General features: G+C 52.3%; 214 protein-coding genes, 5 tRNA genes and 6 pseudogenes (2 of these 225 running past the window's edge). 96 read left to right on the top strand and 129 right to left on the bottom strand.

Annotated elements, in window-relative coordinates:
* Together metC and LA337_02465 are read right to left on the bottom strand one after the other, a co-directional pair.
* Positions 1-112, bottom strand: the 5' portion of a protein-coding gene (gene metC / locus LA337_02470) for a cystathionine beta-lyase (protein UBI16579.1). It extends 1,079 nt beyond the left edge of the window; the window shows 112 of its 1,191 coding nt (coding positions 1-112); it begins with the start codon at positions 110-112; the stop codon falls past the left edge of the window.
* A 30-nt stretch (positions 113-142) separates the two neighbouring features.
* Complete coding sequence (locus tag LA337_02465) at positions 143-1,375, bottom strand: dicarboxylate/amino acid:cation symporter (protein ID UBI16578.1); 1,233 nt, start codon at positions 1,373-1,375, stop codon at positions 143-145.
* 219 nt (positions 1,376-1,594) lie between these two features.
* Between LA337_02465 and LA337_02460 the strand changes: the two genes are divergently transcribed.
* The 8 genes from LA337_02460 (at position 1,595) to LA337_02425 (ending at position 8,499) form a co-directional block, all read left to right on the top strand.
* A complete protein-coding gene (locus LA337_02460; protein ID UBI16577.1) occupies positions 1,595-2,521 on the top strand; it encodes a LysR family transcriptional regulator in 927 nt (308 codons plus the stop codon).
* A gap of 75 nt (positions 2,522-2,596) precedes the next feature.
* The gene (locus LA337_02455; protein UBI16576.1) at positions 2,597-3,877 is read left to right on the top strand and encodes a DUF445 domain-containing protein; all 1,281 of its coding nucleotides are present in this window, start codon (positions 2,597-2,599) and stop codon (positions 3,875-3,877) included.
* Positions 3,878-3,890: 13 nt separating this feature from the next.
* Entirely contained in the window at positions 3,891-4,355 is a 465-nt protein-coding gene (locus tag LA337_02450) for a GNAT family N-acetyltransferase (protein UBI16575.1), read from the top strand.
* A gap of 94 nt (positions 4,356-4,449) precedes the next feature.
* Complete coding sequence (gene yjiM, locus LA337_02445; protein UBI16574.1) at positions 4,450-5,601, top strand: putative 2-hydroxyacyl-CoA dehydratase YjiM; 1,152 nt, start codon at positions 4,450-4,452, stop codon at positions 5,599-5,601.
* 9 nt (positions 5,602-5,610) lie between these two features.
* Positions 5,611-6,378 carry a putative 2-hydroxyacyl-CoA dehydratase activator YjiL gene (gene yjiL, locus LA337_02440; GenBank protein ID UBI16573.1) on the top strand — a complete coding sequence of 256 codons (768 nt, stop codon included), beginning with the start codon at positions 5,611-5,613 and terminating at the stop codon, positions 6,376-6,378.
* On the top strand, positions 6,375-6,626 hold the full coding sequence (locus LA337_02435) for a DUF3343 domain-containing protein (GenBank protein ID UBI16572.1): 252 nt from the start codon (positions 6,375-6,377) through the stop codon (positions 6,624-6,626). Before yjiL ends, LA337_02435 begins: the two co-directional genes overlap by 4 nt.
* A 94-nt stretch (positions 6,627-6,720) precedes the next feature.
* The gene (locus LA337_02430; GenBank protein ID UBI16571.1) at positions 6,721-7,908 is read left to right on the top strand and encodes an MFS transporter; all 1,188 of its coding nucleotides are present in this window, start codon (positions 6,721-6,723) and stop codon (positions 7,906-7,908) included.
* A gap of 189 nt (positions 7,909-8,097) precedes the next feature.
* Positions 8,098-8,499: a hypothetical protein gene (locus LA337_02425; protein ID UBI16570.1), complete on the top strand. Its 402-nt coding sequence runs from the start codon at positions 8,098-8,100 to the stop codon at positions 8,497-8,499.
* Positions 8,500-8,562: 63 nt separating this feature from the next.
* Here the strand turns inward: LA337_02425 and LA337_02420 are convergent, their stop codons facing one another.
* The 5 genes from LA337_02420 to uxuA form a co-directional block, all read right to left on the bottom strand.
* Positions 8,563-9,570, bottom strand: coding sequence for a porin (locus LA337_02420; protein UBI16569.1), 1,008 nt, complete (start codon positions 9,568-9,570; stop codon positions 8,563-8,565).
* A 178-nt stretch (positions 9,571-9,748) separates the two neighbouring features.
* Entirely contained in the window at positions 9,749-9,958 is a 210-nt protein-coding gene (locus LA337_02415) for a hypothetical protein (protein ID UBI16568.1), read from the bottom strand.
* Positions 9,959-10,606: 648 nt separating this feature from the next.
* The gene (gene uxuR, locus LA337_02410; protein ID UBI16567.1) at positions 10,607-11,380 is read right to left on the bottom strand and encodes a Uxu operon transcriptional regulator; all 774 of its coding nucleotides are present in this window, start codon (positions 11,378-11,380) and stop codon (positions 10,607-10,609) included.
* 133 nt (positions 11,381-11,513) lie between these two features.
* On the bottom strand, positions 11,514-12,989 hold the full coding sequence (locus LA337_02405; protein ID UBI16566.1) for a fructuronate reductase: 1,476 nt from the start codon (positions 12,987-12,989) through the stop codon (positions 11,514-11,516).
* A 79-nt stretch (positions 12,990-13,068) separates the two neighbouring features.
* Positions 13,069-14,253, bottom strand: a complete 1,185-nt coding sequence (uxuA, locus tag LA337_02400) for a mannonate dehydratase (protein ID UBI16565.1) — start codon at positions 14,251-14,253, stop codon at positions 13,069-13,071.
* 261 nt (positions 14,254-14,514) lie between these two features.
* On the opposite strand from uxuA, the gene gntP reads away from it, so the two are divergent.
* Complete coding sequence (gene gntP, locus LA337_02395) at positions 14,515-15,858, top strand: gluconate permease GntP (GenBank protein UBI16564.1); 1,344 nt, start codon at positions 14,515-14,517, stop codon at positions 15,856-15,858.
* A 49-nt stretch (positions 15,859-15,907) separates the two neighbouring features.
* Here gntP and LA337_02390 read toward each other — a convergent pair whose 3' ends face one another.
* The 3 genes from LA337_02390 to LA337_02380 are packed head-to-tail and all read right to left on the bottom strand — an operon-like array spanning position 15,908 to position 18,753.
* On the bottom strand, positions 15,908-16,603 hold the full coding sequence (locus tag LA337_02390; GenBank protein UBI16563.1) for a lactate utilization protein C: 696 nt from the start codon (positions 16,601-16,603) through the stop codon (positions 15,908-15,910).
* Positions 16,596-18,023: an iron-sulfur cluster-binding protein gene (locus tag LA337_02385; protein UBI16562.1), complete on the bottom strand. Its 1,428-nt coding sequence runs from the start codon at positions 18,021-18,023 to the stop codon at positions 16,596-16,598. The genes LA337_02390 and LA337_02385 overlap by 8 nt, the downstream gene beginning before the upstream one ends.
* A 10-nt stretch (positions 18,024-18,033) precedes the next feature.
* A complete protein-coding gene (locus tag LA337_02380) occupies positions 18,034-18,753 on the bottom strand; it encodes a (Fe-S)-binding protein (GenBank protein ID UBI16561.1) in 720 nt (239 codons plus the stop codon).
* Between the two features lie 580 nt (positions 18,754-19,333).
* Here LA337_02380 and LA337_02375 point away from each other — a divergent pair.
* Positions 19,334-20,887, top strand: a complete 1,554-nt coding sequence (locus LA337_02375; GenBank protein ID UBI16560.1) for an L-lactate permease — start codon at positions 19,334-19,336, stop codon at positions 20,885-20,887.
* 497 nt (positions 20,888-21,384) lie between these two features.
* Here the strand turns inward: LA337_02375 and pdxY are convergent, their stop codons facing one another.
* The 3 genes from pdxY to LA337_02360 form a co-directional block, all read right to left on the bottom strand.
* The gene (gene pdxY, locus LA337_02370; protein UBI16559.1) at positions 21,385-22,242 is read right to left on the bottom strand and encodes a pyridoxal kinase PdxY; all 858 of its coding nucleotides are present in this window, start codon (positions 22,240-22,242) and stop codon (positions 21,385-21,387) included.
* An 11-nt stretch (positions 22,243-22,253) separates the two neighbouring features.
* Entirely contained in the window at positions 22,254-23,519 is a 1,266-nt protein-coding gene (locus LA337_02365) for an aromatic amino acid transporter (GenBank protein ID UBI16558.1), read from the bottom strand.
* Between the two features lie 189 nt (positions 23,520-23,708).
* Positions 23,709-25,079 carry a tyrosine phenol-lyase gene (locus tag LA337_02360; GenBank protein UBI16557.1) on the bottom strand — a complete coding sequence of 457 codons (1,371 nt, stop codon included), beginning with the start codon at positions 25,077-25,079 and terminating at the stop codon, positions 23,709-23,711.
* 778 nt (positions 25,080-25,857) lie between these two features.
* Between LA337_02360 and symE the strand changes: the two genes are divergently transcribed.
* On the top strand, positions 25,858-26,220 hold the full coding sequence (gene symE, locus LA337_02355; GenBank protein ID UBI16556.1) for an endoribonuclease SymE: 363 nt from the start codon (positions 25,858-25,860) through the stop codon (positions 26,218-26,220).
* A gap of 62 nt (positions 26,221-26,282) precedes the next feature.
* Here symE and hcp read toward each other — a convergent pair whose 3' ends face one another.
* Genes hcp through LA337_02340 form a run of 3 tightly spaced genes read right to left on the bottom strand, consistent with a single transcriptional unit; the run spans position 26,283 to position 27,556 of the window.
* Positions 26,283-26,768: a type VI secretion system tube protein Hcp gene (gene hcp, locus LA337_02350; GenBank protein ID UBI16555.1), complete on the bottom strand. Its 486-nt coding sequence runs from the start codon at positions 26,766-26,768 to the stop codon at positions 26,283-26,285.
* Between the two features lie 18 nt (positions 26,769-26,786).
* Positions 26,787-27,113, bottom strand: a complete 327-nt coding sequence (locus LA337_02345) for a DUF1493 family protein (protein ID UBI16554.1) — start codon at positions 27,111-27,113, stop codon at positions 26,787-26,789.
* A complete protein-coding gene (locus LA337_02340; GenBank protein ID UBI16553.1) occupies positions 27,107-27,556 on the bottom strand; it encodes a hypothetical protein in 450 nt (149 codons plus the stop codon). Before LA337_02340 ends, LA337_02345 begins: the two co-directional genes overlap by 7 nt.
* Positions 27,557-27,752: 196 nt before the next feature.
* Here LA337_02340 and LA337_02335 point away from each other — a divergent pair, with 196 nt between their 5' ends.
* Both LA337_02335 and LA337_02330 read left to right on the top strand, forming a co-directional pair.
* Positions 27,753-28,625, top strand: coding sequence for an HNH endonuclease (locus LA337_02335; GenBank protein ID UBI16552.1), 873 nt, complete (start codon positions 27,753-27,755; stop codon positions 28,623-28,625).
* Positions 28,626-28,909: 284 nt separating this feature from the next.
* Positions 28,910-29,002 (top strand): annotated as a pseudogene (locus LA337_02330) (Polarity suppression protein).
* A gap of 222 nt (positions 29,003-29,224) precedes the next feature.
* Here LA337_02330 and LA337_02325 read toward each other — a convergent pair.
* On the bottom strand, positions 29,225-29,788 hold the full coding sequence (locus tag LA337_02325; protein UBI16551.1) for a restriction endonuclease: 564 nt from the start codon (positions 29,786-29,788) through the stop codon (positions 29,225-29,227).
* 2 nt (positions 29,789-29,790) lie between these two features.
* The gene (locus LA337_02320; protein UBI16550.1) at positions 29,791-30,021 is read right to left on the bottom strand and encodes a helix-turn-helix transcriptional regulator; all 231 of its coding nucleotides are present in this window, start codon (positions 30,019-30,021) and stop codon (positions 29,791-29,793) included.
* 55 nt (positions 30,022-30,076) lie between these two features.
* Between LA337_02320 and LA337_02315 the strand changes: the two genes are divergently transcribed.
* Positions 30,077-31,072 carry a site-specific DNA-methyltransferase gene (locus tag LA337_02315; GenBank protein ID UBI16549.1) on the top strand — a complete coding sequence of 332 codons (996 nt, stop codon included), beginning with the start codon at positions 30,077-30,079 and terminating at the stop codon, positions 31,070-31,072.
* A gap of 40 nt (positions 31,073-31,112) precedes the next feature.
* On the opposite strand, the pseudogene LA337_02310 reads toward LA337_02315, so the two are convergent.
* Positions 31,113-31,338, bottom strand: a pseudogene (locus LA337_02310) (integrase).
* Positions 31,339-31,401: 63 nt separating this feature from the next.
* On the opposite strand from LA337_02310, the gene LA337_02305 reads away from it, so the two are divergent.
* Complete coding sequence (locus tag LA337_02305) at positions 31,402-31,587, top strand: hypothetical protein (protein UBI18388.1); 186 nt, start codon at positions 31,402-31,404, stop codon at positions 31,585-31,587.
* Here the strand turns inward: LA337_02305 and LA337_02300 are convergent.
* From LA337_02300 to LA337_02280, 5 genes and pseudogenes are all read right to left on the bottom strand, one after another.
* Positions 31,536-31,727 (bottom strand): hypothetical protein, encoded by a 192-nt coding sequence (locus tag LA337_02300; GenBank protein ID UBI16548.1) that lies wholly within the window; start codon positions 31,725-31,727, stop codon positions 31,536-31,538. The genes LA337_02305 and LA337_02300 overlap by 52 nt on opposite strands.
* A gap of 60 nt (positions 31,728-31,787) precedes the next feature.
* Positions 31,788-32,477, bottom strand: a complete 690-nt coding sequence (locus tag LA337_02295) for a hypothetical protein (protein ID UBI16547.1) — start codon at positions 32,475-32,477, stop codon at positions 31,788-31,790.
* Entirely contained in the window at positions 32,474-35,380 is a 2,907-nt protein-coding gene (locus LA337_02290; GenBank protein ID UBI16546.1) for an RNA-directed DNA polymerase, read from the bottom strand. Before LA337_02290 ends, LA337_02295 begins: the two co-directional genes overlap by 4 nt.
* A gap of 80 nt (positions 35,381-35,460) precedes the next feature.
* Positions 35,461-36,718: pseudogene (locus LA337_02285) on the bottom strand (integrase arm-type DNA-binding domain-containing protein).
* 151 nt (positions 36,719-36,869) lie between these two features.
* Positions 36,870-36,954, bottom strand: a tRNA-Leu gene (locus tag LA337_02280).
* 220 nt (positions 36,955-37,174) lie between these two features.
* Between LA337_02280 and LA337_02275 the strand changes: the two genes are divergently transcribed.
* Complete coding sequence (locus LA337_02275; protein UBI16545.1) at positions 37,175-38,194, top strand: NAD(P)-dependent alcohol dehydrogenase; 1,020 nt, start codon at positions 37,175-37,177, stop codon at positions 38,192-38,194.
* A gap of 30 nt (positions 38,195-38,224) precedes the next feature.
* On the opposite strand, the gene idnK is transcribed toward LA337_02275, so the two are convergent.
* The gene (idnK, locus tag LA337_02270; GenBank protein UBI16544.1) at positions 38,225-38,746 is read right to left on the bottom strand and encodes a gluconokinase; all 522 of its coding nucleotides are present in this window, start codon (positions 38,744-38,746) and stop codon (positions 38,225-38,227) included.
* Between the two features lie 216 nt (positions 38,747-38,962).
* Here idnK and LA337_02265 point away from each other — a divergent pair, with 216 nt between their 5' ends.
* From LA337_02265 to LA337_02245, 5 genes are all read left to right on the top strand, one after another.
* Positions 38,963-40,006: an L-idonate 5-dehydrogenase gene (locus LA337_02265; GenBank protein ID UBI16543.1), complete on the top strand. Its 1,044-nt coding sequence runs from the start codon at positions 38,963-38,965 to the stop codon at positions 40,004-40,006.
* Positions 40,007-40,017: 11 nt separating this feature from the next.
* Positions 40,018-40,782 (top strand): gluconate 5-dehydrogenase, encoded by a 765-nt coding sequence (gene idnO / locus LA337_02260; protein ID UBI18387.1) that lies wholly within the window; start codon positions 40,018-40,020, stop codon positions 40,780-40,782.
* 123 nt (positions 40,783-40,905) lie between these two features.
* Positions 40,906-42,225: a gnt-II system L-idonate transporter gene (gene idnT / locus LA337_02255; protein UBI16542.1), complete on the top strand. Its 1,320-nt coding sequence runs from the start codon at positions 40,906-40,908 to the stop codon at positions 42,223-42,225.
* Between the two features lie 52 nt (positions 42,226-42,277).
* Positions 42,278-43,276, top strand: a complete 999-nt coding sequence (locus LA337_02250) for a LacI family DNA-binding transcriptional regulator (GenBank protein UBI16541.1) — start codon at positions 42,278-42,280, stop codon at positions 43,274-43,276.
* A 79-nt stretch (positions 43,277-43,355) separates the two neighbouring features.
* Positions 43,356-44,858, top strand: a complete 1,503-nt coding sequence (locus LA337_02245; GenBank protein UBI16540.1) for a DUF853 domain-containing protein — start codon at positions 43,356-43,358, stop codon at positions 44,856-44,858.
* Positions 44,859-44,895: 37 nt separating this feature from the next.
* Here LA337_02245 and lptG read toward each other — a convergent pair whose 3' ends face one another.
* From lptG to LA337_02230, 3 genes are all read right to left on the bottom strand, one after another.
* The gene (lptG, locus tag LA337_02240; GenBank protein UBI16539.1) at positions 44,896-45,978 is read right to left on the bottom strand and encodes an LPS export ABC transporter permease LptG; all 1,083 of its coding nucleotides are present in this window, start codon (positions 45,976-45,978) and stop codon (positions 44,896-44,898) included.
* Positions 45,978-47,078 carry an LPS export ABC transporter permease LptF gene (gene lptF / locus LA337_02235; GenBank protein UBI16538.1) on the bottom strand — a complete coding sequence of 367 codons (1,101 nt, stop codon included), beginning with the start codon at positions 47,076-47,078 and terminating at the stop codon, positions 45,978-45,980. Before lptF ends, lptG begins: the two co-directional genes overlap by 1 nt.
* A 62-nt stretch (positions 47,079-47,140) precedes the next feature.
* A complete protein-coding gene (locus LA337_02230; GenBank protein ID UBI18386.1) occupies positions 47,141-47,191 on the bottom strand; it encodes a hypothetical protein in 51 nt (16 codons plus the stop codon).
* Positions 47,192-47,344: 153 nt separating this feature from the next.
* Between LA337_02230 and pepA the strand changes: the two genes are divergently transcribed.
* From pepA to LA337_02210, 4 genes are all read left to right on the top strand, one after another.
* Positions 47,345-48,856 carry a leucyl aminopeptidase gene (pepA, locus tag LA337_02225; GenBank protein UBI16537.1) on the top strand — a complete coding sequence of 504 codons (1,512 nt, stop codon included), beginning with the start codon at positions 47,345-47,347 and terminating at the stop codon, positions 48,854-48,856.
* 136 nt (positions 48,857-48,992) lie between these two features.
* A complete protein-coding gene (gene holC, locus LA337_02220) occupies positions 48,993-49,436 on the top strand; it encodes a DNA polymerase III subunit chi (GenBank protein ID UBI18385.1) in 444 nt (147 codons plus the stop codon).
* Positions 49,436-52,291, top strand: coding sequence for a valine--tRNA ligase (locus LA337_02215; protein ID UBI16536.1), 2,856 nt, complete (start codon positions 49,436-49,438; stop codon positions 52,289-52,291). The genes holC and LA337_02215 overlap by 1 nt, the downstream gene beginning before the upstream one ends.
* A gap of 208 nt (positions 52,292-52,499) precedes the next feature.
* Positions 52,500-53,003 carry a GNAT family N-acetyltransferase gene (locus tag LA337_02210; GenBank protein ID UBI16535.1) on the top strand — a complete coding sequence of 168 codons (504 nt, stop codon included), beginning with the start codon at positions 52,500-52,502 and terminating at the stop codon, positions 53,001-53,003.
* Between the two features lie 26 nt (positions 53,004-53,029).
* On the opposite strand, the gene LA337_02205 is transcribed toward LA337_02210, so the two are convergent.
* The 3 genes from LA337_02205 to rraB form a co-directional block, all read right to left on the bottom strand.
* A complete protein-coding gene (locus tag LA337_02205) occupies positions 53,030-53,860 on the bottom strand; it encodes a topoisomerase II (protein UBI16534.1) in 831 nt (276 codons plus the stop codon).
* A gap of 165 nt (positions 53,861-54,025) precedes the next feature.
* Complete coding sequence (gene miaE, locus LA337_02200; protein UBI16533.1) at positions 54,026-54,784, bottom strand: tRNA isopentenyl-2-thiomethyl-A-37 hydroxylase MiaE; 759 nt, start codon at positions 54,782-54,784, stop codon at positions 54,026-54,028.
* A gap of 51 nt (positions 54,785-54,835) precedes the next feature.
* On the bottom strand, positions 54,836-55,261 hold the full coding sequence (rraB, locus tag LA337_02195) for a ribonuclease E inhibitor RraB (GenBank protein UBI16532.1): 426 nt from the start codon (positions 55,259-55,261) through the stop codon (positions 54,836-54,838).
* Between the two features lie 163 nt (positions 55,262-55,424).
* Between rraB and argF (LA337_02190) the strand changes: the two genes are divergently transcribed.
* The gene (gene argF, locus LA337_02190) at positions 55,425-56,429 is read left to right on the top strand and encodes an ornithine carbamoyltransferase (protein UBI16531.1); all 1,005 of its coding nucleotides are present in this window, start codon (positions 55,425-55,427) and stop codon (positions 56,427-56,429) included.
* 106 nt (positions 56,430-56,535) lie between these two features.
* Here argF (LA337_02190) and LA337_02185 read toward each other — a convergent pair whose 3' ends face one another.
* Positions 56,536-56,988, bottom strand: a complete 453-nt coding sequence (locus LA337_02185; GenBank protein UBI16530.1) for a YhcH/YjgK/YiaL family protein — start codon at positions 56,986-56,988, stop codon at positions 56,536-56,538.
* Between the two features lie 672 nt (positions 56,989-57,660).
* Between LA337_02185 and arcA the strand changes: the two genes are divergently transcribed.
* The 5 genes from arcA to LA337_02160 all read left to right on the top strand — a co-directional run bounded on the left by arcA (position 57,661) and on the right by LA337_02160 (position 62,966).
* The gene (gene arcA / locus LA337_02180) at positions 57,661-58,881 is read left to right on the top strand and encodes an arginine deiminase (protein UBI18384.1); all 1,221 of its coding nucleotides are present in this window, start codon (positions 57,661-57,663) and stop codon (positions 58,879-58,881) included.
* Positions 58,882-58,890: 9 nt separating this feature from the next.
* Positions 58,891-59,823, top strand: coding sequence for a carbamate kinase (gene arcC, locus LA337_02175; GenBank protein ID UBI16529.1), 933 nt, complete (start codon positions 58,891-58,893; stop codon positions 59,821-59,823).
* A gap of 55 nt (positions 59,824-59,878) precedes the next feature.
* Positions 59,879-60,883: an ornithine carbamoyltransferase gene (argF, locus tag LA337_02170; protein UBI16528.1), complete on the top strand. Its 1,005-nt coding sequence runs from the start codon at positions 59,879-59,881 to the stop codon at positions 60,881-60,883.
* 55 nt (positions 60,884-60,938) lie between these two features.
* Positions 60,939-62,342: a YfcC family protein gene (locus LA337_02165; GenBank protein ID UBI16527.1), complete on the top strand. Its 1,404-nt coding sequence runs from the start codon at positions 60,939-60,941 to the stop codon at positions 62,340-62,342.
* 144 nt (positions 62,343-62,486) lie between these two features.
* Positions 62,487-62,966: an arginine repressor gene (locus LA337_02160; GenBank protein UBI16526.1), complete on the top strand. Its 480-nt coding sequence runs from the start codon at positions 62,487-62,489 to the stop codon at positions 62,964-62,966.
* Here LA337_02160 and LA337_02155 read toward each other — a convergent pair.
* Positions 62,963-63,085, bottom strand: coding sequence for a hypothetical protein (locus LA337_02155; GenBank protein ID UBI16525.1), 123 nt, complete (start codon positions 63,083-63,085; stop codon positions 62,963-62,965). The genes LA337_02160 and LA337_02155 overlap by 4 nt on opposite strands.
* Between LA337_02155 and pyrL the strand changes: the two are divergent.
* The 4 genes and pseudogenes from pyrL (at position 63,065) to ridA (ending at position 65,076) form a co-directional block, all read left to right on the top strand.
* A pseudogene (gene pyrL, locus LA337_02150) lies at positions 63,065-63,200 on the top strand (pyr operon leader peptide). The gene LA337_02155 and the pseudogene pyrL sit on opposite strands and share 21 nt — an antisense overlap.
* Positions 63,201-63,202: 2 nt before the next feature.
* Entirely contained in the window at positions 63,203-64,138 is a 936-nt protein-coding gene (pyrB, locus tag LA337_02145) for an aspartate carbamoyltransferase (GenBank protein ID UBI16524.1), read from the top strand.
* A gap of 13 nt (positions 64,139-64,151) precedes the next feature.
* Entirely contained in the window at positions 64,152-64,613 is a 462-nt protein-coding gene (gene pyrI / locus LA337_02140; protein UBI16523.1) for an aspartate carbamoyltransferase regulatory subunit, read from the top strand.
* A 76-nt stretch (positions 64,614-64,689) separates the two neighbouring features.
* The gene (gene ridA / locus LA337_02135) at positions 64,690-65,076 is read left to right on the top strand and encodes a 2-iminobutanoate/2-iminopropanoate deaminase (protein ID UBI16522.1); all 387 of its coding nucleotides are present in this window, start codon (positions 64,690-64,692) and stop codon (positions 65,074-65,076) included.
* 91 nt (positions 65,077-65,167) lie between these two features.
* Here the strand turns inward: ridA and LA337_02130 are convergent, their stop codons facing one another.
* The 5 genes from LA337_02130 to mgtL all read right to left on the bottom strand — a co-directional run bounded on the left by LA337_02130 (position 65,168) and on the right by mgtL (position 71,319).
* Positions 65,168-66,454, bottom strand: a complete 1,287-nt coding sequence (locus LA337_02130) for a TRAP transporter large permease (GenBank protein ID UBI16521.1) — start codon at positions 66,452-66,454, stop codon at positions 65,168-65,170.
* Positions 66,455-66,484: 30 nt separating this feature from the next.
* Positions 66,485-66,994: a TRAP transporter small permease gene (locus LA337_02125; protein ID UBI16520.1), complete on the bottom strand. Its 510-nt coding sequence runs from the start codon at positions 66,992-66,994 to the stop codon at positions 66,485-66,487.
* A gap of 62 nt (positions 66,995-67,056) precedes the next feature.
* Entirely contained in the window at positions 67,057-68,034 is a 978-nt protein-coding gene (locus tag LA337_02120; protein ID UBI16519.1) for a TRAP transporter substrate-binding protein, read from the bottom strand.
* Between the two features lie 378 nt (positions 68,035-68,412).
* Positions 68,413-71,109: a magnesium-translocating P-type ATPase gene (mgtA, locus tag LA337_02115; GenBank protein UBI18383.1), complete on the bottom strand. Its 2,697-nt coding sequence runs from the start codon at positions 71,107-71,109 to the stop codon at positions 68,413-68,415.
* Between the two features lie 156 nt (positions 71,110-71,265).
* The gene (mgtL, locus tag LA337_02110) at positions 71,266-71,319 is read right to left on the bottom strand and encodes a mgtA regulatory leader peptide MgtL (GenBank protein UBI18382.1); all 54 of its coding nucleotides are present in this window, start codon (positions 71,317-71,319) and stop codon (positions 71,266-71,268) included.
* A gap of 191 nt (positions 71,320-71,510) precedes the next feature.
* Here mgtL and treR point away from each other — a divergent pair, with 191 nt between their 5' ends.
* The 5 genes from treR to nrdG all read left to right on the top strand — a co-directional run bounded on the left by treR (position 71,511) and on the right by nrdG (position 78,869).
* Positions 71,511-72,458, top strand: coding sequence for a trehalose operon repressor TreR (treR, locus tag LA337_02105; GenBank protein ID UBI16518.1), 948 nt, complete (start codon positions 71,511-71,513; stop codon positions 72,456-72,458).
* A gap of 157 nt (positions 72,459-72,615) precedes the next feature.
* Positions 72,616-74,034, top strand: a complete 1,419-nt coding sequence (treB, locus tag LA337_02100) for a PTS trehalose transporter subunit IIBC (GenBank protein ID UBI16517.1) — start codon at positions 72,616-72,618, stop codon at positions 74,032-74,034.
* Positions 74,035-74,083: 49 nt separating this feature from the next.
* Positions 74,084-75,736: an alpha,alpha-phosphotrehalase gene (gene treC, locus LA337_02095; GenBank protein ID UBI16516.1), complete on the top strand. Its 1,653-nt coding sequence runs from the start codon at positions 74,084-74,086 to the stop codon at positions 75,734-75,736.
* A gap of 409 nt (positions 75,737-76,145) precedes the next feature.
* Positions 76,146-78,284 carry an anaerobic ribonucleoside-triphosphate reductase gene (nrdD, locus tag LA337_02090; protein UBI16515.1) on the top strand — a complete coding sequence of 713 codons (2,139 nt, stop codon included), beginning with the start codon at positions 76,146-76,148 and terminating at the stop codon, positions 78,282-78,284.
* A 120-nt stretch (positions 78,285-78,404) separates the two neighbouring features.
* On the top strand, positions 78,405-78,869 hold the full coding sequence (gene nrdG / locus LA337_02085) for an anaerobic ribonucleoside-triphosphate reductase-activating protein (GenBank protein ID UBI16514.1): 465 nt from the start codon (positions 78,405-78,407) through the stop codon (positions 78,867-78,869).
* A gap of 22 nt (positions 78,870-78,891) precedes the next feature.
* Here the strand turns inward: nrdG and LA337_02080 are convergent, their stop codons facing one another.
* The 9 genes from LA337_02080 to tssB form a co-directional block, all read right to left on the bottom strand.
* Positions 78,892-79,413, bottom strand: a complete 522-nt coding sequence (locus LA337_02080; protein UBI16513.1) for a toxin-antitoxin system YwqK family antitoxin — start codon at positions 79,411-79,413, stop codon at positions 78,892-78,894.
* Positions 79,413-81,377: a type VI secretion system tip protein VgrG gene (gene vgrG / locus LA337_02075; protein ID UBI16512.1), complete on the bottom strand. Its 1,965-nt coding sequence runs from the start codon at positions 81,375-81,377 to the stop codon at positions 79,413-79,415. The genes LA337_02080 and vgrG overlap by 1 nt, the downstream gene beginning before the upstream one ends.
* A gap of 444 nt (positions 81,378-81,821) precedes the next feature.
* Positions 81,822-84,323, bottom strand: coding sequence for a type VI secretion system ATPase TssH (gene tssH, locus LA337_02070; protein ID UBI16511.1), 2,502 nt, complete (start codon positions 84,321-84,323; stop codon positions 81,822-81,824).
* Positions 84,314-85,261 (bottom strand): type VI secretion system baseplate subunit TssG, encoded by a 948-nt coding sequence (tssG, locus tag LA337_02065; GenBank protein UBI16510.1) that lies wholly within the window; start codon positions 85,259-85,261, stop codon positions 84,314-84,316. The genes tssH and tssG overlap by 10 nt, the downstream gene beginning before the upstream one ends.
* On the bottom strand, positions 85,225-86,946 hold the full coding sequence (tssF, locus tag LA337_02060) for a type VI secretion system baseplate subunit TssF (protein ID UBI16509.1): 1,722 nt from the start codon (positions 86,944-86,946) through the stop codon (positions 85,225-85,227). The genes tssG and tssF overlap by 37 nt, the downstream gene beginning before the upstream one ends.
* Before the next feature lie 20 nt (positions 86,947-86,966).
* On the bottom strand, positions 86,967-87,347 hold the full coding sequence (tssE, locus tag LA337_02055; protein UBI16508.1) for a type VI secretion system baseplate subunit TssE: 381 nt from the start codon (positions 87,345-87,347) through the stop codon (positions 86,967-86,969).
* Complete coding sequence (locus tag LA337_02050; GenBank protein UBI16507.1) at positions 87,347-87,832, bottom strand: type VI secretion system tube protein Hcp; 486 nt, start codon at positions 87,830-87,832, stop codon at positions 87,347-87,349. Before LA337_02050 ends, tssE begins: the two co-directional genes overlap by 1 nt.
* A 19-nt stretch (positions 87,833-87,851) precedes the next feature.
* The gene (gene tssC / locus LA337_02045; protein ID UBI16506.1) at positions 87,852-89,333 is read right to left on the bottom strand and encodes a type VI secretion system contractile sheath large subunit; all 1,482 of its coding nucleotides are present in this window, start codon (positions 89,331-89,333) and stop codon (positions 87,852-87,854) included.
* An 18-nt stretch (positions 89,334-89,351) separates the two neighbouring features.
* Positions 89,352-89,939 (bottom strand): type VI secretion system contractile sheath small subunit, encoded by a 588-nt coding sequence (tssB, locus tag LA337_02040; protein ID UBI16505.1) that lies wholly within the window; start codon positions 89,937-89,939, stop codon positions 89,352-89,354.
* 299 nt (positions 89,940-90,238) lie between these two features.
* Between tssB and LA337_02035 the strand changes: the two genes are divergently transcribed.
* From LA337_02035 to LA337_02010, 6 genes are read left to right on the top strand one after another with little or no spacing between them, the layout of a single operon-like run.
* Positions 90,239-90,697 carry a T6SS protein Cts2N gene (locus LA337_02035; protein ID UBI16504.1) on the top strand — a complete coding sequence of 153 codons (459 nt, stop codon included), beginning with the start codon at positions 90,239-90,241 and terminating at the stop codon, positions 90,695-90,697.
* Between the two features lie 14 nt (positions 90,698-90,711).
* Positions 90,712-92,049: a type VI secretion system baseplate subunit TssK gene (gene tssK / locus LA337_02030; protein ID UBI16503.1), complete on the top strand. Its 1,338-nt coding sequence runs from the start codon at positions 90,712-90,714 to the stop codon at positions 92,047-92,049.
* Positions 92,030-92,779 (top strand): DotU family type IV/VI secretion system protein, encoded by a 750-nt coding sequence (locus tag LA337_02025; GenBank protein ID UBI16502.1) that lies wholly within the window; start codon positions 92,030-92,032, stop codon positions 92,777-92,779. Before tssK ends, LA337_02025 begins: the two co-directional genes overlap by 20 nt.
* Positions 92,776-96,315 carry a hypothetical protein gene (locus tag LA337_02020; protein UBI16501.1) on the top strand — a complete coding sequence of 1,180 codons (3,540 nt, stop codon included), beginning with the start codon at positions 92,776-92,778 and terminating at the stop codon, positions 96,313-96,315. Before LA337_02025 ends, LA337_02020 begins: the two co-directional genes overlap by 4 nt.
* The gene (locus LA337_02015; GenBank protein UBI16500.1) at positions 96,312-97,238 is read left to right on the top strand and encodes a type VI secretion system ImpA family N-terminal domain-containing protein; all 927 of its coding nucleotides are present in this window, start codon (positions 96,312-96,314) and stop codon (positions 97,236-97,238) included. The genes LA337_02020 and LA337_02015 overlap by 4 nt, the downstream gene beginning before the upstream one ends.
* Positions 97,235-97,627: a DUF4280 domain-containing protein gene (locus LA337_02010; GenBank protein UBI16499.1), complete on the top strand. Its 393-nt coding sequence runs from the start codon at positions 97,235-97,237 to the stop codon at positions 97,625-97,627. Before LA337_02015 ends, LA337_02010 begins: the two co-directional genes overlap by 4 nt.
* 66 nt (positions 97,628-97,693) lie before the next feature.
* Here LA337_02010 and LA337_02005 read toward each other — a convergent pair whose 3' ends face one another.
* From LA337_02005 to pmbA, 11 genes are all read right to left on the bottom strand, one after another.
* Positions 97,694-99,607, bottom strand: a complete 1,914-nt coding sequence (locus LA337_02005; GenBank protein UBI16498.1) for a BglG family transcription antiterminator — start codon at positions 99,605-99,607, stop codon at positions 97,694-97,696.
* A gap of 21 nt (positions 99,608-99,628) precedes the next feature.
* Positions 99,629-100,369, bottom strand: coding sequence for a KDGP aldolase family protein (locus tag LA337_02000; GenBank protein UBI16497.1), 741 nt, complete (start codon positions 100,367-100,369; stop codon positions 99,629-99,631).
* Positions 100,366-101,484 carry a DgaE family pyridoxal phosphate-dependent ammonia lyase gene (locus LA337_01995; GenBank protein ID UBI16496.1) on the bottom strand — a complete coding sequence of 373 codons (1,119 nt, stop codon included), beginning with the start codon at positions 101,482-101,484 and terminating at the stop codon, positions 100,366-100,368. Before LA337_01995 ends, LA337_02000 begins: the two co-directional genes overlap by 4 nt.
* A complete protein-coding gene (locus LA337_01990) occupies positions 101,468-102,601 on the bottom strand; it encodes an amidohydrolase/deacetylase family metallohydrolase (protein UBI16495.1) in 1,134 nt (377 codons plus the stop codon). Before LA337_01990 ends, LA337_01995 begins: the two co-directional genes overlap by 17 nt.
* Positions 102,602-102,659: 58 nt before the next feature.
* A complete protein-coding gene (locus tag LA337_01985) occupies positions 102,660-103,304 on the bottom strand; it encodes a DUF4310 family protein (GenBank protein ID UBI16494.1) in 645 nt (214 codons plus the stop codon).
* A gap of 11 nt (positions 103,305-103,315) precedes the next feature.
* Positions 103,316-104,092, bottom strand: coding sequence for a DUF4311 domain-containing protein (locus LA337_01980; GenBank protein ID UBI16493.1), 777 nt, complete (start codon positions 104,090-104,092; stop codon positions 103,316-103,318).
* Positions 104,093-104,114: 22 nt separating this feature from the next.
* Complete coding sequence (locus tag LA337_01975) at positions 104,115-104,414, bottom strand: DUF4312 family protein (GenBank protein ID UBI16492.1); 300 nt, start codon at positions 104,412-104,414, stop codon at positions 104,115-104,117.
* 2 nt (positions 104,415-104,416) lie between these two features.
* Positions 104,417-104,779 (bottom strand): hypothetical protein, encoded by a 363-nt coding sequence (locus LA337_01970; protein ID UBI16491.1) that lies wholly within the window; start codon positions 104,777-104,779, stop codon positions 104,417-104,419.
* A gap of 10 nt (positions 104,780-104,789) precedes the next feature.
* Positions 104,790-105,098 (bottom strand): glycine dehydrogenase, encoded by a 309-nt coding sequence (locus LA337_01965; GenBank protein ID UBI16490.1) that lies wholly within the window; start codon positions 105,096-105,098, stop codon positions 104,790-104,792.
* Between the two features lie 330 nt (positions 105,099-105,428).
* Positions 105,429-105,815 carry a cytochrome b562 gene (cybC, locus tag LA337_01960; GenBank protein UBI16489.1) on the bottom strand — a complete coding sequence of 129 codons (387 nt, stop codon included), beginning with the start codon at positions 105,813-105,815 and terminating at the stop codon, positions 105,429-105,431.
* An 83-nt stretch (positions 105,816-105,898) separates the two neighbouring features.
* A complete protein-coding gene (gene pmbA / locus LA337_01955) occupies positions 105,899-107,251 on the bottom strand; it encodes a metalloprotease PmbA (GenBank protein ID UBI16488.1) in 1,353 nt (450 codons plus the stop codon).
* Positions 107,252-107,346: 95 nt separating this feature from the next.
* On the opposite strand from pmbA, the gene LA337_01950 reads away from it, so the two are divergent.
* Positions 107,347-107,898 (top strand): ribosome-associated protein, encoded by a 552-nt coding sequence (locus tag LA337_01950; GenBank protein UBI16487.1) that lies wholly within the window; start codon positions 107,347-107,349, stop codon positions 107,896-107,898.
* A gap of 99 nt (positions 107,899-107,997) precedes the next feature.
* Here the strand turns inward: LA337_01950 and mpl are convergent, their stop codons facing one another.
* On the bottom strand, positions 107,998-109,374 hold the full coding sequence (mpl, locus tag LA337_01945) for a UDP-N-acetylmuramate:L-alanyl-gamma-D-glutamyl-meso-diaminopimelate ligase (protein ID UBI16486.1): 1,377 nt from the start codon (positions 109,372-109,374) through the stop codon (positions 107,998-108,000).
* A gap of 175 nt (positions 109,375-109,549) precedes the next feature.
* Here mpl and fbp point away from each other — a divergent pair, with 175 nt between their 5' ends.
* A complete protein-coding gene (fbp, locus tag LA337_01940; protein ID UBI16485.1) occupies positions 109,550-110,548 on the top strand; it encodes a class 1 fructose-bisphosphatase in 999 nt (332 codons plus the stop codon).
* Positions 110,549-110,673: 125 nt separating this feature from the next.
* On the opposite strand, the gene LA337_01935 is transcribed toward fbp, so the two are convergent.
* The 5 genes from LA337_01935 to ytfQ all read right to left on the bottom strand — a co-directional run bounded on the left by LA337_01935 (position 110,674) and on the right by ytfQ (position 116,476).
* Positions 110,674-111,786 carry a methyl-accepting chemotaxis protein gene (locus LA337_01935; GenBank protein ID UBI16484.1) on the bottom strand — a complete coding sequence of 371 codons (1,113 nt, stop codon included), beginning with the start codon at positions 111,784-111,786 and terminating at the stop codon, positions 110,674-110,676.
* A 103-nt stretch (positions 111,787-111,889) separates the two neighbouring features.
* On the bottom strand, positions 111,890-112,891 hold the full coding sequence (gene yjfF / locus LA337_01930; protein UBI16483.1) for a sugar ABC transporter permease YjfF: 1,002 nt from the start codon (positions 112,889-112,891) through the stop codon (positions 111,890-111,892).
* Positions 112,878-113,900, bottom strand: a complete 1,023-nt coding sequence (locus LA337_01925) for an ABC transporter permease (GenBank protein UBI16482.1) — start codon at positions 113,898-113,900, stop codon at positions 112,878-112,880. The genes yjfF and LA337_01925 overlap by 14 nt, the downstream gene beginning before the upstream one ends.
* Positions 113,901-113,913: 13 nt before the next feature.
* On the bottom strand, positions 113,914-115,416 hold the full coding sequence (locus LA337_01920) for a sugar ABC transporter ATP-binding protein (protein UBI16481.1): 1,503 nt from the start codon (positions 115,414-115,416) through the stop codon (positions 113,914-113,916).
* A 103-nt stretch (positions 115,417-115,519) separates the two neighbouring features.
* Entirely contained in the window at positions 115,520-116,476 is a 957-nt protein-coding gene (gene ytfQ, locus LA337_01915; GenBank protein UBI16480.1) for a galactofuranose ABC transporter substrate-binding protein YtfQ, read from the bottom strand.
* Positions 116,477-116,785: 309 nt separating this feature from the next.
* On the opposite strand from ytfQ, the gene ppa reads away from it, so the two are divergent.
* The 3 genes from ppa to LA337_01900 all read left to right on the top strand — a co-directional run bounded on the left by ppa (position 116,786) and on the right by LA337_01900 (position 120,678).
* Entirely contained in the window at positions 116,786-117,313 is a 528-nt protein-coding gene (gene ppa / locus LA337_01910; GenBank protein UBI16479.1) for an inorganic diphosphatase, read from the top strand.
* 198 nt (positions 117,314-117,511) lie between these two features.
* Complete coding sequence (locus tag LA337_01905; protein ID UBI16478.1) at positions 117,512-118,582, top strand: YncE family protein; 1,071 nt, start codon at positions 117,512-117,514, stop codon at positions 118,580-118,582.
* Between the two features lie 86 nt (positions 118,583-118,668).
* Positions 118,669-120,678 carry a TonB-dependent receptor gene (locus tag LA337_01900; protein ID UBI16477.1) on the top strand — a complete coding sequence of 670 codons (2,010 nt, stop codon included), beginning with the start codon at positions 118,669-118,671 and terminating at the stop codon, positions 120,676-120,678.
* Positions 120,679-120,735: 57 nt separating this feature from the next.
* On the opposite strand, the gene LA337_01895 is transcribed toward LA337_01900, so the two are convergent.
* From LA337_01895 to tamA, 3 genes are read right to left on the bottom strand one after another with little or no spacing between them, the layout of a single operon-like run.
* Entirely contained in the window at positions 120,736-121,080 is a 345-nt protein-coding gene (locus LA337_01895; protein ID UBI16476.1) for a gamma-glutamylcyclotransferase, read from the bottom strand.
* 2 nt (positions 121,081-121,082) lie between these two features.
* The gene (gene tamB / locus LA337_01890) at positions 121,083-124,859 is read right to left on the bottom strand and encodes an autotransporter assembly complex protein TamB (protein ID UBI16475.1); all 3,777 of its coding nucleotides are present in this window, start codon (positions 124,857-124,859) and stop codon (positions 121,083-121,085) included.
* Positions 124,856-126,589, bottom strand: coding sequence for an autotransporter assembly complex protein TamA (gene tamA, locus LA337_01885; protein ID UBI16474.1), 1,734 nt, complete (start codon positions 126,587-126,589; stop codon positions 124,856-124,858). Before tamA ends, tamB begins: the two co-directional genes overlap by 4 nt.
* A 211-nt stretch (positions 126,590-126,800) precedes the next feature.
* On the opposite strand from tamA, the gene msrA reads away from it, so the two are divergent.
* Positions 126,801-127,439, top strand: coding sequence for a peptide-methionine (S)-S-oxide reductase MsrA (gene msrA / locus LA337_01880; GenBank protein ID UBI16473.1), 639 nt, complete (start codon positions 126,801-126,803; stop codon positions 127,437-127,439).
* Between the two features lie 7 nt (positions 127,440-127,446).
* On the opposite strand, the gene LA337_01875 is transcribed toward msrA, so the two are convergent.
* On the bottom strand, positions 127,447-128,502 hold the full coding sequence (locus LA337_01875; protein ID UBI16472.1) for a LacI family transcriptional regulator: 1,056 nt from the start codon (positions 128,500-128,502) through the stop codon (positions 127,447-127,449).
* Positions 128,503-128,692: 190 nt separating this feature from the next.
* Between LA337_01875 and LA337_01870 the strand changes: the two genes are divergently transcribed.
* The 7 genes from LA337_01870 (at position 128,693) to LA337_01840 (ending at position 137,337) form a co-directional block, all read left to right on the top strand.
* The gene (locus LA337_01870) at positions 128,693-129,847 is read left to right on the top strand and encodes a Gfo/Idh/MocA family oxidoreductase (protein ID UBI16471.1); all 1,155 of its coding nucleotides are present in this window, start codon (positions 128,693-128,695) and stop codon (positions 129,845-129,847) included.
* A 16-nt stretch (positions 129,848-129,863) separates the two neighbouring features.
* Entirely contained in the window at positions 129,864-131,048 is a 1,185-nt protein-coding gene (locus tag LA337_01865; GenBank protein ID UBI16470.1) for a Gfo/Idh/MocA family oxidoreductase, read from the top strand.
* Positions 131,045-132,112, top strand: coding sequence for a Gfo/Idh/MocA family oxidoreductase (locus LA337_01860; GenBank protein ID UBI16469.1), 1,068 nt, complete (start codon positions 131,045-131,047; stop codon positions 132,110-132,112). Before LA337_01865 ends, LA337_01860 begins: the two co-directional genes overlap by 4 nt.
* Positions 132,113-132,123: 11 nt before the next feature.
* Complete coding sequence (locus LA337_01855; protein UBI16468.1) at positions 132,124-133,146, top strand: Gfo/Idh/MocA family oxidoreductase; 1,023 nt, start codon at positions 132,124-132,126, stop codon at positions 133,144-133,146.
* A gap of 81 nt (positions 133,147-133,227) precedes the next feature.
* On the top strand, positions 133,228-134,772 hold the full coding sequence (locus tag LA337_01850) for an MFS transporter (GenBank protein ID UBI16467.1): 1,545 nt from the start codon (positions 133,228-133,230) through the stop codon (positions 134,770-134,772).
* 10 nt (positions 134,773-134,782) lie between these two features.
* Positions 134,783-135,853 carry a 1,4-beta-xylanase gene (locus tag LA337_01845; protein ID UBI16466.1) on the top strand — a complete coding sequence of 357 codons (1,071 nt, stop codon included), beginning with the start codon at positions 134,783-134,785 and terminating at the stop codon, positions 135,851-135,853.
* A 143-nt stretch (positions 135,854-135,996) separates the two neighbouring features.
* On the top strand, positions 135,997-137,337 hold the full coding sequence (locus LA337_01840) for a hemolysin family protein (GenBank protein UBI16465.1): 1,341 nt from the start codon (positions 135,997-135,999) through the stop codon (positions 137,335-137,337).
* A 66-nt stretch (positions 137,338-137,403) separates the two neighbouring features.
* On the opposite strand, the gene LA337_01835 is transcribed toward LA337_01840, so the two are convergent.
* Positions 137,404-137,610: a DUF1107 domain-containing protein gene (locus tag LA337_01835; GenBank protein UBI16464.1), complete on the bottom strand. Its 207-nt coding sequence runs from the start codon at positions 137,608-137,610 to the stop codon at positions 137,404-137,406.
* Positions 137,611-137,937: 327 nt separating this feature from the next.
* On the opposite strand from LA337_01835, the gene LA337_01830 reads away from it, so the two are divergent.
* Complete coding sequence (locus tag LA337_01830) at positions 137,938-138,495, top strand: YtfJ family protein (protein UBI16463.1); 558 nt, start codon at positions 137,938-137,940, stop codon at positions 138,493-138,495.
* Here the strand turns inward: LA337_01830 and cysQ are convergent.
* Complete coding sequence (cysQ, locus tag LA337_01825) at positions 138,485-139,225, bottom strand: 3'(2'),5'-bisphosphate nucleotidase CysQ (protein ID UBI16462.1); 741 nt, start codon at positions 139,223-139,225, stop codon at positions 138,485-138,487. The genes LA337_01830 and cysQ overlap by 11 nt on opposite strands.
* Before the next feature lie 188 nt (positions 139,226-139,413).
* Between cysQ and cpdB the strand changes: the two genes are divergently transcribed.
* Entirely contained in the window at positions 139,414-141,357 is a 1,944-nt protein-coding gene (cpdB, locus tag LA337_01820) for a 2',3'-cyclic-nucleotide 2'-phosphodiesterase (protein UBI16461.1), read from the top strand.
* Between the two features lie 47 nt (positions 141,358-141,404).
* Here cpdB and LA337_01815 read toward each other — a convergent pair whose 3' ends face one another.
* Positions 141,405-141,785 carry a helix-turn-helix transcriptional regulator gene (locus LA337_01815; GenBank protein ID UBI18381.1) on the bottom strand — a complete coding sequence of 127 codons (381 nt, stop codon included), beginning with the start codon at positions 141,783-141,785 and terminating at the stop codon, positions 141,405-141,407.
* A gap of 89 nt (positions 141,786-141,874) precedes the next feature.
* Between LA337_01815 and LA337_01810 the strand changes: the two genes are divergently transcribed.
* The 3 genes from LA337_01810 (at position 141,875) to LA337_01800 (ending at position 144,674) form a co-directional block, all read left to right on the top strand.
* The gene (locus LA337_01810) at positions 141,875-142,723 is read left to right on the top strand and encodes an SDR family oxidoreductase (GenBank protein UBI16460.1); all 849 of its coding nucleotides are present in this window, start codon (positions 141,875-141,877) and stop codon (positions 142,721-142,723) included.
* An 81-nt stretch (positions 142,724-142,804) separates the two neighbouring features.
* Positions 142,805-143,629, top strand: coding sequence for an AraC family transcriptional regulator (locus tag LA337_01805; protein ID UBI16459.1), 825 nt, complete (start codon positions 142,805-142,807; stop codon positions 143,627-143,629).
* A gap of 76 nt (positions 143,630-143,705) precedes the next feature.
* The gene (locus tag LA337_01800; GenBank protein UBI18380.1) at positions 143,706-144,674 is read left to right on the top strand and encodes a DMT family transporter; all 969 of its coding nucleotides are present in this window, start codon (positions 143,706-143,708) and stop codon (positions 144,672-144,674) included.
* Positions 144,675-144,735: 61 nt separating this feature from the next.
* Here the strand turns inward: LA337_01800 and LA337_01795 are convergent, their stop codons facing one another.
* On the bottom strand, positions 144,736-146,307 hold the full coding sequence (locus LA337_01795; GenBank protein UBI16458.1) for a methyl-accepting chemotaxis protein: 1,572 nt from the start codon (positions 146,305-146,307) through the stop codon (positions 144,736-144,738).
* A 244-nt stretch (positions 146,308-146,551) separates the two neighbouring features.
* Here LA337_01795 and ytfE point away from each other — a divergent pair, with 244 nt between their 5' ends.
* Positions 146,552-147,214, top strand: a complete 663-nt coding sequence (ytfE, locus tag LA337_01790; GenBank protein UBI16457.1) for an iron-sulfur cluster repair protein YtfE — start codon at positions 146,552-146,554, stop codon at positions 147,212-147,214.
* A 147-nt stretch (positions 147,215-147,361) separates the two neighbouring features.
* Here ytfE and cycA read toward each other — a convergent pair whose 3' ends face one another.
* Both cycA and fklB read right to left on the bottom strand, forming a co-directional pair.
* A complete protein-coding gene (gene cycA / locus LA337_01785; GenBank protein UBI16456.1) occupies positions 147,362-148,771 on the bottom strand; it encodes a D-serine/D-alanine/glycine transporter in 1,410 nt (469 codons plus the stop codon).
* 309 nt (positions 148,772-149,080) lie between these two features.
* Positions 149,081-149,701, bottom strand: coding sequence for an FKBP-type peptidyl-prolyl cis-trans isomerase (gene fklB, locus LA337_01780; protein ID UBI18379.1), 621 nt, complete (start codon positions 149,699-149,701; stop codon positions 149,081-149,083).
* A 219-nt stretch (positions 149,702-149,920) separates the two neighbouring features.
* Here fklB and LA337_01775 point away from each other — a divergent pair, with 219 nt between their 5' ends.
* A complete protein-coding gene (locus LA337_01775; protein UBI16455.1) occupies positions 149,921-150,571 on the top strand; it encodes an OapA family protein in 651 nt (216 codons plus the stop codon).
* Between the two features lie 64 nt (positions 150,572-150,635).
* Here LA337_01775 and LA337_01770 read toward each other — a convergent pair whose 3' ends face one another.
* The 7 genes and pseudogenes from LA337_01770 to LA337_01740 all read right to left on the bottom strand — a co-directional run bounded on the left by LA337_01770 (position 150,636) and on the right by LA337_01740 (position 154,064).
* Positions 150,636-151,559 carry a DMT family transporter gene (locus LA337_01770; protein UBI16454.1) on the bottom strand — a complete coding sequence of 308 codons (924 nt, stop codon included), beginning with the start codon at positions 151,557-151,559 and terminating at the stop codon, positions 150,636-150,638.
* A gap of 142 nt (positions 151,560-151,701) precedes the next feature.
* The gene (gene rplI, locus LA337_01765) at positions 151,702-152,151 is read right to left on the bottom strand and encodes a 50S ribosomal protein L9 (protein UBI16453.1); all 450 of its coding nucleotides are present in this window, start codon (positions 152,149-152,151) and stop codon (positions 151,702-151,704) included.
* Between the two features lie 41 nt (positions 152,152-152,192).
* Positions 152,193-152,420 (bottom strand): 30S ribosomal protein S18, encoded by a 228-nt coding sequence (gene rpsR, locus LA337_01760; protein UBI16452.1) that lies wholly within the window; start codon positions 152,418-152,420, stop codon positions 152,193-152,195.
* Between the two features lie 4 nt (positions 152,421-152,424).
* On the bottom strand, positions 152,425-152,739 hold the full coding sequence (priB, locus tag LA337_01755) for a primosomal replication protein N (protein UBI16451.1): 315 nt from the start codon (positions 152,737-152,739) through the stop codon (positions 152,425-152,427).
* 6 nt (positions 152,740-152,745) lie between these two features.
* Complete coding sequence (rpsF, locus tag LA337_01750; protein ID UBI16450.1) at positions 152,746-153,141, bottom strand: 30S ribosomal protein S6; 396 nt, start codon at positions 153,139-153,141, stop codon at positions 152,746-152,748.
* A 70-nt stretch (positions 153,142-153,211) separates the two neighbouring features.
* Positions 153,212-153,286, bottom strand: a pseudogene (locus LA337_01745) (hypothetical protein).
* 13 nt (positions 153,287-153,299) lie between these two features.
* A complete protein-coding gene (locus LA337_01740; protein ID UBI16449.1) occupies positions 153,300-154,064 on the bottom strand; it encodes a TSUP family transporter in 765 nt (254 codons plus the stop codon).
* Positions 154,065-154,362: 298 nt separating this feature from the next.
* Between LA337_01740 and yjfY the strand changes: the two genes are divergently transcribed.
* Positions 154,363-154,638: a DUF1471 family protein YjfY gene (gene yjfY, locus LA337_01735; GenBank protein ID UBI16448.1), complete on the top strand. Its 276-nt coding sequence runs from the start codon at positions 154,363-154,365 to the stop codon at positions 154,636-154,638.
* Between the two features lie 132 nt (positions 154,639-154,770).
* Here yjfY and LA337_01730 read toward each other — a convergent pair whose 3' ends face one another.
* Genes LA337_01730 through ulaA form a run of 6 tightly spaced genes read right to left on the bottom strand, consistent with a single transcriptional unit; the run spans position 154,771 to position 159,181 of the window.
* Positions 154,771-155,457 (bottom strand): L-ribulose-5-phosphate 4-epimerase, encoded by a 687-nt coding sequence (locus LA337_01730; protein ID UBI16447.1) that lies wholly within the window; start codon positions 155,455-155,457, stop codon positions 154,771-154,773.
* Positions 155,457-156,311 carry an L-ribulose-5-phosphate 3-epimerase gene (locus LA337_01725; protein UBI16446.1) on the bottom strand — a complete coding sequence of 285 codons (855 nt, stop codon included), beginning with the start codon at positions 156,309-156,311 and terminating at the stop codon, positions 155,457-155,459. The genes LA337_01730 and LA337_01725 overlap by 1 nt, the downstream gene beginning before the upstream one ends.
* A 9-nt stretch (positions 156,312-156,320) precedes the next feature.
* Entirely contained in the window at positions 156,321-156,971 is a 651-nt protein-coding gene (ulaD, locus tag LA337_01720) for a 3-keto-L-gulonate-6-phosphate decarboxylase UlaD (protein UBI16445.1), read from the bottom strand.
* Positions 156,972-156,983: 12 nt separating this feature from the next.
* Positions 156,984-157,451, bottom strand: coding sequence for a PTS ascorbate transporter subunit IIA (ulaC, locus tag LA337_01715; GenBank protein UBI16444.1), 468 nt, complete (start codon positions 157,449-157,451; stop codon positions 156,984-156,986).
* A gap of 11 nt (positions 157,452-157,462) precedes the next feature.
* Positions 157,463-157,768, bottom strand: a complete 306-nt coding sequence (gene ulaB, locus LA337_01710) for a PTS ascorbate transporter subunit IIB (GenBank protein UBI16443.1) — start codon at positions 157,766-157,768, stop codon at positions 157,463-157,465.
* A gap of 15 nt (positions 157,769-157,783) precedes the next feature.
* Positions 157,784-159,181: a PTS ascorbate transporter subunit IIC gene (ulaA, locus tag LA337_01705; protein ID UBI18378.1), complete on the bottom strand. Its 1,398-nt coding sequence runs from the start codon at positions 159,179-159,181 to the stop codon at positions 157,784-157,786.
* Between the two features lie 367 nt (positions 159,182-159,548).
* Here ulaA and ulaG point away from each other — a divergent pair, with 367 nt between their 5' ends.
* Together ulaG and ulaR are read left to right on the top strand one after the other, a co-directional pair.
* Positions 159,549-160,613 carry an L-ascorbate 6-phosphate lactonase gene (gene ulaG, locus LA337_01700; GenBank protein UBI16442.1) on the top strand — a complete coding sequence of 355 codons (1,065 nt, stop codon included), beginning with the start codon at positions 159,549-159,551 and terminating at the stop codon, positions 160,611-160,613.
* Between the two features lie 107 nt (positions 160,614-160,720).
* On the top strand, positions 160,721-161,476 hold the full coding sequence (gene ulaR, locus LA337_01695) for an HTH-type transcriptional regulator UlaR (protein UBI16441.1): 756 nt from the start codon (positions 160,721-160,723) through the stop codon (positions 161,474-161,476).
* On the opposite strand, the gene yjfP is transcribed toward ulaR, so the two are convergent.
* Positions 161,473-162,222 carry an esterase gene (gene yjfP, locus LA337_01690; protein UBI16440.1) on the bottom strand — a complete coding sequence of 250 codons (750 nt, stop codon included), beginning with the start codon at positions 162,220-162,222 and terminating at the stop codon, positions 161,473-161,475. The genes ulaR and yjfP overlap by 4 nt on opposite strands.
* 181 nt (positions 162,223-162,403) lie before the next feature.
* On the opposite strand from yjfP, the gene bsmA reads away from it, so the two are divergent.
* Together bsmA and yjfN are read left to right on the top strand one after the other, a co-directional pair.
* Positions 162,404-162,733 (top strand): biofilm peroxide resistance protein BsmA, encoded by a 330-nt coding sequence (gene bsmA / locus LA337_01685; protein ID UBI16439.1) that lies wholly within the window; start codon positions 162,404-162,406, stop codon positions 162,731-162,733.
* Between the two features lie 147 nt (positions 162,734-162,880).
* A complete protein-coding gene (gene yjfN / locus LA337_01680; protein ID UBI16438.1) occupies positions 162,881-163,156 on the top strand; it encodes a DUF1471 family protease activator YjfN in 276 nt (91 codons plus the stop codon).
* An 85-nt stretch (positions 163,157-163,241) separates the two neighbouring features.
* Here yjfN and LA337_01675 read toward each other — a convergent pair whose 3' ends face one another.
* The 21 genes from LA337_01675 to nnr all read right to left on the bottom strand — a co-directional run bounded on the left by LA337_01675 (position 163,242) and on the right by nnr (position 185,234).
* Positions 163,242-164,864 carry an isovaleryl-CoA dehydrogenase gene (locus LA337_01675; GenBank protein UBI16437.1) on the bottom strand — a complete coding sequence of 541 codons (1,623 nt, stop codon included), beginning with the start codon at positions 164,862-164,864 and terminating at the stop codon, positions 163,242-163,244.
* An 84-nt stretch (positions 164,865-164,948) separates the two neighbouring features.
* Positions 164,949-166,115 (bottom strand): glutathionylspermidine synthase family protein, encoded by a 1,167-nt coding sequence (locus LA337_01670; protein UBI16436.1) that lies wholly within the window; start codon positions 166,113-166,115, stop codon positions 164,949-164,951.
* A 2-nt stretch (positions 166,116-166,117) separates the two neighbouring features.
* Positions 166,118-166,759: a DUF1190 domain-containing protein gene (locus tag LA337_01665; protein UBI16435.1), complete on the bottom strand. Its 642-nt coding sequence runs from the start codon at positions 166,757-166,759 to the stop codon at positions 166,118-166,120.
* Positions 166,760-166,768: 9 nt separating this feature from the next.
* Complete coding sequence (locus LA337_01660) at positions 166,769-167,167, bottom strand: DUF350 domain-containing protein (GenBank protein ID UBI16434.1); 399 nt, start codon at positions 167,165-167,167, stop codon at positions 166,769-166,771.
* Between the two features lie 19 nt (positions 167,168-167,186).
* Positions 167,187-167,870, bottom strand: a complete 684-nt coding sequence (locus tag LA337_01655) for a YjfK family protein (protein ID UBI16433.1) — start codon at positions 167,868-167,870, stop codon at positions 167,187-167,189.
* Positions 167,871-167,903: 33 nt separating this feature from the next.
* Entirely contained in the window at positions 167,904-168,602 is a 699-nt protein-coding gene (locus tag LA337_01650; protein UBI16432.1) for a PspA/IM30 family protein, read from the bottom strand.
* 15 nt (positions 168,603-168,617) lie between these two features.
* Positions 168,618-169,022 (bottom strand): DUF2170 family protein, encoded by a 405-nt coding sequence (locus LA337_01645; protein UBI16431.1) that lies wholly within the window; start codon positions 169,020-169,022, stop codon positions 168,618-168,620.
* 124 nt (positions 169,023-169,146) lie between these two features.
* The gene (rlmB, locus tag LA337_01640; GenBank protein ID UBI16430.1) at positions 169,147-169,878 is read right to left on the bottom strand and encodes a 23S rRNA (guanosine(2251)-2'-O)-methyltransferase RlmB; all 732 of its coding nucleotides are present in this window, start codon (positions 169,876-169,878) and stop codon (positions 169,147-169,149) included.
* Positions 169,879-169,948: 70 nt separating this feature from the next.
* Complete coding sequence (rnr, locus tag LA337_01635) at positions 169,949-172,411, bottom strand: ribonuclease R (GenBank protein ID UBI16429.1); 2,463 nt, start codon at positions 172,409-172,411, stop codon at positions 169,949-169,951.
* Between the two features lie 154 nt (positions 172,412-172,565).
* A complete protein-coding gene (gene nsrR / locus LA337_01630) occupies positions 172,566-172,991 on the bottom strand; it encodes a nitric oxide-sensing transcriptional repressor NsrR (GenBank protein ID UBI16428.1) in 426 nt (141 codons plus the stop codon).
* Positions 172,992-173,207: 216 nt separating this feature from the next.
* Positions 173,208-174,506 carry an adenylosuccinate synthase gene (purA, locus tag LA337_01625; protein ID UBI16427.1) on the bottom strand — a complete coding sequence of 433 codons (1,299 nt, stop codon included), beginning with the start codon at positions 174,504-174,506 and terminating at the stop codon, positions 173,208-173,210.
* A gap of 102 nt (positions 174,507-174,608) precedes the next feature.
* Positions 174,609-174,806 (bottom strand): DUF2065 family protein, encoded by a 198-nt coding sequence (locus LA337_01620; GenBank protein UBI16426.1) that lies wholly within the window; start codon positions 174,804-174,806, stop codon positions 174,609-174,611.
* An 82-nt stretch (positions 174,807-174,888) separates the two neighbouring features.
* A complete protein-coding gene (hflC, locus tag LA337_01615; GenBank protein UBI16425.1) occupies positions 174,889-175,893 on the bottom strand; it encodes a protease modulator HflC in 1,005 nt (334 codons plus the stop codon).
* 2 nt (positions 175,894-175,895) lie between these two features.
* Entirely contained in the window at positions 175,896-177,149 is a 1,254-nt protein-coding gene (gene hflK / locus LA337_01610) for an FtsH protease activity modulator HflK (GenBank protein UBI16424.1), read from the bottom strand.
* Positions 177,150-177,336: 187 nt separating this feature from the next.
* The gene (gene hflX, locus LA337_01605) at positions 177,337-178,617 is read right to left on the bottom strand and encodes a GTPase HflX (GenBank protein UBI16423.1); all 1,281 of its coding nucleotides are present in this window, start codon (positions 178,615-178,617) and stop codon (positions 177,337-177,339) included.
* 74 nt (positions 178,618-178,691) lie between these two features.
* On the bottom strand, positions 178,692-179,000 hold the full coding sequence (gene hfq / locus LA337_01600; protein UBI16422.1) for an RNA chaperone Hfq: 309 nt from the start codon (positions 178,998-179,000) through the stop codon (positions 178,692-178,694).
* A gap of 84 nt (positions 179,001-179,084) precedes the next feature.
* A complete protein-coding gene (gene miaA / locus LA337_01595; protein UBI16421.1) occupies positions 179,085-180,035 on the bottom strand; it encodes a tRNA (adenosine(37)-N6)-dimethylallyltransferase MiaA in 951 nt (316 codons plus the stop codon).
* Positions 180,028-181,896, bottom strand: a complete 1,869-nt coding sequence (mutL, locus tag LA337_01590; protein ID UBI16420.1) for a DNA mismatch repair endonuclease MutL — start codon at positions 181,894-181,896, stop codon at positions 180,028-180,030. Before mutL ends, miaA begins: the two co-directional genes overlap by 8 nt.
* Positions 181,897-181,905: 9 nt before the next feature.
* Positions 181,906-183,237, bottom strand: coding sequence for an N-acetylmuramoyl-L-alanine amidase AmiB (gene amiB, locus LA337_01585; protein ID UBI16419.1), 1,332 nt, complete (start codon positions 183,235-183,237; stop codon positions 181,906-181,908).
* Positions 183,238-183,253: 16 nt separating this feature from the next.
* Complete coding sequence (gene tsaE, locus LA337_01580) at positions 183,254-183,715, bottom strand: tRNA (adenosine(37)-N6)-threonylcarbamoyltransferase complex ATPase subunit type 1 TsaE (protein ID UBI16418.1); 462 nt, start codon at positions 183,713-183,715, stop codon at positions 183,254-183,256.
* Positions 183,687-185,234: a bifunctional ADP-dependent NAD(P)H-hydrate dehydratase/NAD(P)H-hydrate epimerase gene (gene nnr, locus LA337_01575; protein UBI16417.1), complete on the bottom strand. Its 1,548-nt coding sequence runs from the start codon at positions 185,232-185,234 to the stop codon at positions 183,687-183,689. Before nnr ends, tsaE begins: the two co-directional genes overlap by 29 nt.
* On the opposite strand from nnr, the gene queG reads away from it, so the two are divergent.
* Entirely contained in the window at positions 185,233-186,372 is a 1,140-nt protein-coding gene (queG, locus tag LA337_01570; GenBank protein ID UBI16416.1) for a tRNA epoxyqueuosine(34) reductase QueG, read from the top strand. The genes nnr and queG overlap by 2 nt on opposite strands.
* A gap of 270 nt (positions 186,373-186,642) precedes the next feature.
* On the opposite strand, the gene LA337_01565 is transcribed toward queG, so the two are convergent.
* The 4 genes from LA337_01565 to orn form a co-directional block, all read right to left on the bottom strand.
* Positions 186,643-186,718, bottom strand: a tRNA-Gly gene (locus LA337_01565).
* Positions 186,719-186,874: 156 nt separating this feature from the next.
* Positions 186,875-186,950, bottom strand: a tRNA-Gly gene (locus LA337_01560).
* A 155-nt stretch (positions 186,951-187,105) separates the two neighbouring features.
* A tRNA-Gly gene (locus LA337_01555) sits at positions 187,106-187,181 on the bottom strand.
* Between the two features lie 241 nt (positions 187,182-187,422).
* Positions 187,423-187,968 (bottom strand): oligoribonuclease, encoded by a 546-nt coding sequence (gene orn, locus LA337_01550; protein UBI16415.1) that lies wholly within the window; start codon positions 187,966-187,968, stop codon positions 187,423-187,425.
* A gap of 105 nt (positions 187,969-188,073) precedes the next feature.
* Between orn and rsgA the strand changes: the two genes are divergently transcribed.
* The 3 genes from rsgA (at position 188,074) to mscM (ending at position 193,520) form a co-directional block, all read left to right on the top strand.
* Entirely contained in the window at positions 188,074-189,126 is a 1,053-nt protein-coding gene (gene rsgA / locus LA337_01545; protein UBI16414.1) for a small ribosomal subunit biogenesis GTPase RsgA, read from the top strand.
* Between the two features lie 93 nt (positions 189,127-189,219).
* Positions 189,220-190,188 (top strand): archaetidylserine decarboxylase, encoded by a 969-nt coding sequence (gene asd, locus LA337_01540; GenBank protein UBI16413.1) that lies wholly within the window; start codon positions 189,220-189,222, stop codon positions 190,186-190,188.
* Between the two features lie 17 nt (positions 190,189-190,205).
* Positions 190,206-193,520 (top strand): miniconductance mechanosensitive channel MscM, encoded by a 3,315-nt coding sequence (gene mscM, locus LA337_01535; protein UBI16412.1) that lies wholly within the window; start codon positions 190,206-190,208, stop codon positions 193,518-193,520.
* Between the two features lie 94 nt (positions 193,521-193,614).
* On the opposite strand, the gene yjeM is transcribed toward mscM, so the two are convergent.
* Together yjeM and epmA are read right to left on the bottom strand one after the other, a co-directional pair.
* A complete protein-coding gene (gene yjeM, locus LA337_01530; GenBank protein UBI16411.1) occupies positions 193,615-195,117 on the bottom strand; it encodes a glutamate/gamma-aminobutyrate family transporter YjeM in 1,503 nt (500 codons plus the stop codon).
* 214 nt (positions 195,118-195,331) lie between these two features.
* Positions 195,332-196,309: an elongation factor P--(R)-beta-lysine ligase gene (gene epmA / locus LA337_01525; GenBank protein ID UBI16410.1), complete on the bottom strand. Its 978-nt coding sequence runs from the start codon at positions 196,307-196,309 to the stop codon at positions 195,332-195,334.
* A gap of 324 nt (positions 196,310-196,633) precedes the next feature.
* Between epmA and frdA the strand changes: the two genes are divergently transcribed.
* The 4 genes from frdA to frdD are packed head-to-tail and all read left to right on the top strand — an operon-like array spanning position 196,634 to position 199,924.
* Complete coding sequence (gene frdA, locus LA337_01520) at positions 196,634-198,424, top strand: fumarate reductase (quinol) flavoprotein subunit (GenBank protein UBI16409.1); 1,791 nt, start codon at positions 196,634-196,636, stop codon at positions 198,422-198,424.
* Positions 198,417-199,151 (top strand): fumarate reductase iron-sulfur protein, encoded by a 735-nt coding sequence (frdB, locus tag LA337_01515; protein UBI16408.1) that lies wholly within the window; start codon positions 198,417-198,419, stop codon positions 199,149-199,151. The genes frdA and frdB overlap by 8 nt, the downstream gene beginning before the upstream one ends.
* Before the next feature lie 10 nt (positions 199,152-199,161).
* Complete coding sequence (gene frdC, locus LA337_01510) at positions 199,162-199,557, top strand: fumarate reductase subunit FrdC (GenBank protein ID UBI16407.1); 396 nt, start codon at positions 199,162-199,164, stop codon at positions 199,555-199,557.
* A gap of 10 nt (positions 199,558-199,567) precedes the next feature.
* Positions 199,568-199,924, top strand: a complete 357-nt coding sequence (gene frdD / locus LA337_01505) for a fumarate reductase subunit FrdD (GenBank protein ID UBI16406.1) — start codon at positions 199,568-199,570, stop codon at positions 199,922-199,924.
* Positions 199,925-199,964: 40 nt separating this feature from the next.
* On the opposite strand, the gene ampR is transcribed toward frdD, so the two are convergent.
* A complete protein-coding gene (gene ampR / locus LA337_01500) occupies positions 199,965-200,840 on the bottom strand; it encodes a LysR family transcriptional regulator AmpR (protein UBI16405.1) in 876 nt (291 codons plus the stop codon).
* Between the two features lie 131 nt (positions 200,841-200,971).
* Between ampR and blaCMY the strand changes: the two genes are divergently transcribed.
* On the top strand, positions 200,972-202,117 hold the full coding sequence (gene blaCMY / locus LA337_01495) for a CMY-2 family class C beta-lactamase (protein ID UBI16404.1): 1,146 nt from the start codon (positions 200,972-200,974) through the stop codon (positions 202,115-202,117).
* A 93-nt stretch (positions 202,118-202,210) separates the two neighbouring features.
* Complete coding sequence (locus LA337_01490) at positions 202,211-202,744, top strand: lipocalin family protein (GenBank protein ID UBI16403.1); 534 nt, start codon at positions 202,211-202,213, stop codon at positions 202,742-202,744.
* Here LA337_01490 and sugE read toward each other — a convergent pair.
* Complete coding sequence (gene sugE / locus LA337_01485) at positions 202,741-203,058, bottom strand: quaternary ammonium compound efflux SMR transporter SugE (GenBank protein UBI16402.1); 318 nt, start codon at positions 203,056-203,058, stop codon at positions 202,741-202,743. The genes LA337_01490 and sugE overlap by 4 nt on opposite strands.
* Positions 203,059-203,314: 256 nt before the next feature.
* Between sugE and LA337_01480 the strand changes: the two genes are divergently transcribed.
* Positions 203,315-203,914, top strand: a complete 600-nt coding sequence (locus LA337_01480) for a LuxR C-terminal-related transcriptional regulator (protein UBI16401.1) — start codon at positions 203,315-203,317, stop codon at positions 203,912-203,914.
* Between the two features lie 29 nt (positions 203,915-203,943).
* Here the strand turns inward: LA337_01480 and ecnB are convergent, their stop codons facing one another.
* The 3 genes from ecnB to efp all read right to left on the bottom strand — a co-directional run bounded on the left by ecnB (position 203,944) and on the right by efp (position 204,956).
* Positions 203,944-204,090 (bottom strand): lipoprotein toxin entericidin B, encoded by a 147-nt coding sequence (gene ecnB, locus LA337_01475; GenBank protein UBI16400.1) that lies wholly within the window; start codon positions 204,088-204,090, stop codon positions 203,944-203,946.
* A 107-nt stretch (positions 204,091-204,197) separates the two neighbouring features.
* Positions 204,198-204,332, bottom strand: a complete 135-nt coding sequence (gene ecnA / locus LA337_01470) for a lipoprotein antitoxin entericidin A (protein ID UBI16399.1) — start codon at positions 204,330-204,332, stop codon at positions 204,198-204,200.
* A 57-nt stretch (positions 204,333-204,389) separates the two neighbouring features.
* Positions 204,390-204,956, bottom strand: a complete 567-nt coding sequence (efp, locus tag LA337_01465; GenBank protein ID UBI16398.1) for an elongation factor P — start codon at positions 204,954-204,956, stop codon at positions 204,390-204,392.
* Between the two features lie 41 nt (positions 204,957-204,997).
* On the opposite strand from efp, the gene epmB reads away from it, so the two are divergent.
* Both epmB and LA337_01455 read left to right on the top strand, forming a co-directional pair.
* Positions 204,998-206,026: an EF-P beta-lysylation protein EpmB gene (gene epmB, locus LA337_01460; GenBank protein ID UBI16397.1), complete on the top strand. Its 1,029-nt coding sequence runs from the start codon at positions 204,998-205,000 to the stop codon at positions 206,024-206,026.
* A 183-nt stretch (positions 206,027-206,209) separates the two neighbouring features.
* The gene (locus tag LA337_01455) at positions 206,210-207,073 is read left to right on the top strand and encodes a YjeJ family protein (protein UBI16396.1); all 864 of its coding nucleotides are present in this window, start codon (positions 206,210-206,212) and stop codon (positions 207,071-207,073) included.
* 179 nt (positions 207,074-207,252) lie between these two features.
* Here the strand turns inward: LA337_01455 and LA337_01450 are convergent, their stop codons facing one another.
* From LA337_01450 to LA337_01440, 3 genes are all read right to left on the bottom strand, one after another.
* Positions 207,253-207,606: a DUF4156 domain-containing protein gene (locus tag LA337_01450; GenBank protein UBI16395.1), complete on the bottom strand. Its 354-nt coding sequence runs from the start codon at positions 207,604-207,606 to the stop codon at positions 207,253-207,255.
* A 252-nt stretch (positions 207,607-207,858) separates the two neighbouring features.
* A complete protein-coding gene (gene groL / locus LA337_01445; protein ID UBI16394.1) occupies positions 207,859-209,505 on the bottom strand; it encodes a chaperonin GroEL in 1,647 nt (548 codons plus the stop codon).
* A gap of 43 nt (positions 209,506-209,548) precedes the next feature.
* Entirely contained in the window at positions 209,549-209,842 is a 294-nt protein-coding gene (locus tag LA337_01440) for a co-chaperone GroES (GenBank protein UBI16393.1), read from the bottom strand.
* A 274-nt stretch (positions 209,843-210,116) separates the two neighbouring features.
* Between LA337_01440 and yjeH the strand changes: the two genes are divergently transcribed.
* Complete coding sequence (yjeH, locus tag LA337_01435; GenBank protein ID UBI16392.1) at positions 210,117-211,382, top strand: L-methionine/branched-chain amino acid transporter; 1,266 nt, start codon at positions 210,117-210,119, stop codon at positions 211,380-211,382.
* 60 nt (positions 211,383-211,442) lie between these two features.
* On the opposite strand, the gene fxsA is transcribed toward yjeH, so the two are convergent.
* Complete coding sequence (gene fxsA / locus LA337_01430; protein UBI16391.1) at positions 211,443-211,922, bottom strand: membrane protein FxsA; 480 nt, start codon at positions 211,920-211,922, stop codon at positions 211,443-211,445.
* 338 nt (positions 211,923-212,260) lie between these two features.
* On the opposite strand from fxsA, the gene aspA reads away from it, so the two are divergent.
* The 7 genes from aspA to LA337_01395 all read left to right on the top strand — a co-directional run bounded on the left by aspA (position 212,261) and on the right by LA337_01395 (position 220,162).
* Positions 212,261-213,697 carry an aspartate ammonia-lyase gene (gene aspA / locus LA337_01425; GenBank protein ID UBI16390.1) on the top strand — a complete coding sequence of 479 codons (1,437 nt, stop codon included), beginning with the start codon at positions 212,261-212,263 and terminating at the stop codon, positions 213,695-213,697.
* Between the two features lie 115 nt (positions 213,698-213,812).
* Positions 213,813-215,114: an anaerobic C4-dicarboxylate transporter DcuA gene (dcuA, locus tag LA337_01420; protein ID UBI16389.1), complete on the top strand. Its 1,302-nt coding sequence runs from the start codon at positions 213,813-213,815 to the stop codon at positions 215,112-215,114.
* Between the two features lie 132 nt (positions 215,115-215,246).
* Entirely contained in the window at positions 215,247-215,594 is a 348-nt protein-coding gene (cutA, locus tag LA337_01415) for a divalent cation tolerance protein CutA (GenBank protein UBI16388.1), read from the top strand.
* Entirely contained in the window at positions 215,570-217,279 is a 1,710-nt protein-coding gene (locus LA337_01410; protein UBI16387.1) for a protein-disulfide reductase DsbD, read from the top strand. Before cutA ends, LA337_01410 begins: the two co-directional genes overlap by 25 nt.
* Positions 217,280-217,315: 36 nt before the next feature.
* On the top strand, positions 217,316-217,891 hold the full coding sequence (locus LA337_01405) for a transcriptional regulator (protein UBI16386.1): 576 nt from the start codon (positions 217,316-217,318) through the stop codon (positions 217,889-217,891).
* A gap of 67 nt (positions 217,892-217,958) precedes the next feature.
* Positions 217,959-219,971 carry a DUF1176 domain-containing protein gene (locus tag LA337_01400; protein UBI16385.1) on the top strand — a complete coding sequence of 671 codons (2,013 nt, stop codon included), beginning with the start codon at positions 217,959-217,961 and terminating at the stop codon, positions 219,969-219,971.
* A gap of 115 nt (positions 219,972-220,086) precedes the next feature.
* Positions 220,087-220,162 (top strand) — tRNA-Phe (locus LA337_01395).
* A 178-nt stretch (positions 220,163-220,340) separates the two neighbouring features.
* Here LA337_01395 and LA337_01390 read toward each other — a convergent pair.
* The 3 genes and pseudogenes from LA337_01390 to LA337_01380 form a co-directional block, all read right to left on the bottom strand.
* Positions 220,341-221,354, bottom strand: coding sequence for a tyrosine-type recombinase/integrase (locus tag LA337_01390; protein UBI16384.1), 1,014 nt, complete (start codon positions 221,352-221,354; stop codon positions 220,341-220,343).
* Positions 221,355-221,517: 163 nt separating this feature from the next.
* Positions 221,518-223,107, bottom strand: coding sequence for a TraI domain-containing protein (locus tag LA337_01385; protein UBI16383.1), 1,590 nt, complete (start codon positions 223,105-223,107; stop codon positions 221,518-221,520).
* Positions 223,091-224,601 (bottom strand): annotated as a pseudogene (locus tag LA337_01380) (UvrD-helicase domain-containing protein). The gene LA337_01385 and the pseudogene LA337_01380 overlap by 17 nt, the downstream one beginning before the upstream one ends.
* A 210-nt stretch (positions 224,602-224,811) precedes the next feature.
* On the opposite strand from LA337_01380, the gene LA337_01375 reads away from it, so the two are divergent.
* The 4 genes from LA337_01375 (at position 224,812) to LA337_01360 (ending at position 227,209) form a co-directional block, all read left to right on the top strand.
* Complete coding sequence (locus LA337_01375) at positions 224,812-225,306, top strand: AAA family ATPase (GenBank protein ID UBI16382.1); 495 nt, start codon at positions 224,812-224,814, stop codon at positions 225,304-225,306.
* Positions 225,307-226,142: 836 nt separating this feature from the next.
* Positions 226,143-226,514: an anti-adapter protein IraM gene (gene iraM, locus LA337_01370; GenBank protein UBI18377.1), complete on the top strand. Its 372-nt coding sequence runs from the start codon at positions 226,143-226,145 to the stop codon at positions 226,512-226,514.
* Positions 226,515-226,829: 315 nt separating this feature from the next.
* The gene (locus tag LA337_01365) at positions 226,830-227,051 is read left to right on the top strand and encodes an AraC family transcriptional regulator (GenBank protein UBI16381.1); all 222 of its coding nucleotides are present in this window, start codon (positions 226,830-226,832) and stop codon (positions 227,049-227,051) included.
* Between the two features lie 8 nt (positions 227,052-227,059).
* Positions 227,060-227,209, top strand: a complete 150-nt coding sequence (locus LA337_01360; protein ID UBI16380.1) for an AraC family transcriptional regulator — start codon at positions 227,060-227,062, stop codon at positions 227,207-227,209.
* A 945-nt stretch (positions 227,210-228,154) separates the two neighbouring features.
* Here the strand turns inward: LA337_01360 and LA337_01355 are convergent.
* Together LA337_01355 and LA337_01350 are read right to left on the bottom strand one after the other, a co-directional pair.
* Positions 228,155-228,928, bottom strand: a complete 774-nt coding sequence (locus LA337_01355) for a CZB domain-containing protein (protein UBI16379.1) — start codon at positions 228,926-228,928, stop codon at positions 228,155-228,157.
* A 100-nt stretch (positions 228,929-229,028) separates the two neighbouring features.
* Positions 229,029-230,686, bottom strand: partial view of a VWA domain-containing protein gene (locus LA337_01350; GenBank protein ID UBI16378.1) — the 3' portion only. 43 nt of this gene lie beyond the right edge of the window; only the last 1,658 of its 1,701 coding nucleotides appear in the window; its start codon lies beyond the right edge, outside the window; the stop codon is at positions 229,029-229,031.

Below are 230,686 nucleotides of genomic sequence, written 5' to 3'. Positions count from 1 at the left end.
CAAATACCAGTGAAGAGGCGCGTTGGATAACCGGATTCACCGCTCCCTGGGTGTAGCGTTTGTCACGACCAGCAACAACCAGGTGCGTCTCAAGCTTCATTGCGTCTTTCATAACATCTCCTGTTCTTAATCCGTGTGAAACCTATACCACCGCAGCAGTAGAGTTTATTTCAGTGTTGGTCTGCTTTTTTCCAGCGAACCGTTCGACAATCTGCGCCGCATTCAAATCATGGATAACGTTGATCAGTGTGGCCGGCGCATCGGTAATCGTGCCCAGCACCACCAGCATCGGGATCGCTTCCATCGGCAGGCCGAGCGTGGTGACGATAAAGATTTCACCGAGGAATGCCCCGCCCGGTACGCCGCCGACAATAATGGCGGAGAGCACCGCGATCAGCATCGTCAGGAAGAAGGTCTCGGTGGTGAACTCCATGCCCAGCACGGAATAGATAAAGACAATTTTTAGCGCGGCAATCATCGCCACGCCGCCTTTGTTGAGATTAACCAGCAGCGGAATGGAGACATCAACGATTTCCGGGTTAATCCCCATCGCCTTACCGGCACGCAGCGTTACCGGCAGCGTCCCCAGCGAAGAGCAGGTCCCCAGCGCAGTGGCAGACGGCTCAATCGCATTACGCCAGAAGGCTCTGACCGCCGGAATACCGCCGCCAATATACGAATAAAGAATTGAGCCAAAAACAAAATAGACCAGCGTGGCGACCATAAACAGGCCGATAGCACGGGCAAAGGTTAACAGCAGCGCCGAGTCCTGACTGGCCATGGTGGCGGCGAAGTAGCAGCCCAGACCAATTGGCGCAACCTTCATGATGATCGACACGATCTTCATGATCACGGTATTGGCATCTTCCAGCAGCGACGCAATGCGTTTACCGGCCTGATCCGACTGGCCAATCGCCACACCGGCGATGATTGCCATCACGATCAGCGCCAGAATATTGGACTTAGAAAACAGTCCAATAAAGTCGCTGGTGGTGATCATACTGACAAAATCCATCTTGCCGCTGCCCGCCTGCACCGACTGCGAGAGATCGATAGTGACGCCCTGCGCCGGGTTATACCATAGCGCCAGCGCGACGATCCCGGCGGCCGGAATAAAGGCCATGGCGATCGAAACAATAAAGATTATCGCCATAATGCGCCCTAACCTTTTCAGGTCGGTCATACTGGCGATCGAAGACATGACGCTGATCCCCACCAGCGGCACAATAATCATAAATAACAGGTTTAAGAATATCTGACCTATTGGCTGGAGTTTACTTGCAAACGATGGGGCATAAATACCTAATAAGCCGCCAATCACCAGAGCAACTAATAAAATAATCGACGATCTGTAGGGTTCGAGTCGTGACCACATAATCGGTACCTTTAGAATAATAATTAATGAGATTAAATTCACAATGTGATGAGTTTCCGTTTCGCCTCCTTTTATTTTGTGACGTAACTCACCTAAGTTGTTATTTTTTCATTTTGCCAGCAAGTTGTTTCCTGTGATTCAATAGTTGCATGTTTAAAAGGCGAATGTAACGGCCTATTCGTACCGTTTTTGCAAATCACTTGTGAATTAAAGGAAACTATGAGTACGCCGATTTCACTCAAGCATCTGGAATTTTTTACTAAAATCGTCGACTGCGGAGGATTGTCAGAAGCCGCGGCGCAGCTCAATGTATCGCCGTCTGCGGTCAGCAAAAGCCTGGCCGCGATGGAAGACACGCTAGGCACGACATTAATTAAACGCACGACCCGCAGTATTACCCTGACCGACGCCGGGCAATATCTCTTCAACCGCGCTAATAAGCTTTTGAAAGAATTCGATGAAACGCTGAATACCACTTCCGGTTATTACCACAGCCCGCAGGGTGAATTACGCATAACCTGCTCAATTGCGTTTGGTTATTCCCGACTGGTGAACCTGGTGGATAAATATCGCTCCCAGTTTCCGGATGTGAATCTGTATATCGATCTCAACGATAACTTCGTGAATCTGAACGAAACGGATTTCGACATCGCCCTGCGCATCTCCACCGCACCGCCGCAGAACTATGCGATGCGCAAGCTGGTGCCAGTCCGTTGGGCGTACTGCGCTTCACCCGGCTACCTTGCCAAAAAAGGCATGCCCCAGCGCCGAAGCGACCTGGTCAACCATGATTGTCTGGTTTACCCAGGCCTCACGCCGGTGCTGAAGGTGGCGGATGAACAGGATCGTCTGCACCAGTTAAAACTGCATATGCCAATCCAGGCCAACAGCAGCCTGGTATTACTGAAGTCGGTGTTAGAAGATCAGGGAGTGGCGTATTTGCCCACCTATCTGATTGGCGATCATATTCAAAAAGAAGAGATAACGCCGCTGATGCTCGACGGCACCATCACCTGTGAAACTCACGCCCTGTATGCGCTGTACTTTCCCAGCAAGTACAGCAATCCGAAGGTGCGATCGTTTATCGATTTTCTGGTGGCGGAACTCGGCCCCTTGCCCGCCTGGGACAACTGGATCCCGGAGTAAGCTTTACCCACCTGAAAATGGGAGGCGCTCCACATTTTTTGCGCGATCCCTCCGTCTGGCTATATCCTTAAGCCTATGAATAAAATTGCTGAACTCAAACGCGCCAAGCGGCTGGCGCTTTCATTGCTGCTGATTGCCGCCGCGACCTTCGTCATCACGCTGTTTCTGCCGCCTAACTTCTGGGTGCTGGGGATCAAAGCGATCGCCGAAGCGGCGATGGTCGGCGCGCTGGCGGACTGGTTTGCCGTGGTGGCGCTTTTTCGTCGGGTGCCGATCCCATTTATCTCGCAACATACGGCTATTATCCCGCGTAATAAGGACAGGATCGGCGAAAATCTCGGGCAATTTGTGCAGGAAAAATTTCTCGACACCCAGTCGCTGGTCGCGTTGATCCGCCGCCATGAACCGGCGCTGTTGATCGGCAACTGGTTCAGCCAGCCGGAAAACGCCCAGCGCATCGGCCAGCATCTGCTGCAAATTATGAGCGGTTTTCTCGAACTGACCGACGACGCGCGCATTCAGAGGCTGATCAAGCGGGCGGTACACAAGGCCATCGACAAGGTCGATCTCTCCGGTACCAGCGCGCTGATGCTGGAAAGCATGACTAAAAACAATCGCCATCAGGTGCTGCTCGACACGCTGATCGCCCAACTGATCGCCCTGCTCCAGCGCGACAGCTCGCGGGCGTTTATCGCCAGACAGGTCGTGCACTGGCTGGAAACCGAACATCCGCTGAAAGCGAAGATCCTGCCGACCGAATGGCTGGGCGAGCACAGTGCCGAACTGGTGTCTGATGCCGTTAACTCGTTGCTGGATGACATCAGCCACGATCGTGCGCATCAGATCCGCCACGCCTTCGATCGCGCTACGTTTAAGCTCATCGATAAGCTCAAACACGATCCGGAGATGGCCGTGCGGGCCGAAAGCATGAAAAGCTATCTGAAGGAAGACGAAGCCTTCAACCGTTATCTTGGCGAACTGTGGGCAGACCTGCGCCAGTGGGTGAAAACCGACATAAACGCCGATGATTCGCGCGTGAAGCAGCGCATTGCCAGCGCCGGGCAGTGGTTCGGCGAAACGCTGGTTGCCGACAGCGCCCTGCGCGCCTCACTGAATGGGCATCTGGAGCAGGCCGCGCATAAAGTGGCGCCGGAGTTCGCCACTTTCCTGACGCGCCATATCAGCGACACGGTGAAAAGTTGGGATGCGCGCGATATGTCGCAGCAAATTGAGCTGAACATCGGTAAAGATTTGCAGTTTATCCGCGTCAACGGCACGCTGGTCGGCGGTTCTATTGGGCTGGTTTTATATCTGTTGTCGCAAATACCTTCCCTGCTGACGCTGGTGAATTTTTAAGGAGAAAAATTCAATGACAATCAACATCCGCATTTTTTCCCTGCGCGAGACGCCGGAAAAGCTGCACGAGGTCACCGCTTACTTTCAACAACAATGGGCCTCAGAAGACTCCATGAAAGTTTACGAGGATGCGTTGCACCGTTGTATTGGCGCAAAGAACCCGCTACCGCAGTGGTACTGGCTGCAGGACGGCGACAGCATTATTGGCTGCGCCGGATTGATCACCAATGATTTTATCAGTCGCGGCGAACTGTGGCCGTGGCTATGTGCGCTCTATATCGATCCTCACTACCGTGGACGCGGTCTGGCATTTCGCCTGATTGAACATATTGCCAGTCAGGCCAGACAACTGGGCTTTATGCAGCTCCATTTATGTACCGACCTGGAAGGGTTATACGAGAAAGCGGGATTTTACTTTGACGGGCCAGGCTATCACCCGTGGGGGGAAGTCTCGCGGGTCTACAGTCGTAACCTGTAAGCGTACAATTGTTGTACATCAATAAAGCCAGATAAATTACAGGGTTATAATGCGACGTCTTTTACTCTCTCCCGTGTTACGGGGAAGGAAAATCATGTCGCTAATCACCGATTTACCCGCCATTTTCAACCAGTTCTCCGACGCCCGTCAGAAAGGTTTTCTCACCGTAATGGATCTTAAAGAGCAGGGTATCCCGCTCGTTGGAACCTATTGCACCTTTATGCCGCAGGAGATAGCGATGGCGGCGGGCGCGGTAGTCGTTTCGCTATGCTCAACCTCTGATGAAACCATAGAAGAAGCCGAAAAAGATCTACCACGTAATCTGTGTCCGCTGATCAAAAGCAGCTACGGGTTTGGTAAAACTGATAAATGCCCGTACTTCTACTTCTCTGACCTCGTGGTGGGCGAAACGACCTGCGATGGTAAAAAGAAGATGTACGAGTACATGGCTGAATTTAAAGCGGTACATGTGATGCAACTGCCCAACAGCGCCAACGATGCGGCTTCGCGTGCGCTATGGAAAGCCGAGATCCTACGTCTGCAGCAGGCTGTCGAAGCCCGTTTTGGCACCCCGATTACCGAAGCTGCGCTACGTGAAGCCATCATTCTAAAAAATCAGGAGCGTCGCGCACTGGCGAATTTTTACCGCGTTGGCCAACTCAATCCACCCGCACTCAGCGGCAGTGACATTCTGAAAGTTGTTTACGGCGCAACCTTCCGCTTTGATAAAGAAGCGTTGATCGACGAGCTTAATAGCATGGCCAAACGGGTACATCAGGAATGGCAGGCCGGGAAACGCCTGGCATCACGTCCACGCATACTGATAACCGGTTGCCCCATTGGCGGCGCGGCAGAAAAAGTGGTGCGTGCCATTGAAGAAAACGGCGGTTGGGTGGTAGGTTATGAAAACTGCACCGGTGCGAAAGCCACTGAGCAGTGCGTGGCGGAAACTGGCGACGTCTACGACGCACTGACCGATAAATACCTCGCCATCGGCTGCTCCTGTATTTCCCCTAACGATCAACGCCTGAAAATGCTCAGCCAAATGGTTGAAGAGTACCAGGCTGACGGCGTCGTCGATGTCATTTTACAGGCTTGCCACACTTACGCCGTTGAATCACTGGCCATTAAACGCCACGTCCGCCAGCAGCACAACATTCCCTACATCGCTATTGAAACCGATTACTCCAGCGCGGATATCGGCCAGCTTAGCACCCGTGTCGCCGCGTTCATTGAAATGTTGTGAGGAACAGGAATGAGATTCTCAATAGGGATCGATTCCGGCTCCACGGCGACGAAAGGTATTTTGCTGGAAAGGAACGTCATCAAACGTCGCTTCCTCTGCCCAACGCCTTTTCGCCCTGCCGAAGCGATCGCGCAAGCATGGGAAACGCTGCAGGCCGGGCTGGACGATAAACCATTTTTAACCCTCACAGGCTACGGACGGCAGCTCGTGGATTATGCCGACAAACAGGTCACTGAAATTTCCTGCCACGGGCTGGGGGCACGCTTGCTGGCTCCCGGTACCCGCACAGTGATTGATATCGGCGGTCAGGACAGTAAAGTCATCCAGTTAGATGATGATGGCAACCTCAGCGATTTTTTGATGAACGACAAATGTGCGGCAGGGACCGGGCGATTTCTGGAAGTCATCTCACGTACGCTCGGCGCCAGCGTAGATCAGTTGGATGCGATCACCGCTGGCGTCGAACCGCATGCCATCACCAGCATGTGTACGGTTTTTGCCGAGTCTGAGGTCATCAGCCTGCGCTCTGCGGGTGTCGCGCCGGAGGCAATTTTAGCTGGCGTAATCAACGCGATGGCCAGACGCAGCGCAAACTTCATCGGGCGGCTTTCTGCACAGGCTCCACTGTTATTTACCGGCGGGGTAAGCCACAGCCGCGCCTTTGCTCGTATGCTCGAAGGCCACGTGGGTATTCCCGTGCACACGCATCCCGACGCGCAGTTTGCCGGGGCAATTGGGGCCGCGTTAATTGGTCAACGTCAGGGGAAACGTGAGTGAAGGAAGCCCTGTTCTTGTTTCACACTACTCTCGGCGTCATCAAAACGCGTAAAGCGCTACAGGCTGCAGGTATTTGCTTTCGGGTGGCCGATATTCCCCGCGAGCTACGCGGTGGCTGCGGGCTGTGTATTTACATCGACTGCATTGCTGGCGAGGAGAATGAGTGGGTAATTGCGGGTCATACCGAATCTATCTACCGCCTTGAAAACGGAGACTGGCGCTGCATTGCCACTTTCCCTCCTTCCTGAACGCGCGAGGGCACTGCGTTTTATTTTACTTTTCATTATCATTTACGCATGTAATATAACAATTATCAGATAGCAGCGTGAAATGAGAGCCCGTATGTCCCAGGAAAGCCCAGATTCAAATCGTCATGCTATCAGCGTCGCGCTGTTTGGCATGCTGGTCTTAACGCTGGGTATGGGAATTGGGCGCTTTCTGTATACGCCAATGCTCCCGGTGCTGCTGTCGGAAGGTCAGTTCACATTTGACCAGCTCTCCTGGATTGCCAGCGCCAACTACGCTGGGTATCTGGCAGGAAGCCTGCTCTTCTCCTTCGGGCTCTTTCATCTTCCCTCACGCTTACGCCCGATGTTGCTAACGTCCGCGCTCGCTACCGCGGGGTTGATTCTGGCGATGGCAAGCTTTACGCAGCCCGCGCTGGTGATGTTGATCCGTTTTCTGGCGGGCGTCGCCAGTGCAGGTATGATGATCTTTGGCTCAATGATCGTTCTGCATCATACCCGGCATCCCTTCGTGATCGCGGCGTTGTTCTCCGGCGTTGGCGCAGGCATTTTGCTGGGCAATGAATATGTCATTAGCGGTCTGCATTTTGCGCTGTCATCGCACACCCTCTGGCTGGGCGCAGCGGCAGCGTCAGCTCTGTTCTTTGTCCTACTGGTTATACTCCTGCCATCTCGCGATCATGCCCTCCCCGCCGCGGCGCCGGTAAAAACGGAACATCAGCCGATGTCCTGGTGGCTGCTGGCGCTGCTGTACGGGTTGGCCGGATTTGGCTACATCATTGTCGCCACCTATCTACCGCTAATGGCGAAAAGCGCCGGTTCGCCGCTGCTGACTGCCCATCTCTGGTCGCTGGTCGGCATATCGATAATTCCAGGTTGTTTCGCCTGGCTGTGGGCCGCCCGACGCTGGGGAGTTTTGCAATGCCTGACGGCGAATTTGCTGATTCAAAGCGCCTGCGTGGTGATGACGCTCGCCAGCGACTCCTTGCTGCTGCTGGTGATAAGCAGCGTGGGGTTTGGCGCAACGTTTATGGGGACCACTTCACTGGTGATGCCGCTCGCCCGTCAACTTAGCGTCCCGCGTAATATTAATCTGCTGGGCCTGGTCACTCTGACTTACGGCATTGGACAAATACTCGGGCCGCTATTAACCAGCCTGCTGGGAAGCGGTGCACAGGCGATCGTTAACGCCACGCTGTGCGGCGCCGTCGCGTTGTTCATTGCGGCGCTTATCAGCCTCACGCAATTATATAAACAGCGTTTCGCTTCGCCCAAAAGGGTATAATCAATAGCCTCTAAACAAATATATTCGGATTAATCCGTAATTAAATGTCAACATTTAATAAACCGCAAATAATCGGTAATTACCCGCCAGACAATTTATAATTCCCGGCTGTTCATTTATAAACTCAATTTAAAATGCGTAAAAATGGACATATTAATTCAACATCAACACCATCGTCGGGAAAAGTACATGTCGTGGTTTAAAAAAATACTGCTGGGGTTAATTATTTTGGCTGGTTTAATTGGCACGCTAAAGGATTATAAAGACTTTGGCCTGTTTGGCGCACTAGGATTGTTTATTATCTTCCTGTTAACAACGACTTTCTTATGGCAATGGGCTTCTGGCAGGCTACCGGAGATAACCAGGTTACAGGCCGTATTTATTTTACTGGCCAGCGCGGTAGCCTCTATTTTTGTTATCAATATGGCCATTGCCGGAAATTTGCATGTGGATTTAATGGAAGTCATGCGCGTAACTATTACGCATAATCCGCTTTTTTATCTGATCCTCTGCGTGGTCGCATGGGTAAAAGTGGGCATCTGGCAATGGCTGTTTAGCGGTGTACAGCAGGAAGAGAGTCAGCCGGTTTAAACGCCGACAGAGGTAAAAAAGGCGTCTTAACTAAGACGCCTTTTTGCAGATCAGAACAAAAACTTAGAACTGATAGGTCAGACCCGCAACAACCTGGTTGTCGCCATCAGCGCCATCGAGCAGGTTAATTTTGTAACCCACATCAGCCACGATGTTTTTGTTGAAGTAGTAGTCTGTACCCAGCGCTACGTATTCGGTCAGGTCATTATTGTTGTTATCACGCGCGTGGACGTAAGCCACGTTCGGACGCAGACCAAAATCAAACACATACGCAGCCATCGCTTCAAAGTGCTCAGCTTTGTCCGCATCCTGAATCAGGTTGTGGGACTCGCCGTACATGGTCGCGACGTAGATAGCGTTAGCATCATATTTCAGACCCGCGCCCCAGAACTCTGCGTTTTCACCTTCCCAGCCGCTTCGTTTCTGCTGAGCCGTCACCGCGTTGGTGGTGTAAGCCGCAATGGCAGATACGCCGGAATCCGCGATGTTGTCATAGCCCAGCGAGAAGCCGTAGCCATTACCGTGCTGTTTTGCTGGGTTAGCGTTAGAGTCATCCTGACCCTGATATTGCGCGCCGACGCTCAGACCATCAACGGCACCAAACAGATTTTTGGTGCGGAGTGTTGCAACGCCAGAAGTGCGTGTAGTAAGGAAGCGGTCAGTATCTTCATAGGAGTCACCGCCGAACTCTGAAAGAGTGTCAGTGTAAGCTCCCACGTCGTAAGCGATACCGTAGTTACGACCGTAGTCAAAGCTAACGTCATGGCCATAATCCAGGCCAGCAAACGCCAGACGTGTATTGACGCCATTCTGAGAACCTTCTGCTTTAGAGGCATCAAACTGACTTTCAAATTGGCCATAACCGGTCAGTTGATCGTTGATTTGTGTCTCACCGCGAAAACCCAGACGCGCGTAGGTACCATCGGCATCGGTGCCGTCAGTCCAGGAATGGACCGCTTTTACTTTGCCGTACAGATCCAGTTTGTTGCCATCTTTATTATAAATTTCCGCTGCATGAACGGAGGTTACCCCTAATGCCATTACAGCTAATGCCACTACTGACTTTTTCATGTTATTACTCACTTTTAATTGTGAATTTTGCTATCAACTTTGTTATGAAGGCAGAATACCCGCATAAAAAAGTCCCCTATGGAAAAGGGGAAAGCCTCTAACACACCAATGAAGGCAATAATAAAGTGGCAAGACACATATCATTTAGGGTTTTAAATAAAACCCGAACAGAGAGTAATTACTTGGATTCTTCGTTTACGCTCTCATTAACAGAGCGATACAACATTAATGCTTCGGCAATAATATCTTGTTTACTTTTACGGGTTTCAAATGCCAGCGTTCGAACATATTCCCACAGAGAGGTATCGACACGGGCACTTAAAAGAACCATATCTTTTGATCGGGTTCCCCTGGCTTTTCTAATATCAGGGTAATCTCGAGAGGGCATTGTCATCTCCTGAACGCAAACACGCTTATGGCGATGAAATATGCAGTCAGTGTAAAAACAAGTCAACGGCAAAATACAGTCACAATAGTAATGAAACTGTTAATAAAACGCAGGTAAATGGAACGCTATTTCAAATGAAAGATAACTTGTTTATAGAATAATGTGTAATTATTACTTTACAAATATTCGTTTTTATTCATTTGATTAAAAAAGCTTGAATCATTGACAAAAACCATGATTACAAATCAAAACATCATTACAGCCAATAAGTTACGCACCGTTATTAATGTCTACATTTGCGTGAAGCGTTTGTTTTTACGCACTGTAATGTCCGACAGCCTCGCCCTGAAGGCTGTGGAAATTAGTTTGATTCTCACTTAACACAGGCGCATTTTGTCTAAAAATAAGCACGTAAAGGTAAAAATAAGGTAAATAACGCATTTTTTCGCATGCAAAAATAAGTTATTTTTAATTGATGTAAATCAATTTGTATCGTACAGAGGCGCAGGAAAAATCATCATCTGAGGCAATGGAAACAATTTTTTACGTGACGTTCATGACGTGAAAAGAATGTTTGTTACGCGCTACATTCTTGTGCGGAAAAGCGTCGCGCGGGCCGCTACAGCCCGCGTGGGAGAGGAAGGAAAATCAGGCGTTAACTTTATCCAGAGGCCAGGACTGGAACAGATAGCCATCAAAATCAATGTCATCAACATTGGAAAACTCCAGCAGGCGTTGTTTGACGTTTTCCAGATGCTGCCACATTGCCAGCTTGGCCGCCCGGGCATCTTTTTTGATTAATGCCGCCAGGATCTGCTTGTGGTCGCCCATCCACTCTTTACGATAGTGAGTATCGTCGAGGTGACTATGAAGCTGGATCCACATCGGGTTGTTCTCGCGCCACTGCCATGACTGGCGAAACAGCTCCACCAGCATGCTGTTATGCGTAGCTTCAGCGATGGCGAGATGGAACTGCATGTCGCCGCTTTCAGAGCCGTTAGGCTCGCTGGACGCCAGCTCACGCTCTTCCAGCTGTAACGCCTGGCGCATTTTGACGATATCTTCACGGGTAGCCTGCAGCGCGGCAAATTCGGCGATATTGCTTTCCAGCAACTGTCGCGCCTGCAGCAGCTCAAACGGGCCCGCATCATTGCAATGATTGACATCCGTACTGTCGATAGCCTGCGCATCCGCATTGTCGAGCACGTAGATCCCGGCGCCGCGGCGTACATCCACCAGCCCCTTAATTTCCAGCATGATTAACGCTTCGCGAACCACCGTGCGAGTGACGTTGAGCATCTCGGCAATCTCACGTTCCGGTGGCAAACGCTCACCGGGCTGGTACGGTGTCTGGACAATCAGATCGCGGATCATGGCACCCACTTCCTGGTAGGGTCTTTGTTGAGAAGTGTTCGATTTCATCGTGTTATGTCCGTCAGAAGCGTGTAATCAGATACGGTGAATAGGTATCGAACTATAGCATTTGCGGCAAGTCAAAAACAGAAAACGGGTCAACCAAATCAGTATTTTGATTGACCCGTCATAGTTCGGGGAATTAAGCGTCAGCGTTTAACGCGGCAACACACTCACGCGCGCCCAGCTCGCACAGTTGTTGATACATGGCGATAATCGTCTCAACAAAGTCGGCGTTGTCCGCCAGATCGTGACCAAAGATGCCGCTCAGCCCCAGTAGCGCCGTCACGCGTTCGGCCCCCTGATACTGTTGGTTTATACGCTGGAATTCAGCCAGCATGGGGTCAACAACATCAATAACCTGTCCCTGTTCATCCACGCCATGGGTGTAGCGCATCCAACCCGCCACGCCCAGCGCCAGGTGACGCCAGCCGCTGGCGTTTTGCAGGTGCAGACGCACAGGATCCAGCAGACGCTGCGGCAATTTCTGGCTGCCGTCCATCGCAATCTGCCATGTGCGGTGGCGCAGAGAGGGGTTGCTGAAACGTTCGATCAGCAGCGTCGCATAGGCATTGAGATCGGTGCCTTCCGGCATCGACAGCGTCGGCGCTTGCTCCTGCATCATCAGCGCGAACGCCGCTTTGCGGTACGCCGGGTTGGTCATGGTATCAGCGATAGTTTCATAGCCGCCGAGATAGCCCAGATACGCGAGGAATGAGTGGCTGCCGTTTAGCATGCGCAGTTTCATCATTTCAAACGGCACCACGTCGGCAACGAACTGTGCGCCGACTTTGTCCCAGTCAGGACGACCGTTAACAAAGTTGTCTTCAATCACCCACTGGCGGAACGGCTCGCAGGCGATAGCGCACGGGTCGTAAACGCCCAACTGGTCGGCAATCTCTTGCAACGTTTCTGGCGTCGCCGCCGGAACAATGCGGTCGACCATAGTGCACGGGAAAGTGGCATTTGCTTCAATCCACTGCGCCAGCTGCGGGTCGCGCGCCTGCGCCAGCCCCAGCACCGCGACTTTCGCCACATGACCATTTTCACGCACGTTATCGCAGGACATCACGGTAAAGGCCGCCAGCCCTTGCTCACGGCGCAGATGCAGCGCCTGTACGATGTAACCAATCGCCGACTTCGGCGTGGTCGGATTTGCCAGATCGTGTTCAATCAGTGGGTTATTGAGATCTAACTGACCGCTGGCGGCATCGGTGCAGTAGCCTTTTTCCGTGACCGTCAGCGAGACAATTGCCGTCTGCGGGCGTGCCATAGCCTGTAAAATACCGTCACAGCCGTCAAGATCCGGGTGCAGCGCTTCTTTCATCGAGCCGATCACTTTCAGCACGGTGTTGTCCGCGCCTTTTTCCGCCACGGTATACAGCAGTTGTTGCTTGCGCAGGTTTTCAATCAGTACGCAGTCATTACCCGGCATCAGGTTAACTTCACAGATACCCCAGTCGCTGTCGGTGGTTTCCAGCAGATGGTGGGTGTACAGCGCCTGATGCGCGCGGTGAAAAGCGCCGCATCCGAGGTGAACAATGCGGGATTGCAGGCGCGAGCTGTCCCATGCTGGGCGCGCAACCGGCAGGTTGCTATTGGCAATTGTCGTTGTCATCGTGAACTCCAGAACCCGTTGAAAGACCAACGGAAGAGAAAAGAAAAACGCCGGTCAGACAGGTGACCGGCAACTCGCTTTAGCGGCTAAAGAAAGCGCGCTGGATAGCCATCTCAACGCCGCGCACTTCCGCCAGCCCTTTCAGGCGACCAATCGCGGAGTAGCCTGGGTTGGTTTTCTTTTTCAGATCGTCAAGCATCTGGTGACCGTGGTCCGGACGCATAGGGATCAGGTCCTCTTTGCCCTCGGCTTTACGGCGCTGCTCTTCCTCAACGATCGCTTTCACCACTTCGTACATGTCGACGTCGCCGTTAAGATGCGCCGCTTCATGGAAAGTTTTCGGGTTATCTTCACGCAGCGTGGAGCGCAGATGGGTGAAGTAAATGCGTGGGCCAAACTGTTTGATCATGTCGACCAGGTCGTTGTCCGCCCGCACGCCATAGGAACCGGTACACATGGTGAAACCGTTCGCCATGCTGTTGACCGTATCGACCATCCACTGCATATCTTCCACAGTGGAAACAATGCGCGGCAGGCCGAGGATCGGGCGCGGCGGATCGTCCGGGTGTACCGCCATACGTACGCCTGCTTCTTCCGCCACCGGAATAATCGCCTTCAGGAAGACGGCAAAATTCTCGCGCAGCGCGGCTTTATCGATATCTTTATAACGAGCCAGATGCTGGCGGAACTGGTCGAGCGTGTAGCCCTCTTCCGCGCCAGGCAGCCCGGCGATGATATTACGGGTCAGACGCGTTTTGTCTTCATCGCTCATGGTGGCGAAACGTTCATTCGCCTGCGCGATCTCTTCGGCGGTGTAGTCCGCTTCCGCACCCGGGCGTTTGAGGATATGCAGCTCAAAGGCGGCAAATTCAATTTGATCGAAACGCAGCGCTTTGGAGCCGTCCGGCAGGACGTATTCCAGGTCGGTGCGGGTCCAGTCGAGAACCGGCATAAAGTTGTAGCACACGGTACGAATGCCGCACTGGGCCAGGTTACGCAGGCTTTGCTGGTAGTTGGCGATCCACTGCTGATAGTTGCCGGAACGGGTTTTAATGTCTTCGTGGATCGGCACGCTTTCAACGACCGACCAGACCAGGCCCGCCTGCTCAATAATCGCTTTGCGTTTGAGGATCTCATCAACCGTCCACACTTCCCCGTTCGGGATATGGTGCAAGGCGGTGACAACGCCAGTTGCACCCGCCTGACGTACATCCGCTAAGGTGACCGGATCGTTAGGACCATACCAGCGCCATGTCTGTTCCATGTTTTATTCCTCGTTTACGTTATGGACTCGACGATATGGCACATAAATTCCTCCTTTTGGTATTACATGTCAACCTGAAGCACAAAATTGGTTAACCAAATCACGATATCTGCTGATTAGATCGCCAGATTACGGTCAACCAGACCCGTTTCAATGTAAACATGTAACGCAATGTGACATTCATCGCATCAATGGTTAACCAATATATGTAACATCTCAACCAAAATCATAATAGTTCAACCAAATTAAGGTAGACGTTATATGCACGTTCTCAATATTCTGTGGGTCGTATTCGGCATCGGTCTGATGCTGGTGCTCAATCTAAGATTCAAAATAAACTCAATGGTCGCCCTGCTGCTGGCGGCGCTCTCGGTCGGCATGCTGGCGGGGATGGATTTAATGGAACTGCTGCACACCATGAAATCCGGCTTTGGCAGCACGCTGGGTGAACTGGCGATTATCGTAGTATTCGGGGCGGTCATCGGTAAGCTGATGGTTGATTCCGGCGCGGCGCATCAGATTGCTCATACGCTACTGGCGCGACTCGGCCTGCGCTATGTGCAGCTGTCAGTGATCATTATTGGTCTGATCTTTGGCCTGGCGATGTTCTATGAAGTGGCATTTATTATGCTGGCGCCGCTGGTGATCGTCATTGCCGCGGAAGCGAAGATCCCGTTCCTCAAGCTGGCCATTCCGGCCGTTGCCGCCGCTACCACCGCCCACTCGCTGTTCCCGCCACAGCCGGGTCCGGTCGCGCTGGTTAACGCCTACGGCGCTGACATGGGCATGGTCTACATCTATGGTATTCTGGTGACCATTCCGAGCGTGATCTGCGCCGGGCTTATCCTGCCGAAATTCCTCGGCAACCTCGATCGTCCAACGCCGTCATTCATGAAGGCCGACGTACCGGTTGACCAGAACAATCTGCCGTCATTCGGTGTGTCTATTCTGGTGCCGCTGATCCCAGCGATCATCATGATCTCCACCACCATCGCCAACATCTGGCTGGTGAAAGGGACGCAGGCGTGGGAAGTGGTCAACTTCTTAGGCTCTTCCCCAATCGCAATGTTCATTGCCATGGTTGTCGCCTTCGTGCTGTTTGGTACCGCGCGTGGTCACGACATGCAGTGGGTGATGAACGCCTTTGAAAACGCGGTGAAAAGCATCGCCATGGTGATCCTGATCATCGGCGCGGGCGGCGTTCTGAAGCAGACCATTATCGATACCGGTATTGGCGATACCATCGGCATGCTGATGTCGCACGGCAATATCTCTCCGTACATCATGGCGTGGTTGATAACCGTGCTTATTCGTCTGGCAACCGGTCAGGGCGTGGTCTCCGCCATGACGGCGGCGGGGATTATCAGCGCCGCCATACTCGACCCGGCTACCGGTCAACTGGTCGGCGTCGACCCGGCGTTACTGGTGCTGGCGACAGCGGCAGGCTCCAACACCCTGACCCATATCAACGATGCCTCGTTCTGGCTGTTCAAAGGCTACTTTGACCTGTCGGTGAAGGATACGTTGAAAACCTGGGGTCTGCTGGAGCTGGTGAACTCCGTGGTTGGGTTGATAATCGTGTTGATCATCAGCATGATTGCATAACATCGATACCGCTCTGGCTTATAGCGCCAGAGCGGTTTTCCATCCTGCCTCAACAATCCTCAATAATCAGATACACCGCCTTCACCGGGCCATGCACCCCAACCACCTTGATAAGCTCAATATCTGCCGTCGAGCTGGGTCCACTGATGATGTTAATACACGATGGCATACGCTCACCGGCCTGCGCCTTCTGATGCAGTTTTTCTGCCAACTGCGCCACGCGCGGCAGGATGGTGCTTTTACGCAGCACGAAAATCGAGGACTCCGGCAACAGGCTCAGGGAGCGCCCGCGCTCCGGTGCGGAAAACAGCACCACGCCGCCGGACTCGGTCAGGCCATATTCGGCAAACACTACGCCGACTTTCGCCTGCTCAGCCTGGGTAATATTTTCGCTACCACGCGCCGGATCCCAGACCACGGCGTTGCATTCCTGCTGCAAGCGTTGGGTGATGCCCAGCTCCACCAGCCGGCTGTCGCCGCTCAGCACCACCGGCTGCTGACCCAATTCTTCGCACAGGCGCAGCGCCGCGTCTGCGGCCTGGTCCTCACGGGTCAGTTCGCAGCGGGCCAGCATCACTTCGCTGGCAAACTGGATAAACGCAGAGCAGCGCTGCTCGGGGCTAAGCTCGGTCAGGCGCTCGTTGGCAAAGTTGTTAACCGGTGCGGCATCCGCTTGCGGCTCGAAACGCAGCGGGCGACCCAGCGCCTGGGCGATGGTGTTTAAAAACGCGGTACGGTTATCCATTCTTTTTCTCCTGCGCCTGATGTTTCTTAAACCAGCTGCGGAAGCTCTCGCCGTCAGCATCAGGCAGATCGCGCGCCTCCATCCAGTCACCAATCGCGCCAACCTTGAGCGGCGTTTTGCCACCATTGATAAACCAGCTCGCCGCATGCGCGCCCGCCATCATCCCGACTTTCCACAGCCCCGGATGGCTATTGGCATAGGCGAACATTTTGATCGCCCGCCGTTCGGCTTTCGGCGTAATGCCCTCTTCGGCCATCACCCGGCGATGACGCAGGATCAGTTTTGATAGCGGAATACGCACCGGGCAGACGCTGTCACAGGCCGTGCATAAAGAACAGGCGTACGGCAGGTCTTTAAAATCTTTATAGCCGCCGAGTAGCGGAGAAATTACCGCGCCGATAGGGCCGGGATAGATAGAGCCATAGCCGTGTCCGCCGATGTGGCGGTACGCCGGACAGGTGTTCATACAGGCTCCGCAGCGAATGCAGCGCAGCACATCGCGAAACTCTGAGTCCAGCACCTGCGAGCGACCGTTATCGACAATCACCAGATGGAACTCTTCCGGTCCGTCAACGTTATCCGCCTCACGCGGGCCGGTCAGCCAGGTGTTGTAGCCCGTCAAACGTGCGCCCACGGCGCTGCGCGCCAGCATGGTGATCAGCACATCCACCTCGGCAAAAGTCGGCGCGATACGCTCCATGCCCATTACCGCAATGTGCGTTTTCGGCAGCGTGGTGCACATGCGCGCGTTGCCTTCGTTGGTCACCAGGCACACCGAGCCGGTTTCCGCCACGGCAAAGTTACAGCCGGTAATGCCGATTTCGGCACTGAGGAAATCCTCACGGATTTTCTGGCGAATGAATAAGGTCATGGCTTCCGGCGTTTCCGGGCCGTCGTAGCCCAGACGTTCGTTCAGCACCCGGCGGATCTGGTAGCGATCTTTATGAATAGCCGGGACCACGACGTGCGAAGGCGGATCCTGATCCAGTTGCAGGATGTACTCGCCGAGATCGGTTTCGATCACCTGAATTCCGGCATCCTGCAGCACATGGTTGACGCCGATCTCTTCGGTCACCATCGACTTGGACTTCACCACCTTCTTCGCATTTTTACTCTGCGCAACCTGCAGAATATAGCGGGTGGCGTCTTCTTTGGTTTTGGCGAAATAGACGTGCCCGCCGTTTTCCGTCACTTTCTCGGAGAGTTGATACAGGTAAGCGTCGAGGTTGCTCAGAACGTGATCGCGGATCTGGCAGGCACGATCGCGCCAGTCATCCCAGTGGCCTAACTCATCGACCATTTTTTGTCGATTCGCGCCGATACGCTCCTGCGCATTGGCCACGGCTTTACGCATGATCGGATCTTCTATCTGCTGACGGATGCGCAGTTTAAATTCTACATCGCTGGTTTTTATCGACATCTCTTTCTCCTCAGCGGCTCATCAGCACTTCAGCAATATGCATCACTTTGACCGGCTGGCCTTCTCGTTGCAGTCGACCGCCAATATTCAGCAGGCAGCTAACGTCCGCGCCAATCAAATATTCCGGCTTCGCATCCATCAGATGTAAGACTTTCTCTTTCACCATCTCGCCGGATATCTCGGCCATCTTGACCGAGAACGTCCCGCCAAAGCCGCAACAGGTGTCCTGATCGGCAAATGTCAGCAGCTCCAGCCCGCGCACGTTTTTCAGCAGCGTGAGCGGCTCTTCCTTCACCCCCAGCTTGCGGGTCAGGCTACAGGAGGGGTGATACACGGCGCGGCCCTGCAGGCTGGCGCCCACGTCCACCACGCCAAGTTTGTTGACGATAAAGGAGGTGAGATCCTGCATACGGGCGGCAACGTTCTCAGCACGCAGCGCCCATTCCGGTTCATCGGCAAGATACGTCGGGTAGCTTTTTACTGCGTAGGTACAGGAGCCCGCCGGAGAGATAATCGGGTAGTCGTTGTCTTCCAGCGCGGCGATCAGGTTTTTCATCCCGGGGATCGCCTCTTTGATGTAACCGCTGTTGATAGCCGGCTGACCGCAACACCCTTGCTTCTCAGGGAAATTCACGCGACAACCCAGTTTTTCCAGCAGCAAAACGGAGTCTCGTGCCATCCGTGATTTCAGTGCGTCACCAATGCAGGTAACAAAGAAATTTACATTCACAATAACTACTCCATTGCTTCATTTCTGTTTGTTGCGCTTGATATCGCTATATCAAGCAAAGGTTCAGCCGTAATTCACGCCCAGTTTTCTGTTTTTTGATTCTACCAACGCCTGGGTTCATGGTGATGCTCTGATCGTTTACCTTTGATGACGACTCTCCTCTTCTTATATCAGGACAATCGCAAATGTCTGTATTTTCATTTGTATGACAAAACCAAATAATCCCCTAATCGACTCACACATGCAATACCCTGGTTTATTTATTTCGGCCTCGCTCACATTTTTATATAGGAAACCACAGCGTTATTAACACCTTAGAAAACAGTTTCAGGTGATTACCACTGTTGTCACTACCATTATTAAAAAGGTTATTAAATAACTACTTATAGGTATTTAACCGGCATTTAAGTATATTTACCCGGTATTAAATTTTAATTAAAAGATTACAATAGTTACAAAACCACAAATCATAATTACTTTATTCACTGAAGCGATTCAGTTTACATACTTTATTACAACAGCAATGTAGCCTCCCCGCCATAAATATAAATCAGGTTTAATGAACCAATCGGGAATAGCAATGAACGAATATTTTATGTTTGCCCTGGCACTCTCTCCGTTACTACTGATGGTATTTTTAATATTGAAATTGAAAATGCCCATCCATTATTCCGTGCTGATCTCTTTAGTATTCACCGCCGCGCTGTCGGCCATATTCTGGGAGATGCCCGTACAGAATCTGAAAGTCGCGATAGGCTATGGCGCACTGAAGGGGTTATGGCCGATTGTGATTGTGATCCTCGGCGCTATCTTCAGTTATAACGTCATGCAGGCGACCAAAGCGCTGGATATTCTGCGCGATATTCTCGCCAGCATTAGCGAAGATAAGCGTATTCAGGTGCTGCTGATTTCATGGTGCTTTGGTGGATTTCTTGAAGCCGCGGCGGGTTATGGTACGGCGGTCGCCATTCCGATCGGCATTCTTATTGCGCTGGGATTCAACCCGCTGAAGGCGGCGATTGCCTCTCTGGTGGCAAATACCGTTCCCACTGCATTCGGCGCGGTCGGGATCCCGGTTTCTATTCTGGCGGAACAGGTTAACCTGCCGGTTTATACCTTAGGCGGAACTATTATTCTGCAGCTCGCGCTGTTTAATATTCTGCTGCCGTTTGTGATTGTCTGCATTATTGGCGGCGGCCTGAAAGCCATTCGCGGCGTATTTCTGATCACGCTGATTTGCGGTATCACCACGCTGGTTCCACAGTATTTTGTCGCTATCCATCTTGGCGCGGAATTACCTGCCTTTGCCGGGAGCCTGGTCAGCCTGCTTGCCGTGGCGATGGTCAGCCGCCTGCGCAAAGGGAAAACCGATCCCGAGTGGCGCATTGAGGTCAGCCATACCCGCGAAACCACGCCGCGCTCGGCAAAAGTGTTGTTCCGAGTTGGCTCTATCTATCTGTTTATTTTTGTGTTTATCCTGCTGTGTTCGCCACTTTTCCCGACAATAAAAGGCGCAGCGTCTCAACTGGCCTCGGTGCTGCATTTCACGTTGGCTGACGGCAAAACGATGGCGCTGAAAGTTGAATGGGTGACCACGCCGGGGATGCTGATAATCTTTGCGACCATTATCGGCGGTTTCATTCAGGGAGCGTCCGCGCGCGGAATGCTGGAAGTGTTTATCAAAACCATTTTCCAGCTTAAAAATTCCATTGTTGCGATTATGGCGATCGTCGCGCTGGCCACGGTGATGGATCTCAGCGGGATTATCTCCACGCTGGCCCAGTCGATTGTTGATTTGACCGGCAACTCATACGTCTTCCTCGCCCCGGTGATTGGCGCGCTGGGCACGTTCGTTACCGGCAGCGATACCAACTCGAACATTCTGTTCGGCAAGCTGCAAACCATTGCCGCCAGTAAACTGCATATCGATCCCAACTGGCTGGCGGCGGCCAACACCTCTGGCGCAACGGGCGGAAAAATGATTTCGCCGCAGAGCATCGCTATTGCGGTTTCGGCCACAAAAATGGACGGCCAAGCCAACCAGATAATGTCTGGCACCATGAAATACTGCTGCGCCTACATTGTGATCCTCGGCCTGAAAGTCGGTCTGTTTTATTACTGGTTTATGGCGTAAACCCTTGTCAACCCCGTCAAATTCGCGGCAACCGTATTTGACGACGTGGTGACCAAAAAGGTTTACACCGCCCCGGGAACGGAACGGGGTGACAGACTTTACGATTTGTCGGCGCTGACTAAAATAGCGCCGATGTTTCAAATCGAGGATTGCTGTTATGTTGTTCTGGAAAAAGATGGTGAAGAAGTTCGACGCCTTTTCCGCGTTGATCCCACCACGCTACTTCCGCGTGTAATACCAGGCACTTATGCCTGATGGCGCTTCGCTTATCAGGCCTACGTTTCACACTCATTTGTAGGCCTGCGTTTCACGCTCATTTGTAGGCCGGATAAGGCGCGAGCCGCATCCGGCAGCGACAGCAGCAAATGCTCACCCCTTTCTCTTACGCAGTCCACACGCTCTTAACACCCTGACCCAAATACGCAGCCACGCAAAACGGTAGAACAGCGGATGTTGAAGCCGCAGCAATGTCAGAAACATACAGCCTCCTTGCGGCGCTACAGTACCGTTGCCTGATAGCGAATCTGCGGCTCCATTATCTGGTGACGCGCGTCTATCAGCCGCAGTTCATACGAGTCGCGCTCTTTCGTTAGTCGCATCACCGCGTCAACAACACTGGTGGTCCGCTCCAGCGCCAGCTTGTCCTCATAACCATTGAGCAGTGAGGCCAGCATCACGCTGCAAATCAAATCCCCTACGCCCACCGGCATTTTGGCAAAGCTATACAGCGGCCTGGCGATGTGTAACGTCTGTTCCGCCGTCACCAGCAGCATTTCAAACGCCTGTTTGTCACGCGAGCAGTCGCCGAGATGCTTCACCAGCACCTTCTTTACGCCCCACGACACCAGTTGCCGCGCCGCTTCCACTACCTCGTCAAAACTACGCAGTTGTCTGCCCGTCAGCACGCCCAGCTCATAGAGATTCGGTCCCATTATGTCGGCCAGTTGAATGGCGTCATCGACAAAAAAGGACTCCACGCCCTGCGCGACAATACAGCCTTTTTGCGGGTCGCCCATTACCGGATCGCAAAAATAGAGCGCCTGCGGATTACGCTGACGAATGGTGGTGACCGCGTGTTTCACCTCTTCACAATGGCGTTTATCTCCAAGATACCCGGACAATACGGCATCGCATTGCGTCAGCTTTTGCAGGTCATCCAGCCCGCTGATGATGGCGCTCAACTCACCGTGCGGCATCGCCATGCCCTGCCACATCCCGTACTGGGTGTGGTTAGAAAACTGTACGGTGTAAAACGGCCAGACATCGATCCCCGAAAGCTGCATCGGCAACACGGCGGCTTTATTTCCGGCATAGCCATAAACGACTGACGACTGAACAGACAACACGTTTTTCATTTTAACTCCGTCTAACGAAACGTTGGCAGCAGACCAAATACGTCCAGAACAACCGTCAGATAAACAACCGCCCCACAGACAATCACCAGGTTGAGCACGGTGTTATTACACGGCGCGGTATAGCTGGCGGTCGGAAAACGTTTCCGTGCCGCTTTCACCAGGAACGGCGGCAGGATCACGCTCCAGATGGTAAAGGCCAGACCGGCGTAACCAATCGCGTGCACAAAACCGTTCGGGAAGAAGAAGCACACGGCGGCTGGCGGGAAGTAGGTCACCAGCGCGGTTTTCAGGCGGCCCATGCCGTCATCCGGGAAGTGAAACAGATCGGCGATATAATCGAACAGGCCAAGCGTCGCCGCCAGCAGTGAACTGGCTACCGCGAAGTTGCCGAAGAAGGTCAGGATCAGATCCATATAACGGCTGGTGAACAGCCCGCTAATGGCCTCGACAAACACGTCGATATTGCCGCCTTTGGCAATAATTGGCGGGAACGAGGAACGACTAATGTTGCCCATCGTCACGCCCAACCAGAAGATATACAGCAGCAGGGCAAACAGTGTGCCGATGATAATCGAACGCGTAATATTCGAAATCCCGCGCGTGCCATACAGCTTGACCAGGCTCGGCACGTTACCGTGAAAACCAAACGAAATAATGCAGAACGGCAACGTCATCAGGATATACGGCAGGTACTGCGAATCGGGCAGCGCCACCGCCACGCTATCGACCAACTTTGCCACTTCAATATGGCCAACCAGCCCGGAGAAGGTGGCAAAGAACGCGATAAACTTACCGATAATCAACACGGTAGTAATACGTCCAACCAGCAGGGAACTGTACCAGGCAATCGCCCCGACCAGCATACTGACAATCACCACCGAGATATTCGCCGGAAATCGCACGCCGCTGTATTTGAACACGGTTTGCGCCATCACCGCCGACGAACCGGAGATATAGGCATAGGTCAGAATATACAGCACAAAGCCGAAAGCGATACCGACAACGATATTCCACTTACGGCCTAATAAATCCTGAGTAAAGGTATTAAAACTGGCACCAGCGCCATAATGCAGGTTTACTTCGACCAGCATCAGACCGGTTAATAACATCATAATGGCGATAAAGAGAAGAATAACTGACGCACCGGGAAACCATACGCCGGCCATCGCTATCGGCAGGGAAAACATCCCGCCACCCACTACGGTCGCGATAACCAACATGGTTCCGCTAATCAGTCCGGGGGTACTACTCTGTCGCTCAATGGCATTAATATCCATGATAAATGTTCCTGTAGACTATTCGTTATAATTACAGCTGTCATTTGTACATCATGCGGATAATAAAAATGTCGGAGTCAGGGTTTACTTTTTTTAGTTATGTCACGGTAACGGGCACCGCAAAGGCTTCCTGTTCATGGAAAAGAAAGACAAAAAAGCCCCATCCTGAGATGGGGCCATAATTATTATTTAGATATAGTCAAAGCGTGCAGTAAAGAAACGCAACTGCTTCGGCTCATAAATAAACTTCAGCCCGCGAATATCTTCTTTGTGCTGGTAAAGTTTAATAATACCGTCAGCCACGACATCCATATGCGCGTAGGTATAAACGCGGCGCGGAATAGTCAGACGCACGGTTTCCAGTTTCGGTCTGTGGTGTTCACCGGTCACGTTATTACGGCCCGCAGAGATAATTCCGCGTTCCATACTACGTACGCCCGTTTCCACATAGATGCTGGCAGCCAGGCTTTGCGCTGGGAACTCGTCCTGCGTCAGATGCTCGCAGAAGCGACGCGCATCGAGGAATACCGCGTGACCACCCACCGGTTCAACAATCGGTACGCCAGCGGCTTTCAGCTTGTCACCCAGGTAGCGAACCTGCTTCACGCGGTGCTCAATGTACTCATACTGCATGGCTTCGCGCAGGCCAATCGCCATAGCTTCCATGTCGCGTCCGGCCAGGCCGCCGTAGGATGGCATCCCTTCGTAGACCACGACTAACTCTTTGGCAGAAGAGAACATTTCGTCATCATTCATGCACAGGAAGCCGCCGATGTTCACCAGACAGTCTTTTTTACCACTCATGGTACAACCGTCGGCGTAGCTGAACATCTCATGCACGATCTCGGCGATGCTCTTGTTCTCAAAGCCCTGCTCTTGCTCTTTGATAAAGTAGGCGTTTTCTACGCAGCGGGTGGCGTCGTAGAACACTTTAATGCCGTGTGCTTCTGTCAGTTCACGTACCGCACGCATGTTTGCCATCGAGACCGGCTGTCCGCCCGCGAGGTTAACCGTCACCGCCAGGCAGATATAGGCAATATTCTCGGCACCTTTTTCGTCAATCAGCTTTTGTAATTTTTTAAGATCAATATCACCTTTAAACGCAATATTCAGACCGGCATCGTGCGCTTCGTCACGAACGATATCGACAAATACCGCACCATTTTTTTCCTGGTGATAACGGGTAGTGGTGAAATACATATTCCCGGCAACATATTGCCCCGGTTTAATTGCCAGCTGCGATAACAGGTTTTCTGCGCCGCGTCCCTGGTGAGTCGGAACAATATGTTTAAAACCGAACAGTTCCTGCACGGTTCTTTCCAGATGATAGAAGTTTTCGCTGCCCGCGTACGCTTCATCACCCATCATCATTCCGGCCCACTGCTTATCGCTCATTGCGTTAGTGCCACTGTCGGTCAGCAGGTCAATATAAATATCTTTCGAATTTAACAGGAAAGTATTGTAACCCGCTTCCTGCATTTTCTTAAGGCGTTCGTCACGCGGGATCATAGATACAGTTTCAACGCTTTTAATACGGAAGGGTTCTGCCGGATAATTCATTTTGTTTCTCCAGTAACAGTGGTCATGTACGTATTAATGTGAAGTAAAGCATATCGAGTTCATCAATAAAGTCTGATGAAATATAACTATTCGCCTCCTGATCCAGGGGGAGAAATAATGTGGAGGCACTATGCAAGATTTAATTGATTATGGAAATAGCCCGGTCAACATTAATCACTGGCAATAATTTAAAAAGCTGTAAATGTGAGTGATGCAAATCACACGTCTTTTTTTTACCCGTTCATATTCAACGAGTTTTTTTTTGCGGGTTGATTTGCCGTTTGCGGTAGTGCGCCCACAGAGGGGGGAAATACTGAAAACTTAACTTTCCAGGCTGTGCTCATAATGTATTGCTCAATGAGTACACCCCATTTTGTGAGAGTCAGATCACTTCGCGGGTTTATATTTGTGATTCACATCACTAAAAGTGTAAAGCAAAGTGTACAAATCAACGTTGTTTCAGAGTTTGCTATTTGCTTCAGTGAGTTAAATCACATTTTTGTCCAGATGCTGACAGGCACTGTTTTCTGGAACGAGGGGATATTCAGGCGTGCAAAAGGCAATGAATTTATACAGTGAATAATACCGGATTTATTGGGATGAGGGAGTTTTCTATTTATTCCGAAAGCGTGCTATTCGCGCTTATTTCATCTTATTTACATCTGGACTTAGCCCAAGATACTGGGGTAATTTACAGGGGTTTTATTAGCGCGATGCGAAGGTGCGCCAACACCTGCGCATCGCTAATCACAGTAACTATTATCGGAGAATAGTCACCATGACTGATACGCATTGTATTGCAGTTTCATTTGATCCAGAAGTGCACACCGTAGATAACCGTCGCCTGAAGGTGGGTTATGCGAGCCGTTATCCTGATTACAGCCGTCTGCCGGTGAAGTACGTCCAGTTTCCGTCCATCGTGATGAAGGGCCAGTGGCTGAAAGCCGCCGGATTCGACACCGGCACCCGCGTTGATGTACGCGTAATGCATGGCTGCATCGTACTCACCGCCCGCGCCGCTGAACCCGAAGAGTCAGAACTGATGCAATCCCTGCGCAAAGTAGAAAAGCTGTCAGCACGCAAGCAAAAGCAGGTGCTGGAGTTTATCGGGGTGATTGCGGGGAAAGGGTCGAAGGGGTGAGAGTGTGATTGTCATTGAGGCGCCTGCGGGCGCCTTTATTAGGGGTTATTGCGCCATCTTTGTTATGCCGTAGTACGTTCGTTCCAGGCGTCAGTATATTGAATATTGCCATCTACAATACACCAGGTGATTTTTTCATAGCGCAGTTGTACGCTTTCCAAATGCCCGGTTCCCGTTACCGTACGTGTGTCATGCACGATTGGTGTCACTGATACAACTTTTACACCTTCAAGTAGGGTATTAAAATATTCCACTTCCTGGCCTGCGTCGTTTATGTGATAGAACTTAAGTTCCGCACTTTGAAGTGTCTGACCTGTCGCAACTGCTTTGTAAAGGTATGGGCTGGAGGAGTCGATCTCTTTGTCAAATAGAAATGGGCCATGTTGGCGTGTGCCGGTTAGCTTCCCGGTGGCACCATCTGTTGGAATGCTAAGGTTATGTGTTAGACCACGGAGCTCAATACTGCCTTCACGTCCCCGGACATCTGAACCTCCACGAATCATCGCGCCACCATCATCTTTTAAAAATAAATGAACGGGTACAGCCATTTGTAAAACTCCTTGTAATCAATCATATAACCAGTAACCTGCTCTGGCTGATTCTGCGAACATACGCACAGTAAGCGGTTTTGACACTTGTTTGATGGGTTCTTTGGTAAACCACTTTCGATAGACCGACTCTCTTTCCCACGGGTAATAGGCCTCGAAATTAATCACAGAAACATCAACGTTATATTTCTCTCCAAAATCTTCAATGGCATACGGTAATTCATCCCATTCAGCGTAACCTTGCAGCGGCGTATCAAGTTCAATCGGGATAGGCTTGAAAGTAAACGTTACCGCGAGAGATAACTCTCCCCGAAAAAATTCTAATACCTCGTTATCAGTCACCACACGCGATCTTCCTCTCTGGCAATGGTGTTGTAGGTATTCACCGTTTTATAGACAATTTGGGCGACATCACTTGCGAGTAATGCCCAACCAATCACAGGAATTGTTCGTCCAACGAATGCCCCCAGATTGTTAGTCATCATGGGTTTTAAATATTTGATACTGGCATTGGTGATGGTAGGAAGCCTGACGGGCAATCTTACATTAAGAAACTCACGAGAATATTTCGAGGCAATTGATGTACCTTGTGTTGCCCCATATGGTTTACCCCGTGTTTTCAACAATGGTAGCCCAAGAATGATACATGACATTTCTACCACATCTTTAATTCCCCCAAATTGTTCATCAATCTTGTCGAGGAAAATCCAGAAAAATAGCTCACCTGCAGAAATGTTGCAGACCCCTTTATAAAAGTATGTTCCGTTAAGTTCCTCAACTGTGTCCACTAGAGATCCTTCAATATGCAATAATTTGCATACTTATCGTACTCCTGCGTACCCAGATGGGGGAACGGGAACTGCCGTGGCGTATGTGTTTTTCAGAAAACATAAAAGTGACGTCGATAGCGCATCTACCCGTCTTTTCTTGATCAGGTGATATTTTGCGAGCATCATCGCAATTATTTACCTGATAATGAAATCAATGACTTCCAGTAACCCCCTGCAACAGGCAATTGCCGACATCACCATCTGGCGTAAAGGCGAGCAGCGCGCGCCGCACAAGCCCCTGCTGCTGCTTCATGTGCTGGCGGGTTATCAGCAGGGTCACGGTCGCCTGTTTAACTACGGTACGGAAGTTCGCGACCCGTTGCATAGCCTGCTGGAGCGATTTGGGCCACAGCGCGCGCAGTACCGCCCCGATATGCCCTTCTGGCGCTTACAGGGAGATGGGTTCTGGGAGCTACAAAACGCCGAGCATTGTTCAACATCCGGCAGCAGCAAACAGCCCCCAGCCGGAGAACTGGTGACATATAACGTTGCCGGAGGATTTGATGAACAACATTTTGCCCTGCTGAAAAGAAGCAAGAATCTCATTAACGCCCTGGCCCAGCAGATCCTCGAGGCGCACTTCACCGAAAGCATTCAGGAAGAGATCGCGGATGAGCTGGGATTTGATATCCTGCAAATCCGCAAACAGCGGGACCCGTTGTTCCGCCAGCAGGTTCTACGTGCCTATAACTATGAATGCGCCATTTGTGGCTTCAATATGCGCCACGACAGCACCTCTGTCGCCCTGGAAGCCGCCCATATCAAATGGAAACAGCACGGCGGCCCATGCGAGATTTCAAACGGCCTTGCGCTGTGCGCAATCCACCATAAAGCCTTTGATAAAGGTTCGATTGGGCTGGATGAGAGTATGCGAGTTCAAGTGTCGCCCGCAGTAAATGGCAGCGGCATGGTGGGCAGACTGTTCTGGGATTTCGACGGGAAGGAGATTGCTCTACCGATGATACGCGAGAATTATCCAAAAGAAGGGTTTGTGGAGTGGCACAGAAAGGAGGTGTTTAGAGGGTGAGTGCGAAGGCCGGACTCGAAACCAAATTCAACATAATGAAATATAGAAGATAATTCATAATACCATTCTCACATGTCCCTTTTTGTAGCCCCTATCAATTATTGTGGTCATTCCCATCTCAACTTATTGGTTTAAAATGAAAAAAATATCAGTCTTGGTTTGGATCCATTTAACGAACCCGAATCGAGACAGAAAAAATGTTTATCAGGAAAACTGTTCACACTATTCACTTTTACCATTCTCCAAGTAATAAAACAGGATTATCTGGCATGAATCGTTGTTTTGATGCGGCTGCGCGGGATGGTAATCGCGAGAAATCCACACGAGCGCAGAACCTGATTTACATCCGACGACGTGCAGAACTGGCCGCACGGTAGCACGCGAAAAAATCCCCTGAAATTCCTCAATTTTTCCCGAAAAAAACATGCTTCCATAAAGGTGCATAGTTTTGCATGCAGCATGCAAATTCCTGTATTTAATCCCCCCTCACCAGTACCGGCGCGACCTGAGCCGGTTCATGTATCTGCATGAAAACTGCCCTATGAAGCAGGCTGGTGTGGCGGGGAGAGCTTTACGCGCTGCTTATTAAAACTAATTTATTAATTTTCCGCTTCAAATCCCCCAAGATCGATTTGTTCTTCGATTTCAGGAGTCCAAAGTAATTCTTCTGGAGTAGCATCTGACCAAAGCAATTTACCATGCTCCATAACATACCTAACCGGTATTTTAGGATTATTTATATCTCTACCGTCCCTTCCATACCATTGTCTCTCCCATTTATCATAGAAGACTTCCAAATCATCAGGCATGAGTATATAAACTGAACGAATGGTGATATTACTATAAATTGCGAAGACCCATGGAACTTGCCTGTATTTCGCAATTATTGTTGGATTCATATGATGGTGAGTTGAAAAACTCTTGGTTAGCTCAACATTAACTGATTTTAACTCAAACTCGGTACCAGTGACATCTACTGCATCATTACCTTCTCGCCCAGGAAGAACTTTAAGACTGAGAAGTAAAAGAACTTGTAGAAGTTTCCCTCCGTTATCTTGGAATATATCATTGATACCGTGCTTATTAGCTAACCGTTGATATTCTTCAACCTGAGGCCAAAGTGCAATTAAATTTGACCAATCTTGATGCAACTCAAATTTCATACCTAACTGTTCTCCAGTAATGAACTGGGAGAGACACCAAGAGCTGAAGCAATCCGGTCGATATTATCTATGGATATGTTCCTTTCACATCGCTCTACTGAGCCTATGTAAGTCCTGTGCAAGCCAGCTAAATCAGCCAAAGCTTCTTGAGACAAGCCCTGTCTCTCCCTTAACTTCCTGATGTTATGGGAAAAAATTACTCTTGCGTTTGAGGGGTTTATCTTTCGTTCCATTCGCGAGACAATGCAGCCTTGATGACAATAGATCTACAGACTATGAGTAGCAGTTATGACATTTGATGATAAAAAACCGGCATATAGAACAGACTTAGGAGCTATGTACATAGCTGACTCATTAGAAATGCTGGAGGCATTACCCGATAACAGTCTGAATTTAGTAATGACTAGCCCACCTTTTGCGTTGCAACGCAAAAAGGAATATGGAAATCATGATCAAGAACAATATATTGATTGGTTTCTAAAATTCGGAGAGTTAGTTTTTAAAAAACTTAAAGATGATGGAAGTTTTGTTGTTGATTTTGGTGGTGCGTACATGAAAGGCGTTCCTGTAAGGAGCGTGTATAATTTTCGTGTAATGATAAGAATGATTGATGAAATAGGATTTCATCTTGCAGAGGATTTTTATTGGTTTAATCCATCCAAATTACCGAGCCCTATTGAATGGGTCAACAAAAGAAAACTACGTGTCAAAGATTCAGTAAACACTATTTGGTGGTTTAGCAAAACAGAATGGCCTAAGTCTGATATAACGAAAGTATTGGTTCCTTACAGTGATCGAATGAAAAAACTCATTGAAGATCCTGATAAATTCTATTCACCCAAAATGCGCCCGTCAGGACATGATATAAGTAGCAGTTTTGGCAAAGATAATGGAGGAGCCATACCGCCAAACTTATTACAGATCCCGAATTCAGAATCAAATGGCGGATATTTATCCGGTTGTAAAAAAATTGGCATTAAAGGGCATCCGGCACGATTCCCATCTAAATTACCGGAATTTTTCATTAATATGTTAACCGAACCCGGAGATCTTGTTGTAGACATTTTTGGAGGTTCAAACACAACTGGAAGCGTTGCTGAACAATTAAATCGTAAGTGGCTTTCGTTTGAGCTATCATCTGAATATGTAGCATCATCTGTATTTAGATTTACCGATAAAAGCACAAGTCCAGAAATACTTCAAGAGATGTATGACTCAATATTAAATGGAGACACACTGGATTTAAGCGTAAGTTCTGAAAAAAAGAAATTTATATTAATCTGATTCATTAAAAAGCTAATCATATTTTCTGATTGGCTTTTTATTAATTATGTCTTAATTTTTCATAGCCAAATGAGCTAATCGACTTAGCCTTATTTTATCAATAAAATCAGCCCACCATTGAACCATCATCTACGTTCATTCAAATGCTCAGATGTATGGATATAAGCCGCACGTACATTATTACGTTCTGAATGACTCAACTGGCGCTCTATAGCATCACCACTCCGTAAGCCTGACTCACCTAAAGCACCACGAGCCATCGTTCGTAATGCACTATTCACAGTGTTGAATGGGCTCTCGATCGGGCGGCCGTCAGTGTTCGCTAAGCGCTGTCCGTTCATGTAACCCGCGGAGGAAACATTGATTACGCAGAGGATGATCGCGACATTCTGACAACCATCGCTTTCCGGCATGACAGAGCATCGAGAAACGACAACCGGGCAAAATATACGCCTGAACAGAGTCAGATTTTCATGCGCAGACAGGCCGCGCAGCCCCGCAAAAAATCCGTATAAAACGACCCGAAAATACCCGTCTTTTTAATAAAAATAGCCATGCATGCCTTCGCTGCATGGCTTTGCATGCAAAACCCTGAATTTTCCACACCCCGCCGCACCAGCACTGGCGCGGCCTGAGTCCCTTCATGCACCTGCATTTTAAGCGCCCCAGAAGCGGGCAGGCGTGGCGGGGAGAGCATTGCGCGCCAGAAGTAAAATCATTTTTTTTGCAGTGTAGCCTCAAATCGAGATTTCAAATCTTGAAAGGATACAATGATTATATTGATAAACTCTTTATTGTTATCGTTCAGAATAGAATCAACAAAATCATTTAATTCTGAATATTGACTCAACACGTTGACGTCTATAAATTCCTTGTAGGTCATACACTCACCGTTAATATTTAGACTATCGCCAATGTACTGCTGTTCAAGAGATCGAATACAAGGCAAACCGAGTGTATTCTCTCGTAAAGTGATTGAAATATTTTTAATCAGCTCGGTAATAAGCATCTCATCATTTGTTGGGGAAAAAACAGAAGAGTCTCTATTCTTTCTAAAAAGCTGAGCCCAGAAAAGGTACTGACACAAATAGAACCTTGTGCTATCAATAATATATTGATTCGATGAAAGCCCCCTCCGTTCTTTGATATAGCACAATCGACCTAAAAAACCATTCGCAGCGCTAAGTAAAGTTAGTCCCCAGCGACCAACCTCAAGATCCCTTGCCTTCCGAATATCATAATTACGTTCTTCTTCCTTTATCTTTATATCACTTTCATATTTCAGTTTATTTTTAAAGGATTCCAATTCTCTTTTATCAATATGTTTTAAAAATGTTTTACAGACAAAGCCAATAACAGCTAAAGAAATGCTAGATGACAGAAGCCCTTCCCAAAAAGCACTCATTTTCCACCCCGAGCTAAAAGTTCGTCATAATCAAATCCTGGAGGATTATCTTTGATAAAATCCGAATCTATCCTAAATGAGCGATATTGAGCCTCACGTAACGCATAGATATTCAATGTGGCTGTTAAAATACAATGATTCTCTCCACCTTTAACATATATTTTATTGGAAATTGTACTACTGGTAGGCTGAAGAACACACGAACCACCATAATGTGATGTATTTGATTGCGCAACATAGCAGTGTAGATCTCTAGCGGCTGATTCAGTGATATGTTGATAATAGTTAATATCTTTATTCCATACACTAGCAAATAATATATCAAGTTTTGAGCGGAAAAGTGCCCGATGTTCAATGTTTGCTAACTCAAAGCAGTTATACGTTGAAAACGATATGTTTTTCCATTTTATTAAATGATATTTTTGCTCATCAGGAACAGGAGACGAAACATCCAGCCTCAATGAGGTCAGCATCTTAATTTCACTTGGTGCATAGTGATTTTTAACTCTGAATGTCAACATACTGGACTTATGCTTAAAATGGGAAGTATAAGGTAACATCTCAACCAAAATATTATTCGCACGGTCATTCACCACCCAGTGCTCAAGACCAAATATTAAAGCAATTTGCTTTCTTCTTGAATGTGCAGCCATAAATGGCAACCAAGAAACAGGTATCGATAACTCAGGAAGAAGTAATATTTGAACCTTTTCATCGGTAGCGGAATTAAGAATACGATAAAGATTTTTCTGTCGCTCATAGCTTAAATTTGGCGACTGATCTTTTCTACATGCACTCTCAATATCTTTGTATTCGACCTTCATATTTGCAAGAGCAATTTTCACTGTGTCATTATGTTTAGCATCGTCAACATCAATCGTTATTTCCAGTGCTTTATTGTCTTTTATACTTTCTACAGAGCAACTTTTCTCATGATATTTATTTTCCTCTGTAAAGTCATTCAAAGTATTGGTATGCAAAGCATCGATTAATTCAAATAGTTGTTCTTCATCGGCATGAATATATCTTGGGGTTTTATTAATCTTTCTTTTTAACAGTGAAACGCCATGCAATTTACTATATAAATTTTCTTCTGTAAGATCACCTTTATAACTGGTGTAATTAGCTAAAGGCCAAGAAACTAGATTATGACGAATCATATTACTCGTCCTAAATCTTTTTATCATCAAGGGCATTTCATCATGCTGGTTTATTAAATCCCACAATCCTTCCAAACTTCTATTTCGTGGTTTTTCATCCCCAAGCAAAATATCCAAATCTAGCAATGCGAGATTTAAGCACAGTGAAATGTCTATATATTGCTGAATTCCCTGCTTTAACTTATCAGCTACCAAGCCACTAACTTCATTATTTCTATCGCTTACATTACCATCATCTTTTCTATACCATTTAACCTTACGTATTAATTCAATAACTTGCTTATAAAACATTATCGAAAAGCCATATCTCCTTGTAATTAAGGTATATGAAAGAACCTTCTCCCACAATCGACAAAACCTTAACCCATTTTCACCTTTAAAGAATAATGTAATTTGCTTTAAGGTATGTTCGTTAGAAGGTAAATTACATAATCTATGAGCTAAAATATGAGAGGATATATACTTAGAAAGCTCTGTTTCATTTTCCGCCAGACCTACTATACTCCTGAACTTATTAACAGAACCATCAAACAAAATATCATATGCAAATTTATCCAGATCACTTGAAATATGCTCTTCTGGCAAAAAACGAAAAGCACTACTTCTATTTTCAATTTCTTGCTTAAAAACCTGCAACCCAGCAAGGCTATGATCTTTATTAAAATAATGAAAGATAAGCTTATCTTTTTGAATGGGTAACTCATGATACGCTGACGTCAATTTGAAGCCTTCATGATCGTCAGTAGGAATTATAAAGTCGATTAAACTTCTGTTAATAAAATTAACAACCTCATCACCTCTATCTTCTATTTCAATTTTAGGTGAAGAAAAGACAAATAAAATATCATCTACATAGCGTCCATAGTAAGAAGGATTAATCTTAGATTTAATATCTCTATCAAAGTCAGCCAGATACCAGTTAGCCAATATCGCCGAGGATGTAAAACCAATTGGAATCCCCTTTAAACCGGATTCCGGATGAGTTTCCTCAATAAAAGGTGATATTTTATTTCTATAAGTTTCATGCATCAACTTTAATTTTTCATTCAAAAATAAAGATAGCTCTTTAATCTCTGCAAGTTGACATTTTTCAATAATATTGTCAATGGCATCAAAATCAATGTCAATATTGTAATAAAACCCTTTGAGATCAAGTGATAGAATTGCAACATCATTGCGTTCTTTTTCTATAACCTCAATAGCTTTATTAATTCCACCATCTCTCCATCGATTATAGTTATCAATATATCTTTCGAATATGTTTTTAGCACTTATTTTTTTGCTATCATCGCTTTTCCTTGAGTATTTCTTTATTGATTTAGAAATTCTATTTCCGAAAACTGAGTCTGAGAAATCATCATCAAGCATAGACCCAACAAAAATAGACCATAAGGTTTCGATAATATATATTTCCACCGGGGCAGTTATTAAATAATTCACTGCACAAACTTTATAATCATCTGCTGTTTTATTATTACTTAAGAAAAGGGCTCCACTTCTTTGTTTAAAATCTAAATGACTATCAATTTTCTTTGGCAAAAGCTCAACATCTATTTTATTAAGCCATTTTATAAAATCTTCATTATCATTTTCAAAAAACTCAACTATTCGTTCAACTTTTGATGAAAAATTGAAACTTTCAAAGCGAGCCACTTCAGCTTTCAAAAAGAAATTAAGGTTTTCATAGTAAGCATATGACTTAAGGCAATTATAAGCGCTAATAACTACATCGTTAGTAATCATTAATTATTATTCCTCTGCTTAGGGCAATTTAGTTTAAATCAAGAAAGCATCATCAATATTATTGATGTAAATTAAAGTATTTAACTTTTTTTTGCAAATTCATATGAGGAAATTAAAGCATGGGCATTTTCGTAAAGAAAGTCGGCCCACCACTGGACCATCAAGCGACGCTCATCTAGGTGTTCAGAAGTATGAATGTAAGCAGCCCTCACATTATTGCGTTCAGAGTGGCTCAATTGCTGCTCAATAGCATCGTCGCTCCAAAGTCCAGACTCACCCAGAGCACCACGAGCCATAGTCCTAAACCCATGACCGCATACTTCAGTTTTAGTGTCATAACCCATAGCTCGCAACGCACTGTTTACCGTGTTCTCACTCATAACTTTCGTCGCATCATGATCACCGGGGAAAAGAAGCTCTTTATCACCACTGATTTGCTTGAGCTGCTCTAACAACACCATAGCCTGTCGGCTAAGTGGAACTATATGTTCCTCTTTCATCTTCATGCCACGATACGAGTAACGCACGTTTTTAATTTCTTCACGCTTTGCAGGTATACGCCAAAGAGCTTTATCGAAGTCGAATTCATCCCAACGCGCAAAACGTAGTTCACTGGAGCGCACAAAAGTCAGTAAGGAAAGCTCGACCGCGATCCGTGTCATTATGCGGCCACGATATGCCGCAATACGAGCAAGAAACTCAGGGAAACGACTGGATGGTAGAGCAGGGTAATGCCGCACTTTGGTTGTCGATAAAGCCCCTGCCATATCACTAGCGGGGTTAGAGTCGATGTAATCGTTTCTGTACAGCATAACGCATAACAGCCGTGACACGCTGTTGCAGGCGCTGAGCGACGTCATGCTTGCCACTGGCATCAACTTTTTTAATCGGGGCTAACAAGTGGCTGGTTTTGAGCTGCCGAATGTCGGACGAACCAATATACGGGAAGATATAAAGCTCAAGATAACGGAGAACCCGCGTTCGATGGTCTTCACTCCAGCGCTTGTTGCTGGCATGCCATTCGCGGGCAATAGTTTCGAAAGTATATGCTCCTGCGTTCTCGGCCTGCGCTTCTTTGTGTTCTGCTTTCGGGTCGATACCCTGCATTAACAGCTTTTTAGCTTCATCACGCTTTGCTCTTGCCTGAGCAAGCGTCACGGTCGGCCAAACACCAAAAGCGAGGCGATCCTCTTTTTTGTCGGAGGGGCGTCTGTATTTCATGCGCCAGTATTTAGACCCCTTGGCCGAAACCTCAAGATACAAACCGCCACCATCGGCCATTTTATAGGTTTTGTCTTTTGGCTTTGCGGTCTCGACCTGTCTGGCGTTGAGCTTCATTTGGGGGCACATATCTAATCGAAGTTAAGATGCCCCCAATGGCATCCGGATTTCAACGGACTACCTCGGACGAATCAGGACGGAAAAACCGCTACAATCATTGATTCTAAAGGGATAATTGGACTTTCTTGGACGGTCTTGGAAGTACTAATGGTGCCGAAGGCCGGACTCGAACCGGCACGTATTTCTACGGTTGATTTTGAATCAACTGCGTCTACCGATTTCGCCACTCCGGCACGGAAGGGATGCGGAAAACGTTGTGGATTATACCTGTCGTGCGCCACCATGCAAGTGCCAGCGTGTGTCCGGCTCGCTAAGTGTTGAAAATTTCAGCATTACCTTTCTTACCTGTAACCATCATCACAGTTTGCCCCCACCTTAATCCCCCCTTCTGCGAAGCGTCCCGTTTCCTCATGCTCTACACTTCCAGTTCAACACCACACTGAGGGAAACACGATGTCGATGATAAAAAGCTACGCTGCAAAAGCGGCGGGCAGCGAACTCGAACTCTATGAATATGATGCGGGCGAGCTTAAGCCGGAAGATGTCGAAGTGCAGGTCGATTACTGCGGTATCTGCCATTCTGATTTGTCGATGATCGACAACGAATGGGGATTCTCTCAGTATCCGCTGGTTGCCGGGCATGAGGTGATTGGTCGCGTGGCGGCGCTCGGCAGCGCGGCGCAAGATAAGGGTCTGAAGGTTGGTCAGCGCGTTGGGATTGGCTGGACGGCGCGCAGCTGCGGGCATTGCGACGCCTGTATCAGCGGCAATCAGATCAACTGCCTGGAAGGCTCCGTGCCCACGATTCTTAATCGCGGCGGCTTTGCCGAGAAGCTGCGGGCCGACTGGCAGTGGGTGATCCCCTTGCCGGAGAGCATCGACCTTGCGGCGGCCGGTCCCTTGCTGTGCGGCGGCATCACGGTGTTCAAACCGCTGCTGATGCACCATATCACCGCCACCAGCCGCGTTGGGGTGATCGGCATCGGCGGCCTGGGGCATATCGCCATTAAGTTGTTACACGCGATGGGTTGCGAAGTCACCGCGTTCAGCTCCAATCCAGCGAAAGAGCAGGAAGTGCTGGCGATGGGGGCGGATAAGGTGGTCAACAGCCGCGATCCGGATGCGCTAAAAGCGCTGGCGGGCCAGTTCGATCTCATTATTAACACGGTTAACGTCGATCTCGACTGGCAGCCCTATTTTGAAGCGCTGGCCTACGGCGGTAACTTCCATACCGTCGGCGCGGTGCTGAAGCCGCTGCCGGTGCCGGCGTTCACTTTGATAGCTGGCGATCGCAGCATCTCCGGTTCGGCGACCGGTACGCCGTTCGAACTGCGCAAGCTGATGAAGTTTGCCGGTCGCAGCAAGGTGTCGCCTACCACCGAGCTGTACCCGATGTCGCAAATTAACGACGCTATCCAGCACGTGCGTGATGGCAAGGCCCGCTACCGCGTGGTGCTGAAAGCCGACTTCTGATGCCGGGCTCAGTCCCGCAAGGGGCTGGGCCTATTGCCCGTTACGAAACGCGAGCACCGCCTGGCGGCACTGTTCCGTCACATGCTCGATGTCATGGTTCACGTCGATGCGGGCAATATCGCGTTCATCCTCCTGCGGGCACTCCAGCGCATCGAACTGGCTTTTGAGTAATCCCACCGGCATAAAATGCCCTGCCCGACGCTGCATGCGCGCCAGAATAGTCTCGTAGTCGCCGTCCAGCCACAGGAAATGTACATTCGGGCTGCCCTGACGCAATATATCGCGATACTGTTTTTTTAATGACGAGCAAACAATAAACCCGGTCTCATTCTTTTTATATAAACTGTATGAGGCGTCATTTAATCGTGTTAACCACGGTAGTCGGTCTTCATCGGTTAATGGAATACCTTCAGACATTTTATCAATATTTTTGGCCGGATGGAGATCGTCGCCATCAATAAATTTAGCCGATAACACTGCGGCGACTTTACTGCCAATTAAAGATTTACCGCTACCCGAAACGCCCATCAAAATATAACTTTCCCCGGCCATCAAAAAACTCCAGATTCATATTCCATGGCGCGATACTACCCCTTCCACATTGCAGAATTCACCTTTTTTCGCCGCGGCTGCGTAGATTTACAAGGCGCATCACGTTATGCGTAACATTGTAGTGTAACAATTTTCCAGCGTGACCTGCGTCACAAATAATAACAATCAAAACCGTTTAAATGCTGCCGAGGTTACTACCTGACCAGTGAGGCATTTATGCAAGTCAAAACCCAATCCTGCGTTGTTGCGGGTAAGAAAACTGTTGCCATAACCGACCAAAATATTGAATGGGATAATAAAGGAACATTAGTACAAATTACTCGCGGCGGTATTTGTGGTTCCGATTTACATTATTACCAGGAAGGGAAAGTCGGTAATTTTACCGTTAAAGCGCCGATGATTTTAGGCCATGAAGTTATTGGTAAAGTGGTGCGCAGCGATTCAAAAGAATTACATGAAGGTCAGTCGGTGGCTATTAATCCGTCGAAGCCGTGTGGCCACTGTAAATACTGTTTGCAGCACGAAGAAAACCAGTGCACGGAAATGCGCTTTTTTGGCAGCGCCATGTATTTTCCCCACGTCGACGGCGGTTTTACCCGGTTTAAAACCGTCGATACTGCGCAGTGCATCCCTTACCCGCAAGAGGCCGATGAAAAAGTCATGGCCTTTGCCGAACCGCTGGCGGTAGCGATCCACGCCGCGCATGAAGCGGGCGACCTGCAGGGCAAGCGCGTGTTTATCTCCGGCGTCGGTCCTATCGGCTGTCTGATCGTCAGCGCGGTGAAAACGCTCGGCGCAGCAGAGATTGTCTGTGCTGATATCAGCCCGCGCTCGCTGTCGCTTGCCCAGCAGATGGGGGCTGACACGCTGATTAACCCGCAACAGGACTCGCTCGACGAGTGGAAAAAAGAGAAAGGCTACTTCGACGTCAGCTTCGAAGTCTCCGGCCATCCATCCTCAATCACCACCTGTCTGGAAGTCACCCGCGCAAAAGGCGTGATGGTGCAGGTCGGCATGGGCGGCGCGGTGCCGGACTTCCCGATGATGATGCTGATCGGCAAAGAGATCGCGCTCAAAGGCTCGTTCCGCTTTACCACCGAGTTCAACACCGCGGTGTCGTGGCTGGCGAATAACGTTATCGATCCGCTGCCGTTACTCAGCGCCGAATATCCGTTTACCGAGCTTGAACAGGCGCTGATCTTCGCCGGGGATAAAACCCAGGCGGCGAAAGTCCAGCTCGTTTTTGCAGAAACAAAATAAGGAATAACATGATGAACGATCTTTTTTCACTGGACGGCAAAAACATTCTGATCACCGGTTCGGCTCAGGGTATTGGTTATTTACTGGCGACCGGGCTGGGTAAATATGGCGCGCAGATTATCGTCAATGATATTACGCCAGAGCGCGCGGAGGCCGCCGTCGCCAAACTGCAGCAGGAAGGGATCCGCGCCGTTGCCGCGCCGTTCAATGTTACGCATAAACAGGACATTGATGCCGCCATCGAGCATATCGAAAAAGACATTGGCCAAATTGATGTGCTGGTGAATAACGCCGGTATCCAGCGTCGCCATCCGTTTACCGAGTTCCCGGAACAGGACTGGAACGATGTGATTGCCGTTAACCAGACGGCGGTATTCCTGGTCTCGCAGGCGGTAACGCGTCGCATGGTGGAACGCCAGGCCGGGAAGGTCATCAACATCTGTTCCATGCAGAGTGAACTGGGCCGCGACACCATTACGCCGTACGCCGCCTCCAAAGGCGCGGTAAAAATGCTCACCCGCGGGATGTGCGTTGAGCTGGCACGCCATAATATCCAGGTCAACGGTATCGCGCCGGGCTACTTCAAAACCGAAATGACCAAAGCGCTGGTCGAGGATGAAGCTTTCACCTCCTGGTTGTGCAAACGTACGCCAGCCGCGCGCTGGGGCGATCCGCAGGAGCTGATCGGCGCGGCGGTATTTCTCTCTTCTAAAGCATCCGATTTTGTAAACGGTCACCTGTTGTTTGTCGATGGCGGCATGCTGGTCGCCGTCTGATACCACACAACGCAACATCACGCAGCGCCCAGGCGCTGCATTTTTGGCTCCCCCCTAAATAATTCGAGCTGTAGCCAACACACCTGCAACTTGAAGTATGACGGGGATATAAGAGAAACGATTATGCCATTAATAATAATTGCGGCAGGCGTCGCGCTGCTCCTGGTCCTGATGATTGGCTTTAAAGTTAACGGCTTTATTGCTCTGGTCCTGGTGGCGGCGGTCGTTGGTTTTGCCGAAGGGATGGATGCCCAGGCCGTTCTGCACTCAATACAAAATGGGATCGGCGGGACGCTCGGCGGGCTGGCGATGATCCTCGGGTTCGGCGCGATGCTCGGTAAGCTGATTTCCGATACCGGCGCGGCTCAGCGCATCGCCACCACGCTGATTGGCACGTTCGGTAAAAAACGTGTGCAGTGGGCGCTGGTGATCACCGGTCTGGTGGTCGGTCTGGCGATGTTCTTCGAAGTCGGCTTTGTTCTGCTGCTGCCGCTGGTATTTACGGTGGTGGCCTCTTCCGGTCTGCCGCTGCTGTATGTTGGCGTGCCAATGGTGGCAGCATTGTCCGTGACCCACTGTTTTCTGCCGCCGCATCCGGGGCCTACCGCGATTGCCACCATTTTCGAGGCCAATCTCGGCACCACCCTGCTGTACGGATTTATTATTACTATCCCGACGGTGATTGTCGCCGGGCCGCTGTTTTCTAAGCTGCTGACCCGCTTTGAGAAAGCGCCGCCGGAAGGGTTATTCAACCCGCATCTGTTCACTGAAGAAGAGATGCCGTCGTTCTGGAACAGTATCTTTGCGGCGGTAATCCCGGTCATACTGATGGCGGTCGCCGCAGTGTGCGAAATTACGCTGCCGAAAACCAACAGCGTGCGGGTGTTCTTTGAGTTTATCGGCAACCCTGCGGTCGCGTTGTTTATCGCTATCGTGCTCGCCATTTTTACCCTTGGTCGCCGTAACGGACGGACGATCGAGCAAATTATGGATATCATTGGCGACTCTATCGGCGCGATCGCGATGATTGTGTTCATCATCGCCGGGGGCGGCGCGTTTAAGCAGGTTCTGGTCGACAGCGGCGTGGGGCAATACATCTCGCACCTGATGACCGGCACGTCGCTTTCTCCGCTGCTGATGTGCTGGACGGTAGCCGCGTTGCTGCGCATCGCGCTCGGTTCAGCCACCGTGGCGGCGATCACTACCGCAGGCGTGGTGCTGCCGATTATTAACGTCACCCACGCCGACCCGGCGCTGATGGTGCTGGCTACCGGCGCGGGCAGCGTGATTGCCTCCCACGTTAACGATCCGGGATTCTGGCTGTTTAAAGGCTATTTTAATCTCAGCGTGGGGGAAACGTTGCGCACCTGGACGGTGATGGAAACGCTGATTTCCATTATGGGTCTGCTGGGCGTTCTGGCGCTGAACGCCATCCTGCATTAAAACGGTCATCACCGGGGAGCACAGGTCAGCGCTCCCCGGTACTGGAGAGAAGATGAGGAACCACAGAATTTCTTTGCAAGACATCGCCACGCTGGCGGGCGTGACCAAAATGACGGTGAGCCGCTACATTCGCTCGCCGAAAAAGGTCGCAAAGGAAACCGGTGAACGCATTGCGCAGATTATGGAGGAGATTAATTACATCCCTAACCGCGCGCCCGCGATGCTACTGAACGCGCAAAGCTATACGCTCGGCGTGCTGATCCCCTCGTTTCAAAACCAACTGTTCGCCGACATTCTGGCCGGTATTGAATCGGTCACCTCCGACCATAATTATCAGACGCTGATCGCCAACTACAATTATGACCGGGAATCCGAGGAAGAGTCGGTGATCAATCTGCTGTCGTATAATATCGACGGCATTATCCTGTCCGAGAAATATCACACTCTGCGCACGGTTAAATTTCTGCGTTCAGCCAACATACCGGTGGTAGAACTGATGGATATTCAGGGCGATCGTCTGGACATGGAAGTAGGGTTCGATAACCGTCAGGCGGCGTTTGATATGGTCAGCACCATGCTGGACAAACGCCAGCGCCGCAAAATCCTCTACCTTGGTTCAAAAGATGATGTCCGCGATGAACAGCGCTATCGCGGCTATTGCGATGCCATGACGCGTCGGGGTCTGACGCCGCTGCGCGTCAATCCGCGATCTATTTCCTCTATTCATCTTGGCACCCAGATGATGCGGGACGCGCTCACCGCTCATCCGGATTTAGACGGCGTGTTTTGTACCAACGACGACATCGCGATGGGCGCGCTGCTGCTGTGCCGCGAACGCGAGCTGGCCGTTCCGGAGCAGATCTCGATTGCTGGTTTTCACGGGCTGGAAATGGGCCGGCAGATGATCCCCAGCCTCGCCAGCGTGATCACTCCGCGTTTCGACATTGGCCGTATGGCGGCACAGATGCTGCTGAGCAAAATCAAGAACAACGACCATAATCACAACACCGTGGATTTGGGGTATCAGATTTACCACGGCAATACGCTTTAACTCATTTTCTCTCGCCATCGCATATTCTCTTTGATGGACATTGCCTATACTCCAGGCAGGATAAATGGAGGAAATCTCAATGAGCGCACCCCTGCTAATTGCCCGCACGCCGGACACCGAACTGTTTTTACTGCCAGGCATGGCCAACCGTCACGGGCTGATTACCGGCGCGACCGGGACCGGTAAAACCGTCACGCTACAGAAGCTGGCCGAATCGTTGTCCGAGATTGGCGTGCCGGTATTTATGGCCGATGTGAAAGGTGACTTAACCGGCGTAGCCGAGGAAGGACAAGCCTCTGAAAAGCTGCTCGCCCGCCTGAAAAACATCGGCATTACCGACTGGCAACCGCATGCTAATCCGGTCACAGTGTGGGATATCTTCGGCGAAAAAGGTCACCCCGTGCGGGCCACGGTATCTGACCTCGGTCCGCTGCTGCTGGCCCGTTTGCTGAACCTCAACGATGTGCAGTCCGGCGTACTGGATATTATCTTCCGCATTGCCGATGACCAGGGTCTGTTGCTGCTCGATTTCAAAGACCTGCGGGCCATCACTCAGTATATTGGCGATAACGCCAAATCCTTCCAGAATCAGTACGGCAATATCAGTAGCGCCTCGGTCGGGGCTATCCAGCGCGGACTGCTGTCGCTGGAGCAACAGGGTGCGGCGCACTTTTTTGGCGAACCGATGCTGGACATCAAAGACTGGATGCGTACCGACGCCAGCGGCAAAGGGATGATCAACATCCTCAGCGCCGAGAAGCTCTACCAGATGCCCAAACTGTACGCTGCCAGCCTGCTGTGGATGCTCTCCGAACTGTACGAACAATTGCCGGAAGCGGGCGATCTGGAGAAGCCAAAACTGGTGTTCTTCTTCGATGAAGCGCACCTGCTGTTCAACGATGCCCCGCAGGTGCTGCTGGATAAAATCGAGCAGGTGATCCGTCTGATTCGCTCGAAAGGGGTCGGCGTGTGGTTCGTCTCGCAAAACCCGTCGGATATTCCGGACAACGTGCTCGGCCAGTTGGGCAACCGCGTGCAGCACGCCCTGCGCGCCTTCACGCCGAAAGACCAGAAAGCGGTAAAAACCGCGGCGCAAACCATGCGCGCCAACCCGGCATTTGATACCGAAAAAGCCATTCAGGAACTGGGAACCGGCGAGGCGCTGGTGTCGTTTCTGGACGCCAAAGGCAGCCCGTCAGTGGTTGAACGGGCGATGGTCATTGCACCGTGTTCACGGATGGGACCGGTGACGGATGACGAGCGCAACGGGCTGATTAATCACTCTTCGCTGTACGGCAAATATGAGGAAGAGGTAGACCGTGAATCCGCCTATGAACGTTTGCAGCAAGGCGTGCAGGCCAGCACCGAGCAGCAAAATACGCCTCCCGCCAACGGTAAAGCGGTTGAGGTGGACAGCGGTATTCTCGGCGGGTTGAAGGATATTCTGTTTGGCAGCACCGGACCACGTGGCGGCAAGCGCGATGGCGTGGTACAAAGCGTGGCGAAAAGCGCGGCGCGCCAGGTCACCAATCAGATAATCCGCGGTATGTTGGGAAGTTTGATGGGCGGGAGAAAACGTTAACAGGAAGCCCCCTCCCGCACAGCGGGAGGGGTAGATATTACGACTTACGCAGCATCAGCCACAGGCTAATCAGGAAGAAGCTGGCGCTTGGCAACAGCGCACCGATAATCGGCGGAATGCCGTACACCAGCGTCAGCGGGCCAAAGATTTGGTCCAGCACATAGAACACAAAGCCAAAGCTAATCCCTGTCACCACGCGCACGCCCATCGGCACGCTACGCAGCGGACCAAAGATAAACGACAGCGCCATCAGCATCATGACCGCCACAGACAGCGGCTGGAAGACTTTGCTCCACATATTGAGCTGATAGCGTCCGGCGTCCTGGCCGCTCGACTTCAGGTACTTCACGTAGTTATGCAGACCGCTAATCGACAGCGCATCAGGATCCAACGCCACGACGCCGAGCTTGTCGGGCGTAAGGTTGGTTTTCCAGGTACCGCTCACCGTTTGCGATCCGGTGATTTGCTTCGGATCGGTCAGGTTGGATTCATCCACCTGCGCCAGACGCCAGACCTTTTGTTCCGGGTCAAACGTCGCGCTTGCGGCATAGCGAACGGACTGCAGACGGCGTTTGTCGTTAAAGGAGTAGATGCTAATCCCACCTAACTCGGCGTCGCCTTTCACCCGCTCGATGTAGACAAAGCTGTCGCCATCTTTCGCCCACAATCCCTGCTGGGTGGAGAGCAACGAGCCGCCGTACATCTGCTGCGCACGGTAGTTACGCGCCATCTGTTCACCCTGCGGCGCCACCCATTCACCGATGGCCATCGTCAGCAGCACCAGCGGAATCGCGGTTTTCATCACCGACAACGCCACCTGCATACGGGTAAAACCGGAAGCCTGCATCACCACCAGTTCGCTGCGCTGGGCCAGCATGCCCAGACCCAACAAAGCACCCAGCAGCGCCGCCATCGGGAAGAAGATCTGGATATCTTTCGGCGCGCTGAGCAGGGTATACAGCCCCGCGCCCATCGCATCGTAGCTCCCCTGCCCGGCTTTTTTCAGCTGGTCGACAAACTTGATGATCCCGGAGAGCGACACCAACATGAACAATGTCATCATGATGGTGGTGAAAATGGTTTTACCGATATAGCGGTCAAGTACACCAAAGGGCTGCATTATACCGCTCCTTTACGCATAAAACGGGCACGCAAGCGGCGCATCGGCACCGTATCCCAGAGGTTAAGCACAATCGCCAGCGCCAGATACGCCAGGTTAACCGTCCACATCCAGAATACCGGATCCAGCTTACCTTTACCGCCGTTCGACTTCAGCGACGTCTGCACCAGGAAGAACAGCAAATAGAGCAGCATGGCTGGCAGCATCGACAGTACGCGACCCTGACGCGGGTTCACCACGCTCAGCGGTACGACCATCAGCGCCATCATAAATACGGTGAATACTAACGTGATACGCCAGGTCAGCTCCGCGCGGGCGCGATCGGTATCGGTCGTCCACAGGGTACGCATGTTCATCTGGTCGGTATCGTTTGGATCCAGCGCCACGGCCTGATGACCGATAATCGCCTGATAATCCTGGAAGTCAGTAATGCGGAAATCGCGCAGCAGCGCGGTCCCTTCAAAGCGCGTACCCTGGTTAAGCGTCACGATCTGAGAGCCATCGCGCGTCTGGGTAAGATGTCCGGAATCCGCTACCACCACCGAAGGACGGGCGTTACCTTTCGGGCGGATTTGCGCGAGGAACACATCTTTGAAGTTGCTGCCGTCAACGCTTTCGATAAACAGCACCGAACCGCCGTTAGTCGCCTGCTGGAACTGGCCCTGAGCGAGCGCCGCCATACCGGGGTTCGCTTTCGCCTCCGCCAGCACTTCGTCCTGATGTCTGGAGGACCACGGTCCAGCCCACATCACGTTGACCGCCGCAATAATACTGGTAAACAGCGCCAGCACCATCGCCGCTTTCACTAATACAGCCTTGCTCAGCCCGCAGGCGTGCATGACCGTAATTTCACTTTCGGTATACAGTTTGCCCAGCGTCATCAGCAGCCCGAGGAACAGGCTTAAGGGCAAGATAAGTTGCGCCATTTCTGGCACGCCCAGCCCCAGCAGCGAGAGCACCAGATTCGCCGGGATATCACCGTCAACCGCCGCACCAAGGATCCTGACCAGCTTTTGACAAAAGAAGATCAAAAGCAGGATGAATAGGATCGCAAGTTGGCTTTTGAGCGTTTCCCGAACCAGATATCTTATGATTATCACTTTAAATACGCCCGTAAAAACCCGTCTTTTGCCGGAATTTAGCTTGTTTCATGGCTTAAACGTCATTTATTCTCTTGAGTCGTCGAAATCGTCGCTAAGATCATTATACTCAACGGATCCACCTCTCAGAAATTGTTCTGACGTGCCAATGCCGTAATAACGTTAAGATTAACACGAAGTCACCGCAACAGCGGGTATGAGTTACGAAAGCTTGCAATTCTATCCGTAGCCACCGCCGTTGTCTTTAAGATTCAGGAGCGTAGTGCATGGAGTTCAGTGTAAAAAGCGGTAGCCCGGAGAAACAGCGGAGTGCGTGCATCGTCGTGGGTGTCTTTGAACCACGCCGCCTCTCTCCGATTGCAGAGCAGCTCGACAAGATCAGCGACGGGTACATCAGCGCACTGCTGCGTCGTGGTGAACTGGAAGGCAAACCGGGTCAAACCCTGTTGCTGCACCATGTTCCTAACGTTCTGTCTGAGCGAATTCTCCTCATTGGGTGTGGCAAAGAGCGCGAACTTGATGAGCGCCAGTACAAGCAGGTCATTCAGAAAACCATCAATACGCTGAATGATACTGGCTCAATGGAAGCCGTCTGCTTCCTGACTGAGCTGCACGTCAAAGGGCGCAACAACTACTGGAAAGTGCGCCAGGCCGTTGAGACGGCACAGGAAACGCTATACAGCTTTGATCAACTGAAGACCAACAAAAGCGAGCCGCGTCGCCCGCTGCGTAAAATGGTCTTCAACGTACCGACCCGCCGCGAATTGACCAGCGGTGAGCGTGCTATCCAGCACGGTCTGGCGATCGCCGCCGGTATTAAAGCGGCAAAAGATCTCGGCAACATGCCGCCGAACATCTGTAACGCCGCCTACCTGGCCTCTCAGGCGCGCCAGTTGGCAGACAGCTACAGCAAAAATGTTGTGACCCGCGTGATCGGCGAACAGCAGATGAAAGAGCTGGGCATGCACTCTTATCTGGCCGTCGGTCACGGCTCGCAGAACGAGTCGCTGATGTCGGTCATCGAGTACAAAGGTAATCCGTCCGAAGACGCGCGTCCGATTGTGCTGGTCGGTAAAGGGTTAACCTTCGACTCCGGTGGTATCTCCATCAAACCTGCCGAAGGCATGGATGAGATGAAGTACGACATGTGCGGTGCGGCAGCGGTATACGGCGTGATGCGCATGGTGGCTGAGCTTCAGTTGCCAATCAACGTCGTCGGCGTGCTGGCGGGTTGCGAAAACATGCCGGGTGGCCGCGCGTATCGCCCAGGCGATGTACTGACCACGATGTCCGGGCAGACCGTTGAAGTGCTCAACACCGACGCCGAAGGCCGTCTGGTGCTGTGCGACGTGTTAACTTACGTCGAGCGCTTTGAGCCAGAGGCGGTGATTGACGTTGCAACCCTGACCGGCGCGTGCGTAATTGCGCTGGGCCATCACATCACCGGCCTGATGTCGAACCACAATCCGCTGGCACATGAGCTGATCGGCGCGTCCGAGCAGGCTGGCGACCGCGCGTGGCGTTTGCCGCTGGGTGATGAATACCAGGAGCAGTTAGAGTCCAACTTTGCGGATATGGCGAACATCGGCGGACGTCCTGGCGGAGCCATTACCGCAGGCTGCTTCCTGTCACGCTTTACCCGTAAGTACAACTGGGCGCACCTGGACATCGCCGGTACCGCATGGCGTTCAGGGAAAGCCAAAGGCGCAACCGGTCGTCCGGTGGCGCTGTTGTCGCAGTTCCTGCTCAATCGCGCCGGTTTTAACGGCGAAGAGTAAGTTTGAGATTGCCCCGTAGGCCGGATAAGCGCAGCGCCATCCGGCAAAACGCCTGATGGCGGCGCTATTGCGCCTTATCAGGCCTACGGTGTGCATCATGGCAACGCATTTAAATCCACCACAAGAAGCCCCATATATGAAGAATGCGACGTTCTATCTTCTGGACAACGACACACAACAAGATGGCTTAAGCGCCGTTGAGCAACTGGTGTGTGAAATTGCCGCAGAACGTTGGCGGGCTGGCAAGCGCGTGCTGATCGCCTGTGAAAACGAAAAGCAGGCTCTTCGACTGGATGAAGCCCTGTGGGCAAGACCGGCAGAAAGCTTTGTTCCACATAATCTGGCGGGTGAAGGCCCCAGAGGCGGCGCGCCGGTAGAAATAGCCTGGCCGGAGAAACGCAACAGCAGCCCGCGCGACCTGCTGATCAGTTTGCGCGTTGGCTTTGCAGATTTTGCCACCGCTTTCACAGAAGTGATAGACTTCGTTCCTTACGAAGATTCTTTGAAACAATCGGCACGCGATCGCTACAAAGCTTACCGCGTGGCTGGTTTTAACCTGAATACGGCAACCTGGAAATAATGGAAAAGACATACAACCCACAAGATATCGAACAGCCGCTTTACGAGCACTGGGAAAAGCAGGGCTATTTCAAACCTAACGGCGATGAAAGCAAAGAGTCCTTCTGCATCATGATCCCGCCGCCGAACGTCACCGGCAGTTTGCATATGGGTCATGCTTTCCAGCAAACCATCATGGATACCATGATCCGCTACCAGCGCATGCAGGGTAAAAACACTCTGTGGCAGGCCGGTACCGATCACGCGGGTATCGCCACCCAGATGGTGGTTGAGCGTAAGATTGCCGCTGAAGAAGGTAAAACCCGTCACGACTACGGTCGCGAAGCGTTTATCGACAAAATCTGGCAGTGGAAAGCGGAATCCGGCGGCACCATTACCCGTCAGATGCGCCGTCTCGGCAACTCCGTTGACTGGGAGCGCGAGCGCTTCACCATGGACGAAGGCCTTTCCAATGCCGTGAAAGAAGTTTTCGTTCGCCTGTACAAAGAAGACCTGATTTACCGTGGCAAGCGCCTGGTGAACTGGGACCCGAAACTGCGCACCGCCATCTCTGACCTGGAAGTGGAAAACCGCGAGTCTAAAGGCTCCATGTGGCACATCCGCTATCCGCTGGCCGACGGCGCGAAAACCGCAGACGGTAAAGATTACCTGGTCGTCGCCACCACCCGTCCGGAAACTATTCTGGGCGATACCGGCGTGGCCGTGAACCCGGAAGATCCGCGTTATAAAGATCTGATCGGCAAGTTCGTTATTCTGCCGCTGGTTGACCGCCGTATTCCGATCGTGGGCGATGAACATGCCGATATGGAAAAAGGCACCGGCTGCGTGAAGATCACGCCTGCGCACGACTTTAACGACTACGAAGTCGGGAAACGTCACGGCCTGCCGATGATCAACATTCTGACCTTTGATGGCGACATCCGCGAAACCGCAGAAGTGTACGACACCAAAGGCGAAGAGTCTGACATTTACTCCAACGCTATCCCGGCTGAATTCCAGAAGCTGGAACGCTTTGCCGCGCGTAAAGCGATCGTCGCAGCCGTTGACGCGCTGGGCCTGCTGGAAGAAATTAAACCGCACGATCTGACCGTACCTTACGGTGACCGTGGCGGCGTGGTTATCGAACCGATGCTGACCGACCAGTGGTACGTCCGTGCCGACGTGCTGGCGAAACCGGCGGTTGAAGCGGTTGAGAACGGCGACATCCAGTTCGTACCAAAACAGTACGAAAACATGTACTTCTCCTGGATGCGTGATATTCAGGACTGGTGTATTTCCCGTCAGCTGTGGTGGGGTCACCGTATCCCGGCATGGTATGACAACAACGGCAACGTCTACGTTGGCCGCACCGAAGACGAAGTGCGTCAGGAAAACAACCTCGGCGCCGACGTTCAGCTTCGTCAGGACGAAGACGTTCTCGATACCTGGTTCTCCTCCGCGCTGTGGACCTTCTCTACCCTCGGCTGGCCGGAAAACACCGACGCGCTGCGTCAGTTCCACCCAACCAGCGTGATGGTTTCCGGCTTCGACATCATCTTCTTCTGGATTGCCCGCATGATCATGATGACCATGCACTTCATCAAAGATGAAAACGGCAAGCCGCAGGTGCCGTTTAAGACCGTCTACATGACCGGTCTTATCCGCGACGACGAAGGCCAGAAGATGTCCAAATCCAAGGGTAACGTGATTGACCCGCTGGATATGGTCGACGGTATCTCGCTGGCGGACCTGCTGGAGAAGCGTACCGGCAACATGATGCAGCCGCAGCTGGCAGAGAAGATTGCCAAACGTACCGAGAAGCAGTTCCCGGACGGCATTGAGCCGCACGGTACCGACGCCCTGCGTTTCACCCTGGCGGCGCTGGCCTCTACCGGTCGCGACATCAACTGGGATATGAAGCGTCTGGAAGGTTACCGTAACTTCTGTAACAAGCTGTGGAACGCCAGCCGCTTCGTGCTGATGAACACCGAAGGAAATGATTGCGGCTTCAACGGCGGCGAAATGACCCTGTCGCTGGCGGACCGCTGGATCCTCGCTGAATTCAACCAGACCGTTAAAGCGTACCGCGAAGCGCTGGATAACTTCCGCTTCGACATCGCCGCGGGCATCCTGTACGAGTTCACCTGGAACCAGTTCTGCGACTGGTATCTGGAACTGACTAAGCCGGTAATGACCGGTGGTTCTGAGTCTGAACTGCGCGGCACCCGCAATACGCTGGTTACCGTGCTGGAAGGTCTGCTGCGCCTGGCGCACCCGATTATTCCGTTCATCACCGAGACCATCTGGCAGCGCGTGAAAGTGATTTGCGGCAACACCGCAGATACCATCATGCTGCAGCCGTTCCCGGAATATAACGCTGCACAGGTTGATGAAGCCGCGCTGGCCGATACCGAATGGCTTAAACAGGCGATCGTTGCCGTACGTAACATCCGTGCGGAAATGAACATCGCACCGGGCAAACCGCTGGAGCTGTTGCTGCGCGGTGCGAGCTCCGATGCGGAGCGTCGTGTGAACGACAACCGCAGCTTCCTGCTTAACCTGGCACGTCTGGAAAGCATCACCGTGCTGCCAGCCGATGACAAAGGTCCGGTTTCGGTGACCAAAATCATCGACGGCGCCGAGCTGCTGATCCCGATGGCGGGCCTCATCAACAAAGAAGATGAACTGGCGCGTCTGGCGAAAGAAGTGACGAAAATCGAAGGTGAGATTGCCCGTATCGAAGGCAAGCTTTCCAACGAAGGGTTTGTCGCTCGCGCACCGGAAGCGGTCATCGCCAAAGAGCGTGAGAAGCTGGACGGTTACGCAGAAGCAAAAGCGAAGCTGATTGAGCAGCAGGCGGTCATCGCCGCGCTGTAAAGCTGTTTGCCGGATGGCGCTGCGCTTATCCGGCCTACAGCACCGTCAACGTAGGTCGGATAAGCGTAGCGCATCCGACACTACTGACGATTAAAAAGCCTCTGGCGTCCTCGCTCAGAGGCTTTTTATTGAATTATCCTCGCTTGCGCTTCCCCTCACCGCAGTGGTATTAACTGCATATGTTCCACGTTTATGTCATGAGTTCGCTATGAGTGTCATTACCCCTGTTTCTGCGACGCTACGCCGCATTACCGCCGACGATAACGCCGCTATCGCCCACGTCATCCGCGAGGTCTCTGCCGAACACGGCCTGACCGCCGATAAAGGTTACACGGTGGCCGACCCCAATCTGGACGAACTTTTTCAGGTTTACAGCCAGCCGGGCGCGGCCTACTGGGTGGTTGAGCAGAATGGTCAGGTGGTGGGCGGCGGCGGCGTCGCGCCGTTAGGCTGTAGCGAACCGGACATTTGCGAGCTGCAAAAGATGTACTTTCTGTCGAGCGCACGCGGTCAGGGGCTGGCGAAAAAGCTGGCGCTAATGGCGCTGGATCACGCCCGCGAGCAGGGGTTTAAGCAGTGCTATCTGGAGACCACAGCGTTTCTGACCGAGGCTATCCGCCTGTATGAACATTTAGGCTTTGAGCATATCAGCGAAGCGCTCGGCTGTACCGGGCACGTGGATTGCGAAGTGCGGATGTTAAAGCCCCTCTGACTTCACGCCGAGGGGCCATGTCGGCCTTACTGCATCTCAGCTGAAAGCATCAGGCGAATTACGCCAGCCGCGCGAGCGGTTGGCAGCTTCAGCACCTGTGACCAGAGATCCTGTACTATCTCACAAGCAATCTTCTCTTTGCCGATCGCTTTCGTCGGATCGGCCATGATCTGAATATCATCCCCGTAGCGCTGTACCAGCCCAGGGCTTATTGCTTGCAGATCCTGCAACGCCAGCTGCTTCTCTTCTGCCGTGACCGTATGTTTTTTTGGGCCGTGTGAGGCATACATCATGCTCATATCACTCGCCATACGACGATCCATGATCTCACGCGGAACAAGACGCGCCGGGTTAATCCCACCTTTTACCGCCGGAAACAGAAAGCGGAAGCATTCGTCATCACCTATTTTGGCCACAGCAGCGATCTGCTCAAGGTTAATTTTCATATATTCAATGACGTTGGCATCTGGCGCCTGCTGCAATCTTGCCATTTGTAGCTGAAGAATTTGCGGCTGTATCGCGTCGATGACCTGCTGTTCACTGCTCCCTGCTTTCTTCATCTGCGCTGCCTGGCTGATAATTTTTTGTGTCAGTTCAGGTTCCTGCTCCTTAATGACCTGAAACGCCGGATTAGAGAGCATCGCTTTTTCAAACTGCTGCTCTTCAGTCAGACCATAATCCGGGCTTTCACGGGGGATCAGGTAGTGCACATCAAACAGATTCCACGCGATAATTGCCACTACAAAAATTACCGCGCCGGAAATCTTGCCCAACCAGCCTTTTTTGCGAAACATGCCGACGACGATAGCAATCACCGCCCCGATATAACCTGCCAACAATACGTGTGCCCAGTTCATTAACCATCCTTTTGCCAAATCGTCTCGGTTATGGGGATATATTTCCCCTTCGCGTCTTTTGATTATCATGGCAGCAGCGAGTGATTTCCAGCCACCAGATTTTGCTAACAGAAACAGGAAGGATTAAACCGCGCGGCGATAGGCACCGCGCGTCTCAGAAGGGTGCTAAGCCGGAACGCCGCTGTGAAAACGGAATTCATCGTCGGGAGAGGTAATCAGCGCGGCTTCGACTTCGCCAAAGAACCGCACCCGGCTACTGATATCATCAGCCGAAACCTGCTGCGCCAGCACCAGATAGTCCTGATAGTGCCGCGCCTCGGATCGCAGTAGCGACAGGTAAAACGCCTGTAAATCCTCATCCAGGTACGGCGCCAGCGCGGCGAACCGTTCACAGGAACGCGCCTCAATGTAAGCCCCGCAAATCAGTTTATCGATTAGCGTTAGTGGCTCGTGGGTGCGCACCTCTTTGAGCATGCCTTTGGCATAACGGCTGGCGGTAATTTTGACGTAGGGAATGTTGCGGCTCATCATCGCCTCACGCACCTGCCAGAAGTGGTGCAGCTCTTCTTTGATCAGCAAAACCATACTGTCGATAAGCTTGCGTCCCCACGGGTCGTCGGTTTGCGGCATCACGCTTTTGCTTATCTGTTTATTCAGCGCAATAAAATCCGGTTCATCCCCTTCTCTGAAAGCATACGCCTCATAGGGTTTCAGCCAGTCCAGCAGCGCCTGCGATCCCTGTTTATCTGCGACGTACTTACGCACCAGCAGCATGGCCGTTTGCGCCGCTTTCAGCTCACAGACGAGATGATCGGTCAGTAACAGTGGAAGATTCGCCGGATCTCGCGCTTTATCAAGCCAGGCCTGAGGCGTTTTACAGTGCAGGAAGTTGTGGATTGGGGAGAGTATTTGCAGGTAATCCATACGTAGTCCTTGGCCTACGGCAGCAAATGCCACCGTAGGTCAGCAGATGACTTAGTGACGCACGCCGTCATCATCTTCGTCGACGAGATCTTCATCGTCGCCGTCTTCACCTTCTTCGCCGTTCGGGTCTTCAAAATAGGTGCCCCAACCGTCGTATTCCACATCATATTTTTCAGCCAGGTTCATCAGTTGCTCAACCTGAGCGTCAATCAACTCGGCATTCAGAGCACATTCGCTCAGGATGTCACAGCAAATAACCGTGTCGCCTTCTTCCACTTCCAGCTCTTCCGGCTCGGTCACTTCATAACCCAGCTTGAAGGCTTCTACAGCCGCTTTTTCCAGGGTTTCAAAGTCATCTGCGGAAAGGTGATGCTCAATGGTGTACAGCGCGTCTGGATCGCTGCCATCTTCGAGTAGCTCTTCAATAATCAAGCGCGTTTCTTCACGCTGTTCTTCCAGTAGTTCCGGGTTTGCCATGGCTCGTTCCTCATAATGTCCTGCCGATACTCTTATTGTCACATACCGCTGACATTGCCTCCACCTTTCCAGGAAAGATTTGTTAAACAAGGTTGCAAATGAATAAACATCCATATAAATTGAATTTTAATTCAATAAATGGCCTAAGCCATGTGAGGGAACCATGTCTACGTTTTATCAGAAACATTTTTTGAAACTGCTTGATTTCACGTCTTCTGAACTCACGTCACTGCTCAAGCTCGCCGCACAGCTGAAGGCGGAGAAGAAAAACGGTACTGAGGTCGCTAAACTCACCGGTAAGAACATCGCGCTCATCTTCGAAAAAGACTCAACCCGTACCCGTTGCTCTTTCGAAGTTGCCGCATACGATCAGGGCGCGCGCGTAACGTATCTCGGATCGAGCGGCAGTCAGATTGGTCATAAAGAGTCGATCAAAGACACCGCCCGCGTGCTCGGTCGTATGTACGACGGTATTCAGTATCGGGGACACGGTCAGGAGATTGTCGAGACGCTGGCGGAATATGCCGGCGTTCCGGTATGGAACGGATTAACCAACGAGTTTCACCCTACCCAGCTGCTGGCCGACTTGCTCACAATGCAGGAACACCTGCCGGGGAAAGCGTTTAATGAGATGACGCTGGTCTACACCGGCGATGCCCGCAACAACATGGGCAATTCCATGCTGGAAGCCGCCGCGTTAACAGGGCTGGATCTGCGTCTGGTCGCGCCGCAGGCCTGCTGGCCGCAAGAAAGCCTGGTCGCGGAGTGCAAAGCGCAAGCGCTGAAAAACGGCGGCAATATTACGCTGACCGAAGATGTCGCCACGGGCGTGAAAGACGCGGACTTTATCTATACCGACGTCTGGGTATCAATGGGTGAAGCGAAAGAGAAGTGGGCCGAACGTATTGCGCTACTGCGTAAGTATCAGGTTAATAGCGCGATGATGGCGTTGAGCGGCAATCCGCAGGTGAAGTTCCTGCACTGCCTGCCCGCGTTTCATGACGATCAAACCACGCTTGGCAAACAAATGGCGCAGGAATATGGTCTGCACGGCGGTATGGAAGTGACCGATGAGGTCTTTGAATCACCCGCCAGCATCGTATTTGATCAGGCGGAAAACCGGATGCACACCATCAAAGCGGTGATGGTGGCGACATTAGTGAAGTGAGAGCATGGATGAAAAGAATGCCGGATGGCGATGCTAAGCATCTTATCCGGCCTACAACCGCGCTCCCGTAGGCCGGGCAAGGCGAAGCCGCCCCCGGCAAATACGCTTATTCCACCCGCATTTTCACTACGGCTTTGCGTACCATCGCTGGGGCACCGACCGCGCACAGCGGTTTATGCACTTCGCCCGGATAGAACACCACGAAATCACCTTCATTCAGCACGACCGTTTTCTCCTGTACCCCTTCCGCCACGAAGGCGATATCTTTGTCAGCCAGCCAGTCAGTTTCCGGCGCGCCTGCAGGCTGGGTGCTGAAAGTCATTCCTTCCTGGCCTTTGAGCAGGATCTGAATATCCAGATAGCGGGCGTGATATTCGGCGCGGCGCTGCGCAAACGGCTCCGTCATATCTTCAGCAATCAGATAAAACAGACGATCGCCGTCGATGTCGTGCTTACCTTTTTCCGTCGCATCCGTCACATGCGCTTTAATGTGTTCAATCGCCTGACGTAGCTCTTCCGGCAGCCAGGCATCCAGGTTGTGAATATTGCCGACAATCATCTCAAACCCCTTAATTAAAACATCGTTTCATTTTAGTTGTTATACGAAAAAACGCTCTGCCATACCACTGCTATTTGCCGATATTTTGCGTCAACGCATGTTTATCGCTGATGATGTTAAATAATTGCTAACTCTCAGCAACAGGTTATGCATAAACTTTGCATAACTTTCGGCTACCCTTTTTCAACCCCATCAGCAACCTACTGTTATTGAAAGTTTTATTAGAAAAACCAGCTATCGGTCACAGTTCACCTCTCCTTCGTTATCCTTCTTCATCGTCATATTTATTTTGAAATAAACTTTACCGCGAAAATAATAAAATCATATATTCGCATAATAATTCACCACGCATAAAAAAGTACAAATAAATCAATATATTACTTATATTGCAACACTCTAAAAGTGTACATAAAATTAACACCAATAAATAACAAGACATATTCCCGCGTAGTAATTCAATTATTCGCATTTTTATTTTATTAATTCTCCGAGCTATATCATAAATTAAACATCAAAAGTCAAATATCGACCTGACTGTGAAATAAATCACGTTTCCTCATCAAATAAGATCTAAATATAGATTCTGAAATCAGCTGAAAAATCATGACTGCGATAAATATTATTTGCAGGCATCTCCTCTTTATTTTTTAAAATAGTATTAAAGGAATAATGATGGAAAAGCATTATGTCGGGTCGGAAATCGGTCAATTACGTAGCGTGATGCTACACCGCCCTAACCTCAGCCTAAAAAGGCTGACGCCGTCAAATTGTCAGGAACTGCTTTTTGATGATGTTCTTTCGGTAGAACGTGCAGGAGAAGAGCATGACATATTCGCCAACACGTTGCGTGAACAGGGAATTGAGGTTCTGTTACTGACTGATTTATTGACACAAACCCTGGATATCCCTGATGCCAAAAACTGGCTGTTGGATACACAAATTTCTGATTATCGCCTTGGCCCCGCTTTCGCCACGGATATTCGCGCCTGGCTTGCAGATATGCAGCATCGGGAACTCGCCCGGCATTTAAGCGGTGGGCTAACCTACGGAGAAATTCCTGCCTCAATCAAAAATATGGTGGTCGATACTCACGATATTAATGATTTCATTATGAAGCCATTACCAAACCACTTATTTACCCGCGACACCTCATGCTGGATATATAACGGTGTGTCCATTAACCCAATGGCTAAAACCGCGCGACAAAGAGAAACCAATAACCTAAGGGCGATCTACCGTTGGCACCCCCAATTTGCCGATGGTGAATTTATTAAATATTTCGGCGATGAAAATATTAATTACGACCACGCCACATTAGAAGGTGGAGATGTGCTGGTCATTGGTCGCGGCGCGGTTCTCATCGGTATGTCGGAACGCACAACGCCGCAAGGAATCGAGTTCCTTGCCCAGTCGCTATTCAGCCATCGCCAGGCAGAACGCGTCATTGCGGTCGAACTGCCTAAACATCGCTCCTGCATGCATCTCGATACCGTAATGACCCACATCGATATCGATACCTTCTCCGTCTACCCGGAAGTCGTGCGTCCTGATGTGCAGTGCTGGACCCTGACACCTGACGGGCGCGGCGGCCTGAAAAGGACGCCGGAAAATACGCTGCTCCATGCTCTCGAGAAAGCGCTGGGCCTCGACCAAATTCGGCTGATCACCACCGGAGGTGACGCCTTCGAAGCCGAACGTGAACAGTGGAATGACGCCAACAACGTCCTGACGCTTCGCCCCGGTGTGGTCGTAGGCTACGAGCGCAACATCTGGACCAACGAGAAATACGACAAAGCCGGCATCACCGTTTTACCCATTCCTGGCGACGAACTTGGACGCGGACGCGGCGGCGCACGCTGCATGAGCTGCCCACTGGAACGCGACGGTATTTAAGGAAAAGTCATGGAAAACAAACCTACCCTGGTTGTGGCTCTGGGCGGCAATGCATTACTTAAACGCGGCGAGCCGCTGGAAGCTGACATCCAACGCAAGAATATTGAGCTGGCAGCAAAAACTATCGCTCAGCTCACGCAGCAGTGGCGCGTGATCCTGGTACACGGCAATGGCCCCCAGGTTGGACTTTTGGCGTTGCAAAACAGCGCGTATGCCAGCGTCACCCCCTATCCGCTCGACATTCTCGGCGCGGAAAGTCAGGGAATGATTGGCTATATGCTGCAACAGGCGCTGAAAAACCAGCTTCCACAGCGTGAAATTAGTGTGCTGCTGACTCAGGTTGAAGTCGATGCTCACGATCCGGCTTTCAGCAATCCCACTAAATATATCGGGCCGATTTACGATGCCCCCCAGGCCAGCACCCTGCAGGCGGAAAAAGGCTGGGTTTTCAAAGCTGATGGTCAAGCGTTCCGCCGCGTTGTGCCCTCTCCACAACCCAAACGTATCGTTGAAAGTGACGCTATTCGCACACTGATCGCCCGCGATCATTTGGTTATCTGCAACGGCGGCGGCGGCGTACCGGTGGTGGAAAAAGCCGATGGCTACCACGGTATTGAAGCGGTGATCGACAAAGATCTCTCCGCTGCCCTGCTCGCCAGCCAAATCAACGCCGATGCGCTGCTGATCCTGACTGACGCTGATGCCGTGTACCTCGACTGGGGCAAACCTACTCAGCGCCCGCTGACCCAGGTTACGCCGGAACTGCTCGGTGAAATGCAATTCGACGCCGGTTCAATGGGCCCCAAAGTCACCGCCTGCGCGGAATTTGTCTCTCGCTGTCACGGAATAGCAGGCATCGGCTCATTGGCCGACGGTTCGGCCATCCTCGCCGGAGACAAAGGCACGCTCATTCGGCTCGAAACCACCGACGCTAACGCTTAGGGCTTTTTTGCCGGACGGCGCCTGCGCCTTATCCGGCCTACATAAGGACATTTTCATGACTGTTAACCTGAAGAATCGCAATTTTCTCAAACTGCTGGACTACACCCCGACGGAAATCCAGTACCTGATCGATCTGGCTATCGAGTTAAAAACGGCAAAAAAGGCCGGGCGCGAAAGACAGACGCTGGTGGGTAAAAATATCGCGCTGATCTTCGAAAAAACCTCAACCCGCACCCGCTGCGCCTTTGAAGTCGGCGCTTTCGATCAGGGCGCACAGGTGACCTATCTCGGTCCAAGCGGATCGCAGATCGGTCACAAAGAATCGATGAAAGATACCGCCCGCGTGCTAGGCCGCATGTACGACGGCATTGAGTACCGCGGATACGGTCAGGACATTGTCGAGGAACTGGGGCAATTTGCCGGGGTTCCGGTATGGAATGGACTGACCAATGAATTTCACCCTACGCAGATCCTCGCGGATCTGATGACCATGCTGGAACACGCGCCGGGCAAAACCTTACCTGAACTGAGCTTCGCCTACCTCGGTGACGCCCGCAATAACATGGGTAATTCGCTGATGGTAGGCGCAGCGAAAATGGGGATGGACATCCGCCTCGTCGCCCCTAAATCCTTCTGGCCGGATGAAAAACTGGTTGCCGAATGCCGTGAAATCGCCGGCGTGACGGGCGCGCGCATTACGCTCACAGAGGATGTCGAGGAAGGCGTATACGACGTCGATTTCCTTTACACCGATGTCTGGGTCTCTATGGGCGAACCCAAAGAAGCCTGGGCAGAACGCGTAAGTCTGATGACGCCCTATCAGATTAACCAACGGGTCATCAACGCAACCGGTAACCCCAATGTGAAATTTATGCACTGTCTGCCCGCCTTCCATAACGAGCACACAAAAGTTGGACGTGAAATTGAAATGGCCTACGGCCTGAAAGGGCTTGAAGTCACGGAAGAGGTTTTTGAGTCAGCGCATTCAATCGTCTTCGACGAAGCAGAGAACCGGATGCATACCATTAAAGCGGTAATGGTAGCGACCCTCGGCGACTAACCCCAGCGGGCATATGTCGCCTGACGGCATATGCCCAAGCTATCCGGAGAACATCATGGGCAAATTCAAATTTCCCAGTGCATATACCATCCTGTTTATTCTCATTGCGCTCGTCGCGGTTATGACCTGGATAGTCCCGGCAGGGAAATACCAGATGGCGATGAATGCGACCCTGGGTAAAGAAGTGCCGGTTGCCGGGACTTATGCCCCCACAGAAGCGCACCCGCAAGGTTTTACCGCTGTACTGCTGGCCCCGATTGACGGTCTTTACAACCACGAAACCTATACCGCAGGCGCAATTGATGTGGCGTTGTTTGTCCTGATTATTGGTGGGTTTCTCGGCGTAGTAAATAAAACAGGCGCCATCGACGCAGGTATCGAGCGCGTTACGGTCAGGTTGAACGGTAAAGAGGAGTGGATGATCCCCATTCTGATGGGACTTTTCGCCGCCGGAGGTACGATTTACGGGATGGCGGAGGAATCACTCCCATTCTACACATTGCTGGTTCCGGTAATGATGGCCGCACGCTTTGATCCGTTGGTTGCCGCCGCTACCGTTCTGCTCGGCGCGGGCATTGGCACACTCGGCTCGACAATAAACCCTTTCGCAACGGTTATCGCGGCTAACGCCGCCGGGATCCCCTTCACCCAGGGAATGCTGATGCGCATTCTGCTGCTGGTCGTCGGCTATGTTATCTGCGTGGTGTGGGTCATGCGCTATGCACGGAAAGTTCGCAGCCATCCTGAACTCTCCATCGTGGCAGATAAAATGGAGGAAAACCGCGTCCATTTTCTCGGTAGTCGCGCCAATACCAATCTTGAATTCACAACAACGCGTAAATGGATCCTGCTGATTTTCGCCGCTGCCTTTGCGGTTATGATCTATGGGGTGGCGGTGCTCGGTTGGTGGATGGCAGAAATTTCCGGGGTTTTTCTGGCATCTGCGATTATCGTCGGTGTCATCGCCCGTATGAGTGAGGAGGAATTTACTGGCACATTCATTGACGGGGCACGTGACCTGCTTGGCGTCGCGCTAATTATCGGTATTGCACGTGGCATCGTAGTGGTGATGGATAACGGCATGATCACCCATACTATCCTGCACAGTGCGGAAAATGTCGTCTCCGGACTTTCCACCACCATTTTCATCAATGTGACCTACTGGCTGGAAGTTTTGCTCTCCTTCCTGGTCCCTTCCTCTTCGGGTCTGGCGGTCCTCACCATGCCCATTATGGCCCCGCTGGCCGACTTCGCGCATGTCCCTAGGGATCTGGTCGTCACCGCGTATCAATCCGCTTCCGGCATTGTGAATCTGATTACGCCCACCTCAGCAGTTGTGATGGGCGGGCTGGCCATCGCCCGCGTTCCTTACGTGCGATACCTGAAATGGGTCGCCCCGCTCCTGCTCATTTTGACGTTACTGAACATGGCCGTTCTGAGTATCGGCGCGATGTTGTAGCCCTTTTAGCCGTCGGATCCCGACGGCTTTTTTGAGCGCACTCTCGTTTTTCTGCACAACCGCCCGTTTGAGCCGTTATTGATACTGCAAATGTGGTGAATTTCGCCATCACATTGATACAAATGATAAATTTAGGGTGTATTTATGAAGGAATTCGATGATTACTCGACCAAAGAGCAGAAACAACTGGCGATTTGTCAGCGCCTGATTACTGAAAAAAGCTACCTGTCCCAGGAAGCGCTTCGCCGCGATCTCCAACAGCATGGTTTTACCGGAATTAGCCAGTCAACGGTATCCCGTCTGCTGAAACTGCTCGGGGCTATAAAAATAAGAAATACAAAAGGGCAAAAAATTTATTCTGTAAATCCGCAATCACGACCCGCTCCCGATGCTGCCCGATCGATTGCTGAAATGGTGGTCAGCGTGGAACATAATAGCGAGTTTATCCTCATTCACACGGCAGCAGGTTATGGCCGTGCCGTTGCCAGAATCCTCGATTACCACGCGTTACCAGAGATTCTGGGGGTCATCGCTGGCAGCAGTATTGTCTGGGTTGCGCCGCGAGTAGTGCAGCGAACGGGGCTGGTGCACAAACAGATTAACTATCTATTTAAAATGAATTAAAATTCATAAGAACCGTTTGCGGTGAATAAATTGTGCATTTTCCGCTTGATCCCATAACGGAGCTGAGTATAATCGCGGACAATTTGCCGGGAGGATGTATGGTTCAGTGTGTACGACATTTTGTCTTACCGCGTCTGAAAAAGGACGCTGGCCTGCCGTTTTTCTTTCCGTTGATCACCCATTCCGAGCCCCTCAATTGAGGGGCTTTTTTTTTGCCCAGGCGTCAGGAGATAAACATGGCTAACCCGCTCTATCAAAAACACATCATTTCCATAAACGACCTCAGCCGCGACGACCTCAATCTGGTCCTCGCGACGGCGGCGAAATTAAAAGCTAACCCGCAGCCGGAGCTGTTAAAGCATAAGGTTATCGCCAGTTGCTTCTTTGAAGCCTCAACCCGTACCCGTTTATCCTTTGAAACCTCCATGCACCGCCTGGGCGCCAGCGTGGTGGGTTTTTCTGACAGCAGCAACACGTCGTTGGGCAAAAAAGGCGAAACCCTGGCCGATACCATTTCCGTCATCAGCACCTATGTCGACGCCATCGTCATGCGTCATCCGCAGGAAGGCGCCGCGCGTCTGGCAACGGAGTTCTCCGGCAACGTTCCGGTACTGAACGCTGGCGACGGCTCCAACCAGCATCCCACCCAAACGCTGCTGGACCTGTTTACCATTCAGGAAACTCAGGGTCGCCTGGACAATCTGCAAATCGCCATGGTGGGTGACCTGAAATATGGCCGTACCGTCCACTCCCTGACCCAGGCGCTGGCGAAGTTCGAAGGTAACCGCTTCTACTTCATCGCCCCGGACGCGCTGGCCATGCCGCAATACATTCTGGATATGCTGAACGAAAAAGGTATCGCCTGGAGCCTGCACGGCACTATCGAAGAGGTGATGGCGGAGGTCGATATCCTCTACATGACCCGCGTACAGAAAGAGCGTCTGGACCCGTCCGAATACGCCAACGTGAAAGCACAGTTTGTCCTGCGCGCCAGCGATTTGAACGGCGCCAGAGCGAACATGAAGGTGCTGCATCCACTGCCGCGCATCGATGAGATCACCACCGACGTCGATAAGACGCCGCACGCCTGGTATTTCCAGCAGGCTGGCAACGGCATCTTCGCCCGCCAGGCGTTACTGGCACTGGTACTGAATAGCGAACTGGCACTGTAAGGGAGAAAAAGAGATGACACACGATAACAAACTGCAGGTTGAAGCCATCAAACGTGGCACCGTGATTGACCATATTCCCGCACAGGTTGGTTTTAAGCTGCTGACGCTGTTCAAACTGACGGAAACCGACCAACGCATCACCATCGGCCTGAACCTGCCGTCTGGCGAGATGGGCCGTAAAGATCTGATAAAGATTGAAAATACGTTCCTGACCGACGAGCAGGTAAACCAGCTCTCCCTGTATGCCCCGCAGGCAACGGTAAACCGCATTGACGATTATGATGTCGTGGGTAAATCGCGCCCGAGCCTGCCTGATCGTATCGACAACGTGCTGGTTTGCCCGAACAGCAACTGCATCAGCCATGCTGAACCAGTATCTTCCAGTTTTGCAGTGAAAAAGCGCGCTGATGACATCGCACTCAAATGCAAATACTGTGAAAAAGAGTTTTCGCATTATGTGGTGCTGGCCAACTAATTGGGGTTGGTTATGAAATGTGGCCTCTCTATAATGGCCGGGAACATTCTACTACCGCTGTAATTCAGGAGAAATCATGAGCAAGACTATCGCGACGGAAAATGCACCAGCAGCAATCGGCCCATACGTTCAGGGCGTTGACCTGGGTAGCATGGTAATCACTTCCGGTCAGATCCCGGTCGATCCGAAAACCGGTGCCGTAGCGGAAGACGTGTCCGCTCAGGCACGTCAGTCGCTGGAAAACGTAAAAGCTATCGTTGAAGCAGCAGGCCTGAAAGTGGGCGACATCGTAAAAACGACCGTTTTCGTTAAAGACCTGAACGATTTCGCAACCGTAAACGCGACCTACGAAGCATTCTTCACCGAGCACAACGCGACTTTCCCTGCGCGTTCTTGCGTAGAAGTTGCCCGTCTGCCGAAAGACGTGAAAATCGAGATTGAAGCGATCGCCGTTCGTCGCTAAGTCTCCTTGCGCCGGATGGCGGCTTCGCCTCGTCCGGCCAACGCACGGGTAGTTTACAGGCCCGGTAAGCGCGAGCGCCACCGGGCATTTATCACATCACACCAAACAGTTTCGGCAGGAACAGCGAAATCGCCGGAATGTACGTCACGAGCATCAGCACCAGGAATAGCACAAGGTAGAATGGCAACATCGCCTTTACCACCTGCTCTATTTTCTGCTTACTCACCGCACTGGCCACAAACAGCACCGACCCTACCGGCGGCGTAATCAGGCCGATCCCTAAGTTCACCAGCATGATCATGCCAAAATGGACCGGATCAATACCGAGCGCGTTGGTCACCGGCAGCAGAACCGGCGTCAAAATCAGGATCAGCGGCGCCATATCCATCAGCGTACCGATCAGCAGCAGCATGATGTTAATGCACATCAGAATGACGTATTTGTTGTCCGAGATGCTGGTGAAGGCTTCAGTGATACGCATCGGCAACTGCATATAGGTCATGACGGCACCGAACGCAGCGGCAAAGCCTATCAGGATCATGACGATCGTGACCGTTTTCACCGTGCGGAACATCAGCTTCGGCAGCTCAGACCATTTATAGTCACGATAGATAAACATGGTGACAAAGAAGGCCCACAGGCAGGCAATCGCCGCAGACTCCGTCGCGGTAAAGATACCTGACAGGATGCCGCCCATGATGATCACAACCGTCATCAATCCCCACAGCGTATCGACGAAAATCTTCAGCGCCTGGCGAAACGGTACGCGTTCCCCTTTTGGATAACCGCGTTTGTGCGCGAAAGCCACGCACATGACCATCAGGCTGAAGCTTAACAGCAGGCCCGGCAGGATCCCGGCGATGAACAGCGCAGCAATCGACACCGTCCCACCCGTTGCCAGCGAGTAGATAACCGAGTTATGACTGGGCGGCGTGAGGATCGCCTGTACCGAGCCGCTGGCAGTGACCGCCGCGGCAAAGTCGCGCGGATAACCTTTTTTATCCATCTCAGGGATCATTACCGAACCGATGGACGCGGTATCGGCCACGGACGATCCGGAAATGGCGCCAAAAAAGGTCGATGCCACAATGTTTACCAGCGACAGCCCACCGCGAATAAAGCCAACGAAAATATAGGCAAAGTTCACCAGTCGCCGCGCAATTCCTCCTTCGGCCATAATAGCCCCGGCCAGAATAAAGAATGGGATCGCCAGCAGCGAAAACTTATTCACCCCGCTGGTCAGTTGGATCATTACTGCTTCCAGCGGAATATCTATATACCAGGCCCCAATGATGGCGCTAATGCCAACCGCGTACGCTACCGGTACCCCAATCGCCAGCATAATGCCGAGCGTAAAGACGAGAATAAATGCATCCATCTGCTTTCCTTTCTGAAATGGGGGCGGTAACTAGCTGGTCGATCCCAGCATGACAACGGGACGTTGGTACTGCGGACCACGGAAAATCTTTTCTGCGATAAACAGCAGCGTTATGGCAGAGCCAATCGGCAACGGAAGATAGTTTTGCCCGGCGCTTAAAAGCGGGAATTCCGCCACGGGCTGGTCCCACAGTTCAAGACAGAGATTGGTTCCGTACCAGAGGATAAACAAGCTTATCGCCACCAGCATAACGTCTGCGATTACCGAACAATAACGGCGGGAAGCATCACCCAGACGGTCAGTCACCATGCTCACCGCGATATGCGAGCCTGCACGATAGCTTACCGCCGCGCCAATAAAGGTGAATGTCACCATACAAAGAATGGCGACGGGTTCTGGCCATGACAGGGCGTTATTCAGAACATAACGCGCGAATATGCCAATAGGGATAATGGCGACCATGACCAATAATGCGATACCGGCAATCCACATTGACACTCGATAAAGAAAATCCATTACCGATGAATAGCATTCACCCATAATCATCACCTCGAATTAATCAAAAGATTCAGGCGGAGGGTTGATATCCTCCACCTGATGAATTACTTCACATCCTGAATACGTTTGATCAAATCCTGGTGGTCTTTACCGTAATTATCCCGCACTGACTGCGTGGCTTTATAGAAATAGTCCGTATCAATATCGTGGAACTGAACACCATTGGCTTTCATGGTCTCCAGCGATTTCGCATTATAATCCTGCCAAAGTTTGCGTTGCTCTACCTGGGCTTCTTTAGCGAGTTTAATAATGAGATCCTGGTCTTCTTTTTTCAACTTATCCCATTTAGCTTTCGAGAACAGAAAAAGCTCAGGAATAATAAAGTGTTTGCTCCAGGTATAGTTTTTCACGACCGGCAAATAGTTATGCGCAACAAACGTTGGCGGATTATTTTCCGTGCCATCAATAACGCCGGTCTGCATGCCGCTAAATACTTCACTGACGCCCATCACAACGGAGTTAGCGCCCATCGCTTTCAGGGTATCCAGCGCTATCGGACTTCCTTGAACGCGGATTTTCATACCGTGTAAATCTTCCGGTTTCACCACCGGATTTTTGGTGATTAGATTACGCGTTCCGGCATCCATCCAGCCGAGGAACACCAGCCGCGATTTGGTGTTGGCCGTCAGACGGTCGCCAATCTCCTGACCGATCATGCCGTCGAGAACCTTATGCAGATGGTCTTCATCACGAAAGATATACGGCAGGGTAAAGACGTTAATTTCAGGGAGAATGGCGGCAACCGGCGTCATTGAAACGCGAATAATATCGATAGCGCCCAATTGCGCCTGTTCAATCATCTGTTTTTCATCACCTAACACGCCACCGGGAAATGTTTTAATCTCCAGACGACCGTCGGTCGCGGCGCTAAGTTTCTCCCCCATATGTTTGACGGCAACAACGTTCGGGTAATCAGCCGGATGCACATCTGCGGCGCGAAAGGTTTGTGCCAGCGTGGCATGACTCGCCAGTAATACAGACGCGCCAATACACAGACTTAACAGGTTTTTTGTCAGTTTCATTTGTCCTTCTCCAGAAGTTCATAATATCCATTAACAGGAATAGCTTGCAGAGCAAATGACTGCCGGAATTAAAAACGGGCAGCGAGAAACTTTCTTAACGACGTTACCTGCGCAGACTAACTGGTGTAACAATTTATTTCGATGACTGTGTTCACAAAAAATCGCAGATGCTTATAATTTTTAGCACACTGTTTCATTTTTGCAACGCAGATCGTTTTATTGATAAAAAAGCAAAGCAAAGAAGGGGATTTGATACTAATTGCCCGCGTTGGTATTTCAATAAAAATAAAACACCAATATTTCCGGAGAATATCTTTCGAATGAAAAAGAGAAATGCAGGATGGTATTAACACCATCCTGCAGAAGAGAAGTTGAGGATTACTGCCAGCCGTAGCGGCGGCTATAAAAACCTTTCACAAGCTGGGTTAATGTCATGTAACCCGCCAGAATCGCAACCAGCCACGGGAAGTAGCTCAGCGGCAGCGCCTGCAACTGCAGATAGCTGGCCAGCGGCGAGAACGGTAATGCAATGCCCACCACCATTACCACCAGCGTCATTAGCATCAACGGCCATGCGGCGCGGCTTTGGATGAACGGCACGCGACGGGTACGGATCATATGCACAATCAGCGTTTGTGACAGCAAGCCCACCACGAACCAGCCAGACTGGAACAATGTCTGATGCTCTGGCGTATTAGCATGGAACACGAACCACATCAGGCAAAATGTCAGAATGTCGAAGATCGAGCTGATCGGTCCAAAGAAAATCATAAAGCGGCCTAATTCAGCGGGATTCCAGCGCTGCGGCTTTTTGATCTGCTCTTCGTCGACATTATCAAACGGAATCGCCACCTGGGATACATCGTACAGCAGGTTCTGGATCAGTAAGTGCAGCGGCAACATCGGCAGGAACGGTAAGAAGGCGCTCGCCACCAGCACGCTAAACACGTTACCGAAGTTAGAACTGGCCGTCATTTTAATGTACTTCAGCATGTTAGAAAAAGTACGGCGTCCTTCGATCACCCCTTCTTCCAGCACCATCAGACTCTTTTCCAGCAGGATGATATCAGCAGCTTCACGCGCAATATCAACCGCGCCGTCAACGGAGATACCGATGTCCGCAGCGCGCAGCGCCGGGGCGTCGTTAATGCCATCGCCCATAAAGCCGACCACATGACCTTCGCGCTTGAGCAGCGTGACAATGCGCTCTTTATGCATCGGCGTCAGACGAGCAAACAGCGTGGTACGCTGGGCAAGTCGGGCCAGCTCATCGTCACTTAACCCCTCAATGCTGCTGCCGATAACCACATCGCCCGCATCCAGCCCCACTTCATGACACACTTTCGCCGCCACCAGCTCGCTATCGCCAGTGAGAATTTTCACCGTAATTCCGCTGGCTTTCAGCGCTTTCAGCGCCGGCGCAGTGGTCTCTTTCGGCGGATCGAGGAACGCAATATAGCCTTCGAGGATCAGATCTGATTCATCAATACGCTGGTAATCGCCCTCACGCGCAGGCAGGTATTTCGTCGCCACCGCCACCACGCGCAGCCCCTGACGGTTCAGCGTGTCCGTGACGCGTTTCACCCGACGCAGCATGTTGTCATCTAACGGGACAATCTCACCGTTGTGGCGCACCTGGGTGCAAACGTTAAGGATCTCCTGCAACGCGCCTTTACACACCAGTTGATGCACATCGGTTTCTTCTGCGACCACCACCGACATGCGGCGGCGTTCGAAATCAAACGGGATCTCATCGATTTTCTGCCAGCGGGTAGAGAGCTGACGGGCAGATTCTTCGTCCACCCCCTCCAGCACCGCCGTATCCAGCAGATTCTTCAGCCCGGTCTGATAATGGCTGTTCAGCCACGCAGAATGCAGGACGTGTTCGCTGGGCTTTCCTGAGATATCCGTATGATTCTCCAGCACAATTTTATCCTGAGTCAGGGTACCGGTTTTATCAGTGCACAAGATATCCATTGCGCCAAAGTTTTGGATGGCGTCGAGGTGTTTAACGATGACCTTTTGTTTTGACAGCTTCACCGCCCCGCGCGCCAGCGTCGAGGTGACGATCATTGGCAGCATTTCCGGGGTCAGTCCCACTGCCACAGACAGGGCAAACAGCGCCGCTTCCCACCAGTCGCCTTTGGTATAGCCGTTGATGATGAGCACAATGGGCGCCATCACCAGCATAAAGCGGATCAGCAGCATACTGACGCGGCTGATCCCTTTCTGGAATGCATTTTGCTCGCTTTCCTGCTCGCTGACGCGGCCCGCCAGTTGCCCAAACCAGGTATTAGCTCCGGTTGAAATCACGATGGCCTGTGCCGTGCCGCTCACCACGTTGGTGCCCATAAAGCACAGGGTATCGCATTCCAGCGGGTTGCTTTGCTGCGGGTCGCGGCTGGTTGCAACTTTCTCCACCGGCAGCGATTCACCGGTCAGCGAAGCCTGGGCCACGAACAGGTCACGCGCCTGCACCACGCGCAGATCGGCCGGGATCATATCCCCTGCCGCCAGCTTGATAATATCGCCGGGAACCAACTGGTCGATCGGCAGTTCAACCCAGCCATTCTCCCCTTTCTCGTTAATAACGCGCAGTACCGTGGCGGTGTTGCTGACCATCGCTTTCAGCGCATCTGCCGCTTTGGTGGAACGCGCCTCCTGCACAAAATTCAGCAGCGTAGAGATGACGACCATCAGCGCGATGACGCCAGCGGCAAACAGATCTTCGGTGGCATAGGAAATCGCACCGAGGATGGTCAGCAGAATGTTAAACGGGTTACGGTAGCAGACCCACAGATGCACCCACCATGGCGACGGCTTCTGCGCCGGCAACTGGTTCTCGCCATGTAATTCGCGAGCGTTTTCCACTTCCGCGGCGTTCAACCCTTCCGGGTGCGTGCCGAACGTTTTCCACAGCGCTTCTTCGTCCATCAGGGCCATTTTCAGGCAATGTTCGCTCAGCGATGGCGGGATCGGCGTGCTGGCAACGGTCTGGGCATTAGGCAACGGATCGCGATGCACCAGACGATGCGGTAAATGGCGGTTTAGTCGGGCAAACAACTGGCGAGTCATATTTTTGAACATAGGCAGTCCCTCTGCACCAGTATAAACAGGCGCAGTAAATCCTTCAGGCGTGGCAAGGCCTTGCCTGATGGCAATTATTAAATCACAACAGGGACGTCAGAACGTCACTGTCTTACTGTTCCGGTAAGACAGTGAAAGACAGGCTTACCGGAAAGGGTTGTTTCTCCGTCTCGGGAGAGGGGTGGGATCGGGATCCATATAGCCTCCGGTAAGTGAATGATTTGCGCTGCGGATTATACGCAGAAAACCATAAGGTTTGTGGCAATTATGGCGATATGATAAACCATGGAAACTAAACCAAACGTATACCAGACTTTGCCCATTGCACCGCGCTTGAGTAAAGTTATTCTCTATTTGGCATAACTTCACACGCAACACGGGAAAACAGGATGCAAAACCGGCTGACAATTAAAGACATCGCCCGCTTAAGCGGCGTGGGGAAATCAACCGTTTCCCGTGTGCTTAACAATGAAAGCGGCGTGAGCGAACGCACGCGCGAACGCGTTGAAGCGGTGATGAACCAGCACGGTTTTTCCCCTTCCCGCTCCGCACGCGCCATGCGCGGTCAAAGTGATAAGGTGGTGGCGATTATCGTCACGCGTCTGGACTCGCTTTCGGAAAATCTCGCGGTGCAAACCATGCTACCGGTCTTTTATGAGCAGGGCTACGACCCGATCATGATGGAAAGCCAGTTCTCGCCCGAGCTGGTTGAGGAGCACCTCGGCATGCTCAGACGCCGCAATATTGACGGCGTGGTGCTGTTTGGTTTTACCGGCATTACTGAATCCATGCTCGCCTCCTGGCAGGATTCGCTGGTGCTGCTGGCAAGAGATGCGAAAGGCTTTGCCTCGGTCTGCTATGACGATGAGGGCGCCATTCGCACCCTGATGCAGCGTTTATACGATCGCGAGCATCGCCTGATCAGCTTTCTTGGCGTTCCTCATAGCGACGTAACCACCGGTAAGCGCCGCCATGAAGCCTACCTGGCGTTCTGTAAGAAACACAAACTGCACCCCGTCGCCGCGCTGCCGGGTCTGGCCATGAAGCAGGGCTATGAGCAGGCCGCCAACGTCATCACCCCAGAAACCACCGCTTTAGTCTGCGCGACGGATACCCTCGCCCTTGGGGTCAGTAAATATTTGCAGGAGCAGCGAATAGAGAACCTGCAGCTGGCGAGTGTGGGCAGCACGCCGCTGATGAAATTCCTCCATCCGGAAATTATCACCGTCGATCCAGGATACGCTGAAGCCGGACGACAAGCGGCCTCACAGCTGGTCGAGCAGATCAACGGCCGTAGCGAACCACGACAAATCGTTATACCTTCCGCCCTCTCCTGATCGCTTTCTGAGCGTTAATTTGTGATCTTCGCTGCGTTTCGGGAACGTTCCCATTTTTAAAATTTCATCGACGATATACTCTGGCGCCAACAACGAGAGAGTTGCCGAATGACGACGCTACAGCGTCTTTTCCGGTCTACGGGGAACACACATCATCATGAGCAAAATAAAACAAGCAGACATCGACCGGCTGATTGAGCTGGTAGGCGGGCGCGACAATATCGCCACGGTGAGTCACTGCATTACTCGCCTGCGTTTTGTGCTGAATCAGCCTGCGAATGCCAGGCCGAAAGAGATCGAACAATTGCCGATGGTCAAAGGCTGCTTCACCAACGCCGGACAGTTTCAGGTGGTGATTGGCACCGAGGTGGGCGATTACTACCAGGCGCTGTTGGCGACAACCGGGCAGGCCAGCGCCGACAAAGAGCAGGCGAAAAAGGCCGCGCGACAGAATATGAAATGGCACGAACAGCTCATTTCTCATTTTGCGGAGATCTTCTTCCCGCTGCTGCCTGCGCTTATTAGCGGCGGCCTGATCTTAGGTTTCCGTAACGTGATCGGCGATCTGCCCATGAGCAACGGGCAGACGCTGGCGCAGATGCATCCTTCGCTGAAAACCCTTTATGACTTCCTGTGGCTGATTGGCGAAGCGATCTTCTTCTATTTGCCGGTCGGGATTTGTTGGTCGGCGGTGAAGAAAATGGGCGGTACGCCGATCCTCGGTATTGTGCTGGGCGTGACCCTGGTTTCTCCGCAACTGATGAACGCCTATTTGCTCGGTCAGCAGGTGCCGGACGTGTGGAACTTCGGCCTGTTCAGCATTGAGAAAGTGGGCTACCAGGCGCAGGTCATTCCGGCACTGTTGGCCGGGCTGACGCTCGGGTTTATTGAAACACGCATGAAGCGCATCGTCCCGGATTACCTGTATCTGGTGATCGTCCCGGTGTGCTCGCTGATCCTTGCGGTATTCCTTGCGCACGCCTTTATCGGTCCGTTTGGCCGCATGATCGGCGACGGTGTCGCGTTTGCGGTCCGGCATCTGCTGACCGGCAGCTTTGCCCCGATCGGCGCGGCGCTGTTCGGCTTCCTGTACGCACCGCTGGTGATCACCGGCGTGCATCAGACCACGCTGGCTATCGACATGCAGATGATTCAGAGCATGGGCGGTACGCCGGTATGGCCGCTGATCGCACTGTCGAATATCGCCCAGGCCTCTGCGGTGGTCGGGATCATTATCTCCAGTCGTAAACACAACGAACGTGAAATCTCCGTTCCTGCCGCAATCTCCGCTTATCTTGGGGTAACTGAACCGGCAATGTACGGGATCAACCTGAAATACCGCTTCCCGATGCTATGCGCGATGATCGGCTCCGGTCTCGCCGGACTGCTGTGCGGCCTGAACGGTGTGTTGGCGAATGGGATTGGCGTCGGCGGCTTGCCGGGCATCCTCTCCATTCAGCCGACCTACTGGCAGGTCTTTGGTATGGCGATGGTCATTGCGATTGTTATCCCAATGGTACTGACCTCATTCGTTTACCAGCGTAAATACCGTCTGGGTACATTACAAATTGTCTAACTTTTCTTCGGGGCGCAGTTGCGCCCCAACGTATTTCCAGGAAACAACCATGAATATTCCCCACTGGTGGCAAAACGGCGTTATCTATCAGGTTTACCCCAAGAGTTTTCAGGACACCACCGGCAGCGGCACCGGCGATTTACGCGGCGTAACGCAGCGTCTCGACTATCTACAAAAGCTGGGGGTCGATGCCATCTGGCTGACGCCGTTCTATATTTCGCCGCAGGTTGATAACGGCTACGACGTCGCAGATTACATGTCTGTCGATCCGTCCTACGGTACGCTTGCAGACTTTGACGAACTGGTAGCGCAGGCAAAAGCGCGCGGTATCCGTATTATTCTCGATATGGTGTTTAACCACACCTCAACTCAGCACGCCTGGTTTCGTGAAGCGCTGGATAAAGACAGCCCGTATCGTCAGTTTTATCTCTGGCGCGACGGCACGCCAGACAGCCCGCCGAATAACTGGCGTTCCAAATTTGGCGGCAACGCCTGGGGTTGGCACGCCGAAAGCGAGCAGTACTATCTGCACCTCTTTGCTCCGGAGCAGGCCGACCTTAACTGGGAGAACCCGGTAGTCCGTGCCGAGCTTAAGAAAGTCTGCGAGTTCTGGGCCGATCGCGGCGTGGACGGGCTGCGTCTCGACGTGGTCAATCTTATCTCCAAAGATCAGGACTTCCCGGACGATCCTGACGGCGATGGACGGCGTTTTTATACCGATGGTCCGCGCGCGCATGCGTTTTTACGCGAGATGAACCGCGACGTCTTCACACCCCGCAACCTGATGACGGTCGGGGAAATGTCGTCCACCACGCTGGAAAACTGCCAGCAGTATGCCGCACTCGATGGCAGCGAACTGTCGATGACCTTTAACTTCCACCACCTGAAAGTGGATTACCCTAACGGCGAAAAGTGGTCGTTAGCAAAACCCGACTATGTGGCGCTCAAAACCCTGTTCCGCCACTGGCAGCAGGGCATGCACAATCAGGCCTGGAATGCGCTGTTCTGGTGTAACCACGATCAGCCGCGCATCGTGTCGCGTTTTGGCGATGAAGGGAAATACCGCGTTCCGGCCGCCAAAATGCTGGCGATGGTGCTGCATGGCATGCAGGGCACCCCCTACATCTACCAGGGGGAAGAGATTGGCATGACCAACCCGCATTTCCGCCAGATTACCGATTATCGCGATGTGGAAAGCCATAACATGTTTGCCACCCTGAACGGCCAGGGACGCGATGCGCAAGAGCTGCTGGCGATCCTCGCCAGCAAATCCCGCGATAACAGCCGCACGCCGATGCAATGGGATGCCAGCAAACACGCGGGCTTCACCGCGGGTCAGCCGTGGATCGATCTGTGTGACAACGCGGCGGATATCAACGTAGCGGCAGCGCTGAGTGATACCGACTCGGTGTTCTATACCTATCAGAAGCTGATCGCCTTACGCAAAGCGGAGCCAGTTATCACCTGGGGCGACTACCAGGATCTGCTGCCGGACAGCCCGCATCTGTGGTGCTATCAACGAGAGTGGCAAGGGCAACGGCTGCTGGTGATTGCTAATTTGAGCGATACCGTCCAGAACTGGCAGCCGACCCAAACCGACGGAAACTGGCAGGTGCTAATGCACAACTATGCCGAAGTCGCCAGCCAACCTGCAGACATGACGCTACGTCCTTTTGAAGCCGTCTGGTGGGTGCAAAAATAGCTTGCAATTATGTTCTGGCCCGGTACGCATAGCGCTGCCGGGCTTTGTTACATGCGCTTAGCTTACCCTTCTGTTTTTGCTGAATAAATAATCAGAATTTTCTACCTACAATTTACAATCGGCTGTACTGCCCGTCATCTGTACGCTCCGATTTTTACTTTGCGCTACATCAAAAAAATCGTAAACATCCTTGATGCAAATCACTACATATAGAACTTAAAATGCACGCCGACCCAATATGTTGTATTAATCGACTACAATTGCTACAACTACAGTGCACCGCTTGACGGTGGAATTGTGGATAAAGTGGGTCAGGATTGCGGGAAGTCATTGGCAATAGAGATGAATAAAGCCATGGCCGCTTCCCCAACCTCTGTGGATAACCTGTTCTTATAAATATGGAGTGATCATGACACCGCATGTGATGAAACGAGATGGCTGTAAAGTGCCGTTTAAATCAGAGCGCATCAAAGAAGCCATTCTGCGTGCAGCTAAAGCAGCGGGAGTCGATGACGCAGATTACTGTGCCACCGTCGCAGAAGTCGTTAGTAGCCAGATGAATGAGCGCAGCAAGGTCGATATCAACGAGATCCAGACAGCGGTAGAAAACCAGCTGATGTCTGGCCCGTATAAACAACTCGCCCGTGCGTACATCGAATATCGCCACGACCGTGATATACAGCGTGAAAAACGTGGCCGTCTGAACCAGGAAATTCGTGGTCTGGTTGAGCAAACCAACTCTGCTCTGCTGAATGAAAACGCCAACAAAGACAGCAAAGTGATCCCGACCCAGCGCGACCTGCTGGCCGGTATCGTTGCCAAACACTACGCACGTCAGCACCTGCTGCCGCGTGATGTCGTCCAGGGGCACGAGCGTGGTGATATTCACTATCACGACCTCGACTACTCTCCGTTCTTCCCAATGTTTAACTGCATGCTGATCGACCTGAAAGGCATGCTGACGCAGGGTTTTAAAATGGGTAACGCGGAGATTGAACCGCCAAAATCCATCTCTACCGCGACCGCCGTCACCGCGCAAATCATCGCTCAGGTTGCCAGCCATATTTATGGCGGCACCACCATTAACCGTATTGACGAAGTTCTCGCACCGTTCGTGACCGAGAGCTTTAACAAGCATCGCAAAACCGCTGAAGAGTGGCAGATCCCGGACGCCGACGGCTATGCGCATTCCCGTACCGAGAAAGAGTGCTACGACGCCTTCCAGTCGCTCGAGTATGAAGTGAATACCCTGCATACCGCCAACGGTCAGACGCCGTTTGTTACCTTCGGTTTTGGTCTGGGAACCAGTTGGGAATCGCGTTTGATCCAGCAGTCCATTCTGCGTAACCGCATTGCTGGCCTGGGTAAAAACCGTAAAACTGCGGTCTTCCCGAAACTGGTGTTCGCAATTCGTGACGGTCTGAACCACAAGTTTGGCGATCCGAACTACGACATCAAACAGCTGGCGCTGGAGTGCGCGAGCAAGCGTATGTATCCGGACATCCTGAACTACGATCAGGTAGTCAAAGTCACCGGTTCGTTCAAAACGCCAATGGGCTGTCGCAGCTTCCTCGGCGTGTGGGAAAACGAGAACGGCGAACAGGTTCACGATGGCCGTAACAACCTCGGCGTTATCAGCCTCAACCTGCCGCGTATCGCGCTGGAAGCCCATGGCGATGAAGCCACCTTCTGGAAACTGCTCGACGATCGTCTGGTGCTGGCGCGTAAAGCGCTGATGACCCGTATTGCGCGTTTGGAAGGCGTGAAAGCTCGCGTTGCGCCGATTCTGTATATGGAAGGTGCCTGCGGCGTGCGTCTGAAAGCGGACGATGATGTGTCAGAAATCTTTAAAAACGGTCGCGCGTCCATCTCTCTGGGCTACATCGGCATTCACGAGACCATCAACGCGCTGTTTGGCGACAAGCACCTGTACGACAGTGAGCAGCTTCGCGCCAAAGGTATCGCCATTGTGGAACGCCTGCGTCAGGCGGTCGATCAGTGGAAAGACGAGACCGGTTACGGCTTTAGCCTGTACAGCACGCCAAGTGAAAACCTGTGCGATCGTTTCTGCCGTCTGGATACCGCCGAGTTTGGCGTAGTGCCGGGTGTCACCGACAAAGGTTACTACACCAACAGCTTCCACCTCGACGTGGAGAAGAAGGTAAACCCGTACGACAAGATCGATTTCGAAGCGCCGTACCCGCCGCTGGCAAGCGGAGGCTTCATTTGCTACGGCGAATACCCAAATATTCAGCACAACCTGAAAGCGCTGGAAGACGTCTGGGATTACAGCTATCAGCACGTGCCGTATTACGGGACCAACACGCCAATCGATGAATGCTACGAGTGCGGCTTTACCGGCGAGTTCGAATGCACCAGCAAAGGCTTCACCTGTCCGAAATGTGGTAACCACGACGCGGCCCGCGTGTCGGTCACCCGCCGCGTATGCGGTTATTTAGGCAGCCCGGACGCGCGTCCGTTTAACGCTGGTAAGCAGGAAGAAGTGAAGCGCCGCGTTAAGCATTTAGGCAATGGGCAGATAGGTTAATTTCCGTTTGCAAAGGCCGTAGGCCTGATAAGACGCAATAGCGTCGCCATCAGGCATCACAATGTTGCCGGATGCGGTGCAAGCACCTTATCCGGCCTACATGCTTTCTGGACATCCTCTATGCAATACCACCAATATTACCCCGTCGATATCGTCAATGGCCCCGGAACCCGCTGCACCCTGTTTGTCTCCGGGTGCGTGCACGAATGCCCCGGTTGCTATAACAAAAGCACCTGGCGGCTCAATTCCGGCGAACCGTTTACCAAAGAGATGGAAGATAAGATCATTGCCGATCTGAACGACACGCGCATTCACCGTCAGGGGATTTCGCTGTCCGGCGGCGATCCGCTGCATCCGCAAAACGTGCCGGATATTCTGCAACTGGTACAGCGTATTCGCGCTGAGTGTCCGGGAAAAGATATCTGGGTGTGGACCGGCTACAAGCTTGAGGAACTCAACGCTGCGCAAATGCAGGTGGTGGATCTCATCAACGTGCTGGTCGACGGCAAATTTGTGCAGGATCTGAAAGACCCGGCGCTGATCTGGCGCGGCAGCAGCAACCAGGTGGTACATCATTTGCGTTAACACGCGATCTGGAGAGGCTTTTTCACAGCCTCTCCGTCCATTTGCTCATTCGCGACTGTGCTTTTCCCGTGGCATCAATGGCGCGCCCATCCGGCAACCAGCGTTGCGCCTCACCTTTCATTATCCCCTTTTCATAAGATAAACGCTGGGCAAGCGTGCCGTCCGGGTAAAACTGTTCGCTGAGAGCGTGGCGCAGCCCTTGCTGCCACTGTTCACGTAGCTGCAACTGCCCGAAAGGATAAAAGCTGCGGCATTCGCCGTGCAGTTGACCGTTAAGCCACTGCTCTTCTCGCAGCAATCCTCCGTCTTCAGTGAAGTAGCGGGCAATACCGTCCGGCTTGCCCTCACGATACGCCTGCTGCATGGCAAGCTGGCCGTTAGGATGCCAGCGCTCCATCATCCCGTTCAGCATCCCCTGCTGGTAACGCAGAACCGCCAGCAGGCGTCCGTTTTCTTCAATTCGCGTTTCACCGTTAAGCTGGTCGTTTGCGAAATTCGCTCGTAGCAAGGTGCTGTCCTGCCGATACTCCAGCGTATCGCTCATCAGTTAATCTTCACCATCCCGCCCTTAATCATCAGCATCCCGCCGCCATCCACGGTCTGAGTGGCGCTGGCTTTGCTGGTGAGCGTGGCTTTCGCTTCGTGGCTGATGGTTGCGGCTTTTTGCGTCAGCGAGGCTTTCGCTTCACTGGCGATGTTGGTGGCATCCAGCTTCATACTGCCCGATGCGCTGGCGTTAAGACCCGCCCCGCTCTTGATGTCCAACGTTTTGCCGCTCTCCAGGGTTAGCGTACCGCTGACCTTAATCGTCAGGTTGCCGTCGACGTTCAGCGTGTAGTTGCCCTTTACCTTATGCGTCTGGTTGCCGTCGATGGCGTGTTCCTGATCGCCTTTCACCGTCACACTGCGTTTCTCTTTGACCTCCAGCGTGTCGCTGCCTTTTTCGATTTTCACCGTGCGATTGCCTTTTTTCAGGGTGACCGCTTCGTTGCCCTCTTCAACGGTGCGCGTGCGATCGTTTTTGACGCTCTGAATGTCGTCATGGCTGATAGTCGTTTTGCTGTCGTTGAGCACGGTGAGCTGGAAGTCTTTCTGCGCCTGCATCGCCAGCAGTTCGGCGTCTTTTTTGTCGTCGAAGCGCAGTTCGTTAAAACCTTTTTCACTTTTGGTTTTAATCCCGGACTGAGTCTGATTTGCCGGAAGGGCATACGGCAGAGCATTCGCGCCGTTGTACACGCAGCCGGTAATCAGCGGCTTATCCGGGTCGCCGTCGATAAAGCTCACCACCACTTCCTGACCGACGCGCGGGATAAACTGCGCGCCAAAGCCGTTGCCGCTCCAGGCGGTGGCGACCCGCAGCCAGCAGGAGCTGGTTTCGTCGTTTTTACCCTCTCTGTCCCACGGGAACTGCACCTTTACTCGCCCGAGCTTGTCGGTCCAGATCTCTTCTCCCGACTTGCCAACCACCGTCGCCGTCTGGGTATGCATAAACGGTACTGGCGTGTTGCTCTGCGGGCGGTATAGCGTCGCTTTCGGAATGGCGGTAAAGCGGTTGCGATAGCGCTCGCCGTCGTACTCGTGGCTGACGGCGGTGATTAGCCAGTCGATGTTTAGCGCCTTGTCGTCGTGCTCGGTTAAGGTGAACCAGTGACCGGCCATCAGCGCCGCGCGGTCGCTTTCACCGACCAGCTGTTTGGCCTGCGCCTTCAGGGCATTAACCTTCCACGCCGCCAGCGCGTCGCCTTCGGCTTTAACGCTAAAACGCCCCGGATGCTGATACTGCATCCCGCCCTTCTTCTCCCCGGCCTGGACAAACAGCGTGGCTTTTGGCTGTTCGTAGTTATAGTCGCTGCTCTGGAACCCCTGCGCAGTGGCCTGCAAACTTAGCTGCGCCGAACGAATCATGCCGGTTTCCCGCGCGCCGCTTGCTGCGGCCTGATACTTGACCTTTTTATCACCAGTAATCGGCGGGAAGGCGCTGTTATCATCCGCCAGCACCAGCGTGTGCTTGCCTGCTGCGTGGGTAAAGAACCAGAAAATTCCCTCCTGCTCTAGCAGCCGCGAGACAAAATTAAAATCGCTTTCGTTGTATTGCAGGCAGTATTCACGCTTCGCCGGTTTGGTTTCCAGCTGGAATTTGTAGTCGGTAAACCCGGCGTCTTTAAACACCTTTTCGACGATCTCCTGCACACTGAGGTTCTGAAACACGCGGTTATTGCTGGCGAGCGTCAGCCACCATAGCCATGGGCGCAGCACAAACTGGTAGCGATCGGCGTTGCTGGTCGCCGGAAGCTGGTGCGCCTCGGCAATCAGACCGTCGTAATCGGCGTCGTTGATGGTGGCGGTCAGATGGGTCGCCAGCGCGGCATCCAGCGTTAACGGCGCAGAGGTGGTTCCCGCGACGGTGGCGGTGATCAGGCCGTTAAGCTGGGATTCGGTCTGCGCGGTGGCGGCGACCAGATCGGTTAATGTTGGGGAGGTAAGCTTGATGATGGTGGAATCTGACATATGAAATTCCTTTTATATTTGTCGAGTACGTTATGCCCGGTGGCGCTACGCTTACCGGGCCTACAGAATGTGCAGTCTTTGTAGGCCGGATAAGGCAAAGCCGCCATCCGGCAGTTCTGCATTCAATTTGAAAATAACAACACATCAATTGATTAGGGAACAATTTCATGTTGTTCTGATAGTTCTGTATCTGCATGAATATGGAATCGCATTCTCTGATTTGTATTAATTGCGCCAATCCACATATGCCTAATCATATTTTCAGATGCATATTTTCTTTTTGCATGCCGTAAAATTCTTATGAATGTAAACTGATCATCTTGTTCATACGAATATATGTATCGAGATGTATTATATGTTCTTGTTACTTGTCTTGAAGGGTGAACAAAGCTACAAGATATTTCTATGCATCTTCCATTATGTGGCATATTAATTCCTCAATAATTATCCCATCACTTCCCCAACCACCAGATTCTCAACATCCCTCGCCCCCACTCCCTTACATTTCTCCATTACTCTTTCGACCAATCCATCCTCCATATTTAATTTTTCTCCCGTCGCCACTAAATATCGCTGCGCTAATTTCTCTAATTTAGCCAGCACAATTCCCTTCAATATTTCTTCATCCAACGCCCGATACGCCACCGTGGTCATCCTTGCTAAAAACGCCGGGCGGAAATGGGTTAATAGTTCCTCGCGCAGCGCCTCGTTGAACCGCTCGCTGTTTAATTCCCCCGCAGGCGTGTCGAGAATTAATTCCGCGCCGACGTTGCTGGTCGCCAGCATCACCGTATTTTTGAAATCGACAATCAACCCGGTGCCGTCCTCCATTACGCCTTTGTCGAAGACGTTATAGAACGCCTCCAGCACGTCCGGGTGCGCCTTTTCGATTTCATCGAGCAGCACCACCGAATAGGGGCGGCGGCGCACGGCTTCGGTTAACGCCCCACCGCTGCCGTAGCCCACGTAGCCCGGCGGCGCGCCTTTCAACTGGCTGACGGTGTGCGCCTCCTGGTACTCAGAAAGATTAATAGTGATCAGATTGCGTTCACCGCCGTACAGGGCGTCGGCCAGCGCATACGCGGTTTCGGTTTTGCCCACGCCGGTTGGCCCCACCAGCAGGAACACGCCGACCGGCTTTTGCGGGTCAGTCAGGCCGCTGCGATAGGCGCGCAGGCGTTGGGCGATGGTCTCCAGCGCTGCCTGTTGACCCATTACCCGAGCACTCATCCGTTCAACCAGCGTACGCAGGGCGTGGGCTTCGTCGGTGAGCATCTGCCCAAGCGGAATGCCCGTCCAGCCGCCAATCACCGCCGCCACCGTGGCGGGATCGACACAATCCGGCACTAGCGGCACCTCGTCGCGCAGTTGGGCAGCGGCGGTTTCCAGTTTGCCAATCAGCGCCGCGCACTCCACCAGCTCTTGCTCCAGTTCCTCGTCATCGTCCAGCCGCGCACTGAGATCCAGCATCCGCTGGCGCGTCGCCAGTAGTTCGCCGACCCGCTGACGCTCATCCTGCCAGCGCCCTTCCACTTCTCTCGCCTGCAAGCGTAACTTCTCCGCCAGCGCCTCCAGCTCGCACAGCCTGTCGTGATGATCGACGCCGACCAGCAGCTCGCGGTTGAGGCGTTCACTCTCTTCTTCGATGGCCGCCTGCTGCTGACGGATCTCCTCAAGCTGGGGCGGCACATCATGCTGCGCCAGCGCCACTCTTGCGCAGGCGGTGTCGAGCACGCTGATGGCTTTGTCCGGCAGTTGGCGCCCGGAGATGTAGCGCTGCGACAGACGCACCGCCTCGCGGATGGCGGTATCGAGGATCTGCACGCCGTGGTGTGCCTCGAGCTTGTCGGCCACCGCCCGCAGCATCACCACCGCGCTGTTCTCGTCCGGTTCCTCGATCTGGATACGCTGAAAACGCCGGTCCAGCGCCGGATCCTTTTCGAAATATTTTTTGTACTCCTGCCAGGTGGTGGCGGCGATGGTACGCAGTTCCCCACGCGCCAGCGCCGGTTTCAGCAGGTTGGCGGCGTCGCTGCCGCCCTCGGCGCCGCCCGCGCCAATCAGCGTGTGGGCTTCGTCGATAAATAAAATGATCGGTTGCGGGGATTTTTTTACCGCGTCGATCACCCCTTTCAGCCGCTGTTCAAATTCACCTTTCACGCCCGCGCCCGCCTGCAACAGGCCGAGATCCAGCGACAGCAGAGCGACATCGCGCAGCGGCGGCGGCACACTTCCTTCGGCAATGCGTCGCGCCAGCCCTTCAGCGACGGCGGTTTTGCCCACCCCCGGCGCGCCAACCAGAATCGGGTTGTTTTGCCTGCGCCGCAGCAGGATGTCGATACACTGGCGGATCTCCGCGTCGCGCCCGATGATCGGATCGATCAGCCCTTCCCGCGCATCACGGGTCAGATCGTGGGTGTATTGATCCAGCACGCCGCCTTCACGCTCCGGGTGTTCTCCCGTATGCGTATCGCTTAATTCTTCAACAGAGCCACGACACCAGCTCTGCCACTGGCTTTCCATCACCCCCGCCGGAAGCTGCAACAGCAGCGGCATTCCCTGCGCCAACTGGGCGCGCAGACGTTCTCGGGTGAGTAAGGCTTGCAGCAACAACGCTGAACGGACCTTCAACAAACGCTGGAAAGCCGCCAACAAAACCGCTCCTTCCAGTAATTCCACCAGTTGCACGGAAAACACCGGCATCCGCGTGCAGCCGGATTTAAACTGCGCCTGGGCGCTATGGATCTCTTCGCGCAGCGTGTCGACGGAAATCGCCGCGCCGCTCAGGCAATACGCGAGATCACAGTGTTCATCATCGAGTAATGCCAGCAGCAGATGCTCCGGCTCAACAAACCAGTGTCCCTGCGCCCGGCTGCGTTCGGCGGCCTGCTCCAGCGCACGAAAGCAAACCGGATTCAGTCGTTGTACCAGCGCTTTTAAGTCCATGCGTTGTTCTCCTCAAGTTGCTGTTGGCAGTGAAACACGGCGGGTTTACGCCCTGCCAGTTGAGCGGTATAGCCCAAACGCGGCGGCGTATCGCGGCTCAGGCAGTGGTCAAGATTTAGCGTCCCGCGCATCATCAGTTGCAGCGTTATCCCTGGGCCAAACCAGATTTGCCCCAGTTTGCTGAGCTGAAGAAAGGCTTGCCCATCGGATAAAAACGCCCGCCACCGGGTGGGGCTTTCAGCATGCAGGTGCACCCGCAGCGCCGCATGCTGATTCCAGATCCGTCGCCCGGCGACGCTGTTGCGCCCCAGCCGACATCCCGTCCGGCTTATGGATGCCTGCGGCAAAGGCTGCCAGCGGCCGACAAACTCTTCGACATGCACGGTGACGTTCAGTACGGCCTCGACCAGCGCCACAAATCCAGCCACAGAACGCCTGCGATTCGTCAGGCTGCCGCATTGCATCAGCAGGCTCTGCACCTGTGCAGACTCATGCTTTTCCATGGCATCAAGCCTGAAACCACACAGTGCCCGCATCACCGACTGCCCCGGCGCGTTATCCTGGCGCGCGTAGGGCGTAGCCAGCCGATACAGGCTCAGGCTTCGGTAGTGATGCTGAATAAAACGCTGTTGAAACATAAAGATAAAATCCTGCGGTGCGCTGTTTTTATCCTGCGTCGCCTGCTGCAGCCATTCCAGCCAGCCATAGGGCAGTACGCCATCCGCACCTCCCGGCCCGAGGCTACGCACCTGGAGAACGTCGTTGTTCAGCGCGCCAAGTTCCGCAGGCGCAAACGCCAGCCCCAGCTCACCCCACAGCTCGGGCGTGTCACCGCTCGCCTGTAAAATCCTGAGGCACTGCTCCAGCGAAAAGCGCCACGGCTCGCCCTTAAGTTGCGCCATTACGCTATCAGCGCGGTCTGTTCGACGTCTGTCCATAGCGACAGCTCCTCCCCTTCATCCAGCAATACCGTACGTACAAAGCAGTTAGCGGTCGCGTTACGCGCCAGAAAACGGGCGACAATCCCCGCAAACAACAGCCGACTGTTGCCCGTAAATGCCTGTGGGTCGAGGGTCAGCGTCAGCCGAATACCGTTATGCCAGCCGCGCCAGGCATCGCCTCCGCGGTGCTCGCTAACCCGCTGGCAACACATCTCGCGGATGCCATTTATCTGTTGCCAGACGGCGGGTGACGCAGAGGAAGGGGCATACAGCGCCAGCAGCTCTTTGAGCGAGTCCAGAGCCCTCTCTCCCTCGGTCAATGAAAGGTGATTGAGCGCCAGCGAAGAAAGCAGTTTCCAACGCGCATCTCGCTGCAAGGCGGGCGCAGAAGGCGTGGTCGGCGTTCCCAATAAATGCACCTGCGCGACCGGACCAGGGACTTCAAAGGTCAGAGGCGTTCCCGCACAAAGCTGTGCAGCCTTGTTACCGTTACTGCACCAGAGCGTCGCCGTCAGGCTTGTCTCTTCGTCCGGAGCAAACGGGTCGAAGCGGCTGTCCACCAGGGTTAACCACAGCGCATTGCCCTGCTGGGGGTTGCGCCGCGCATGCCAGAACCAGCGGGACTCGCTATGCCCGCGGGCCGAGTAATATGCAGGCACGCACCAGGCCTCCTCACGGCGGCTCATCCACAGCGTCTGTACACGGTAGATCTGTACATGGTGATCGTGATGATCGGCCACCAGCCGATGCTCGCTGCGGGTATGCCCGGCGCTCAGTGGCTCAGAGGTCCGGGTGAAAAGGTTAACGATTGGCACACAGCCCAGACGAATATCACCCGAGTGAATATGCTGTGCCCCCGGCGGAGCGCGATCGAAAGGAATGCACAAGGTCATGCCATCGCCATCCTTCGTCGGCGGCAGCGGCAAATCAAAATACATCAGCGCCTGCGGACAGTTCATCCAGGCACTGAGCGCCAGCACGCTGGACTCTACGCCCGGTTCGCAGGGCAAAATCTTTTCGGCATTCAGCAGGCCAATAGGATGTGGGCGCAGCGGCCCGATGACATGGGCGTACAACAAATCAAACAGCGTGGCGTTGATTTGCGGCGAGCCGCTGAGATGAATGCGCAACTGTGTTACCGCCAACGTTGAAAACTGATGTGGCGGCAGGCAACGTAGCTGAATCCGCAACGCGCCGCGCGCCCGCATCAGCCCGGTTAACTGCCGGGCCTGGGCCGCATCACACCAGCTAACATCTTCAATCTCAATAGGCCACAGCGTTTGCGCCAGCGCGGTACGCCACCAGACCGTCTCACCGCTTTCCGTTAGCGCGTAAAGCGGCGTTCCGGCTGGAAGGGCGTAACCCCGACTCAAATCGCCTGCCAGCGGATCCGCAGTAAAACTGGCGGTAGCAGAGGAAGGAAACGGTCGTATTGCATGGGGAGAAAGCTGCTCCAGTAGCGATTCGCACAGCTCGCCGAAGCCGTCGTCAAGGCGCTGATGCAGTCTGGCGCTTTGCAGAGCGAAGCCTTCTAAAAGCCGTTCAACATGCGGATCCGGGCAATCAAATTCGCTCAGCCGCAGACGAGAGGCTACGTGCGGGTGCCGATGGGCGAACTCCCCGCTGGCTTTTCGCAACCATCGTAATTCCTGCAGATAATTTTCCAGCAATCGATCGTCCATTGATCTCCCCCTTTCGCGGGTTATTGCCAACTGCCGTTTTGATACGCCAGACTCAGCGTCAACGGGTCGTCATCGTTCCACAGCATCGCTTCAATGCGTAGCGCCAGCGTCTGATGATGCGCATCCTTCACACTGATAGTTAGCGCCTGGATCCGCGGCTCGTTGCGTAAAATGGCTGCGCGTAGCCGGCGACAATACCAGCTAAGCACTCGTTCATCGCCCGCGTTCAGTCCATGCCATTCCGGGACGCCCCAGGCAAGCAGCAGCGGCAACGCGTCATCATCCGCAGGAGCGCGGGAGTTGAACAATCGCCTCAGCTCCCGGCACACCGACTCGCGCGGCGTAACACCTTCATCCATCAGTCTGTCGAACAATGCAACCGGGATGGATGATTTCATCATCAACCACCATTTTTATTCATCGCCATATCCCAGGTCGACGCCGCCGCACCTTTCTCCGCCCCTTCTAATTTTTGGGCCTTCAATTCCCATTTAATTTTGCTGAAGTTTAGGGATAGCGTTTCAACAGGTTTACCGCCCGAGCCGCCGCTGACGCTGATATGTGAAATCAATACGTTGTCGAGGGTATAGACAATAAACGGCAGCACCGAATCGCCATCATTGCGACATAGCGTTAAAACAGCCTGCGTAATCATTTTCCCGGAACAACAGTAAAGATTAAGTTCAGGAGTGGAAATATCGACAAATTTGGTCAGTGACATCTCCCCCACATGCGCCCGACCAGACGTACGGTTGGTGTTACTCACATCATTAGTAACCTGCATCGCAACATTATGGCTGAAGGACATAATTTCAATTTGGTCTACATATCCATCAACGTTGCTGTCACCTTTGATCGGATCAATCTTTAAAAAAATAGCATCCATAGAATCTTCCCTTATGTAATTAAGCCGATACAGGCGGTGGCAATTCCGCCACCAGGCGGATAGATGTGGTCAATTCTTCCAGTTGGAAATGAGGGCGCAGGAATACCACCGCGCGATAGACACCAGGTTTGCCGGGAACATCCAGTACGTCTATCCGTGCTTCGCGCAACGGATATTGCGCCTTGATCTCCTGCGGTGCTGTGTCGCTGAGTAGCACGTAACTGGCAATCCAGTTATTGAGGAATCGCTCAACATCTTCGCGACTCAAAAAACTGCCGACTTTGTCGCGCATAATGACTTTCAGGTAGTGCGCAAAGCGGGAGGCGGCAAGGACGTACGGCAGCATCGCCGAGATCCGCGCATTCGCGTTGGCTTCAGGCGTGTTGTAGATTTTTGCCTGGTTGGTGGTTTGCCCGCCAAAAAACGCGGCGGTATTCGTATTCTTTTTATGACACAGCGCGATGAACCCAAGATCGTTCAACTCTTTTTCACGGCGATCGGTAATGGCTACCTCCGTCGGACAGCGCAGACTGATATCACCGGATGGCGTGGAAAAAGTATGCGCCGGGAGACCTTCCACCAGTCCGCCACCTTCTGCGCCACGAATCGCCGCGCACCAGCCATATAAAGCAAACGCCTCGGTAATGCGATTGGCCAGTACCCAGGCGGCATTCCCCCACAGGTATTTGCTGGCATCCAGGCCGTTAACGTCCTCGATAAAGTTTACCCCGTCTACCGGCACCGTATCCGGCCCGTAGGGCAGACGCTGTAAAACGTGCGGCAGCACCAGCGAGACATAGCGCGAGTCGTCGCTTTCACGGAATGCTCGCCATTTGATCATCTCGGTGCTTTCGAAGATCTTCGCCAGATCGCGTGGCACGCTCAGCTCAGCGAACGATCCCATATCAAACAAGCGCGGGCTGGCAGCGGCAATAAACGGCGCATGAGCGGCCGCCGCAACCTGAGATATTTTCTCCAGCAGCGCCACGTCCTGCGGATGACGGCCAAACTCAAAATCCCCCACCAGCACACTATAGGGATTGCCACCAAAGGTGCCGTACTCATCTTCGTACAGCTTTTTGAACAGCGTGCTCTGATCGAACTCAACCGCTTTTTCCAGATCGTCCTGCAACTCTTTGCGCGAGACATTCAGCAGTCGTAACTTCAATCGCGTACTGGTTTCAGTGTTCATTACAAACTGATGCAACCCGCGCCAGGAAGACTCCAGCTTCTGGGTATCCGGATGATGCAACACCTCATTCAACTGGGCGCTGATAAGCTCATCGATCTGCGCAATACGGTGGTTGATCATCGCCACAGTGTCGCTTCCGATCGCCATTCCTTCATCGAGGATTTGCGTCGCCAGCTCTTCCAGCATGTCCCGCGCATAGGTTTGTTGCAGCTCATCACGAGCCATCCGTCCTTCCTGAATAATGCGGTCCAGTACGCTCAGCGTAACGGTCTGTCCACCCGTTTCAGTTTGTTCTTGCACATTCTCCATTGCTCTTCTCCTTTTCCGTCACGCGTTTTCAGCTGGTTTTTCTTCAGCAGCAGGTCTTAACGCCTGAAGTTCTGCGTTATCGTTTACCACCTGCTGTAACAACGCATCCAAATCGTCGTTACCATCCAGTTTGGTGAGGAGGTCGCGCAAGCGTTGGCGGGCGAGGAAAAGACGCTGGAGGGGTTTAACCTGATTGATAATATTGAGCGGCGAAAAGTCGTCGAACTCGTTAAAGCGCAGCTCAACGTTCAATTTGCTGCCATCATTAGCCAGACGATTTTCTACCTGAACCGCCAGACGAGGTGAGATGGAGGAAAGCACATCATCGAAATTATCACGATCGATTTCGACGAATCGCCGCTCACGTAATTTAGCGGGTGGGGATGCTGGATGCCCGGATAAATCAGCCAGAATACCAACAACCAAGGGAAGTTCTTTTTTCTCAATCGCCCCACCCGTTTCCACATCATACGTTATTTGTACGCGCGGCGGCCTAATACGGTTGAGTTTATGCTGTATGCTCTCGGCCATATTTAATCCTTTTTTATTGCAATAGTATCCCTGGTACGATATTTGCCGCACCATTATTCGAAAAGTGATATTCATGAATAACTACCTGCAATATAAAAAACACAACAAAAAATAAATATCAACTTAATTTTTTGTTTTTTACACAAAAATAAAACATTTGATAAAAATCAATTAACCAAAAATCAACCAATAAAAATCAACAAGTTACACCAAAAGTTAATTAAAAATAATACTTTACACTTGAAATATAAATCACATGAATATTTAAATGTTAACGAATTTTATTACTTCAGATTCGTCCAATAATGATTTAAGTCAAAAACAGAACCGTTGCTATTAATTACCTTCTTAAGGAAGATATAAAAGGATTTTATATGACAAACGGCCTACGCCATCCAGCCAGCATAATATTATTCAGTATTTTAATTTTACTGAGTAGCGGCTGTTCATTGTGGCAAAACCGTGTGGCATTTAATGATGTGGTCATTGAAACCGTAGCAGATGCAAACGATAACACACCAGTCGCAGTGGATATTGTCGCGGTTGCCGATAACGCGTTGCTGCCAACCGTACAAACGCTTAGTGCAACACAATGGTTTAACGCCAAATCACAACTGCTGCGCGATAGCCCTGACGGGCTGCACGTTTGGTCGCTGGAGCTGGTGCCGAATTCGCGTTTTGTGACCAAAAACTCCCCTCTGCAGGGCGTTAAGGCAGAGGCAATTCTGCTGTTTGCCCGCTACAGCAGCGCAGGAGAACACCGCTTAAGACTGGATAAAGCAGATTCATTGCATCTGCTGCTAATGACGGATGAAGCAGTCCTGGCCCCCTGAACAAGGAAAGTACTATGAGCACAATTCCGGCAATGGTTTGCTGGTATGAAGGGATGGCAATGCTACCTCAACATTTCCAGTTGCAGGCATTGCGCAATGAAACGCTTTGCGCAGCGCTCACCGGGTGCGCTAATCCGTGGTTTTGGGGCGTCAACCGGCTACAGATTGACGAAGCGGCGCTGTGTGCAGGAACGCTACGTATTTTGCGCCTGGAAGCAATTATGCCCGACGGCACGCCGGTCAATTATGACATTAGCGACGATTTATCACTGGAGTTTGACTGCGCCCGTTTGCTGCCTGCCGCGCCGGACAGTGAGCATATCCTCTGGCTGGCGCTGCCGCCGCTAAACCGTGCCGGACAGTGGCAGTTGATGAATAGCCGCTGTCGATCAGTCAACAGCCCCCCGCTGCCTGACCTGAGTAGCGGTGAATTTCCCGAGAGCATTTCGCAATGGCAGCCCGAACCGCGTCTGGTTTGCCAGCACGATCGCGCCGATTTCGTCTGTCTGCCGCTGCTGCAGGTTGTGTATAGCGAAGGCGGATTTCGTCAGAGCGAGTGGTTTCCCCCCTCTCCCACCGTCAACGAAGAGAGTTACCTGGCGCGCCACACCCGACAACTCTGCCTGCAGGCAAGAGAAAAAATTCTATTTCTGAGCCGGGAAATGCAGTTGGCGCAACACGGGCAGCGTACCAACGACTGGCTATGGCTTACGCTGTCGCTGCAGAGTATCCAGGGCGCATTGCCGCTGGTGGAAAGCTTGATTAGCAGCGGGCGGCCGCACCCACAGGATCTTTACCGCGCGCTGAGTCTCTTTATCGGGCAAACGGCAATACTGACTCAGGATAAAACGCTGCCCCTGCTGCCAGCTTTTGATTATCAGAACATGCTGCCCGCATTTGTATCTCTTTTCACCGTACTGAAAAACCAGTTGGCACATATTCATCGCCGCTATCAGCGGCTAAATTTCAGCAAACTGGATAACGCTTTTTCACTGCAACTTCCGCCGGATCTCCACGCCGGAGAGCAGGTGGTGATAGGTCTGCTGATGCCCGGAGGCAACGCCGCCAAAGCAGAAAAATGGTTACAAATGAGCCTTATCACCAGCCATCCCTTTGTACCCGTCCTGCGTCGTCAGCGGATGCACGGAATGACGTTCTCGCCGCTGGCTGCAGAGCAGCGCAGTGACTGGGAAATCGACGGCAATGTGGCCCTGTTTACCCTCACCCTTACCCTCCAGTGGTTCGAAAAAGGGACGCCGCTGGTTATTGCCCCATTGCATGAAACAGAGGATATGCCGCAGCAGATCATGCTCTACCGTCAGGAGGTAAGCCATGACGCCCGCGCATCCTGATATGCCTGCCAGCCGTCTGTTTGATGAGATTTACACCCGCTGGCTGGCGCAGTTCGAACGCTGGAAAAGCACTCCGCTACCGCCAGATGAGCTGCATAATCAGGCCGTTGTATATGCCAGTCAGGTGGTAGAAGAGTACAACCGACGTCTGACCCGCGAACTGGGTTCGCCATTTCAGCAGCAGATTGACGCTGCCGTTTATGCCCTGGTCGCGCTGATTGATGAGTCCGTACTCTACGGCGACTGGCCCGCGCTCTCCCTGTGGCAGTCCTGCCCGCTGGAGTATCATCTGTGGCAAACCCATAGCGCAGGGGATCAGATCCCCCGCAAGATCGCTGCCCTGCTCAATGAACGTAGCCCAGGTAAACGAGATTTAGCCGCGCTGTATTTGCGCTGCCTGACGCTGGGGTTTGGTTCCCGACGTAGCGATTTTAATCTGCAGAATCATCAGGAAACCTGCCGCCTGCTGTGGCATTTTGCCTTTCAGCGTGACGCTCAGCTCAGCGATATAGCCGAACGTATGGAATCGACCGCGCTGGGCACCCCTTTACAGCTTCCGGCGCATCGCCGCCTGCCAGACAATTCGCGCCTGCATCTTATCGCCCTCGTCATACTGTTGGCGCTATTGCTGCTGAGTCAGCGATTGTGGCTGAGTATTGAAGATGCCATTGGCGTAAATACGCTGCCAGATTTTCCGGTAACCCAGTCTTGCCAGGGAGATGATAAGTGACGCAACCCTGGCTTACGCTACTGATTATTATGCTGGTGCTATTGGCGATTACTCTCTGGTGCGTCTGGTGGCAGTGGGAATACCGAAACGATACGTTCAACCGTGCGCAAAAGGAGATCCAGCGAGCCTGCACAGGTCAGGATCCTTACGACAGTATGCGAATCCTGATGCTTGGCGATGAAGAGAATAATCGTCTGCTTTGCCGCAGTTGGTCACTCACCGACGGCCAGGAATACTGGTTCGGGCAATGGTGGTTTAATCCTCAGTGCAGCCTTCTGTGCCTGCCGCAAACGCTACAAACCGTTGGCAAAAAGCGGCTAATTCGCCAGAACGACTGGCAGAAGACGCTGTCTGCACTGGTGAAAAGCCGCCCACAGCGACCGCTGGACGCACTGATTATCACCCTTTCATTAGAGACGCTGTACGACGATGATACCGTCCGCGCCAGCTTGTTGCATAACTGTCAGCAGTTGCAGCAGGTGTGCGGACTGAGCCTGCCAATTTACCTGATCATCAGCGGCATGGAATCACAGGAAGGCACTACCTCTTTACTGGAGCTATTGCCAGAGGATGCTCGCCGCAGTCCTATTGGCAGCACGATTCCGGTCGCCAGAGAAGCCATCTGGAAACCGCAGTGGATCGACAATGCCCTGGACAATACCCGTACTTCGCTGCGGATGTTCATAACCGAGCTTGGCGCGCTGCGAGGCAACACGCCGGAGCAATTATTCCGCCTGCCAGAAAACTTCCCGCCGCTTGCCGCACCGTTGCATGACGCTTTTGACGGCCTGTTTAACAGTCATGCCCGCGATGAGCCGCCGCAGCTTCGCGGGATCTGGTTTGTTGCACGAACGATGGCGGAGGGCAAACCGCAGATGCAGTTTTGCCAGTCGCTGCTGAGCGGAAAAATTACCGCCGAGCGCGGTCTCGCGCTTCCGGTTCGCCGCCTGCTGCGCCTGAACCTGCGCCGCCATTTCATAACCCTCGCCTGCTATAGCTGCCTTTGCGTTCTCTGGCTTGCCGCCATGACCTGGAGCTGGCGATACCAGCACACCAACGCCGTACTATTGCACGATCGTCTGCAGGTCCTCGCCACAGCCGCCCGAGCCGATATCACGGGTGAGCGTTCCACCACGCTGTACTGGCGGGTTCTCAACGGCATTCCACAGTGGCAGTTTCGTTCCATCGTCTGGCCCGGCTCGCTGTTCAGCCGTACCGATACAAAATTGCGCGAGACGTTTAGCAACGTCACCCTGGTTAGCCTGCTGGTGCCCGCCACCAACAGTATCTGCCTGCAAAATCAACATGAAAGGGGCTTTGAGCAGGACGATCTGCTACCCGAAGAGCGTTACCGGCAAATTCAGCACTTGCTCACTCAGGCAAAACAAATGGAGTCGCGCTATTTGCCGTTGCTGCAATTGATGCAGATGAAGCAACCCACTGTGCAGACGTTGGCAAACGTCAGCGCCAGCGTTTGGGGCGTGACCGTTGACACCGACTCTTTGCCCTCACAGGAAAAGCTCAACGAAATGTTTGCCACGCTCAATCTCTCGCGACTGAAATTACCCGACGCCAGCGAGTTGACTCAGCGCAACAGCGTACTTTTTTCTCACGAAACCATGCGCTGGCTGGAGCAAAACTATGGCAATACCAGCCTGGATAACAACGAAGAGCAACTCGAACAACTGCTGGCGCTATTTGGCAACGGCTCCGGGGTTACCCCGTTGTTCGTCCGCTCGCTTATCCGCCAGGTCAGCCGCTTACAGGCAACGCTGACAACCATCAATAACCTGAGTCGTGACGCAACAAATTCGCCAATCAGACTGCCACTGGATGAGCTGCTCACGCAGGCACGGACCCTTAGGCTTATCGACAACGGCGTGGTTCAGGAACTGCTTCGCCACGAAACCCTACTTCGCCAACGCTTTCTGGCGCAGGTTGATGGCTCCAGGCTGCACTTCTCCTCACTAACCGAGCAATCCGCGGAAGGGCAATTCAGCGTATCGCCGGATCTTCTGGCATTACAAAAAAGCTTGCGTGATTTACTTAACCAACCCTTCTGGCAGCAGGGAGCAAGTCAGCCCACCGGGGATCCTGTCGGTTATCCTGGCAATCTGCAACTCCAGCAGGCGCAGGCGCTGTATGGCGGATTTGAGCGCTTTACACAGCAGCTTCCAGACAGCATCTGGCGACCCAAAATCACCATGCTGGCGCGACAGGCGGTGGAAAACGCCATCCGTCAGGCGCTATACGCAGGGACAGCCGGAACCCCAGACAACAGCAATGTCAGCACCGCCAGCGCGGATCAGATCATTGAGGCTTTCAACCAGCTCAATCGTCCTCAGCTTGCTATAGCATTGCGCCAACAAACCGCAGCCCAGGTGATTAGCCGGGTACGTCAGGACGGCGGCGCGTTACTTCCGTCGATTAACCCTCCGGCGGTCAATTACGCTACCACAGAACAGGCTCAGGCTAGCGGGCAGAAAATTGCCGGGTGGGCTAGCGCACAAGCAGAGCAAATCTCTGGCGTCCTGGTCCGCTATCAGCAGGATATTGACTGGCTCGACAAGCAGCGCCCATGGCTAACGGCAATGGATAACCAGCTTATCGTTCGCTGGAGTAGTTCACTGGCGGCCATGCAACGACTGCAACAACAGGATCCTGGCAGTCCGCCGATGCAGATGGCGACCCTTGCCGCCGCGCTGCCGACGCTCTCCGCACAGAACTGCCAGAGTGAATTGGCGCAGTTTCGCAGCGCGGGCAGTAACGATTTTTACGGTCAATCGCTCAACGCGCTGGTAAACGCATCATTGCAAAAATGTCAGCAATTACGCCAACAGGCCAGCATCGGCGCGGTACAGAAGATCTTCAATCTGTACAACACCTGGCTTGCAGGGCGCTTCCCCTTTACCGCCGTGCCAAACGCGCCGGATGCTGATGTCGATCGGGTGCGCGAACTGACCGTTTTGCTCACGCAACTCCCCGCCGAAACGCTATCCGAACAGCCGCCACTGATTCAGCAACTGGCAGCAGCACAACCGCTACTTTCGGCGTTGGTCAGCCCTGAAGGCGTGACGTTACGGGTTATCTGGCGCACCTCACGCAACCATGAGGCTGGCGCGGATCAGATTGCCGACTGGCGACTCGTCGGCAATCAACAATCGATCAGCTACCCCGACGGCTCAACTGACCTGCACTGGCGCAGCGGCGATAACCTGAACTTTAGCCTGCGCTGGGCAGCCAATTCCGCCTGGCGTCCAATGCCAGGCCTGTCACAGACAGGCGTAACGGTAAGCGGTGATACTGGGCGTTGGCGCTGGCAGGGAGCGTGGTCGCTGCTCAGGATGATTGAACAACAACGCGTCGGTGGCGCGTTGACGCAACCGCTGCAGCTACGCTTTTCGCTCCCCGTAGGCGATGGTCAGAAGCCATTGCAGTCGACGGTATTTTGGCAGGTCACATTGTTAGATGTCCAAAACAAAGCGCCGCTACCATGGATACCGCTCACCGAGCAGGGATTATCAGGAGGAAAATGATGGAACATATTCAGGCATTACTGGCCCCCATTCAGGCGGATAATCCGTGCGGGGACTCTATCCGTTATTCACCAGAATTCGACCAGTTGGTTGCCGCCCGCCAGCAGGATGACGAAACGCTGCCCACCGGCGTCTGGCAAAGTACGCCGCGCCGTGCCGACTGGGATGAAGTCGCCAAAATCGCCACCGTGCTGACGAAAACGCTCAGCAAAGACCTGGTCATTATGAGCTGGTTGGGCGAAGCATGGATGAGAGTTCGCGGCTTAGCGGCCCTGCCCGATGCGCTGGCATTAGTGACTCTGGCGCTGGAGCATTATCCCGAGGAATTGCATCCCCAAATTAAAGAAGGTGACTATGACTATCGCGCCGCACCGCTCAGTTGGATGGCGCAACACTACGCCACTCTGGTCGCTGAAGCCCCGCTGTTTATCGCTCATGGGGAAACCGTCTCACTGACCCAGTGGCAGCAGGGAAAATTTTCTGATGTTCCGCTGCCAGGCGCAGACGAGTCCACCATAAAATCCCTGACATCCAGCATGGCGTGGCTCACACGTCTCAATGCCGTCTGTCAGAACTGGCCTGCAGCATCTGCACCTTCATTTAATGCACTGGAACAAAAGATCAAAACCGGCCTGCAGGCGTTAGGAGGCAGCGCATTGCCGGTGCAGCCGCAATCTGTCAGCGAGGAAAGCTCCCCAACACTCAGCTATAACGCCACATTTGCCCATCGGGAGGAGGCATATCTGATGATTAAACAGGCCGCAGACTACCTGGCGCGCACCGAACCGCATAGCCCGGTACCCTATTTACTGTATCGCGCCTATGCCTGGGGGCACACGCCACTGCCGGAACTACTCAATGAGCTGATCACCAGCGACGAATCCGCTCGCCGACTGTGGCGGCAATTGGGGGTACTACCATGAGCTGTCCCGGAGTTTGTACCGGCGCATTGCTTCAGTGTTCCTTTGGCATCGCGCCAGGTACGTTGAACGTGCTGCCCACCAGCCGAACAATCGTTGGTAACATGCCGATGGCGAATATTATGGATAACAAACCGTTGGTGAACATTTTGCCGTTCGGCATGTGCAACAGCCTCGCCAACCCGACCGTTGCAGCCGCAACCGCCGCAGCGCTCGGCGTGCTGACGCCAATGCCGTGCATCCCCGCCACACCAGCCCCCTGGATGCCGGGATCACCCACAGTATTGGTGGGAAATATGCCCGCTCTCACCGCTCAGTCGCAGTTGATCTGCATGTGGGGCGGCGTGATCCAGATTAGCTTTCCTGGGCAGCTAACGACTGTTGTGGCGTGATGTTATGCCCTTGAAATTAAGGGTAACGACTGCAGGAGACTACGCTGCAAGGTAATTGCAGCGTCTTTAAAAACGGCTCACGCACTCCATGGCGACCGTTTTGAACTCGGTGAAATTCCGGCATGCGCAGAGCCGCGTCATCGCGCGTTCGCGCAGGAAAGTGACGAAAATATCGTAAATGGCCATCGCCTCTTCGTATTCGCTTTTGCTGATGGCGAGCAAGAAGATCACGTGCGCGGTTTCATCGCCCCAGGCGATACCCTGCGGGGCGAGGATGGTGTAGACCACCGTTTTTTTTGCCAGCAGGCCGAGGGCGTGCGGCAGGGCAATGCTGTCACCCAGCATGGTGCTGACGATAGCCTCACGCTCAACCACCGAATCAAGAAACTCCGCATCGACAAAGCCTTCATCCTGCAACTGGCGACATAAGACGTTGAACAATGTTTGTTGATCCATTGGCTCATCGATCACACGAAAATGGGCGGCATCGAAGAATTTGTTCAGCATCCATGGACGGGTTCTGTCGACCAGCACCAGTTTGCCAATTTGTTCCAGTTGATAATCGGTAGGGAACGGCGCAATCATCACCACAGGCTTATCTTTTTCACCCACCCGCGCGGTAGAGATGACAAAATCTTCGCTAATGCTTTCCCGCTGTTCGTAGTCGCGCAGCGTTACGGTATCGACGATCTCTATCTGCGGATACTTACGCGCCAGCACCGCTTCAATCATCCGCGCCATCGCATTTCCGGCATCGCATACCAGCAGAACCTTCGGCTGCCTCTGGTAACCAATGTTGTAACTACGTTCCAGCCCAACGCCAATATGCAGCACGAGGAAGCCAATCTCATTTTCACTGATGGTGTACGGCGTATATTTTCCCCATCCCGAGACGGCGGCCAGCGTCATGTCCCACGCCATGGGGTAGTGCTGTTTAATATTTTCCAGCAGCGGATTGGGGATCATTATCTGGTAACGCACCCGGGTGATCATCGTCTTAATATGCGTCAGCAGGTCAGCATGCAACTGTTTGTCATTCAACAGGTTGTAGTTGTACTGGCTGTTGATAAACCGCAGGATGTAATTGACCAGCGCTTCGTCATCATCCGCATTGATGGCGCTGGGGGCGATCTCTTGTACCTGGCGGGCGGCGATATGCACCTGCAGCCAGTTTTCTTCAGAAACGGAAAGCGGTTTGTCCGCCAGCCGGTGCAGTACCGTTGTGATTTCTCGCGTGGCCAGGCACACCGATTGCTCGGCTTCTTCTGCGGCAAACTCCGGGAGGGGATAACCTTCGCTAATCCGCCGGACTGCCACCGCGCAGTACAAGCGTAAAAACAGCTCGCCCTCATCGGTCAGGCGAATATGAAAACGGGCGAAAATGTCCTGCAGAACGGGTTGAAGCTGTTCAGGGATCCCGGCATTCAGCGCCTCTTGCGTCACTAACGGATGCTGCGGATCCTGCTGCGCCAGCGTCCATAGCAGATCGGTCAAACAGGCGCGAATCGCCATCTCGCTGCCGAACAGCTTCATGCCGTGACGGGGACGCGTTTCCAGCGTCAGATGATAACGTTGCAGATGCTCGCGCACCTCAGCCATATCGTTTTGCAACGTCGCACGGCTGATAAACCATTCATCAGCCAAATCTTCAAGCTTCAGCGAAAAGGCCGACGTCAGAAAACGAACCACCAGCCAGTATACCCGTTCCTGGCTGGTGCGTGGGATGCGCAGCAACGCGTCGGGCCGCTGCGTTTGCAGGGTGTGATAGCTTGCCGGATCGTCAATCTTGAGTTGATAACCGTTCCCACGGCTGAGGACAAACTGCGCGCCGTACTGGGTGAGCAGCGCGTTTAGCGCGGTGATATCCGCCCGTACGGTGCGTGTGGAAACCGACAACCGCTGCGCCAGCTCGTCCTGTGGAAGCGCTTCGTTTTGCAGCATGCCAAACAGCTGCGCTAAACGTTGGTTGGGGAATCGCACGTCAGTTTCCTCATCTTTCAGTTAGCCTACGCAGGCCCGGGTCATCGCCATCAGTTGGCGTACGTCGTCCGGGCGGGTGTTACCACTCACCTTATCAATAATCGAACTATAGATGTGAGGAATGATTTTGCTCACTCCGGCATCGAGGGCGATCTGCAGGATTTCAGAGAAATTATCCAAATCGATCCCGCCGGTTGGCTCCAGCCAGAAGTCATGACGGGCACAGGCCTGCGCAACCGCGATGTACTCGTCACGGCATTTCAGGCCGTCCATCGGGAAGTATTTAATTGAGCTACCGCCCATGTCTTTGAGCAACGCAATCGCGGTTTCTATCGGTACAATGCCGTCTGGCGTCTGGCTGCTTAGCGGACCGGTGGAGATTTTCACCCTGCCCGGGGTGCCGGTTGGCGAGACCAGGCCGTTGACCACTGTCTCCTGCTGGCCCAGCAGCGCGCGACTGGTCGCCACGCCGGTAAAGACCTGATTGACATGCTGGGGCTGCACCTGACGGGAAATTTCACTGACCATCGCCGACTGGTTTGGATCGCCCGCCCCCAGCCCCACGGAGAGCGCATTGTCGATAAGGGCCGCGTATTCACGCATATCCGCTACCGCACTTGCGACATCAGGGTAATTTTTTGACAACACGCCAACCAGAACGTGTCCTTCCGCCGCCGCGTAAATATCCCGGGCATTTTCTTTGGAGCCGGCCAGCACGTTCAGGCAGACGCGGTCGCGATAAAAGTTAGGGGTCAGTTTCATGCGTTTTTCTCCTGCGAAATCACTTCGCCAATTCGACGGGCCACAATCTCCAGCTGCGCGCGATCGACGCTGCGCACGTCGGCTTCGATAATGCCTTCATTGGCTTTGTAACCACGGAAGTAAATCGCGTATTCCCCCTGCTTCAGCGCATCAACCAGTTCGCCGGTGGCGATCCCGGTTACCGCTTCGTCAAATTTAATTTCCGTGCGCGCTATGTCACGCCCTGCGCTGTCCCACACCACGCGGGCGCTCACGCCGTGAAGCTGGTTTAACGCGTTAATGAACGGCGTCATTTTCTCGACCATCTCCGCACCGCTTTCTTTCTGCGCGTTCAGATACAGTTCAATGGCGCAGGTCAGGCCAAGAATCCCCTCTTTGCCCACCTTCATCGCCCGGCCAATTCCCGCCGTCTGGCGTTTCACCCACTCAACGTACTGGGTTTTACCTATCACCAGACCGCTGGTGGGTCCTTCAATCGCCTTCGCGCCGCTATAAATCACCAGATCCGCACCAACCCGGTAGTAGCACTGCAAATCCTCTTCCGCCGCCGCATCCACGATCAGCGGCAGATTATGCGTACGCGCAACCACCGCAGCCTGCTCCACGCTAAGCATACTTTTCTGAACGCAGTGATGAGATTTGATATACAGAATGGCCGCCGTACGGGGCGTAATAGCTGCTGCCAGCTGCGCCGCGGAACATTCGTTGGCATAACCTGCCTCCACTAACTTGCCGCCGCCAAGCGCCACCATGGTGCCCACCGGCGCGCCAAAGTTGACGTTGTGACCTCTGGGCAACACAATTTCGTTGTTCTCGATGGGCGCAACGTGCAGATTCTCCAGCAGCCAGTCGCTGTCTTTAACCAGCACGCCAGCCACCGACAGGGCGATTCCGGCCGAGGCGCAGGAGACGACGGTTGCCCCTTCCACTTCCAGCAATTTCGCGATGTAGTCACCGGTTTTATTCACCAGGTCTTTCATCTCAAAGTATTGATTCATCCCGGCCATTGCAGCCTCAACCACCTCTGGTCGCGGCGTGGAAACGCCGAGCGCCGTCATGCGGCCTGATGTGTTAATCACCTGTTTTAGGTTGTATTTCTCAAAAATCGAAGGCATGTTCCGCGCTCCCTTGTTCGGTCATATAGCCCTTGCCCGCACGTATTGCGGCAAGCGGCACCAGCAGTTGCTCAGCCTGCAGGCTGTCGTTTTCTGCATCTACCAGCACGGTTGGCTGGCGCTTAAGCGTAAAGAGGGTTAAATCGGCATCCAGACCGACCTGCAGTCGCCCCTTGTGTTTCAGGCGCAGACCATCGGCGGCATTGGCGGTAACGCACTCAATGACCTGCGGAAGCGACATCCCAATAGCGAGAAATTTCGACATCACATTCGCCAGGGAATGTACCGGGCCGCTGATACGGTTACGGCAATAAATATCGGAGCTGATGGTGTGCGGCAAAATGCCCAGGCCGATCGCGCGTTTTGCCACCGCAAAGCTCAGGCTGGCAGTGCCATGCCCAACGTCCAGACGCACGCCACGTGAAATCGCCCGCGTCACTGACGCCCGCAGCTCGCCTTGCGGCGTCAGAATGCGATTCGGCTTACCGTTGTAGCAGTGGGTAATAATGTCACCCGCGCTCAGGCGTTCAGCGATATCATCGAGATTCGGCGGGTTGTTGCCGATATGCACCATCAGCGGCAGGTTGCCGTTCTGCGCTTGCATCGCTTTGGCACGCTCCAGCGGCGTGATGCCGTTTTCACCGACTACGCTGCTGCTCATGCGCGCCTTCAGGCCGACGATAAAATCAGGGTAGCGCTTCACCGCCTGGCGCACCGCATCGGCGTCAATATTGGCCATGTTAGCCAGCTCGTTCTGGGCGATAAGCCCAACGCGGGAGATGTTCAGCAGCGCATACACTTCAGTGGCCACTTCCCGGGTCAGGGTGTAAAAATCGTCGATGTCATCCGCCCCGGTACTGCCCGCATCCACCACCGTGGTCACGCCGGTAGCAATACCAACGCTGTCCGGCTGGTCGTGGTAAATCGGGGATTTCGGGTAGCAGTGAACGTGAGAATCAATCCAGCCTGCGCTGACGTAGCACTCACCGCCCAGCTCGATAGTTTTCAGCGCCGGGCCATCAACGTCGCCCAACGCCGCGATTTTGCCGTCTTTGAGCGCAATATCGCTCAGCGTATCGTCAACGAGGCGCGCACGGCGCAGGAGTAAATCAAACATCGCTCTCTCCTTTGCCGGATGGCGGCGCAACCGCCTTATCCGGCCTACAAATCAACAGTTAGCTTATGGCAATCGGGAAGAGGGAACCGAGGATCATTGCCCCGAGGATCGCCCCGCCGGTAATCGGTTTTTGCCACAGGTAAAACAGCAGCGCGCCCACCAGAGAACCGATTCCGATAGGAATAGAAGCCGTCATCGCGCTGAGGATAATCAACGGTCCGAGGAAGCGGCCGGAGGCGTTACCAGCCCCCATCATGACGTCCGCACCGTAGGTTGAGTCGCTCTGGTTGATGGTGAACTTACGCGCCAGAATGATGATGTAGCCAATCGCCAGGCCAATCACCAGACCGGTAACCAGCGAAGCTGCGAAATTGGCGACCGGGAAGATAATGCCCGCGCCCAGTAACAGCGCCGGAACACCTAACCCGACCCCGGTCTGAATCGCCCCGCCAATGTCCAAAATCCCCACCAGCGAACCTTCAATGATGCGGGCAAACAGGAAACTTGCGCCAAATGCCGCCACCGCCCCGTAGGAGCCGGTGTCCATTCCCGCCTTCAGCATCGCCACAAAAGCCACTTCGTTAAATGCGCCAATACCGTACAGGTAGTACATGTGCGTGCCGGCAAACACGCCGGATGAGAGCAGGCCAACGAAGATCGGGAACGACCAGTCAGCGAACCAAAAACCTTTATTCTGTTCCATGATGACCTCCGTTATTTGCCGCTGAGCGAGTTGTGGATAAGTTCGAGCCAGTTAGGCACGGTCAGATGGAAGGATTCGATCATCTTCATGTCGAAGCCGCGGAAGAAGCCGCTCAGGACAAACAGCGCGACGATAGCCACCATCATCACTTTAGTTACATGGTTCCAGCCGCTCTCTTCAACACCTTTACCGATCAGAATACCGAGGACCAGCCCCGGGACGGCGTTGCCCATGATCAGCTGCGCCGCACCGCCAAAGACGGTGGCCCAGAAACCGGATTTCTTACCGGCATCAATCGCCGCCAGCCAGAAAATCACCGGCATCACGGTGTTAACCAGCAGGTTAGCCGCAGGCACCAGCACCTTGACGGCGGTAACTTGCAACGCTTCCGGTACCGATGACGCCGTGAGGTTCAGGAAGGTCACGACAATCATCCCGATAACGCCACAGGCAATCGCCATGCGCTTAGGATCGTGCAGCGTTTCACCGACGTTGCGATTTTTTATCATCAGCGCGGCGGCGCCCCAGTTGGGGATGATGCGATGGTCGACGTCCTGCGTGAACGCCCCTGCCGCAACGGAGGAAGCCCAGGCGTTAAAGAAGAAGCCCAGGCCGAACGAGAAGTGAGAAGCCGGATCCCCTTCGCAGGAATTCAGTTCTCCCAGAGTACGAAACGCGCCCATCCCTTGAGTGGTAGGCGCATGAAACATGCGTGCAGCCCCAGCGCCGACACCGACGCCAACCAGGCCGCCGATGATGAGCGATTTTATTAATATTATCAGGAACATAATTATGCCTTTTAATAAAGAATCAGCGTTGCGTAACGAAATCCACCTTGTCGAGATTGATGGCAGTCACGTTGACGGTCACGTCCAGCTCCACGCTGAAGGTGCGTCTTTCCCGGCGCAAAAAGAGGAACAGAAACGCCTCTTTGCGCACCGATTCACGCGCTTGAACAACCTGCACATCCTGTGGCTCAATACGCAGTAAGATATGCGGCGACGCTTTCATCACCGCCGCCTGAACGTGGTTCAGGGCATCGGCAAAGGCGCGCGCTTTGGCCTCGCCCTTGCCAGTGACTCTCACCGTGGTGGTGAATTGTTCTTTCATACTTAAGCGCCGTGTTTCTTTTGCCACGCCTGCACCAGGCGCTCACCGAGCTCTTCTTTGTCCATAAAGCCAAACCCCAGCACATTGCAGCCTTCGTTAATGGCGGTTACCCCTTCATCGACCGAACGCATGCCGTATTTCGCCTTGTAGCCATATTTGGTCTGTGCGGTAATCGCACCCGCGCCGCCGCTGCCACAAAACGAGATACCAAAGGTGGCGTTTTCCGCTTTCATCACGTCACCCAGCTTCATATCCGCCGCCACGCCCGGCACCACAACCGCACGACCGCCCGCTTTCTCAACGCCTGCCGCCACTTTCTGGCCTTTACCCAGACGATCGCCAATCACTACGGTAATCTGTTCCATCTTTTGCTCCTTAAAGGTTGTCTTTCGCGACTTCGAAATGCACCGACAGCAGCCAGGCCTCTTCCTCGGGAAGATTGCCAAACTCGGCGACCACGTCGCGGGCAAGCGCCATTGATTCGGCAGAAATTTCATCAAACAAGCTGGCATCGACTTCTGGTAAGGGTTCACCCGTTACCGAGCGGTGCGCCATGGCGCGAACATGCGATGTCAGCATCTGTTCCTGTACGGCGTTGGGAATAATGTGGCGTTCACGCAGCAAGGCATACACCTGCGCCAGCATGCGGTCGGCCAGTTCCACCGATTCCCCCATGTCATTCATTACAGCTCCGTTATTCACTCGTCTTACCCCACTAATGGCTCTGAGGATAAATTAGCGGTGGGGGTTAAAAGTTTGTAGCGAGTTGTTTTCCACTTCGAAGTGGAAAGGCGCGCAGCGATAGTGATCCGTGCCGCAAAAAGGGCCGTGACCACGATTTATCACTGGAAGAATGTGATTGAGATCGCAAGAGTGAGCAGAAAAATGGAAGGAAATGCGAACATTGAATGGACGATAAAAATGAAAAAATGTGATGGGGATAGCGTTTACTTATGGGAGGCAGTAGCGTGATGGCTTGTCCGGCCTACGGTTATGCAGGCCGGAAAGCGCAGATTAGCGGAACTTCTTGTGGTTTTCGTTGCGCGTGGTTTTCAGCTCTTCCGCAACGGCTTTCGCCTCTTTGACTTTACCTTCGTTAGCCAGCTTCAGCGCGCCGTCAATCTGGCCGATCAGCGTGTCAAAACCGTGACGGAAATCCTTCATCTCCGGGCTGTCCGGGGATTTGTTTTCCAGCTTCGGCGGCGTGCCTTTTTGCGCGTCCAGCGCGGCTGCGCGCATTTTGGTTAACGCATCTTTCAGTTCAGTCGCATTATCCGTTTTTTCGACGATCTTCAGGTTATCGTTGAGGATCCCCATGTCATCTTCGAGATCGGCTGCAAACGCTGAAGAGCCAAAAACCAGCGTTGAAGCCGCGACGATCGCTAACAGGTGTTTACGCATTGCTCACTTCCTTTTTTATTATTAAAAAATAAACAAACGCCAGATACCCTCAATAACTCACACAGCTTGAAGTATGACGAGTATCACTGCCCGGCGATTTTCATCTCCGGTAACAAGACCGAACCACACTGGATATTACTGCGCGTTTCAATATCGTTCCCCACGGTCACAATATTGCGCCACATCTCTTTTAAGTTACCGGCGATGGTAATTTCACTCACCGGGTACTGAATTTCGCCGTTTTCAACCCAGAAGCCCGCCGCGCCGCGCGAGTAATCGCCGGTAATGCCGCTTACGCCCTGTCCCATCAGCTCGGTAACCACCAGGCCTGTGCCCATCTCTTTGAGCAACTGCTCGAAGCTTAGACCCTGTCCTGGAATTCGCCAGTTGTGGATCCCGCCTGCATGACCGGTGCTCTTCAGCCCCAGCTTACGTGCGGAATAGTTGGTCAGCAGCCATTGGGTCAACACGCCGTCTTTAATAATGTCGCGGCGTTCGGTCCGTACGCCTTCGCTGTCGAATGGTGAAGACGCCAGCCCTTTGCGCAGGTGCGGATGTTCTTCAATGGTCAGCCATTCCGGCAGAATTTGTTTACCCAGCGAGTCGAGCAGGAAGGTGGATTTACGGTACACCGAACCACCGGCGATCGCGCCAACCAGGTGTCCGAACAGTCCAGTCGCCACTTCATTGGCGAAAATCACCGGCGCTTTCATGGTGGACAGCTTACGCGGAGACAGGCGAGATAAGGTACGGCGAGCACAATCTGCCCCCACCCATTCCGGCGTTTGCAGATCGCCCATCGCCCGGCCAATGGTGTAGGCATAATCACGCTCCATATCGCCATTTTCTTCCGCGATCACACAGCTGGAGAGAGAATGGCGCGTGGAGCAGTAGCCCTGCAACATGCCGTGGCTGTTGCCAAACACTTTGATGCCATAGTGGCTGTTAAAGCTGCCGCCTTCGGTGTTAGTGATACGCTTATCGGCCTGCAGCGCCGCCTGTTCAGCGCGGGCAGCCAGTTCGATAGCTTCGTCAGGGGACACTTCCGCCGGGTGGAACAGGTCTAGATCAGGCGCATCAAAGGCCAGCAGGTCTTTATCTGCCACGCCCGCGCACGGGTCCGGCGAAGTGTAACGTGCAATGTCCAGCGCGGCCTGCACGGTACGGGCAATCGCCTGCGGACTTAAATCGGTGGACGATGCGCTGCCCTTACGGTTCTGGTGATAAACCGTAATCCCCAACGCGCCATCGCTATTGAATTCTACGTTCTCCACTTCACCATAACGGGTGCTGACGCTAATACCCGTGGTCTTGCTTACAGCGACTTCCGCGCCATCCGACTTACCTGACGCTAATTCCAGTGCCGTCGAGACCGCTTCTTCCAGAATCTTACGCTGCGCTTCAACTTGTGAGATTACTTTCATCGCAAATGCCATAATGTAGAGAGAGTTTCTCTGAAGTCTAACAGAGAACCGTTTTTCAGTGCGCATCTTAACTGGTAACATTAGCCTCTTTTTTTAAGGAGCCTGACATGACTAAGCAGCCCGAAGACTGGCTCGACGACGTTCCCGGTGATGACATCGAAGACGAAGACGATGAAATTATCTGGGTCAGTAAAAGTGAAATAAAACGTGACGCCGAGGAGTTAAAACACCTGGGCATGGAACTGGTAAAACTGGGGAAAAACGCGCTGGATAAAATCCCGCTTGATGCGGATTTACGTGCCGCGATTGAGCTGGCCCAGCGTATTAAGATGGAAGGTCGCCGCCGTCAGCTGCAGCTGATTGGCAAAATGTTGCGCCAGCGCGATGTTGATCCTATCCGTCAGGCGCTGGATAAGCTGAAAAACCGCCACAACCAACAGGTCGTTGTCTTCCATAAGCTGGAGCAACTGCGTGACCGTATGGTTGACGGTAACGATGAAGCTATCGAAGAAGTGATGAACCTGTGGCCTGACGCCGACCGTCAGCAACTGCGTTCGCTGGTGCGTAACGCCAGGAAAGAAAAAGCGGGCAACAAGCCGCCAAAATCTTCCCGCCAGATCTTCCAGTATCTGCGCGAACTGGCGGAAAACGAAGCCTAACCTCTTCGTCTGCCGAAAGTGCCGGATGGCGGTGCAAATACCTTATCCGGCCTACGATCCTTTGTAGGCCCGGTAAGCGTAGCGCCACCGGGCATTTTTTTACTCTTCTTCTGCCTGAGCTTTCTTCGCCAGACCATCCAGCAGTTTTTGATGGATGCCGCCAAATCCGCCGTTGCTCATCACCAGAATGTGATCGCCAGGCTGTGCGGTTTTCACCACCATATCTGCCAGTGCATCCACATCGCCACTCCAGTGTGCCGGCTGAACGCAGGCTTCAGCGACTTCTGCTACCTGCCAGGGAATGTGCGGCGGTTGCAGCAGGAACACTTCGTCCGCACGCCCTAACGACGGCGCGAGGTCATCTTTGCACAGCCCCATTTTCATGGTGTTCGAGCGAGGTTCCAGCACCGCGATGATGCGCGCCGTGCCACCCACTTTACCGCGCAGCGCCGCAAGCGTTGCCAGAATGGCCGTCGGGTGATGGGCAAAATCGTCATACACCGTCACGCCATTGGCTTCGCCGCGAAGCTCAAGACGACGACGGGCGTTGATGAACGAGCCCAGCGCATTGGCCGCATCCGCAGGCACAACGCCAACATGACGCGCGGCTGCAATCGCCATCAAACCGTTGTGCATGTTGTGCTCGCCCACAAGGCCCCACTTCACTTCGCCGACTTTTTCACCGTCCAGCCACACTTCCCACTCGGAGGCATCGGTAGTGAGCTTTTTCGCCTGCCAGTGACCTTGTTCGCCCACCAGCTCTTGTTCGCTCCAGCAGCCCATCGCCATCGTCTGTTTCAGATTGATGTCGTTTTCCGGGTAGATGATGCGTCCCTGGCCCGGCACGATGCGCACCAGGTGATGGAACTGTTTCTGAATAGCTTTCAGATCGTCAAAGATGTCCGCGTGATCGAACTCAAGATTGTTGAGGATCAGCGTGCGCGGGCAGTAATGCACGAATTTAGAACGCTTATCGAAGAACGCGCAGTCGTACTCATCCGCTTCAATCACGAAGAAGTCGCTTTCGCCGAGGCGCGCGGAAACCTCAAAGTTGCCCGGAACGCCGCCGATCACAAAGCCAGGCTTATAGCCGCACGCTTCGAGGATCCAGGTCGCCATTCCTGCGGTGGTGGTTTTGCCGTGCGTCCCCGCAACCGCCAGAACCCAGCGATCGCGCAATACAAAGTCATGCAGCCACTGCGGGCCAGACATGTACGGAATGTTCTTTTCCAGCACCGCTTCCACGCACGGATTACCACGGGTCATGGCATTACCGATGATCACCAGGTCCGGCTGCGGGTCGAGCTGGCTGGCGTCATAACCCTGAATTAAATCAATGCCTTGCTTCTCAAGTAAGGTACTCATCGGCGGATACACATTGGCGTCCGAACCGGTTACTTCATGACCGAGCGAGCGCGCCAGCATCGCCAGACCGCCCATGAAAGTGCCACAAATTCCCAAAATATGAATGCGCATACGTCACTATCCTTTTTTAATCTGGGGGCCATTTTACGCACATGTCCGGCAAGTGAGAAACGCATTTCAGGATATTCCGTAGTTTGCTGGCGCGATTCACCTAAGCGCAACAATGGAAATATTTGTTAATATTGTTGCGGTCGCTTTACTCCACATAAATTGCAGGGAAAGTGTTATGAAAACGTTAGGTGAATTTATTGTCGAAAAGCAGCACGAGTTTTCTCATGCTACCGGTGAACTCACTGCTTTGTTGTCGGCAATAAAGCTGGGCGCCAAGATCATCCACCGCGATATCAACAAGGCCGGTCTGGTCGATATCCTGGGTGCCAGCGGTGCTGAGAACGTGCAGGGAGAGGTTCAGCAAAAACTCGATCTGTTCGCGAACGAAAAACTGAAAGCTGCACTGAAGGCGCGCGACATTGTGGCGGGCATTGCCTCGGAAGAAGAAGATGAAATCGTCGTCTTCGAAGGCTGTGAACACGCAAAATATGTTGTGCTGATGGATCCGCTGGATGGCTCATCCAACATCGATGTTAACGTCTCTGTGGGTACGATTTTCTCTATTTATCGCCGCGTAACCCCAGTCGGCACGCCGGTCACGGAAGAGGATTTCCTGCAGCCGGGCAACAAGCAGGTTGCTGCGGGCTACGTTGTTTATGGTTCTTCCACCATGCTGGTGTATACCACCGGCTGTGGTGTACACGCCTTCACCTACGATCCTTCTCTGGGCGTATTCTGCCTCAGCCAGGAACGTATGCGCTTCCCGGCGAAAGGCAGCACGTACTCCATTAACGAAGGCAACTACATCAAATTCCCGAACGGCGTGAAGAAGTACATTAAATTCTGTCAGGAAGAAGATAAGTCAACCCAGCGCCCGTACACCTCGCGCTACATTGGCTCTCTGGTTGCGGATTTCCATCGCAATCTGCTCAAAGGCGGGATCTACCTGTACCCAAGCACCGCCAGCCACCCGCAAGGCAAGCTGCGTCTGCTGTACGAATGCAACCCGATGGCCTTCCTGGCCGAGCAGGCGGGCGGCAAAGCCAGCGATGGTAAAGAACGCATTCTGGATATCACCCCGGAAAGCCTGCACCAGCGCCGCTCCTTCTTCGTGGGTAACGACCACATGGTTGAAGATGTAGAACGCTTTATCCGCGAGTTCCCGGACGCGTAAACGCCATATCCCGGTCTACTGCACGTTGTAGGCCGGATAAGCGAAGCGCCATCCGGCACGATGCGGTGATATTGCCGGATGGCGGCGTAAACGCCTTTATCCGGCCTACAAAATCCATCGTTCGGTTAGGCTGTTTGTAGTTTAAATACGGCCATGGCTTCGATTAGCGCTGAAGACTGTTCTTCCAGCGAACGGGTAGCCGCAGAAGACTGCTGTACCAGCGCCGCATTTTGCTGCGCCGTTTCATCCATCTGAATTACCGCAATATTTACCTGCTCAATACCGCGACTCTGTTCCTGGGAGGCGCTGGCAATTTCACGCATCAGTTTGGTCATGCGCATCACTTCATTGGCGATCTCATCCATGGTTTCCCCCGCCTGCTGCGCCAGCTCGCTGCCTTCCCCCACGTGGGTGTGCGAATCGCTGATTAACGTGCGGATCTCTTTGGCCGCCTCGGCGCTGCGGCTGGCCAGATTACGCACTTCACCAGCGACGACCGCAAAGCCCCGCCCCTGCTCACCGGCGCGCGCCGCTTCAACGGAAGCATTGAGCGCCAGGATATTGGTCTGGAAAGCAATACCGTCGATTACGCTGAGGATGTCGGCGATTCGGCTGGAACTACCGGAAATATCGCGCATTTTCTCGATCACATAACACACCATTTCGCTACCGCGATCGGCGGTATCCGACACCGATTTTGCCAGCTGATGCGCCTGTTCCGCGTTCTGCGCATTCTGTTTCACGGTCGCCGTGAGTTCTTCCATACTGGCGGCGGTTTGCTCCAGCGAAGTGGCTGTCGATTCAGTGCGTTGTGCCAGATGCTGGTTCCCGGCCGTCAGTTCACGACTGCCAATATCAATTTGCGAGCTGGCATCACGTACGCGTTGTACCGAGTCGCCCAGCGCATGGCGCATTTCATCCATCGCTGCGTTCAGGCGGTTGAATTCGGCGCTGGCCGACAGCGCAGCAACCGACGATAAATCTCCCGTCGCCAGACGTTCCAGTTGCTCAACTATGTTATCCAGCGGTTTGAGGAACTTATTTCGCAGCATAAACCAAATAACCGCCAGCAATGCGATAGCCGCCAGCATCGCTGCGCTCATAATACCGTGGTAAATCAATGAAGTAATGATACGAGTAGAGGCATATAGCCCCATTCCGCCGGTCAGTAACAGAAGGAACGTCAGCAGAGACAATAACACCAACAAACTTGATCGAATTGAAAGGGATTTTGGCATTGTTATATTTCCGGTTGTAGGGTTAAAACAGACCTGTACAGAACCTATCGACTACAACCGGAAAAAGTTTAGATATTTAAATGTTTTGTGAAAAATCAGGATGTTACTTTGGTGTTGCCGTCGTACCTACTCGGGTAACTGGCGAGCTTTGACGATTTTCCCAAAGCACCGTCAGGCCGCGCTGTAAGGCAATAAAAATAAACAACAAAATACCAATCGCGATCTTCGTCCACCAGGAACTTAATGTGCCGTCAAAATTAATGTAGGTCTGAATCAGTCCTTGAATGGCGACGCCAAACAACGTGCCTAATACCGTCCCGACCCCGCCGCTCAGCAGCGTTCCGCCAATCACCACCGAGGCAATCGCATCCAGCTCGACGCCAACGCCCGCCAGCGCATAGCCCGCCTGGGTATAAATGGAAAAAACAATGCCGGCAAGTGTGGCAAGCCCGGTAGACAGCATATAGATACGAATGGTGGTGCTGCGGGTTGAGATGCCCATCAGGTTGGCAGAGGTGGCGTTGCCGCCAATCGCGTAAACCTGATTACCAAAGCGCGTACGGTGCGCCAGGAATATGCCGATGACGACAACCGCCAGCATCAGCAATCCCATCGCGCTCAGGCGACCACCGCCGGGAATTTTCCATGCCAGGCTTGAGAGCGTGTCATAAACCGGATGGTTAATCGGGATGGATTCTTCTGAGACCAGATAACTGACGCCGCGCAGGAAGAACATTCCCGCCAGAGTAATGATGAATGCTGGGATCTTCAGCGCATCAATCAGTAACCCCATAAACGCGCCAAACGCGCAGCCCATCAGCAAAACCAAAGGGAACGCCAGCAGCGGGGAAATGCCCCAGTAGCCGATGGCTTTCGCCAGAAATACGCCGGTAAACGCGATCACCGAGCCAACGGAAAGGTCGATCCCGCCAGAGAGAATCACGAAGGTCATGCCGACGGCGATAATGCCTAAAAAAGCGTTATCGGTCAGAATATTGCAGATTACCCGGGTGGAAGCAAAAGCGGGAAACTGCGTCAGGCAGTAAAGGTAGCCCAGCACAAACACGCCGAGGGTGATCATCAGCGGTAAATTACGTTTTATCATGACCACGCACTCCTTTTATCAGGCTGATAAAGCGTTGTGATTGCACAATCAGCACACACAACACCACCACGGCTTTGACCACCTGATTCAGTTCCGGCTGGAAGCCCGACAGTAAAATCCCGGTGTTCATGCCCTGAATAATCAACGCGCCGATCACCGACAGCAGCAGGTTAAAGCGCCCGCCCATCAGCGAGCCGCCGCCGATAACCACCGCGAGAATGGCATCCAGCTCCAGCCACAATCCGGCGTTATTGGCGTCTGCCCCGCGGATATCCGCCGTGACGATAATGCCAGCGATAGCCGCGCACAGGCCGCTCAGCACATAGGTGAGCATCACGATAATACGAGTGTTCACCCCGGCATTTTTTGCCGCACGAATGTTGATGCCCACCGCTTCTATAAACATACCCAGCGCCGTTTTCCGCGTCAGCAGCCAGAACACCACCAGCGTGAGCAGTGCAATAATTACCGGCGTGGGGAACAGTAACAGCGAGCCGCTGCCAAACCATGAAAGTTCTGGCGAGTTGAAGGTGACGATCTGCCCGGAAGTGATGAGCTGCGCCACTCCACGCCCGGCCACCATCAGAATAAGCGTAGCGACGAAGGGTTGGATCTTGAGGATGGCCACCAGAATTCCGTTCCACAATCCCGCCAGAATGCCGGAGCCTAAGGCGGCCAGCAGCACCACAGGTAGACTGTGCCCGGCCACCGTCATCGCCGCAGTCGTCGCGCCGGCAATAGCCATGACGGCGCCCACGGAAAGGTCGATACCGCCGGTGGCAATCACCAGCGTCATACCAATCGCCAACAGCGCCACGGGCGCGGCGCGGTTGAGAATATCAATCGGGCTGCCGAACAGCCGACCATCCTGCAAAATCACCTGGTAGAAGTGCGGCGCGACCAGGCTATCCACCAGCAGCACCAGCAGCAACGCCACCAGTTGCGGCATCCCCTTTGGCCAACGGAACCGCCGTTTAGGTGGATTGGATTGAGGGAGAGATTGAGGCATCACCATAGTCTCCTTAGGCCGCAATGGCATTCATGATCGCCGGTACGGACAGTTCAGCCAGTGGGATCTCAGCCACCTGTTTGCGATCGCGCATAATAATGACCCGATCGGCATAACCCACTAACTCTTCCAGTTCGGATGAAATCACCAGCAGCGCCAGACCATCCGCGCACAGCGTTTCGATCAGGCGGATGATCTCCGCATGTGCGCCAACGTCGATCCCGCGCGTGGGTTCATCGAGGATCAGGAACTGCGGTTTGGTCAATAACCAGCGCGAGAGCAATACTTTTTGCTGATTGCCGCCGGAGAGAAATTCGATCGGCTGTTCAGCGTTGGGGGTGCGAATACCAAGCTGGCGAATAAAACGCTCGGCAATCTCGTTTTGTTCTTTCCGTGAAACAGGCCGCAGCCAGCCGCGCTGCGCCTGCAACGCCAGAATAATGTTTTCCCGCACCGAAGCGGCGGCGATAATGCCATCCGTTTTGCGATCCTCCGGACAGAAACCGATCCCCAGACACGAAGCCTGATGCGGCGATCGTAAGGTCTGTGGTTTGCCTTTGATCAGCGCAGTGCCGCTGTCGGCGGGTTTAATACCGAAGATCACCTCCGCCGTTTCCGTTCGCCCGGATCCCAGTAGTCCGGCGAGACCGACGATCTCACCGGGACGCACCTGCAAATCAAACGGCGCGATGGTGCCTTTCTTGCCAAAGCCGCTAAATGCCGCCACCGGTTTATCACTTAGCAAGGTGCGTCCCGCACGCTGTAGCGCATGGGTATCCAGTTCGCGGCCCAGCATCATTTTGACCAGTTCGATTTGCGGTAATTCCCGGGTTTCACGGCAGCCAACGAAGCCGCCGTTACGCAGAACGGTAATGCGATCGCTGACCTGATAAACCTGATCGAGGAAGTGGGTGACGAAGATCAGACTGACGCCCCGATCGCGCAGATGTCGCATCAGGCCGAACAGCATTTCAACTTCCTGGGTATCGAGGCTGGCGGTAGGTTCATCGAGGATCAGCACTTTCGCGGAGAGATCGATCGCCCGGCAGATGGCGACGATCTGTTGCATCGCCACGGAAAAACGGTTCAGCGGTTCGCGTACGTCGAGGGAAAAACCGTATGACGCCATCAGCTCCGTCGCGCGTTTTTCCATCTGCTTGCGCTGAAGCAGGCCAAAACGCCGCGGCTCACGGCCAATAAATAAGTTATCCGCTACCGACATATTGGGCAGCAGGTTCACTTCCTGGTACACGGTGCCAATCCCCAGTTGCTGGGCATGGGCGGTGTTTTTGGGGGAGATCGGTTGGCCTTCGAGCCAGATAGTACCGCGATCGGCATGGTAAACACCGGTCAGCGCTTTGATGAGCGTCGATTTGCCGGCTCCGTTTTCTCCCAGCAGCGCCATAATCTCGCCACGACGCAAGCTGAAATCCACGTTATCCAACGCTTTGACGCCGGGAAAGAATTTGCTTAATCCTTCGGTGCGGAGGATTTCCTGATATTGGTCGGTGGTCATGGTTCCCCCTGCATCACGCCGGATGGCGCTACGCTTATCCGGCCTACAAAAGAGCGTAATGTAGGCCGGGCAAGCGCAGCGCACCCGGCATTTTCATGAAGGCTTAGTAGCCCATGTTTTTCTTCTTCTCTAACTCTTCTTTCGCCGTATCCGGCAGATAGAGGATCGACTTGGTAATGGTCAGCTTCTCAGGCATCGTGCCGTCTTTTTTGAATTTCTCCAGCGCGTCGAATGCCGGACCAGCCATATTCGGCGTCAGCTCGACGCTGGCGTTGGCTTCGCCGTCAATCATCGCTTTGTAGATATCCGGTACGCCATCGATGGAACCGGTGAGAATATCTTTGCCAGGTTTCAGGCCCGCTTCTTTGATGGCCTGAATCGCACCGATCACCATGTCATCGTTATGGGCGTAAACCATGCAGATGTTCTTGCCGTTGTTTTCCGCTTTGATAAAGCTCTCCATCACTTCTTTCCCTTTACTGCGGGTAAAGTCGCCGGACTGAGAGCGGATAATTTTGATGTTTGGCGCATTAGCGATAGCTTCAGCAAACCCTTTTTTACGATCGATAGCCACGCTGGCCCCGACGGTCCCTTGCAGCTCAACGACGTTACACGGCTTGCCGTCCACTTGTTTAATCAGCCAGTCACCGATCAATTTACCTTCCAGCACGTTGTCGGCGGTGACGGTGGTCATATAGAGAGATTTGTCTTTTACATCGATGGAACGATCGAGCAAAAAGACCGGAATGTCGGCATCTTTAGCTTCTTTTAAAACCGGCTCCCAACCCGTTGCCACGACCGGCGCAATAAAGATGGCGTCGACGCCCTGCGCAACAAATGAGCGGACTGCTTTAATCTGGTTTTCCTGCTTTTGCTGGCCGTCAGCGATTTTCAGCGTAATACCACGCTTTTCGGCCTCGCTTTTCGCGACGTTGGTTTCTGCGGCGCGCCAGCCGGATTCAGAGCCAACCTGCGAAAATCCTACGGTTAAAGGGGCTGCCATTGCCATAGACGACATGGCTGCCGAAACTGCTGTGACTAAAAGTAAGCGCTTCCACATAAGTGCGTCCTCGTAGGGTGATTATTGTTGGTTAATTAACCGTTGCGAAAAAACTATAGACAATTGAGCATGTAACGGATTGCGTTACATCACACTTCAAAAAAGTAAATAAAACGTTAATCACAACTTTGTAATCGCTTTCATCTAGCTATGAAAAATGCGGCTGAAGATATGGATTTTTCTGTCACTACAGAGAAGTAAAAAGAAGAAAATGCGCGCAGAGAAAGCGAAAACAAGCGGAGACATTCAGCGCGAGTTGGCTATAATACCCGCCACTTGTTTGCCATAGCTTATTTAAAGGAAACAGACATGAGCTTACTCAACGTCCCTGCCGGTAAAGACCTGCCGGAAGATATCTACGTTGTTATCGAGATCCCTGCCAACGCAGATCCGATCAAATACGAAGTTGACAAAGAGAGCGGCGCCCTGTTCGTTGACCGCTTCATGTCCACCGCGATGTTCTATCCGTGCAACTACGGTTACATCAACCACACCCTGTCTCTGGACGGTGACCCGGTTGACGTTCTGGTCCCGACTCCGTACCCGCTGGAGCCAGGTTCAGTGATCCGCTGCCGTCCGGTTGGCGTACTGAAAATGACTGACGAATCCGGTGAAGATGCGAAACTGGTTGCGGTACCGCACACCAAGCTGAGCAAAGAATACGATCACATCAAAGATGTTAACGACCTGCCGGACCTGCTGAAAGCGCAGATCACCCACTTCTTCGAGCACTACAAAGATCTCGAAGCGGGAAAATGGGTAAAAGTTGACGGTTGGGACAACGCTGAAGCTGCTAAAGCTGAAATCGTTGCTTCCTTCGAGCGCGCGAAGAAGTAAGTTCGCGTTAGCGTATAGCCCTGAACGCCAGCCTCTGGTTAGTAAGGGTTTTTTTATTCCTACTTTCTTTTCACCTCCCCTTCGCTGTTTTCTTTTTGACCTACCAGATTGGGTAGTCACATTTCATTTATCTTAATTGCGAATGAGATTAGATCTCATTATCATCTTCAGCATGTAAATAAATGTGAATAAAAGTCAATGAACCTCCACAATGTGAAGTCCCTGAAACGCTATTCCTGCGTGGCGCTCGCCACAGCACTGTTATTTACCAGCCTGTCCAGTGTGGCGCAGACGCTACCTGAGAAAGATTTTCTGACCCGCGACGTTGGCAACGGCGTGTATGAACTGGCGGTTGATAGCCAGCAGAATGCGCTTTTTGCCGCCTCCTCGCCGTCGTTCGATAAAGATAAAACCCGCGGGCTTATCTACAAACTTGACCTGGAGAAGCTCACGACGACTGAAGTCATCGAAACCAGCCGTCGTGCCTTTGCCACTGCCCTGGATGAAGAAAGCCAGGTGCTGTACGTGGGCAACACGCTGGAAGGTTCAGTCACGCTAATCGACACCCGCAGCGGTAAAGAGCTGGCGATACTGCAACTGAGCGAAGCCAAAAATCCAAAAGATATTATCCATACCCGTGAAATGGTGCTCGATAAACAGCATCACCGCCTGTACGTTTCCGGCGTGGCTGAAAAGGGGATTGTCTGGGTAGTGGATACGCAAAAGCGTGAGAAAATCGCCACCCTTGAAAACATGGGCCAGTACCCGACAGGCATGGCCGTCGATGCAAATAAGAACCGTCTGTATGTCGTAAATGGCCGTAACGAACTTATTACACTGGATACCACCAACCATCAAATTATTAGCCGTTTCAGCATTGAGCCAGGCAAAAAACATTTTTTCCTGAATATTGCTTTGGATGCAAAAAATAATCGCGCATTCCTGACCGATCCTGATTTAGCGGATGTACTGGTTGTTGATATTAATAACGGTAAGGTTATTGCACCCATTAAAGTTATCAATTCGCTGGCGGTGATATATAACGAAAAACGCCAGGAAGTTTATATCACCCACCGTAATGCAAAGCGCATCAGCATTGTGGACAGCAAGACTTATCAGGTAAAACAAAGCATTGAAACCAATGCCCTACCTAACAGCCTGGCGCTCTCGGCTGATGCCAACACCCTGTATGTCAGCGTCAAACAGCCGGAAAAAATGACCGGAGTGAAGCCCGACTACGTACTGAAAATCGATCTCTCTAAATATTAATAATTAAAAACGCTTCTTACACCTTGCAGCTTTTCCGGGTTGCAAGGTGATGCTTTTATTTTTTTACTTTTCAGGTGTCTTATATTATGAAAACGCGTCAACTTATTACGCTGACAGGGATCGTTGCATTCTCAGGTGGTGTTATTTTCCCCACTCAGGCAGAAGAACTCACCGAAACCTCACGCAATAATGAAGATGAAATGGTGATCACCGCATCCGGGTTCTCGCAGCAAAAGCGCGAAGCGCCGGCCACCATTTCCGTTATCGATCGTAAAACGCTGGATATTCAGCCGGACCGTAGCATTGGTGAAGCGATTAAAAACCTTCCCGGCGTCTCGGTTACCAACAGCAGCGGCATGAACGCTGGCAGCATTATGATCCGCGGCATGGACCCTTCTTATACCGCTTTTATGGTCAACAGCGTCAAACAAAATACCGGTGAATCTCGTCCTTACGGACATGATATCGGTACTGAAGCCAACTTCTTACCGCCAATGGAGGCCATTGAGCGTATCGAAGTTATCCGCGGGCCAATGTCCTCGCTGTACGGCTCAGATGCCATCGGCGGTGTGGTCAACGTTATTACCAAAAAACCGTACGGCGCAAAAGAGTGGACAACGGCAATCGCCGCCAATACCTGGCTTCAGGAACACCAGTATTTGGGTAATACCAGCCAGATGAATCTGTTCACCATGGGGCCGATTGTGCCCGATGTTCTGGGCCTTAGCGTGGCGGCCGACTGGCTCGACCGTCGCGATGACGATCGCAATAACTATTTCGGCAAACACAACCGTAAATCCGTTGATATGACGCTGGGCCTGGCCGCCAGCGAAAATAACCTGTTTGATCTCAACGTGGTCACCGGTGAGCAGGAGAAAAACCGTACTCAGAAACGCGGCGCACCGTGGTCATGGCTGTTCGATCGTAATGCCGCCACTCTGACGCATACCGGCTGGTATGCAGACGACACCATCGCGACGACCAACTACATAAATTATGAAAAAGGCCGTTCGAAGTACGTTTATGACGGACAGTCGCCGCAGTATGTGCAGATGGAGAACTACGTCGCCAATTCGCAAACTACCTTCACGCTCGACAACCATAAACTGACCGTTGGGGCGAATTTTACCCGTGAAGAGCTGAATGACAGATTTGATGTGGCCAACAAAACGCTGCCCGGATCTGAGCCCGTGACCAAAATCAGCCGTAACGGTTGGGCATTGTTTGCTGAAGACGGCTGGAGCATTGACGATTTCATCCTGACCACTTCAGCCCGTATGGATCAGGATGATAACTTTGGCACGCATATCACGCCGAAAATGTACGGTAACTGGGCCTTCAGCAATGACTGGGCGCTGAAGGGCGGCGTTTCCGCAGGCTATAAAAAACCAGAGCTGCGTGCGACATCCAGTAACTTCGTCACCCCATATGGCTCGACCGTACCTTATCCCTTCCTGACAGTCGGTAACGACGACCTGAAACCTGAACAAAGCGTTAACTCTGAGCTGGGCCTCTACTGGACGGGGGATGCGCTGTCGCTGGATAGCACCGTCTTCTACACCCAGTTCAAAGACAAAATTGCCGAACAAACTATTTGCGAAACCACGTCGACGAATCAGTGCTCCGTGAATGGCTACAAAGCCGATTCCGTCAGTAAATACTTCAACGTTAGCAAGGCGGACGTTTACGGCATAGAACTTAATGCCGACTGGCAGATTAGCGCCGATGTGAAAGCCAACGCTAACTACACCTGGAACCACAGCGAACAGAAAAGCGGCGTGAACAAAGGCTACGCGCTCAATGATTATCCGCGCCATATGGCGAACCTGTCGCTGAACTGGGCGGCAACGCAGAACCTGGACGTATGGAGTACGGTGAATTATCGCAGTAGTAACCGCAACAGCGGCAATAACTATAAGTACGATGACTACACGATGGTCGACGTAGGCGTACGTTATAAGCTCAATAAGCACACGCAACTGATGGCAGGGGTCTACAACGTGCTGGATGAGGATCCGAAACTGACAACCGCGTGGAATGAATCCGCGCAGGTAGAAGGACGCCGCTATAACCTCGGCGCGCGCGTGGAGTTTTAAGCCTTTAATAAACAACGCCACCCGAAGGCGGCGTTGTTTATTCTCGTAGGCGATATATCAGTACTGGTCTCTGTCTAACCAGTTACCGCTTTCAATCAGCGTTAAGCCATCAACCGGACGTTGGTACACGTACATCCATGCACTTCCGTACGGCGTTTGAATTAACTGGCGTGCGTATTCACCGCCGCGGGTACGCAGAGCGTCAAGCTCTGCCAGCGTGGCGTTATCAATACGATAAACTTCCCCGTGTACTGTCCCATTTCCCGGAACGGCGCCTGGATAGTGGCCCAGGCTGTACAACTGGTAGTTGTCGATACTGAAATTTCCCAGCAACAGGGCATTGGTCATCCAGTGGCTGTTGCCTTGTTTGGTTCGTAAACTGCCGTAAACAAATATTCGCATTGCTAAAACTCGAACTGATAGAGCAAATCAAGTGCCTGATCTACGCCAGACACTGCTTCCAGATATAGCTTAGGCATCAGGCGATAACGTAGCGTGAGTGTCGCTAAGGAGTCAAATATACCCACACCATATTTCACCTGCAGACCTGGCAGTACGTATCCGCTGACAACCACCTGAGATGAGTCGCCCACCCCTTGCGTGTCCAGTGCCAGATTGCTTACGCCAAATGTCTCCCCGATTTTACCCACAACCTGACCACTTTGTGCAACCCCCAGACCAATAAGCATTGAGGTCATCGCCGCGCTGTCGCTCTGTTCGCTATCAAGTCCTTGTCCGCGTAACAGGTAGGAAAGCGCCATTTGCTGCGACATTGCCGGGTCAGAGAAGATCTCCGCCTTCGGTTCATCGGCTGTACCGGTGACGCGAACGCCAGCGATCACGTCGTCTTCGGTGGCATCCGGGTTACGAATTGCCTCGATATTGAGTAACGGCTGATCCGGCGGACCGGAGAACAACAGCTCGCCCTTACGCACAATCAGATCCTGACCATAGGCATGGAAGCGCCCGCTCGGAATATTTATCTGTCCGTTCAGCCCCAGCCCTTGCTTATCCTGCACCACTTTCAGATCGCCCGTCAGACGCGCTTTCAGACCAAAGGCGTCAATACGCACGTTGTTACCAACGTGGATGTTCAGGTTACTGTTGATCGGAATGCCGGCTGTCTGCGGTTTCTCCGGCTGCAGATTGTTGTTAAGCATGACCATATCGCTGGAAACCCCAACCGCGCTCTCCGGCAGGTCGTGTACGACGATACGCGCCCACGGCACATCCACGTTGCCATCGAGAGTAAACAGGCTTGGCGTGGCTTCAAAGACCACGTCCGGCGATACGTCCAGGCGGACCATCGGCGGTACGGTAATACGTACCCTGCTGCCTTTAGCCGCGACGCGCGCCCGCCAGTTGTCTATTTGACTCCAGTCGGCGTCACCGCTCAGATTGATTTCTCCCTGCTGCGTGCGCACCACGCCCGCCAGCGTGGAGCGTGTTCCGGTGAAGTTAACGGCTAACTGGCTTGGCTGCATGTCAAACGGCATAAAGTTACCGTCGATATCCAGACCGCTCAGTTGCAGCTGTCCGAGCAGTTGCGGGCTTTGCACATCGCCGCCCAGACGCAGGTTGGCGTTGATCGTCCCAGCCGCTTTTTCGCCGCGCGAGAAAATGGGGTTCACCATCGCCAGATTGAAGTTGCGGATATTGACGTTACCGCCCAGGCTACGACGTCCTTGCGGATCCGTTACCTGCACCTGACCGTCAAACTGCCCGTTGTTGGTCAGGCGAATCAGCCAGCCCAGCTCGGCACGGTTATTATGCAGGTCGGCGGTCAGATTCAGCGTTTCAAACGCCACAGGGAGCGGCGCATCGTTTACGCTTTGCGTGACCTTCACGTTGCGTCCGGAAAGCGTGACCTGCCCCTGTGGCAGCCCCTCTTTAGTGGTGTCCCAGCTCACATCAGCTTTGCCAGTGAACACGCCGCTGGCCTGGGTTGTATCCGGCATAAACGGTTTTAACATCGCCAGGTCGAAGCGGTTAAGGTTCACCACCGCGCGTCCCGATGCGCCGGCATCAATGGTTTGCGGTACGCACAGTTCCGCATTCGGGTTGTTCCAGCAGTGCGGCCCAATGCTGATTTTCTGTTCCTGGTTGCGATAATCCAGCGCGATAGCACGGTTGAGCGACCACGGACCGACCGGCGTCTGGAAGCGAGTATTGCTTAACGCCCCTTTCCAGCGCTGTTCTTTGCGATCAAAGCTCCCGGCAAGGTCCAGTTGACCGGAAACCGGCTCACCCTGAATGCGCAACTGCAGCTCATGCTGCTTTTCACTGCCTTTGGCGTTGAGCGTCACCAGACCAATATTCACGTCAGGTTGTTCAATCCGCTCTACGCGAACGTTGAGATTACCCGCGATTTGCTCGGCCGATTTCACGTCGCCTTCGACACGTACCTGAGCGACGGAAAGCGCCTGCCAGCGCAGACCGCGGGCGGTGATATCCGCCAGCAGCTGTGGCGCTTCAACCGTACCGCGAACTTTTACCAGCCCTTTCGCCGTCCCGCCTAATCCCGGTAGCGCGTTATCCAGGCTCGGCGCATCAATCGTCGCGTCGAGATTGAGGTCTTTGACCCCCAGTTCCCCTTTCACGTCCGCACTGTTGCGTCCCAGTTCCAGATGCAGGCCAGGGATCGTCCACTGCAGGTAGCTGTTCCCCTTCAGCGAACCGTTCACATTGACCTTGTTCTGCTTCACGTTGCCGGTCAGCTTCAGCTCCGGAACCTCCATCTGCCAGCTTCCGCCGTACAGACTGCCGCGCGTTTTCACCAGGCCATTCAGTTTTGACGGCCAGTCCGGGATCGCTTTCGCGGTATTGATACCATCCAGCGTTAACTCGCCGCGCCAGCTGATCGCCTGCTGCCAGTCCACCAGCGCTTTCAGCTCGGTTTTTCCTTCCAGCGCCGCAATGCTGAGTTTGTCGAGATTAATCTGCTGTTCGTTGCCTTTGGCGTCCAGCGTGATGGTAGCCGGAGGAATATCCTGCCCTTTCACGGCGGTACGCATCGACAGCGTATAGTCTGTCATCTTGCCGGTTAGTTTGAGCTTGATGTCATCGGCCTGGAACTGTTTGTCGCCGGTAAACGGCCAGTAAATCTGCTTACTCACCACCTCAATGTTGAGCGGCAATCCGGCTTCTGCCAGACGCGTCTGCGCCCGCAGGTCCATATCCACCGGACCAGACAAATTGACGCCGACTTCCAGCTGTTCACGCAGCGCGCCGCCGACCTTCAGCTTCACCTTTTCACCTTTTAACGGGTCGATGTTGAGTGTGCTGTTTAACGTAATATCAACCGGCCATGTGTCGGTGAGTTGCGCCGTGCCGCTGGCTTTTACCGTTCCCTGATTCGAGTCGATATCCAGCGCATCAAGCTTCATGTTGCCGTCAATGCTGCTCACTTTCAGCAGCATGTTATGTACCGTTAAATCTGTATCCCCGGTCACGCGCAACTGCTCGCCACGAAACTCTTCAATGTTGAGATTGAGCGGCAGATGGACATCGGTCATTTCCGGCAGCACCGGTTTTGAGAACAGATCTTTTAGCATTTCGCCGAGCGGTTTTTCATCCGGCTGCGGGTTTTGAATCTTCGGTTCGACGACCTCTTCCTGCGCCACTTCGGCCACTTTAGGCAGGGCAATCAGCAGCCCCTGTAATGACGTTGGCTTCAGCGTCAGCGTTTTTTCCTGCCAGTTCAGGCCGGAGGTAAAATCCAGCACCGAAACCGTGGTGTCATCGATTTTGATGTTGATGTTGTTAAGCGCCACGCGCGAAAGCGTGATTGGGTAAGGCGTGGAAAGGTTGAGCGGACCACTCTCTTCTTCTTCAACCGGCTCTGAGGGCGGCATCTTTTTGCTGTCGATCGCCACGTTGATGTTTTTCAGCGCCAGATCGTTGACGCACAGGCTGCTGTTCCACAGGCAGTTAAGCCCCACGGCCAGATGCACTTCACCAGCATTCACCGCCACGCCAGGCTGGTCGTAACGAATATTTTTGAGCGATAGATCCCGCCAGCCGCCGGTGACCTGACCAATTTCCAGACCCGGAACCCAACGATTAGCCGCTTTGAAGATCAGATGCAGGCCCGAGGTGGTGCCAACGAGGAACGCCACCGTGCCTAACAGCAGCAGGATAAAAATCAGCACGCCGAGGCTTATCTTCTTCCATAAACTCATAATTCAGGCCCCAGACCGATGTAAAACTGTAAACCATGTTCATCTTTGTCGCCGACAGGAACGGCAAAGTCGAGCTTGATGGGACCGACCGGCGATTGCCAGCGTACGCCGACCCCGGCGCCGGTTTTGAAATCGCTTTTGCGGATATCGCTGACCGCTTCACCGCTATCGACAAACATTGCGCCCCACCATTTTCCGGTCACGTTGTACTGATATTCCAGCGAGCCGGTCGCCAGCTTCGAGGCCCCTTTCAGCTTGCCGTCGCTGCCTTCAGGCGAAATAGATTTGTATTTGTAACCACGAATGCTGCGATCGCCCCCGGCGAAGAAACGCAGATCCGGCGGCACTTTGTCGAAGTCGCCGGTTTCAATCCAGCCGAGGTTGCCGCGCATCACAAAGCGGTGCCTGTCGTACAGCGTGCGGATCCAGACGTTTTGCGCCTGGAAGACGGAGAAATCAACGTCTGAACCCCAGGCCGTGTTGGAGTAATCAATAGAATAACGCTGAGAATCGCCCCACACAGGCATCAGGCCACCGCGCGAGCGCGTCCGGCTAATCATCACGCCTGGATAGAGCAGCATGGTGGTGTTGGTGACGTTACCCTGGGTAAAGTGGTCGAGGCTCCAGCGCAGGTTAATCGCGCGCTGCCAGCCGCTGGAGAGATCCCAGTAGCGGGAAACCGCAAGCGTCGTGGAGTCCTGCTCGGTATCGTTTAAATCGGTACGCTTAAAGCCCCCTTGCACCAGGTAATACTGCTCCAGCGGGTTCTTTAACAACGGCATTTTATAACTGAAATCAAGAACCTGCTCTGGCGCCGAGATACTGGCGCTGGTGGTCAGGCTGTGGCCATAGGAGTTCATCCACGGCTTTTTCCACGAGGTTTTTACCCGTGGCCCGACGTCAGTTGAATAACCGACCCCGGTTTCGATGGTGTTTTCGGTTCGCGGCGAGACCACGCCTTTTAGCGGCAGCACTTTGGTTTTGCGGGCTTTATCAAATTCCGGCGCGACGACCACAGAATTAAACCAGCCGGTCGCCGACAGACGACGGTTCAGTTCGCCCAGATCTTTCGACTCGTACTCTTCACCTTCTTTAAAAGGCACCAGATTTTGCAGGTACTCGTCGCGAATTTGCGAACCTTCAAAGGTGACATGTCCAAAGCGATAGCGTTCGCCGCTGTTGTAATCGATATCCCAGAACGCCTGGCGGCGCTCAAGCGCTATGCCAAGCTGGCTTTTATTAAATTCACTGTCGAAATAGCCTTTGCGCAGCGCCACGCTGGTGAGTGACTTTTTGAAGTTGTCATAGTCCCCCTGATTCAGCACGGTGCCAATTGCCGGCCGCGTTTTCAGCAGATCGAGATAATCTTTGTCCGTACGCGCGCCACCGCGCAGAATCACCTCGGTGCCGCCAATCAGCACCGGCTCGCCAGCATTCACTTTGGCAATCAGCACCTGACGTCCTTTCGCCGGCGGCGGACGCAGTTCGAAATCAATGGTTGGCTCAAAGTAGCCCAGCGCCTTTAGCCCTTCGCGGATGGCATCATCAACGCGCGCACGAAAGCGTCGGTCCGGAGTGACTTCATCACTTTGAATCGTGGACAGCTGCGCACGGACGTTTTTCTCCAGCGGTCCTGATAATCCTTCGACCTGTAAGCGAACATTCGCGGCGGCGGCGGAGCCACTTAAGCACAGTAATCCCACCCAACATAACTGACGGATATGTGGCACATTTTCTCCTGAATATCCTTTTTTCCACCCCTGGAAAAAAATACTATGCCGTTCCTCGGCTTAACAAAAAATCAACAATAAGAGTTGAAAAACAGACGACAACCCAAATATTTCTTATGTTTAACTCTAGACGTATTCACGCCGTTTATTGTGGGCAAAGACGCGTCTCGTTACAACCTTAACCCAAATGACTGATTTCGGGAGAACGGCCATGAGTTTATTTGATAGAAAGCATCTTGTTACTCAAGCAGATGCCCTACCTGGACGCAACACCCCGATGCCAGTGGCAACGCTGCATGCGGTTAACCAACATTCGATGACCAACGTGCCCGACGGTATGGAAATAGCGTATTTCGCCATGGGATGCTTCTGGGGCGTTGAACGTTTATTCTGGTCATTACCCGGGGTATACAGCACGGCAGCCGGATACACCGGCGGCTACACCCCTAATCCAACCTACCGCGAAGTCTGTTCCGGCGATACCGGGCACGCCGAAGCGGTACGCGTTGTCTATGACCCGCATGTTATCAGCTACGAACAACTGCTGCAGGTGTTCTGGGAAAATCACGACCCGGCGCAGGGCATGCGTCAGGGGAACGACCAGGGTACGCAGTATCGCTCCGCCATTTACCCGTTAACGCCAGAGCAAACCGCCGCGGCACAGGCGAGCCTTGCGCGTTTTCAGGCAGCAATGACCGCCGCAGGCGACGAGCGCGCCATTACAACGGAAATCACTACGGCAACCCCGTTCTACTATGCCGAGGACGATCACCAGCAGTACCTGCACAAAAATCCATATGGCTACTGTGGAATTGGTGGCATCGGCGTTTGCCTGCCGCCAGAACGTTAATCCGCAATTAACGAGCGACCGTCACCCGCGCGGCATGGCGCGTTGCGTGGGTGACGGTTCCCCGATCCGTCACCTTTCCCTTCAGCAACAGGTTAAATACCGGCGCAGAGGGGCGATTAAGACGGTTCTGCAGCAAATGCACCGCTTCCACGCCCAGCGCCCGACAGGGGATAGTGATACTGGTTACCGCGGCAACGATATGCGCGTCCAGTTCCTGAACATCCGTCGTCATCAGCGACAGCTCACCGGGTATCTCCACGCCAACGTTTTCCAGGATCCGCCGAATGCCCGTCGACATTGACGCCCCGGCGCAGAAAATCACCTCTGGCCATGCTTCACGCGGCGTTTCACGTAGCCAGTTGCCTATAGCCCGCTCTGATTCATCCTCAGAAAACCCTTCCGTCACCAGCAGATCGCGCCCGGTATCAAACGGTATCTGATACTGTCTGTAGACCTCCTTAATGCCCTCCAGACGCCAGTACATCGTTTCCCGGCGCAGGCTGGTGACATGGAGAATACGCCGATGCCCCTGATCAAAAAGGTATTGCACAGCACGGTTGCCAATCGCCCGATGATCGGGAGATACCGCATCCAGTAACCCTTCTTTGTCCTGCGAGTTAATCAACACGCAGGGTTTATCCAGCAGTTGCGCCAGTTTATGCACGGTCGGGTCATCAATGCCGATAAGAATAATGGCATTGATATTCTTATTGTTGGCCTTTTCCTGAAAGACCTTGATGTCCGCGCGTTGCTCATCCAGCCCGCAGTAACTCAGATAGACATCATGCGGCGCTATCGCCTCCGCAATTCCGCGCGTGACTTCAAGATAAAACGCATCGCCACGGGCGGTGAAAGTGCGCAACGGAGCGAAAACGGCAATGCCGTTGATCAACAGTCGTCCACTGGACAGCGAGTCCAGAACACCCAGCCTGCGCGCGCAGCTGACGATCGCCTCACGCGCTTTATCGCTGGTATATGACTTCCCGCTAAGCACCCTCGACACTGTACTCACCGAGTACCCCGTCAGGGCAGCAATTTCATCCATTTTTAGCTTGCCAGACATTCTGTGACCTCACTCGCAATCAATCTTTGCAATTTTTTGCAAACGTAGTTCATTGACTCTAAAACACTTTTTCAATGACCGGATGAACTTCTTTTTCATCCTGCAACCGTTCTCACAAAATCACATTGTCGATATTCCAGGCGTTTCTTATGTTCCGCATATCCCTTATTTCTCATGAAAAAGGCACGACATGAAAAAAATACGCTTTGGCATTATTGGGGTTGGCAACATTGGTACCGTCCATGCGCGCTACCTGCTGGCCGGAACGGTACACGAAGCAGTGCTTACCGCAGTGTGTGATAACAATCCTGATAAACATGCGGCTATCCAACGGCTGGTCGGTGAAGAGGTGACGTTATTCAGCGACGCGCGTGAGATGCTGGAAAGTGGGCTTATTGACGCCGTTATCGTCGCCACTCCGCACTATGACCATCCGGGTTTATCGATGATGGCCATGCGCCTTGGCATCCATACGCTGTGCGAGAAGCCTGCCGGGGTCTATACCGCGCAGGTACAAGAGATGAATGCCTGCGCGCGCGAATGCGATGTGGTGTTCAGCATGATGTACAACCAGCGCCCCAATCCGCTGTATCAGAAAGTTAAAGATCTGATCGACAGCGGCGAACTCGGCGAACTGCGTCGCTCTAACTGGATCATTACCAACTGGTATCGTTCGCAGAGCTATTACAACTCCGGCGGCTGGCGCGCGACCTGGAAAGGTGAAGGCGGCGGCGTGCTGCTTAATCAGGATCCGCACCAGCTCGATTTATGGCAATGGCTGGTCGGCATGCCGGTACGCTTGCGCGCTTTTTGCCAGTTTGGCAAGCACCGCCAGATTGAAGTTGAAGATGACGTCACGGCCTACGCGGAATACGCCAACGGTGCGACCGGCGTGTTTATCACCACCGTCGCCGAAACGCCCGGCACAAACCGCCTGGAAATTGTCGGCAGTCGGGGAAAAGTCGTGGTGGAAGAAGGCCGATTGCGCTTCTGGAGACTACGGGAATCCGAAACCGACTTTAATGCGCGCTGGCAAAACGGTTTTGGTGAGCCGGAATGCTGGGAGGTGATAATCCCTACCGAACCAGAATGCAGCGAGCACTTTGTCATTACCCGCAATTTCACCGCCGCAATTCTGCACGGCGAACCGCTGATCGCCCCCGGTCTGGAAGGCATTCGCGGCCTGACGCTTTCCAATGCGATGCACCTTTCTACCTGGACTGATGACTGGGTTGAGCTACCAATCGATGAGCAGCGCTACTTCCAGTTGCTCCAGCAACGTATCGCCTCCTCAGTTGAAAAAACCGCGACCAGCCGCACGCTGGACGCTTCCGGTAGCTGGTAACGCGCAGGAGAAAATCATGCTCAACATTGCCATTGTCGGTACCGGGAATATCTCCCACAACCACATTCAGGGGTATTTACAGTTTGCCGATCGTTGCCGGATTGTCGCGTTGGTTGATATCTACCCGGAGAAAGCGGAAGAAAAGAAATCACGCTACGGCCTGAGCGAAGCGCGAGTCTACCGCAGTCATCAGGCGATGCTGGACGCGGACATTGAGATCGATGTGGTGGATGTCTGCACTCCGCCGTACGTGCACGCAGCCATCAGCATTGATGCGCTGCAGGCCGGAAAACATGTGTTGTGCGAAAAACCAATGGCCTCTTCGCTCGAAGAGTGCGATGCGATGATCGCCGCGCAAAAGGCCAGCGGGAAAACCTTATCGATCATCGCGCAAAACCGCTTTACCGATGCCTTCTGGCGGCTGAAAACCGTTGTTGATTCCGGGCTGGCGGGCAAGATTTGCCATGCACAGGTGGATTCATTCTGGTGGCGCGGACACTGCTATTACGATCTATGGTGGCGCGGCACGTGGCAGAAAGAAGGCGGCGGCTGCACGCTGAATCACGCGGTACACCACATTGACGCCATTCAATGGATGCTGGGTTTCCCTACTGAAGTGGTGGCGATGATGACCAACGTCGCCCATGACAACGCCGAAGTCGAGGATCTTAGCGCGGCTATCTTCAAATACCCGAACGGGGCACTGACGCAGTTGACCGCCTCCGTGGTGCATCACGGTGAAGATCAAAAGATTGTCATTCAGGGTGAAAAAGCGCGTATTTCCGCGCCGTGGCAGGTTCATGCCAGCCAGTCGGCGGATAACGGCTTCCCGCAAACTGACAATAACGGCGAGCTGGAACAGCATCTGGAGACACTTTTTCGCACTACGCCACCGCTGCAATGGACGCTACATACTGGGCAAATCGATAACCTGCTTAATGCCATCGAACAACAGCTCCGTCCCCTGGTCGATGGCGAACAGGGCAAGCGCTCGCTGGAGTTGATTACCGCTATCTATAAATCCGCCATCACCCGCACGGTGGTGACGCTGCCCATTCACCACACCGATGCGTTTTATCGCACCGGCGGCCTGATTGACATCGCCCCGCATTTCTATGAGAAATCCGCCTCCGTAAGCAATTTCACGGAAGTGGGCGCCATCCCTCTGGGTAAAGACTTAGATTCAGGAGTTAAAGAATGAACAAGCAAGATGGAATGCACTACGCCCCTACCGGGAAGCCTCAGCCGGTCGTGAAACCTGGCGAGTTTGTCATTGCCGCGGCCTCACTCGATCATGGTCATATCTACGGCATGTGTAACGGGTTGATTGAAGCAGGCGCCACGCTGAAATGGGTTTACGATCCCGACCCGCACAAAATCGATCAATTTCTGCAGCAGTATCCGCAAGCGCAGGTGGCCGATTCGCTGGAGACAATCCTCAACGATCGCGAGGTCCAACTGGTTGCCGGAGCGGCAATTCCTTCCGAGCGCTGTCCGCTGGGACTAAAGGTCATGGCGGCCGGAAAAGACTACTTCACCGACAAGGCTCCGTTAACCACCCTCGCACAGTTTGAAGACGCCAAAGCGATGGTGGCGAAAACCGGGCGCAAATACGCAGTCTATTACAGCGAGCGTCTGCACGTTGAAAGCGCTGTTTTTGCCGGTCAGCTTGTCCACCAGGGGGCAATTGGGCGCGTGATGCAAACCCTCGGCACCGGTCCGCACCGCGAAGGTCACGGGCGCCCGGACTGGTTTTATGACAAACGCTATTTTGGCGGCATTCTGTGCGACATCGGCAGCCATCAAATCGAACAATTTCTGTTTTATACCGGCAACAGCGAGGCGCATATCGTCGCCAGCCAGGTGCGTAACGTCAATCATCCACAGTACCCGCAGTTCGAAGACTTTGGCGATGCCATGCTGGCGGGCGATAACGGGGCGACCGGCTATTTCCGCTGCGACTGGTTCACGCCGCAGGGGCTCAGTAGCTGGGGGGATGGACGCCTGACGTTGCTGGGTACCGAAGGTTACATTGAGATCCGCAAGTATGTGGATATCACCCGGGGTGAACAGGACGTGGTGTATCTGGTAAATAAAGACGGGGAATTCCGCTACCCGGTTGCGGGCAAAGTCGGCTTTCCTTTCTTCGGCGAATTCATTCTCGATTGTCTGAATCGCACGGAAAACGCCATGACTCAGGCCCACGCCTTTAAAGCCGCAGAACTGTGCGTGAAGGCGCAAATGCTGGCGAATGCCCGCGCATAACCGGAGGTGACATGACAACGCTAAATGCCGCCATCATCGGCGCGGGCGCTATTCACCGCAGTCACGTTAACGCCCTCCGGCTTTTGCCGGGGGTCACGCTGCGTGCGCTGGTCGATATTGATAGCGCCACCGGTTTGCAACAGGCCATGGCTTATAACTGCCGCTATTACCAGAATTACCGTGAGATGCTGCTGGATAATGACATCGACGTCGTCCATATCTGCACGCCTCATTTCGAACACAAAAATATGATTACCGCCGCGCTTGCCGCAGGGAAACATGTGTTTTGCGAAAAACCGGTGGGCTTGAATTGTACAGAGGTGGCAGACATCGCTAACGCAGCGGCGTCCGCCCAGGGCCTTCTGGGCGTGTGCTATCAAAACCGGCTTAATCCAACCAGTTTACGAATCCGCGATGAACTGGCGAAAAATACGCTTGGCAAAATGCTAAGCGTTAAAGCTGTTTTGACCTGGTCACGCTCCAGGGCTTATTACAGCGAAAGCCCGTGGCGCGGGCGTTTCGCCAGCGAAGGCGGCAGTTTACTGATCAACCAGGCTATTCATACTCTCGATCTGATGCAGTGGTTCGCCGGCGGCGTGACGCGTTTGAAAGGCGTGGTGGACAGCGGTGAACTGGCAGATGTCACCGAAGCCGAAGACAGCGCGATGGCGACCCTGCACTTTGCCAACGGCGCTCGCGGTCTGTTTTACGCCAGCAACTGCAACACCCTCGATTCACCGCTGCTGCTGGAGATCCATTGTGAGCAAGGCATGCTCCAGCTCACGGACAATACCCTGTGGCGCGTTACAGCGGACCGACGCCTGAAACTGGACTGCGATGGTTCACCGGACGGTCACGCCAAAAGTTACTGGGGTCTGGGCCACCAGCAGGCTATTCGTCAGTTTTATCATGCAATTACTCATGGAGGTCAGACAGAATATATCAACATTAATGAAGCCCGCAAATCACTGGCGATGGTTGAGGCTATTTATCACTCATCTAAAACCCGACAATGGATAACCATTAATAATTAAAATTAATTTAACGCTGCAGAATTAAATAACACCAGCCGGATAATACCGGAATACGCATACCCTACATACTGGAAAAATATTATGGTCAAACCAACTGAACGCAGAGTCAGTTATGGTGTAGCGATCGGCTATGGCATTACTGATTTATTTGGCGGCGGTGCTTTCGCCATTATCGGAACATGGCTTTTATTTTTTTACACCACCTACTGCGGTTTAAGCGTGCTGGAAGCAGGCTCAATATTTGCCATTGCCCGCGTGATTGATGCTGTACTTAGCCCAATTATGGGTTATATCACCGATAACTTTGGCGACACGTGGCTGGGCCGCAGATTTGGCCGTCGCCGCTTCTTTTTATTACTCAGTTCTCCTTTAATGTTTCTCTATGCCCTGCTGTGGCTGACCGACATGGGTTACTGGTATTACCTGGGAACCTATTTGTCGATTGAGCTGCTTTCAGCGATGGTGCTGGTGCCGTGGGAAACCCTGGCCGCAGAAATGACCAACCGCTACGAAGAGCGCAGCCGCCTCTCCGGCGTGCGCATGATCTGCTCGCAGCTGGGCGGATTTCTGGCCGTATCGGTACCCGGCATCCTGATGCAGTTTACCGGCAAAGATAATCCGTTTACCTATACGCTAACCGGGCTTATCTTTTCCGTCGTGTTTTGCATCGCGGTGTTCATAACCTGGCGCTGCACGTGGGAGGCTAAAGACGTTCAGGAAGAGACATTCCAGGCTGACCTGCAACGCAATAGCGGGATACTGAATCACCTTAAATATTTGATACTCGATCTGTTCTCGTCTTTCAGGATCCGGGCATTTCGCCTGCATATCATTATTTATATTTTCTCTTTTACCGCTATGGATGTATTCGGTTCAGTATTTACCTATTACGTGGTTTATTGTTTGAGCCAGGATGCCGCCTCCGTTTCTGGCTGGTTAAGCATTGCCGCTTTTGCTTCAGTTTTTGGCACCTATGGATTTATGCTATTACTGAATAAACTCAATATAACCCCATCAGCAGCACTACGCCTCTCTTACACTTGTATATTTAGCGTATTGGTATTTTTATTTGTTATTTATTATACCGAAACTCAGGTATCCAATATTCTGTTCTCTGCGATCTTTATTCTTCTCGGCATGGCGCGTTCTGGTCTTTACTATATCCCATGGAATATCTATAGCTTTATTCCTGATATTGATGAAATGGTAACCCAGCAGCGCCGCGAAGGGATTTTTGCCGGCGTTATGGTACTCACGCGTAAAAGTACGGTGGCAATCGCTATTTTGCTTATCGGCATGGTGCTGGAAGAATCAGGCTTTGTAAAAGGCAGCGGCGCGCAGCCGGAAAGCGCGCTCCACGCTATTATCGGATTGATGATCTTTGCTACCGCGGCGCTGCTGGCGGTGAGTTTCTACGCCACCTACAAATTCAAACTGACTCGCGAAACCCACAAAATCCTGCTCAAAGAGATCGCCCGCCGCAAACTGGGTGGCAACTATCGCGACTGCGATGAAGAAACCCGGGTGGTGATCAAACAGCTCACCGGCTACGAGTACGATGAGGTTTGGGGTGGCAGCGCCACGCAGCGTGCAACGGGACGCGTCAGTCTCTCAGATGCAGAATAAGGAGCGCATCATGTATAACCCATGGAGCAAAGCACGGGCGCAAAGCTGGTATCAACAGCAAGCCTGGGGCTGCGGTTTTAACTACTTGCCGCGCACCGCGGTTAACTGGCTCGAAATGTGGCAAGCAGAGAGTTTCGATAGCAGCACTATCGATCAGGAACTCGGCTGGGCCAGCCAGTATGGCTATAACCAGTTGCGAACAAATTTACCGTTTACCGTCTGGCAGCATGATCGCGATGGGCTGCTCGAGCGCATCGACCTCTTCCTGAACATTGCCCATAGCCACGGCATAAAAGTGATGCTGACGCTGCTCGACGACTGCGCGTTTTCCGGTGATGAACCCGTTATCGGTCAGCAAAAATCCCCGGTTCCAGGGGTTCACAACAGCCAGGCTGCGGGTAGCCCAGGCCGTGCCTGCGTGCTGGACCGACGCGGTTGGCCGCAAATTGAAGCCTACGTCAGAGATATCATCCGTTACTTTCGCCATGACTCGCGCATCAGCGTCTGGGATTTATATAATGAGCCAGGCAACGGCGGGATTTTTTGTCATACCGGCGAATTTGCCCGCTATGACGACAGACTGGAAATTTACGCCTTAACCCTGATGACCCACCTGTTTAGCTGGGCGCGGCAGGAGTCACCATCTCAACCGTTGACCGTAGCGGCCTGGCATATTGACGATCGCGCGGCATGCGAGAATGCGTTTACGCATCCTGTTGATATAGCCGCGCTGCGGCTTTCCGACGTGATTAGCTACCATGCGTATGTCGATACCCCTGGCCAGTTGTCTCTTCTGTCGCAGTTGGCTGAATTTGGCAGGCCGCTCTTTTGTACCGAGTGGCTGGCACGCCATGTCGATAGCCGAATAGAAGAACAACTGCCGCTGTTTAGCGCCCAGCGCGTTTCCAGCTTTCACTGGGGATTGGTGCAGGGGAAAACGCAAACCTGGCTGCCGTGGCCGGATATCCCGCTTGACGAAACGACGGCGCAACTATGGTTTCATGATGTGCTAAAGCCAGATGGTTCGCCCTATAGCGAAAAAGAGATGCAGATGGTGCGCAGGCTGAATCCCACAGAATAAGGCCAAAAAAGCTCCTCTGGCGACTTTACAGTACCTTACGCTATACTAGCTTCTGAATTTACCGGCTCAACTCCACGAGCCGGTTTTCGCATGGATTTATCAATTTCTCCCTTCCGAGGATCTGGCACAGCGCCGGATAAGATATGTTAAACAGTATTTTAGTCATTCTCTGCCTGATCGCCGTGAGTGCGTTTTTCTCGATATCCGAGATCTCGCTTGCTGCATCACGCAAAATAAAACTTAAACTGCTTGCCGATGAAGGCAACGTAAACGCACAACGAGTTTTGAAGATGCAGGAAAACCCCGGCATGTTTTTTACCGTCGTGCAAATCGGCCTTAACGCGGTCGCCATTCTCGGCGGTATCGTCGGTGATGCAGCATTCTCCCCGGCGTTTTACAGCCTTTTCTCGAAGTACTTCGCTCCAGAGCTCTCTGAACAGTTAAGCTTTATTTTGTCGTTCTCACTGGTTACTGGCCTGTTCATCCTGTTCGCGGATTTAACCCCGAAACGCATCGGTATGATTGCGCCAGAAGCTGTGGCTTTGCGTATCATCAACCCGATGCGCTTCTGCCTGCTGGTCTTCCGCCCGCTGGTGTGGTTCTTTAACGGTCTGGCAAACAACATTTTCCGTCTGTTTAAGATCCCAATGGTACGTAAAGACGACATCACCTCGGACGACATTTACGCCGTGGTCGAAGCCGGTGCGCTGGCGGGGGTTCTGCGTAAGCAGGAGCATGAGCTGATTGAAAATGTGTTCGAACTGGAATCGCGGACCGTACCGTCTTCAATGACCTCGCGCGAGAATATTATCTGGTTCGATCTCCACGAAGATGAGCAAAGCCTGAAGAATAAGGTGGCGGAACATCCCCACTCCAAGTTCCTGGTATGTAACGAAGATATCGACCACATCATTGGCTATGTCGATTCAAAGGATCTCCTCAACCGCGTACTGGCCAACCAAAGTATGGCGTTGAACAGCGGCGTACAGATCCGCAATACGCTGATCGTCCCGGACACGCTGACGCTCTCTGAAGCGCTGGAAAGCTTCAAAACCGCAGGCGAAGACTTTGCCGTCATCATGAACGAGTACGCGCTGGTGGTGGGGATTATCACGCTCAACGACGTTATGACGACGCTGATGGGCGATCTGGTAGGCCAGGGTCTGGAAGAGCAGATTGTGGCGCGCGATGAAAACTCATGGTTGGTCGACGGCGGTACACCGATTGATGACGTAATGCGCGTCCTGGATATCGACGAGTTCCCGCAGTCCGGCAACTATGAAACCATCGGCGGCTTTATGATGTTCATGCTGCGTAAAATCCCGAAACGCACCGACTCGGTGAAGTATTCAGGCTATAAATTTGAAGTAGTGGATATCGATAACTACAAGATCGATCAGCTGCTGGTGACGCGTCTGGACAGTAAACCTACCGTTCTGGTACCAAAGCTGCCAGATGCAAAAGAAGAGGCAAAGGCGTCGTAACGCCTTACAGAAACATCAACGGCTCCTGTCCAGGAGCCGTTTTTTTAACTACCGCATAGCACTTGATCAAGCCATCTCAGTTTGCAGACGCAAGACCTGACGGTTAACTTCGGACATCACAGAAAAATGCAGCTTGTCCTTCACTTTTGGGATAAGAATCTTACCCTTATCAAATTCAAAAGCGCCTACATCCTTGATATATAACCGTCCACGAAACAGGATCTTCACGTACTTCGCCACCTGCAGCGGGTTGTATCGTTGGAAAATTTTCATTGTTGTCTCCTGCTGAGTATTACGCCTTTGCGGTACCACAATCGGTCCGACAATCCTCAGGCGCAAATTTTAATGCCCTATGACTATAGACTATCTCGTTGATGTTTCCAGCGTGTATAAGTTTATTTACCTTCAGGTTACAATTATTCAGAATTATCTTTTCAACGCTTCGCTGTCTTCAGTATAAGCCTTCAATTTTCGCAGGATTTGTGCGCCCGTCCGCAAACTGGCATCGCGCTTGCGGGAAAAAGCAGCAATCGCACATATGATTAAACTCCAGACCCAAGTGGTCGGATCACCTGCAAAATAAAGAAAGAAGGAAAACCTATGACCTTACAAAAACTGCTGGCGCTGTCGTGTCTGCTGCTGCCGATGATTGCTTCCGCTCATAAGTTTGAGACTAACCAGCGTGTACCGCCGGTGGGAATCGCCGATCGCGGCGAACTGATTCTCGATAACGATAAGTTTAGCTACAAAAGCTGGAATAGCGCGCAGTTGCCGGGGAAAGTGCGAATTGTGCAACACATTGCCGGGCGCACCTCCGCCAAAGAGAAAAATGCAACGCTGATCGAGGCAATCAAGACGGCCAACCTGCCGCATGACAAATACCAGACCACCACTATCGTCAACACGGATGACGCCATTCCCGGTTCCGGTATGTTTGTGCGTAGCAGTCTGGAGAGCAATAAGAAGCTCTACCCGTGGTCACAATTTATTGTCGACAGCAATGGCGTTGCGCGTAAGGCCTGGCAACTGGATGAAGAGAGCTCCGCTATTGCCGTACTCGACAAGGACGGACGCGTTCAGTGGGCAAAAGATGGGGCGTTAACGCAGGAAGAAGTGCAGCAGGTGATTGCCCTGCTGCACAAATTGCTCAATAAATAGAGACGCGGAAGCCGGGGTTGAGGAACGATTCACGTGGGGTGTAATCCAGCGTTTTCCCCTGCCAGTCGTGAACGTGCGCTCCGGCTGCGGCGGCAACGGCGTGGCCCGCGGCAGTATCCCAGACGTTAGTTGGCCCAAAACGCGGATACAGTTGCGCGTGCCCTTCCGCCACCAGGCAGAACTTCAGCGATGAGCCAATCGAGGTGGTCTGGTGATCGCCCAACTGCTGCAGATACTCTTTTAACTCATTGTCGGCATGTGAGCGGCTAATCACCACCAGCGGCGGACGCGCGTCACGAACCTGGATTTGTTTGCGCACGCCGCACTCTTCTTTCCACGCTTTACCTTCAGCCGCGCTGTACATCACTTTCATTACCGGCGCGTAAACCACGCCCAGTACCGGTTTTCCCTTCTCGATCAGCGCAATATTGACGGTGAATTCACCGTTACGCTTAATGAACTCTTTGGTACCGTCCAGCGGGTCTACCAGCCAGTAGCGCTGCCAGTGCTGGCGAACATCCCAGCCAGGAGGCGCTTCTTCAGACAGGACTGGAATATCCGGCGTCAGCGCCAGTAATCCTTCGAGGATCACCGTATGCGCGGCGATATCCGCCGCCGTGACCGGAGAATCGTCCTGCTTGCTGGTAATCTCCATCGGTTTGATTCCATCGTAGACCTGCATAATGGCATCGCCCGCGTTCCGTGCAAGCTGGCATACATGTTCTAGCATTCTCCACCTCGTTTATATCAGTGGTGTTAACTCGTTGTTTTACTTATACCCGATCGTCAGGGGATCCGCCAACTGTGATAGCGTCTGCGGTTTTAAACGCTATATTCATGTCATGATTCACAGTTCTGTAAGCAAGAAGATTTATATACATTTTCTTTTGTGGCTTAGATCTTAAAAGGATGCCCCTGATGATTAAGTTTAGTGCAACGCTTCTGGCAACGCTGATTGCAGCCAGCGTCAATGCCGCGACCGTCGATCTGCGTATAATGGAAACCACTGATTTACATAGTAATATGATGGATTTCGATTATTACAAAGATACACCAACAGAAAAATTCGGTCTGGTACGTACGGCAAGTCTGATCAACGCTGCGCGAGGTGAAGTCAAAAACAGCGTGCTGGTTGATAATGGCGATCTGATTCAGGGCAGCCCGCTCGGGGATTACATGGCGGCCAAAGGGCTGAAAGCGGGCGAAACTCACCCGGTATATAAGGCGCTGAATACCCTGGATTACGCGGTGGGTAACCTCGGCAACCATGAATTCAACTATGGTCTGGAGTATCTGCACAACGCGCTGGCCGGGGCGAAATTCCCTTACGTTAACGCCAATATCATCGACGTTAAGACCAAAAAGCCGCTGTTTACGCCTTATTTGATCAAAGATACAGAGGTGGTCGACCAGCAAGGGAACAAGCAGACGCTGAAGATTGGCTATATCGGCTTTGTGCCACCACAGATTATGACCTGGGATAAAGCCAACCTCAGCGGCAAAGTAACGGTGAACGACATCACCGAAACCGCGCGTAAGTATGTCCCGGAAATGCGGGAAAAAGGCGCCGATGTCGTGGTGGTGGTTGCTCACTCCGGGCTTTCTGCCGACCCGTATCAAACGATGGCGGAAAACTCCGTTTACTACCTCAGCGAAATACCGGGCGTGGATGCCATTATGTTTGGTCACGCTCACGCCGTCTTCCCGGGTAAAGATTTTGCCAATATTAAAGGCGCAGATATCGCAAAAGGTACGCTGAATGGGGTTCCTGCGGTGATGCCGGGTATGTGGGGCGATCACCTGGGCGTGGTGGATCTTGTGTTGAATAATGACAGCGGTAAATGGCAGGTCACCCAGGCAAAAGCCGAGGCGCGCCCAATTTATGACGCCGCGGGCAAAAAATCACTGGCAGCAGAAGACAAAAAAATCGTTGAGATCCTGAAAGCCGATCACGACGCCACGCGTGAGTTTGTCAGCAAACCGATCGGTAAATCCGCCGACAACATGTACAGCTACCTGGCACTGGTTCAGGATGACCCGACCGTACAGGTGGTGAACAACGCCCAGAAAGCCTATGTGGAACACTTTATCCAGGGCGATCCGGACCTGGCAAAACTGCCGGTACTTTCCGCCGCCGCGCCGTTTAAGGTTGGTGGACGTAAAAACGATCCAGCAAGCTTCGTAGAAGTCGAAAAAGGTCAGTTAACCTTCCGGAACGCCGCTGATTTGTATCTCTACCCCAACACTCTGGTGGTGGTGAAAGCCAGCGGTAAAGAGGTGAAGGAGTGGCTGGAATGTTCCGCCGGACAGTTCAATCAGATTGACATCCACAGCAGCAAACCACAGTCGTTGATCAACTGGGATGGTTTCCGTACCTATAACTTCGACGTGATTGACGGCGTGAATTATCAGATTGATGTTTCACAACCCGCCCGCTACGACGGGGAATGTCAGACCATTAACCCGAAAGCGGAGCGTATTAAAAATCTGACCTTTAACGGCAAGCCTGTCGATCCGAATGCTACCTTCCTCGTCGCGACCAACAACTACCGCGCCTACGGCGGTAAATTTGCCGGAACCGGCGACAGCCACATCGCGTTTGCATCTCCCGATGAAAACCGCTCGGTGCTGGCGGCCTGGATTGGTGCGCAGACGAAGCGTGCCGGTGAAATTCACCCGGCGGCAGATAACAACTGGCGTCTGGCGCCGATTCACAGCGAGACACCTCTGGATATTCGCTTTGAAACCTCACCGTCTGAAAAAGCCGCTGTATTTATCAAAGAGAAAGGCCAGTATCCGCTGAAGAAAGTCGCGACCGATGACATTGGTTTTGCCATTTATCAGTTGGATTTGAGTAAGTAACTTCAGTGCCGGATGCGACGCACTCGCGTCTTATCCGGCCTACAATACTACGCAGCCCGCTCGTCCCTCTGCGCCAAAACCTGCGGCAAATTCAGTTCTATCCAGTCCGCCAGCGCGGCGACTTTATCGCTCACCTGCTCACCCAACGGCGTCAGGCTATACTCCACGTGCGGCGGCACCACCGGATATGACACCCGATTGATAAACCCGTCCTGCTCTAACGCCTGCAGGGATTGCGCCAACATTTTTTCACTGACGCCGCCCATCTTACGGCGCAAATCGCTGAAACGGTGCGTACCGTCGCGCAGCGCCACCAGGATCAACACGCCCCAGCGGCTGGTGACGTGTTTTAACACCTCGCGGGAGGGACACTGTTCGGCAAACAGGTTGCCATCGCGTAATTGCTGGGAAAGCGTCGTAGCTGTCATTTTCATACTAACCTTTTTGTACGTACTTACTAAAAGTTAGTTTAGGTGTTAGCGTGATTAAACACAAGACCAATACCAAGGAGTCACCCATGATCGCGATTACCGGCACCACCGGCCAACTGGGCCAACACGTTATTGAATCTCTGCTGAAAACCGTTCCTGCCAGCCAGATTGTGGCTATTGTGCGTAATCCCGCGAAAGCGACGACGCTTAGCCAGCAGGGCATTACCGTTCGTCAGGCGGATTACAGCGATGAAGCCGCCTTGACGACTGCCTTACAGGGTATCGACAAGCTACTGCTGATCTCCTCCAGCGAAGTGGGACAACGCGCCCCGCAGCATCGCAATGTGATTAACGCGGCACAGGCGGCCCACGTGAAATTTATCGCCTACACCAGCCTGCTGCACGCCGACACCTCCCCGCTGGGGCTGGCTGATGAGCATGTCGCAACCGAGAAGATGCTGGCTGAATCCGGTATCGCGTACGCGCTGCTGCGTAACGGCTGGTACACAGAGAACTATCTCGCCAGCGCACCGGCTGCACTGGAACATGGCGTGTTTATCGGGGCTGCTGGTGAAGGCACAATCGCCTCAGCGACCCGCGCCGACTATGCCGCTGCCGCCGCGCGCGTCATCAGTGAAGACGGTCATGCCGGTAAAATCTATGAGCTTGCGGGCGACACAGGCTGGACTCTGAGCCAGTTGGCTGCCGAACTGGCAACACAGAGCGGTAAAAAAGTGGTGTATCAGAACCTGAGCGAAGCTGATTTTGCCGCCGCGCTAAAAGGGGTGGGCCTGCCTGCCGGACTGGCGGACATGCTGGCTGACTCAGACACTGGCGCCTCCAAAGGCGGCCTGTTCGACGACAGCCATACGCTGAGCAAACTGATTGGTCGCCCGACCACCTCGTTGGCTGACAGCGTCAAAGGCATCGTGTAAGTGTTAAAAATTAGTTAATTGTGGTGGCATCCCCGCGCATCCTCTCTGATAATGACAGGATGATGCGTGGGGAGAGAAAACGTGCAAGGTGTACCTGAGCAGTTTATTGATGAGAAAGACAGCGCCCGCTTTCGCCATCTGGCGCAGGTGCCGGGCGTTGAGCTGTATCATGCGCACATCTCGCGTTACGCCTTTGAGCCGCACACTCATGAAGCGTTTGGCATTGGCGCGATAGAAACCGGCGCCGAACGTTTTCGCTATCGCGGCACGCAGTACGTGGCCCCCGCCCATTCCGTCGTCACCATGAATCCCGATGAGCTGCATACCGGCGAAGCTGAAACTGCCGACGGCTGGCGCTATCGAATGATTTATCTTGAACCCGATCTTCTGGAAGAGGTCACCGGGATCCGCCACTGGTGGTTTCATGACGTCACGCGTCACGATCCGCTGCGCTCGCGCCAGCTCTGCTCGCTGATCCACGGTCTGTGGAACACTGAGGATCCGCTGGAGCAAAAAGGACTCCTGCTCGATCTGATCGACACGTTCCAGCCGCTGGCCCGTCATGCGCCGGTATTGCCGGAGGGCGCGCATCGCTTTGAACGGGTGCGCGAGTATCTGCATGATAATTATATGCATCCTGTCACGCTCGATGAACTGGCCCGGGTTGCATCGCTGAGTCCCTGGCATTTTCAGCGTCAGTTTAAGTCTCATTTCCACGTCACGCCGCACCAGATGCTGATGGCGATCCGCCTGTGGCGAGCCAAAGGTTTTCTCACTCACGGAATGCCCGCCGCAGAGGTCGCCGCCGAAACCGGCCTCACCGACCAGTCGCATCTCACCCGCGCGTTTACCCATCGCTACGGCATTACGCCAGTGCGTTATCAGAAACAAGTCGTCCGGCGTTGATCAGCAATCTCATACAATACGGCGGCATTTTTCCTGCCTACACTCGACTGATTGTTAAGCGATGTGGATGTCAAAAATGATTAGCGGCGTGTTATATGCCCTGCTGGCCGGGCTGATGTGGGGATTAATTTTTGTTGGACCGCTGATCGTACCGGAATACCCGGCGGTATTGCAGTCGATGGGGCGCTATCTGGCGCTGGGGCTGATAGCGTTGCCGATTGCCTGGCTGGGACGTGTGCGTCTGCGCCAGTTGGCGCGTAAAGACTGGATAACGGCGCTGGCGCTAACGATGATGGGTAATCTGATTTATTACGTCTGCCTGGCAAGCGCTATTCAGCGCACCGGCGCGCCGGTTTCAACGATGATTATCGGTACATTGCCGGTGGTGATCCCGGTTTTCGCCAACCTGCTCTACAGCCAGCGTGACGGCAAATTATCATGGTGGCGTCTGGCGCCTGCGCTGGTGTTGATTGGCATAGGTCTGCTGTGCGTGAATATCTCGGAGCTGAATCAGGGGTTACCTAACTTTAGCGGCTGGCGTTATGGCTCAGGTATCGTGCTGGCGCTTATTTCGGTGGTGTGCTGGGCGTGGTATGCGCTGCGTAACGCCCGCTGGTTGCGCGAGAATCCGGATAAGCACCCGATGATGTGGGCGACGGCCCAGGCGCTGGTGACGCTGCCTGTTTCTCTGCTCGGTTATATTGCCGCCTGCCTCTGGCTGAACGGGCAAACGCCGGACTTCGCTCTGCCCTTCGGCCCGCGCCCAGGTGTGTTTATCGGCCTGATGATAGCCATTGCGGTATTGTGCTCATGGGTTGGCGCACTGTGCTGGAACATCGCCAGCCAGAAGCTGCCGACGGTGATCCTCGGCCCGCTGATTGTCTTTGAAACACTGGCTGGCCTGCTGTATACCTTTATCCTGCGTCAGGAATTTCCGCCGTTGCTGACGGTAAGCGGCATTGCGCTGCTGGTAATAGGCGTGGTAATTGCTGTGCGGTCAAAACCGCAGAAACCGGCGGTAGTGCCGGTTTCAGGGGATGCCTGATGGCGCTGCGCTTATCAGGCCTACAAGGACTGTACGATCTCATGTAGGCCGGATAAGGCGTTTACGCCGCCATCCGGCGCGACACTTTAAATACCGCCACGGTCTGATTCAGTCGTGCAGCCTGCTCTTCGAGCGCGGCGGCGGCGGAAGCGGACTCCTCCACCAGTGAGGCGTTTTGCTGCGTGACGCGATCCATCTCGGCAACCGCCTGGCCTACCTGATCGATACCCCGACTCTGTTCATCAGAGGCCGAGGCAATCTCGCCCATGATATCGGTCACGCGAGTCACGGCGCTAACAATTTCCGCCATCGTTTCGCCCGCTTCATGCACCAGCGCCGTACCCGCATTGACCCGATTTCCCGAGTCATCAATCAGCGCCTTAATCTCTTTCGCCGCCTGAGCGCTACGCTGCGCCAGCGTACGAACCTCGCCGGCGACCACGGCAAACCCGCGCCCCTGCTCGCCCGCCCGCGCCGCTTCCACCGCAGCGTTCAACGCCAGGATGTTGGTCTGGAAGGCAATGCCGTCAATAACATTGGTTATTTGCGCGATTTTGCTGGAACTGGTGGCGATTTCATCCATCGTACGTACCACGCCATCGACCACGTTTCCGCCTTTTTGCGCTGTTTGTGAAGCGTTTTTTGCCAGACTGGTCGCCTGACGCGCGTTATCCGCGTTCTGCTTCACGGTCGCGGTGAGTTGTTCCATGCTGGCTGCGGTCTCTTCCAGGGAGGCGGCCTGCTGTTCGGTACGTGAAGAGAGATCGTTACTGCCAGCAGCAATTTCACCCGCGCCGGTATAAATGGTGTCAGCCCCGTCACGCACCACGCTGACCGTGTTCGCCAACGCCCGCTGCATGTCGCGGACGTTGCCTGCCAGCAGCGCCATTTCATTACTGCCATCGGCGTTGATGCGGTGCGTCAGATCACCTGCGGCAATATGGCGAATATGTCCCATCACCTCATGCAGCGGCTTGAGCAGCACTCGTTGCATTGCCAGCCAACTGGCGATAATCACGGTGACGACAATCAACATCACCGCAGACAGCAGCCAGATTATCTTCTGGTAATCACTCTCATTGTCCTGCACTCCAGCAGTGGCCAGCGCCGTTTGCGCGCTACGCCATTGCCGATAAACTTCCTGCATGGCCGTTTGCTTTTGCTCGGCATTCTGCTTGAACATCTCTTCCAGCTTTCCTTCAGCCAGCAGCGCGTTCATTTTTGCCAGCGTCGCAGAATAGATGCCATATTGCTCTTCCAGTCGATCGGCCAGATGCTCATCCAGCCCCGGCGTTTCCGGCAGAGCGTAGTATTTATCGTAATGCGCTTTCGACTCGGCCAACAGGCGATTTGCCGTGTTCACCAACTCCTTCAACTGACCGCCGTTAATATCGCTGGCCATCGTTCCCTGTAAACGCAGCATCCCACGGTTGAGCGTGACGCGAGCCTGGTTCAGGCTAATCCACGCATCGGTAAACTCGGCCACGTTCTGGCTGGAAAGCTGAGAAACGTTGAAGTTTTGCTTATCGTTATTGAGCGCGCCAATAAAGACGCCCGCGGAGATGAGCTGCATTGCGCCCAGGGCGAGTAACACGGTGATAAGTAAGGTTATCACTTTGATTCGTTTAAACATCTGTAGCCTTTTATTATGCAGGTATTGTCTGAGGTCTAACTATCGGCAGCAGCGTGCGCTTATTTAATCCTGTGACGCGGCTTTTTTCGCCGTCTCCCTCCTTTCCAATAGGATTCAGCACCTTAACGAAATAAGAAATTTTCGTGATGTTCATCACAAAACACCCCACCCCGAAAGGGTTATATCCTTCGCCATAAGTTGCATTTAAAATACATCTTATATTATTGAGAATGAGGTAACGGCAATGTCTTATCGCGATCAACCTTTAGGTGAACTGGCGCTCTCTATTCCTCGCGCTTCGGCCCTGTTTCGTAAATACGATATGGATTACTGCTGCGGCGGTAAGCAAACGCTGGCACGCGCTGCCGCGCGTAAAGAGCTGGATTTAGACGTTATTGAGGCGCAGCTCGCGCAGCTGGCTGAACAACCGCTGGAGAAAGACTGGCGTACCGTGGCTCTGGCTGAAATCATCGACCATATCATCGTGCGTTATCACGACAGACACCGCGAACAGTTGCCGGAGTTGATCCTGCAGGCCACTAAAGTTGAACGCGTTCATGCAGACAAACCGAACGTACCGCGCGGTCTGGCGAAAAACCTGACCATGCTGCATGAAGAGCTGTCCAGCCACATGATGAAAGAAGAGCAGATCCTGTTCCCGATGATCAAACAGGGCATGGGTAGCCAGGCGATGGGGCCAATCAGCGTGATGGAAAGCGAACATGACGATGCGGGTGAACTGGTCGAAGTGATCAAACACATCACCCATAACGTGACGCCGCCGCCAGAAGCCTGCACCACCTGGAAAGCCATGTATAACGGCATCAACGAGATGATCGACGACCTGATGGAACACATCAGTCTGGAAAATAATGTGTTGTTCCCGCGTGCCCTCGCAGGTGAATAAAAAAGCCCGGTGGCGCTAGCGCTTACCGGGCCTACAACGACCTCGAACGTAGGCCTGATAAGGCGAAGCCGCATCAGGCAATCCCGCCAGCATAGTGCCGGATGCGGCGTAAACGCCTTATCCGGCCTACATCTCACGTCCTAGCGATTAACGCACGCCTGCCATACGTTTCTTACCGATGAACAACCAGCCCAGACCCAGTGCGATGAACCACAACGGCGTGACGATCAACGCCTGACGGGTATCATCTTCCAGCGTCAGCAGTACCAGTACGAAGACGAAGAACGCCATACATACCCAACACATCAGCTTGCCCCACGGCATCTTGTAGATTGATTTTTCATGCAGGTGCGGACGTTGCTTGCGGTACACCAGGTACGAGCAAAGAATGATGGTCCAGACGAACATGAACAGAATCGCCGACACGGTGGTGATCATAGTGAACGCGCCAATCACGCTCGGATTCACGTACAGCATCACCACGCCGCCCAGCAGACAGATACAGGAGAAGGTTAAACCCTTCGCCGGAACTGCGCGTTTTGAGAGTTTGGCAAACGCTTTAGGCGCAACGCCCTCCTGCGCCAGGCCGAACAGCATACGGCTGGTAGAGAACACGCCGCTGTTTGCAGAAGAGGCCGCTGAAGTCAGTACCACAAAGTTGATTAGGCTCGCCGCAGCAGGCAGACCAACCAGCACAAACAGTTCAACGAATGGGCTCTTGGTTGGTACTACCGAGCTCCATGGCGTTACGGACATAATCACGATCAGCGCAAAAACGTAGAACATGATGATACGGATCGGAATCGAGTTAATGGCGCGCGGCAGAGATTTCTCCGGGTCCTTGGTTTCCGCAGCGGTCGTTCCCACCAGCTCAATACCCACAAACGCGAACACGGCTATCTGGAAGCCGGCAAAGAAGCCGCTCAGACCTTTCGGGAACCAGCCACCGTCATTCCATAGATGCGTGAACGATGCCTGAACGCCGGTTGGCGACTGGAAGTGCGTCAGCACCATCACCAGACCGACGACAATCAGGCCGATGATGGCGACGATTTTGATCATCGCAAACCAGAACTCCATCTCACCAAACATTTTTACAGTGGCAAGGTTGAGGCTCAGCAGCAGCACGATCACCGCCAGCGAGGCGACCCAGTCTGACAGTTCGGGAAACCAGAATTGCGCATACGCGGTAATCGCGACAACGTCTGCCATTCCGGTAACGACCCAGCAGAACCAGTAGGTCCAGCCGGTAAAATACCCGGCCCATGGCCCGAGCAGGTCGGAGGCGAAATCACTAAACGATTTGTACTCCAGATTCGAGAGCAGCAATTCCCCCATTGCTCGCATGACGAAAAACAGCATAAAACCGATGATCATATAAACAAAGATGATCGACGGTCCGGCGAGACTGATGGTTTTACCGGAGCCCATAAACAGGCCGGTGCCGATAGCGCCACCAATGGCAATAAGTTGAATATGACGGTTTGTGAGATTGCGCCGTAGCGACTGTTCAGACGATGCCTCTTCAGCGGCGTCGACTTTTACCTGATCTACCATGTTTTTTTCTTCCTGTACCTGTCTGTGTTGTTCAGGCTCTACGGCCTTTAGTGTGTCTATGATACGACGATCCTGTTATCAGGACTCATCGATATTAGGTAAGAATTGGCGGGATGAATACTAAGATTTAGATATAATGTTAATTTAATGTTTAAAGTGAGTGTCATATCACTCTGATAGCGCGAATTAGCTCACAAAAATACACGCTAGCGCGGCATTTGCAAGATAATATATCGACAACGGCGTAACTATAGCTTTTCTCGCTATTTTTTTGTTCCCCCCGGCCTCGGGGGGAACAGAAGTCACTGCTTACAGGATTTCAAGCAGCTCAACGTCGAACACCAGCGTGCTGAACGGAGGAATGGACGCGCCAGCGCCACGCTCGCCGTAAGCCAGTTCCTGAGGAATAGTCAGTTCCCATTTGGAACCTACTGGCATCAGGGTCAGCGCTTCAATCCAGCCAGGGATGACGCCGTTAACCGGGAATTCAGCCGGTTCGCCGCGTGCGACAGAGCTGTCAAACACGGTACCGTCGATCAGTTTACCGGTGTAATGCACGCGAACGCGGTCAGTACGCGCCGGAATAGCACCTTCGCCCTGAGTCAGAACACGGAACTGCAAACCGGATTCAGTGCTGTTCACACCCTCTTTCTCACGGTTTTCTTCCAGATATTTGACGCCATCAGCCGCCATAGCCTGGAAACGTTCGCGACGTACTGCATCAGCGCGTTCGTGGATTTCACGCAGCGCGCGATGCACAACATCAACCGGCACTGCCGGGTGTTTACCTTCCAGCGCGTCAGCGATACCCGCTACCAGCGCTTCAGGCAACAGTCCTTCCAGTCCGGATTCGCTCAGCTGTTGTCCTACCTGCAAACCAATGCCATAGCTTGCTTGCGCTTCGATAGTGTCAAAAGTCGGGTTAGCCATCATATTTCCTTTCATCGGATGTAAAGTAGCGGGCAGCATATCAGCCATGCCGCATCCGGTAAAACTTTGTCTCGGGAACAGATGACAAATCGCGAGGAAACATAAACAATAGGAATATCCCGCGTTGACGTCACGAAAGCGGGTAATATGACGAACATCATAGCGTTAGCCATCTATACTCTATGATCGAGGAACGAGACGCGGAGCAGGAGGAAAGCCATGCCCGGGCGCTTTGAATTAAAACCAACCCTGGCGAAAATCTGGCATGCACCGGACAATTTTCGCATTATGGATCCGCTACCGCCTATGCACCGCCGCGGCATTATTATTGCTGCTATCGTGCTGGTGATAGGTTTCCTGCTCCCTTCCAGTGACACCAGCGATGCCCCTGTGGTTACGCGTACTGCTCAGCTGGATTTACAGTCGCAGTCGCAGCCGCCGACCGAGGCTCAGCTGCAGGCACAGCTCGTCGCGCCGCAAAACGATCCAGGCCAGGTCGCTCCGGTTGCCCCGGAACCAATCCAGGAAGGAGAACCTGACGCGCAGCCTCAGGCTCAGCAATCTCAGCCGCAAACGCAGCCTTTCCAACAGGATAGCGGAATTGACCAGCAGTGGCGTTCCTATCGCGTTGATTCAGGCAAAACGCTGGCGCAGGTATTCCGTGACCATAACCTCCCGCCAACCGATGTATACGCGATGGCGCAGGTTGAAGGCGCCGGAAAACCGCTGAGTAACCTGAAAGACGGTCAGATGGTGCAGATCAGGCAGAATGCCAGCGGCGTGGTGACGGGATTAACCATTGATACCGGCAATGGCCAGCAGGTACTGTTTACCCGCCAGCCTAACGGCAGTTTTATTCGCGCCCGTTAACCGCCGTGGCCCCGCGATTCCAGGCCTGATGAGCGATAGCGCCATAAGGCATCAAGGTGAAGCGTCAACGCTTCACCTTGTTCACCCACCAGATCCCCGAGCAGACCAGCACCAGCGCCAGCGCATATTTCCATTCAAGAATGTTCTCGCCGAGGAAAATCGCCGACAGCACCGCCCCCGACACCGGGATCAGGAAGTTAAACGGCGCTACCATCCCCACGCGATTATGCTTGAGCAGAATACTCCACAAAGCAAAGGCGACCGAAGAGAGTAACGTCAGGTAGCCCAGAATCGCCACCGAAGACGCGCCGTGAACGGTCAGCGTGCCGCCAAAAGCGTAACCACCGATAACCAGCGCCAGACCGCCACCGCCCAGTTGATACCCTGTCATTACCGTCGGGTCCACCGTCTGAGAAATACGTTTACCGTATAACGTGGCGGCAGAGAGAATAAAGGCCGCCATCACCACTGAGCCATCCCCTAACAGGCTGAAGCTAAAATCCATTCCGCTGCTAAAGTTCACCACCATTACGCCGGTAAAGCCGAGGATACAACCCAGCGCTTTGTTGTAGCTCAGTTTGTCATTATGGTAGATGAAATGCGCCAGCAGTACGCTGAAGAAGGTCCCTGTCGCGTTCATGATGGACCCTTTCACCCCCGTCGTGAACGCCAGGCCAACATAGAAGAAGATGTATTGCAGCGAGGTTTGCGTCAGCCCCAACAGCGTGAGCTGACCATATTGACGCGGGCTTAACCGGCCAATCGGTTTACGCTGCGCCACCGCCAGCAGTAGCAGCAATAATCCTGCAAACAGGAAGCGATAGCCGGCAAAGACAATTTTTGAGGGAATGTCATCCGTGGCAATCTGGAAGATCTCATATCCGCTTTTGATCGCCGGATAGGCGCTCCCCCACAGCAGGCAGCAGAACGCCGCGCTCAGGTAGACAACATTTTTACGCGCAAACAGAGGTTGGTGCGTTGGTTCCATTCCATCACCACTTTGAAATAATGTTTTATTTTTGTGATTATCCCGAAAAGGATAAAGAATAGCCAGAGAGAAAAGCGGGGGAACAGAAAAGCAAAACGCCGGCACAGGGCCGGCGCTTTTACGCGGTCATCAGAATAAAAACTTATTCTGCAACTACGTTTACAGTCAGCTTAGCAAACACTTCGCTGTGAACCTGGAAGCTCACTTCGTGCTCGCCAGTGGTACGCAGAACGCCGTTCGGCAGACGAACTTCGCTCTTAGCTACTTCAACGCCAGCTGCAGTTACAGCGTCAGCGATGTCGCGAGTACCGATGGAACCGAACAGTTTACCTTCGTCGCCAGCTTTAGACGCGATGGTTACGGTTTCCAGTGCGTTGATTTTCTCAGCACGAGCTTCAGCAGCGGACAGAACGTCAGCCAGTTTAGCTTCCAGTTCAGCGCGACGCGCTTCGAAAAATTCAACGTTTTTCTTGGTAGCAGGAACAGCTTTACCCTGAGGTACCAGGAAGTTACGAGCGTAGCCCGCTTTAACGTTAACCTGATCACCCAGGCTACCCAGGTTTGCTACTTTATCAAGCAGAATAACTTGCATTACCTTATCCTCTCAAAGTCGTATTAATGGACCGTGACCGATTACTGATGACGATCAGTGTACGGCAGCAGGGACAGGTAGCGAGCGCGTTTGATAGCGCGAGCCAGCTGACGCTGGTATTTTGCACGGGTACCGGTGATACGGCTTGGGACAATCTTACCGCTTTCGGTGATGTAGTTTTTCAGCGTAGCGATATCTTTATAGTCGATCTCTTGAACGCCTTCCGCGGTGAAACGGCAGAACTTGCGACGACGGAAATAACGTGCCATATGGCTAGTCTCCAGAATCTATCAATTCAATCTGCTCGGCATGCAGAACCATTTTGCTCAGGCCGTTCTTTGCCTTGTGGCAAGAGATGAACCCCTGAACGGTCACTGCGCTACCGACCGTTATACTGTGAGTAATGGCCTGGTTTTCGTGTCCGCTAATAATAACGGGCATTTGGCACCACGCCTGCCGGTGAAATCCGGCTTCCTCCTGCACAGAACGATGCTCAAGCACGAACTGGCAATGAGGAATTCCTGATGGACTGACCTTTCGAAGGGGAGCCCTGCACACGGTGCCGGACAACGCCAGACGGTTGGTCATCAGAAATTACTCTTCAGAATCCCCAGCTTCAGCATCATCTGCGGTTTCGTTTGCGAAATCATCGCGACGCTCACGGCGCTCGTCTTTCGCTTTAACCATCGGAGATGCTTCGGTAACAGCGTGTTTAGTACGCATAACCATGCTGCGGATAACGGCATCGTTGAAGCGGAAGGTAGTTTCCAGCTCATCGATCACTTCCTGCGGCGCTTCAACGTTCATCAGAACGTAGTGAGCTTTATGCAGTTTGTTGATCGGGTAAGCCAGCTGACGGCGGCCCCAGTCTTCCAGACGGTGGATCGTGCCTTCTGCACCAGTGATGGCAGCAGTGTAGCGTTCGATCATACCCGGAACCTGTTCGCTCTGGTCAGGATGGACCATAAAAACGATTTCGTAATGACGCATCGAATTGCTCCTTACGGATTATTCAGCCTCCTGTCTGGGTCAGCCGAGGCCCATGGAGGCAAGGAACGTGTTAAAGGTCGGCTGAAAAATGACGCGTCATAATACTGGGGTCAGCAGGTAAACTCAAGGTGATTGTACGATTATTTGCCATGCCGCCATTAATACATATCCAGCAGCATTTTGATACTGATGCAAATGGAGACAATGACAATCATCGGCCGGATAACTTTCTTGCCGCGCGTCAGTACGACCGTCGCGCCAAGACGTGCGCCGAGGGACTGCCCGGCAAACATCACCAGCCCCAGTGACCAGATCATTTTACCGCCGAAAATGAAAAACAAAATCGAAGCGATGTTCGACGCCAGGTTAATAAAATTCGAGTGGATTTGCGCCTTATCGATACTGTATCCCCATAGCAGGATATAGCTGAGCGTATAAAAGGAGCCAGCCCCGGCACCGAGAAAGCCGTCATAAAAACCAATACATCCCCCGCCGATCAATGAGAAGAGAAACAGGGATACCTGCCGCTTTCTTTTCGGTTCGCTAAGATTTGGCGCAAAAATAAAGTAGATGGCGACCGCGATAATCAGGATTGGCAGCAGTTTCTTCAGCAGTTCCGGTTCAATAAACTGGATAAGCGTCGTTCCCAGCGCCGAACCGATAAAGGCAGATAAAAACACATACTTGTGCTCCTGCACGTTGATATGTCCCCGGCGTAAAAAGTAAATTCCGGAGGTCAGCGAGCTGCCCAACGCCTGAATTTTATTGGTTGCCAGCGCATTAGCCGGGGGTAAACCAGAAATTAATAGTGCGCCAATAGAGAGAAAACCGCCGCCGCCTGACACCACGTTAATAAAGCCTGCCACCAGCGCGACCATGAACATAATCACAAAGTAGCTGAAATCCATGAATGAAGTATCCATAACTTTTTGCCTTATTATCATAAAGTTATATTAATTATCCAGCTCACTATAAACGGCGTACTCAGCCGATTAAATTGACTATTTGGTAAGAGCTTATGCGCGAAAGACAGGTATTTTTCACCGCAGCGGTAAACACCAGCAGACTGTTAATTAAAGAAAAGATGGCTATGCGGTAATTTTTTGAACAACTGCATCAGAAATGGTCGCTATCGACTACGCCAGTAGCGGTTAAAATTACATCAGCAGCTAATCACTCACAGGAGAGAAGCAACCAGAGACCGCAGTCGAGGAGGTACATATGCGAGCCCGTGTTTTGACCCTTCTGGCTGTGCTTTTGCTCAGTGCAAATGCAACGGCAGCCATCAAAATTGACAATCATCAGGCCAGGAATATGGATGATGTGCAGAGCTTAGGCGTCATTTACATAAATCATAACTTCGCCACTGAAAGTGAAGCCACTCAGGCCCTGAATGAAGAGACAGATGCGCAAGGCGCAACCTACTACCATGTGATCCTCACCAGGGAACCCGGTAGTAACGGAAATATGCACGCCAGTGCAGATATTTATCGCTAGCTACCCGCAAATAACCAACGAGAACATTGCCACAGTTTGATTTGCCCCCTTCACCGGGGGCTTTTTTTGCAAAAAAGTCCCGAAGCCAGATCGATAACATCCCCTGAATAGTTTGGCTCCAGGACTTAGCCCTTACTTCTGTCCGTAATAGGCGTTTGGACCGTGCTTACGCATGAAGTGCTTATTCATCAGATAACCGTCAATGGGGCTGAGAGCCGGATTAATGCCACGCGCGATCCATGCCATTTTTGCCACCTCCTCCATCACCACGGCGTTATGTACCGCGTCGTGAGCATCTTTGCCCCAGGCAAACGGACCATGCTGGTACACGACTACGCCAGGCGTATGTAAAGGTTCCACCTCCCCCAGCGTTTCAACAATCACCCTGCCGGTATTCAGCTCATATTCATCCTGAACTTCAGCTTCAGTTAAAGCCCGGGTACAGGGAATATCGCCAAAGAAGTAATCCGCATGCGTCGTACCAAGCGCAGGTATTGCCAGACCCGCCTGCGCCCATGCCGTCGCGTGGGTTGAGTGGGTGTGCACCACGCCGCCGAGCGATGAATAGCGGCGATACAGCGCCAGATGGGTGGCGGTATCGGAAGAAGGACGATAGCGTCCTTCCACCACGTTGCCGTGCAGATCCACAACCACCATGTCATCCACTGTCATTGTTTGGTAGTCGACGCCGCTGGGCTTAATCACCACCAACCCGCGTTCGCGGTCGATGGCGCTAACGTTACCCCAGGTAAACGTCACCAGCCCATAGCGCGGTAGATCCATGTTGGCCTCGAACACCTGCTGTTTACGTTTTTGCATTACACCGCCTCCACCAGACCCGCGCTGGCCATCCGCGCTTTCACCCAGTCGCGCGCCTTCGCCACTTCACGTGCCGGGTCGTCCGACGTTTCACTCCACATCTCAATCAGATACGGTCCGCAATAACCACTCTGTTTGAGCGTTTCGAAACAACGTTCAAAATCGACAACCCCTTCACCAAACGGCACATTTTTGAATACGCCGGGTTTAGTATCCTTCACGTGTACGGCAACGATATGACCCATCCCCGCCTGCAGCTCCATCTGCACGTCGTTATCCCACGCCGACAAATTGCCAATATCGGGATACAGTTGGAACCACGGATTGTTGAGATAGTGGGCGTACCCCAACGCCTTGCTGATCGAGTTCATCAGTGGATAATCCATGATTTCCATCGCCAGCGTCACCTGCGCACGACTCGCCATCTCCACACTTTCTTTCAGCCCATCGCGAAACCGACGACGCGTTTCGTTATTTGCCTGCTGGTAATAGACGTCGTAACCCGCCAGTTGAATAACGCGAATACCGATATCCTGCGCAAACTGAATGGCTTTACGCATGATCTCCAGCCCCTGTTCGCGCACCGCATCATCTTCACTACCCAGCGGGAAACGACGATGGGCGCTCAGGCACATGGACGGGACCCGTATCCCTGTCTCGGCGATAGCGGCCACCAGCGCCAGACGCTGCTCGCGGTTCCAGTCAAGACGCGCCAGGCGAGCGTCGGTTTCATCAACCGACATTTCGACAAAGTCAAAGCCCAGTTCCTTCGCCAGCTGCAAGCGTTCCAGCCAGCACTCCCCGCCGGGGAGCGCTTTTTCATAAATACCGAGCGGGACCTGTTTCGACAACATAGTCGCTCCTTATCCCCACAACTGGGCGATAGAACGTTTGAACTGACGGGCCGCTTCCACCGGAGAGGCGGCATCGCGAATACTGCGGCCGGCAATAAAGACGTGAATCGGAATTCCCTGGAACAGCGGCAGATCTTCCAGCGCCAGACCGCCGGTGACGGTGACTTTAAAGCCCATCTCGGACAGGCGTTTGATTGCGCAGATATCCGCTTCTCCCCACGCCACACCCGCCGCCTGCGCATCGCGACTGCGATGATATACAACTTGCCCAATCCCTGCGTCACGCCACTCCTGTGCCTGCTCCCAGGTCCAGTAACCGGTCAGTTCAATCTGCACGTCGCCGTCAAATTCTTTCGCTACCTCCAGCGCCCCCTTGGTAGTGTTGATATCCGCACAGCAGATGACGGTGACCCAGTCAGCGTTGGCTTCAAAACACATGCGGGAGAGGATTTTGCCCGCATCGGCAATTTTCGCATCCGCCAGCACAATTTTATGCGGGTAAAGCGCCTTCAGATCGCGTACGGCGCGTACGCCTTCTGCCACGCAAAGAATAGTGCCCACCTCAATGATATCGACCTCTTCGGCAATCAGACGCGTTGTTTCATATGCGGAAGACATTGATTGGTTATCCAGCGCAACCTGCAACATAGGTAATGACATTTTGGTATCCTTTTAAACAGCCGCCGCAGTGGCGTTATCAATTAAATCCAGCACTTCCTGCGCGGTGCGGCAGGCGCGTAAACGGTCGAAATTGGCTTCGTCGTCAAAGAGATTCACGATCTGCATGATGCCCACTTCCTGGTGCGTGTTAGCATCTACTGCCGCCATCGTTATCAGAATGTCGACCGGGTCGTTATCTTCGTGGTTAAACACCAGCGGTGTTTTCAGCGTCACCAGCGCAAAACCGGTTTTCTTGACCCCTTCCTCCGGACGGCCGTGCGGCATCGCCAGGCCGGGCGCAATGACAAAGTACGGGCCAAACTGTTCGACACCATCGAGGATGGCCTGGTAGTAGCGTGGCTCAACCACATCAGCCTTAACCAGCAGATCCACGCCCAGCTTTACCGCTTCCTGCCAGGTACTGGCTTCGGCTTGCAAAAGGATGGAATTATTGTCTGCCAGCGAATCACGTAATTTCATATGCCGCCTCCTTACTTCACATCCTGTGGGAAATGCGCCTTGATCACTTCCAGCAGTTTTGGTCCAAAATCGGCAGGGGACAGCATGTTGCGTACGCCAACAACATATTTATTGCCAGATACCGTAATCTCACCGGCGATATGGGTAGAAGCGATGATGATATCCGCGCCGCTCAGCTCACTTTTGTATTCACCTACTGCGCAGCTGTTCACCGTATGGTCAATATTTGACTGGGTTAAAAACTGATCCACCTTCATCTTCATGATCATGGAACTGCCCTGCCCATTGCCACACACAGCCAGAATACGTACGGTCATAATCGGAACTCCTTATTAAGCAGAGTGTTCTGCCAGTTGTTTTTCTGCGTCTTCCTCAGCGCGCAACGTGCGTCCTGCGAAAAACATATAAGCCAGTGCAATCAGAATAATGACGGCCATAAACACGATGCCGATGGAGGCAAAGCCCTGCATCATCGGCGGCGCCAGAATTGACCAATCCGCCATCCCCATCCAGGCGCTCATACCGGTAAGTTTCACCGCCCAGACGCAGCCGAAGATTTCAATCATCCCCATCACCAGACAAATCTTGAGCGCCGCGCGCCAGCCGCCAAAGTGGTTAGCAAACACGCCGATAGTGGCATTCGAGAAGAACATCGGAATAAAGCCTGGGATAATCAGGATGGAAGAGCCGCAGCCCACCAGGATGCCCACCGCAATCAGTTGGCCGATGGTGCCCCACATAAAGCCCCAGACCACCGCATTGGGAGCAAAGCTATAAATCGCCGCGCAGTCGATAGCCAGTACCGCACCGGGAATCAGACGTTGAGAGATACCGTTGAACGCTTCTGAAAGTTCAGCGACGAACATACGTACGCCCTGGGTGATGATGAAGATAGCGACGGCGAAGGAGAAACCGGTCTGCAGGATATAGACCGTCCAGTGGGTTTTACCCGCCATTGCCTGAACCACATCAATGCCGAAAGAGAGCAGGATCGCGCCGAAAAAGATAGTCATAACAATCGCGGTTGAAACGATGTTGTCATGGAAGATATTCAGCCAGCCAGGCAACTTGAGATCTTCCACGCTCTCCTCTTTCTTACCCAGATACGGCGCGACTTTGTAAGCAATCCAGGAGGCGAACTGCTGCTGGTGACCGATGGAAAAACCGCAGCCGTCAGTCACTTCCTGTGTCGGCTTGTACATCATATTGGACGTAATGCCCCAGTAGAGCGACACCAGCACCGCAGTGCAGATGATCGTGGTCCACATTGGATAACCAAAGATGTAGAGAGAGACGGCAATCAGGCCAGCCTGCTGGAACATAATGTGCCCGGTCAGCATGATGGTGCGAATGCCGGTAATACGCCGTAGCAGTACGTAACAAATGTTCAGCGCCAGCGCCAACAGTACGGCGTACCCTACCCAACTGTAGGCATCACCCATGCGTTCGATGGTTGCCATCATGGAGGCATAGGTATCAGAGATCGCGCCATTGATACCGTAAACCTCAGACATCTTCGCCACCACCGGTTTAAACGTGCTGGTCAGAATGCCCGATCCCGCCTGCAGCAACATAAAACCGATAATCGTTTTGATCGTGCCTTTAATAATAACGCTGACGCTTTTACGCAGCAGGATATAACCAAGACAGGTCACAATACCCAACAGCAACGGTGCATTGGTCATAACCTGATTAAAAAAGACGGTAAAGATGTTGTAGAGGATCTCCATAACGATCTCCAGTAGACGAAGTTGCTGAACATTCATTACAGATGCCCAGGATGTTGTGCTCTCACTCTAGTTTTCAAAAGTAATCACAACAAGATTGAATTTGATTAAATGTGATGCAGTACGCAAATAATTCTCTTACTTGCAGCGTGGATTTCTTTCGAATTCTTCAAATCCAAAATAACCCCCTTTAAAACAATAAAATACAAAAATACATTTCATGTAAACCATCTTGTCACGCCGTAATTTGTTCACACTTTTCTATTCAACACCAAAAATCAGCGCATTGCCTTCTTGATAAAATGATGTCAGTATCAATCAAAACAAATCACAATTTGATTCAACTTGAACAAACATGAAGGTAATTGCGATGAGTAAAGTAAAAAGCATCACGCGTGAATCATGGATCCTGAGCACATTCCCGGAGTGGGGAAGCTGGCTGAATGAAGAGATCGAACAAGAACAGGTCGCACCTGGCACTTTCGCTATGTGGTGGCTTGGCTGTACCGGAATCTGGCTGAAGTCGGAAGGTGGGACTAACGTCTGCGTCGATTTCTGGTGCGGAACGGGTAAACAAAGTCACGGTAACCCGCTGATGAAAACCGGTCACCAGATGCAACGTATGGCGGGGGTGAAGAAACTGCAGCCTAACCTGCGCACCACGCCGTTTGTTCTTGATCCGTTTGCAATTCGACAGATCGATGCGGTGTTAGCGACACACGATCATAACGATCACATTGACGTCAATGTCGCAGCCGCCGTCATGCAGAACTGCGCCGATGACGTGCCATTTATCGGGCCGCAAACCTGTGTGGATCTATGGATCGGTTGGGGTGTGCCGAAAGAACGCTGTATCGTGGTAAAACCAGGCGATGTAGTGAAAGTGAAAGATATTGAAATTCATGCGCTTGACGCGTTTGATCGTACGGCATTGATTACGCTCCCAGCCGATCAAAAAGCGGCTGGCGTGCTGCCGGATGGTATGGATGCTCGCGCGGTAAACTACCTGTTCAAAACGCCGGGCGGTACGCTGTACCACAGCGGAGACTCGCACTATTCCAACTACTATGCAAAACATGGCAACGAGCACCAGATCGACGTCGCGCTCGGCTCGTACGGTGAGAACCCGCGTGGGATTACGGACAAAATGACCAGCTCCGACATGCTGCGAATGGCGGAAGCGCTGAATACAAAAGTGGTGATCCCTTTCCATCATGACATCTGGTCAAACTTCCAGGCCGACCCTCAGGAGATCCGTGTACTGTGGGAGATGAAAAAAGATCGGCTGAAGTATGGCTTTAAGCCGTTTATCTGGCAGGTAGGCGGCAAGTTCACCTGGCCGCTGGACAAAGATAACTTTGAATATCACTATCCGCGCGGCTTTGATGACTGCTTCACGATTGAACCGGATTTACCGTTTAAATCCTTCTTGTGATACACACAAAATGCCGGGCCATCCCGGCATTTTTTTCCCATTTACTTTAGTATTTCCAGGCTATTTCAAATATCATCTTTTCAAATCAATTTGTATCGGAATAGCTCATGACTGAAGCACAAAGACATCAAATATTGCTGGATATGCTGGCGCAGTTGGGCTTTGTTACCGTTGAGAACGTAATTGAGCGCCTGGGGATTTCACCCGCCACAGCGCGCCGGGACATCAACAAGCTCGACGAAAGCGGCAAACTCAAGAAAGTCCGCAACGGCGCAGAAGCCATTACCCAACAGCGTCCGCGCTGGACGCCAATGAATCTGCACCAGGCACAGAACCACGATGAAAAAGTTCGTATTGCCAAGGCGGCCTCCCAGCTTGTGAATGCAGGTGAAAGCGTGGTGATCAACTGCGGATCGACCGCCTTTCTGCTGGGTCGCGAAATGTGCGGCAAGCCGGTGCAGATCATCACCAATTATCTGCCGCTGGCAAACTATCTGATCGACCAGGAGCATGACAGCGTGATCATCATGGGAGGGCAATATAACAAAAGTCAGTCCATCACACTCAGCCCGCAGGGCAGTGAAAATAGCCTGTACGCCGGACACTGGATGTTTACCAGCGGCAAAGGATTAACCGCGGACGGACTGTATAAAACCGATATGCTGACCGCGATGGCCGAGCAAAAGATGCTTAACGTGGTGGGTAAACTGGTGGTGCTGGTCGATAGCAGCAAAGTCGGAGAACGCGCGGGGATGCTGTTCAGTCGCGCCGATCAAATCGATATGCTCATTACCGGTAAAAACGCAAACCCTGAGATTCTGCAACAGCTTGAAGCTCAGGGCGTAAGCATTATGCGCGTTTAAAGGTGCTGGCGGAAAAACGTTACCGTCGCAGCCAGCGCTTCTGGCGTGATGCGGTGGCGCACGCCCGCTTCCCACAGGCAGGTTAGATTGCTGTCCAGCCCTGCCTGAATCAGCGCCTGCTGTAAACGGAAGGTTTCAACGACCGGCACCACATCATCATCCTGTCCATGCCACAGTAGTAACGGCCTGTCGGCCAGGCGCTGCAGTTGATGCGTAACGTCCCATTCGGCGAGCGGTGCGATGACGGCATCGAACTCCGCCTGCTGCTCTGGTGTCTGAACCCGTAAAGGCGGAAAAAGCGTCTGCGCAAGATGGGTAAAATAGCCCGACCCCATCAGGCTGGCTACACATTTAACCTCGGGATGGCGGGCCATAACGCCCAATGCCGTCATTCCTCCCATCGACGCGCCTCCGACGGCAAGTCGTTCATCTGATAGCCAATTTTCTGCCACCAGAGCCGCACGTAACGTCGTAAACTCCTGCATATTTTGCTGCAAAATATGCCAGAAGCGGTACATTCTCCCCTGGGCGTCACTCGTGAAGCGCGTACCATGGTCGGGCGCATCAGGCATAACGACGCGGAATCCAGCCTGAGCCAGAGCAACGGCAAAATAGCTGTAGACCAGGCTTGAAGAGGTAAACCCGTGATAGAAAATAATACAAGGGAGTGAACATTCGCGTTTGCCAGCCGGAACGGCGTGCAGGACAGGGATACCCGCCAACTGTCGTGTTTCAATTTCGATCATTTGTCGCCTCTTTCTTTCTGGTATGCCATGCAGCAATACTTAACGCAAGCGAATGTGTTCGGCAATGATTCATAATGTTGAGAACTGGGTTACGCTTTCGCAACATTTTCATTCGAAAATCGCGTGAGAGATAACAATTCGGGAACATTCCCCTAAAGGGAAATTGATAAGGCACTACACTATGGCTATCAGGAAACGAGATAGAGTTATGCGTCGGTTTGCCTCTTTATTACTGGTGATGTTTTTAAGCGCCTGTAGCGTGCTACAGGGAACGCCGCAACCTGCACCGCCCGTTGCCGACCACCCGCAGGAGATCCGCCGTGACCAGAGTAATGGGTTACAGCGATTAGGGACGGTTAGTGCACTGGTAAGAGGCTCTCCGGATGATGCGCTGGCAGAAATCCGTGCCAAAGCTGTCGCGGCTAAAGCTGATTACTACGTGGTTTTATTAGTGGATGAAACCATCGTGACAGGCCAATGGTATTCACAAGCTATTTTGTATCGTAAATAACATTGGGTTGAAATTTAGTCAGTTTTACATTGCTTTGCGCCCCTATGCGTTTACCTGTGCACAATAAACCAACAGCAGGAAGCTTGAGGTTTATTATCGCGATGGAATGCCCTGCCGTGTGTAGGGGTACGAATAATGGAGCTGACGATGAAACAATCACTTGCCTTATCCTCACTGCTGCTTTCTGCCGGACTGGTAGGTACTACGGCGCAGTCTGCCGAGTTCGCCAGTGCTGACTGCGTTACGGGCCTGAACGAAATTGGCCTGATATCTGTCAGTAACATTGCAGGAAATCCGCAGGATGTAGAACGAGTAGTCGCGTTAAAAGCGGATGAACAGGGTGCCTCATGGTATCGGATCATTCAGATGTACGAAGACCAGCAGCCCGACAACTGGCGCGTACAGGCCATACTCTATGCTTAACAGATTGCCGGATGGCGTAAACTTATCCGGCCTACATTGAACGTAGGCATGATAAGGCGCGCCAGCGTCGCCATCAGGCATATTATTACCGTAATCCCCCCGTTGCCCGCAGGAGCAAGTCGCTTAGCACCTGTTCAGACAATCGTAGCCCGCCACGCGTATCAAGCATTATTTGACACCAGGCCTGCGCCACTGGCGGAGAGGCATAGCGCAACATTTGCGCTCCGCAACCGAGCAGGAAAAGCTGTTGCGTAATCTCCCGTCCCATCTCCTCGCTGGGTTTGCGTAAACGCTGCTGTAGCTGACGTACCATTCGATCGTAATGTCGGTCTTGCCCTTTTACCTCCGCAAAGGCTTCGTTGAGCATATCGTATATGCCGGGTTGTTTTGTCAGTACCCGCAATACATCGAGACACATAATGTTGCCGGAGCCTTCCCAGATGCTGTTTACCGGCATCTCCCGATACAGGCGCGGCAGCTCACTCTCCTCGCAATAGCCAATCCCTCCCAGCACTTCCATCGCCTCTGCAACAAACGGCATCCCGCTTTTGCACACGGAGAATTTCGCCGCTGGCGTGAACAATCTGGCCCACAACGCTTCTTTGGTATCAGCGCGACGGTCCCAGGCCCTCGCCAGTCGAAACAGTAGCGCCGTCTGACCTTCCAGTTGGAGCGCCATCCGGCCTAATACCTGACGCATCATCGGCTGTTCAATCAATGGTTTGCCAAAAACTTGTCGCTGGTGCGCATGATAAATCGCGACGGAAAAAGCACGTCGCATCATGGCGTGACTGCCGAGCGCACAGTCAAAACGCGTCATCCCGCCCATTTTCAGGATATGGCGTATACCTTCCCCTTCGTCACCCAATAGCCAGCCAATCGCATCGTGGAATTCAACCTCGCAGCTGGCGTTGGAGCGGTTGCCTAACTTATCTTTCAGTCGCTCAAGACGAATAGCATTACGTTGCCCATCAGGTAAAAATCGCGGTACAAAAAAGCAGGATAATCCCCCCTTTGCCTGAGCCAGCACCAAATGGGCATCGCTTTGCGGCACGGAGAAAAACCACTTATGCCCCACCAGCCGATACGAGCCGTCTGCAAGACGTTCTGCCTGGGTGGTATTGCTCAGCACATCTGACCCACCCTGCTTCTCGGTCATTCCCATGCCGATCAGCAGCCCACGCTTTTGCCCACCGGGCAGTAAATGCGAGTCATAGCGGTCGCTAAGCAGCGGCGTCAGCCAGTCGTTAAAGGTTGCAGGCAACATCTGAAGTAACAGCGGCGTGGCGGCAAAGGTCATTGTAACCGGACATAACGTGCCCGCTTCTACCTGGGCATGCAGCATGAAACGCGCCGCCCGTGCAACAAATGTTCCCTGCCTCGCGTCTTCTTCCCAGGCCAGATTATGTACGCGGTTGGCGTATAATCCCTGCATCAGCAAATGCCAGGCAGGATGAAAACGCACATCATCCAGCCGCTGCCCCTGCGGGTCGTAGCGCAACAGTTCAGGTGGAAAAGCATTGGCCAGACGGCCCAGTTCGAGCGACTCGGCAGTCCCTAGCTGCTGACCAATACTGGCGAGAAGATCGCTATCCCATCCAGCGCCTTCACGGATAACCGCTTCGCACAGCGCGCCGTCGGACAGATATAAGTTGCTGTTATTGAGTGGTACAGGTTGGTTAAAAACGGTATGCGTTTGCCAGTGCATTATGTCTCCCTCCGTCAATGGCCGTCGCCTTAAGTATGGCCAGAACCACATTATTCGCGACGGAGGAAGATCACAAAAGTACGGTTAGCCCGCAATATAGTGAGGAATAAAACGAGAAGTATCTTTAGTGATCAAGGTATTATCCTCGCGGATCCCCATACCACAGGCTTCATCATCCACGATCCAACTGCCGATCAGCGTGTAGCTGTCGCCAAAGCGCGGTAACGGCTGAAATGCCTGATAGATCATCGGTTCTTCGGCGTAGTCACCCTCAGCATGCTCCACAATCTGCTGCTGACCATCAAAAATGGTGACGTTTCCCCCCTCGCGGGAAAATATCGGTTTGCGTACATAGCTTTCCCCAGCCGCAACTTGTGGCGTTTCACCGTCAAACCAGGCGGGCAGCAGATTGGGATGGTTAGGAAAAAATCGCCACAGTAAAGGCATCAACCCTTTATTGCTGAGTACGCTCTTCCACAACGGCTCAACCCACTGTTCGCGGCGATGGCGCAGCAAGGGGCCATTCTCATCTCGCATCATCCACTCCAGAGGATAGAGCTTAAAGGCGCGACGAATGACGTTATCGTCATGGTCAGTGAGAACGCCGCCAACGCCAAGCCCCAGATCCTCCACGTAAATAAACCGTGATTCTTGCCCGGCCTGCTGCGCACAATCCTGCAAATACAACACCGTGGTACGATCTTCATCGGTATCTTCGCAGCAGCAGAAATAGAAAGGATCCGGACTATAAAGCTCAGCAAAACGGGAGATCAGCCGCTCCTGAATGGCGTTGTACTGGTCGGCGTCGCGTGGTATCACCCCACTGCGACGCGCATCTTCCAGCCATAACCACTGGAAATAGGCTGACTCATAGAGCGACGTTGGCGTATCCGCGTTGTACTCCAGCAGCTTGACCGGGGCGTTATTTCCGCACCAGACAAAATCCATGCGGCCATACAGGGAGGGATCGCGATGGCGCCAGCTTTCGGCAATAACATCCCAGTACAGCGGTGGGATCGCCAGTTGCTGCATAATCAGTTCGTCGTTAACTGCCCGTTCGACGACATCCAGACACATCTGGTGCAGTTCCGCAGTAGGTTTTTCGATCTGCTCTTCCACTTGCCGGAGCGTGAAGCGGTATGCCCGACTCTCATCCCAGTAAATTTCGTTATCGATAATATGAAAATCGAAGCCGTGATCGTAGGCGATCCTGTCCAGATCGGGGCGAACAGGGACATCATGTCGCAGCATCGTTAACCTCCCCAGTGCCCACGCGCGCTGGACGAACGTCCGTAGCCGCCGCGTGAAACCGTCGAGACTTTCTTCGTCGTATAGCTATGGCTGGTTGCGGTATCATTTTTTCCACTACCGGAACGCCAGCTGTAATCCCCGGAAGTCGTACGCCAGACCGGGCGCGAAACATAGGAAGAACCACCGCTGCTGTAAACATACTGTTCGTCGCGATCTTTACGAATGACGCGGCTGAGTAAAAAACCGGTGAATACCGGCACCCAGCTTTGATCGGTGCTATCGAGATAGCAGTCGCCAAACTGCGTCTGACAGCTCTGCTTGTTCATTTGCTTTGGCAGGCTGGAGTAGAACTCTGTTTTCGCATTGTTCCAGCCATCGGCACAAACGGTGGCGCTATTGCCATCGTCAATGCATTCACTCACCGCCGAGTAAAAAGTACCGTCACCATCGTTATCGGTATTGCCGTCATCAGCACATCCTTTGAGGACAAAAAATGCCGCTCCGCCCATAATGGCCAGCGTCAGGTATTTTCCGCTGTATCGGCTGCGTTTTTTTGCAAAGGGGTTCGCCGGGCGTCCAATTCGCGTGATGGCAGAATGCCCTGGCACCCTGTTTTTGTTTCCAGATTTACGTTTTCTTGCCATGATCGTCCATTACCATGTCATGCAGGCGGCGTTAAAAATGCCCCCCGCCAGGGCTGCAGTCCCCATAAATAATCCCGCTGCAGTATTATGATTAATAATTTTTTCACTCAGTGCCGGCATGTATAAACGCACACCGCCGTAAATGACGAGTTGTATCACCAGCGCGATACCGCCCCAGGCGAAATAATCCGGGATGCTGACGGCGTTAATTGCCGCGCTGGATAATGGAATAACGTAGCCCAGCAACGTGCCGCTAAAGGCCAGTGACGCTGCCGTATTATTATTTTTAATCAGTTGCCATTCGTTGTGCGGGGTGATTTTTGAGTAGATAAACAGAAAAACGATCACCATGGCCGCGCCAATAAAAAAATAGGCGCAAAAAGCCAGTAATGAATCCAGTATGTGCATTGTGTAACCTTCCCTGAAATTAACCAATTACATTAAGTGATGTTAATGGAATATCTACACCCAGCGCCCGTGAGAATACCCACTCTGGCTCTCCCTGCTCATTAAACGACTCTTCGCCGTTCAACAGCAGGTATTCCCATGTATCCTCTGTAACCTGTCGCTGAAAGCCCATGGTAAAATTATGTACATCCCATGTGGCATGCTGATGATTTTCTACTTTTTCCAGCATATAAACCGGCTCAATGTTCCCGGGTTCTTCCTCGTTAAAAAAGCGCTGCCAACGCTCTTCCTGCCAGCTCAGCGCCGGGGTCCCTATTGCAGAAGGGCTAATGGCAGACTGCCAGTGTTTTTTCTGCGAAATCCCGTAACTTTCCGCATAAACAAAGAATTTGATATCATAGATATCATCAATGTCTGAGCCGCCCGTGGTATTGATTTGCAGAAACTCTTCTCCGGACGTGTAGTAGCGAAAAATCTGGCCTCCGCCGCCTAAATCAATGTGGCTGGCGGCTGCAACGGTGTACTCCTCACCGGGTAATTCGATTAATAGAGACTCTTCAAGCAGACGAAATGCCAGCGTGTTAAGCGTAAATCCGGCATTCAGATGTAACCCCAACGGCCCGCGAGCCGGCGCAACAGCAGCGGCTTTACCAAATAAACGCTGGAAAAAACTCATCATCATTTTCCCTTTATGACCAGCCAACCTTCTTTCGAGGCTGACGCATTTTGCCGACGTTTACTCGCCTTGTTGACGCTGCAGTCGTGCCAGAACATCCTGAGCCGAACTTTTATTGCTCGCCCCAATGCCGGCTTCAGCCAGCTTCTCATCCAGGTCACGCCCATCCGCAACCTTTTCCAGCTGTGCAGCGGCATCCAGACGGGCCTGACGCTCTGCCTGTCGCGTTTGCAAACGCTTGAGCGACTCTGCGGCTGTAGACACGCTGGAAGACGCGCCGACGGTCGAGGTGGTCACTGCCTGCTGGGCGCGCTGCATCGCTTCCGTCGCCTTTACCACCTCAAGCTGCTGTTCAAACTGTGCAATCCGTTGTGCGGTTGCACTCACCGCTTTTTCAACGCCATCCCGCGACACTTCAAGGTTAGCGAGTACTTGCTCTTCTGCAGCAATGACATTCTCGAGGCGGGCAATTTCCTCTGCAACTTCGTTGATCAGTGACGGGTTAGCGTTTTTACTCAGCGCTTCCAGCACTCGTGTTTCCAGACTGGATTTACGCTCGCGCAGATCGCTCAACTTGTCATGGCTCAGCTTCACGCGCGCCAGCAGGTCTACTCGTGATTTTCCAGCGTTATCCAGCTCACCTTTCGCATCACGGATATGCTGTTCCAGCATGCGGACCCCCTGCGCTTCTTCAATTGACTCTTCCGCCTGAGAAAGTACGGACTTGCCGAGGGTAAACAGGCTTTTTAAAATTCCCATAAATAGCGTTCCTTGTTATTCTTGAGTGTATTCTTCTGTGATTTCAGCCAGATCCAACGCGTTATCCGCAAGCGTCGTCATCTCGAGCAGCACATCATTCAACGATGAATTAAGCGAAAGAGCCCCAAATGCGACGTAATATTCATCCTGCTGAACGCGGGAAATCCCTACGGAAGAGAGTGGAAGGAGTTTCTGATTACGTAATAAGAAAATATTAAATTCATCCTGCTGATGAATACTACTAACAGGACAAATAACTGTTTCAATAATAATCTGGCGAGAAGTAAACACAATATTGAGCGGTAAATCGCCATAATCATTCATTTTAACGATTAATGATTGCTCATCATATTCAATATCTATATTTAATTCAGGGCGAGTTTGTAGTGCTTCAGCAAGTAACTGCGGTGTCCATGCCATATATTATCCATATATAATTTAATTAGTAATAAATAAAATGAATATCATTTTCTAGCCTTTATCATACTCGTTTAAAATAAAAAAAAGCCACCCAAATCCGAGTGGCTTTGTCTGAAAAGTAAGTTTAGCCGCGCTGGCGGACTGCTTCAAACAGGCAGATGCCCGTTGCAACCGAAACGTTCAGCGACGAAACGCTACCTGCCATCGGGATGCTGATCAGTTCGTCACAGTGTTCACGGGTCAGACGGCGCATACCTTCACCCTCCGCGCCCATCACCAGCGCCAGACGCCCGGTCATTTTGCTCTGGTAGAGAGTATGGTCGGCTTCACCTGCGGTTCCGACGATCCAAATATTCTCTTCCTGCAGCATACGCATAGTGCGCGCCAGGTTGGTCACACGGATCAGCGGTACGCTTTCTGCCGCGCCGCAGGCCACTTTTTTCGCCGTCGCATTCAACTGTGCAGAACGATCCTTCGGTACGATAACAGCATGTACGCCGGCAGCATCTGCGCTACGCAGGCATGCCCCCAGGTTATGTGGATCGGTGACGCCATCAAGGATCAAAAAGAAGGGTTGATCGAGCGTAGCAATCAGATCCGGCAGATCGTTTTCCTGATACTGACGACCCGGCTTCACGCGAGCAATAATTCCCTGATGTACCGCACCCTCGCTTTTCTCATCCAGGAACTGGCGATTAGCCAACTGAATGACAACACCCTGTGCTTCCAGTGCGTGGATCAGCGGCAGAAGGCGTTTATCTTCACGACCTTTGAGAATAAAGACGTCCTGGAAGCGCTCAGGCGCACGTTCCAGCAGAGCCTGCACCGCATGGATGCCGTAAATCATTTCACTCATTAATGTACTCGTTAATAGTTTATGCGTAACGCGGGCAACGCGAAGTTGCCCGGCTTACTGTTTATGGCTGTTACTGTGCGATTTTCTTTTTCGCCGCACGTTTAGCTTTGGTGGCGGCAGCGATTTTAAGCGTTTTAGCCGATGGCTTTTTCGCTTTTTTGTCGCCTTTCTTCTCAGTCGCATTCTTCTCCGACTGAGGTTTGGCTCTGCCTTTCTTCTCGCCGCGGAAAGCGCTGTCCGGCTCGAAATTCACCTTTTTGCCCATCTGACGACGTTTACCGGTATTTTTACCTGCATCGCCTTTTTTCGCTTTTTCACGCGCGGTTTTACCTTCATTGCGCGGCGCACGTTCGCTGGAGATCAAACTGAAGTCGATTTTACGCTCGTCCATGTTAACCGCTTCCACGCGAACTTCCACGCGATCGCCCAGGCGATACATTTGACCGCTGGATTCCCCCGTCAGTCGCTGCCCAACCTGGTCAAAACGATAGTAGTCGTTATCCAGCGAGGAGACATGCACCAGACCGTCGATAAACAGCTCATCAAGACGGACAAAGAAGCCAAACCCGGTCACGCTGGCGATCACGCCTTTGAAGACATTCCCTACCTGATCCAGCATGAAGTCGCACTTCAGCCAATCAGAAACGTCGCGCGTCGCTTCGTCCGCACGGCGCTCGGCCATCGAACAGTGCTGACCCAGTTGCAGCATCTCTTCCATCGAATAATGGTAGCCACCGGTTTCCGTGGTGTTACCTTTATGGCCCTGCTCCTGCGCCAGCAGATACTTAATCGCCCGGTGCAAGGAGAGGTCCGGATAACGACGGATTGGTGAGGTAAAGTGCGCATAAGATTGCAGCGCCAGACCAAAGTGCCCGCGGTTTTCCGGATCGTAAATAGCCTGCTTCATCGAACGCAGCAGCATAGTCTGCAGCATTTCAGCGTCAGGGCGGTCAGCAATCGACTCAAGCAGTTCAGCATAATCACGCGGTTCAGGTTTATTGCCGCCAGGCAGCTCCAGTCCCAGTTCCGCCAGCACCGAACGGAACGAGTTAATCGCTTCGGTCGTCGGCTTATCATGAATACGGAACAGCGCCGGCTCCTTGGCTTTCTCAACGAATCGCGCCGCGGAGATGTTCGCCATGATCATGCACTCTTCAATCAGCTTGTGCGCGTCGTTACGCTGCGTCTGCTCGATACGCTCAATACGGCGTTCAGCATTGAAGATAAACTTCGCTTCCTCACTCTCAAACGAGATACCGCCGCGCTCTTCACGGGCTTTATCCAGTACTTTGTAGAGGTTATGCAGCTCTTCAATGTGTTTAACCAACGGCGCGTACTGTTCACGCAACTCCTGATCGCCTTGCAGCATATGCCAGACTTTGGTGTAAGTCAGACGCGCATGGGAGCTCATTACCGCTTCGTAGAATTTAAAGCCGGTTAAGCGGCCTTTCGACGAAATGGTCATTTCACAGACCATACACAACCTGTCCACCTGCGGGTTGAGCGAACACAATCCGTTAGACAGCACTTCCGGCAGCATTGGAACAACCTGCGACGGGAAATAAACAGATGTGCCACGGCTACGCGCTTCCTGATCCAGCGGAGTCGGCGGACGAACGTAATAGCTTACGTCAGCAATCGCTACCCATAAACGCCAGCCGCCGCCGCGTTTCTTCTCGCAGTAGACCGCATCGTCAAAGTCACGCGCATCTTCGCCATCGATAGTAACCAGCGGCAGGGAGCGCAGATCGACACGCCCGACTTTCGCCTCTTCCGGTACTTCTTCTTTCAGCCCGGCGACCTGCTTTTCAACCGCCTGAGGCCAGATATACGGGATTTCATGGGTACGCAGTGCCATATCCACGGCCATGCTGGTTCCCATGTTGTCGCCCAGCACTTCAACAATTTTACCCACCGCTTTGGTGCGACGAGTCGGACGCTGGGTCAGCTCAACCACGACCACAAAGCCCATGCGAGCGCCCATCACTTCTTCAGGTGGGATCAGGATATCGAAACTCAGGCGGCTGTCGTCAGGAACGACAAACCCGACGCCAGCGTCGGTGAAGTAGCGACCCACAATCTGGCTGGTTTTCGGCACCAGTACGCGCACAATACGCGCTTCGCGACGACCTTTACGGTCCGCGCCCAACGGCTGCGCCAGCACCTGATCGCCATGTATGCAGGTTTTCATCTGCTCACTGGACAGGTACAGGTCATCTTTGCGCCCTTCAACGCGCAGAAAGCCGTAGCCATCACGGTGGCCAATAACGGTACCTTTCAGCAGGTCGAGACGTTCCGGCAGCGCGTAGCACTGACGACGGGTGAAGACCAGTTGTCCGTCACGCTCCATCGCGCGCAGACGGCGACGCAGCGCTTCTTGCTGTTCTTCACCTTCAATGTTGAGTTCAGCGGCCAGCTCATCGCGGTTGGCCGGTTTTTCACGTTTAGTTAAATGTTCGAGGATAAATTCCCGGCTCGGGATAGGGTTCGCGTATTTTTCAGCTTCGCGTTCCTGGAAAGGATCTTGTGACATCGAGGTTCCTCCATTGTCATCTCTGATGGAATTCCTTCGTCTTTCACGACGCCTCTTTGTTGGCTGCCTTTGCTCCCCTCAGTCACTTACTTTTGTAAGCTCCTGGGGTCGCTCAGTTGCCGCCGCGATGCGACGCGAAATACTTTGGACTTCATTACTCCACCAGCAATAATTTATAAAGCGGTTGATTCTCTTCAACCAAATCAGCAAGTGTGTAGTTGTCCAGTTCCGTGAGAAAACTTTGCACTGCTTTAGAAAGCGCCTGTTTGAGTCGACAGGCCGGGGTAATGTGGCAAAACTCGCTGCTACAGTTGACCAACGATAAGGGTTCCAGCTCGCGAACCACATCACCAATACCAATATCCTTAGCGGGTTTACCCAGGCGGATACCGCCATTTTTTCCTCGAATAGCAGTAACAAAGCCCGCCCGGCTAAGTTGATTGATTATTTTGACCATATGATTACGGGACACGCCGTAGACTTCTGTCACCTCAGAAATACTGGTCATACGTCCTTCGGGAAGTGACGCCATGTAGATTAGCGCACGTAATCCGTAATCGGTGAAACTTGTTAACTGCACATCAACCTCAGGAAAAGGGATAAAACGGATAAACCTGGTGGTATTAATTACATTGATGATAAACCAGCCACCAGCCAGGTCGCTAATTTATTTCAGTTCGGGAAGGAAAAAAGCGAGGAACTTACGTGATTTTAAGCCGGATCCTGATGCAAAACGCCTCATCCGGCCTAAATTAGTGCAAGCGCAGCGCCGTTTGACGCTACGCTATAACCAGAATTATGCGTCGAACGGGTCGCGCAGGATCATGGTTTCAGTACGGTCTGGGCCAGTTGAGATAATATCAATCGGCACACCGGTCAGTTCTTCAATACGCTTGATGTAGTTCAGTGCTGCCTGCGGCAGACCGCTACGCTCCTTCACGCCGAAGGTAGATTCAGACCAGCCCGGCATGGTTTCGTAAATCGGCTCGATACCTTTCCAGTCGTCAGCTGCCAGCGGAGTAGTCGTTACTTCACGGCCATCCGGCATACGGTAAGCGACACAGATTTTCACCTCTTTCAAACCGTCCAGTACGTCCAGTTTGGTCAGGCAGAAGCCAGACAGGGAGTTAATCTGTACTGCACGGCGTACGGCCACGGAGTCCAGCCAACCGGTACGACGACGACGACCGGTGGTCGCGCCATACTCGTTACCTTGTTTGCACAGGAACTCGCCAACGTCATCAAACAGCTCAGTCGGGAATGGACCCGCACCGACACGAGTAGAGTAAGCTTTGATGATACCCAGAACGTAGTCCACATAACGCGGGCCCAGGCCGGAGCCGGTCGCCACGCCACCCGCGGTGGTGTTGGAAGACGTTACGTACGGATAGGTACCATGGTCGATATCCAGCAGGGTACCCTGCGCGCCTTCGAACATGACGAAATCGCCACGCTTACGCGCCTGGTCCAGCAGATCGGAAACATCAACAACCATAGCGGTCAGGATGTCGGCAATCGCCATTACATCATCCAGCACTTTCTGGTAGTCAACTGCTTCAACTTTATAGAAATTCACCAGCTGGAAGTTGTGATATTCCATCACTTCTTTCAGTTTTTCAGCGAAGGTTGCTTTATCAAACAGATCGCCAACGCGCAGACCGCGACGAGCTACTTTGTCTTCATAAGCCGGACCGATACCACGACCGGTAGTACCGATCGCTTTCTCGCCACGCGCTTTCTCACGAGCGTTATCTAACGCAACGTGATAATCAAGGATCAGCGGACAAGCTTCAGACAACAGCAGGCGCTCGCGAACCGGGATACCACGATCTTCCAGTCCTTTCATTTCTTTCATCAGCGCGGACGGAGACAGTACAACACCGTTACCGATGATGCTGATGACATTCTCGCGAAGAATACCTGATGGAATAAGATGGAGGACGGTTTTTTCACCGTTGATTACGAGAGTATGGCCTGCGTTGTGTCCACCCTGGTAGCGCACAACATATTTAGCCCGTTCAGTCAGAAGATCAACAATCTTCCCTTTACCTTCGTCACCCCATTGGGTGCCCAGTACGACGACGTTGTTACCCATTTTTCAAAATCACCGTTTGCTTAAAAATGGATTCTACCACCGCTTTTTCAGATATACAGCACTTTTTGCATGCGAAAATCCGCAAAATAGGCTACTTATTGATCAGCCAATCGTTTTCCTCAACATGTAGTAGACCACAACGCCCGCAACCACAAGACCTCCACCAAAACGACGCAAAGTATTTTCTGGAAGCTGGGCCATCGCGGAGATCATTTTCTTCCACGCATTGGGGTAAAGCATCGGACCCAGGCCTTCAAGGACCAAAACCAGCGCAAGCGCCAGCAAAATTGTTGAATTCATCCATCGCCCTTAAATAAAAAGAAAACCACCGCATCCCTGGAGATGCCGGTGGTTTTGCTGCTTTAAAACCGCTGGACTGCTCTTAGCGTGTTGCGGTATTCGGTGTCTTCATGTAGCGGAAGAAATCGCTGTCCGGGCTCATGACCATCACGTCCTGGTTGCCTTCGAAGCTCTTCTCGTAAGCACGCAGGCTACGGATGAAGGCGTAGAAGTCAGGATCCTGACTGAACGCATCGGCAAACAGTTTAGCCGCTTCCGCATCGCCTTCACCGCGCATGATGCGGCCTTGACGCTCAGATTCTGCCAGCGTTTTAGTCACTTCATAGTCCGCCGTTGCACGCAGTTTTTCCGCTTCTTCCTGACCTTGTGAACGATGGCGACGCGCTACCGCTTCACGCTCAGCGCGCATACGGTTGTAGATAGCCTCAGATACTTCAGCAGGCAGGTTGATTTGCTTAATACGCACGTCAACCACTTCGATGCCCAATGCCGCCATACTGTTCGGGTTGATGACCGGTACTTTACCGTTCGTTTCAGCCTGAACACGCTCAGCCGCTTCGGCAATCGCGCTATCTGCCGCCGGCGTCGCGACTTCATCTTCCGTGCCCGCAGAACCGGAGTTCAGCGCGTCACGCACTTCCAGGGTCAGACGACCGCGGGAGTCGGTAACGATGTCTTTGACGTCCAGACGACCAATTTCAGAACGCAGACGGTCAGAGAACTTACGTTTCAGCAGGACTTCAGCCTGAGAAACATCGCCACCGCCCGTTGCCAGGTAGTAACGGCTAAAGTCACTGATGCGCCACTTAATGTAGGAGTCAACGATCAGATCTTTCTTCTCTTTGGTAACAAAGCGATCGGCCTGGTTGTCCATGGTCTGAATACGCGCATCCAGCATCTTCACAGATTCAATAAACGGAATCTTGAAGTGCAGGCCTGGTGCAACGACCAGCGGCTTGTTTTCATCGTCACGCAGAACTTTACCAAAGCGCAGAGTAATCCCACGCTCGCCTTCTTTGACCACAAAGACGGACATGAACAGAACTACCAGAACGATGATGATAATCGCAATAACTGACTTACGCATCGTTATTCCCCCTGACGCTGGTAGTCGTTACGCTGCGCGTTCGCGCGGCGTTGGTCCATAATATCGCCCTGACTGGTGGACGAAGTGTTGCTTGCTCCAGAGCCGGAAGTCGTTGCTGGCGGCAAACGCAGCAGGTTTGAACTGCTGTCGCTCTTGGCTGCTGGCGCACTACCGCCTTTCAGCATTTGATCCAGCGGCAGAACCATCAGATTGCTACCCTTATCGTTAACCAGGACTTTGCGGGTATTGCTCAGCACTTTTTCCATGGTTTCGATATACAGACGCTCGCGAGTAATTTGCGGTGCGGCTTTATATTCCGGCAGAATTTTTGCGAAGCGAGCCACTTCACCCTGAGCTTCCAGGATGGTTTGCGTTTTGTAAGCGCGCGCTTCTTCCAGAATACGCTGCGCCTGACCGTTAGCACGCGGCTGAACTTCGTTGGTGTACGCTTCTGCTTCACGGATGTACTGCTGCTCGTTTTCACGTGCGGCAATGGCATCGTCAAACGCGGCTTTTACTTCTTCCGGCGGACGTGCTGCCTGGAAGTTGACGTCCAGCAGAGTGATCCCCATGTTGTACGGGCGGATCGTTTCTTCCAGTTCACGCTGGGTATCGCTACGAATAACGGTACGCCCTTCGGTCAGGATACGGTCCATGGTGTATTTACCGATAACCCCGCGCAGGGCGCTGTCGGTAGCCTGACGCAGACTGTCATCCGCGCTGGTTACGCTAAACAGGTAACGCTGCGGATCGGTCACGCGGTACTGCACGTTCATTTCAACACGCACGACGTTTTCGTCAGAGGTCAACATGACGCCGGATGCGGCAAGTTCACGCACGGCTTCCACGTTGACCGGAGTCACTTCGTCGATAAAGGTCGGTTTCCAGTTCAGACCCGGTTCAACCAAATGGCTGAATTTACCGAAGCGTGTCACCACGCCGCGTTCCGCTTCTTTAATGGTGTAGAAACCGCTGGCCGCCCAGATAATGACAATAGCTGCCGCTGCGATAGTAAAGACTCGACCACCCAGTTGCGGACGCGGACCTTGCGATGAACTACCGCCGCCGGAACCCGTACCTTTACCGCCACCCAGACCACCGAGTTTTTTACTCAGTTTACGGAAAATATCATCCAGATCGGGAGGTCCCTGATCGCGACCGCCTTTGTTTCCATTTCCCTCAGGGTTGCCGCCAGGTTTGCTGCTTCCCCACGGGTCGCGGTCTTGTCCGTTATTACCGGGCTGATTCCACGCCATGTTTGTGCTCCATATTTGTTATGCGATGCTATACCTGCGTCTTTTGCGCTGCAGATGCGTTGGCTATGTTCCTCACTCCCGTCACATAGTTGATTATGCTTCGGGATATTTCAGAACTTGCCGCCTTCCTGCCGCACAAAACCACAAGGAATAGAGGCGAAAAAATCTTCAGGCCATATCCGTCAGGTCAGACAACATAGTCTTCCAGTGCCGGTTCTTGTTTACAGAGGCGACGCCAGTCTACGATCGGCATACGTACTTGCAGACCTACGCTACCGTCTTCCTCCATCCACTCTTTTTCTATTGCCTGAAGTTGGTAAAACCGGCTTCTCAGACGCCCTTCCTGCGGCGGCAAACGCAACGTATGCTGCGCAACCTCACCGGAAAGACGCTCTGTCAAAGCCTGAAAAAGCTGTGGTATGCCAATACCCGTTTGCGCTGAAACCCAAACGCGAATGGGTTTATTCTCTTCATCTCTGTCAATACGCGGTTCAAAATCATCCAGCATATCGATTTTATTCATCACCAGCAGGGTCGGGATCTCGTGTGCATCGATCTCTTCGAGCACCGTGTCGACGGCCTCGATGTTTTCCTGCACACGAAAATCTGCAGCATCAATAACGTGCAGCAGCAATGTCGCCTGACGTGTTTCCTGCAGGGTGGCTTTAAATGCCGCCACCAGGTCGTGCGGCAAATGGCGGATAAACCCTACGGTATCCGCCAGCACGGTTTCACCAACGTCCGCTACGTCTATGCGGCGCAGCGTTGGATCCAGGGTCGCAAACAGCTGGTCCGCTGCGTAAACCCGGGCTTCGGTGATCTGGTTGAACAGGGTGGATTTTCCGGCGTTGGTATATCCCACCAATGATACGGTTGGGACATCCGCTTTCTTGCGCGACTGCCGCCCCTGCTCACGTTGCTTTTCAACTTTTTCCAGGCGCGACTGTATTTGCAAAATGCGATTACGCAGCAAACGACGGTCGGTTTCGAGCTGGGTTTCACCCGGACCGCGCAAACCAATCCCGCCCTTTTGCCTTTCAAGGTGGGTCCAGCCACGGACCAGACGCGTAGCCATATGGCGCAACTGCGCCAGCTCAACCTGCAATTTACCCTCATGGGTGCGCGCACGCTGGGCAAAAATATCTAAAATAAGACCGGTCCTGTCGATAACAAGACACTGGCATAATTGTTCCAGGTTACGTTCCTGGGCGGGGCTTAGAGCATGATCAAAAATCACCACCGCAGCGCCAGTCGCTTTTACGGCTTCGGCAATTTCGATTGCCTTACCTTCACCAACAAAATACTTCGGGTGCGGTGCTTTACGGCTCCCGGTAATCACCTGCATTGCTTCGACACCGGCGGAAGAAACCAGAGATTCAAACTCCTGGAGGTCTTCCATATCTTTGTCTTGCGAAAAATAGATGTGTACCAGTACCGCCTGCTCACCGGCATCATAACGGTCAAACAAGCGTCAACCCCTTAATATATATCAACGGGGAACGCAGGATCGCTGGCTCCCCGTGGGTAAAACAGCTAACAACCTTATTCGGTTTCTTCGCTGTCCTGTTGCGCAGATGAACCTTGCGCGTTGCTACCGTGATGGTAGTTGCTGCCAGTGCCGCCGGTGGCATTATTGCTGTGATGAGAAACCGGGCGAGACGGGACAACAGTAGAAATCGCGTGCTTATAAACCATCTGGCTGACCGTGTTTTTCAACAGGATCACGAACTGATCAAAAGACTCGATTTGACCTTGCAGCTTAATACCATTCACCAAATAAATAGAAACTGGAACACGTTCCCGACGCAGTGCGTTCAGGAACGGATCTTGTAAAGATTGCCCCTTAGCCATTCTCTCTTTTCCTTATATGCTTATTTGTACTTTGAACCTTTCGATTCTGAAAAATTGCGCACGATACGTTTCAATTGTACACATTCAGTTCGCGATAGCACCAACAACCTGTAATACTTCGTTTCGCGCCTGGTCAGGCTTTTCACTGTCAAGCCAGTGCACCCCTTCCCAACCACGCAACCAGGTTACCTGTCGCTTCGCCAACTGCCTCGTGGCGCAAACACCTCTATAAACCATTTCATCGTATGAAATTTCGCCTTCAATGTATGACCACATCTGGCGATACCCTACACAACGAATGGAAGGCAAATCCGTATGCAAATCTCCACGGGCAAAAAGCGCCCGGACTTCTGCTTCAAAACCTGAAGCCAACATCTGATGAAAACGCTGCTCAATTCGCTGATGGAGCAGTTCACGGCTCGCCGGGGCGATTGCAAACTGATGCACCTGATACGGCAAAGCATCTCCTGACGTTTGCGTCAGCTCCGTTAAAGTTTTACCCGAAATGAAAAAAACTTCCAGTGCCCGGGAAAGTCTTTGCGGATCATTTGGATGAATACGCGCCGCAGCCACCGGATCGATTTCCTGAAGCTGTCGGTGTAACGCGTCCCACCCGAGCTCTGCCGCCTGCTGCTCAATTCTGGCCCTGACTTGCGGGTCCGCCGACGGTAACGGCGACAGCCCTTCAAGCAAGGCTTTGAAATATAACATTGTGCCGCCCACCAGCAGCGGGATACGTCCCGCAGCGGTGATATCGGCCATCTCGGCTAACGCATCGCGGCGAAAATCAGCGGCGGAGTACGCTTGCGACGGATCGCGGATATCCAGCAATCGGTGCGGCGCGGCCTGTAATTCATCTGCATCAGGCTTGGCTGTACCGATATCCATCCCCTTGTAAATAAGGGCGGAATCAACGCTTATCAACTCTATGGGCAAAACTTTACGCAATTCAATTGCGAGAGCCGTTTTACCGGAGGCCGTTGGCCCCATCAAAAAAATCGCCTTTGGCAGGCTCGCCTTACGGGTATCACTCATGTTTCAGGGCATTCATTACCGAATGTAAATCAACAGATTGTAACAGACCACCCGGCGGTGCCTTCACGAGTTGTGGGCAGAGCCGCTCAACATCCGCTAACAGCGTAATCGCCTGAGCCATACTCCACTGCGGATGCTCGCTAATCAGGTTACGTGCAATCCACTGTGCAATATTGCCCGGTTCGAATACGGACTGCTGCGCCAGGTAGCCTATCAGTTCAGGAATCAAGATTTGTAAATTTTGTTGGCGTAAGGGTAAAGGCACCGCCCGGATGGTCACATGCTGCGCATCCAGTTGAAATTCAATGCCCAATTCAGCCAGTTGGCTCTGCCCTTTTTGCAGGGCCGCTTTTTCATCAGCGGTCACTTTTAGACGTAAAGGGATCAGCAACGGCTGGGCGCAAACGCCTCCCTCGCCCGGCGTTAACTGCGCCTGACGTAGCCAACGTTCCGCCACTGGTAATGCCAGCAACCGAATCTGGCCATCGCACTCAAGCAACGCGCAGTCCGTACCGACAATCGTTAACACTCGCCCAAAGCCCTGGCCGTTGCCACTCAGAGGTGCCGATGGCGTTTCAGTGGCCGGCGTTTTACGCGGCGGAACCGGCGTCTGCAGCAGTTGCTGATAAATCTCACCCTGCTGCTTTTGATATCCAGGTTGGGCATGAGGCCAACCGGCCCCCGCCTGACGCCCACCACTGCTGCCGCTTCCAGCGCCAGCGGATGCTGAGTACCGCGGTGTCGCAGGTTCACGCGCGGGAGCCGGATCGGCAAAATGGTTACGTCCGGCAGCAACGCGGTTTTCCGGGATGTGCCTTGGGGCGGGCTCGTCGTCGTCAGCCAACGACAGCGGCGTTTCAAGCTGCTGCTGCAGGACGCTCAACACGCCCTGGTAAATAAAATCGTGCACCAGGCGAGATTGATGAAAACGGACCTCATGTTTGGCGGGATGTACGTTAACATCCACCTGATGTGGGTCGATTTCCAGATACAGCACAAAAGCGGGCTGCTGATCGGCCCCCAGCTTATCTTCACAGGCCTGACGGATAGCATGGTTGATCAGGCGGTCGCGCATCATTCGACCATTCACATAGCAATACTGGATTTCCGCCAGCGCCGCCGTCGTATGATTAGGATCGGCCACCCAGCCGCGCAGCGTTAAATCGCCATGCTGCCATTCAATCGCCAGCGCATGTTCCAGAAACGGCGTACCGCAAATCGCGCCCAGTCGGCGCTCTTTCTGCCCATCCGCAGCCACTGCGCGATACTGGCGCACCGCTTTGCCGTTGTGGGACAAATTAATCGTCACATCAAAACGCGCCAGCGCGATGCGGCGGATAATCTCATCGATATGATTAAATTCGGTTTTCTCGGTGCGCATAAACTTGCGCCGTGCCGGGGTGTTGTAGAACAGATCTAACACCTCCAGCGTGGTTCCCACCGGATGCGCGGCAGGTTTGACCGTCACATCCATGTCGCGCCCTTCGGCATAGGCTTGCCAGGCTTCGGGTTGTTCTTGCGTCCGTGACGTCAGGGTTAAACGAGAAACGGAGCTGATACTGGCCAGCGCTTCGCCGCGAAACCCGAGGCTTACGATAGCCTCAAGATCGTCAAGCGAAGAAATTTTACTGGTGGCATGACGCGCCAGAGCCAGCGCCAGCTCGTCTTTTTTAATCCCGCAACCGTTGTCACGAATACGGATAAGCTTCGCGCCGCCGCGCTCAATATCAATATCAATGCGCGTCGCACCGGCATCGATACTGTTTTCCACCAGCTCTTTCACCACTGACGCAGGCCGTTCTACCACCTCGCCTGCGGCAATCTGGTTCGCCAACTGTGGCGGTAGAACCTGAATCGGCATGGCTAATCCTTAATTTGTTAACGTGTTACCAGGTGATACCGCACTAGCGGTTTGCGCCGGTGCGCCCTGCGGCCCGCTTTGCATCGGGTGCGCCTGGAAATAGTTACGCAATCCTTTGTAAATTGCCTCGGCCAGTTGCTGCTGGTAGTCATCACTCGCCAACAGACGCTCTTCGCTGTTGTTACTGATAAAACCGGTTTCGACCAGTACTGACGGGATATCAGGCGAACGTAATACCCCAAGGCTGGCGTGTTCCGGGCGACGCTTATGCATCGAGCCAATACGTTCTAACTGACCGATCATGCTGGTCGCCACATCATACCCGACGCGTTGCGAATGACCGAACTGCAGATCCAGAACGGCCTGGCTGAGATAAGGATCGGACTGGCTGTTTGCCAGCACATCGCCCGCCCCGCCCAACAGCTCCGATTGCTTCTCGTGCTGTTCCAGCCAGCCGGCCATCTCACTGTTTGCCCGACGGTTTGACAATACCCAGACGGAAGCGCCTGTGGCATCCCGGTTTGGCGCGGCATCCGCATGAATAGAGACCAGGAAATTAGCGTTTTGTTTACGCGCGACGTCTGAACGCCCCATCACCGAGATAAAGTAATCACCATCACGGGTGAGTACGCCTTTAAACATCGGATCATCATTGAGCAAACTGCGCAGTTTGCGCGCCACGGCAATCGTGACGTTTTTCTCACGCGTGCCGCCAGGACCAATAGCGCCAGGATCCTGTCCACCGTGACCGGCATCAATAGCGATAACCACTTTTTCGCCGCTACCTGTGCTGGCGCGCGCCGCAGGTCGTGTGGAGGTATTACTGTTGGTCACCACGGTAGTGCGATCGTTTTCCGCTTTAAACGGGTTACGCGCAGGCTCGGCAGGACGCGTGGCGATAACCGGCGCCTCAACACGCTTCGCAACCACTGGCGGTGGAGGCGGCGGCGGTGGCGCATCAGCCTTGATGGTAAACACGACGGTATAATTGCCGCCGTTCTGGCGTTTTACGGCATCGGCTTTGCCATTCTCGGTTAAATCCACCACCAGGCGCAGAGACTGCGCATCCTTTGGCGTGCCGGAACGGATAGATTTCACCAGATTATTGCCGCTAAACAGCAGCGGTAATCCCTGAATCACACCGGTTTGTTTAATATCCAGCGCGACGGTTCGTTTCCCGTCCTGCGAAACGGCGTATTCAGGATCGCCAATAAAGCTCAGCGTAATCCGCGCCTGTTGATCGCCATTAGATACCTGAAGATCGGAGAGGCTGGCAGCCCCTGCCTGCGCGCACAGCAGGACCAGGGTTGCCATCAGCCAGTTTCTGATGCGATAAATCATCCCGCCACCCTTAAGGTTAATCGGCTAAACACGCCAGCAATAAATCACCCGATGAGGAGACTGCGCTTACGCGCGCCTCTCGACCTTGCGCCTGGTATTCAATGTGTATTTCGACGTCCGGGTCTGGCAGTACACCTTTACCTTGTTGCGGCCATTCCACCAGGCAGATGGCATCATTGGCAAAATAATCGCGGATCCCCATAAACTCCAGCTCCTCCGGGTCCGCAAGTCGGTACAGATCGAAGTGATATACCATCAAGTTATCGAGCGAATAGGGTTCAACCAGCGTGTAAGTCGGGCTTTTTACATTACCTTTGTGACCTAACGCTTGCAGGAATCCCCGGCTGAAAGTGGTTTTACCCGCTCCCAGGTCGCCGTACAAATAAATTACCGTCGCGCCATCACAGGCTTTAGCTACCCGCAGTCCCAGGTCTAAAGTCGCCTGCTCATCAGGTAGTGGAATTACTCGATTCATCATGATAAACGTCAATCACATCAGGGTTAACAATACGCTGTAGCGTGGTAAAGAGATCTGTCGCCAGCATACCGCGCGTACCAAAACGCGCCGCCAGTACATCCGCCGCCGCACCGTGCGCAACACATCCCGCACATGCTGCATCATACGGGGTAAGCTTCTGTCCGAGCAATGCGCCAATAATACCGGAAAGCACATCACCCATTCCGCCGCTGGCCATTCCTGCATTGCCGGTATCAATAATACCCAACTCAGCCTGTTCAGCGGCAACAACCGTACCCGCGCCTTTCAGCACCACGACGCCTCCGTACCGTTTTACCAGACGTTGTGCACAAAGTAAGCGATCGTCTTCAATTTCTGCAATGGAACAGCCCAGCAGTCGCGCGGCTTCACCCGGATGCGGCGTGATCACGCGATTGTGACGTTTATCGGGATTGATTGCCAGCAGGTTCAGCGCATCCGCATCCCAGAGCATCGGTTTGCGAAAATTCTCGACCTTTTGCAGCGCTTTTTTACCCCACTCCTGCTGACCAAGCCCAGGCCCTATCACCACAACATCCGCCCAAGCCATGCTCTCTTCCAGAGTCTGCGGCGTCAGCGCATCAACCATCAGTTCCGGCCTGGCAGTCAGAATAGGCGCAATGTTTTCACTGCGGGTCAGCACTTTGACCAGCCCGGCTCCTGCACGCAGCGCCGCTTCACCGGCCATGCGTATTGCGCCTGCCGTACCGTGGTCACCGCCGATAATCACCAGCCGACCGTGGGAGCCTTTGTGCGAGGTGGGTCGACGCGGCGTTAGCCAGTGCGCAAGCTGTTGAGCATCAAAACGCTGCAGCGGCGCGTTCTGCCCCGCCAGCCAGTCATCCAGCCCGAGTGCGTTAACATGCAGGCATCCGGTGACATCGCGCGCTTTACCCGTTAGCAGACCTGGCTTGAGCGCAATAAAGGTGACGGTGTGCGCAGCGTTGATGACCGCTCCCGGCGTCGCCCCTGTTTGCGCCAGCAGACCGGATGGAATGTCTATCGCCACAACAGGAGCAGGATGACTATTGGCACGCTCGATCACTGCCGAAAGGGACTCTCGCGGCGCATGTTTTAAGCCAGTGCCTGACAGCGCATCAATAATGACGTCCACGCTATCTGGCCAGCTGATATCTACAGCATGAATGACGCCACCGGCGTTAAGCCAGGCGTCCTGGGCCTGCTGCGCCTCCCCGGGGAGCGGTTTATCGCTCTCCTGCGCCAGCAACGTAACATCAAGACCCTGCGCTTTGGCAAGCCTTGCCACTACGTATCCATCTCCGCCGTTGTTGCCATGACCACACAACACCAGCCAGTTTCGGGCGTTCGGATATGCCTCGCGGGTGACCTGAAACGCCGCCTCTCCCGCCCGTTGCATCAGTTCGTACAACGTCAGCCCTAAACTGTCTGCCGCCTCTCGCTCCATCCGCCTGATGTCATCGGCGTGCCAGATGGAGTGTGGTATACTTGCGGGGTTTTTCTTCATTGTATGGTCCGTCATGTCAGAGCCCCTCGATCTCAATCAGTTAGCGCAAAATATTAAGCAGTGGGGGCTGGAGCTTGGCTTTCAGCAGGTCGGTATTGCCGATACCGACCTCAGCGAAGCGGAACCCAAACTGCAGGCCTGGCTGGATAAACACTATCACGGCGAGATGGACTGGATGGCCCGTCACGGCATGATGCGCGCCCGACCTCACGAATTATTGCCCGGTACGCTACGAGTTATCAGCGTACGTATGAACTATCTTCCTGCCAAAGCGGCCTTTGCCAGTACGTTGAAAAACCCTTCGCTGGGTTACGTCAGCCGTTATGCGCTTGGCCGCGACTATCACAAGCTGCTGCGTAACCGCTTAAAAAAGCTGGGGGAGATGATTCAACAGCACTGCGTTTCGCTGAATTTTAGACCTTTTGTCGATTCTGCGCCCATTCTTGAGCGCCCGTTAGCGGAAAAAGCCGGGCTTGGCTGGACAGGTAAGCACTCACTTATCCTCAATCGTGAAGCCGGATCATTTTTCTTCCTCGGGGAATTACTGATCGATTTACCCTTGCCGGTCGACCAACCAGTAGAAGAAGGATGCGGGAAATGCGTCGCCTGCATGACCATCTGTCCCACCGGGGCCATCGTTGAACCCTACACGGTGGATGCGCGCCGCTGTATCTCTTATCTCACGATCGAACTGGAAGGTGCGATCCCGGAAGAATTTCGTCCCTTGATGGGGAATCGAATTTACGGCTGCGATGATTGCCAGCTTATTTGCCCGTGGAATCGCTATTCGCAGTTGACGGCAGAGGATGACTTCAGCCCGCGCAAGCAGCTTCATGCTCCAGAGTTAATAGAGCTGTTTAGCTGGAGCGAAGCGTGGTTTTTAAAAGTCACAGAGGGGTCTGCCATTCGTCGTATTGGCCACCTGCGTTGGCTGCGAAATATCGCCGTTGCGTTGGGTAATGCCCCCTGGGATGACGCTGTTATTCACGCGCTGGAAAGTCGCAGAGGTGAGTACACACTTCTCGACGAACACATAGACTGGGCGGTTGCTCAGCAAATCGAGAAGCGAAATGCCTGCGTAGTTGAGGTGCAGTTACCGAAGAAACAACGTTTGGTCAGGGTCATTGAAAAGGGTCTGCCGCGCGACGCTTAAGTCATCCACAGCTTGTGTATAAAAATAAAAACACATTGATATTCAAGAGGGAAAAAATCGTCAAGTGATCGCATTAACAATTTGAAATGATAATTAAACCAATAATTTCAAGCAGTTAAAATGATACTATTCACCCATCGAAGTTTTTTGCATTCCAGGAATAATACCCGAACCTGTGGATAAGTCTGTTTACAAGAGTATGTCAATGACAAAACAAAACGTCCCCAACGCGATTATTCGTTGTGGATATTTTTTATCGAGGTAAGAATTTGGAGCGGGAAACGAGACTCGAACTCGCGACCCCGACCTTGGCAAGGTCGTGCTCTACCAACTGAGCTATTCCCGCATAATCTTCGTCTTTCGAACCGCTACTGCGTTGGCTGCCTTCATTCGCCTGAGTCACTTACTTCAGTAAGCTCCTGAGGTCTCATTCAGTTGCCGCCTTGTCGCAATTCGAAATTCTGCGATTGGTGGTCTGTGCTTAATAAGCACTTTCAAATTTTGGAGCGGGAAACGAGACTCGAACTCGCGACCCCGACCTTGGCAAGGTCGTGCTCTACCAACTGAGCTATTCCCGCATAATCTTCGTCTTTCGAACCGCTACTGCGTTGGCTGCCTTCATTCGCCTGAGTCACTCACTTCAGTAAGCTCCTGAGTCTCATTCAGTTGCCGCCTTGTCGCAATTCGAAATCCTGCGATTGGTGGTCTGTGCTTAACAAGCACTTTCAAATTTTGGAGCGGGAAACGAGACTCGAACTCGCGACCCCGACCTTGGCAAGGTCGTGCTCTACCAACTGAGCTATTCCCGCAAATCTGTACTGCTTTTGTTGCTGCCGTAACGCGTAATTCTCTGTCGTTACGGGAGGCGCATTATACGAGAAATCCGTTTAGCTGCAACCCCCCTAAAAGCGATTTTCTTGTTTTTTCGTTTAAGTGCTGAATTTATCGGCAAGTCGTTTAATTTAGCGACAATCCTGACTTAGTGCAAGCTCGCAGGAACGATTTTCGTAGGCCGGGTAAGGCGCAGCCGCCACCCGGCAATCCACAAAATCAAAGCTTAATAAAATGTTCGCGATAGTAAGCAAGCTCAGCAACAGATTCACGAATGTCGTCCATCGCCTGATGCGTTCCCTGCTTGGTGAAGCCAGCCAGGATCTCCGGCTTCCAACGACGCGCCAGTTCTTTGAGCGTACTAACGTCAAGATAGCGATAATGGAAATACGCCTCCAGCTCCGGCATGTATTTAAACAGGAAACGACGATCCTGACCGATGCTGTTGCCACAGATGGGTGATTTCCCTTCCGGAACCCACTCTTTCAAAAAAGCCAGCGTGGCCAGTTCAGCTTCACGATCGCCCATGGTGCTCGCCTTCACGCGATCCACCAGCCCGCTACCGGTATGCGTACGTACGTTCCAGTCATCCATTAATGCCAACTGTTCGTCTGACTGGTGCACCGCAATTGTCGGTCCTTCAGCCAGAATATTCAGGTTGGCATCGGTCACCAGCGTGGCGATCTCAATAATGCGATCGCGCTCGGGATCCAGACCTGTCATTTCCAGATCGATCCAAATCAGGTTGTTTTCATTGGCACTCATGCTATTTTCCACCCTTCAGCGTCACATTCAGTGTGACTACATTGATCTAAAATTGTGTGTATCATAAATGTTTTGCCCATCATGGGCGACCAGGAGCCAGTCCGATTGAGTAAGAATAAACTCTCCAAAGGCCAACAGCGCCGTGTGAACGCCAATCACCAGCGTCGTCTGAAAACGTCCGCGGAGAAGCCAGACTACGACGACAACCTGTTTGGCGAAACCGCTGAAGGCATCGTTATCAGCCGTTTTGGCATGCATGCCGACGTAGAATCTGCTGACGGTGAGATTCACCGCTGCAACATCCGCAGAACAATTCGCTCGCTGGTTACCGGCGATCGCGTCGTCTGGCGCCCGGGTAAAGCGGCAGCAGAAGGCGTGAATGTCAAAGGCATCGTTGAGGCAGTACACGAACGTACCTCGGTTCTGACACGCCCCGACTTTTACGACGGGGTAAAACCCATCGCCGCCAACATCAACCAGATCGTTATTGTCTCAGCCATCTTACCCGAGCTGTCACTCAATATTATCGACCGGTATCTGGTAGCCTGCGAAACGCTACACGTCGAACCGATTATCGTACTGAATAAAATCGATCTGCTGGATGACGAAGGCATGGCTTTCGTTAACGAACAGATGGATATCTATCGCAACATTGGCTATCGCGTGTTGATGGTATCAAGCCGCACTAAAGACGGCCTGAAGCCGCTTGAAGAAGCATTAACCGATCGTATCAGCATTTTTGCTGGTCAGTCGGGCGTGGGTAAATCGAGCCTGCTCAATAATCTTCTCGGCCTGCAGGAAGAGATCCTGACCAACGATGTCTCCGACAACTCCGGCCTTGGACAGCACACCACCACGGCATCTCGCCTGTATCACTTCCCGCACGGCGGCGACGTTATCGACTCCCCTGGCGTACGTGAGTTCGGGCTGTGGCATCTGGAACCGGAACAAATCACGCATGGCTTTGTCGAATTCCATGACTACCTGGGCCATTGCAAATACCGCGACTGCAAGCATGATACCGATCCAGGCTGCGCTATCCGTGAGGCGGTAGAAAAAGGGACCATTGCCGAAACCCGGTTTGAAAATTATCACCGCATCCTGGAAAGCATGGCGCAGGTAAAAACGCGTAAAAACTTTTCTGATACAGACAACTGACAACTAAGCTAAGCATCGCTAGAATCGTCCCCCCTTTTTTCAGGATCCGGCCCGTATGCCGGATCGGGAACAAATTATGGCCTGGAGGCTACCTTGTTAAACTCATTTAAGCTTTCGCTACAATACATTCTGCCGAAACTATGGCTCACTCGCCTGGCGGGTTGGGGTGCGAGCAAACGAGCGGGATGGCTGACTAAACTGGTTATCGATCTGTTCGTGAAATACTACAAGGTCGATATGAAAGAGGCGCAAAAGCCGGACACCGCCAGCTATCGCACCTTTAACGACTTCTTTGTTCGCCCGCTGCGCGACGACGTTCGCCCGATTAACACCGATCCAAACGTACTGGTCATGCCCGCTGACGGCGTGATTAACCAGTTAGGCAACATCGAAGAAGACAAGCTTCTGCAGGCTAAAGGGCACAGCTATACCCTTGAAGCCCTGCTGGCTGGCAACTACCAGATGGCGGACAAATTCCGCAACGGTACGTTTGTAACCACTTACTTGTCTCCACGCGATTACCACCGTGTACATATGCCGTGTAACGGTATCCTGCGTGAAATGATGTACGTGCCAGGCGATCTCTTCTCTGTAAACATCCTGACTGCGCAAAACGTTCCGAACCTGTTTGCACGCAATGAACGCGTAATCTGCCTGTTTGATACCGAATTTGGCCCGATGGTGCAGATTCTGGTCGGTGCGACCATCGTCGGCAGTATTGAAACCGCATGGGCTGGCACCATTACCCCACCGCGTGAAGGCGTCATCAAACGCTGGACCTGGCCGGAAGGCGAAAGCGAAGGGTCGGTGGCACTGTTGAAAGGTCAGGAAATGGGCCGCTTTAAGCTCGGTTCAACCGTCATCAACCTGTTCGCACCTGGCAAAGTTAATCTGGTTGAGCAGTTGCAGGACCTTTCAGTAACGAAAATCGGTCAGCCAATGGCCATCTCAACCGAGACTTTCGTGACGCCAGAGGCAGAACCGGCCCCGCTGGCGAAAGAAGAGATCGAAGCAGAACACGACGCCAGCCCGCTGGTTGACGACAAAAAAGACGAAAGTTAAACATAGGAATCGCTGCTGTGCGCCTGATTATCACGTTTCTGATGGCCTGGTGCCTCAGCCTGGGGGCGTACGCTGCGACGGCCCCCGATGCCAAACAACTCACCCAGGAACTGGAGCAGGCAAAGGCGGCAAAACCCGCTCAGCCAGAAACCGTCGAGGCGCTCCAGTCCGCGCTGAATGCCCTTGAGGAGCGTAAAGGCTCTCTTGAGCGTGCCCAGCAATATCAGCAGGTTATTGATAACTTCCCCAAGCTGTCCGCAACATTACGCGCGCAGCTTAGCAACCTGCGCGATGAACCGCGCAATGTGCCAACCGGACTCACTACCGATGCGTTAAACCAGGAGATCCTGCAGGTCAGCAGCCAACTGTTGGAAAAAAGTCGTCAGGCCCAACAGGAGCAGGACCGCGCCCGGGAAATCGCCGACTCATTAAGCCAACTTCCTCAACAGCAAACCGATGCCCGCCGCCAGCTAAATGAGCTTGAGCGACGCATTGGTACCGCCAACGGTAACTCCGCGCAAAATCAGGCGATGCAGGCTGAATCCGCCAAACTCAAAGCCCAGGTCGATGAGCTGGAGCTGGCGCAGCTTTCCGCCAATAACCGCCAGGAGCTGGCGCGTATGCGTTCCGAACTGGCAGAAAAACAGAGTCAACAACTCGACGCTTACCTGCAGGCATTACGCAACCAACTTAACAGTCAGCGTCAGCGTGAAGCAGAGCGAGCGCTGGAAAGCACCGAACTGCTGGCGGAAAACAGCGCGGGACTGCCGGAAGGTATTGTCGATCAGTTCAAGGTTAACCGCGAGCTGTCTCAGGCCTTGAACCAGCAGGCGCAACGTATGGACCTGGTCGCCTCTCAGCAGCGTCAGGCTGCCAGCCAAACGCTGCAGGTCCGCCAGGCCTTGAATACGCTGCGAGAGCAGTCTCAGTGGCTTGGGGTCTCAAATATGCTGGGTGAAGCGCTACGAGCGCAGGTATCCCGTTTACCGGAAATGCCTAAGCCTCAGCAGTTGGATACCGAAATGGCGCAGCTTCGCGTACACCGCATGCGCTATGAGGACCTCCTCAACAAACAGCCGCAACTGCGTCAGATTCATCAGGCCGATGGACAACCGCTGACCGCTGAACAGAGCAGCATTCTCAACGCCCAGCTACGCACCCAGCGTGAACTGCTGAACTCTTTGTTACAGGGCGGCGATACGTTGATCCTTGAGCTGACCAAGCTCAAAGTCTCCAACAGCCAACTGGAAGATGCGCTAAAAGAGGTCAATGAAGCAACGCACCGCTATCTGTTCTGGACGTCAGACGTTAGCCCTATCTCGCTCTCCTGGCCTGTCGACATCGTTCAGGATCTACGGCGTCTGATCTCATTAGATACGTTTAATCAGTTAGGTAAAGCCAGCATCATGATGCTGACCAGCAAGGAAACGCTGCTACCTCTATTCGGTGCGCTGGTGCTGGTTGGATTTAGCCTCTACTCTCGCAAACACTTTACCCGTTTTCTGGAGCGCTCATCAGCGCGGGTCGGGAAAGTCACCCAGGACCATTTCTGGCTGACAATACGCACAGTGTTCTGGTCGATACTCGTCGCCTCGCCCTTGCCGGTACTGTGGGCAACGCTCGGTTACGGACTGCAGGAAGCCTGGCCTTATCCGTTGGCTGTTGCTATCGGCGATGGCGTAACCGCCACGGTGCCCATGCTGTGGGCGGTAATGATTTGCGCCACCTTTGCGCGCCCCAACGGTTTGTTCATTGCCCATTTTGGCTGGCCGCGGAACCGCGTCGCGAAAGCCATGCACTACTACCTTATGAGCATCGGGCTGATTGTCCCGTTGATCATGGCGGTGATTATGTTTGATAACCTCAATGACCGGGAATTCTCCGCCTCATTGGGACGTCTGTGCTTTATTCTGATTTGCGGTGCGTTGGCGGTCGTGACCCTGAGCCTGAAACGCGCCGGGATACCGCTATACCTCGATAAAGAGGGCAACAGCGATAATATGGTCAACAGCATGCTGTGGAATATGCTGATGGGCGCGCCGCTGATTGCTATTCTCGCCGCAGCAGTGGGTTATCTCGCCACGTCACAAGCCTTACTGGCGCGTCTGGAAACGTCCGTGGCGATTTGGTTCTTATTACTGGTGGTGTATCACGTCATCCGCCGCTGGATGCTCATTCAGCGCCGCCGCCTGGCGTTTGACCGCGCTAAGCATCGACGCGCCGAAATGCTGGCGCAGCGCGCGCGGGGTGAGGAAGAACCACCGCATTCCACCAGCCTTGAAGGCGCGATTGATGTTGATGAAAGCGAAGTGGATTTGGATGCGATCAGCGCGCAATCGTTGCGCCTGGTGCGCTCTATCCTGATGCTTATCGCCCTGCTCTCGGTCATTGTGCTGTGGTCAGAAATTCATTCCGCTTTCGGCTTTCTGGAAAACATTTCGTTGTGGGATGTCACCTCCACGGTGCAGGGTGTGGAAAGCCTGGAGCCGATAACGCTGGGTGCGGTGCTCATCGCAATACTGGTATTTATTATCACCACCCAGCTAGTGCGCAACCTGCCCGCACTGCTGGAGCTGGCGCTGCTGCAACATCTGGATTTAACCCCCGGCACCGGTTACGCCATCACCACCATCACAAAGTATCTGCTGATGCTGATTGGCGGTCTGGTTGGCTTCTCGATGATCGGTATTGAATGGTCCAAACTGCAATGGCTGGTAGCGGCTCTCGGTGTTGGTCTGGGCTTTGGTTTGCAGGAGATCTTCGCCAACTTTATTTCCGGCCTGATTATCCTGTTTGAAAAACCAATCCGCATTGGCGACACGGTGACGATTCGCGATCTTACCGGTAGCGTGACGAAAATTAATACCCGCGCCACTACCATCAGCGACTGGGACCGCAAAGAGATCATCGTGCCCAATAAGGCCTTTATCACCGAGCAGTTCATCAACTGGTCGCTGTCCGATTCGGTCACCCGTGTGGTATTAACCATCCCGGCGCCGTCGGAGGCTAACAGCGAGGAGGTTACGCAGATCTTGCTGACTGCCGCACACCGTTGCTCGCTGGTTATCGATAATCCGGCGCCAGAAGTCTTCCTGGTTGACCTGCAGCAAGGGATTCAAATCTTCGAACTGCGTATTTATGCCGCTGAAATGGGGCATCGCATGCCGCTGCGCCACGAGATCCACCAACTGATTCTGGCTGGCTTCCGCGAGCACGGTATTGATATGCCGTTCCCACCGTTCCAGATGCGTCTGGAGAGCCTCGGCGGTAAGCAAACAGGGAGAACATTAAGTTCTGCGGGCAGAGGCAGTCGCCCGGCGGGAAGTTTGTAGCGCATGATCCTGGCAAGAAATGCCAGATGGCGACCCGTTGGGTCTTATCCGGCCTACGAAGATGCCTCTTTGTCGGCCGGATTAGGCAGGTCGTTTATTCCACCGCCCACTCAGGATTGTTGGCCGTGCGGCGGCTATAGTTCTGATAAATCGCCATCGCCAGCAGCGAGAAGAAGATCGGGCCGCCGGTCATCCACAATGCGCTGTTCCAGTCCCCAGCTTCAATCACCGGCTGGATGATGGTGAACACGTTGGCAAACGTCACCACCAGTACGACCACGCCGGTTGCCAGTAACGTCGCTGCCCGGGTTTTAAAGACCACAAACGGTCTTTCCAAACCCACACGGGCTTTAAAGAACGGAAACGCCAGCGCGAGGAACAGATACGGCAGCGTCATCGAGACGTTCGCCATCAGGGTCAGTTTGTTATAGAACGCTGAAGCCGTATCGCCGCCAAACGAAACCAGCAGAATAAACAGGCTCACCAGCAGGCACTGCAACCACATTGCCGTCGTCGGCATCCCCACCGCATTCAGTTTGGTCATCGGCGCGGGCCACAGCGCCTTTGGCGTTCCCTGAATAATCGCTTTCAACGGCGAGTAGCTGAGCGTGAAAAAAGCGCCGGTATAGGCGAGGAACATAGAAAGCCCGGTGATACGCGCGAACCACACGCCCATCGCCATCGCAGTTTCAGGGGAAAGATGCAGCGCGTTACCTAACGTCATCCCGAGGCTTTTCATCAGGATATAGGTAATATTCCCGAGGTTAACCGAGCTATTGCTTAATACCTGCTGCCAGTTGGTGCTAACGCCCCATAAAAATATAGCCAGTGAATAACCGACAGAAATGACAATAGCGGCAAAGACAATTCCTTTCGCAAAGTTCTTTTCTGGCTTTTCTGTTTTATCAACTAATCCACCCACGGCTTCTATTCCGCCGTAAGCAAAAATGGCAAACACAACAAATGACAACATTGCCAGCCCGGACTGATATCCTGGGTTAGGCGAAGAGATAAAATTAATATCCTGTGCAAAGTGGCCACCAGTTAATAACAAAATGGCGACACTAACTAACAACAGAACTAAATTAAGACACATTACGGCAATTCCGCCTACAGCCGTAATACGAGCAATCTTATTAATTCCCCGGGATGCCACGCAGGTCACCAGAATCATCCAGCCGACGGCAAGCAGCCCCACGACCTGCGTAGGCTCAAGCCCCGCGATACGCCAGTGTTGCGTCATGTCTGCGCCAAATAAGAAGGTTGAAAAAGGTACCCAGACTTTCGCCGCGGTACTTACCATCCATATCACATAGGAAGAAAACCACATAAACGTGCCGATAAATGCATAGCGTGGCCCAACGCTATTATTCATCCACGAATAGATTCCGCCCTCTTCTTTGCGATAGGCCGATCCCATTTCCGCCATCATTAAAGCAAATGGGATAAAGAATAATAATGCAGAAAATATATACCACGGAATCGCGCTATACCCCATTAAATAGAACGCGGAGGGGCTATTAGCAAAACCGAAAACAGACGTAAATATCATGAGGATGAGACCAATCAGGCTCATCTTTTTTATTGTTTGGGTCATCAAACCATCCCTTACTCTGGCAAGCGTTTAACAAACGCCGCTCACCGATTGGCACTGATCTCTTTGCAGAGTTCAGCGATAGAAAAATCAACACAGAATTGATACCTGAACGATACCAAATATCCAGGAGTAAATTGTGGCTATTAGAGGGGAAATGAAAAAATATGCTACAAAGTGGCTATTTTGCCGCCACTTTGTATTACAGAAGCGTAAGTTATGCGCGATCGACGGTGAATGCGATAACCTCGGCCAGGCTCTCTGCGCCCAGCGCCAGCATCACCAGACGGTCAACGCCCAGCGCCACGCCAGAGCAATCCGGCATGCCCACTTTTAACGCTTCAAGCAGATTGGTATCAATAGGCTGCTGCGGCAAGCCACGAGCGGCACGTTTGCGGTTATCCTGTTCAAACCGTTGCTGCTGTTCGCGCGCGTCGGTCAGTTCATGGAAACCATTCGCCAGCTCAATACCTTTATAGTAAACCTCGAAACGTTCAGCCACGCGATGATCTTCGGTGCTGATTTGTGCCAGTGATGCCTGGCTGGCCGGGAAATGATACACAAACGTCGGTTTGTCTTTACCAATATGCGGCTCAACGCCCATCGTAAACAGCAGCTGCAGCAAGGTGTCCCGGTCTTCTTCGGTATCTGCGATATTGCTGAGATCCAGCTTCGCCGCCACTTCCCGCAGTTGGGTTTTATCCGCAGACAGCGGGTCTATCTCCAGATGACGCTGGAAGGCTTGCTGGTAAGAGAGGCTTTCCGCAGGCGAACAGTCCAGCACCTGCTGGAGTAAATCGTCCACCTCATTCATCAGCCGATACATATCGTAGTGCGGACGATACCACTCAAGCATGGTGAATTCAGGGTTATGATGGCGCCCCATCTCTTCATTACGGAAGCTGCGGCACAGTTGATACACCGGGCCGCACCCTGCCACCAGCAAGCGCTTCATATGGTATTCCGGGCTGGTCATTAAATAGAGATTCATTCCCTGGGAATGTCCAGGGCCGACGAAACGCGTTTCGAACGGGAACAGATGAATGTCCGTTACCGTTGCCTGACTCATACAAGGGGTCTCAACCTCAAGCACGCCACGATCGGCAAAAAAGCGGCGAATCTCCGCTATAATTGCAGCACGTTTTAACAGATTGGGGATGGACGCGCTCGGCTGCCAGGTTGCCGTTTCGCTCATGTTTGTTTCTCCGATTTAAGACAAGGGCACGAAGTCTACTCGTATCGCGTTAACGAGACAAATTTCGCGCAGCAGTAATCAGCGCTGGCAATAGGATAAAAAAAGCGACGGGGGGTGGTTTAGTAATTAAATTAATCAAATTCAATGATAATTCCCCCCTTAGATACGCTAAAAAAATCGAACACGTCAAATTTCCCGCACATCCCTAAGACTATACTATTGTACCTATAAAGGAGCAGTGGAAACGCGTTCATAACCTGTTTGAAGCCGATGAAGCATCTGATTTCAGGCAGGAATGAAATAACAACAATCTGGAGGAATGTCGTGCAAACCTTTCAAGCCGATCTTGCCATTATAGGCGCCGGTGGCGCGGGATTACGTGCTGCAATTGCTGCCGCACAAGCAAATCCCAACGCTAAAATCGCACTGATCTCAAAAGTGTACCCAATGCGCAGCCATACCGTTGCTGCCGAAGGCGGCTCTGCTGCTGTCGCGCAGGATCATGACAGCTTTGACTACCATTTTCACGATACGGTAGCAGGCGGAGACTGGCTGTGTGAGCAGGATGTCGTGGATTACTTTGTCCACCACTGCCCAACTGAAATGACGCAACTGGAACAATGGGGCTGCCCATGGAGCCGTCGTGAAGACGGTAGCGTCAACGTGCGTCGCTTCGGCGGTATGAAAATCGAGCGTACCTGGTTTGCCGCGGATAAAACCGGCTTCCATATGTTGCATACGCTGTTCCAGACATCTTTGCAGTTCCCGCAGATTCAGCGTTTTGACGAACACTTCGTTCTGGATATCCTGGTTGACGATGGTCATGCTCGCGGCCTGGTTGCCATGAACATGATGGAAGGCACGCTGATGCAAATCCGTGCTAACGCAGTCGTGATGGCAACGGGCGGCGCAGGTCGTGTTTACCGTTACAACACCAACGGCGGCATCGTAACCGGCGACGGTATGGGCATGGCGCTGAGCCACGGCGTTCCGCTGCGTGATATGGAATTCGTTCAGTATCACCCGACGGGTCTGCCAGGCTCCGGTATCCTGATGACGGAAGGCTGCCGTGGTGAAGGCGGTATCCTGGTCAACAAAAACGGCTACCGTTATCTGCAAGACTACGGCATGGGTCCGGAAACTCCGCTGGGCGAGCCGAAAAACAAATACATGGAACTCGGTCCGCGCGACAAAGTATCTCAGGCTTTCTGGCACGAATGGCGCAAAGGCAACACCATTTCCACTCCGCGTGGCGATGTGGTTTACCTCGACCTGCGTCATCTCGGCGAGAAAAAACTGCTCGAACGTTTACCGTTCATCTGCGAACTGGCGAAAGCCTACGTGGGTGTCGATCCGGTTAAAGAACCGATCCCGGTACGTCCGACCGCGCACTACACCATGGGCGGTATCGAAACCGATCAGCACTGTGAAACCCGCATTAAAGGTCTGTTCGCTGTCGGCGAATGTTCCTCTGTTGGTCTGCATGGCGCTAACCGTCTGGGTTCTAACTCCCTGGCAGAACTGGTGGTCTTCGGTCGTATGGCCGGTGAACAGGCTGCAGAACGCGCTGCAACGGCTGGCGCAGCAAACAGCGCCGCGCTCGATGCGCAGGTTGCTGGCGTTGAAAAACGTCTGAAAGATCTGGTTAACCAGGAAGGTAACGAAAACTGGTCTAAGATCCGTGACGAAATGGGCCTGTCCATGGAAGAAGGTTGCGGTATCTACCGTACGCCGGAACTCATGCAGAAAACCGTTGATAAGCTGGCGGAACTGCAGGAACGCTTCAAGCGCGTACGTATCACTGATACCTCCAGCGTCTTCAACACCGACCTGCTGTACACCATCGAACTGGGTCACGGTCTGAACGTTGCAGAATGTATGGCTCACTCTGCTCTGGCGCGTAAAGAATCCCGCGGCGCGCACCAGCGTCTGGATGAAGGCTGCACCGAGCGTGACGATGTGAACTTCCTCAAACACACCCTCGCCTTCCGCGATGCTGACGGCACGACTCGTCTGGAATACAGCGACGTGAAAATCACCACTCTGCCACCGGCTAAACGTGTTTACGGTGGCGAAGCGGAAGCAGCCGATAAGAAGGAGAAGGCGAATGGCTGAGATGAAAAACCTGAAAGTTGAGGTGGTGCGCTATAACCCGGAAACCGATACCGCGCCGCACAGTGCTTTCTACGAAGTTCCTTATGATGAAACCACGTCGCTGCTGGATGCGCTGGGCTACATCAAGGATAACCTGGCACCGGATCTGAGCTACCGCTGGTCCTGCCGTATGGCAATCTGTGGCTCCTGCGGCATGATGGTCAACAATGTACCGAAACTGGCGTGCAAAACCTTCCTGCGTGATTACACAAACGGCATGAAGGTTGAAGCGCTGGGCAACTTCCCGATTGAGCGCGATCTGATCGTCGACATGACGCACTTTATCGAAAGCCTGGAAGCGATCAAACCGTACATCATCGGTAACCCGCGTACACCGGATCAGGGTCCAAACACCCAAACTCCGGCGCAGATGGCGAAGTATCATCAGTTCTCCGGTTGCATCAACTGTGGTCTGTGCTACGCCGCGTGCCCGCAGTTCGGCCTGAACCCAGAGTTCATTGGACCGGCTGCGATTACGCTGGCGCATCGCTACAACGAAGATAGCCGCGACCACGGTAAGAAGGAGCGTATGGCTCAGTTGAACAGCCCGAACGGCGTCTGGACCTGTACTTTCGTGGGCTACTGCTCCGAAGTCTGCCCGAAACACGTCGATCCGGCTGCGGCCATTCAGCAGGGTAAAGTTGAAAGTTCAAAAGACTTTCTTATCGCTACCCTGAAACCACGCTAAGGAGTGCACGATGACGACTAAACGCAAAGCCTATGTGCGGCCAATGACGTCCACCTGGTGGAAAAAGCTGCCATTTTATCGTTTTTACATGCTGCGTGAAGGCACGGCAGTTCCGGCAGTCTGGTTCAGCATTGAACTGATTATCGGCCTGTTTGCACTCAAGCATGGTGCAGAGTCCTGGATGGGCTTTGTCGCCTTTTTGCAAAACCCGGTGGTGGTAATCCTTAATATTATCGCCCTGGCTGCAGCGCTGCTGCATACCAAAACCTGGTTTGAGCTGGCGCCAAAAGCGGCCAACATCATCGTAAAAGACGAAAAAATGGGGCCAGAGCCGATCATCAAAGGTCTCTGGGCAGTCACTGTGGTTGCGACAGTAGTAATACTGTTTGTTGCCCTGTTCTGGTAAGGAGTCCGGAATGATTAATCCAAATCCAAAACGCTCTGACGAACCCGTATTCTGGGGCCTGTTTGGTGCAGGCGGTATGTGGAGCGCTATCATTGCGCCGGTGATGATCCTGCTGGTAGGCATTATGCTGCCGCTGGGCTTTGTTCCTGATGCTTTCAGCTATGAACGCGTACTGGCATTCGCGCAGAGCTTCATCGGACGTGCGTTTCTGTTCCTGATGATCGTTCTGCCGCTGTGGTGCGGTTTACACCGTATGCACCACGCGATGCATGACCTGAAAATCCACGTGCCTGCTGGCAAATGGGTATTCTACGGACTGGCAGCTATCCTGACCGTTGTAACGGCTATTGGTATTCTGACCATCTAATCGCATGCGTAATTATCAGGCCCGCCATTGGCGGGCCTTTTTATTGGTGCAGCACCCCGGTTAACCAACGGGAAAATTCGCGCATCGCGGGTGTCTCCGGACGAGATTGCAAACGCGTCATCCAGTAGCTCCCCAGATCAATCTGCGTTAAAAACGGCTGAACGATACGTTCACTGCCAAGCAAGTGCCTGAACATTCTGACCGGTGCAATTGCCACACCGATCCCCGCCTGCGCGGCTTCCAGCATGGTGACGGACGAGTCAAACACCACCACGTTGTGCGTCGGTGACGGAGGCGCTTCTCCGGCGGCCTGCATCCAAAGCGTCCATTCATCACGTCGATACGATCGCAATAACGGAAATTTCAGGATGTCCGCTGGCGCTTTAATCTGCGAGGCCAACGTTGGCGAACACAGCGGAGACATCGGCGCGCTACACAAATATTGCGCGTCGGTATCGTGCCAGGCTCCCCCTCCGTAGCGAATGGTATAATCCAGCCCTTCGGCGGCGGGATCCACACGATTATTGTGGGTGGAAATATGTAAATCAATATGCGGGCAGTTGCGCTTAAAATCGCTCAGCAGCGGGAAAAGACAGCCGACCGCAAAAGTCCCCACTACGCCAATTTTAAGTTTTTCCTGAGTCTGTTTTGTGGCAAAACGATCCAGCATCCCGGCCATACGATCGAAAGAGTCATTAAGTACAGGTAACAGACTCTCTCCTTCAGTCGTCAGCATTAATCCTCGAGAGCCACGCACAAAAAGCTGACAATTCAGCTGTTGCTCCAGCGCTTTTACATGCTGGCTGATGGCAGAATGCGTCACATTGAGTTCAATCGCAGCGCGGGTAAAACTAAGATGTCTGGCCGCTGCTTCAAAAGCCCGCAGCGAGTTTAGGGGGATATAGCTACGCGTCATTATCTGGCCTGTTAGAAAAACTTATACCTGCTGCTAAATTTAACCGTTTGTCAACACGATGCAAATCAAACACACTGATTGCGTCTGACGGGCCCGGACACCCTTACGCTTTTAATGACGGAAAAAATTTCATGATGAAAAAATCGATATGCTGCGCGCTGCTGCTGACAGCCTCTTTTTCCACCTTTGCCGCCGCAAAAACAGAACAACAAATTGCCGATATCGTTAACCGCACCATCACACCGCTGATGCAGGAGCAGGCTATTCCGGGTATGGCTGTTGCGATTATCTACCAGGGAAAACCTTATTACTTTACCTGGGGTAAAGCTGATATCGCCAATAACCGTCCAGTCACTCAGCAAACGCTGTTTGAACTCGGCTCGGTCAGTAAAACGTTCAACGGCGTGCTGGCCGGCGATGCTATCGCTCGCGGCGAAATCAAGCTCAGCGATCCGGTCACGCAATACTGGCCTGAGCTGACGGGTAAGCAGTGGCAGGATATCAGCCTGCTGCACTTAGCGACCTACACGGCAGGCGGCCTGCCGCTTCAGGTTCCCGACGACGTCACGGATAAAGCCGCCTTACTGCGTTTTTATCAAAACTGGCAGCCACAATGGGCCCCGGGCGCTAAACGTCTTTACGCTAACTCCAGCATTGGTCTGTTTGGCGCACTGGCGGTGAAACCTTCGGGCATGAGCTACGAAGAGGCGATGACCACCCGCGTCCTGCAGCCCTTAAAACTGGCGCATACATGGATTACGGTTCCACAAAGCGAACAAAAAGATTATGCATGGGGCTATCGCGAAGGAAAGCCTGTGCATGTATCCCCTGGCCAACTTGATGCCGAAGCCTATGGGGTAAAATCAAGCGTTGTCGATATGACCCGCTGGGTCCAGGCCAACATGGATGCCAGCCAGGTTCAGGAGAAAACGCTCCAGCAGGGAATCAAGCTTGCGCAGTCACGTTACTGGCGTATTGGCGATATGTACCAGGGTCTGGGCTGGGAGATGCTGAACTGGCCGCTGAAAGCCGACTCGATAATTAACGGTAGCGACAGCAAAGTGGCGCTGGCAGCGCTTCCCGCCGTTGAGGTAAACCCGCCCGCGCCTGCTGTGAAAGCATCATGGGTGCATAAAACGGGCTCCACTGGCGGATTCGGCAGCTACGTTGCTTTCGTTCCAGAAAAAAACCTTGGCATTGTGATGCTGGCAAACAAGAGCTATCCAAACCCTGCTCGCGTCGAGGCCGCCTGGCGCATTCTTGAAAAACTGCAGTAACGAATAAGGAGGCCCGGGATATCGGGCTTCCTTTCTTTCTCTTTTTTTCCTGCTGTCATCTACACTTAACAAAAATCCAGCAAGGAAAATCTTATGCGCATTCTGCCCGTCGTTGCTGCAGTTACGGCTGCATTCCTGGTTGTTGCTTGCAGCTCCCCTACACCGCCGAAAGGCGTTACCGTAGTCAATAACTTTGATGCCAAACGTTATCTGGGCACCTGGTATGAAATAGCGCGTTTCGACCATCGATTCGAACGTGGACTGGAAAAAGTGACCGCCACCTATAGCCTGCGCGACGACGGCGGTATCAACGTGATTAACAAGGGCTATAACCCGGACAGGGGAATGTGGCAGAAAACAGAGGGTAAAGCCTACTTCACCGGCGACCCAAACCGCGCTGCGCTCAAGGTCTCGTTTTTTGGTCCTTTCTATGGTGGCTATAACGTGATTGCCCTCGATCGGGAATATCGTCACGCGTTGGTTTGCGGACCGGATCGCGATTACCTGTGGATCCTTTCACGGACCCCTACTATTTCAGACGAAATGAAACAGCAAATGCTGGCCGTCGCGACCCGGGAAGGGTTTGAAGTGAATAAGCTGATTTGGGTAAAACAGCCCGGCGCTTAGTGGGTGCTCAGCTTCAGACCAATAATGCCGGCAACGATCAGCCCGAGGCTAAGTAAACGCGCCGGGCTGGCAGATTCACCGAGCAGCAAAATTCCTGTAATGGCCGCCCCGACGGCGCCGATACCAGTCCAGACGGCATAGGCGGTTCCTACAGGCAACGTGCGCATTGCCCAGGAGAGCATGGCGATACTGACGATCATCGCCGCAATGGTGATAATGCTTGGCGTCAAACGCGTAAAGCCGTGGGTATATTTCAGGCCAATCGCCCAGACAACTTCGAGCAGACCTGCAATTAATAAAACGATCCAGGACATATCAGGCTCCAGAACAATGGGGCCGTCCCCGGTGAAAGAAGCGTTTGCAGGTCGTCCTGCAAAGCTAATGTGTGAAATGGCATTTTTGCCCGAGAGAAAATGAATTTCAACCTTTTTATTCGTTGCATACTAAAAGCAAGAATTAAGCATAATTAGCGGCGTAGTTCCCGCATTTGGCACTCATCGGAGTTCTCTATGATGAGGGGCTTTCTGAATCCAGGAAGTCGATTGCCTCTCTTCTGAATGCGAAAAGGTTATGCTTAAAATTTTAGTGATTGACCGGTGCCACTTTACCCGTACAGGGATTGAGGCCTTGCTTAATCATTCTGGCAGGTTCAGCTCCTCATTTCTGGTATCAGGGATCAATAATCTCCTGTTAGCAAAAGAGCATATTTTGCAGTGGAAACCGCATCTGGTGATCGCGGATTTATACAGTTTTATCAGCGAGACACACTCCAGTCCGCCAATTAAGCCCTTTTTTATGAGCTGCGGCGTCATCCCACTGATTCTATTGCAATCAGTAGAAAGACAGCACACTTCAACGACTTCCCCTCAATCCGTCGTCCATTCGGTTTTGACCAAGCACACCACGCTGAACGCTCTCTCACACACAATTCAGGAGGCACTACAGCTTCGCCCGCCATTAGAAATAGTCGAAAATGCGACTCCACTGCTTACGCCGCAGGAGGAGAAAGTATTATCGATGTGGATGGATGGGATCAGTAACAATGCGATCGCCGCCGCACTGAGCATTCATGGCAAGACGGTCTACACCTATAAACGGAATATCCGCATTAAACTGCACCTGGGGAACCGCTTCTCACCGTTTCTCTCGCTACCCGGGAAGGGGAATTAACGGTACGACAGGCGTCGTACCGTTCATGATTATTGCTGAGCTTTTGTCGCTGCACCAGAGATTGCGCTACCGCCTTCAGAGATATCCTGCCCAACACCTTTCGTTGTATTGCACGCAGTCAACACTGAAGAAAGAACCAACACAGAAAAGATCGCAGCAATTGTCTTCTTAACCATAACGTCTTCCTTTTCTAGCCAATATTGTTTGTGTATAGCTAATTAATAATAGACAAGATCTGCAAGTGTGATGGATAAACAAGCGTTTTTAAGATTATGAGAGAGGATTAGCTGGCGGCGTGAGAGATTGAATTGCCAAGATGTTTGATGTCTTCACCGAAACCGCGCGCGGTATTACAACCCGTCAGCAGGGTGCTGGTAAATAGGATGAGCATTACAAGACCGAGAAGACGTTTCATCATTCCTGCCCTGGAAAAAGTATGGCGCAGCAACCTGCGCCATAAGATCAAATAGATATCTTATTTTACGCGAGAAACGTATTCGCCGGAGCGAGTATCCACTTTGATCACTTCGCCGATCTGTACGAACAGCGGAACTTTAACGACTGCGCCGGTAGACAGGGTTGCCGGTTTGCCGCCAGTACCAGCGGTATCGCCTTTCAGACCTGGGTCGGTTTCAACGACTTCCAGCTCAACGAAGTTCGGCGGAGTCACGGAGATCGGCTGACCGTTCCACAGGGTCACGATGCATTCAGCCTGGTCCAGCAGCCATTTAGCGTTATCGCCTACCGCTTTCTCGTCTGCAGCCAGCTGTTCGAAAGTGGTGTTATTCATGAAGTGCCAGAACTCACCGTCGCTATACAGGAAGGTCAGGTTCATGTCGGCTACGTCTGCGCCTTCAGCGGAGTCGGTAGACTTGAAGGTTTTCTCTACGCGAGTACCGGTCAGCAGGCGGCGCAGCTTAACGCGCGCAAACGCCTGGCCTTTACCTGGTTTAACGAATTCGCTGGCTTCAACCGCATAAGGTTCGCCGTCCAACATGATTTTAAGACCAGCACGAAAATCGTTGCTATAGTACGTTGCCATAAGGCCCTCTGAAAATTGTTAACTGGTAGCTAAGCCACAAAATGGCGCATATTGTAACCCTAAATACCCCATCCAGAGAAGATTGGTTATCGCAACTTGCCGATGTTGTGACCGATCCCGATGAACTTCTGCATCTTTTGAATATAGACGCAGATGAAAAACTGTTGGCCGGACGCGACGCGAGACGGCTTTTCGCCCTGCGCGTGCCGCGTGCGTTTATTGCGCGCATGGAAAAAGGCAACCCTGACGATCCGCTTTTGCGTCAGGTACTTACCTCCCAGGAAGAGTTTGTTTCCGCCCCCGGCTACTCGACCGATCCACTGGAAGAACAGCACAGCGTGGTTCCCGGTTTGCTGCATAAATATCGCAACCGTGCGCTGCTGTTGGTTAAAGGCGGTTGCGCGGTTAATTGTCGCTATTGCTTCCGCCGCCACTTCCCGTACGCCGAAAACCAGGGCAATAAGCGCAACTGGCAGGTCGCCCTGGACTACATTAGCGCGCATCCTGAGCTGGATGAGATTATCTTCTCCGGTGGCGATCCGTTAATGGCCAAGGACCACGAACTGGACTGGTTGCTCACGCAACTGGAAGCCATCCCGCATGTTAAGCGTCTGCGTATCCACAGCCGTTTACCGATTGTGATCCCAGCTCGCATTACAGAAGGACTGGCCCAGCGCTTTGCGCACTCCTCCTTGCAGATTCTGCTGGTCAATCACATTAACCACGCCAATGAGGTCGATGAGACATTTCGCCTGGCCATGGTCAGACTGCGTATCGCCGGCGTCACGCTACTCAACCAAAGCGTTTTGCTGCGTGGCGTGAACGATAACGCGCAAACGCTGGCTCACCTTAGCAACGCGTTGTTTGATGCGGGTGTGATGCCCTATTACCTGCACGCACTGGACAAAGTGCAGGGTGCCTCCCACTTTATGGTCAGCGACGATGAAGCGCGTCAAATTATGCGCGAACTGCTGACGCTGGTTTCCGGCTATATGGTCCCCAAACTGGCGCGTGAAATTGGCGGAGAGCCAAGTAAAACGCCATTGGATCTGCAGCTACGCCAACAATAGCCTTTATTGAGTGTCCGATTCCGGACACTCAACACGATTACTTATTATTTAAATCCACACAGGTGGAGCCATGCTTTTAATCTGTGCTATTTTAATTAGCGCTGTGCGATTATTCATTCGCAAGTTGTATCAATAAAATCAAATCCAGTACATTAATAAATATATGGTTAGGGAGAACCTGTTATGGCTATAAGTATTAAGGGCATTAATACCGGAGTTATTCACCAAAAGAATGAATTTATTGCTTTGGCATTAAAGATAAAAGAACCCAGAAATAAAGAGTCGTTATTTTTCCTTTCTCCGCTTGGGCTAAGAGACCTGCTTATCGCCCTGGAAAGCAGGCTCTCTGCTAAACATCAGCTTAGCGAAGACGAGCGTGCGCAATATGAGAAGGAATGCGAGAAAGCCGGCAAAAAGATGCACGAAAATATCCCCTTAATTCAAGAGAATGAGTTAAAAAATGCGGATATTAATCGCCGTATTAATTCGCTAATGTTAGTGGATGACAAAGGGGAAAACTTAACATTTTCACTGACACTGCATGATGGGCAAACGTGTGAATTACTGATTAATGAACTTCAGATTCGGGTATTGGCTCATGCTGTTATTCATGCAATAAATAACGCTGGCATGCAGGAATTAGCGTTACGAATCACATCGCTGCTGGATTTCCTGCCGCTGTACGATGTTGATTGCCAGCAAAACGATAATCTGGAATACGATTCTTATACACAACCCGAATGGAAACATAACCTGTTTAATCATTATCTGGCGATTATTTACCGCTATACGGATGATAAAGGAAAAGCCCAGTTCTGTGGTTCGGTAGTAAAAACTCGCGCCGCTTCCGGCAGCAAAGAGGCCGAAGCCATTACTCGCCGTCTGCTCGATTTCAGCCCACGGCTGAAAAAACTTGCTGGTGTACCGTGTCAGGTGTTTGTCAGGACGTTAACGGGTGATAAAGCGCAAAAGCTCAATCAGGATCAGTGCCTGCGCGCGCTGCATCATTTACGCATTCAGTCTGCGCATAAGACTCAGAATGCCTGATGGCGCTACGCTTATCAGGCCTACGATTGCATGAGCCTGTCCAGGCCACTTTATTACACAAAATCATTCAATCTGCATCGCGGCGGCAAGCCAAGAAAATCCCCAGGAGCATAGATAACTATGTGACTGGGGTTTCACAGCGCAGCCAACAAAGAGGCTGGTTGAAGGATGAAGTGTAATCAGTTAGGGCACTTATAAACCTGTCCAATCATCTCGCTGGCGGTAGGAACAAAGCTGGACAGCATTCCCTGTGATGGGCTGCTGACGCCATAAATCACGTTACCGCCCATTGCAGCAGCCTGGTTACGCAGATCGTTTGCTGCGCCACGCATAGAGCCACCCTCTTCGCCGTGCTGGCCAGAAAGCCAGTTGCTTTGCTTACCGGTTGCAGTGCCAATCAGTTGGCACTCTGCGCCAGGCTTGTCTTCGACAAAGCGTACGCTTTGTCCGGCTGAACTCAGTTCGTTGCTGGAGCTACAACCCGCCATCAGTAGCGCGGCACCAACGATCCCTGCTAAATATTTCACGTGCATGTCATTCCCCATAATCAATTAGTTGGACCTTATGTCCGTAGCTGAATCATATACTAAAAAGATGACCAAAAGAAAAACCCCCGGACATTTCTGCCCGAGGGTTTCTCATTTTTCGCGAGATACGTATTTAATCAAATAATTCAAGTTGCAGGCAGGCGGCAAGTTCATGAATCCCCAGGAGCTTACATGAGTAAGTGACTGGGGTGAACGAACGCAGCCAACGAACCTGCGGCTTGAAGTATGAAGATTAAATTACATCATGCCGCCCATTCCACCCATGCCGCCCATACCACCAGCAGCACCTAAGTCAGGCGCATCGCCTTTCGGCAGGTCGGTAACCATGCACTCGGTGGTGATCATCAGACCCGCAACAGAAGCCGCGTACTGCAGAGCAGAACGAGTTACTTTGGTTGGATCCAGAATACCCATGTCGATCATGTTGCCGTATTCTTCAGTTGCAGCGTTGTAACCGTAGTTACCGTCACCGGCTTTCACGGTGTTAGCTACTACAGACGGCTCTTCGCCGCAGTTCAGCACGATTTGACGCAGCGGAGATTCCATTGCGCGCAGCGCAACTTTGATACCCACGTTCTGGTCTTCGTTCTGACCTTTCAGGCCGGCAATTTTAGACGCGACGCGAATCAGCGCAACACCGCCACCAGCAACCACGCCTTCTTCTACCGCAGCACGGGTCGCGTGCAGGGCATCTTCAACGCGGGCTTTTTTCTCTTTCATTTCAACTTCAGTTGCAGCACCAACTTTGATAACTGCCACGCCGCCTGCCAGTTTCGCTACGCGCTCCTGCAGTTTTTCACGGTCGTAGTCGGAAGTTGCTTCTTCGATCTGCTGACGAATCTGAGTCACACGACCCTGGATTGCAGCTTCGTCGCCCACGCCATCGATGATGGTGGTGGTGTCTTTGTTGATAACAACGCGTTTCGCCTGGCCCAGATCTTCCAGAGTTGCTTTTTCCAGCTCCATACCGATCTCTTCAGAGATAACGGTACCACCGGTCAGAGTAGCGATATCCTGCAGCATTGCTTTACGACGGTCGCCGAAGCCAGGTGCTTTAACCGCAGCCACTTTCACGATACCGCGCATGGTGTTAACAACCAGAGTTGCCAGCGCTTCGCCTTCAACATCTTCAGCGATGATCAGCAGCGGTTTACCTGCTTTCGCTACAGCTTCCAGAACCGGCAGCATTTCACGGATGTTGGAGATTTTCTTGTCAGCCAGCAGAATGAACGGGCTTTCCAGTTCTACTGCGCCAGTTTCCGGCTTGTTGATGAAGTAAGGAGACAGGTAGCCACGGTCGAATTGCATACCTTCAACCACGTCCAGTTCGTCCTGCAGACCGGTACCGTCTTCAACGGTGATCACGCCTTCTTTACCGACTTTGTCCATCGCTTCAGCGATCAGTTTACCTACGGTTTCGTCGGAGTTAGCGGAGATGGTACCAACCTGAGCAATAGCTTTAGAGTCGGAGCACGGTACGGACAGCGCTTTCAGTTCTTCAACAGCAGCAGCGACAGCTTTGTCGATACCACGTTTCAGATCCATCGGGTTCATGCCCGCAGCAACGGCTTTCAGACCTTCAGTGATGATGGACTGAGCCAGTACGGTTGCAGTGGTGGTACCGTCGCCTGCAGCGTCGTTCGCTTTAGAGGCAACTTCTTTCACCATCTGCGCACCCATGTTTTCGAACTTGTCTTCCAGTTCGATTTCACGTGCTACGGAAACACCATCTTTAGTGATGGTCGGTGCACCGAAAGATTTATCCAGAACTACGTTACGGCCTTTTGGACCGAGGGTAACTTTCACTGCATCTGCCAGTACGTTTACGCCGCGCAGCATTTTCACACGAGCGTCGTTACCGAATTTTACGTCTTTAGCTGCCATTTTCTCTTTCCCTTAAATTCGTATGTTCAGTGTCGTTCGCGGATTAGGCTTCAACAATTGCCAGGATGTCGCTTTCAGACATGATCAACACTTCTTCATTGTCGATCTTCTCAGATTTAACACCGTAGCCATCGTTGAAAATAACGATATCGCCGACTTTCACGTCCAGCGGCTGTACGGTACCGTTGTCCAGGATGCGACCCTTACCGACAGCGATGATTTCGCCACGAGTTGATTTACCTGCTGCAGAACCGGTCAGTACGATGCCGCCAGCAGATTTTGATTCAACTTCTTTACGTTTGACGATCACACGATCATGTAACGGACGAATACTCATTGATAGCTCTCCTTTGAGAAAGTCTTTATCAGTTATGGGTGACGCCGGCCCGTAAACGGTTTCCCGGCTAGTGACCAGAGAGATGGGGATGGGGTTTTGTCCCTTCAAGGGGGCAAGCGAAAAAAATTTTTTATCAGCAGAAAATCCCGTCAAAACGCCGACGCGCCTCACATTTCATAACGATTTCAGTCGCGTCGTCATAAGCAAATTCGATTGTGATACCATCAAAAATCTGCGCTGTAGCCCGTCATTGGGCATAACCGGATAACAACTTATGAGCGGACTGAAACAAGAGCTGGGACTGGCTCAGGGCGTTGGCCTGTTGTCGACATCATTGTTAGGTACAGGCGTTTTCGCCGTCCCTGCGCTGGCTGCGCTCGTGGCCGGCAACAACAGTTTGTGGGCCTGGCCGGTGCTGATTGTTTTAGTTTTTCCCGTGGCGATCGTCTTTGCCATACTGGGTCGCCATTTTCCCAGCGCGGGCGGCGTGGCGCATTTTGTCGGCATGGCCTTTGGTTCACGGCTGGAGCGCGTCACCGGATGGCTGTTTTTGTCGGTGATTCCCGTCGGCTTGCCTGCGGCATTACATATCGCCGCCGGATTCGGTCAGGCGATGTTTGGCTGGCATGACGAGCAACTGCTGCTGGCAGAGCTCGGTACGCTGGGACTGGTTTGGTATATCGGCTCCCGCGGCGCAAGCTCCAGCGCGAATCTGCAAACGGTCATTGCCGGACTGATTGTTGCCCTCATTGTCGCTATCTGGTGGGCGGGCGATCTGAAGCCTGGCGAAATCCCCTTCCCTGCGATTACCGATATTGAGCTTCCCGGTCTGTTCGCCGCGTTGTCGGTGATGTTTTGGTGTTTTGTCGGCCTTGAAGCGTTTGCCCATCTGGCGTCTGAATTCAAAAATCCGGAGCGAGACTTCCCACGCGCGCTGATGATCGGCCTGCTGCTGGCGGGGTCTGTTTATTGGGCATGTACCGTCGTGGTGCTTCATTTTGGCGCTTACGGTGAGCAAATGGCGGCAGCGGCATCATTGCCTGAAATCGTCGTGCAGCTGTTTGGCGTACAGGCACTGTGGGTGGCCTGCATCATTGGTTATCTGGCCTGTTTTGCCAGCCTCAACATTTATATTCAAAGTTTCGCCCGGCTGGTCTGGTCGCAGGCGCAATATAAGCCGGAGAGTTATCTGGCTCGTCTGTCTCCCCGCCACCTTCCGCGCAATGCGCTAAATGCCGTACTGGGCTGCTGCGTAGTCAGCACCTTGTGCATCTATATGCTGCAAATCAATCTCGATGCGTTAATCGTCTATGCCAACGGCATCTTTATTATGATTTATTTGCTGTGCATGCTGGCGGGATGTCGATTACTGAAAGGGCATTATCGCGCGCTGGCGGTCATTGGCGGTCTGCTGTGTCTGTTGCTGCTGGCGATGGTTGGCTGGAAGAGCCTGTACGCGCTGATTATGCTGGCAGGGCTGTGGCTGTTTTTACCCCGCAGGCCGGATAAGGCAACGTTGACGCCATCATCCGGCATATAAACACTTTTGCCGGATGGCGCTAACGCTTATCCGGCCTACATACTGGCCAGGCTTACAGGGTCAGTCACGGCGATCGTCATCTTTATGATCAAGACGGTTACGATCGTCATCCTTGCGCTGAAATTCGCCATCAAAGGTCTCACCGCCGCCGGTTCCGGCGCTAAACCCCCCGCCCGGCATACGCGAAAAACGCAAATGCGGCAGCAGTTTCATCGTCAGATGTTTTTGTACTGGTGGTAATAAAAGAAGAAGACCGAGAAAATCGGTGAAAAAACCAGGCAGCACCAACAGCAGGCCGGCAATAATCAGCGATACGCTTTTGATCATTTCTGCAGCCGGACTTTCACCAGCCGCCATTTTTTGTTGCATCAGTAAAAAGTTCTTAAATCCCTGATTACGAACCAGAGACATACCGATAACCGACGTAAAAATAACCAAAATCAGCGTCATCAGGACGCCCATCACATGGGCAACCTGAATAAAAATAGATATCTCTATGTAAACATAGAGAAAAATGGCAAGCAATGGTATCCAGCGCAAAGGGATCTCCTGTTAATAACAGCCGTTTTGTTCAACTTCTGTTCGAAAAATTATGTTAATCGCATCGATTCGATATTGTGGTGGTTAGCAAAATTTCAAGTGGCTTGTACACTAATATTTGGGGTTAATCACAAAGGGGTGATCCATTTCACAGAATAATAAATAAGGGGTAAATTCCACGCTTTAAGTGATCCAGATTACGGTAGAAATCCTTAACCAGCATATGATCTCGGGTATCAGACCGATGCAGGGGATAATCGTCGGTCGAGAAACAATCGAAATCACATATATCCTGTGTGTTTAGTCAAATCATTGGCAGCTTGAAAAAGAAGGTTCACATGTTAAACAACATTCGTATCGAAGAAGACTTGTTGGGTACCAGGGAAGTTCCAGCGGACGCTTACTACGGTGTTCACACTCTGAGAGCGATTGAAAACTTCTACATTAGCAACAACAAAATCAGCGACATTCCTGAATTTGTTCGCGGTATGGTAATGGTTAAAAAGGCAGCGGCAATGGCCAACAAAGAGCTGCAAACCATTCCTAAGAGTGTGGCAAATGCCATCATCGCGGCGTGTGATGAAGTCCTGAATAACGGAAAATGCATGGATCAATTCCCGGTAGACGTTTACCAGGGTGGTGCGGGTACCTCCGTCAACATGAACACCAACGAAGTGCTGGCCAATATCGGTCTGGAACTGATGGGTCACCAGAAAGGTGAATATCAGTACCTGAATCCGAACGACCACGTTAACAAATGTCAGTCTACCAACGACGCTTACCCTACTGGCTTCCGTATCGCGGTATACGCTTCCATCATCAAACTGATCGATGCGCTGAACCAACTGCGTGAAGGCTTCGAACAAAAAGCTGTTGAATTCCAGGACATCCTGAAAATGGGCCGTACCCAGCTGCAGGATGCTGTACCGATGACCCTCGGTCAGGAATTCCATGCTTTCAGCATACTGTTGAAAGAAGAAGTGAAAAACATTAGTCGTACCGCTGAGCTGCTGCTGGAAGTTAACCTCGGCGCAACTGCAATCGGTACGGGTCTGAACACGCCGAAAGAGTACTCTCCGCTGGCTGTACAGAAACTGGCTGAAGTCACTGGCTTCGCCTGTGTTCCGGCTGAAGACCTGATTGAAGCGACTTCTGACTGCGGCGCATACGTTATGGTGCACGGCGCGCTGAAACGTCTGGCTGTTAAGATGTCCAAAATCTGTAACGACCTGCGTTTGCTCTCCTCTGGCCCACGTGCCGGCCTGAATGAAATCAACCTGCCAGAACTGCAGGCTGGTTCCTCTATCATGCCAGCAAAAGTGAACCCGGTTGTTCCGGAAGTCGTAAACCAGGTTTGCTTTAAAGTCATCGGTAACGACATCACTGTTACCATGGCATCTGAAGCTGGTCAGCTGCAGTTGAACGTAATGGAACCGGTCATTGGCCAGGCAATGTTTGAATCCATTCACATTCTGAGCAACGCTTGCTACAACCTGCTGGAAAAATGCGTTAGTGGTATCACTGCTAACAAAGAAGTCTGTGAAGCGTTTGTATTCAACTCCATCGGCATCGTTACTTACCTCAACCCGTTCATCGGTCACCACAACGGCGACATCGTCGGTAAAATTTGTGCCGAAACAGGTAAGAGCGTACGTGAAGTTGTCCTGGAACGCGGTCTGTTGACCGAGTCTGAACTGGACGATATCTTCTCTGCACAGAACCTGATGCACCCTGCTTATAAAGCAAAACGTTATACTGATGAAAGCGAACAGTAATCGTGTAGGGTAGTACCGGAGAAGGCACGTCATGATGACGTGCCTTTTTTCTTACTCGAAGTTACTTAAAAACAACAATTTAATATCAACTTGTTAAACAACAAGGAAGGCTAATATGATAGTTTTAGAACTTATCATCGTTTTGCTGGCAATCTTTTTAGGTGCCAGACTTGGGGGTATCGGTATTGGATTTGCAGGTGGGCTGGGTGTTCTGGTTCTTGCCGCTATAGGCGTAAAACCGGGTAATATTCCGTTCGACGTTATTTCCATTATCATGGCGGTTATCGCTGCCATCTCTGCTATGCAGATTGCAGGTGGTCTGGACTATCTGGTTCATCAAACTGAAAAGCTGCTGCGTAAAAACCCGAAATACATCACGATCCTTGCCCCCATCGTGACCTATTTCCTGACTATCTTTGCCGGTACCGGCAACATCTCTCTGGCAACTCTGCCGGTTATCGCTGAAGTCGCGAAGGAACAAGGTATCAAGCCTTGCCGTCCGCTCTCCACCGCAGTAGTTTCTGCACAGATTGCGATTACGGCATCGCCAATCTCCGCAGCCGTGGTTTACATGTCTTCCGTCATGGAAGGTCATGGCATCAGCTATATTCACCTGCTGTCCGTGGTCATTCCGTCCACCCTGCTGGCCGTTCTGGTGATGTCCTTCCTGATCACCGCACTGTTCAACTCCAAACTGTCTGACGACCCGATTTATCGTAAGCGTCTGGAAGAAGGCCTGGTTGAACTGCGCGGTGAAAGACAAGTTGAAATCAAAGCTGGCGCGAAAACCTCCGTTTGGCTGTTCCTGCTGGGCGTGGTTTGCGTCGTTGTATACGCCATCATCAACAGCCCAAGCCTTGGCCTGGTCGCTAAACCGCTGATGAACACCACCAACGCAATCCTGATCATCATGCTGAGCGTCGCGACGCTGACGACGATCGTCTGCCGCGTTGAAACTGACTCCATCCTGAACTCCAGCACCTTCAAAGCCGGTATGAGCGCCTGTATTTGTATCCTGGGTGTTGCATGGCTGGGTGATACCTTCGTATCTCACAACATTGACTGGATCAAAGATACTGCAGGTAGCGTAATTCAGGGTCATCCGTGGCTGCTGGCTGTCATCTTCTTCTTTGCTTCTGCGCTGTTGTACTCTCAGGCTGCAACCGCTAAAGCACTGATGCCGATGGCTCTGGCTCTGAACGTTTCCCCTCTGACTGCTGTTGCATCTTTCGCAGCGGTTTCTGGCCTGTTCATTCTGCCAACTTACCCAACTCTGGTTGCGGCGGTTCAGATGGATGACACCGGTACAACCCGCATCGGTAAATTCGTCTTTAACCATCCGTTCTTCATCCCAGGTACTCTGGGTGTGGTTCTGGCTGTCTGCTTCGGCTTCTTGCTGGGCAGCTTCATGCTGTAAGACTTCACTGCAGGGTGCCTTCGCGCCCTGCAGTTCCTCTTCTTCATCACCCCCGCTTTAGCTAACATCCTTCCCTCGTCCGTTGTATAGTGACCACTCTTTAGCTGGTTACTCTGTTCTTTCGAGGTGTTTATGCTTGATGTTAAGAGTCAGGATATTTCCATCCCCGATACCGTTGTGGTGCTCTGTACCGCACCGGATGAAGCAACCGCCCAGGATCTCGCCGCCAAAGTGCTGGCGGAAAAGCTGGCTGCCTGCGTGACGCTACTGCCTGGTGCTACCTCCCTCTATTATTGGGAAGGTAAACTTGAGCAGGAATATGAAGTCCAGATGATTTTAAAAACCACCGTTACACACCAGCAAGCCCTTCTCGATTGCCTGAAGTCACATCATCCGTATCAAACGCCTGAACTTCTGGTTTTACCCGTCACTCACGGAGACTTTGATTACCGCTCATGGCTCAACGCATCCTTACGCTGATCCTGCTGCTGTGCAGCACATCTACCTTTGCCGGATTATTTGACGCGCCTGGCCGCTCGCAGTTTGTACCTGCCGATCGGGCGTTTATTTTTGATTTCCAGCAAAACCAACACGATCTGAACCTCACATGGCAGGTTAAAGATGGCTACTATCTGTATCGCAAACAGATAAGCATTACGCCATCTCAGGCCGATATTGCCGAGGTAAAACTGCCGCCTGGCGTCTGGCATGAAGATGAGTTTTACGGCAAAAGTGAGATTTACCGTAAACAGCTGACCATCCCAGTCACGGTCAATCAGGCTAAATCTGGCGCCACATTAACTGTCACGTATCAGGGCTGTGCCGACGCCGGTTTTTGCTATCCTCCAGAAACGAAAACGGTGCCCTTAAGTGAAGTGTCTGCCGATATCCAGGCGACGCCTGGGCCAGTGCCTGCCAGCAATGCTCAGCAAGAGATAACGCCGCCCGCAGCCCAACTTCCTTTCTCGGCGCTGTGGGCATTGCTGATCGGAATAGGCATCGCGTTTACGCCTTGCGTATTGCCGATGTATCCGCTGATTTCCGGCATCGTGCTGGGAGGCAAACAACGCTTATCAACCGGACGCGCGCTGCTGTTGACGTTTATCTACGTCCAGGGGATGGCGCTCACCTATACCGCACTGGGTCTGGTTGTTGCGGCCGCCGGATTGCAGTTCCAGGCTGCACTACAGCATCCTTACGTTCTGATTGGCCTTGCCGTCATCTTTACCCTGCTCGCGTTGTCGATGTTTGGTTTGTTCACGCTGCAGCTCCCTTCATCGCTGCAAACGCGCCTTACATTGATGAGCAACCGCCAGCAAGGCGGCTCCCCCGGCAGCGTCTTTGCAATGGGCGCGATTGCCGGCCTCATCTGTTCCCCTTGTACCACAGCCCCGCTAAGCGCGATTTTGCTGTATATCGCTCAGAGCGGAAACATGTGGCTGGGAGGTGGCACGCTGTATCTGTACGCGCTGGGGATGGGATTACCCCTGATGCTGATTACCGTATTCGGCAACCGCCTGCTGCCTAAAAGCGGCCCATGGATGGAGCATGTCAAAACCGCTTTTGGCTTTGTCATTCTGGCGCTTCCCGTCTTCTTACTTGAACGCATCATCGGCGACGAATGGGGAGTGCGCCTGTGGTCACTGCTGGGCGTCGCGTTCTTTAGCTGGGCATTCATTACCAGTCTGCAGGCAAAGCACGCCTGGATGCGCATCGTGCAGATTGTCCTGTTAGCTGCAGCGCTGGTAAGCGTACGGCCATTGCAGGACTGGGCGTTCGGTGCGCCGCATGCTCAACCCCAGACACACCTTAACTTCACGCCGGTGGCTTCGGTAGATGCGCTAAATCAGGCACTGGCACAAGCCAAAGGTAAGCCCGTAATGTTGGATCTGTATGCCGACTGGTGCGTGGCCTGTAAAGAGTTCGAGAAGTATACGTTCAGTAATCCGCAGGTTCAGCAAGCGCTAGGCGACACGGTGCTTTTGCAGGCGGATGTGACCGCAAACAATGCCCAGGATGTTGCTCTGCTGAAACATCTTCAGGTTTTAGGTTTGCCGACTATTTTGTTCTTTGACGCTGAGGGGAAAGAGCACCCGGATGCCCGGGTAACGGGTTTTATGGATGCCGCGACCTTCAGCGCACATTTGCGCGATCGCCAACCGTGAGCGACACTTGCAACAGGAAATACGGAGGAGAATACCGTGCAACGTGAAGATGTCCTGGGAGAAGCCCTTAAATTACTTGAGGTTCAAGGGATAGCCAATACCACGCTGGAAATGGTGGCCGAGCGTATCGATTATCCTCTGGATGAACTGCAGCGCTTTTGGCCCGATAAAGAGGCCATTCTGTACGATGCGCTACGTTACCTCAGCCAGCGGGTGGATATCTGGCGGCGTCAGCTTTTGCTGGATGACACCTTGAGCGTCGAGCAGAAATTACTGGCGCGCTACACCGCGCTGTCCGAATGCGTAAGCAATAATCGCTATCCAGGCTGCCTGTTCATCGCCGCCTGTACGTTTTACCCCGATCCCGGGCACCCGATCCATCAGTTAGCCGATCAGCAAAAAAAGGCGGCGCATGACTTCACCCATGAGCTGCTGACCACGCTGGAAGTTGACGACCCGGCAATGGTCGCTAAACAAATGGAACTGGTGCTGGAAGGCTGCCTGAGCCGCATGCTGGTGAATCGTAGCCATGCTGATGTCGAAACGGCACACCGCCTGGCTGAAGATATCCTGCGCTTTGCTCAGTGCCGTATGGGCGGGGCGCTGACTTAATTCGGATTTCGTAACTTTTATGAACCGCATATAATTTCGGCAATACCGACATATTAAAAGGAATTATATGCGTCTCGCGCACTGCATTCTCCTCGCAGGTTTTATCTCAGCCCCCCTGTATGCCAATCCATTAAACGGTTTTTCGTTTGCACATAAAGACTGGGAAGTTGCGTGTGATAATACGGGTACCTGTCGAGCGGCAGGTTATAGTGACCATGCGGTAAGCGTACTGCTCACACGTGCGGCTGGCCCCGACACCAGCGTGTATGTCGAGGTTGCTTTTGCACCGCGTACGGCGAATCAACCCTCCGTGAAAGACGCCACGCTTTTTATTGATGGTCAAAAGCAAGGCGCGCTAACGTTTTCCGCAGAGGGATATTTTAAACTCAACTACCAACAGCGAAAGGTGTTTCTGGACGCCTTACGTCAGGACAATACCATTGAGTTTGCAGCAGATGGCGAACGATTACTGCTTTCTAATGCAGGTTCGAGCGCTGTGCTGCTGAAAATGGATGAATTCCAGAAACGCATCAATACCCAAAGCGCTGTGCTGCATCCAGGAGATAAAAACAGTAATGATGTGCTTAACGCTGAGCCTGCCCCACTTATCATCACCCACCCCGTCATCCGCACGCCGGACGTAGAACCGTTAACGACCGCGCAGCGACAAAAAATAGAACCCAAAATCAGGGTCACTCCCGAGATGAATTGCCGCGAACTGGAAGAGGGTCAGGAACGCATTTATTACCGCATCCCGGTGGATAAACAACATGTACTCATTCAAACCGAATGCTTTGATAGCTCACGCACCATCCTCTGGCTAACCAATACTGAACTAACGGCTTCGCCTAAACTAATCACGAGTGATGCCAGTGAATATGAGAACGGTGAGATAGCCCGTTTCAGCGATCCCATTCAGCTCTGGGTCTGGGAGGGTAACAACTTCACCTTGCGCGACGAATACCGCAGCGGCGGACAAGGAAACCTTTCTGTTGGCGGTGTCTGGACGCTCCCTACGTTCGTCAGCATCTTACGTTCTCAGTCTGATGTAGATACGGATAACACGGCCCTAAAAACGCTACATAGCGCTGTAGAGAGCATGCAAAAAAGCGATCCGGGCTTGGAACTGAGCAAAATCGCCAGTCAGTTTCCATTAACCGGTCAAATCACTGATTTCAGGATCTCTTACGCTGAAGACTCAACAGAACCAACCGCGAAACCCTCCCCTGAGATTAGCGATGATGAGTGGCAGGCATTTTCTCGCACAACGTTTAGTGTCGATTCAGAAAATGGAGGCGTGAACTTTACGCTCATTGATCTGGATGACGACGGTAAACGCGATCTCATCATCAACAGCTACGTTGGCGGCACAGGATTATTCAGCTACACCGGCGTACTCAAACGCGGTGATAATGCCTTCGTCGTCGTTAATGGCAAACAGGATGACGATGACTTTGGCGTACCCGGGGCGCTATTTTCGGAGAATGGGCGCGGCGCCAACCAGTGGAGCCAATGGGTTCGCATCAACGGTAAGGTTTATGCTCTCTGGTACAACGGCTTATATAATGAAGAGAAGCTTTATCTGCTGCGTCCATTTAACCCAGACGAGAAGGCTCCCGTCGTAGCCGTCCACTATCGCTATGAATACGATATGAATTCAATCGAACCACGGGAAGAAGGACAACCCCTACTCCCGAAATTGAATACCAAAGACAAAACAAAGCTCATTACCGAACTGAATAAAATGCAAAGCATGCTTTTACAAAACCAACAGGCAAGCGACGGCGTTTCCCCAATCTGCCCAATCCCTGCTGGTACGTTGCAGGAAGACGCGGACAATTACAGTTCAGGGATTGCAGGGAACTATACGTCTGAACCTGTCGCAGCTATTCCTGTCTGGGTAAATGGGGAGTGCCTTATCGGTTCTGTCGAGAGTTATTTTGGTAGAGGAGAGTTCATCACTCTCGTTTCGCCAAAAGATCAGGATATTGTCGGAGAGTATTCAGTTACCGGCACACGCCATGTAGCATCCATTAAAAGTGAATGGATTCTTCGCGAAGGCGATAACGGCGCGCTATGATTTTGAGCGAAATCCTCGAGAAAACAGCGAAATCGCTGCATAGTTAAGCAACCAACCGAAAAAGCGAGAAATTTGGTTGACGGGGTGTCCGGATTACGGTTTAATGCGCCCCGTTGCCCGGATAGCTCAGTCGGTAGAGCAGGGGATTGAAAATCCCCGTGTCCTTGGTTCGATTCCGAGTCCGGGCACCACTCTTATCAAAGTACGTTGGTTAGGGCTTGAGAACCTTAACGGACGTTACGTGGAACCCGAAAGGACAATCGATGTAGCAGGTCAGTCTACACATCGAGATGGATTTTAGGGTTTCTCAAGTAAGGGAACTTGTTTGCGGCAAGTTCCCTTTTCTCGATCACCCAATATCGTTACAGCTTATCTATTCTTTGTCAACCCACTGTAAATGCTTCGGGCATGTGCTGCCTTAATCTGCATAAACTGCGCTTCAAGAGCCCTCCCCATCACTGCAATATCATTCTCCACATATTCCAGCGTGGATTTCATGTTTGAATGACCCAGCACACTTTGCGCCATATGCAGATTCTGTTCCGGCATTTTCATCATCTCCGTTGCCAGCGTGTGTCTGAAACGATGAGGACTAATCGCAAACTGACACTCCTTGGACAGACGACGGAAGAATGCTCTTACCTGAGGAGAATCCATGTCATCGCCAATGGCGGGATCTTTGCCGGTAAAAAGTGCAATATTGAACAGGCGGTCATTGCCTTTCAATCCTTCGCTCTGCGCTTTCTCCATTAAACAGGTCAGCCGGGGACGCAGAAAACTGATCACCGGCACATAGTGTTCTTTGTGATTTTTACACCCCTCCGTAATCAGCCGAATCTGCCCTTCTCTCAAATCAACATCATTCAGCCGAATATGTAATAACTGGTTCTGACGTATCCCTGTGTAATAGAGCGTATCCAGGACAGTGAGCCAGAACCAGGCAGGAAATAAGGCGCAGCGGGAATATTTCAGTCCCAGCCCTGTATTCTCCTGATTTTCATACTGCTCCATGATCTGATAGGCATACTCAATCTGTGCCTGAGTGAGCGTTTTCTTTCTCTTTTTATCCGGTTTAACTACCGAATTGTTAAACGGATTTTCGTCATAGTGCAGTAACCCACGCTGTATACCGTAGTTAAAGATGGCCCGCATATGCGCCACCTTGTTATTCCAGGTACGTCCGGACAGCTTTTTCTCTTTTAAAAGAAAACGGCGCCAGGCAAGCACTTTGTGATATGTCACATCATTAGGGCAGCTTAACGGCCCCATATAATGTACAAATGATTTGAAGACTTTGGTGTAACTCCATTCAGATGCTGAGCGCAGAGGTTTAGCGAAGAAGTATTCATCTATCAATTGTTGCCAGGTAATATTTGTTTCCATTTTTATCACCGCTATTAAGCTTTTATTATTAATACACATACAACTTGTGTGGGTTTAAAATCCCGTAATTTCATGCACATGACAACGGAAAAATATTTCAATTTGTTACAGGAACTGAGGGGGTTTTAAGACTTTTCTTATATTTAATTTGTTACATTTTATTTCAATTGATGACCTTTAGAATTAAACTATCGTCGGGAAAGTTACCATTAGCATAAATCTCTGACATTTTTATCAGATACCCTGTTAACTTTTTGTATCTCCCCCTGCCCCCTGGCTCTTCATAAAGACAGCATTGCCAGAATCGCCGGGAATCACTGACCCGATGTTTTCGCATCTTCTCAAATGCCGCCTGCACCTGCTCCTTCCTCCCGCTTTCTTTCAGACCAGAAGAACAGGAACGCGAATGTGATTTCAAAAACAGAAAAAAAACACCCGGGACGCTGATAAATACGAAGCCACAAGTCAGATGAACACAGGCATCAGCAGTATTTACCGGTATATCCCCCTCACGAAGCCCATCCCTTAGCCAGGACCAGAACAAATCTCCCAGCGCCGTTGAGGAAAGGGATGATACGCCACCCGAGGATGGTCCAGTGCATTCAGTGGTAACAGTGTCATTGATAACCTCTTCTGCTGCTGAAGTCTCAAGTGCAACCGCGACTTCCGGAAACGATTCTCCTGCCACCATATCGGTCTCTGTATTCACGCCTTCCTTTTCAGGCGACTGTGTGTCAGTGTTCGTCAGCCCTCCCAGAATCGACATGACCTGAAGAACATCTGGATCTGTTTCAGCAGTAAGCTGCCCTTCCCCACGTTCAGGCTTAGCATCAGAATCAAGGGAAGATAAAAGGACAGCAGTCTCCTGCCCTCCATCAACCATGACAGGGACATCAGGAGGAGTTGTAGAAGAACCTTTCCTCAACACGGGAGCTACTGTCGCGGCAGGGTTAAGTGTCTCTGCTAATTCAGAAGTCTGCTCTTCCTGTGCAATGGGAAAACCAAGAGGTATCCCTCCGGCATGCACAATGGCCTCATTAACGATATCCGTAATATCCATTGCATCACTGTAACGTCCGCTAATGAAAGCCAGCAATGTTCTCAGAATATCAGGGTTTTTACCCAGCCACTGAAGAACCGGTTCTGGCAAAAATCTGAGAGCGATCAATTCACCATAAACCTGAGCACCTGCTATATCGGGTTCTGCTTTGAAACGAAAACGATAAGGTTCTTCCGGAACACTTAATCCCGGGCGCCATACAGCACCACTACGGAGCTCGCCTTCAATATTCCATAAGCGCCCCAACGAGTGGAATAATGCAGCGTAATAAACGACAGCACTCCAGCTGACTGACTGCGCAGATTGTTCCTCTGCAGATGCACCTCGGGGCAGCATATATCCTTTTGATAAACGTACGGCAAAGACCGTCGTCTGTAGGACGTAATCCACCATGCCGTCTGTATAGGCAAATTTCCCCTGAGCCGAAGCCGGGAGTCTCTGACATAAACCCACAACGCCGTGTAAAGGGAGTAAAAAATAACGTTCAAAACGCTCTTTAGGTAGCGCGCTGTTCTCCCACAAAATCCTTAACCATTGCTGCCGTCGTTCATGCTGTAACAAATCTGAAATGACCGCAGGGTTAAAATATCCATTCGTACAGGGAATAAGTATCTTCTTCGCATTTCCCGATTTATTTTCTTCTATCTGTCTGAGGTTTTTCTTCTCCATCCATGACTTAACTTTCCGGAACATATTCAGTCCCTTTTTTATCGTTTCCTGTACTCACTTCCGACTCACCCGATTTATCCGCATAAGTTCCGGCTATGTCTTCAGCCCGGGGCTGGATCAGAAGCTCGTGCAATATCGGATCGGTTATAAGCACTTTACGCACCCGGGTGGCTGCCACATACATGAGGTTAATTTCATCCTGCCGCTGACTTGCCGGCATGTCAGGATCCAGAATATCGGGAAAGTCATCATGTAACTTCACCCTGTCCCATTCGAGCCCCTTACTCCTGTGTGCTGTACATACCGTCACATCAGCTTCAGATTCACTGATGACGCGTTGCTCACGTAACGTATTCAGTCTGTCCGGTAACGAAAAAACTGTTCAAGAATAAATATCGCCTGCTTCATCTCCACATCACCGGTATCTTCAGCTATCTGCAGATATTCATCATAGTCCCGGTATTCACGGGTCAGCCTGTCGTGCCGCATACGCTCCGACATATCAATTGAGAACCAGTACAAATCCAGTAAATCCTCAATTCTGTAGCTTTCAATACCACCAACCCAGAATACTTTCCTGCCAGCCAGCGACCAGTGCAGTGCCGTCCGGATGACACCACAGACAGATCGGTGAAGAACAGCATGATGGCCAAAATTCCGCGGCATTGTGAGCAGAACACGGTCTGCGCCCCCCTTTCCAGTTATCTGATGCGTTTCGCCCTTCAGGGCCAGCAGCCTGTTGACCACCCCGGCTACCTCCGGACCGAAGCGGAAGCTGTGGGTTAGCCAAAGACGGTCTGAGTTCTCCAGTTGCGGAGCCTGCATGGCATTATCCGCCCCACGAAAGCGGTAGATTTGCTGATGAGTATCTCCAACCAGAACTACCCTGCAGGTCTGGTTGAGCACAATGGCGCTGATGACAGGATTGGCATCCTGTGCTTCATCAAACAATAACGTGGTATAGCGGGAAGAAAGATTCGGTTTGCTCAGCTGGTAAAGCTTTAGATAAGTATCATGGGTGACCGGAAAATCCCCCTGGCGGGCCGACATTATTGCCCAGATTTTCTTTGCTGAAAGCAGGATTTGACCTGGTTGTAGCCCCTTACAGTCGTCAGTATCAGGCATGTGTTCAGGCGTAATATCGGTGGCCGCGCTGCACATAAAGCGATTCAGAACATTAAGCGTCAGTCTGGCCAGCAACCAGTTGCGGGAGTTTAGCGCCCGGGCGACATCGGTCAGTCGTAGTGAATTAATCAGACGATGACTGTAATGTTTCCCGACCGTCGGCCAGGCCAGTTGATGCGATGTTTTGCAGGTAACGTTGAAGGGGAATTTCTGCTCCGCCTCATCTCTGATGGCACGGTTATAAGCAATATAGAGCATTCGTTCCGTTGGATTTTCCTCAGCATAACGACGAAGTGTGGTGGTTTTGCCACTCCCGGCAAAAGCACAGACAACCAGACGTTCGCCCTTCCATGCGATGACAGCAGCCTGTTCAGGAGTATCAGTGTGGGGCATAATCGGGCTCCGGATAAAAGCATTTTGCTCATCCTGAGAACCCGGCAGACTGTTATCCAGTGCAATTTATAAATCCAAAAAAAAGAATTCTGCCAACCAGCCCTGTACAATCACGTTTACATCCTCTGTGGGCATAACACTTAAAATCCAGTTCGGCACATTGGATATCATCTACTAACCATGCATCAAACAAAATTAAGGGATTAGAAAATGTTTATCATCTTTGCCGGATTACCAGGAAGTGGAAAAAGCACGATAGCCCATGCTCTCGCGAAGAAACTTGGTGCCGTATACTTACGTATAGACACTATCGAACAGGCAATACGTTGCGCAGAGAATCATGGTAAAGAGACTGGCCCTGCAGGATACTTTGTTGCATACGAACTTGCCCGGGATAATCTGAAACTGGGTTTGAACGTTATTGCAGACTCAGTTAACCCGCTATTGCTGACACGCGAAGCCTATCGGGAGGTTGCTTTATCAACTGGCTCAAAATTCGTGGAAGTTGAGGTGATTTGCTCAGACGTGAATACTCATCGATCACGTGTAGAAAACAGGGTTTCAGATATAGAAGGATTAAAACTACCGGACTGGGAAGCTGTCATCACACGTGATTACGAACAATGGGACCAGGAGCATTTGATTATTGATAGTTCAAAATTATCGGTAAAACAGTGCATTGAAATTATCATTAATGCGTTATAAGGCGCATACAAAATAAGTGACTTATAACTTAAACTGTACTGTTCAAGGCTCTAAGGTGCATATATGCTTATTAAGACTGATTCCGGGATTCAATAATACAATCTGGTTAACGACATGAAATCAGAAAAATCAATATATTTTACTTTATGATAATCTCACAACCTTCCTATCACCGGGTATGCCAATTTAATCTCTGTATTTATAAAACCTGCATTTGCTTTGATTCACAGAATTAGCAGGCGCATAACACATTGATTTAATAATACGTCAAAGTCTGTTTCAAAGTATTATCAATGTAGTAATTTAAAATACAGACCGCCAGTGTTAAATGCACAAACCAGAAAATACGACCTGAATTGCCCGCCCCATCCACGATCACAACACAAATAGTTTCCTCACAATACAAATTAGATCCACTTATATTTATACCTTTCCAACATCACATCTCAACCGGCATCAGGCATCATCAAAAAATAAGTAACTCTTAATAATTCAGAATATTAACCTTCATTTCAAGAGCATTTCTCATGATCAGCACTATCTAACACCCAAGTGCAAACAAGATACTGACTGAAGCAACGTTTAATAATGACGATATAACTTAACCAAAATTCTCAACACTCAAAAAATGATTAAAATGAGCAATTTGTAATATTTTGTAAGTCGTTTTTCACGCATTTGTGAATAAACTATTAATAATTAACTCTTTTCCATAACTAACCTAAAAAACGATCTTTTTCAAGAGGTTATGCATTTCTCAAAGTGAACTACTCTGAATCGTCTCCTTAAGGACATGAAGTCTAATTAGTAACCAAAGTGAATATCAAGGTCGTATGATGGAATGGTATGTTATTGATACAGTGGTAAGTCCTTCAGTCGGAGTTTGCTTTTCTTGTATAAGTGGCTTTAAAAATCTGAAGTTAACAATTTGGTATCAGGCAGATATTTTTTTGGCGCCGGGCAGCATGATCGAGCCTTACGATAAGGGAGTATTAATAAATGGAAAGGTATACCCCATAACTGTTTACAATGTCACCAGATACAACAAAGAATTATGGATATGTATGAAGGAGAAAAGCCTTTGTCCGGGAAGTCAGTCCATAAATAACAAATGTTGTAATGTTTACAGAAAATGTATGGTGTCGATTTGTCCTTTCGGGCTTCTCCGGCAAGATCCGGAAGATAAGATAACCCGTGGAAATTTTTAAAACTATTAGTCCAGGTAGTATCGGTGCTTTATTAATTCCGAGACCACCTAACATGAGATCGGCTCGTCCCTGCTGGACATTGAAGGGGGAATCTATGTTTATCCGGTAAATCCTATGCACACACTACTCAGGACGGAGGAAAAACAATGCTGACTGAAGTGACTAGCCAGATTCCTATGTGCCTATTCGAAAGTAAAATAACCCAAGAACGGGATCAGTTTGGAGATCGCAAATTATTGCCCTACCTTCCGGCAGCGGTGATATGTTGGTTCACTCTACTTACACACAATCGCAGGGAGCGTTAGTGCTAATGATATGGTAGATTGTCAAGCCAGATTACGTCAGGTGATCCGGGCGCTGGAGCAGAATTCTGATCTCTCCATCGAAATGCTGGCAAGCAGTGCCTGTTTGTCCTTCTACCATTTTCACAGGGTGTTTACGGGCGTGGCAGGAGAGACACCCGGGGAGATGTGTCGTCGTCTGCGTATTCAGCAGGCTGCCTGGCAGCTCCGTTATACCGATGCCAGTATCACCTGACCATAGCGATGGAGGCGGGACTAGCCAGCTCCCGGGCATTTGTCAAGGTATTTCGCCGTTACTATGACTGCACGCCGAGAGAGTTTCGCCGCGATAAGAGTAAGAATGGACACCTTATAAACAAGGATGGACACGCTATTGAGCAGCCGAATCCTTAAGCTGAAGGTACCTTATCAGCAAGGAGCAATATCATGAAGACTCTCGAGATGGACGCCCGTACTCTGCCTACATCCGTGTAACCGAACCCTATGGCGAGGGGTATAATTCGGTCTAAGGCCAGTTGCATCAATGGTCCCTTACCAGCAGTCTTGAAGGCGCGGAGTGGATCTAAATCTATCACGATAATCCCGAAGTTACTTCGCCAGCCAAGTGTCGCGCTGACATAGGGGTGACAGTGCCTGCAAGTACTGTGGGGACGGGAGCGGTCGATATCCAGCTAATTCCCGCTGGTCGTTACGCTCAATCCCGTAATCTTATTACTGACCTTAGTCCGTATGGTTCGCGTGGGGAGGAGCATATCGGTGACATCGTTGCTACCGGGCTGGAGTTTGGCAATGGCCCCCACTTCGAACTCTATCACAGCATGAACAATGATCCGATACAGGCTGATGTTAGCCTTCTACTCCAGTCTCAAGGGTTAGAACACTGAAAGGAAAGCAACCAGTGTTGTAGACCATACAAGCTCTTAAAACATTCATACCTTTGTATTATGAGTATCAATTTTTTTAACTGTCTGCATGGATAAGCAGAAAGGAAAATTTATTAGAAACGACAGATACGGTTTATCGAGTAATTCGCTGTAGACTTTATGCGCCTGATAGCCATGTTGATGCCCTGCAAATCACGAACACGGATACAGTAAAACCGCCTTAATTGTTCTGGAGCTAAATATTACTGCAGGGTTGTAGAGTAGCGCTGCCTATGTGTAATTTGTAAAAAAATGGGGGAACCACACTCCCCCAAACTCCAAAAGTTAAAAATGTCAGAATACAAAATAAAAGTATATTTACTTGCATTGTAAAATCAACATTAAGAATTAAAAGTTATATTTTATTATAGAAAACATCAAAGAAATAAAAAATTAAAACTACATTATACAAATACTAAATTTTCTCAAAAAAGGTAATAATATCATTCTGCACTTTCGCGGAGACCTTTTGAAAACCAGTACCTAACTCTAATCTGGCAGCTTCAACACCCTGCGTTTTTAGTACATCAACAACTTGTTTTACGCAAGAATGGAACATTCGATGACTATTCATAAGCTGAATAAACTCCGGTAAATCACTATATTTAGATGTTCCAACCGAATGTAGCCATTTTCCAAGGTCGCATTCATTGTCAACAGAGGCTTTATCAATTGGGAATGACTCATCCAGGCCGTTAATCATTGCAATAAGTCGGTCGCGCCATTTACAGTGCGCATCGAGAGCAGATTTTACATTTAATCCATGATTCTGAACATCATTGTCGTTATAAAGAATAGCAAGTAGGTTTGCCTCAGTATCACCCAAACCTCGCCTGATTAACGCCAGGTTCGCTCTTGAACGATCAGCAATTAGATATATAAACACATCTTTTATTCCACGACATGGATAGAGTAAATGATAAATCTTGTCTGTTGAAATTATAATATCCTGTATATCATCATCTACCTCAAGCAGCTTAATAGTTTTCAACTCAGACCTGATCACCTTTACAGCACATTCAGTATGTATTTCAGCATCTTTAATATAACCGGACGAAGCCAACTTCATACCACTATTAAGATCAATAAATGCCACCATCAAGACAGAACTGTCGATACGTAACTGGTCAAGGACAGTATCAAATTTTGCCATTTCACTATTCTCCATTGGTAAAATTTCATGTTTCACACCCCTGCCTCTTGAAAACAGTTGTGTTAAAAATTCGAATATCATACTGATACCATCATTAGTTAGTTGACATCCGTAAAATAATCAAAAAACAAGCTGATTATTTATTGACAAAATGAAGACTGCCTTTTTGTAAGATTGACGAGATTACATTTTTTAGAGAAGTATAATCAGTAGCAGTAAAGGCACCATCACTTCCTACACAATTGTCCCTCCAGAAAGCAAGTCTTTTCTCATTATTATCTTTTGCGGATAATGAAATATAATAAATTTTCACACTTTTAGTATTAGCGGATTGTTCTTCTAAACCATCAACTATTTTTTTACACATCTTAAACTGGGTATGAAACCGATTACTTACCGTTACAAGTTCGCCACTATCTTCACCATCAGTAATGACAATTATTATTTTCTGAGGATTAGTGCCGCTTTTTATCACCCTTGCTGCTGTTAATAATCCTGCCGTAGTATCGGTACCCGCACCAAGATGTACTACCATCTTATTGAATTTTTGCAACTGTGATTGACTTGATGTCAGATTAATAATTTGAGCATTCTGATATAGCGAAGAGATAATTGATGGATAATTTGAAAAATAATTATTATGTGGACTCACATTAAAACCAGAGGTACACATGTGCGTGAAAACGCTTTGGAAAGAAGAACTCGAACCAAATGGAATTTCGAAAGTTTTATAAACATCACCAAATAAATTTTTTTGAGCTAATGTCGCCGAGTAATCTATTGTAACATCACTAGCAATAGAATCGTGTATTTGATTACCTATTCGTGACATAACATTATAATCACTTACGAATCTTGTAGTATTCGATGGGATAGCTAAATTGAAACCAATTCTCTCACAGGAATAAAATGGTTTAGATGATGTGCTAACACAGATTCCAGAATTAACTAGTTGATCAGTTGATAAACCCAAATCATATCGATAATAATCATATTGCCGCCTGTTTGTATCATATAATGCCTCTGCTGAGCTGGAAGACGTGTTCCCTGGATATTTATATGACCAAAAATTAAAATCTAAGTCATACTGATAATTGAATTTATAAGGCAAACTGCAACCAATACGAGCCCCACCTAATGGATTTTTTTCAGATAAGCTAACTGGAATACCTAAGTCAAAAGGTACGATTCCAATCTTCGTATTAGAATCTGACTTAATAACATCCTTCGTCAAATCTGCAATTATTCTTTGGAGCAACTGAAGACGATTCATAGAGGGTTCTGAAGAAGGGTCAAGCATAGAGCCCGAAAAGTCAACAGCAAAAACTATGTCACTTTCGACAGAAGACTCATCAATATTTTTACGAACAATACCATTACTACCGTCAGAAGAAATTTGAACGTCCTTTCCGAAACCTGGTAACCCATGTTCCAGGCTTTCAAAAATTGGATTTGAAAGAATCGCAGCATCAGCAATGTAATCAAGACTAACTACACGTGACGTGTCATCAGGATCATATTTTTTCCTTAACGTGACCTTTAAACTGCCTAGTTTAATCTTATCGGAAGGAAGATAATAATCAATATATGACTTAAGTAATTGTTCATTTCTCGTAATATCAGTATCTAAACTATTATCGTTCCCAGTTAAAGCGACAGCAAGTGATCCTTGAGATAAGGCATCAGACAATTTTGCTCTTTTAATTAAAAAACGAGCTCCATCAATACCAATAGAAAAAGAAGCAATCAAAATAGGTAAAACTATAGCAAACATTACTGATACTGCAGCACGAT

The organism is Citrobacter europaeus (assembly GCA_020099315.1).
Classification (GTDB): domain Bacteria; phylum Pseudomonadota; class Gammaproteobacteria; order Enterobacterales; family Enterobacteriaceae; genus Citrobacter; species Citrobacter europaeus.
The sequence above is the reverse complement of the archived record's forward strand: the minus strand, read 5'-3'. Positions and strand labels throughout refer to the sequence as shown.

What these genes read in the sequence shown, in the direction of transcription:
- LA337_02465 (UBI16578.1), bottom strand. Translation starts at nt 1,375, where the DNA reads ATGTGGTCACGACTCGAACCCTACAGATCGTCGATTATTTTATTAGTT.
- LA337_02460 (UBI16577.1), top strand. Translation starts at nt 1,595, where the DNA reads ATGAGTACGCCGATTTCACTCAAGCATCTGGAATTTTTTACTAAAATC.
- LA337_02455 (UBI16576.1), top strand. Translation starts at nt 2,597, where the DNA reads ATGAATAAAATTGCTGAACTCAAACGCGCCAAGCGGCTGGCGCTTTCA.
- LA337_02450 (UBI16575.1), top strand. Translation starts at nt 3,891, where the DNA reads ATGACAATCAACATCCGCATTTTTTCCCTGCGCGAGACGCCGGAAAAG.
- yjiM (UBI16574.1), top strand. Translation starts at nt 4,450, where the DNA reads ATGTCGCTAATCACCGATTTACCCGCCATTTTCAACCAGTTCTCCGAC.
- yjiL (UBI16573.1), top strand. Translation starts at nt 5,611, where the DNA reads ATGAGATTCTCAATAGGGATCGATTCCGGCTCCACGGCGACGAAAGGT.
- LA337_02430 (UBI16571.1), top strand. Translation starts at nt 6,721, where the DNA reads ATGTCCCAGGAAAGCCCAGATTCAAATCGTCATGCTATCAGCGTCGCG.
- LA337_02425 (UBI16570.1), top strand. Translation starts at nt 8,098, where the DNA reads ATGTCGTGGTTTAAAAAAATACTGCTGGGGTTAATTATTTTGGCTGGT.
- LA337_02420 (UBI16569.1), bottom strand. Translation starts at nt 9,570, where the DNA reads ATGAAAAAGTCAGTAGTGGCATTAGCTGTAATGGCATTAGGGGTAACC.
- LA337_02415 (UBI16568.1), bottom strand. Translation starts at nt 9,958, where the DNA reads ATGCCCTCTCGAGATTACCCTGATATTAGAAAAGCCAGGGGAACCCGA.
- uxuR (UBI16567.1), bottom strand. Translation starts at nt 11,380, where the DNA reads ATGAAATCGAACACTTCTCAACAAAGACCCTACCAGGAAGTGGGTGCC.
- LA337_02405 (UBI16566.1), bottom strand. Translation starts at nt 12,989, where the DNA reads ATGACAACGACAATTGCCAATAGCAACCTGCCGGTTGCGCGCCCAGCA.
- uxuA (UBI16565.1), bottom strand. Translation starts at nt 14,253, where the DNA reads ATGGAACAGACATGGCGCTGGTATGGTCCTAACGATCCGGTCACCTTA.
- gntP (UBI16564.1), top strand. Translation starts at nt 14,515, where the DNA reads ATGCACGTTCTCAATATTCTGTGGGTCGTATTCGGCATCGGTCTGATG.
- LA337_02390 (UBI16563.1), bottom strand. Translation starts at nt 16,603, where the DNA reads ATGGATAACCGTACCGCGTTTTTAAACACCATCGCCCAGGCGCTGGGT.
- LA337_02385 (UBI16562.1), bottom strand. Translation starts at nt 18,023, where the DNA reads ATGTCGATAAAAACCAGCGATGTAGAATTTAAACTGCGCATCCGTCAG.
- LA337_02375 (UBI16560.1), top strand. Translation starts at nt 19,334, where the DNA reads ATGAACGAATATTTTATGTTTGCCCTGGCACTCTCTCCGTTACTACTG.
- pdxY (UBI16559.1), bottom strand. Translation starts at nt 22,242, where the DNA reads ATGAAAAACGTGTTGTCTGTTCAGTCGTCAGTCGTTTATGGCTATGCC.
- LA337_02365 (UBI16558.1), bottom strand. Translation starts at nt 23,519, where the DNA reads ATGGATATTAATGCCATTGAGCGACAGAGTAGTACCCCCGGACTGATT.
- LA337_02360 (UBI16557.1), bottom strand. Translation starts at nt 25,079, where the DNA reads ATGAATTATCCGGCAGAACCCTTCCGTATTAAAAGCGTTGAAACTGTA.
- symE (UBI16556.1), top strand. Translation starts at nt 25,858, where the DNA reads ATGACTGATACGCATTGTATTGCAGTTTCATTTGATCCAGAAGTGCAC.
- hcp (UBI16555.1), bottom strand. Translation starts at nt 26,768, where the DNA reads ATGGCTGTACCCGTTCATTTATTTTTAAAAGATGATGGTGGCGCGATG.
- LA337_02335 (UBI16552.1), top strand. Translation starts at nt 27,753, where the DNA reads ATGACTTCCAGTAACCCCCTGCAACAGGCAATTGCCGACATCACCATC.
- LA337_02325 (UBI16551.1), bottom strand. Translation starts at nt 29,788, where the DNA reads ATGAAATTTGAGTTGCATCAAGATTGGTCAAATTTAATTGCACTTTGG.
- LA337_02320 (UBI16550.1), bottom strand. Translation starts at nt 30,021, where the DNA reads ATGGAACGAAAGATAAACCCCTCAAACGCAAGAGTAATTTTTTCCCAT.
- LA337_02315 (UBI16549.1), top strand. Translation starts at nt 30,077, where the DNA reads ATGACATTTGATGATAAAAAACCGGCATATAGAACAGACTTAGGAGCT.
- LA337_02300 (UBI16548.1), bottom strand. Translation starts at nt 31,727, where the DNA reads ATGCAGGTGCATGAAGGGACTCAGGCCGCGCCAGTGCTGGTGCGGCGG.
- LA337_02295 (UBI16547.1), bottom strand. Translation starts at nt 32,477, where the DNA reads ATGAGTGCTTTTTGGGAAGGGCTTCTGTCATCTAGCATTTCTTTAGCT.
- LA337_02290 (UBI16546.1), bottom strand. Translation starts at nt 35,380, where the DNA reads ATGATTACTAACGATGTAGTTATTAGCGCTTATAATTGCCTTAAGTCA.
- LA337_02275 (UBI16545.1), top strand. Translation starts at nt 37,175, where the DNA reads ATGTCGATGATAAAAAGCTACGCTGCAAAAGCGGCGGGCAGCGAACTC.
- idnK (UBI16544.1), bottom strand. Translation starts at nt 38,746, where the DNA reads ATGGCCGGGGAAAGTTATATTTTGATGGGCGTTTCGGGTAGCGGTAAA.
- LA337_02265 (UBI16543.1), top strand. Translation starts at nt 38,963, where the DNA reads ATGCAAGTCAAAACCCAATCCTGCGTTGTTGCGGGTAAGAAAACTGTT.
- idnO (UBI18387.1), top strand. Translation starts at nt 40,018, where the DNA reads ATGAACGATCTTTTTTCACTGGACGGCAAAAACATTCTGATCACCGGT.
- idnT (UBI16542.1), top strand. Translation starts at nt 40,906, where the DNA reads ATGCCATTAATAATAATTGCGGCAGGCGTCGCGCTGCTCCTGGTCCTG.
- LA337_02250 (UBI16541.1), top strand. Translation starts at nt 42,278, where the DNA reads ATGAGGAACCACAGAATTTCTTTGCAAGACATCGCCACGCTGGCGGGC.
- LA337_02245 (UBI16540.1), top strand. Translation starts at nt 43,356, where the DNA reads ATGAGCGCACCCCTGCTAATTGCCCGCACGCCGGACACCGAACTGTTT.
- lptG (UBI16539.1), bottom strand. Translation starts at nt 45,978, where the DNA reads ATGCAGCCCTTTGGTGTACTTGACCGCTATATCGGTAAAACCATTTTC.
- pepA (UBI16537.1), top strand. Translation starts at nt 47,345, where the DNA reads ATGGAGTTCAGTGTAAAAAGCGGTAGCCCGGAGAAACAGCGGAGTGCG.
- holC (UBI18385.1), top strand. Translation starts at nt 48,993, where the DNA reads ATGAAGAATGCGACGTTCTATCTTCTGGACAACGACACACAACAAGAT.
- LA337_02215 (UBI16536.1), top strand. Translation starts at nt 49,436, where the DNA reads ATGGAAAAGACATACAACCCACAAGATATCGAACAGCCGCTTTACGAG.
- LA337_02210 (UBI16535.1), top strand. Translation starts at nt 52,500, where the DNA reads ATGAGTGTCATTACCCCTGTTTCTGCGACGCTACGCCGCATTACCGCC.
- LA337_02205 (UBI16534.1), bottom strand. Translation starts at nt 53,860, where the DNA reads ATGAACTGGGCACACGTATTGTTGGCAGGTTATATCGGGGCGGTGATT.
- miaE (UBI16533.1), bottom strand. Translation starts at nt 54,784, where the DNA reads ATGGATTACCTGCAAATACTCTCCCCAATCCACAACTTCCTGCACTGT.
- rraB (UBI16532.1), bottom strand. Translation starts at nt 55,261, where the DNA reads ATGGCAAACCCGGAACTACTGGAAGAACAGCGTGAAGAAACGCGCTTG.
- argF (UBI16531.1), top strand. Translation starts at nt 55,425, where the DNA reads ATGTCTACGTTTTATCAGAAACATTTTTTGAAACTGCTTGATTTCACG.
- LA337_02185 (UBI16530.1), bottom strand. Translation starts at nt 56,988, where the DNA reads ATGATTGTCGGCAATATTCACAACCTGGATGCCTGGCTGCCGGAAGAG.
- arcA (UBI18384.1), top strand. Translation starts at nt 57,661, where the DNA reads ATGGAAAAGCATTATGTCGGGTCGGAAATCGGTCAATTACGTAGCGTG.
- arcC (UBI16529.1), top strand. Translation starts at nt 58,891, where the DNA reads ATGGAAAACAAACCTACCCTGGTTGTGGCTCTGGGCGGCAATGCATTA.
- argF (UBI16528.1), top strand. Translation starts at nt 59,879, where the DNA reads ATGACTGTTAACCTGAAGAATCGCAATTTTCTCAAACTGCTGGACTAC.
- LA337_02165 (UBI16527.1), top strand. Translation starts at nt 60,939, where the DNA reads ATGGGCAAATTCAAATTTCCCAGTGCATATACCATCCTGTTTATTCTC.
- LA337_02160 (UBI16526.1), top strand. Translation starts at nt 62,487, where the DNA reads ATGAAGGAATTCGATGATTACTCGACCAAAGAGCAGAAACAACTGGCG.
- LA337_02155 (UBI16525.1), bottom strand. Translation starts at nt 63,085, where the DNA reads ATGTCGTACACACTGAACCATACATCCTCCCGGCAAATTGTCCGCGAT.
- pyrB (UBI16524.1), top strand. Translation starts at nt 63,203, where the DNA reads ATGGCTAACCCGCTCTATCAAAAACACATCATTTCCATAAACGACCTC.
- pyrI (UBI16523.1), top strand. Translation starts at nt 64,152, where the DNA reads ATGACACACGATAACAAACTGCAGGTTGAAGCCATCAAACGTGGCACC.
- ridA (UBI16522.1), top strand. Translation starts at nt 64,690, where the DNA reads ATGAGCAAGACTATCGCGACGGAAAATGCACCAGCAGCAATCGGCCCA.
- LA337_02130 (UBI16521.1), bottom strand. Translation starts at nt 66,454, where the DNA reads ATGGATGCATTTATTCTCGTCTTTACGCTCGGCATTATGCTGGCGATT.
- LA337_02125 (UBI16520.1), bottom strand. Translation starts at nt 66,994, where the DNA reads ATGGGTGAATGCTATTCATCGGTAATGGATTTTCTTTATCGAGTGTCA.
- LA337_02120 (UBI16519.1), bottom strand. Translation starts at nt 68,034, where the DNA reads ATGAAACTGACAAAAAACCTGTTAAGTCTGTGTATTGGCGCGTCTGTA.
- mgtA (UBI18383.1), bottom strand. Translation starts at nt 71,109, where the DNA reads ATGACTCGCCAGTTGTTTGCCCGACTAAACCGCCATTTACCGCATCGT.
- treR (UBI16518.1), top strand. Translation starts at nt 71,511, where the DNA reads ATGCAAAACCGGCTGACAATTAAAGACATCGCCCGCTTAAGCGGCGTG.
- treB (UBI16517.1), top strand. Translation starts at nt 72,616, where the DNA reads ATGAGCAAAATAAAACAAGCAGACATCGACCGGCTGATTGAGCTGGTA.
- treC (UBI16516.1), top strand. Translation starts at nt 74,084, where the DNA reads ATGAATATTCCCCACTGGTGGCAAAACGGCGTTATCTATCAGGTTTAC.
- nrdD (UBI16515.1), top strand. Translation starts at nt 76,146, where the DNA reads ATGACACCGCATGTGATGAAACGAGATGGCTGTAAAGTGCCGTTTAAA.
- nrdG (UBI16514.1), top strand. Translation starts at nt 78,405, where the DNA reads ATGCAATACCACCAATATTACCCCGTCGATATCGTCAATGGCCCCGGA.
- LA337_02080 (UBI16513.1), bottom strand. Translation starts at nt 79,413, where the DNA reads ATGAGCGATACGCTGGAGTATCGGCAGGACAGCACCTTGCTACGAGCG.
- vgrG (UBI16512.1), bottom strand. Translation starts at nt 81,377, where the DNA reads ATGTCAGATTCCACCATCATCAAGCTTACCTCCCCAACATTAACCGAT.
- tssH (UBI16511.1), bottom strand. Translation starts at nt 84,323, where the DNA reads ATGGACTTAAAAGCGCTGGTACAACGACTGAATCCGGTTTGCTTTCGT.
- tssG (UBI16510.1), bottom strand. Translation starts at nt 85,261, where the DNA reads ATGGACAGACGTCGAACAGACCGCGCTGATAGCGTAATGGCGCAACTT.
- tssF (UBI16509.1), bottom strand. Translation starts at nt 86,946, where the DNA reads ATGGACGATCGATTGCTGGAAAATTATCTGCAGGAATTACGATGGTTG.
- tssE (UBI16508.1), bottom strand. Translation starts at nt 87,347, where the DNA reads ATGATGAAATCATCCATCCCGGTTGCATTGTTCGACAGACTGATGGAT.
- LA337_02050 (UBI16507.1), bottom strand. Translation starts at nt 87,832, where the DNA reads ATGGATGCTATTTTTTTAAAGATTGATCCGATCAAAGGTGACAGCAAC.
- tssC (UBI16506.1), bottom strand. Translation starts at nt 89,333, where the DNA reads ATGGAGAATGTGCAAGAACAAACTGAAACGGGTGGACAGACCGTTACG.
- tssB (UBI16505.1), bottom strand. Translation starts at nt 89,939, where the DNA reads ATGAATATCACTTTTCGAATAATGGTGCGGCAAATATCGTACCAGGGA.
- LA337_02035 (UBI16504.1), top strand. Translation starts at nt 90,239, where the DNA reads ATGACAAACGGCCTACGCCATCCAGCCAGCATAATATTATTCAGTATT.
- tssK (UBI16503.1), top strand. Translation starts at nt 90,712, where the DNA reads ATGAGCACAATTCCGGCAATGGTTTGCTGGTATGAAGGGATGGCAATG.
- LA337_02025 (UBI16502.1), top strand. Translation starts at nt 92,030, where the DNA reads ATGACGCCCGCGCATCCTGATATGCCTGCCAGCCGTCTGTTTGATGAG.
- LA337_02015 (UBI16500.1), top strand. Translation starts at nt 96,312, where the DNA reads ATGATGGAACATATTCAGGCATTACTGGCCCCCATTCAGGCGGATAAT.
- LA337_02010 (UBI16499.1), top strand. Translation starts at nt 97,235, where the DNA reads ATGAGCTGTCCCGGAGTTTGTACCGGCGCATTGCTTCAGTGTTCCTTT.
- LA337_02000 (UBI16497.1), bottom strand. Translation starts at nt 100,369, where the DNA reads ATGAAACTGACCCCTAACTTTTATCGCGACCGCGTCTGCCTGAACGTG.
- LA337_01995 (UBI16496.1), bottom strand. Translation starts at nt 101,484, where the DNA reads ATGCCTTCGATTTTTGAGAAATACAACCTAAAACAGGTGATTAACACA.
- LA337_01990 (UBI16495.1), bottom strand. Translation starts at nt 102,601, where the DNA reads ATGTTTGATTTACTCCTGCGCCGTGCGCGCCTCGTTGACGATACGCTG.
- LA337_01985 (UBI16494.1), bottom strand. Translation starts at nt 103,304, where the DNA reads ATGGAACAGAATAAAGGTTTTTGGTTCGCTGACTGGTCGTTCCCGATC.
- LA337_01980 (UBI16493.1), bottom strand. Translation starts at nt 104,092, where the DNA reads ATGTTCCTGATAATATTAATAAAATCGCTCATCATCGGCGGCCTGGTT.
- LA337_01975 (UBI16492.1), bottom strand. Translation starts at nt 104,414, where the DNA reads ATGAAAGAACAATTCACCACCACGGTGAGAGTCACTGGCAAGGGCGAG.
- LA337_01970 (UBI16491.1), bottom strand. Translation starts at nt 104,779, where the DNA reads ATGGAACAGATTACCGTAGTGATTGGCGATCGTCTGGGTAAAGGCCAG.
- LA337_01965 (UBI16490.1), bottom strand. Translation starts at nt 105,098, where the DNA reads ATGAATGACATGGGGGAATCGGTGGAACTGGCCGACCGCATGCTGGCG.
- cybC (UBI16489.1), bottom strand. Translation starts at nt 105,815, where the DNA reads ATGCGTAAACACCTGTTAGCGATCGTCGCGGCTTCAACGCTGGTTTTT.
- pmbA (UBI16488.1), bottom strand. Translation starts at nt 107,251, where the DNA reads ATGGCATTTGCGATGAAAGTAATCTCACAAGTTGAAGCGCAGCGTAAG.
- LA337_01950 (UBI16487.1), top strand. Translation starts at nt 107,347, where the DNA reads ATGACTAAGCAGCCCGAAGACTGGCTCGACGACGTTCCCGGTGATGAC.
- mpl (UBI16486.1), bottom strand. Translation starts at nt 109,374, where the DNA reads ATGCGCATTCATATTTTGGGAATTTGTGGCACTTTCATGGGCGGTCTG.
- fbp (UBI16485.1), top strand. Translation starts at nt 109,550, where the DNA reads ATGAAAACGTTAGGTGAATTTATTGTCGAAAAGCAGCACGAGTTTTCT.
- LA337_01935 (UBI16484.1), bottom strand. Translation starts at nt 111,786, where the DNA reads ATGCCAAAATCCCTTTCAATTCGATCAAGTTTGTTGGTGTTATTGTCT.
- yjfF (UBI16483.1), bottom strand. Translation starts at nt 112,891, where the DNA reads ATGATAAAACGTAATTTACCGCTGATGATCACCCTCGGCGTGTTTGTG.
- LA337_01925 (UBI16482.1), bottom strand. Translation starts at nt 113,900, where the DNA reads ATGCCTCAATCTCTCCCTCAATCCAATCCACCTAAACGGCGGTTCCGT.
- LA337_01920 (UBI16481.1), bottom strand. Translation starts at nt 115,416, where the DNA reads ATGACCACCGACCAATATCAGGAAATCCTCCGCACCGAAGGATTAAGC.
- ytfQ (UBI16480.1), bottom strand. Translation starts at nt 116,476, where the DNA reads ATGTGGAAGCGCTTACTTTTAGTCACAGCAGTTTCGGCAGCCATGTCG.
- ppa (UBI16479.1), top strand. Translation starts at nt 116,786, where the DNA reads ATGAGCTTACTCAACGTCCCTGCCGGTAAAGACCTGCCGGAAGATATC.
- LA337_01905 (UBI16478.1), top strand. Translation starts at nt 117,512, where the DNA reads ATGAACCTCCACAATGTGAAGTCCCTGAAACGCTATTCCTGCGTGGCG.
- LA337_01900 (UBI16477.1), top strand. Translation starts at nt 118,669, where the DNA reads ATGAAAACGCGTCAACTTATTACGCTGACAGGGATCGTTGCATTCTCA.
- LA337_01895 (UBI16476.1), bottom strand. Translation starts at nt 121,080, where the DNA reads ATGCGAATATTTGTTTACGGCAGTTTACGAACCAAACAAGGCAACAGC.
- tamB (UBI16475.1), bottom strand. Translation starts at nt 124,859, where the DNA reads ATGAGTTTATGGAAGAAGATAAGCCTCGGCGTGCTGATTTTTATCCTG.
- msrA (UBI16473.1), top strand. Translation starts at nt 126,801, where the DNA reads ATGAGTTTATTTGATAGAAAGCATCTTGTTACTCAAGCAGATGCCCTA.
- LA337_01875 (UBI16472.1), bottom strand. Translation starts at nt 128,502, where the DNA reads ATGTCTGGCAAGCTAAAAATGGATGAAATTGCTGCCCTGACGGGGTAC.
- LA337_01870 (UBI16471.1), top strand. Translation starts at nt 128,693, where the DNA reads ATGAAAAAAATACGCTTTGGCATTATTGGGGTTGGCAACATTGGTACC.
- LA337_01865 (UBI16470.1), top strand. Translation starts at nt 129,864, where the DNA reads ATGCTCAACATTGCCATTGTCGGTACCGGGAATATCTCCCACAACCAC.
- LA337_01860 (UBI16469.1), top strand. Translation starts at nt 131,045, where the DNA reads ATGAACAAGCAAGATGGAATGCACTACGCCCCTACCGGGAAGCCTCAG.
- LA337_01855 (UBI16468.1), top strand. Translation starts at nt 132,124, where the DNA reads ATGACAACGCTAAATGCCGCCATCATCGGCGCGGGCGCTATTCACCGC.
- LA337_01850 (UBI16467.1), top strand. Translation starts at nt 133,228, where the DNA reads ATGGTCAAACCAACTGAACGCAGAGTCAGTTATGGTGTAGCGATCGGC.
- LA337_01845 (UBI16466.1), top strand. Translation starts at nt 134,783, where the DNA reads ATGTATAACCCATGGAGCAAAGCACGGGCGCAAAGCTGGTATCAACAG.
- LA337_01840 (UBI16465.1), top strand. Translation starts at nt 135,997, where the DNA reads ATGTTAAACAGTATTTTAGTCATTCTCTGCCTGATCGCCGTGAGTGCG.
- LA337_01835 (UBI16464.1), bottom strand. Translation starts at nt 137,610, where the DNA reads ATGAAAATTTTCCAACGATACAACCCGCTGCAGGTGGCGAAGTACGTG.
- LA337_01830 (UBI16463.1), top strand. Translation starts at nt 137,938, where the DNA reads ATGACCTTACAAAAACTGCTGGCGCTGTCGTGTCTGCTGCTGCCGATG.
- cysQ (UBI16462.1), bottom strand. Translation starts at nt 139,225, where the DNA reads ATGCTAGAACATGTATGCCAGCTTGCACGGAACGCGGGCGATGCCATT.
- cpdB (UBI16461.1), top strand. Translation starts at nt 139,414, where the DNA reads ATGATTAAGTTTAGTGCAACGCTTCTGGCAACGCTGATTGCAGCCAGC.
- LA337_01815 (UBI18381.1), bottom strand. Translation starts at nt 141,785, where the DNA reads ATGACAGCTACGACGCTTTCCCAGCAATTACGCGATGGCAACCTGTTT.
- LA337_01810 (UBI16460.1), top strand. Translation starts at nt 141,875, where the DNA reads ATGATCGCGATTACCGGCACCACCGGCCAACTGGGCCAACACGTTATT.
- LA337_01800 (UBI18380.1), top strand. Translation starts at nt 143,706, where the DNA reads ATGATTAGCGGCGTGTTATATGCCCTGCTGGCCGGGCTGATGTGGGGA.
- LA337_01795 (UBI16458.1), bottom strand. Translation starts at nt 146,307, where the DNA reads ATGTTTAAACGAATCAAAGTGATAACCTTACTTATCACCGTGTTACTC.
- ytfE (UBI16457.1), top strand. Translation starts at nt 146,552, where the DNA reads ATGTCTTATCGCGATCAACCTTTAGGTGAACTGGCGCTCTCTATTCCT.
- cycA (UBI16456.1), bottom strand. Translation starts at nt 148,771, where the DNA reads ATGGTAGATCAGGTAAAAGTCGACGCCGCTGAAGAGGCATCGTCTGAA.
- fklB (UBI18379.1), bottom strand. Translation starts at nt 149,701, where the DNA reads ATGGCTAACCCGACTTTTGACACTATCGAAGCGCAAGCAAGCTATGGC.
- LA337_01775 (UBI16455.1), top strand. Translation starts at nt 149,921, where the DNA reads ATGCCCGGGCGCTTTGAATTAAAACCAACCCTGGCGAAAATCTGGCAT.
- LA337_01770 (UBI16454.1), bottom strand. Translation starts at nt 151,559, where the DNA reads ATGGAACCAACGCACCAACCTCTGTTTGCGCGTAAAAATGTTGTCTAC.
- rplI (UBI16453.1), bottom strand. Translation starts at nt 152,151, where the DNA reads ATGCAAGTTATTCTGCTTGATAAAGTAGCAAACCTGGGTAGCCTGGGT.
- rpsR (UBI16452.1), bottom strand. Translation starts at nt 152,420, where the DNA reads ATGGCACGTTATTTCCGTCGTCGCAAGTTCTGCCGTTTCACCGCGGAA.
- priB (UBI16451.1), bottom strand. Translation starts at nt 152,739, where the DNA reads ATGACCAACCGTCTGGCGTTGTCCGGCACCGTGTGCAGGGCTCCCCTT.
- rpsF (UBI16450.1), bottom strand. Translation starts at nt 153,141, where the DNA reads ATGCGTCATTACGAAATCGTTTTTATGGTCCATCCTGACCAGAGCGAA.
- LA337_01740 (UBI16449.1), bottom strand. Translation starts at nt 154,064, where the DNA reads ATGGATACTTCATTCATGGATTTCAGCTACTTTGTGATTATGTTCATG.
- yjfY (UBI16448.1), top strand. Translation starts at nt 154,363, where the DNA reads ATGCGAGCCCGTGTTTTGACCCTTCTGGCTGTGCTTTTGCTCAGTGCA.
- LA337_01730 (UBI16447.1), bottom strand. Translation starts at nt 155,457, where the DNA reads ATGCAAAAACGTAAACAGCAGGTGTTCGAGGCCAACATGGATCTACCG.
- LA337_01725 (UBI16446.1), bottom strand. Translation starts at nt 156,311, where the DNA reads ATGTTGTCGAAACAGGTCCCGCTCGGTATTTATGAAAAAGCGCTCCCC.
- ulaD (UBI16445.1), bottom strand. Translation starts at nt 156,971, where the DNA reads ATGTCATTACCTATGTTGCAGGTTGCGCTGGATAACCAATCAATGTCT.
- ulaC (UBI16444.1), bottom strand. Translation starts at nt 157,451, where the DNA reads ATGAAATTACGTGATTCGCTGGCAGACAATAATTCCATCCTTTTGCAA.
- ulaB (UBI16443.1), bottom strand. Translation starts at nt 157,768, where the DNA reads ATGACCGTACGTATTCTGGCTGTGTGTGGCAATGGGCAGGGCAGTTCC.
- ulaA (UBI18378.1), bottom strand. Translation starts at nt 159,181, where the DNA reads ATGGAGATCCTCTACAACATCTTTACCGTCTTTTTTAATCAGGTTATG.
- ulaG (UBI16442.1), top strand. Translation starts at nt 159,549, where the DNA reads ATGAGTAAAGTAAAAAGCATCACGCGTGAATCATGGATCCTGAGCACA.
- ulaR (UBI16441.1), top strand. Translation starts at nt 160,721, where the DNA reads ATGACTGAAGCACAAAGACATCAAATATTGCTGGATATGCTGGCGCAG.
- yjfP (UBI16440.1), bottom strand. Translation starts at nt 162,222, where the DNA reads ATGATCGAAATTGAAACACGACAGTTGGCGGGTATCCCTGTCCTGCAC.
- bsmA (UBI16439.1), top strand. Translation starts at nt 162,404, where the DNA reads ATGGCTATCAGGAAACGAGATAGAGTTATGCGTCGGTTTGCCTCTTTA.
- yjfN (UBI16438.1), top strand. Translation starts at nt 162,881, where the DNA reads ATGAAACAATCACTTGCCTTATCCTCACTGCTGCTTTCTGCCGGACTG.
- LA337_01675 (UBI16437.1), bottom strand. Translation starts at nt 164,864, where the DNA reads ATGCACTGGCAAACGCATACCGTTTTTAACCAACCTGTACCACTCAAT.
- LA337_01670 (UBI16436.1), bottom strand. Translation starts at nt 166,115, where the DNA reads ATGCTGCGACATGATGTCCCTGTTCGCCCCGATCTGGACAGGATCGCC.
- LA337_01665 (UBI16435.1), bottom strand. Translation starts at nt 166,759, where the DNA reads ATGGCAAGAAAACGTAAATCTGGAAACAAAAACAGGGTGCCAGGGCAT.
- LA337_01660 (UBI16434.1), bottom strand. Translation starts at nt 167,167, where the DNA reads ATGCACATACTGGATTCATTACTGGCTTTTTGCGCCTATTTTTTTATT.
- LA337_01650 (UBI16432.1), bottom strand. Translation starts at nt 168,602, where the DNA reads ATGGGAATTTTAAAAAGCCTGTTTACCCTCGGCAAGTCCGTACTTTCT.
- LA337_01645 (UBI16431.1), bottom strand. Translation starts at nt 169,022, where the DNA reads ATGGCATGGACACCGCAGTTACTTGCTGAAGCACTACAAACTCGCCCT.
- rlmB (UBI16430.1), bottom strand. Translation starts at nt 169,878, where the DNA reads ATGAGTGAAATGATTTACGGCATCCATGCGGTGCAGGCTCTGCTGGAA.
- rnr (UBI16429.1), bottom strand. Translation starts at nt 172,411, where the DNA reads ATGTCACAAGATCCTTTCCAGGAACGCGAAGCTGAAAAATACGCGAAC.
- purA (UBI16427.1), bottom strand. Translation starts at nt 174,506, where the DNA reads ATGGGTAACAACGTCGTCGTACTGGGCACCCAATGGGGTGACGAAGGT.
- LA337_01620 (UBI16426.1), bottom strand. Translation starts at nt 174,806, where the DNA reads ATGAATTCAACAATTTTGCTGGCGCTTGCGCTGGTTTTGGTCCTTGAA.
- hflC (UBI16425.1), bottom strand. Translation starts at nt 175,893, where the DNA reads ATGCGTAAGTCAGTTATTGCGATTATCATCATCGTTCTGGTAGTTCTG.
- hflK (UBI16424.1), bottom strand. Translation starts at nt 177,149, where the DNA reads ATGGCGTGGAATCAGCCCGGTAATAACGGACAAGACCGCGACCCGTGG.
- hfq (UBI16422.1), bottom strand. Translation starts at nt 179,000, where the DNA reads ATGGCTAAGGGGCAATCTTTACAAGATCCGTTCCTGAACGCACTGCGT.
- miaA (UBI16421.1), bottom strand. Translation starts at nt 180,035, where the DNA reads ATGAGTGATACCCGTAAGGCGAGCCTGCCAAAGGCGATTTTTTTGATG.
- mutL (UBI16420.1), bottom strand. Translation starts at nt 181,896, where the DNA reads ATGCCGATTCAGGTTCTACCGCCACAGTTGGCGAACCAGATTGCCGCA.
- amiB (UBI16419.1), bottom strand. Translation starts at nt 183,237, where the DNA reads ATGATTTATCGCATCAGAAACTGGCTGATGGCAACCCTGGTCCTGCTG.
- tsaE (UBI16418.1), bottom strand. Translation starts at nt 183,715, where the DNA reads ATGATGAATCGAGTAATTCCACTACCTGATGAGCAGGCGACTTTAGAC.
- queG (UBI16416.1), top strand. Translation starts at nt 185,233, where the DNA reads ATGTCAGAGCCCCTCGATCTCAATCAGTTAGCGCAAAATATTAAGCAG.
- nnr (UBI16417.1), bottom strand. Translation starts at nt 185,234, where the DNA reads ATGACGGACCATACAATGAAGAAAAACCCCGCAAGTATACCACACTCC.
- orn (UBI16415.1), bottom strand. Translation starts at nt 187,968, where the DNA reads ATGAGTGCCAATGAAAACAACCTGATTTGGATCGATCTGGAAATGACA.
- yjeM (UBI16411.1), bottom strand. Translation starts at nt 195,117, where the DNA reads ATGACCCAAACAATAAAAAAGATGAGCCTGATTGGTCTCATCCTCATG.
- epmA (UBI16410.1), bottom strand. Translation starts at nt 196,309, where the DNA reads ATGAGCGAAACGGCAACCTGGCAGCCGAGCGCGTCCATCCCCAATCTG.
- frdB (UBI16408.1), top strand. Translation starts at nt 198,417, where the DNA reads ATGGCTGAGATGAAAAACCTGAAAGTTGAGGTGGTGCGCTATAACCCG.
- frdC (UBI16407.1), top strand. Translation starts at nt 199,162, where the DNA reads ATGACGACTAAACGCAAAGCCTATGTGCGGCCAATGACGTCCACCTGG.
- frdD (UBI16406.1), top strand. Translation starts at nt 199,568, where the DNA reads ATGATTAATCCAAATCCAAAACGCTCTGACGAACCCGTATTCTGGGGC.
- ampR (UBI16405.1), bottom strand. Translation starts at nt 200,840, where the DNA reads ATGACGCGTAGCTATATCCCCCTAAACTCGCTGCGGGCTTTTGAAGCA.
- blaCMY (UBI16404.1), top strand. Translation starts at nt 200,972, where the DNA reads ATGATGAAAAAATCGATATGCTGCGCGCTGCTGCTGACAGCCTCTTTT.
- LA337_01490 (UBI16403.1), top strand. Translation starts at nt 202,211, where the DNA reads ATGCGCATTCTGCCCGTCGTTGCTGCAGTTACGGCTGCATTCCTGGTT.
- sugE (UBI16402.1), bottom strand. Translation starts at nt 203,058, where the DNA reads ATGTCCTGGATCGTTTTATTAATTGCAGGTCTGCTCGAAGTTGTCTGG.
- LA337_01480 (UBI16401.1), top strand. Translation starts at nt 203,315, where the DNA reads ATGCTTAAAATTTTAGTGATTGACCGGTGCCACTTTACCCGTACAGGG.
- ecnB (UBI16400.1), bottom strand. Translation starts at nt 204,090, where the DNA reads ATGGTTAAGAAGACAATTGCTGCGATCTTTTCTGTGTTGGTTCTTTCT.
- ecnA (UBI16399.1), bottom strand. Translation starts at nt 204,332, where the DNA reads ATGATGAAACGTCTTCTCGGTCTTGTAATGCTCATCCTATTTACCAGC.
- efp (UBI16398.1), bottom strand. Translation starts at nt 204,956, where the DNA reads ATGGCAACGTACTATAGCAACGATTTTCGTGCTGGTCTTAAAATCATG.
- epmB (UBI16397.1), top strand. Translation starts at nt 204,998, where the DNA reads ATGGCGCATATTGTAACCCTAAATACCCCATCCAGAGAAGATTGGTTA.
- LA337_01455 (UBI16396.1), top strand. Translation starts at nt 206,210, where the DNA reads ATGGCTATAAGTATTAAGGGCATTAATACCGGAGTTATTCACCAAAAG.
- LA337_01450 (UBI16395.1), bottom strand. Translation starts at nt 207,606, where the DNA reads ATGCACGTGAAATATTTAGCAGGGATCGTTGGTGCCGCGCTACTGATG.
- groL (UBI16394.1), bottom strand. Translation starts at nt 209,505, where the DNA reads ATGGCAGCTAAAGACGTAAAATTCGGTAACGACGCTCGTGTGAAAATG.
- LA337_01440 (UBI16393.1), bottom strand. Translation starts at nt 209,842, where the DNA reads ATGAGTATTCGTCCGTTACATGATCGTGTGATCGTCAAACGTAAAGAA.
- yjeH (UBI16392.1), top strand. Translation starts at nt 210,117, where the DNA reads ATGAGCGGACTGAAACAAGAGCTGGGACTGGCTCAGGGCGTTGGCCTG.
- aspA (UBI16390.1), top strand. Translation starts at nt 212,261, where the DNA reads ATGTTAAACAACATTCGTATCGAAGAAGACTTGTTGGGTACCAGGGAA.
- dcuA (UBI16389.1), top strand. Translation starts at nt 213,813, where the DNA reads ATGATAGTTTTAGAACTTATCATCGTTTTGCTGGCAATCTTTTTAGGT.
- cutA (UBI16388.1), top strand. Translation starts at nt 215,247, where the DNA reads ATGCTTGATGTTAAGAGTCAGGATATTTCCATCCCCGATACCGTTGTG.
- LA337_01410 (UBI16387.1), top strand. Translation starts at nt 215,570, where the DNA reads ATGGCTCAACGCATCCTTACGCTGATCCTGCTGCTGTGCAGCACATCT.
- LA337_01400 (UBI16385.1), top strand. Translation starts at nt 217,959, where the DNA reads ATGCGTCTCGCGCACTGCATTCTCCTCGCAGGTTTTATCTCAGCCCCC.
- LA337_01390 (UBI16384.1), bottom strand. Translation starts at nt 221,354, where the DNA reads ATGGAAACAAATATTACCTGGCAACAATTGATAGATGAATACTTCTTC.
- LA337_01385 (UBI16383.1), bottom strand. Translation starts at nt 223,107, where the DNA reads ATGTTCCGGAAAGTTAAGTCATGGATGGAGAAGAAAAACCTCAGACAG.
- LA337_01375 (UBI16382.1), top strand. Translation starts at nt 224,812, where the DNA reads ATGTTTATCATCTTTGCCGGATTACCAGGAAGTGGAAAAAGCACGATA.
- iraM (UBI18377.1), top strand. Translation starts at nt 226,143, where the DNA reads ATGGAATGGTATGTTATTGATACAGTGGTAAGTCCTTCAGTCGGAGTT.
- LA337_01365 (UBI16381.1), top strand. Translation starts at nt 226,830, where the DNA reads ATGGTAGATTGTCAAGCCAGATTACGTCAGGTGATCCGGGCGCTGGAG.
- LA337_01360 (UBI16380.1), top strand. Translation starts at nt 227,060, where the DNA reads ATGGAGGCGGGACTAGCCAGCTCCCGGGCATTTGTCAAGGTATTTCGC.